This is a genomic window from Novosphingobium sp. TK46, from assembly GCF_055361525.1.
In genome coordinates this window covers 800947-1025541 of sequence record NZ_CM143963.1, presented here as the reverse complement: position 1 = coordinate 1025541, position 224595 = coordinate 800947, and the positions used below count along the sequence as shown (strand labels likewise).

The 224595-nt window shown below is 65.1% G+C and carries 205 protein-coding genes, 3 tRNA genes, 1 pseudogene and 2 riboswitches (2 of these 211 cut by a window edge); of the genes and pseudogenes, 107 read left to right on the top strand and 102 right to left on the bottom strand.

The features are described 5' to 3' along the window. Nucleotides 1–869, bottom strand: partial view of an SPL family radical SAM protein gene (locus tag ACXJ1Z_RS04750; protein WP_463779938.1) — the 5' portion only. 217 nt of this gene lie to the left of the window's left edge; 869 of the gene's 1086 nt are visible here — the first part of the coding sequence; its start codon is at nt 867–869; its stop codon lies beyond the left edge, outside the window. Nucleotides 870–940: 71 nt separating this feature from the next. Continuing rightward, nucleotides 941–1639: a pirin family protein gene (locus ACXJ1Z_RS04745; RefSeq protein WP_463779937.1), complete on the bottom strand. Its 699-nt coding sequence runs from the start codon at nt 1637–1639 to the stop codon at nt 941–943. Between the two features lie 126 nt (nt 1640–1765). Here ACXJ1Z_RS04745 and ACXJ1Z_RS04740 point away from each other — a divergent pair, with 126 nt between their 5' ends. The 3 genes from ACXJ1Z_RS04740 (at nt 1766) to ACXJ1Z_RS04730 (ending at nt 6023) form a co-directional block, all read left to right on the top strand. Then, nucleotides 1766–2695, top strand: a complete 930-nt coding sequence (locus ACXJ1Z_RS04740; protein ID WP_463779936.1) for a LysR family transcriptional regulator — start codon at nt 1766–1768, stop codon at nt 2693–2695. A 54-nt stretch (nt 2696–2749) separates the two neighbouring features. Beyond that, nucleotides 2750–3664, top strand: a complete 915-nt coding sequence (locus tag ACXJ1Z_RS04735; RefSeq protein WP_463779934.1) for an ROK family protein — start codon at nt 2750–2752, stop codon at nt 3662–3664. Nucleotides 3665–3746: 82 nt separating this feature from the next. Further along, complete coding sequence (locus tag ACXJ1Z_RS04730; protein WP_463779933.1) at nt 3747–6023, top strand: FdhF/YdeP family oxidoreductase; 2277 nt, start codon at nt 3747–3749, stop codon at nt 6021–6023. Nucleotides 6024–6117: 94 nt separating this feature from the next. Here ACXJ1Z_RS04730 and ACXJ1Z_RS04725 read toward each other — a convergent pair whose 3' ends face one another. Continuing rightward, the gene (locus ACXJ1Z_RS04725) at nt 6118–7986 is read right to left on the bottom strand and encodes an ABC-F family ATP-binding cassette domain-containing protein (RefSeq protein ID WP_463779931.1); all 1869 of its coding nucleotides are present in this window, start codon (nt 7984–7986) and stop codon (nt 6118–6120) included. A gap of 186 nt (nt 7987–8172) precedes the next feature. Between ACXJ1Z_RS04725 and ACXJ1Z_RS04720 the strand changes: the two genes are divergently transcribed. Together ACXJ1Z_RS04720 and ACXJ1Z_RS04715 are read left to right on the top strand one after the other, a co-directional pair. Continuing rightward, entirely contained in the window at nt 8173–10623 is a 2451-nt protein-coding gene (locus ACXJ1Z_RS04720) for a TonB-dependent receptor (RefSeq protein ID WP_463779930.1), read from the top strand. Beyond that, the gene (locus ACXJ1Z_RS04715; RefSeq protein ID WP_463779929.1) at nt 10623–11738 is read left to right on the top strand and encodes a glycerophosphodiester phosphodiesterase; all 1116 of its coding nucleotides are present in this window, start codon (nt 10623–10625) and stop codon (nt 11736–11738) included. Before ACXJ1Z_RS04720 ends, ACXJ1Z_RS04715 begins: the two co-directional genes overlap by 1 nt. 11 nt (nt 11739–11749) lie before the next feature. Here ACXJ1Z_RS04715 and ACXJ1Z_RS04710 read toward each other — a convergent pair whose 3' ends face one another. Beyond that, the gene (locus tag ACXJ1Z_RS04710) at nt 11750–12976 is read right to left on the bottom strand and encodes an MFS transporter (RefSeq protein ID WP_463779928.1); all 1227 of its coding nucleotides are present in this window, start codon (nt 12974–12976) and stop codon (nt 11750–11752) included. A gap of 176 nt (nt 12977–13152) precedes the next feature. Between ACXJ1Z_RS04710 and egtB the strand changes: the two genes are divergently transcribed. The 3 genes from egtB to ACXJ1Z_RS04695 all read left to right on the top strand — a co-directional run bounded on the left by egtB (nt 13153) and on the right by ACXJ1Z_RS04695 (nt 16188). After that, entirely contained in the window at nt 13153–14388 is a 1236-nt protein-coding gene (egtB, locus tag ACXJ1Z_RS04705; RefSeq protein WP_463779927.1) for an ergothioneine biosynthesis protein EgtB, read from the top strand. A 2-nt stretch (nt 14389–14390) separates the two neighbouring features. Next, nucleotides 14391–15374: an L-histidine N(alpha)-methyltransferase gene (egtD, locus tag ACXJ1Z_RS04700; RefSeq protein WP_463779925.1), complete on the top strand. Its 984-nt coding sequence runs from the start codon at nt 14391–14393 to the stop codon at nt 15372–15374. A gap of 64 nt (nt 15375–15438) precedes the next feature. Then, nucleotides 15439–16188, top strand: coding sequence for an SDR family NAD(P)-dependent oxidoreductase (locus ACXJ1Z_RS04695; protein ID WP_463779924.1), 750 nt, complete (start codon nt 15439–15441; stop codon nt 16186–16188). A 183-nt stretch (nt 16189–16371) separates the two neighbouring features. Here the strand turns inward: ACXJ1Z_RS04695 and ACXJ1Z_RS04690 are convergent, their stop codons facing one another. The 3 genes from ACXJ1Z_RS04690 to ACXJ1Z_RS04680 all read right to left on the bottom strand — a co-directional run bounded on the left by ACXJ1Z_RS04690 (nt 16372) and on the right by ACXJ1Z_RS04680 (nt 19583). Continuing rightward, nucleotides 16372–18006, bottom strand: coding sequence for an alpha-D-glucose phosphate-specific phosphoglucomutase (locus ACXJ1Z_RS04690; protein ID WP_463779922.1), 1635 nt, complete (start codon nt 18004–18006; stop codon nt 16372–16374). 96 nt (nt 18007–18102) lie between these two features. After that, on the bottom strand, nt 18103–18669 hold the full coding sequence (locus ACXJ1Z_RS04685) for a DUF4337 domain-containing protein (RefSeq protein WP_463779921.1): 567 nt from the start codon (nt 18667–18669) through the stop codon (nt 18103–18105). 119 nt (nt 18670–18788) lie between these two features. Next, entirely contained in the window at nt 18789–19583 is a 795-nt protein-coding gene (locus tag ACXJ1Z_RS04680) for an SDR family oxidoreductase (RefSeq protein WP_463779920.1), read from the bottom strand. A 238-nt stretch (nt 19584–19821) separates the two neighbouring features. On the opposite strand from ACXJ1Z_RS04680, the gene ACXJ1Z_RS04675 reads away from it, so the two are divergent. After that, nucleotides 19822–21057 carry an MFS transporter gene (locus ACXJ1Z_RS04675; RefSeq protein ID WP_463779919.1) on the top strand — a complete coding sequence of 412 codons (1236 nt, stop codon included), beginning with the start codon at nt 19822–19824 and terminating at the stop codon, nt 21055–21057. Nucleotides 21058–21193: 136 nt separating this feature from the next. Here the strand turns inward: ACXJ1Z_RS04675 and ACXJ1Z_RS04670 are convergent. Beyond that, nucleotides 21194–21268: transfer RNA gene (locus ACXJ1Z_RS04670), tRNA-Gln, on the bottom strand. Between the two features lie 139 nt (nt 21269–21407). Between ACXJ1Z_RS04670 and ACXJ1Z_RS04665 the strand changes: the two genes are divergently transcribed. Continuing rightward, nucleotides 21408–23894, top strand: a complete 2487-nt coding sequence (locus ACXJ1Z_RS04665) for a TonB-dependent receptor (protein WP_463779917.1) — start codon at nt 21408–21410, stop codon at nt 23892–23894. 117 nt (nt 23895–24011) lie between these two features. On the opposite strand, the gene yghU is transcribed toward ACXJ1Z_RS04665, so the two are convergent. The 3 genes from yghU to ACXJ1Z_RS04650 form a co-directional block, all read right to left on the bottom strand. Then, nucleotides 24012–24851: a glutathione-dependent disulfide-bond oxidoreductase gene (gene yghU, locus ACXJ1Z_RS04660; protein WP_463779916.1), complete on the bottom strand. Its 840-nt coding sequence runs from the start codon at nt 24849–24851 to the stop codon at nt 24012–24014. Nucleotides 24852–24951: 100 nt separating this feature from the next. After that, nucleotides 24952–26055 carry a branched-chain amino acid aminotransferase gene (locus tag ACXJ1Z_RS04655; protein ID WP_463779914.1) on the bottom strand — a complete coding sequence of 368 codons (1104 nt, stop codon included), beginning with the start codon at nt 26053–26055 and terminating at the stop codon, nt 24952–24954. A 552-nt stretch (nt 26056–26607) separates the two neighbouring features. Beyond that, entirely contained in the window at nt 26608–27135 is a 528-nt protein-coding gene (locus ACXJ1Z_RS04650) for a hypothetical protein (protein WP_463779912.1), read from the bottom strand. A 48-nt stretch (nt 27136–27183) separates the two neighbouring features. Here ACXJ1Z_RS04650 and ACXJ1Z_RS04645 point away from each other — a divergent pair, with 48 nt between their 5' ends. The 6 genes from ACXJ1Z_RS04645 (at nt 27184) to ACXJ1Z_RS04620 (ending at nt 31915) form a co-directional block, all read left to right on the top strand. Continuing rightward, nucleotides 27184–27963, top strand: a complete 780-nt coding sequence (locus tag ACXJ1Z_RS04645; RefSeq protein WP_463779910.1) for a TlyA family RNA methyltransferase — start codon at nt 27184–27186, stop codon at nt 27961–27963. An 80-nt stretch (nt 27964–28043) separates the two neighbouring features. Continuing rightward, nucleotides 28044–28598: a TspO/MBR family protein gene (locus ACXJ1Z_RS04640; RefSeq protein WP_463779908.1), complete on the top strand. Its 555-nt coding sequence runs from the start codon at nt 28044–28046 to the stop codon at nt 28596–28598. A 38-nt stretch (nt 28599–28636) separates the two neighbouring features. Next, nucleotides 28637–28894 carry an accessory factor UbiK family protein gene (locus tag ACXJ1Z_RS04635; RefSeq protein WP_463779906.1) on the top strand — a complete coding sequence of 86 codons (258 nt, stop codon included), beginning with the start codon at nt 28637–28639 and terminating at the stop codon, nt 28892–28894. Nucleotides 28895–28962: 68 nt separating this feature from the next. Continuing rightward, entirely contained in the window at nt 28963–29586 is a 624-nt protein-coding gene (recO, locus tag ACXJ1Z_RS04630) for a DNA repair protein RecO (protein ID WP_463779904.1), read from the top strand. A gap of 17 nt (nt 29587–29603) precedes the next feature. Next, nucleotides 29604–30647, top strand: a complete 1044-nt coding sequence (gene leuB, locus ACXJ1Z_RS04625) for a 3-isopropylmalate dehydrogenase (protein ID WP_463779903.1) — start codon at nt 29604–29606, stop codon at nt 30645–30647. A gap of 92 nt (nt 30648–30739) precedes the next feature. Further along, nucleotides 30740–31915, top strand: coding sequence for a glycosyltransferase family 2 protein (locus ACXJ1Z_RS04620; RefSeq protein ID WP_463779901.1), 1176 nt, complete (start codon nt 30740–30742; stop codon nt 31913–31915). Between the two features lie 28 nt (nt 31916–31943). Here ACXJ1Z_RS04620 and ACXJ1Z_RS04615 read toward each other — a convergent pair whose 3' ends face one another. Beyond that, a complete protein-coding gene (locus ACXJ1Z_RS04615; RefSeq protein ID WP_463779900.1) occupies nt 31944–33248 on the bottom strand; it encodes a phospholipid carrier-dependent glycosyltransferase in 1305 nt (434 codons plus the stop codon). A gap of 98 nt (nt 33249–33346) precedes the next feature. Here ACXJ1Z_RS04615 and ACXJ1Z_RS04610 point away from each other — a divergent pair, with 98 nt between their 5' ends. Together ACXJ1Z_RS04610 and apaG are read left to right on the top strand one after the other, a co-directional pair. Further along, nucleotides 33347–34555 (top strand): trans-sulfuration enzyme family protein, encoded by a 1209-nt coding sequence (locus ACXJ1Z_RS04610; RefSeq protein ID WP_463779898.1) that lies wholly within the window; start codon nt 33347–33349, stop codon nt 34553–34555. A gap of 104 nt (nt 34556–34659) precedes the next feature. Continuing rightward, nucleotides 34660–35058, top strand: a complete 399-nt coding sequence (gene apaG / locus ACXJ1Z_RS04605; RefSeq protein ID WP_463779896.1) for a Co2+/Mg2+ efflux facilitator ApaG/CorD — start codon at nt 34660–34662, stop codon at nt 35056–35058. 19 nt (nt 35059–35077) lie between these two features. On the opposite strand, the gene ACXJ1Z_RS04600 is transcribed toward apaG, so the two are convergent. The 7 genes from ACXJ1Z_RS04600 to ACXJ1Z_RS04570 all read right to left on the bottom strand — a co-directional run bounded on the left by ACXJ1Z_RS04600 (nt 35078) and on the right by ACXJ1Z_RS04570 (nt 40647). Further along, nucleotides 35078–35869 carry a hypothetical protein gene (locus tag ACXJ1Z_RS04600; protein ID WP_463779895.1) on the bottom strand — a complete coding sequence of 264 codons (792 nt, stop codon included), beginning with the start codon at nt 35867–35869 and terminating at the stop codon, nt 35078–35080. Nucleotides 35870–35903: 34 nt separating this feature from the next. After that, nucleotides 35904–36215, bottom strand: coding sequence for a hypothetical protein (locus ACXJ1Z_RS04595; RefSeq protein ID WP_463779893.1), 312 nt, complete (start codon nt 36213–36215; stop codon nt 35904–35906). 327 nt (nt 36216–36542) lie between these two features. Further along, on the bottom strand, nt 36543–37136 hold the full coding sequence (rplI, locus tag ACXJ1Z_RS04590) for a 50S ribosomal protein L9 (protein WP_463779892.1): 594 nt from the start codon (nt 37134–37136) through the stop codon (nt 36543–36545). Nucleotides 37137–37151: 15 nt separating this feature from the next. After that, nucleotides 37152–37376 (bottom strand): 30S ribosomal protein S18, encoded by a 225-nt coding sequence (gene rpsR, locus ACXJ1Z_RS04585; RefSeq protein WP_463779890.1) that lies wholly within the window; start codon nt 37374–37376, stop codon nt 37152–37154. Nucleotides 37377–37378: 2 nt separating this feature from the next. After that, nucleotides 37379–37741, bottom strand: coding sequence for a 30S ribosomal protein S6 (gene rpsF, locus ACXJ1Z_RS04580; RefSeq protein WP_463779889.1), 363 nt, complete (start codon nt 37739–37741; stop codon nt 37379–37381). 165 nt (nt 37742–37906) lie between these two features. Next, nucleotides 37907–38557, bottom strand: a complete 651-nt coding sequence (locus ACXJ1Z_RS04575) for a trimeric intracellular cation channel family protein (protein ID WP_463779887.1) — start codon at nt 38555–38557, stop codon at nt 37907–37909. Between the two features lie 68 nt (nt 38558–38625). Then, on the bottom strand, nt 38626–40647 hold the full coding sequence (locus ACXJ1Z_RS04570) for a transglycosylase domain-containing protein (RefSeq protein WP_463779886.1): 2022 nt from the start codon (nt 40645–40647) through the stop codon (nt 38626–38628). A gap of 104 nt (nt 40648–40751) precedes the next feature. On the opposite strand from ACXJ1Z_RS04570, the gene ACXJ1Z_RS04565 reads away from it, so the two are divergent. Further along, nucleotides 40752–41699: a DUF808 domain-containing protein gene (locus ACXJ1Z_RS04565; protein WP_463779885.1), complete on the top strand. Its 948-nt coding sequence runs from the start codon at nt 40752–40754 to the stop codon at nt 41697–41699. An 18-nt stretch (nt 41700–41717) separates the two neighbouring features. Here the strand turns inward: ACXJ1Z_RS04565 and ACXJ1Z_RS04560 are convergent, their stop codons facing one another. Beyond that, the gene (locus ACXJ1Z_RS04560) at nt 41718–43157 is read right to left on the bottom strand and encodes a UDP-N-acetylmuramate--L-alanine ligase (protein ID WP_463779882.1); all 1440 of its coding nucleotides are present in this window, start codon (nt 43155–43157) and stop codon (nt 41718–41720) included. 55 nt (nt 43158–43212) lie between these two features. Here ACXJ1Z_RS04560 and ACXJ1Z_RS04555 point away from each other — a divergent pair, with 55 nt between their 5' ends. From ACXJ1Z_RS04555 to ACXJ1Z_RS04515, 9 genes are all read left to right on the top strand, one after another. Then, nucleotides 43213–44040 carry an LD-carboxypeptidase gene (locus ACXJ1Z_RS04555; RefSeq protein ID WP_463779881.1) on the top strand — a complete coding sequence of 276 codons (828 nt, stop codon included), beginning with the start codon at nt 43213–43215 and terminating at the stop codon, nt 44038–44040. Between the two features lie 95 nt (nt 44041–44135). After that, on the top strand, nt 44136–45071 hold the full coding sequence (gene fabD, locus ACXJ1Z_RS04550; RefSeq protein ID WP_463779879.1) for an ACP S-malonyltransferase: 936 nt from the start codon (nt 44136–44138) through the stop codon (nt 45069–45071). A gap of 106 nt (nt 45072–45177) precedes the next feature. Beyond that, nucleotides 45178–45942 carry a 3-oxoacyl-[acyl-carrier-protein] reductase gene (gene fabG / locus ACXJ1Z_RS04545; RefSeq protein ID WP_463779878.1) on the top strand — a complete coding sequence of 255 codons (765 nt, stop codon included), beginning with the start codon at nt 45178–45180 and terminating at the stop codon, nt 45940–45942. A 152-nt stretch (nt 45943–46094) separates the two neighbouring features. After that, entirely contained in the window at nt 46095–47213 is a 1119-nt protein-coding gene (dnaN, locus tag ACXJ1Z_RS04540) for a DNA polymerase III subunit beta (RefSeq protein ID WP_463779876.1), read from the top strand. A 356-nt stretch (nt 47214–47569) separates the two neighbouring features. Further along, nucleotides 47570–47938, top strand: a complete 369-nt coding sequence (gene rpsM, locus ACXJ1Z_RS04535) for a 30S ribosomal protein S13 (RefSeq protein ID WP_379486905.1) — start codon at nt 47570–47572, stop codon at nt 47936–47938. Between the two features lie 75 nt (nt 47939–48013). Next, nucleotides 48014–48403 (top strand): 30S ribosomal protein S11, encoded by a 390-nt coding sequence (rpsK, locus tag ACXJ1Z_RS04530; protein ID WP_463779874.1) that lies wholly within the window; start codon nt 48014–48016, stop codon nt 48401–48403. 119 nt (nt 48404–48522) lie between these two features. Continuing rightward, the gene (locus ACXJ1Z_RS04525; RefSeq protein WP_463779873.1) at nt 48523–49581 is read left to right on the top strand and encodes a DNA-directed RNA polymerase subunit alpha; all 1059 of its coding nucleotides are present in this window, start codon (nt 48523–48525) and stop codon (nt 49579–49581) included. Between the two features lie 142 nt (nt 49582–49723). Beyond that, nucleotides 49724–50146, top strand: a complete 423-nt coding sequence (rplQ, locus tag ACXJ1Z_RS04520) for a 50S ribosomal protein L17 (protein WP_463779871.1) — start codon at nt 49724–49726, stop codon at nt 50144–50146. Nucleotides 50147–50346: 200 nt separating this feature from the next. Beyond that, nucleotides 50347–52440, top strand: coding sequence for a prolyl oligopeptidase family serine peptidase (locus ACXJ1Z_RS04515; protein WP_463779870.1), 2094 nt, complete (start codon nt 50347–50349; stop codon nt 52438–52440). Between the two features lie 85 nt (nt 52441–52525). Here the strand turns inward: ACXJ1Z_RS04515 and ACXJ1Z_RS04510 are convergent, their stop codons facing one another. Then, nucleotides 52526–54004, bottom strand: coding sequence for a DUF4403 family protein (locus ACXJ1Z_RS04510; protein WP_463779868.1), 1479 nt, complete (start codon nt 54002–54004; stop codon nt 52526–52528). Between the two features lie 162 nt (nt 54005–54166). Here ACXJ1Z_RS04510 and ACXJ1Z_RS04505 point away from each other — a divergent pair, with 162 nt between their 5' ends. From ACXJ1Z_RS04505 to ACXJ1Z_RS04495, 3 genes are all read left to right on the top strand, one after another. Continuing rightward, nucleotides 54167–54325: a GFA family protein gene (locus tag ACXJ1Z_RS04505; protein ID WP_463779866.1), complete on the top strand. Its 159-nt coding sequence runs from the start codon at nt 54167–54169 to the stop codon at nt 54323–54325. 281 nt (nt 54326–54606) lie between these two features. Next, nucleotides 54607–55362 carry an alpha/beta fold hydrolase gene (locus ACXJ1Z_RS04500; protein WP_463779865.1) on the top strand — a complete coding sequence of 252 codons (756 nt, stop codon included), beginning with the start codon at nt 54607–54609 and terminating at the stop codon, nt 55360–55362. 75 nt (nt 55363–55437) lie between these two features. After that, nucleotides 55438–57285 carry a M2 family metallopeptidase gene (locus ACXJ1Z_RS04495; RefSeq protein ID WP_463779864.1) on the top strand — a complete coding sequence of 616 codons (1848 nt, stop codon included), beginning with the start codon at nt 55438–55440 and terminating at the stop codon, nt 57283–57285. 48 nt (nt 57286–57333) lie between these two features. Here the strand turns inward: ACXJ1Z_RS04495 and ACXJ1Z_RS04490 are convergent, their stop codons facing one another. Then, on the bottom strand, nt 57334–57696 hold the full coding sequence (locus tag ACXJ1Z_RS04490; protein WP_463779861.1) for a hypothetical protein: 363 nt from the start codon (nt 57694–57696) through the stop codon (nt 57334–57336). Nucleotides 57697–57916: 220 nt separating this feature from the next. Here ACXJ1Z_RS04490 and ACXJ1Z_RS04485 point away from each other — a divergent pair, with 220 nt between their 5' ends. Next, complete coding sequence (locus ACXJ1Z_RS04485; protein ID WP_463779859.1) at nt 57917–59209, top strand: glycoside hydrolase family 130 protein; 1293 nt, start codon at nt 57917–57919, stop codon at nt 59207–59209. A 66-nt stretch (nt 59210–59275) separates the two neighbouring features. Here the strand turns inward: ACXJ1Z_RS04485 and ACXJ1Z_RS04480 are convergent, their stop codons facing one another. The 5 genes from ACXJ1Z_RS04480 to ACXJ1Z_RS04460 form a co-directional block, all read right to left on the bottom strand. Continuing rightward, entirely contained in the window at nt 59276–60295 is a 1020-nt protein-coding gene (locus ACXJ1Z_RS04480) for an inorganic phosphate transporter (RefSeq protein ID WP_463779858.1), read from the bottom strand. A 13-nt stretch (nt 60296–60308) separates the two neighbouring features. Next, nucleotides 60309–61427: a DUF47 family protein gene (locus ACXJ1Z_RS04475; protein WP_463781167.1), complete on the bottom strand. Its 1119-nt coding sequence runs from the start codon at nt 61425–61427 to the stop codon at nt 60309–60311. Nucleotides 61428–61506: 79 nt separating this feature from the next. Further along, entirely contained in the window at nt 61507–62937 is a 1431-nt protein-coding gene (locus ACXJ1Z_RS04470) for an AMP nucleosidase (RefSeq protein ID WP_463779856.1), read from the bottom strand. Between the two features lie 211 nt (nt 62938–63148). Then, on the bottom strand, nt 63149–63475 hold the full coding sequence (locus ACXJ1Z_RS04465) for a hypothetical protein (protein ID WP_463779855.1): 327 nt from the start codon (nt 63473–63475) through the stop codon (nt 63149–63151). 60 nt (nt 63476–63535) lie between these two features. Beyond that, entirely contained in the window at nt 63536–63898 is a 363-nt protein-coding gene (locus tag ACXJ1Z_RS04460) for a PRC-barrel domain-containing protein (protein WP_463779854.1), read from the bottom strand. A 305-nt stretch (nt 63899–64203) separates the two neighbouring features. Here ACXJ1Z_RS04460 and ACXJ1Z_RS04455 point away from each other — a divergent pair, with 305 nt between their 5' ends. Beyond that, a complete protein-coding gene (locus tag ACXJ1Z_RS04455) occupies nt 64204–64473 on the top strand; it encodes a GlsB/YeaQ/YmgE family stress response membrane protein (protein WP_463779852.1) in 270 nt (89 codons plus the stop codon). A gap of 320 nt (nt 64474–64793) precedes the next feature. Here ACXJ1Z_RS04455 and ACXJ1Z_RS04450 read toward each other — a convergent pair whose 3' ends face one another. The 6 genes from ACXJ1Z_RS04450 to accD all read right to left on the bottom strand — a co-directional run bounded on the left by ACXJ1Z_RS04450 (nt 64794) and on the right by accD (nt 69313). Then, nucleotides 64794–65279: a DUF3429 domain-containing protein gene (locus tag ACXJ1Z_RS04450; protein ID WP_463779851.1), complete on the bottom strand. Its 486-nt coding sequence runs from the start codon at nt 65277–65279 to the stop codon at nt 64794–64796. Continuing rightward, entirely contained in the window at nt 65276–65503 is a 228-nt protein-coding gene (locus tag ACXJ1Z_RS04445) for a hypothetical protein (RefSeq protein ID WP_463779850.1), read from the bottom strand. The genes ACXJ1Z_RS04450 and ACXJ1Z_RS04445 overlap by 4 nt, the downstream gene beginning before the upstream one ends. A gap of 157 nt (nt 65504–65660) precedes the next feature. Beyond that, the gene (locus ACXJ1Z_RS04440) at nt 65661–66623 is read right to left on the bottom strand and encodes an acetyl-CoA carboxylase carboxyltransferase subunit alpha (protein ID WP_463779847.1); all 963 of its coding nucleotides are present in this window, start codon (nt 66621–66623) and stop codon (nt 65661–65663) included. Next, nucleotides 66620–67993, bottom strand: a complete 1374-nt coding sequence (accC, locus tag ACXJ1Z_RS04435; RefSeq protein WP_463779845.1) for an acetyl-CoA carboxylase biotin carboxylase subunit — start codon at nt 67991–67993, stop codon at nt 66620–66622. Before accC ends, ACXJ1Z_RS04440 begins: the two co-directional genes overlap by 4 nt. 19 nt (nt 67994–68012) lie before the next feature. Then, the gene (accB, locus tag ACXJ1Z_RS04430; RefSeq protein WP_463779844.1) at nt 68013–68468 is read right to left on the bottom strand and encodes an acetyl-CoA carboxylase biotin carboxyl carrier protein; all 456 of its coding nucleotides are present in this window, start codon (nt 68466–68468) and stop codon (nt 68013–68015) included. Continuing rightward, nucleotides 68465–69313, bottom strand: a complete 849-nt coding sequence (gene accD, locus ACXJ1Z_RS04425) for an acetyl-CoA carboxylase, carboxyltransferase subunit beta (RefSeq protein WP_463779841.1) — start codon at nt 69311–69313, stop codon at nt 68465–68467. The genes accB and accD overlap by 4 nt, the downstream gene beginning before the upstream one ends. A gap of 218 nt (nt 69314–69531) precedes the next feature. Between accD and ACXJ1Z_RS04420 the strand changes: the two genes are divergently transcribed. Continuing rightward, entirely contained in the window at nt 69532–70146 is a 615-nt protein-coding gene (locus ACXJ1Z_RS04420; protein WP_463779840.1) for a DUF2846 domain-containing protein, read from the top strand. A 24-nt stretch (nt 70147–70170) separates the two neighbouring features. Here the strand turns inward: ACXJ1Z_RS04420 and bluB are convergent, their stop codons facing one another. From bluB to cobW, 4 genes are read right to left on the bottom strand one after another with little or no spacing between them, the layout of a single operon-like run. Beyond that, entirely contained in the window at nt 70171–70809 is a 639-nt protein-coding gene (gene bluB / locus ACXJ1Z_RS04415) for a 5,6-dimethylbenzimidazole synthase (protein WP_463779837.1), read from the bottom strand. A 2-nt stretch (nt 70810–70811) separates the two neighbouring features. After that, nucleotides 70812–71420 carry a cob(I)yrinic acid a,c-diamide adenosyltransferase gene (cobO, locus tag ACXJ1Z_RS04410; protein WP_463779835.1) on the bottom strand — a complete coding sequence of 203 codons (609 nt, stop codon included), beginning with the start codon at nt 71418–71420 and terminating at the stop codon, nt 70812–70814. Next, nucleotides 71413–75168, bottom strand: a complete 3756-nt coding sequence (cobN, locus tag ACXJ1Z_RS04405) for a cobaltochelatase subunit CobN (RefSeq protein WP_463779833.1) — start codon at nt 75166–75168, stop codon at nt 71413–71415. Before cobN ends, cobO begins: the two co-directional genes overlap by 8 nt. Then, nucleotides 75168–76217: a cobalamin biosynthesis protein CobW gene (cobW, locus tag ACXJ1Z_RS04400; protein ID WP_463779832.1), complete on the bottom strand. Its 1050-nt coding sequence runs from the start codon at nt 76215–76217 to the stop codon at nt 75168–75170. The genes cobN and cobW overlap by 1 nt, the downstream gene beginning before the upstream one ends. 205 nt (nt 76218–76422) lie before the next feature. Beyond that, nucleotides 76423–76664: riboswitch (cobalamin riboswitch) on the bottom strand. 135 nt (nt 76665–76799) lie between these two features. Further along, a riboswitch (cobalamin riboswitch) is annotated at nt 76800–77043 on the top strand. A 257-nt stretch (nt 77044–77300) separates the two neighbouring features. On the opposite strand from cobW, the gene ACXJ1Z_RS04395 reads away from it, so the two are divergent. After that, nucleotides 77301–78320, top strand: coding sequence for a HoxN/HupN/NixA family nickel/cobalt transporter (locus ACXJ1Z_RS04395; protein WP_463779830.1), 1020 nt, complete (start codon nt 77301–77303; stop codon nt 78318–78320). A 47-nt stretch (nt 78321–78367) separates the two neighbouring features. On the opposite strand, the gene ACXJ1Z_RS04390 is transcribed toward ACXJ1Z_RS04395, so the two are convergent. Further along, entirely contained in the window at nt 78368–78562 is a 195-nt protein-coding gene (locus ACXJ1Z_RS04390; protein ID WP_463779828.1) for a hypothetical protein, read from the bottom strand. A 291-nt stretch (nt 78563–78853) separates the two neighbouring features. On the opposite strand from ACXJ1Z_RS04390, the gene ACXJ1Z_RS04385 reads away from it, so the two are divergent. The 4 genes from ACXJ1Z_RS04385 to ACXJ1Z_RS04370 all read left to right on the top strand — a co-directional run bounded on the left by ACXJ1Z_RS04385 (nt 78854) and on the right by ACXJ1Z_RS04370 (nt 81885). Beyond that, a complete protein-coding gene (locus ACXJ1Z_RS04385) occupies nt 78854–79885 on the top strand; it encodes an MlaA family lipoprotein (protein WP_463779827.1) in 1032 nt (343 codons plus the stop codon). Nucleotides 79886–80047: 162 nt separating this feature from the next. Next, nucleotides 80048–80554: a Ros/MucR family transcriptional regulator gene (locus ACXJ1Z_RS04380; RefSeq protein WP_463779826.1), complete on the top strand. Its 507-nt coding sequence runs from the start codon at nt 80048–80050 to the stop codon at nt 80552–80554. Between the two features lie 71 nt (nt 80555–80625). After that, entirely contained in the window at nt 80626–81099 is a 474-nt protein-coding gene (locus tag ACXJ1Z_RS04375; RefSeq protein ID WP_463779824.1) for a GreA/GreB family elongation factor, read from the top strand. 78 nt (nt 81100–81177) lie between these two features. Continuing rightward, nucleotides 81178–81885, top strand: a complete 708-nt coding sequence (locus ACXJ1Z_RS04370; protein WP_463779823.1) for an HPP family protein — start codon at nt 81178–81180, stop codon at nt 81883–81885. Here the strand turns inward: ACXJ1Z_RS04370 and ACXJ1Z_RS04365 are convergent. Continuing rightward, nucleotides 81875–82975 carry a calcium:cation antiporter gene (locus ACXJ1Z_RS04365; RefSeq protein ID WP_463779821.1) on the bottom strand — a complete coding sequence of 367 codons (1101 nt, stop codon included), beginning with the start codon at nt 82973–82975 and terminating at the stop codon, nt 81875–81877. The genes ACXJ1Z_RS04370 and ACXJ1Z_RS04365 overlap by 11 nt on opposite strands. A gap of 322 nt (nt 82976–83297) precedes the next feature. Here ACXJ1Z_RS04365 and ACXJ1Z_RS04360 point away from each other — a divergent pair, with 322 nt between their 5' ends. Together ACXJ1Z_RS04360 and ACXJ1Z_RS04355 are read left to right on the top strand one after the other, a co-directional pair. Further along, nucleotides 83298–86147 carry a TonB-dependent receptor gene (locus ACXJ1Z_RS04360; RefSeq protein ID WP_463779819.1) on the top strand — a complete coding sequence of 950 codons (2850 nt, stop codon included), beginning with the start codon at nt 83298–83300 and terminating at the stop codon, nt 86145–86147. Then, nucleotides 86147–87193: a phytase gene (locus ACXJ1Z_RS04355; protein ID WP_463779818.1), complete on the top strand. Its 1047-nt coding sequence runs from the start codon at nt 86147–86149 to the stop codon at nt 87191–87193. The genes ACXJ1Z_RS04360 and ACXJ1Z_RS04355 overlap by 1 nt, the downstream gene beginning before the upstream one ends. A gap of 9 nt (nt 87194–87202) precedes the next feature. Here the strand turns inward: ACXJ1Z_RS04355 and ACXJ1Z_RS04350 are convergent, their stop codons facing one another. From ACXJ1Z_RS04350 to ACXJ1Z_RS04340, 3 genes are all read right to left on the bottom strand, one after another. After that, entirely contained in the window at nt 87203–88735 is a 1533-nt protein-coding gene (locus ACXJ1Z_RS04350; protein WP_463779817.1) for an MFS transporter, read from the bottom strand. Nucleotides 88736–89041: 306 nt separating this feature from the next. After that, a tRNA-Leu gene (locus ACXJ1Z_RS04345) sits at nt 89042–89127 on the bottom strand. A gap of 154 nt (nt 89128–89281) precedes the next feature. Beyond that, nucleotides 89282–90100, bottom strand: coding sequence for an MJ0042-type zinc finger domain-containing protein (locus tag ACXJ1Z_RS04340; RefSeq protein ID WP_463779814.1), 819 nt, complete (start codon nt 90098–90100; stop codon nt 89282–89284). Between the two features lie 175 nt (nt 90101–90275). Here ACXJ1Z_RS04340 and ftsE point away from each other — a divergent pair, with 175 nt between their 5' ends. Genes ftsE through ACXJ1Z_RS04320 form a run of 4 tightly spaced genes read left to right on the top strand, consistent with a single transcriptional unit; the run spans nt 90276 to nt 93173 of the window. Then, nucleotides 90276–90992 (top strand): cell division ATP-binding protein FtsE, encoded by a 717-nt coding sequence (gene ftsE, locus ACXJ1Z_RS04335; protein ID WP_463779812.1) that lies wholly within the window; start codon nt 90276–90278, stop codon nt 90990–90992. Next, the gene (locus tag ACXJ1Z_RS04330) at nt 90989–91933 is read left to right on the top strand and encodes a cell division protein FtsX (protein ID WP_463779810.1); all 945 of its coding nucleotides are present in this window, start codon (nt 90989–90991) and stop codon (nt 91931–91933) included. The genes ftsE and ACXJ1Z_RS04330 overlap by 4 nt, the downstream gene beginning before the upstream one ends. An 8-nt stretch (nt 91934–91941) precedes the next feature. Then, complete coding sequence (locus ACXJ1Z_RS04325; protein ID WP_463779809.1) at nt 91942–92481, top strand: YdcF family protein; 540 nt, start codon at nt 91942–91944, stop codon at nt 92479–92481. Then, nucleotides 92478–93173, top strand: coding sequence for a lysophospholipid acyltransferase family protein (locus ACXJ1Z_RS04320; RefSeq protein WP_463779806.1), 696 nt, complete (start codon nt 92478–92480; stop codon nt 93171–93173). Before ACXJ1Z_RS04325 ends, ACXJ1Z_RS04320 begins: the two co-directional genes overlap by 4 nt. Nucleotides 93174–93186: 13 nt before the next feature. On the opposite strand, the gene ACXJ1Z_RS04315 is transcribed toward ACXJ1Z_RS04320, so the two are convergent. The 3 genes from ACXJ1Z_RS04315 to hisC form a co-directional block, all read right to left on the bottom strand. Beyond that, nucleotides 93187–93963 carry a transglutaminase-like domain-containing protein gene (locus ACXJ1Z_RS04315; RefSeq protein ID WP_463779805.1) on the bottom strand — a complete coding sequence of 259 codons (777 nt, stop codon included), beginning with the start codon at nt 93961–93963 and terminating at the stop codon, nt 93187–93189. Nucleotides 93964–94079: 116 nt separating this feature from the next. Beyond that, complete coding sequence (locus ACXJ1Z_RS04310) at nt 94080–94997, bottom strand: prephenate/arogenate dehydrogenase family protein (protein WP_463781166.1); 918 nt, start codon at nt 94995–94997, stop codon at nt 94080–94082. Continuing rightward, complete coding sequence (gene hisC, locus ACXJ1Z_RS04305; RefSeq protein WP_463779803.1) at nt 94994–96124, bottom strand: histidinol-phosphate transaminase; 1131 nt, start codon at nt 96122–96124, stop codon at nt 94994–94996. The genes ACXJ1Z_RS04310 and hisC overlap by 4 nt, the downstream gene beginning before the upstream one ends. 84 nt (nt 96125–96208) lie before the next feature. Between hisC and metX the strand changes: the two genes are divergently transcribed. The 3 genes from metX to metW are packed head-to-tail and all read left to right on the top strand — an operon-like array spanning nt 96209 to nt 98345. After that, a complete protein-coding gene (gene metX, locus ACXJ1Z_RS04300) occupies nt 96209–97324 on the top strand; it encodes a homoserine O-acetyltransferase MetX (protein WP_463779802.1) in 1116 nt (371 codons plus the stop codon). Continuing rightward, nucleotides 97321–97761, top strand: coding sequence for a GNAT family N-acetyltransferase (locus ACXJ1Z_RS04295; RefSeq protein ID WP_463779800.1), 441 nt, complete (start codon nt 97321–97323; stop codon nt 97759–97761). Before metX ends, ACXJ1Z_RS04295 begins: the two co-directional genes overlap by 4 nt. Then, nucleotides 97758–98345 carry a methionine biosynthesis protein MetW gene (gene metW, locus ACXJ1Z_RS04290; protein WP_463779797.1) on the top strand — a complete coding sequence of 196 codons (588 nt, stop codon included), beginning with the start codon at nt 97758–97760 and terminating at the stop codon, nt 98343–98345. Before ACXJ1Z_RS04295 ends, metW begins: the two co-directional genes overlap by 4 nt. A gap of 8 nt (nt 98346–98353) precedes the next feature. Here metW and fdhD read toward each other — a convergent pair whose 3' ends face one another. Together fdhD and ACXJ1Z_RS04280 are read right to left on the bottom strand one after the other, a co-directional pair. Beyond that, nucleotides 98354–99130: a formate dehydrogenase accessory sulfurtransferase FdhD gene (gene fdhD / locus ACXJ1Z_RS04285; RefSeq protein WP_463779794.1), complete on the bottom strand. Its 777-nt coding sequence runs from the start codon at nt 99128–99130 to the stop codon at nt 98354–98356. Nucleotide 99131: 1 nt separating this feature from the next. Then, on the bottom strand, nt 99132–99518 hold the full coding sequence (locus ACXJ1Z_RS04280) for a VOC family protein (protein ID WP_463779793.1): 387 nt from the start codon (nt 99516–99518) through the stop codon (nt 99132–99134). A gap of 179 nt (nt 99519–99697) precedes the next feature. On the opposite strand from ACXJ1Z_RS04280, the gene ACXJ1Z_RS04275 reads away from it, so the two are divergent. After that, nucleotides 99698–100369: a glutathione S-transferase family protein gene (locus ACXJ1Z_RS04275; RefSeq protein ID WP_463779791.1), complete on the top strand. Its 672-nt coding sequence runs from the start codon at nt 99698–99700 to the stop codon at nt 100367–100369. 55 nt (nt 100370–100424) lie between these two features. Here ACXJ1Z_RS04275 and ACXJ1Z_RS04270 read toward each other — a convergent pair whose 3' ends face one another. Further along, nucleotides 100425–101402 (bottom strand): complex I NDUFA9 subunit family protein, encoded by a 978-nt coding sequence (locus ACXJ1Z_RS04270; protein WP_463779789.1) that lies wholly within the window; start codon nt 101400–101402, stop codon nt 100425–100427. Between the two features lie 242 nt (nt 101403–101644). Between ACXJ1Z_RS04270 and ACXJ1Z_RS04265 the strand changes: the two genes are divergently transcribed. Then, nucleotides 101645–101731 (top strand) — tRNA-Leu (locus ACXJ1Z_RS04265). Nucleotides 101732–102256: 525 nt separating this feature from the next. Here the strand turns inward: ACXJ1Z_RS04265 and ACXJ1Z_RS04260 are convergent. The 4 genes from ACXJ1Z_RS04260 to ACXJ1Z_RS04245 form a co-directional block, all read right to left on the bottom strand. Continuing rightward, nucleotides 102257–102643, bottom strand: a complete 387-nt coding sequence (locus ACXJ1Z_RS04260) for a hypothetical protein (RefSeq protein WP_463779786.1) — start codon at nt 102641–102643, stop codon at nt 102257–102259. A gap of 79 nt (nt 102644–102722) precedes the next feature. Beyond that, complete coding sequence (locus ACXJ1Z_RS04255) at nt 102723–103214, bottom strand: hypothetical protein (protein ID WP_463779785.1); 492 nt, start codon at nt 103212–103214, stop codon at nt 102723–102725. A gap of 211 nt (nt 103215–103425) precedes the next feature. Continuing rightward, nucleotides 103426–103959, bottom strand: a complete 534-nt coding sequence (locus ACXJ1Z_RS04250; protein ID WP_463781165.1) for an Lrp/AsnC family transcriptional regulator — start codon at nt 103957–103959, stop codon at nt 103426–103428. 83 nt (nt 103960–104042) lie between these two features. Further along, nucleotides 104043–106499 (bottom strand): zinc-dependent metalloprotease, encoded by a 2457-nt coding sequence (locus ACXJ1Z_RS04245; RefSeq protein WP_463779782.1) that lies wholly within the window; start codon nt 106497–106499, stop codon nt 104043–104045. Between the two features lie 601 nt (nt 106500–107100). On the opposite strand from ACXJ1Z_RS04245, the gene ACXJ1Z_RS04240 reads away from it, so the two are divergent. The 13 genes from ACXJ1Z_RS04240 to ACXJ1Z_RS04180 all read left to right on the top strand — a co-directional run bounded on the left by ACXJ1Z_RS04240 (nt 107101) and on the right by ACXJ1Z_RS04180 (nt 124680). Beyond that, nucleotides 107101–109995, top strand: coding sequence for a TonB-dependent receptor plug domain-containing protein (locus ACXJ1Z_RS04240; protein WP_463779780.1), 2895 nt, complete (start codon nt 107101–107103; stop codon nt 109993–109995). 23 nt (nt 109996–110018) lie between these two features. After that, nucleotides 110019–111623 carry an amidohydrolase gene (locus ACXJ1Z_RS04235; RefSeq protein ID WP_463779778.1) on the top strand — a complete coding sequence of 535 codons (1605 nt, stop codon included), beginning with the start codon at nt 110019–110021 and terminating at the stop codon, nt 111621–111623. Then, nucleotides 111620–113227 carry an amidohydrolase gene (locus tag ACXJ1Z_RS04230; RefSeq protein ID WP_463779777.1) on the top strand — a complete coding sequence of 536 codons (1608 nt, stop codon included), beginning with the start codon at nt 111620–111622 and terminating at the stop codon, nt 113225–113227. Before ACXJ1Z_RS04235 ends, ACXJ1Z_RS04230 begins: the two co-directional genes overlap by 4 nt. Before the next feature lie 90 nt (nt 113228–113317). After that, complete coding sequence (locus ACXJ1Z_RS04225; protein ID WP_463779774.1) at nt 113318–114559, top strand: D-amino acid dehydrogenase; 1242 nt, start codon at nt 113318–113320, stop codon at nt 114557–114559. 599 nt (nt 114560–115158) lie between these two features. Next, complete coding sequence (gene kdpF, locus ACXJ1Z_RS04220) at nt 115159–115248, top strand: K(+)-transporting ATPase subunit F (protein WP_463779773.1); 90 nt, start codon at nt 115159–115161, stop codon at nt 115246–115248. A gap of 13 nt (nt 115249–115261) precedes the next feature. Next, nucleotides 115262–116965, top strand: coding sequence for a potassium-transporting ATPase subunit KdpA (gene kdpA / locus ACXJ1Z_RS04215; protein WP_463779771.1), 1704 nt, complete (start codon nt 115262–115264; stop codon nt 116963–116965). Nucleotides 116966–116978: 13 nt separating this feature from the next. Further along, nucleotides 116979–119015, top strand: coding sequence for a potassium-transporting ATPase subunit KdpB (gene kdpB, locus ACXJ1Z_RS04210; protein WP_463779770.1), 2037 nt, complete (start codon nt 116979–116981; stop codon nt 119013–119015). An 11-nt stretch (nt 119016–119026) separates the two neighbouring features. Continuing rightward, entirely contained in the window at nt 119027–119599 is a 573-nt protein-coding gene (gene kdpC / locus ACXJ1Z_RS04205; protein WP_463779767.1) for a potassium-transporting ATPase subunit KdpC, read from the top strand. Beyond that, nucleotides 119599–122268, top strand: coding sequence for a DUF4118 domain-containing protein (locus ACXJ1Z_RS04200; RefSeq protein ID WP_463779765.1), 2670 nt, complete (start codon nt 119599–119601; stop codon nt 122266–122268). Before kdpC ends, ACXJ1Z_RS04200 begins: the two co-directional genes overlap by 1 nt. After that, nucleotides 122268–122960, top strand: a complete 693-nt coding sequence (locus ACXJ1Z_RS04195; protein WP_463779764.1) for a response regulator transcription factor — start codon at nt 122268–122270, stop codon at nt 122958–122960. Before ACXJ1Z_RS04200 ends, ACXJ1Z_RS04195 begins: the two co-directional genes overlap by 1 nt. A 417-nt stretch (nt 122961–123377) precedes the next feature. Beyond that, nucleotides 123378–123629, top strand: a complete 252-nt coding sequence (locus ACXJ1Z_RS04190) for a hypothetical protein (RefSeq protein WP_463779763.1) — start codon at nt 123378–123380, stop codon at nt 123627–123629. Nucleotides 123630–123805: 176 nt separating this feature from the next. Beyond that, a complete protein-coding gene (locus ACXJ1Z_RS04185; RefSeq protein WP_463779761.1) occupies nt 123806–124012 on the top strand; it encodes a hypothetical protein in 207 nt (68 codons plus the stop codon). Further along, a complete protein-coding gene (locus tag ACXJ1Z_RS04180) occupies nt 124009–124680 on the top strand; it encodes a hypothetical protein (RefSeq protein WP_463779759.1) in 672 nt (223 codons plus the stop codon). Before ACXJ1Z_RS04185 ends, ACXJ1Z_RS04180 begins: the two co-directional genes overlap by 4 nt. Before the next feature lie 21 nt (nt 124681–124701). Here the strand turns inward: ACXJ1Z_RS04180 and ACXJ1Z_RS04175 are convergent, their stop codons facing one another. Then, a complete protein-coding gene (locus tag ACXJ1Z_RS04175) occupies nt 124702–125445 on the bottom strand; it encodes a hypothetical protein (RefSeq protein WP_463779757.1) in 744 nt (247 codons plus the stop codon). Between the two features lie 87 nt (nt 125446–125532). On the opposite strand from ACXJ1Z_RS04175, the gene ACXJ1Z_RS04170 reads away from it, so the two are divergent. Further along, a complete protein-coding gene (locus tag ACXJ1Z_RS04170; protein WP_463779755.1) occupies nt 125533–126123 on the top strand; it encodes a WG repeat-containing protein in 591 nt (196 codons plus the stop codon). A gap of 19 nt (nt 126124–126142) precedes the next feature. On the opposite strand, the gene ACXJ1Z_RS04165 is transcribed toward ACXJ1Z_RS04170, so the two are convergent. After that, nucleotides 126143–126511, bottom strand: coding sequence for a hypothetical protein (locus ACXJ1Z_RS04165; RefSeq protein WP_463779754.1), 369 nt, complete (start codon nt 126509–126511; stop codon nt 126143–126145). A 112-nt stretch (nt 126512–126623) separates the two neighbouring features. Here ACXJ1Z_RS04165 and ACXJ1Z_RS04160 point away from each other — a divergent pair, with 112 nt between their 5' ends. The 3 genes and pseudogenes from ACXJ1Z_RS04160 to ACXJ1Z_RS04150 all read left to right on the top strand — a co-directional run bounded on the left by ACXJ1Z_RS04160 (nt 126624) and on the right by ACXJ1Z_RS04150 (nt 128121). Further along, nucleotides 126624–127256, top strand: a complete 633-nt coding sequence (locus ACXJ1Z_RS04160) for a hypothetical protein (protein WP_463779752.1) — start codon at nt 126624–126626, stop codon at nt 127254–127256. Nucleotides 127257–127278: 22 nt separating this feature from the next. Further along, nucleotides 127279–127500, top strand: a pseudogene (locus ACXJ1Z_RS04155) (lysozyme inhibitor LprI family protein); the annotation flags it as partial. Nucleotides 127501–127533: 33 nt separating this feature from the next. Continuing rightward, on the top strand, nt 127534–128121 hold the full coding sequence (locus ACXJ1Z_RS04150; protein ID WP_463779751.1) for a hypothetical protein: 588 nt from the start codon (nt 127534–127536) through the stop codon (nt 128119–128121). Between the two features lie 35 nt (nt 128122–128156). Here ACXJ1Z_RS04150 and ACXJ1Z_RS04145 read toward each other — a convergent pair whose 3' ends face one another. Continuing rightward, complete coding sequence (locus tag ACXJ1Z_RS04145) at nt 128157–128825, bottom strand: TetR/AcrR family transcriptional regulator (RefSeq protein ID WP_463779749.1); 669 nt, start codon at nt 128823–128825, stop codon at nt 128157–128159. A 93-nt stretch (nt 128826–128918) separates the two neighbouring features. On the opposite strand from ACXJ1Z_RS04145, the gene ACXJ1Z_RS04140 reads away from it, so the two are divergent. Genes ACXJ1Z_RS04140 through ACXJ1Z_RS04125 form a run of 4 tightly spaced genes read left to right on the top strand, consistent with a single transcriptional unit; the run spans nt 128919 to nt 135043 of the window. Further along, on the top strand, nt 128919–130079 hold the full coding sequence (locus tag ACXJ1Z_RS04140) for an efflux RND transporter periplasmic adaptor subunit (RefSeq protein ID WP_463779748.1): 1161 nt from the start codon (nt 128919–128921) through the stop codon (nt 130077–130079). Between the two features lie 6 nt (nt 130080–130085). Further along, a complete protein-coding gene (locus ACXJ1Z_RS04135) occupies nt 130086–133256 on the top strand; it encodes an efflux RND transporter permease subunit (protein WP_463779747.1) in 3171 nt (1056 codons plus the stop codon). A 2-nt stretch (nt 133257–133258) separates the two neighbouring features. Next, the gene (locus ACXJ1Z_RS04130) at nt 133259–134713 is read left to right on the top strand and encodes an efflux transporter outer membrane subunit (RefSeq protein WP_463779746.1); all 1455 of its coding nucleotides are present in this window, start codon (nt 133259–133261) and stop codon (nt 134711–134713) included. A 54-nt stretch (nt 134714–134767) separates the two neighbouring features. Then, on the top strand, nt 134768–135043 hold the full coding sequence (locus ACXJ1Z_RS04125) for a hypothetical protein (protein ID WP_463779745.1): 276 nt from the start codon (nt 134768–134770) through the stop codon (nt 135041–135043). Nucleotides 135044–135118: 75 nt separating this feature from the next. Here ACXJ1Z_RS04125 and ACXJ1Z_RS04120 read toward each other — a convergent pair whose 3' ends face one another. Both ACXJ1Z_RS04120 and ACXJ1Z_RS04115 read right to left on the bottom strand, forming a co-directional pair. Further along, nucleotides 135119–135949 carry an aldo/keto reductase gene (locus tag ACXJ1Z_RS04120; protein WP_463779743.1) on the bottom strand — a complete coding sequence of 277 codons (831 nt, stop codon included), beginning with the start codon at nt 135947–135949 and terminating at the stop codon, nt 135119–135121. A 28-nt stretch (nt 135950–135977) separates the two neighbouring features. Then, the gene (locus ACXJ1Z_RS04115; protein ID WP_463779741.1) at nt 135978–136781 is read right to left on the bottom strand and encodes a SirB1 family protein; all 804 of its coding nucleotides are present in this window, start codon (nt 136779–136781) and stop codon (nt 135978–135980) included. A 147-nt stretch (nt 136782–136928) separates the two neighbouring features. Here ACXJ1Z_RS04115 and ACXJ1Z_RS04110 point away from each other — a divergent pair, with 147 nt between their 5' ends. The 4 genes from ACXJ1Z_RS04110 (at nt 136929) to ACXJ1Z_RS04095 (ending at nt 140090) form a co-directional block, all read left to right on the top strand. Continuing rightward, a complete protein-coding gene (locus ACXJ1Z_RS04110; protein ID WP_463779740.1) occupies nt 136929–138203 on the top strand; it encodes a sulfotransferase family protein in 1275 nt (424 codons plus the stop codon). Nucleotides 138204–138324: 121 nt separating this feature from the next. Further along, nucleotides 138325–138459 (top strand): hypothetical protein, encoded by a 135-nt coding sequence (locus tag ACXJ1Z_RS04105; protein WP_463779738.1) that lies wholly within the window; start codon nt 138325–138327, stop codon nt 138457–138459. A 22-nt stretch (nt 138460–138481) separates the two neighbouring features. Next, nucleotides 138482–139498, top strand: coding sequence for an SDR family oxidoreductase (locus ACXJ1Z_RS04100; protein WP_463779737.1), 1017 nt, complete (start codon nt 138482–138484; stop codon nt 139496–139498). Nucleotides 139499–139787: 289 nt separating this feature from the next. Next, nucleotides 139788–140090, top strand: coding sequence for a hypothetical protein (locus ACXJ1Z_RS04095; protein WP_463779736.1), 303 nt, complete (start codon nt 139788–139790; stop codon nt 140088–140090). A 302-nt stretch (nt 140091–140392) separates the two neighbouring features. On the opposite strand, the gene recQ is transcribed toward ACXJ1Z_RS04095, so the two are convergent. Beyond that, entirely contained in the window at nt 140393–142264 is a 1872-nt protein-coding gene (gene recQ, locus ACXJ1Z_RS04090; protein ID WP_463779734.1) for a DNA helicase RecQ, read from the bottom strand. Between the two features lie 133 nt (nt 142265–142397). Between recQ and ACXJ1Z_RS04085 the strand changes: the two genes are divergently transcribed. Continuing rightward, the gene (locus ACXJ1Z_RS04085; RefSeq protein ID WP_463779733.1) at nt 142398–143255 is read left to right on the top strand and encodes an SDR family NAD(P)-dependent oxidoreductase; all 858 of its coding nucleotides are present in this window, start codon (nt 142398–142400) and stop codon (nt 143253–143255) included. A 13-nt stretch (nt 143256–143268) separates the two neighbouring features. Here the strand turns inward: ACXJ1Z_RS04085 and ACXJ1Z_RS04080 are convergent, their stop codons facing one another. From ACXJ1Z_RS04080 to ACXJ1Z_RS04055, 6 genes are read right to left on the bottom strand one after another with little or no spacing between them, the layout of a single operon-like run. Further along, nucleotides 143269–143841 (bottom strand): NUDIX hydrolase, encoded by a 573-nt coding sequence (locus ACXJ1Z_RS04080; protein ID WP_463779731.1) that lies wholly within the window; start codon nt 143839–143841, stop codon nt 143269–143271. Further along, nucleotides 143841–146465 carry a methionine synthase gene (gene metH, locus ACXJ1Z_RS04075; protein WP_463779730.1) on the bottom strand — a complete coding sequence of 875 codons (2625 nt, stop codon included), beginning with the start codon at nt 146463–146465 and terminating at the stop codon, nt 143841–143843. The genes ACXJ1Z_RS04080 and metH overlap by 1 nt, the downstream gene beginning before the upstream one ends. Next, complete coding sequence (locus tag ACXJ1Z_RS04070; protein ID WP_463779729.1) at nt 146465–147004, bottom strand: GNAT family N-acetyltransferase; 540 nt, start codon at nt 147002–147004, stop codon at nt 146465–146467. Before ACXJ1Z_RS04070 ends, metH begins: the two co-directional genes overlap by 1 nt. Nucleotide 147005: 1 nt before the next feature. After that, nucleotides 147006–148052, bottom strand: a complete 1047-nt coding sequence (locus ACXJ1Z_RS04065; RefSeq protein WP_463779727.1) for a homocysteine S-methyltransferase family protein — start codon at nt 148050–148052, stop codon at nt 147006–147008. After that, nucleotides 148049–148978: a methylenetetrahydrofolate reductase [NAD(P)H] gene (gene metF / locus ACXJ1Z_RS04060; RefSeq protein WP_463779726.1), complete on the bottom strand. Its 930-nt coding sequence runs from the start codon at nt 148976–148978 to the stop codon at nt 148049–148051. The genes ACXJ1Z_RS04065 and metF overlap by 4 nt, the downstream gene beginning before the upstream one ends. Further along, nucleotides 148975–149988 carry an ArsR/SmtB family transcription factor gene (locus ACXJ1Z_RS04055; RefSeq protein WP_463779725.1) on the bottom strand — a complete coding sequence of 338 codons (1014 nt, stop codon included), beginning with the start codon at nt 149986–149988 and terminating at the stop codon, nt 148975–148977. The genes metF and ACXJ1Z_RS04055 overlap by 4 nt, the downstream gene beginning before the upstream one ends. A 202-nt stretch (nt 149989–150190) precedes the next feature. Here ACXJ1Z_RS04055 and ACXJ1Z_RS04050 point away from each other — a divergent pair, with 202 nt between their 5' ends. The 3 genes from ACXJ1Z_RS04050 to gltX all read left to right on the top strand — a co-directional run bounded on the left by ACXJ1Z_RS04050 (nt 150191) and on the right by gltX (nt 152732). Continuing rightward, entirely contained in the window at nt 150191–150403 is a 213-nt protein-coding gene (locus ACXJ1Z_RS04050) for a hypothetical protein (RefSeq protein WP_463779724.1), read from the top strand. A 378-nt stretch (nt 150404–150781) separates the two neighbouring features. Then, nucleotides 150782–151357 (top strand): peptidase S14, encoded by a 576-nt coding sequence (locus ACXJ1Z_RS04045; RefSeq protein WP_463779722.1) that lies wholly within the window; start codon nt 150782–150784, stop codon nt 151355–151357. A gap of 43 nt (nt 151358–151400) precedes the next feature. After that, nucleotides 151401–152732 carry a glutamate--tRNA ligase gene (gltX, locus tag ACXJ1Z_RS04040; protein WP_463779721.1) on the top strand — a complete coding sequence of 444 codons (1332 nt, stop codon included), beginning with the start codon at nt 151401–151403 and terminating at the stop codon, nt 152730–152732. A 4-nt stretch (nt 152733–152736) separates the two neighbouring features. On the opposite strand, the gene ACXJ1Z_RS04035 is transcribed toward gltX, so the two are convergent. From ACXJ1Z_RS04035 to ACXJ1Z_RS04020, 4 genes are all read right to left on the bottom strand, one after another. Next, the gene (locus ACXJ1Z_RS04035) at nt 152737–153285 is read right to left on the bottom strand and encodes a pseudouridine synthase (RefSeq protein WP_463779719.1); all 549 of its coding nucleotides are present in this window, start codon (nt 153283–153285) and stop codon (nt 152737–152739) included. A 21-nt stretch (nt 153286–153306) separates the two neighbouring features. Further along, nucleotides 153307–154089 (bottom strand): 3-hydroxybutyrate dehydrogenase, encoded by a 783-nt coding sequence (locus ACXJ1Z_RS04030; RefSeq protein ID WP_463779718.1) that lies wholly within the window; start codon nt 154087–154089, stop codon nt 153307–153309. 36 nt (nt 154090–154125) lie between these two features. Next, nucleotides 154126–155292, bottom strand: coding sequence for a patatin-like phospholipase family protein (locus ACXJ1Z_RS04025; RefSeq protein WP_463779715.1), 1167 nt, complete (start codon nt 155290–155292; stop codon nt 154126–154128). A gap of 82 nt (nt 155293–155374) precedes the next feature. Next, on the bottom strand, nt 155375–158125 hold the full coding sequence (locus ACXJ1Z_RS04020) for a [protein-PII] uridylyltransferase (RefSeq protein WP_463779714.1): 2751 nt from the start codon (nt 158123–158125) through the stop codon (nt 155375–155377). 165 nt (nt 158126–158290) lie between these two features. Between ACXJ1Z_RS04020 and lgt the strand changes: the two genes are divergently transcribed. From lgt to ACXJ1Z_RS04005, 3 genes are read left to right on the top strand one after another with little or no spacing between them, the layout of a single operon-like run. After that, nucleotides 158291–159238: a prolipoprotein diacylglyceryl transferase gene (lgt, locus tag ACXJ1Z_RS04015; RefSeq protein WP_463779712.1), complete on the top strand. Its 948-nt coding sequence runs from the start codon at nt 158291–158293 to the stop codon at nt 159236–159238. 10 nt (nt 159239–159248) lie between these two features. After that, a complete protein-coding gene (locus tag ACXJ1Z_RS04010) occupies nt 159249–160322 on the top strand; it encodes a class I SAM-dependent methyltransferase (protein WP_463779711.1) in 1074 nt (357 codons plus the stop codon). Next, nucleotides 160322–160840, top strand: a complete 519-nt coding sequence (locus ACXJ1Z_RS04005; protein WP_463779709.1) for a DUF2306 domain-containing protein — start codon at nt 160322–160324, stop codon at nt 160838–160840. The genes ACXJ1Z_RS04010 and ACXJ1Z_RS04005 overlap by 1 nt, the downstream gene beginning before the upstream one ends. Nucleotides 160841–160846: 6 nt before the next feature. Here the strand turns inward: ACXJ1Z_RS04005 and ACXJ1Z_RS04000 are convergent, their stop codons facing one another. The 3 genes from ACXJ1Z_RS04000 to gyrB all read right to left on the bottom strand — a co-directional run bounded on the left by ACXJ1Z_RS04000 (nt 160847) and on the right by gyrB (nt 165673). Continuing rightward, the gene (locus ACXJ1Z_RS04000) at nt 160847–162613 is read right to left on the bottom strand and encodes a bifunctional metallophosphatase/5'-nucleotidase (protein WP_488199532.1); all 1767 of its coding nucleotides are present in this window, start codon (nt 162611–162613) and stop codon (nt 160847–160849) included. A 56-nt stretch (nt 162614–162669) separates the two neighbouring features. Continuing rightward, complete coding sequence (locus ACXJ1Z_RS03995) at nt 162670–163059, bottom strand: metallopeptidase family protein (RefSeq protein ID WP_463779706.1); 390 nt, start codon at nt 163057–163059, stop codon at nt 162670–162672. Between the two features lie 67 nt (nt 163060–163126). Then, on the bottom strand, nt 163127–165673 hold the full coding sequence (gyrB, locus tag ACXJ1Z_RS03990) for a DNA topoisomerase (ATP-hydrolyzing) subunit B (protein WP_463779704.1): 2547 nt from the start codon (nt 165671–165673) through the stop codon (nt 163127–163129). Nucleotides 165674–165831: 158 nt separating this feature from the next. On the opposite strand from gyrB, the gene ACXJ1Z_RS03985 reads away from it, so the two are divergent. The 3 genes from ACXJ1Z_RS03985 (at nt 165832) to ACXJ1Z_RS03975 (ending at nt 170860) form a co-directional block, all read left to right on the top strand. Next, nucleotides 165832–167253, top strand: coding sequence for a M20/M25/M40 family metallo-hydrolase (locus ACXJ1Z_RS03985; protein WP_463779703.1), 1422 nt, complete (start codon nt 165832–165834; stop codon nt 167251–167253). A gap of 377 nt (nt 167254–167630) precedes the next feature. Beyond that, a complete protein-coding gene (guaA, locus tag ACXJ1Z_RS03980) occupies nt 167631–169190 on the top strand; it encodes a glutamine-hydrolyzing GMP synthase (RefSeq protein ID WP_463779702.1) in 1560 nt (519 codons plus the stop codon). Between the two features lie 278 nt (nt 169191–169468). Then, the gene (locus ACXJ1Z_RS03975; RefSeq protein WP_463779701.1) at nt 169469–170860 is read left to right on the top strand and encodes an IS110 family RNA-guided transposase; all 1392 of its coding nucleotides are present in this window, start codon (nt 169469–169471) and stop codon (nt 170858–170860) included. Here ACXJ1Z_RS03975 and ACXJ1Z_RS03970 read toward each other — a convergent pair whose 3' ends face one another. The 6 genes from ACXJ1Z_RS03970 to ACXJ1Z_RS03945 form a co-directional block, all read right to left on the bottom strand. Continuing rightward, the gene (locus ACXJ1Z_RS03970; RefSeq protein ID WP_463779700.1) at nt 170861–171724 is read right to left on the bottom strand and encodes a nucleotidyl transferase AbiEii/AbiGii toxin family protein; all 864 of its coding nucleotides are present in this window, start codon (nt 171722–171724) and stop codon (nt 170861–170863) included. It lies immediately after the preceding gene. After that, nucleotides 171717–172355 carry a type IV toxin-antitoxin system AbiEi family antitoxin domain-containing protein gene (locus ACXJ1Z_RS03965; RefSeq protein WP_463781164.1) on the bottom strand — a complete coding sequence of 213 codons (639 nt, stop codon included), beginning with the start codon at nt 172353–172355 and terminating at the stop codon, nt 171717–171719. Before ACXJ1Z_RS03965 ends, ACXJ1Z_RS03970 begins: the two co-directional genes overlap by 8 nt. A gap of 280 nt (nt 172356–172635) precedes the next feature. Continuing rightward, nucleotides 172636–173523: a plasmid partitioning protein RepB C-terminal domain-containing protein gene (locus ACXJ1Z_RS03960; RefSeq protein ID WP_463779699.1), complete on the bottom strand. Its 888-nt coding sequence runs from the start codon at nt 173521–173523 to the stop codon at nt 172636–172638. 7 nt (nt 173524–173530) lie between these two features. Next, nucleotides 173531–174409 (bottom strand): plasmid partitioning protein RepB C-terminal domain-containing protein, encoded by an 879-nt coding sequence (locus ACXJ1Z_RS03955; RefSeq protein ID WP_463779698.1) that lies wholly within the window; start codon nt 174407–174409, stop codon nt 173531–173533. Continuing rightward, on the bottom strand, nt 174406–175191 hold the full coding sequence (locus ACXJ1Z_RS03950; protein WP_463779696.1) for a recombinase family protein: 786 nt from the start codon (nt 175189–175191) through the stop codon (nt 174406–174408). The genes ACXJ1Z_RS03955 and ACXJ1Z_RS03950 overlap by 4 nt, the downstream gene beginning before the upstream one ends. Then, complete coding sequence (locus ACXJ1Z_RS03945; RefSeq protein WP_463779695.1) at nt 175185–175892, bottom strand: recombinase family protein; 708 nt, start codon at nt 175890–175892, stop codon at nt 175185–175187. The genes ACXJ1Z_RS03950 and ACXJ1Z_RS03945 overlap by 7 nt, the downstream gene beginning before the upstream one ends. 145 nt (nt 175893–176037) lie before the next feature. Between ACXJ1Z_RS03945 and ACXJ1Z_RS03940 the strand changes: the two genes are divergently transcribed. Continuing rightward, entirely contained in the window at nt 176038–176427 is a 390-nt protein-coding gene (locus ACXJ1Z_RS03940) for a hypothetical protein (protein WP_463779693.1), read from the top strand. A gap of 84 nt (nt 176428–176511) precedes the next feature. On the opposite strand, the gene ACXJ1Z_RS03935 is transcribed toward ACXJ1Z_RS03940, so the two are convergent. The 3 genes from ACXJ1Z_RS03935 to ACXJ1Z_RS03925 form a co-directional block, all read right to left on the bottom strand. Then, the gene (locus tag ACXJ1Z_RS03935) at nt 176512–176874 is read right to left on the bottom strand and encodes a helix-turn-helix transcriptional regulator (protein ID WP_463779692.1); all 363 of its coding nucleotides are present in this window, start codon (nt 176872–176874) and stop codon (nt 176512–176514) included. 361 nt (nt 176875–177235) lie between these two features. Beyond that, entirely contained in the window at nt 177236–178354 is a 1119-nt protein-coding gene (locus ACXJ1Z_RS03930) for an NADH:flavin oxidoreductase (RefSeq protein ID WP_463779691.1), read from the bottom strand. A 93-nt stretch (nt 178355–178447) separates the two neighbouring features. Further along, the gene (locus ACXJ1Z_RS03925) at nt 178448–178981 is read right to left on the bottom strand and encodes a MarR family winged helix-turn-helix transcriptional regulator (protein ID WP_463779689.1); all 534 of its coding nucleotides are present in this window, start codon (nt 178979–178981) and stop codon (nt 178448–178450) included. A 241-nt stretch (nt 178982–179222) separates the two neighbouring features. Between ACXJ1Z_RS03925 and ACXJ1Z_RS03920 the strand changes: the two genes are divergently transcribed. Next, entirely contained in the window at nt 179223–181763 is a 2541-nt protein-coding gene (locus ACXJ1Z_RS03920; protein ID WP_463779688.1) for a TonB-dependent receptor, read from the top strand. A 589-nt stretch (nt 181764–182352) separates the two neighbouring features. Here the strand turns inward: ACXJ1Z_RS03920 and ACXJ1Z_RS03915 are convergent. Next, nucleotides 182353–183048: a fumarylacetoacetate hydrolase family protein gene (locus tag ACXJ1Z_RS03915; protein ID WP_463779687.1), complete on the bottom strand. Its 696-nt coding sequence runs from the start codon at nt 183046–183048 to the stop codon at nt 182353–182355. A gap of 132 nt (nt 183049–183180) precedes the next feature. On the opposite strand from ACXJ1Z_RS03915, the gene ACXJ1Z_RS03910 reads away from it, so the two are divergent. Then, nucleotides 183181–183741: a YqgE/AlgH family protein gene (locus ACXJ1Z_RS03910; RefSeq protein ID WP_463779685.1), complete on the top strand. Its 561-nt coding sequence runs from the start codon at nt 183181–183183 to the stop codon at nt 183739–183741. A gap of 95 nt (nt 183742–183836) precedes the next feature. Here the strand turns inward: ACXJ1Z_RS03910 and ACXJ1Z_RS03905 are convergent, their stop codons facing one another. Next, on the bottom strand, nt 183837–184802 hold the full coding sequence (locus tag ACXJ1Z_RS03905) for a TauD/TfdA dioxygenase family protein (RefSeq protein WP_463779684.1): 966 nt from the start codon (nt 184800–184802) through the stop codon (nt 183837–183839). A 228-nt stretch (nt 184803–185030) separates the two neighbouring features. Here ACXJ1Z_RS03905 and ACXJ1Z_RS03900 point away from each other — a divergent pair, with 228 nt between their 5' ends. Continuing rightward, nucleotides 185031–185759 (top strand): TetR/AcrR family transcriptional regulator, encoded by a 729-nt coding sequence (locus ACXJ1Z_RS03900; protein WP_463779682.1) that lies wholly within the window; start codon nt 185031–185033, stop codon nt 185757–185759. Here ACXJ1Z_RS03900 and ACXJ1Z_RS03895 read toward each other — a convergent pair. From ACXJ1Z_RS03895 to ACXJ1Z_RS03875, 5 genes are all read right to left on the bottom strand, one after another. Then, nucleotides 185756–186325, bottom strand: a complete 570-nt coding sequence (locus ACXJ1Z_RS03895) for a nucleotidyltransferase family protein (RefSeq protein ID WP_463779680.1) — start codon at nt 186323–186325, stop codon at nt 185756–185758. The genes ACXJ1Z_RS03900 and ACXJ1Z_RS03895 overlap by 4 nt on opposite strands. Continuing rightward, nucleotides 186322–187323, bottom strand: coding sequence for an XdhC family protein (locus ACXJ1Z_RS03890; protein WP_463779678.1), 1002 nt, complete (start codon nt 187321–187323; stop codon nt 186322–186324). Before ACXJ1Z_RS03890 ends, ACXJ1Z_RS03895 begins: the two co-directional genes overlap by 4 nt. Nucleotides 187324–187413: 90 nt before the next feature. Beyond that, nucleotides 187414–188010, bottom strand: coding sequence for a TetR/AcrR family transcriptional regulator (locus tag ACXJ1Z_RS03885; RefSeq protein ID WP_463779676.1), 597 nt, complete (start codon nt 188008–188010; stop codon nt 187414–187416). A gap of 96 nt (nt 188011–188106) precedes the next feature. Further along, nucleotides 188107–188778, bottom strand: a complete 672-nt coding sequence (locus ACXJ1Z_RS03880; protein WP_463779675.1) for a murein L,D-transpeptidase catalytic domain-containing protein — start codon at nt 188776–188778, stop codon at nt 188107–188109. A 133-nt stretch (nt 188779–188911) separates the two neighbouring features. Beyond that, nucleotides 188912–190171, bottom strand: a complete 1260-nt coding sequence (locus tag ACXJ1Z_RS03875) for a polyhydroxyalkanoate depolymerase (RefSeq protein WP_463781163.1) — start codon at nt 190169–190171, stop codon at nt 188912–188914. Between the two features lie 195 nt (nt 190172–190366). On the opposite strand from ACXJ1Z_RS03875, the gene ACXJ1Z_RS03870 reads away from it, so the two are divergent. The 10 genes from ACXJ1Z_RS03870 to nadA all read left to right on the top strand — a co-directional run bounded on the left by ACXJ1Z_RS03870 (nt 190367) and on the right by nadA (nt 201248). Then, nucleotides 190367–192211 carry an ABC transporter transmembrane domain-containing protein gene (locus ACXJ1Z_RS03870; protein ID WP_463779674.1) on the top strand — a complete coding sequence of 615 codons (1845 nt, stop codon included), beginning with the start codon at nt 190367–190369 and terminating at the stop codon, nt 192209–192211. Between the two features lie 158 nt (nt 192212–192369). After that, nucleotides 192370–194529: a M13 family metallopeptidase gene (locus ACXJ1Z_RS03865; protein WP_463779672.1), complete on the top strand. Its 2160-nt coding sequence runs from the start codon at nt 192370–192372 to the stop codon at nt 194527–194529. Nucleotides 194530–194656: 127 nt separating this feature from the next. After that, nucleotides 194657–195466: an undecaprenyl-diphosphate phosphatase gene (locus ACXJ1Z_RS03860; RefSeq protein ID WP_463779670.1), complete on the top strand. Its 810-nt coding sequence runs from the start codon at nt 194657–194659 to the stop codon at nt 195464–195466. After that, on the top strand, nt 195463–196251 hold the full coding sequence (gene ppk2, locus ACXJ1Z_RS03855) for a polyphosphate kinase 2 (protein WP_463779669.1): 789 nt from the start codon (nt 195463–195465) through the stop codon (nt 196249–196251). The genes ACXJ1Z_RS03860 and ppk2 overlap by 4 nt, the downstream gene beginning before the upstream one ends. A gap of 161 nt (nt 196252–196412) precedes the next feature. Continuing rightward, nucleotides 196413–196580 (top strand): 50S ribosomal protein L33, encoded by a 168-nt coding sequence (gene rpmG / locus ACXJ1Z_RS03850; protein WP_147089455.1) that lies wholly within the window; start codon nt 196413–196415, stop codon nt 196578–196580. A 55-nt stretch (nt 196581–196635) separates the two neighbouring features. Then, complete coding sequence (locus ACXJ1Z_RS03845) at nt 196636–197271, top strand: LolA family protein (RefSeq protein ID WP_463779667.1); 636 nt, start codon at nt 196636–196638, stop codon at nt 197269–197271. Between the two features lie 324 nt (nt 197272–197595). Beyond that, nucleotides 197596–198387, top strand: coding sequence for an exodeoxyribonuclease III (locus ACXJ1Z_RS03840; RefSeq protein ID WP_463779665.1), 792 nt, complete (start codon nt 197596–197598; stop codon nt 198385–198387). 41 nt (nt 198388–198428) lie between these two features. Next, on the top strand, nt 198429–199463 hold the full coding sequence (gene ribA, locus ACXJ1Z_RS03835; protein ID WP_463779664.1) for a GTP cyclohydrolase II: 1035 nt from the start codon (nt 198429–198431) through the stop codon (nt 199461–199463). A 44-nt stretch (nt 199464–199507) separates the two neighbouring features. Next, nucleotides 199508–200197 (top strand): DUF4230 domain-containing protein, encoded by a 690-nt coding sequence (locus ACXJ1Z_RS03830; protein WP_463779662.1) that lies wholly within the window; start codon nt 199508–199510, stop codon nt 200195–200197. A gap of 64 nt (nt 200198–200261) precedes the next feature. After that, nucleotides 200262–201248 carry a quinolinate synthase NadA gene (gene nadA, locus ACXJ1Z_RS03825; RefSeq protein ID WP_463779661.1) on the top strand — a complete coding sequence of 329 codons (987 nt, stop codon included), beginning with the start codon at nt 200262–200264 and terminating at the stop codon, nt 201246–201248. 11 nt (nt 201249–201259) lie between these two features. Here the strand turns inward: nadA and ACXJ1Z_RS03820 are convergent, their stop codons facing one another. From ACXJ1Z_RS03820 to ACXJ1Z_RS03805, 4 genes are all read right to left on the bottom strand, one after another. Next, nucleotides 201260–202165, bottom strand: coding sequence for a DMT family transporter (locus tag ACXJ1Z_RS03820; protein ID WP_463779660.1), 906 nt, complete (start codon nt 202163–202165; stop codon nt 201260–201262). Between the two features lie 70 nt (nt 202166–202235). Continuing rightward, nucleotides 202236–203219 carry a TerC family protein gene (locus tag ACXJ1Z_RS03815; RefSeq protein ID WP_463779658.1) on the bottom strand — a complete coding sequence of 328 codons (984 nt, stop codon included), beginning with the start codon at nt 203217–203219 and terminating at the stop codon, nt 202236–202238. Between the two features lie 11 nt (nt 203220–203230). Beyond that, nucleotides 203231–203410 (bottom strand): hypothetical protein, encoded by a 180-nt coding sequence (locus ACXJ1Z_RS03810; protein ID WP_463779656.1) that lies wholly within the window; start codon nt 203408–203410, stop codon nt 203231–203233. Nucleotides 203411–203691: 281 nt separating this feature from the next. Further along, nucleotides 203692–204537, bottom strand: coding sequence for an oxygenase MpaB family protein (locus ACXJ1Z_RS03805; RefSeq protein WP_463779654.1), 846 nt, complete (start codon nt 204535–204537; stop codon nt 203692–203694). Between the two features lie 85 nt (nt 204538–204622). Here ACXJ1Z_RS03805 and ACXJ1Z_RS03800 point away from each other — a divergent pair, with 85 nt between their 5' ends. Both ACXJ1Z_RS03800 and ACXJ1Z_RS03795 read left to right on the top strand, forming a co-directional pair. Continuing rightward, a complete protein-coding gene (locus ACXJ1Z_RS03800) occupies nt 204623–204973 on the top strand; it encodes a hypothetical protein (protein WP_463779653.1) in 351 nt (116 codons plus the stop codon). Nucleotides 204974–205037: 64 nt separating this feature from the next. Then, nucleotides 205038–205337: a hypothetical protein gene (locus tag ACXJ1Z_RS03795; RefSeq protein WP_463779651.1), complete on the top strand. Its 300-nt coding sequence runs from the start codon at nt 205038–205040 to the stop codon at nt 205335–205337. Here the strand turns inward: ACXJ1Z_RS03795 and ACXJ1Z_RS03790 are convergent. The 3 genes from ACXJ1Z_RS03790 to ACXJ1Z_RS03780 all read right to left on the bottom strand — a co-directional run bounded on the left by ACXJ1Z_RS03790 (nt 205334) and on the right by ACXJ1Z_RS03780 (nt 207069). Beyond that, on the bottom strand, nt 205334–206206 hold the full coding sequence (locus tag ACXJ1Z_RS03790; protein ID WP_463779649.1) for an MBL fold metallo-hydrolase: 873 nt from the start codon (nt 206204–206206) through the stop codon (nt 205334–205336). The two genes, ACXJ1Z_RS03795 and ACXJ1Z_RS03790, sit on opposite strands and share 4 nt — an antisense overlap. A 41-nt stretch (nt 206207–206247) precedes the next feature. After that, nucleotides 206248–206718 (bottom strand): DUF1465 family protein, encoded by a 471-nt coding sequence (locus ACXJ1Z_RS03785; protein WP_463779647.1) that lies wholly within the window; start codon nt 206716–206718, stop codon nt 206248–206250. Nucleotides 206719–206871: 153 nt separating this feature from the next. Further along, entirely contained in the window at nt 206872–207069 is a 198-nt protein-coding gene (locus ACXJ1Z_RS03780; protein WP_463779645.1) for a YdcH family protein, read from the bottom strand. 191 nt (nt 207070–207260) lie between these two features. On the opposite strand from ACXJ1Z_RS03780, the gene ACXJ1Z_RS03775 reads away from it, so the two are divergent. The 5 genes from ACXJ1Z_RS03775 (at nt 207261) to tilS (ending at nt 213019) form a co-directional block, all read left to right on the top strand. Continuing rightward, nucleotides 207261–207416, top strand: a complete 156-nt coding sequence (locus tag ACXJ1Z_RS03775) for a YdcH family protein (RefSeq protein ID WP_463779643.1) — start codon at nt 207261–207263, stop codon at nt 207414–207416. A gap of 120 nt (nt 207417–207536) precedes the next feature. After that, nucleotides 207537–209813 (top strand): phosphoenolpyruvate--protein phosphotransferase, encoded by a 2277-nt coding sequence (gene ptsP, locus ACXJ1Z_RS03770; RefSeq protein ID WP_463779641.1) that lies wholly within the window; start codon nt 207537–207539, stop codon nt 209811–209813. Nucleotides 209814–210000: 187 nt separating this feature from the next. Next, nucleotides 210001–210876: a helix-turn-helix domain-containing protein gene (locus ACXJ1Z_RS03765; protein ID WP_463779639.1), complete on the top strand. Its 876-nt coding sequence runs from the start codon at nt 210001–210003 to the stop codon at nt 210874–210876. Nucleotides 210877–210999: 123 nt separating this feature from the next. Then, nucleotides 211000–212028, top strand: a complete 1029-nt coding sequence (locus ACXJ1Z_RS03760) for a tetratricopeptide repeat protein (RefSeq protein ID WP_463779638.1) — start codon at nt 211000–211002, stop codon at nt 212026–212028. Continuing rightward, the gene (tilS, locus tag ACXJ1Z_RS03755) at nt 211997–213019 is read left to right on the top strand and encodes a tRNA lysidine(34) synthetase TilS (RefSeq protein WP_463779636.1); all 1023 of its coding nucleotides are present in this window, start codon (nt 211997–211999) and stop codon (nt 213017–213019) included. Before ACXJ1Z_RS03760 ends, tilS begins: the two co-directional genes overlap by 32 nt. A 21-nt stretch (nt 213020–213040) precedes the next feature. Here tilS and ACXJ1Z_RS03750 read toward each other — a convergent pair whose 3' ends face one another. The 8 genes from ACXJ1Z_RS03750 to zwf form a co-directional block, all read right to left on the bottom strand. Further along, nucleotides 213041–213697 (bottom strand): L,D-transpeptidase family protein, encoded by a 657-nt coding sequence (locus ACXJ1Z_RS03750; protein ID WP_463779634.1) that lies wholly within the window; start codon nt 213695–213697, stop codon nt 213041–213043. A gap of 43 nt (nt 213698–213740) precedes the next feature. Then, entirely contained in the window at nt 213741–215171 is a 1431-nt protein-coding gene (locus ACXJ1Z_RS03745; protein ID WP_463779632.1) for a carbohydrate porin, read from the bottom strand. Nucleotides 215172–215381: 210 nt separating this feature from the next. Then, nucleotides 215382–216014 carry a glutathione S-transferase family protein gene (locus ACXJ1Z_RS03740; RefSeq protein WP_463779630.1) on the bottom strand — a complete coding sequence of 211 codons (633 nt, stop codon included), beginning with the start codon at nt 216012–216014 and terminating at the stop codon, nt 215382–215384. Between the two features lie 23 nt (nt 216015–216037). Next, complete coding sequence (locus ACXJ1Z_RS03735; RefSeq protein WP_463779628.1) at nt 216038–218821, bottom strand: phosphoenolpyruvate carboxylase; 2784 nt, start codon at nt 218819–218821, stop codon at nt 216038–216040. Continuing rightward, nucleotides 218818–219447: a bifunctional 4-hydroxy-2-oxoglutarate aldolase/2-dehydro-3-deoxy-phosphogluconate aldolase gene (eda, locus tag ACXJ1Z_RS03730; RefSeq protein ID WP_463779626.1), complete on the bottom strand. Its 630-nt coding sequence runs from the start codon at nt 219445–219447 to the stop codon at nt 218818–218820. Before eda ends, ACXJ1Z_RS03735 begins: the two co-directional genes overlap by 4 nt. Continuing rightward, nucleotides 219444–220415 carry a glucokinase gene (gene glk / locus ACXJ1Z_RS03725; RefSeq protein ID WP_463779624.1) on the bottom strand — a complete coding sequence of 324 codons (972 nt, stop codon included), beginning with the start codon at nt 220413–220415 and terminating at the stop codon, nt 219444–219446. Before glk ends, eda begins: the two co-directional genes overlap by 4 nt. 49 nt (nt 220416–220464) lie before the next feature. Further along, the gene (gene edd / locus ACXJ1Z_RS03720) at nt 220465–222303 is read right to left on the bottom strand and encodes a phosphogluconate dehydratase (RefSeq protein WP_463779623.1); all 1839 of its coding nucleotides are present in this window, start codon (nt 222301–222303) and stop codon (nt 220465–220467) included. A gap of 42 nt (nt 222304–222345) precedes the next feature. After that, nucleotides 222346–223788, bottom strand: coding sequence for a glucose-6-phosphate dehydrogenase (gene zwf / locus ACXJ1Z_RS03715; protein ID WP_463779621.1), 1443 nt, complete (start codon nt 223786–223788; stop codon nt 222346–222348). A gap of 230 nt (nt 223789–224018) precedes the next feature. Between zwf and ACXJ1Z_RS03710 the strand changes: the two genes are divergently transcribed. Further along, a protein-coding gene (locus ACXJ1Z_RS03710; RefSeq protein WP_463779619.1) for a sensor histidine kinase crosses the window boundary here: on the top strand, nt 224019–224595 show its 5' portion. The gene runs 410 nt beyond the window's last position; only the first 577 of its 987 coding nucleotides appear in the window; the start codon lies at nt 224019–224021; the stop codon falls past the right edge of the window.

Here is a 224595-nt window from a genome sequence, read left to right as displayed (position 1 = left end):
ATGAGCTCGACGGTAAGGTCCAGTGTGGCGATGCCGGAAAGCGCCGCGCCGGCATCCGCGATCAGCTCGCCATAAGCCTGCTCCCACCCCGGCGCAGCGATGATCGGCGCGATGGTCAGCCCGACCGGGTAGCCGGCCAGCGCCATGCTTCGCAACGCCGCCAGCCGAGCGGCCACCGCCGCCGTGCCGCCTTCGAAGCGGGCATAGGCACGCGGGTTGATCGAGGCTCGCATCCGGGTGCGACCGCCGTGATCGAGCGCGAGCAACGGCGCGACATCGGCGAACTTGGTGGTGAAGCGCAACTGCACGTCGGCGTCCCACCGTCCGAACCAGGCAATCGCCGCCGAGAGGGAGCCGGTCAGCGGCTCGATCCCCAGCGGGTCGGTATAGCACGATGCCTCGTACGTGGTGCCCTCGTGCGCGCGGGCGCGGCTGCGCGAGGTGACTGAGCCTTGCCCGAGGTACTGCGGTGCGGCGGCTAGGATCTCGTCCAGGTTCGCATACGCGCGGGTGATCGGCGGCCCGGTCAGCGATCCGGCGAGATAGCAGTAGCTGCAATGCGCCGGGCACCCCTCGGCCAGGTCGATCCGCCAGTCGGCGCTGGGGGCGATCGGTTGCAATTTGCGCTTGGATGGCGGCGCGACGACGACCGCCAGAGTCGACTTCGCCTCCGCATAAGCCCGGCGCGGATCGTCCGGCATCGTGAGGGACAGACGATCGCCCGCCAGCTCGACAACCTCGATCCCCAGTGCTGCGGCGCGTTCCAGGATGGCGCGGCCATGCGACCATTCGCGCGCCGAACGAGTCGCGAGAACCCGCTTGGGGCGCCATGCTGCGATACGCGGAAGAAGGGCGGTTTCGGCCTGCACCCAAACGGAACGATCGGCGAGGAGGCTGGTTCAGCCCACCTCGCCGATTGCCCTTTGTACTCGGCCTGCGATCAGGCCGCGTCGACCAGAACGATCTCGCTATCCTCGATCGCGGTAAGGCGGATCACGTCCATGTCGCGGATGGCCGCGCCGTCGCGGGCGTTCACCCGCACGTCGTCGATCTGCAGCGCACCCGTGGCCGGCACGAGATAAGCCTTGCGGTCGCGACCGATCGGGTACTCTGCCGTCTCGCCGGCCTTCAGCGTTGCCGCCACCACGCGGGCATCGGTGCGGATCGGCAGCGCGTCGTCGTCGTTGTCATAGCCCGAAGCGAGCGTGACGAACTGGCCGGCGCGATCACCCTTGGGGAACGGCCGCGCACCCCAGCTGGGCGCTTCGCCTTCGCGCGTGGGCATGATCCAGATCTGGAAGATCCGCGTCTCGACATCCTCCTGATTGTATTCGGAGTGGCGGATGCCGGTGCCGGCGCTCATCACTTGGACGTCACCGGCCTCTGTGCGGCCCTTGTTGCCCAGGCTGTCCTCATGCGTGATCGCGCCTTCACGGACATAGGTGATGATCTCCATGTCGCGATGGGGATGCGGGGGGAAACCGGTCTTGGGCGCGATGATGTCATCGTTCCAGACGCGCAGGTTGCCCCAGTGCGTGCGGGCGGGGTCATGGTACCCGGCAAACGAGAAGTGATGCTTGGCGTTCAGCCAGCCATGGTTCGCGCCGCCAAGGCTATCGAAAGTGCGCAGTTCGATCATGGTTCGTCTCCTGATGCGAGCAGCGTTGGCATTTGGTCGTGCCGCTGCGTTGAACCCCATTTAGCGCTTGCTCGCACCTCTGTTCAGTCGGATAAAATTGCCTGCATCATTCGAGGAATTGGAACAGTGCACAATCCCGGCATGCCGACGTTCGACCAGTTGCGCATCTTCCTGGCTATCGTCGACACTGGCAGTTTCGCCGCCGCCGGGCGCAAGTTGAACCGTGCGGTCTCCGTCGTCAGTTACGGTGTTGCCAATCTGGAGGCGCAGCTGGGCGTGCTGCTGTTCGATCGCGAGGGCACGAGAAAGCCGCAGCTGACGATCGCCGGTCGCGCCCTGCTGGCCGAGGCGCGCGGGATCGCCGCCGGGTTCGATGGACTGCGCGCCAAGGTGAAGGGCCTGCTCGAGGGGCTGGAGGCCGAGGTCGATCTGGCGGTCGACGTGATGCTGCCGTCCGAACGGCTGGGCGCGGTGCTGCGCGGCTTCGCTGCCGAATTTCCGACGGTGCAGTTGCGCCTCCATGTCGAGGCGCTGGGTGCGGTCACGGCCATGGTGCTGGATGGGCAGGCCATGATCGGACTTTCCGGGCCGTTGTCAGCGGGGATCGACGGGATCGATCGCGTGGTCGCTGGCTCCGTACCGATGGTGCCGGTCGCGGCGCCCGATCACCCGCTTGGCCGCATGACGGCGATACCGCCGGGTGCGGGGCGCGAGCATACCCAGCTGGTGCTGACCGATCGTTCGCACTTCACCGATGGTCAGGACTTCGCGGTGGCGAGCCCGAAGACCTGGCGGCTGGCGGACTTGGGTGCCAAGCACGCGCTGCTGCGGGAAGGCATCGGCTGGGGCAACATGCCGCTGCCGATGATCGAGGCGGACTTGGCGGCGGGCACTCTGGTGCGGTTGGCGATGCCCGATCATACCGGCGGCACATATCGCTTTTCAGGCATATGGCGGCGAGATTGTCCGCCTGGCCCGGCATCCCTATGGCTGATCGAACGGTTCGTGGCCTTGAGCAAGGGCGATCTGGAACTGGCGGGGATGGGCGACGTCTAGTGCGGACGGTGCCATTCCGATGCCGCACGCCTCGATGCGAGGAAGCAGGAGCGAATGACGGTGGCAGACGAAGGACACACGGCGCCGTTGATCGGCTGCGTCGAGGGTGGCGGAACCAAATGGAATGTCGCGATTGCCCGCTCGCATCAGACAATGCTGCGATCGGACCGCATCGAAACGACCGATCCGGCGCAGACGATTGGGCGCGCGCTCTCGTTCTTTACCCAGGCGGCGCAGACGTTCGGACCGATCGCGGCCATCGGGATCGGCAGTTTCGGACCGGTGGACGTTCGGCGCGGATCGCGAACCTGGGGTCATATCCTGCCGACCCCCAAGCCGGGTTGGGCGGGGGCCGATGTCGTCACGCCGTTTGCCGAACGCTTCGATTGCCCGGTCGGGCTGGATACCGACGTCAATGCGGCGGTGCTTGCCGAGAGCCTGTGGGGCGCGGCGCAGGGTTGCGATAGCGCGGTGTACGTAACCGTGGGCACCGGCATCGGCGGTGGCGCGCTGGTAGGAGGCGAACTGGTCCATGGTTTCCGGCACCCGGAAATGGGCCACGTCCCGGTCAGGCGGCACCCGGACGATCTGGACTTTGCCGGCGTCTGCCCGTTCCACGGCGATTGCCTGGAAGGGCTGGCGAGCGGTCCGGCGATCCAGGCGCGCTGGGGCCGGTCGTTGTCGGATCTCCCTCGCGACCATCCGGGCGCGGCGATCATCGCTGGCTATTTGGCGCAACTGGCGGTGATGCAACTCGCGCTGTTCTCGTGCGAGCGCATCGTGTTCGGCGGCGGCGTGCTGGCAACGCCGGGACTGCTGCCGCTGGTGCGATCCGAGGCGCGGCGGCTCGCCAACGGCTACTTCGGGCCTTACGATTTCGACGCGCTCATCCGCTTGCCGGGTCTTGGGGATCAGGCCGGGATCATCGGCGCCTTTGCGTTGGGACGGCGGGCGCTTGCCATGGCGTAGGTGGGATCACTGCAGCCCGCAGGGGCAGGCAACGCCGATGCCGCCTCGCGCGTTGCTGGTACAGCAGACAGGATCGAGTGCGATGGCCAAGGACGACGAGACGGTACACTACGGCGGCAGCGAAGGCGGTTGGGGCTCGATGCGCGGGATCGCCGAGATCGCCTGGCGCGAAAAGCCGACGCCGGGGGCGCTCGACACGTTGCGGCGGCAGAACAAGGTCGAGGGCTTCATGTGCGTGTCGTGCGCCTGGGGCAAGCCAGCCAAGCCCCACGCGGCGGAGTTCTGCGAGAACGGTGCCAAGGCCACCTTGTGGGAACTGACCAGCCGGCGAACGACGCCCGAGTTCTTCGCGCAGCACACCGTCAGCGAATTGAAGACGTGGAAAGACTTCGATCTGGAGCATGAGGGGCGTTTGACGCATCCGATGCGGTACGATCACGCGAGCGACAAGTACGTGCCATGCTCCTGGGACGAGGCTTTCACCGCGATCGGCACGGAATTGAAGGCGATCGATCCTGGTTCGGCGATCTTCTATGCCTCGGGCCGCGCAAGTCTGGAAACGAGCTATCTCTATGCGCTGTTCGCCAGGCTCTATGGTCACAACAACCTGCCCGACAGCTCGAACATGTGCCACGAGACGACCTCGGTCGCGCTCAAGAAGGTGATCGGCTCGCCGGTCGGCACTTGCGTGCTCGACGACTTCGAGCACTGTAATTCGATCTTCTTCTTCGGCCAGAACCCGGGCACCAACAGCCCGCGCCTGCTGCATCCATTGCAGGAAGCGGTGAAGCGTGGCTGCAAAATCGTCACCTTCAACCCGGTGCGCGAAAAGGGTCTGGAATCGTTCAAGAACCCGCAGAGCCCTGTGGAGATGCTCACGCCCAAGGCGACGCAGATCTCGACACTGTACCTCCAACTCAAGACCGGCGGCGACATCGCGGCGATCATGGGTATGATCAAGCATGTGCTTGCCGCCGAAGACAAGAAGTGGGCCGAGGAAAAGCAGCACGTCCTCGATGTTGATTTCATCGCCCGGCATACGACCGGGTTCGAAGAGTTCAAGGCCAAGGCGGACGCTACCACCTGGGACGAGATCGAGCACGAAAGCGGGCTGACGCGCGCCGAGATCGAGGAGGCGGCACAGATCTATGTAGAATCGCCCGCATCCATCTGCATGTACGGCATGGGCCTGACCCAACACGTCCACGGTTTCGACAACCTGGCGACCCTGACCAACCTCTGGCTTCTCAAAGGCAACGTCGGCCGCAAGGGGGCGGGCATTTCGCCGGTTCGCGGCCACTCGAATGTGCAGGGGCAGCGCACCGTCGGCATCTCGGAAAAGCCCGAACTGGTGCCGCTCGACAAGCTGGCCGAGCAGTTCGGTTTCGAACCGCCGCGTCATGAAGGCATGAACACGGTCAAGGCTTGCGAAGGGATCATGGCTGGTGACGTGAAGGCCTTCATCAGCCTGGGCGGCAACTTCATCCGCGCGATACCCGAACGTGAGGCGATGGAGGCGGCCTGGACAGGATTACGCCTGACCGTGCAGATCGCCACCAAGCTCAACCGCAGCCACTTGATCAATGGGCAAGTCGCCTATCTCCTGCCGTGCCTGGGCCGTTCGGAAACGGACATGCAGGCGGGCGGCGCGCAGGCGGTGACGATGGAGGACTCGCTGTCCTGCATCCATGGCTCGGTGGGCAAGAACACCCCGGCTTCCAGACATCTCAAGTCCGAAATCGCGATCGTCGCCGGCATTGCCAAGGCGACGCTGCCCGCCAATCCCAAGGTCACCTGGGACGTGTGGACCGGTGACTACGCCAAGGTGCGTGACTGCATCGCTGAGACGTATCCCAATCAGTTCTATGACTTCAATGATCGTGTGTTCACGCCGGGTGGGTTCTATCGCGGGAACTCCGCGCGCGATCGGGTGTGGAAGACCGAAAGCGGCAAGGCGCAGTTCACGGTTGGCGACACGATGCGCTCGATCGGGTTCGAGGATGCGCCGGGACGGTTTCGGTTGATGACGATGCGCTCCAACGACCAGTTCAACACCACCATCTACGGCTACTCGGATCGTCTGCGCGGGATCGAGGGTACGCGCGACGTGGTGCTGATGAACCCTGACGACATTCGCGAGGCGGGCTTAAGCAACGGCCAGGTGGTGAGCCTCGTCACCGACGCGGGTGACGACGTGCATCGCGAGGTGAAGGGACTGACGGTGACGCCCTTCAAACTGCCGCGCGGCTGCATCGGCGCATATTATCCCGAGACGAACCCGCTGGTTCCGGTGTGGTACCATGATGGTGAGTCCAAGACGCCGGCGGCCAAGGGCGTGCCGGTGCGGGTGGTGGCATAGCCAACGTGGCCCCCTAATCCCGTCGGCCCCGCCCCGCGCGGTGATGACGAGTTTAGGAGCGGCCGGTATTAGAGGGTGACGGGCCGGCGCCCTTTTAGGCGTCGAGCTTTTCGCTCAATGCCATCCACTGCGCCTCGGCCTGCTCCAGTTCAGCGATCGCCGCCAGCCTCCGCTTGCCCAATTCGCCATGTGTCAGCCCTGCCAGCGCATGCGGCTTGGCGACCGGGGTCACCAGCGCGCCGTCGATCTCGGCGACCTTGGCTTGCAACTTGGCGACGACCTTCTCGGCCTTGTCCGATGCCTTGCGCATCTCCTGCTGTTCCTTCCAGTTGGCGGCGGCCGCCTTCTGCTCGGCGGGAGAGGGCTTGGCCGCGCCCTTGATCTTGCCGTCCTTGGGCTGGTTGCGGCCGAGCACGAAGTCGATGTAGTCGTCCATGGAGCCGGCATATTCCTCGGCCCTGCCGCCATCGACCAGCACCAACCGGTCGGCAGTCAGCTCGACCATGTGGCGGTCGTGGCTGATGAGGATCACCGCGCCCTCGTAGGCATTGAGCGCCTGCACCAGCGCCTCGCGCGCATCGACGTCCAGGTGGTTGGTCGGCTCGTCGAGGATCAGCAAATGCGGCGCATCGCGCGTCACTAGCGCCAAGGCTAGGCGAGCGCGCTCGCCACCCGACAGCTTGGAAACCGGACTCAGCGCCCGCTCGCCCGAGAAGCCGAAGCGCCCGAGCTGGCCGCGAATGGCGCTGGTCGGCTTGCCGTCCATTGCGCGCGTCATGTGCACCAGCGGGGTATCGCTGCCGGCCAGTTCCTCGACTTGATACTGTGTGAAGTAGCCGATCGACAGCTTGCCCGAGACGTTGATCTCGCCTTCCATCGGCTGCAACTGCAGCGCCAGCAACCGTGCCAGCGTGGTCTTGCCATTGCCGTTGCGGCCGAGCAGCGCGATGCGGTCGTCGGGATCGATCCGCAAGCCCAGGTGGCGCAGGATCGGCTTGTCTTCCGCATAGCCGACCGCGGCCTTGTCCAGCGTGATCAGCGGCGGGCGCAGCTCCTTGGGGCTGGGGAAGTCGAAGGTGAGCGACGGATCTTCCATCATCGCCAGCACCGGCTGCATCCGCGCGAGCATCTTGGCGCGCGACTGCGCCTGCTTGGCGGTAGAGGCACGCGCGCTGTTGCGGTTGACGTAGTCCTGCAGCTTGGCGCGCTGGGCATCCTGCGAGGCCTTGGCGGCGGCAAGCTGCGCCGCACGCTCGGCGCGCTGGCGCTCGAACGCATCGTAGCCACCGGCGTAGAGCGTCACCTTGCCGCCCTGCAGGTGCAGGATGTTGTCGACCACGTTGTTGAGCAGGTCGCGTTCGTGGCTGATGACGATAAGCGTGCCGGGATAGGCGCGTAGGAAGTTCTCCAGCCATAGCGTCGCTTCGAGGTCGAGGTGGTTCGAAGGCTCGTCGAGCAGGAGGATGTCGGGCTGCGAGAACAGCAGGCTGGCGAGCGCGACGCGCATCTTCCACCCGCCCGAAAAGCTGTCCATCGGCTCGGCCTGCATCGCCTCGTCAAAGCCCAGGCCGATGAGTATGCGCGCGGCCCGCGCCGGCGCGCTGTAGGCGTCGATCGCCAGCAGCCGCTCGTGCACGTCACCCAGACGGTCGGGGTCGACGCAAGTCTCGGACTCTTCCAGCAGCGCGGTGCGCTCCTTGTCGGCGGCGAGCACGGTCTCGAACGGGGAGAGGGTGCCGCTGGGCGCTTCCTGCGCGATGTAGCCCAGGCGGGCGCGCTTGGGCATCTCGATCGCGCCGTCGTCGGGGTCGAGCTGGCCGATCATCACCTTCATGAGCGTCGACTTGCCCGCGCCGTTGCGGCCGATCAGCCCCACGCGGGCGCCGTTGGGGATCGAGGCCGTGGCCTGGTCGAGAATAGTGCGCCCGCCGAGGCGAACGGTGATGCCTGAAATCGTCAACATGCGCGCGCCCTTAGCAGCGATGCGCGCGAAACCCAACCGGGCTGCAACGCCCCGCCCGTTACCGTGACGACGCAATCATCCCATTGTCATGCGACTGCCATCCCGGCGCAATGATAGTGCCACGCAACCGTCCTAACCGCCGCTTCGCATTCACCGCAAATGGCGGCTGGCTGGGGGGCTACGAGCGTGAAAATTCAGACGATTAACCGGCGTGCACGTGCAGCATTGCTGTTGGGCACCGTGATCCCGCTGATCCTGGCGGCGCCGGCCAGCGCTGAGGAAGCGGCGGCTCCTGCGGCCGATGCGTCCGAGGCGGATACGGGCGCTGGCGAGATCATCGTTACCGGGGCGACGACCCGCTCGGCCACCGCCATCACTGGTGTCGAGATCCAGAACATCCTGCCCGGTGTCAGCCCCCTGAAGGCGATCCAGACGCTGCCGGGCGTAGCCTACATCACTGCCGATCCGTGGGGCAACAACGAGCAGAACGCCTCGCTGTTCATCCACGGCTTCAGCGCCGGCCAGCTTGGCTACACGCTGGACGACGTGCCGCTGGGTGACCAGAACTATGGCAACTACAATGGCCTCTCGCCCTCGCGCGCGATCATCTCCGAAAACGTCGGCCGTGTCACCGTCAGCACCGGCGCGGGCGAGCTGCGCGTCGCCTCCACCAGTAACCTGGGCGGCGCGATCGAGACCGTATCCAGCGATCCAGCCAACAAGTTCGGCATCCAGGCCAACCAGACGATCGGCAGCTACGACACCTCGCGCAGCTATGTCCGCCTGGACAGCGGCGACATGGGCCACGGCACCAGCTTCTACATCTCGCTGCTGCGCCAGAAGGCGCGGGCCTGGGATTTCAGGGGCAAGCAGGGCGGCTACCAGGGCAACTTCAAGCTGGTGCACGACGACAGCGCCCGCCGTCTGACCGCCTACGTCGCCTATTCCGACAAGACCGAGCCCAACGAGGACTCGACGACGATCTACAAGAACCCGGCCAACGCCGCGCAGGCCTATCAGCCGTATACCCGCCCGTTCACCTACCCGGACTTTGGCGCCGCCATCAATTACCTCAACGCCGCTGGAGCGGTGCCGGCGCTGGAGAACATCAACTATCGCAACTTCTACAGCGCTGCGCAACGTACCGATTGGCTGGTGTACCTGAAGGACGAAGAGCGCCTGAGCGACAAGGCGACGCTTTCGGTCCAAGGCTACTATCACAACAACGACGGCGCCGGCATCGTCGCCGGGCCAATCACCGTCGCATCGCTGCCGACCCTGTTCGCGCTCTACTTCCCGGGTCAGAATCTGAAAGCATCGACCGGCGGCTCGGGCTATGCGCTGCGCACCACCGAGTACCGCATCGACCGCAAGGGCGTACTATCCGAGCTCAAGTTGCAGCTGGGCAACCACGCCATTGCGGGCGGCGTTTGGTACGAGAATAACAGCTCTGCGGCCTATCGCCGCTGGTACCCGGTCAACATCAACACGCCCGAACGCTACAGCCCATACGATCGCCCGGCCGGCGCGCTGTTCACGCAATACGGCAGCGAGATGCGGACCGAGGTGCTGCAGCTGCATTTGCAGGACACCTGGGAGGTGACCCCGCGCTTCACCGTCGAGGCCGGCGTGAAGACAAGCCTGCAGGACGCCAAGGGCACGTTCCCGGTGCAGCCGATCCCCGGCTCGCTGCCCGGTGCCGCCGGTGCACTGCCCGAGGGGCGGATCAAGACCGACAACTGGTTCCTGCCGACCTTGGGCGCGAAGTGGCGCTTCACGGATAGCGAGGAGCTGTATGCGAACGTCCAGAAGAACCTGCGCCAGTACCAGGCCTATGGTGCGGGCGGCAGTGCTGCACCGTGGTCGACCGGCAGCCAGCAGGCGTTCGACTTCATCAAGGAAAACGGCAACCCCGAAACCTCGTGGACCTACGAAGTGGGCCTGCGCAGCCGTCACAGCTTCCCAGGCTCGTTCCTGAGCGGGTTCGAGGCGCAAGTGAACGCCTACCACGTCGACTTCAAGGACCGCCTACTGGCGATCACCGCAGCGGTCGGCGGCATCGCCGGTGGCTCGATCGCGGGCGGCACGCCGTCGCTGTTCAACGTCGGCAACGTCAAGACCAACGGCGTCGACGCGGCGCTGACCTTGCGCTTCGGCGACCACTTCACGCTGTACAATGCGACATCGTACAACAGCTCGAAGTACCAGAGCGACTACAGCACCATCACCGGCGCCGCGACCGGCACCAAGGTCGGGGGCTTCGCGGTCATGGGCGGCGTGGTGCCGACCGGCGGCAAGCAGATCCCGGGCAGCCCGCAGTGGCTGAACAAGACCGTCGCCACGGTCGACGTCGATCCGGTGCAACTGCAGCTGTTCGGCGACTATGTCGGCAAGCGTTACGCGACCTACACCAACGACGCTTCGGTCCCCAGCTTCTTCCTGCTGAGCGGGCGTGCCGCGATCAAGCTACCCGCGTCGATGGTCGGCCTCGCTGATGCGGAGTTGAGCGTGAACGTGACCAACATCACCGACAAGAAGGGCTGGCTGTCGGTCGTGGTCGGATCGGCGACGAACACCTACAACGTCTATCCCATCCCGCCGCGCCAGTGGTTCGGCACGCTAAAGGTCCGCTATTGATGCCTGACTTGAGCCGTCGCGCGATCATGGCAGTCGGAGCGGGCTTCGCGCTCGCTCCGGCGCTACCGGGCTGGGCCGCACCAAAGCGCCCGCGCCCGGCCAAGCCGCTGGTGATGGGGCATCGCGGAGCTTCCGCGCTGCGGCCCGAGCACACGCTGGGCTCCTATGCCAAGGCGATCGCGGACGGCGCCGATTTCGTCGAGCCGGATCTGGTGTCGACCAAGGACGGCGTGCTGGTGATCCGGCACGAGAACGACATTTCGGGCACCACCGATATCGCCGCGCATCCCGAGTTTGCGGGGCGGCGCACGACCAAGACGGTCGACGGCACCGCCATCACCGGCTGGTTCACCGAAGACTTCACCCTGGCCGAACTCAAGACGCTGCGCGCCAAGGAGCGCCTCGGCGCGCTGCGGCCGGAAAGCCAGAGCTATGACGGGGCGTTCCAACTGGTCACGCTGGAGGAGATGGTTGATTTCGTCACCGCCGAGGCTACCGCGCGCGGGCGCACGATCGGGATCATCCCGGAGTTGAAGCACTCCACCTACTTCACCGGGATCGGCCTGCCGCTGGAGCCACGGCTGCTGCAGGCCTTTGCCACCAGCGCCTATCTGCGCCGCGCGCCGGTGATCGTGCAGTCTTTCGAAGTTGGCAATCTGAAGGCGCTGCGTCCGCAACTCGCGCGGTGGCCGAACGTGCAGCTGATGCAACTGACCGAGGACCCGCGCCACTCGGCTTACGACTCCGTCGCGGCCGGACGGCCGCTGACATATGCGCAGATGCTCACACCCTCCGGTCTGTCCGAGATCGCGCGTTATGCGGACTGGATCGCCCCCGCCACACGCACGATCATCCCGCTGGGCGCGGATGGCCGGCTTGCCGCGCCGACCGGCCTGACGGCGGCAGCGCATGCAGCGGGATTGCTGGTGGGCTGCTATACGTTCCGCCCGGAAAACAGTTTTCTCGCCGCCGATTTCCGCGACGGCGCGGGCGAGGGCGCGCGCAACCCCGCCGGCAGCGTGGCGGAAATCCGACGCTACCTGGCCGAAGGGCTCGACGGCTTCTTCACCGACGACCCCGCGCTCGGCCGACAAGCGGTGGACACGCCCGGCTAAGACTTGAAGGCCTAGGCGATCGCGCGACGGTTGCGCAGGTACAGGCCGGACACCACGACAAACAAAGCCGCCGCCGCCAGCGTCAGAGACAGGTGGACGCCGAAGATCGAACCGATCAGCCCCACGGTGATGCCGGCAAAGGCACGACATCCCAGCGATGCCATCGAGAACACCCCCAGCACACGGCCGCGAATGTCGGCAGGCGCTTCAAGCTGAACCACCGTCTGCGCCATGCTGCTGAACGACAGCTCGAAGAACCCGGCGCAGAACAGCAGTCCCAGCGCGAGCGTGTAAGTGGTGGTCAGCGCGAAGGCGCCCAGCGCCAGGCACCAGCCCATCGCCAGCAGCAGCGCCGTGACCGCCGCAGTGCGAAAGCCGCCGAGGGTCTCCAGCAGGAACCCTGCGGTCAGCGCGCCCGCCGCATCCGCCGCGAGCAGCATGCTGTAGGCCGCGCCCGGATTACCGTGGCCCAGGTCGACCGCGAAATTGGGCATCTGCGCCTGGTAGCTGTTGCCGATGAAGCCCGACGCCGCGGCCGCCAGCAGTGTCATCGCGACGATCGCGGGCCGCTTGCCGATCTCGCCCAACGTGCGCGCCACATCAGCCAGTCCGCGTACGGCGCTGTGCCCGGCATTCTCGCGAACATAGTGGACGCGCGCCAGCCACAGGATCACCGGCACGAAGTAGCAGGCGTTCAGGAAGATACCCTTCGTGGGGCCAAGCCACACCAGCATCACGCCACCGACTGCCGGGCCCACCAGCACGCCCAGATAGCGCGCTGTGGCGTTGAGCCGCACGGCGCTCTGCAATTCCGCCGGTTCGACCATGGCGTGCAGCAGCAACTGGCTGGGCATCTGCCAGAACACGCCCGAGCAGCCGTGCAGCACCAGCAGCAACATCGCCTGCCACATCTGCAACGTGTCCGTGGCGAAGAAATAGCCCCACGACAAAGAAACGCAGATGAACCCGGCCATGCCGATCTGGATGAGCCGGCGCGGATCGACACGGTCGGCCAGCCCGCCCATCGGGATCGAGAAGAACAGGTACGGCAACCAGTGCGCCAGCACCGCGAAGCCACCCAGCGCCGGCGAGTGGAATTTCTGGTACATGACCCAGTAGCTGATGACGTGCTCGATATTGTCGGCCATCATCGCCAGGATATAAGTGCCAAAGAACCAGCGGAACTTGACATGGCGCATGGCCGCAAACGCGCGGCGCGGTTCGGTCTGGGTGCTCAAGCGTGTCGTCCTCACGTGACTTCGCGAAAGCGGCCAAGTCATCCCTCGCCCGCTAGCGCAATCCGCCTCCCGCGTCTGCATGTCGCGTGCGCGGGCGACCCGATGGCGCGTGCCCTGTCCCTGCGGGCACACGAACGGTGGGAGCCAAGCCGATCATCATACGTTAGGTTGGCGATATGGCGGCAGCGACAAAACCCGGCACGGCGGTGCTTCGACAATCCCAGGCGGAGCGTCTTCTTGCGACCCGTCGCCTTACAGAGGCGCTGGTGGCGCCTCTCAACGATGCCGATGCCACGGTCCAGTCGATGCCCGACGCTTCGCCGGCGAAGTGGCACCTTGCGCACACCACCTGGTTCCTCGAAACCTTTCTGCTGCGCGATCATCTGGCCGGTTATACGCTGTATGACGAACGCTGGCCGTTCCTCTTCAATTCGTATTACGAGGCCGAAGGCGCGCGCCACGCCCGGGCCGCACGTGGCATGTTGTCTCGCCCGTCGCTGGACGAACTGCTCGCCTGGCGCACGCATGTCGATGCGGCGCTCGCCCCGCTGCTTTCGCGTCCCGAGCTTGCGCCGCTGGTAGAGCTGGGCATCCAACATGAGCAACAGCACCAGGAACTGCTGCTCACCGATATCAAGCACGCGTTCTGGTGCAACCCGCTTGGCCCCGCCTATCTGGACGCGACGCCCGAAGCGGCGGTGCCGGAGGTCGAGATGGGCTGGCATGAGCATCCCGGCGGGATCGCCCGCGTCGGGCATGACGGCTCCATTTTCGCGTTCGACAACGAGGGGCCGGCGCATCGCGTGTTGCTGGAGCCGTTCGCGCTGGCCGATCGGCTTGTCACTAACCGCGAATGGGCTGCGTTCATCGCCGATGGTGGCTATCGCGCCGCTCGGTTGTGGCTGTCGGACGGCTGGTCGTGGGTTCAGCGCGAGAATATCACCGCGCCGTTGTATTGGCGCGAAGGCGCCGAATTTACGCTTTCTGGCTGGCGTCCACGCGATCCCGAAGCGCCGGTCACGCACATCTCGTTTTTCGAGGCGGATGCTTTCGCCGCCTGGGCCGGGCACCGCCTGCCGACGGAATTCGAATGGGAGGCGATCGCCCAAGGCGATGATGCGCAGGCCGGTAACCAGCTCGACCGCGCAACCGCGGCGCATCCCGCGGGCGGTCCCAGCCTGTTCGGTGATTGCTGGCAATGGACCCGCTCGGCCTACCTGCCGTACCCCCGTTACCAGGCGGCTGCAGGCGCGGTGGGCGAATACAACGGCAAATTCATGAGCGGCCAGTCGGTTCTCAAGGGGGCAAGCTGCGCCACCGCGCGAGGGCATTCGCGCACCAGTTACCGCAACTTCTTCTATCCCCATCAGCGTTGGCAGTTCACCGGCCTGCGCCTCGCCAAGGATCTGTGACGATGGCCACCGCAGCCTGCCTGCTCGACGTCGTCGAGGACGATACCCTGCAAACGCAATTTCGCCGTGAGGTGCTGACCGGCCTTTCCCAGCCGCGCAAGGCGATCCCCGCACGCTGGTTCTACGACCATCGCGGCAGCCAGCTGTTCGAGGAAATCACGCAGCTTGACGAGTATTACCCGACGCGCACCGAGATCGGCATCCTGACGGCGCATGGCGACGATATCGCCAGCGCCGTCGGCCCAGGTCGCGTCGTGGTGGAATTTGGAGCGGGCAGCGCGACCAAGACGCCGCTGCTGCTCGATGGCATCGCCCCTGCCGGATACGTGCCGATCGACATTTCGGGCGATTTCCTGCGTGAATCGTGCGCCCCGTTGCAGCGGCGCTATCCCGACCTGCCGATCCACCCGGTCGAGGCCGATTTCGCCAGCCCCGCCACACTGCCGGCGGCGTTGGCGCGAAAGCCGAAGCTGGGGTTCTTTCCCGGTTCGACGATCGGCAACATGGAGCCGCTGGCGGCCACGGATCTGCTGCGCTCGATGGCGCAGACGCTGGGCGGCGGCAGCCTGCTGGTGATCGGCATGGATCGGATCAAGGCGCGGGACATCCTGACCGCCGCCTACGATGACGCCGCAGGCGTGACCGGCGCGTTCAACGTCAATCTCGCGCATCGCATCAATCGCGAGCTCGATGGCACGATTCCCGTCGATGCCTTGCGCCATCGTGCGATCTGGAACGAAGGGCTTGCGCGCATCGAGATGCACCTCGAAGCGCAGCGCGCGATCGACTTCGAAGTGGCCGGCCAGCGCTTCGCCATGGCGGCGGGCGAGACGATCCATACCGAAAACAGTCACAAGTACGACCCGCGCAGCGCCACGATGCTGCTGCTTGCCGGGGGTTGGGAGCCCGTGGAGACATGGATCGATGCCGGCGAGGCATTCATGGTGATCCTGGCTCGCGCATTGACCGGCGCCCAGACCGCCTGAGCCGGCCGGCACCCGCTTGCGGTGATCGCTGCGCCCGTTTAGGCCAGCAGCCGGGAGAGAAGTCATGGCCAATCCTTTTGATCTGACCGGTCGCGTCGCGCTTGTCACCGGCGGTGCCAGCGGCATCGGTGTGGGTATTTGCGAGATGTTGACCGAAGCCGGCGCCATCGTGATCATCGCCGATCGCGACGAAGCGGGCGCGCGGGCCCAAGTCGCGTCAGGCGCGGCGGCGGATGTCGTTGCGCTCGATCTCACCGACGAGGCGTCTATCGTCGCGGCGGTGGCACATGTGGTGTCGAGCCATGGCGCACCCTGGGTGCTCGTCAACAATGCCGGACTGCAGGACCGCGAGCTGCTGCTCGACGCCAGCGCGGCGCACTGGCAGCGTCTCCATGCGGTGAACGGATTGGGCCCGTTCCTGATGATCCGCGAAGTCGCACGCGCGATGGTGGCGAAGGGCGAAGGCGGTCGTATCGTCAATTGTGCATCTTGCGGTCTGGTCGGACAGTTCGTCCAAGGGCTCGCGGCTTACCTCGCCTCGAAGGGCGGCCTTGCCGCACTCACCACCAGCGCCGCATTCGAACTGGCCGAGCATGGCATAACCGTAAACACCGTGCTTCCCGGCGGGGTCGGTACGCCTGGGGCGCTCGGCGCCACGGGACCCGCGCCGATCGGCCCTGGCAACCGCAAGCCGCCGTTGGGCATGTGTACCCCGCGTGACGTCGGCTCGGCGGTGCTCTATTTCGCCACGCCGATGGCGCGATTGGTGACCAACCAGGTGCTGGCCGTCGATGGCGGCTTCACCGTGACCTGAGCGTAGGTCTTACCCAACCAAGGCTGGCAACGCGCAGGCTGTCGGCGATGTCGATCACAACCGCGTTGCCACGAGGATAACCGCAAGCGCAGAAATACCGCCAGTCACATGGCGCTTAGCGCACCTTCACCCGCCGACGGGTCGAGCGTATCGAAGGTGCGCTAAGATCTGGCAGCCTGCATATCAGGTGATGACGTCAGGCGCGCTGCGACCGGTGTGCTTCGCAATGCCAGCGATTTGTTCGGCGGCGGCGATCTGGTGGGCGAGCATCGCGGCGGTTTCGGCGTCAAGATCGCCGGCGGGGGGCACGTAGCTTTCGAGATAGACCCGCAAGGTCGCGCCCTGCGTGCCGGTGCCCGAAAGGCGGAACACCACGCGACTGCCGTCTTCGAACAGCACGCGAATGCCCTGATTGGCGCTGGTCGAGCCATCCACCGGGTCGGTGTACGAGAAGCTGTCCGCCACCGCGACGGTCAGCGGGCCGAAGTTCTGGCCGGCCAGCGTGGGCAGCGCGGCGTTGAGGCCGTCCATCAGCGTGTTGGCGCCGGCGGTCTCGATCCCTTCGTAGTCATGGCGCGCGTAGTAATTGCGTCCGAACTTCGCCCAATGCTCGCGGGCGATGGCGTCGACGCCGATCCCGCGCGCGGCCAGGATGTTGAGCCACAGCAGCACCGCCCACAGCCCGTCCTTTTCGCGCACGTGGTCCGAACCGGTGCCGGCGCTTTCCTCGCCGCAGATGGTGACCTTGCCAGCATCGAGCAGGTTGCCGAAGAATTTCCAGCCGGTCGGTGTCTCGAAGATGGGTACGCCCAACGCCTCAGCTACGCGATCGGCGGCGGCGCTGGTCGGCATCGAGCGGGCGATCCCGGCCAAGCGCCCGCGATAGGCCGGCGCGACCTCGATATTGGCGGCCAGCATCGCCAGCGAGTCCGAAGGCGTGATGAAGCGCCCGCGTCCGATGATGAGGTTGCGATCGCCGTCGCCATCCGACGCAGCGCCAATCTCCGGCGCGTCGGGACCCATCATCAGGTCGTAAAGGTCCTTGGCGTGAATCAGGTTGGGATCGGGGTGATGCCCGCCGAAATCCTCCAGCGGTGTACCGTTGACCACGGTGCCGGGCACGAAGCCGAGACGGTTCTCGAGAATCTCGATGGCGTAGGGACCGGTCACCGCGCTCATCGCGTCGAACCGCATGGTGAGCCCGCCCGCGACCATCGCGCGAATGCCGGCAAAGTCGAACAGGGTTTCCATCAAGTCGGCATAGTCGGCGACGGGGTCGATCACCGACACCGTAGTACCGCCAACCTTAACGTCGCCGATCGCGTCGAGATCGATGTCCGCGGCCTCGATCGTCAGCCAGCGATCGATCGTCTTTGTGCGCGCCAGTACCGCGTCGGTCACGCTTTCGGGCGCGGGGCCGCCGTTGCCGGTGTTGTACTTGATCCCGAAGTCCTCGTCCGGCCCGGCGGGATTGTGGCTGGCGGACAGGATCAAACCGCCGCTGGCGCCGTACTTGCGGATGACGTGGCTCGCCGCCGGGGTGGAGAGGATGCCGCCCTGGCCCACCAGCACCCGGCCATAGCCGTTGGCCGCCGCCATGCGGATCGCCTGCTGAATGACGGTGCGGTTATGAAAACGCCCGTCGCCGCCGATCACCAGCGTTGCGCCGGCCTGCGGCGTCACGACGTCGAATACCGACTGGATGAAGTTCTCGGCATAGTTCGCCTGCTGGAACACGCGCACCTTCTTGCGCAGGCCCGAGGTGCCCGGCGCCTGGCCATCGAAGGGAGTGGTTTCGACCGTGACGATGGAAGGCAAGCGGTGTTCTCCGTGCGGATGACGTTTTCGCCGCCGACCATTTCGTGTCGACCGCGCGATGTCAAACGCTTGGATGGTGCAAAGGAGCCTTGAGGCTCAACCCAGCACGGTGCTGAGCCAATCGGGGTGGAAGGCGAGCCCGGCAAATCCGCAGACCGTCATCACCAGGCCACAAACCGCGAACATCCACGCGCCCGCCAGCACCCAGCCACTTTCGACCAGCGCGGCGACCGCGGCGACCGAGATTGCGGTGGACAGCAGGGCCTCGCTGGCATCGAACTGATCGTCGTGCACGTTCAGCGCGTCGTAGCGATCGGATAGTGCCTCGGCCTTTGTCGCCATCGCCGGAGCCTCGACCGCATAACGCTTCAGATCGGCATCGAGCGAGGCCAGCGCAGGGCGCGCGGTTGCGGCCGCCGGGGCAGACGCGGCGAGCACGGCGATCTCCATGCGTGCCGTGCGCGCGACGTGCGTCTTGGTTTTGATCGCTTGGTACTCGTTCCAGGCGTCGACCGAATCCGCCTTGGCCTGGTCCATGTTCTGGACGATGTTGCCGTCCTTGATGTTGCCCAGGCCCATCACAACCGACAGCGCCACCACGGTGATCGCCACGGCGCGGTTCAAGCGCTTGTCCTTGGCCTCGGCGCTGACTTCGATGTCCATGCCGGCGATGTGGCGAACCTTGGGGCGCCGATCCAGCGCTAAGTTGTCGCGGCCTGTCGCACGTCCGGCGGCTTATCGGGTGGACCGCGCCGGGTGGCACGGCCCATTGAAGCGGACGCTTACTTCGGCGGCATGCGGATCGCGCCATCGAGCCGGAACAGCTGGCCGTTGATGTAGGTGTTGCGGGCCAACTCCAGGACCAGGCTGCCGAATTCATCGGGATTGCCCAGGCGCTTGGGGAAGGGCACCGCTTTGCCCAGTGCTTCGAACACTTCGGGTGCGTGCTCCTTCACCCGCAGCATCGGCGGGGTGGCGAAGGTGCCCGGCAGGATCGCGTTGACGCGGATGCCCAAGTCCATGAGATCGCGCGCCATCGGCAGCACCATCGCATTGACCGCGCCCTTGCCGCCACCATAGGCGACCTGACCCACCTGGCCGTCCTGCGAGGCGGCGGACGAGGTCAGGATGATCGAGCCACGCTCGCCATCGTCGTTGAGCGGCTCGGCGTTGGCCATGCCCAGCGCCGCGATCGAGGCGACGCGATAGCTGGCGACGAAGATGCCCTCGGAAGACTTCGAGATCTGCTCGGTCGCGGTGCGCTTGTAGGCGCCAGTCTTCTTGTCGAAGGAGATCGTCTTGCCGCCCCCGACGACGATCGCGCAGTGCACGACGATCCGCTCCTGCCCGTGCGCGGCGCGCGCCTTGGCAAAGCCGGCTTCGACGCTGTCCTCGTCCATGATGTTGACGTTGCAGAACACGCCGCCGATCTCGGCCGCGAAGGCCTCGCCCGCCTCCTCGCTGATATCGAACACCGCGACCTTCACGCCGGCGTCGGCCAGGGCTTGCGCGCTGGCACGGCCAAGGCCCGAAGCACCGCCGGTGACGATGGCGGCAATGGTGTTGTCGATCTTCATGTCAGGCAGCTCCCGCAGCGATTCATAGCTTGTATGCGTGGCTACCCAAACCGCGACCGCCTGTCGAAATGCAGGACGCTTTCATCCGCAAGTATCGCTCGTGCGGGTTGCCGTCCCAGGCGTATCCACGGGCTTGCGATGCTGGCCGAGGTCATAGCGGCACTCGACAAGGTGGCGTGCATCGGGAAGGAGTGGTGGGGACACGCCGGAACCCGGCGGCGAGATGGGGAGAGCTGTCGTGACGTACTGGGGCGAAATGCGCCGCAATTGGCGGACCTTGCTGGCTGCCAGCCTGGGTTCGGGAACCAGCATCCCGCTGTTCGCCTATACCAACAGCGCCTTCGCGCCGCACCTCATCAAGGAGTTCGGCTGGTCGCGCGCGCAGTTTGCATTGATCGGCTTGGCGACGCTGTCGACGTTGCTGGTGCTGCCGGTGGTGGGGCGAATGACCGATCGGCTGGGGGTGCGCCCGATCGCGCTGCTGGGCACGGTCCTGGTGCCGCTGTGCTTCGTCGCCTATGCCCTGCAGAGCGGTGATTTCCTATGGTATGCGGCGGTCTTCGTGGTGGTGCTGGCGGTGGGCAGCATGACTAGCCCGCTCGTCTACACGCGCCTGATCGCGGAACGGTTCAATCGTGCGACTGGCCTCGCCCTGACGGTCGTCAACTGCTTCCCGGCGGCATTGGCGATGGTGCTGATCCCCTTGCTCAACATCTGGATCGAACAATGGGGTTGGCGCAGCGCCTACCTCGCGCTTGGTGCGCTGACATTCATCTGCGGCCTGGGCGCGGTTGCTTTGATCCCGAACGGCGACGCGCGATCGCGCCCAGCCGAGGCGCCGCCGAGCCTGGAGCCTGTCACGGCCCTGAGCCACGGCGCCCGCCACGACTATCGGCTGATCCTGCGCAGCCCGGTGTTCTGGACGATCTTCGTGGGCATGTTCCTGTGCCTGTTGCAGACCCCGTTGCATTCAAGCCAGATGAACCTGATGCTGGTCGATGTCGGCTTGTCGACGCAGGCGGCCGCCAACATCGTGCCGCTCTATGCGCTGGGCACCATCGTCGGGCGTATCGCCTGCGGTCTGGCCCTCGATCGCTTCGCCACCCCACCTGTCACGACCTTGTCGATGATACTGCCGGCAGTCGGCTTCCTGCTGCTGGCGAACGGATCGGACCACCTGGTCGTGATCGGCGCGGCAATGTTCATGATCGGGCTGTCGATCGGGGCGGAAAGCGACCTGATCTCTTACCTGATCGCCCGCTATTTCAAGCTGCGGATCTATGCGACCACACTGGGTCTGCTGTTCTGCGTGTCGTTCCTGGCTTCTGGTGCAGGTTCGGTCGCGATCAGCCGCACGCTTGCGGCCACGGGCAGCTTCGCGCCATACCTCTACTTCGTCGCCGGATCGGTTTCATTCGGAAGCCTGCTGTTCCTTCTGATGCCCTGGAACAAGCACGGTGAACGTATCGGCTGAACGTTGCGGAGACATCGTCGCAGAAACGACTCGGAAACAATTCGGGGTGGTTGTCCGTGGAAATGCTGACGAGGGGCGGTCGGAGAGCTTCGATCGACCCGCTCGTAACGTGATGACAGCGATATCGCAGGTGCGATGGCTGGGGCGGCAGGATTCGAACCTGCGGATGCCGGTACCAAAAACCGGTGCCTTACCACTTGGCGACGCCCCATCGCATCGTTGGGCGCACTTAGCGGCTCAGCTTGGTTATGAAAAGGCCTCTTGCTGCAGTAATCGCTCTGTGCAAGCGCGCTCCACGAGTGGATCGCATGAGGTTTAGGCGGCCCATTCCATACAAGGGAGAAGACTGCATGAGGCACGCATCAGCGAAGCTGTTCCTGTTGGCGACGACGACGTTTACCGTCGCCGCGCCGGCCATGGCGCAGGACCAGGGCGACATCGTCGTCACCGCACGCCGCACCGAGGAACGTCTGCAGGACGTTCCGATTTCCATCACCGTGTTTAACCAGCAGCAGCTGTCAGAGCGCAACGTCGTCAACGCCGGCGACTTGGCGACCTACACGCCGTCGCTGTCGGCGAACTCGAACTTCGGTACCGAGAACACCACCTTCGCCATCCGCGGTTTCGCGCAGGACATCGGCACGCTGCCGTCGGTCGGCACGTACTTTGCCGAGGTCGTGACCCCGCGCGGCGCATCGAACGGCATCGCCGCGGGCGACGGCGCGTTGCCGGGCTCGTTCTTCGACCTGCAGAACGTCCAGGTTCTCAAGGGTCCGCAGGGCACCCTGTTCGGTCGTAACACCACCGGCGGCGCCGTACTGCTCGTGCCTCAGAAGCCGACCGACAAGCTCGAAGGCTTCGTCGAGGGTACTTACGGCAACTACGACACGAAGCGCGTGCAGGCGGCGATCAACATTCCCCTGGCCGACACCTTCAAGGTTCGCCTGGGTGTCGACCGCATGAAGCGCGACGGCTATCTCAAGAACCAGAGCGGCATCGGTCCCGACGCCTTCAACGACGTCGATTACACCGCCGTTCGCCTGAGCGTGGTGGCCGACCTTACGCCCGATCTGGAGAACTACCTGATCGCGTCATACGTCCACTCGGACACGAACGGCCCGCTGAACAAGCTGGTCGCAGTGAACCCCGCGCAGGGACTGGGTGCCTTTTTCGCCAGCTCGCTGGCACGGCAGGGTACCGGCTTCTACAACGTCATGAATCCGCTTGCGAACCCGTCTTCCAAGATCGATCAGTGGCAGGTCATCAACACCACCACCTGGCGTGCGTCTGACAATATCACCGTCAAGAACATCGCCAGCTACGCCGAATACAAGCAGACCATGAACGCAGGTCAGTTCGGTGTGGTGGGTGATACTGCGCCCCTGACCGGAGGCGCGCTGAACTACCAGTTCCCGTTCACGACGATCACGGCGCCTCCGGGCCTGAATACCGCGAACCAGTACACGTTCACAGACGAGATTCAGCTGCAAGGCAAGAGCTCGGACGGCAAGTTGAACTGGCAGGTTGGCGGCTACGCTGAGATCAGCAACCCGCTCGGCCTGGTCGGCAGTCAGTCGCCGTTCCTCGCCTCATGCACCGACAGCGCGACCTTCCAGTGCAGCGATCCGATTGGTCTGCTGTCCTACGCCGGCGCCCTTCGTGCCGGAGCCAACCCGGCAACCCTGGCGCCGATCCACGTCGGGGCGGTGAACTACACGGTGGGCGAGACCTCCTTCAAGGACTTCGGAACCTACGCGCAGGCGACCTACGCGCTGACCGATCAACTCAAGGTCACCGGTGGTATCCGCTACACCTGGGACAAGCAGCGCAACACCAGCTCGCGACTGACCTACGCGCCGGCTTATCCGCCAGCCTCGGGTCTGTTTCCGAGCCTACCCGGCCAGCCGAACCCGCGCTGCACCGATCCGACCGCAGCCTTGCCGGGCTGCTCGGTCACGCTGCGGCAGGAATCGAACAAGCCGACGTGGCTGATCGACGTGGACTACAACTTCACGCCCGACGTGCTGTTGTATGGCAAGTACGCACGTGGTTATCGCTCGGCGACGATCGCTCCGAACGTCTCGGCACCGCTCAATCTGGTGGCTCCGGAAAAGGTCGATAGCTACGAAGTGGGCTTGAAGACCAGCTTCCGCGGCACCGTGCGCGGTACGTTCAACCTGGCGGCGTTCTACAACGACTTCTCGAACCAGCAGTTGCAGGTCGGCTTCAATGCCGTCACCGGCAGCGGACAGGCATCGACGGCTGCGCCGGTCAACGCCGACAAGTCGAAGATTTACGGTCTGGAAGCGGAAGGCACGCTCAACCCGTTCGAGGGCCTCAACCTCTCCGTCAGCTATACCTACCTGAAGACAGAGATCACCAGGATCCCCGACTTCTCGATCTACAACGATCCCAACTTCACGTTGGCGGCTCCGTTCGAGGAAGGCGATGCCGAGGTTCTCTCGCCCAAGCACAAGGTGACCGTCTCCGGGCGCTACACCCTCCCGCTTGACGAGAGCATCGGCAAGATCTCGTTTGGCGCGAACTACACCTATCGCACCAAGATGCTGGTCAACTACATCGACCGCGAGAACCCGGATCCGGCGATTGCGGCATTCAGCACACTGCCTTCGGTCGGCTTGCTGAACCTCAACGCCGGTTGGGAATCGATCGCCGGTTCGCCGATCGATCTCGCGTTCTTCGCGACCAACGTGACCAAGAAGAAGTACTACAGCTACGCGGCTGGCCTGGGTTCGCCACAGGTCGGTTTCGAGACCGCCAGCGTCGGCGAGCCGCGCATGTACGGCGTTCGCCTGAAGTACAGCTTCGGCCGCTAAGGCCAAGTTACCGCGCCGGTCCCGTCGCTCGACGGACCGGCCGGTACCTTGCCATCAATACCAAAGAGAGCCGGATGCGTCGTGCATCCGGCTCTCGTCTATTCGACGTTGCCCCTACTACATCACCGTGTCGATATCAGCCGCCGCGTGCCGTTCGCGAGCGTAGCCTTCGCCGATGCGGTTGACCCGCCTGCCGCGCTGTACCGGATCGCGTGCGCCGATCTCGGTCGCCCAACGCATGACGTTTTCATAACTGCCGAAATCCAGGAACTGGAACGCGGTGCCATAGGCTTCGCCGCGCGCGATCTGGCCCAGCCAGCCATAAGCGGCGATATCGGCGATCGTATAGCGCTCACCCGCGAGATACGGCGTCTGCGCCAGCCGCTTGTCGGCGACATCGATGATCCGCTTGGTTTCCATGGTGTAGCGGTCGATCGGATACTCGTACTTTTCGGGCGCGTAGGCGTAGAAGTGGCCGAAGCCGCCGCCGATCAGCGGCGCGGTCGACATCTGCCACATCAGCCACGACAGGCACTCGGCACGGCCGGCGGGGTCGGTCGGGATGAAGGCGCCGAACTTCTCCGCCAGATGCAGCAGGATCGCGCCCGATTCGAACACCCGGATCGGCTCCGGGCCGCTCAGGTCGAGCAGGGCGGGGATCTTGGAGTTGGGATTGATCCCTACGAAGCCGCTGCCGAACTGGTCGCCCTTGCCGATCTCGATCAGCCAGGCATCGTATTCCGCCGCGTACCCTGCGGCGAGCAGTTCCTCCAGCATGATCGTGACCTTCTGCCCGTTGGGCGTGCCCATCGAATGCAGCTGGAACGGATGGACGCCGCGCGGCAGCTCGGCCTCATGCGTCGCGCCCGACACCGGGCGGTTGATGTTGGCGAACTGCCCACCGTTCGCCTTGTCCCAAGTCCAGACTTCAGGGGGCGTATATGGGGTCTCGGTCATGCTGCGCGTTTCCTTGCGTCTCGATGGGCCCCTTATCTTGGGGATCGGTGAGGCATCGGCAAGGCGCGGGCGTCGACTTGGGGTGAGAACCCCTCAAACTTCAGCCGACTTGCATGACCCATCCATGCGGGTCCGGCGCCTCGCCGCGCTGGATCGCGACCAGCCGGTTCTTTAGCTTGCCGGTGACCTGGCCTGGACCGCCGCTGCCGATGGTGAATTCGCCCGAGCGAGAAGCGACCCTGCCCACCGGCGTGACCACCGCCGCGGTGCCGCAGGCGAAGCACTCCACCAGCTTGCCCGACTGTGCGTCGGCGCGCCACTGGTCGATGCTGTAGCGCTCCTCGCGCACGGTCAGGCCTTCGTCACGCGCCAGCGTCAGCAGACTGTCGCGCGTGATGCCCGGCAGGATCGTGCCCGAAAGCGGTGGCGTCAGCAGCGTGCCGTCTTCGAAGGCGAAGTACAGGTTCATGCCGCCCAGTTCCTCGACCCACTTGTTCTCGACCGCGTCGAGGAACACGACCTGGTCGTGACCCTTTTCGATCGCCTCGGCCTGCGGAACGAGGCTGGCGGCGTAGTTGCCGCCGCACTTGGCCGCGCCGGTGCCGCCCGGTGCCGCCCGGGTATAGCCCTCGCTCACCCAGATCGACACTGCGGGCGCGCCCGACTTGAAGTAGTTGCCAGCGGGGCTGGCGATCACGACGTACTTGTACTGGCGCGCCGGACGCACGCCCAGGAACACCTCGGACGCGAACATGAAGGGTCGCAAGTACAATGAGCCGCCTTCGACCTCGGGCAGCCAGTCGCGATCGGCTTCGACCAGCCGGCGAACCGATTCGACGAAAACGTCTTCGGGCAGCGCGGGCATCGCCAGCCGCTCGGCCGAGCGATTGAAGCGCGCGGCGTTCTCGTACGGGCGGAACAACGCGATGCTACCATCGGGATGGCGATAGGCCTTGAGTCCCTCGAAGATCTCCTGCGCATAATGCAGCACCGCACAAGCCGGATCGAGCGCGATCGGCTGGCGAGGCCCGATGACGGCATCGTGCCAGCCTTGGCCTTCGGTCCACTCGATCGTCACCATGTGTTCGGAAAACTGCGTGCCAAAGCCGGGGTTCGCCAGGATCGCGCGTCGCTCGTCCACACCGACCGGAAACGTCAGCGCGACGGTGTTGAACGACAAGGCTGGTTCGGCGAGAGACGCCATGGCAATCTAATCCTTCACATTGTGCACGCCACCTCGGCCTTGAACGATAATTACGCATCAGGCAAGCAGGAAGCAACTTTAGTTCTTCTATTTTGGTTTTAGCATGAGGCCGCTAGTGCGCAAATGCCTCATCGGTATCCCAGCTAACCTCAGTGCTGCCTGACCCGGCAATCGCTGTTGGTAGACGTGAGAAGGGCCGCACCGGAAAACCGGCACGGCCCTTCACATGGTCAGCGGCTGGAAGTGCCGCCAGCGAAACCTCTATCGCTTACTGTCGTAGATCAGCGATAATGCTTCGCGACGGAAAATACCGACCTCTGTGCTGAACCATGAGACATCGGATCACCTCCTTTCGCGCTGTTGAGCCATAAGCGCCGCGTTACGCGGCTGGGGCCGAAAAGCGCCAGGTGACAAGACCTTGGCACCGCCCGACCTTGATTGAGATTGTGGTAGATTCCGCAACGCACAACAAGTCTTGTACGAAAATAATTTATCGGCAATTCTCGCCGCTTCGCAGGTTTTCCCCAGGCCGGTTTGCAGGCCTGACGGGCTTTAGCGGCAATCCTCGATCACGCGGCTCACTTCGGTCCAGCTCGGTATGTAGAGCGACGGCATGCCACCGCCCTCCACGGCAAAACGGCCACGGCTGAACGCCATCGCGTCGAGCAGGGGATCGCGTGCGGCGAGAGTGGCAGAGAGTGCGCCGGCTTGCGGCACGGCGCTCAAGGTGCGGGATTGTGTCTGGGTCCGGATGGTCAGCGTGGCGGGTTGCGAGGCTGGTGCGCCAGGTTCGGCTCGCTCGATCCGGATGCTGCGCGCAGAGACGTCGCAGCGCAGGACCAGACGGCCCGCCGCGAAACGCGCGACCGACTGGCCTCCTTCCATGCTCCAGCGCCAGTCCCCCGGTGTCGCCGGCACGTCCGCCCATGCAGTCGAGGGCGCGGGCGCGGACTGGTAGCTGGGGCGAGGGGCGGGGCGGGGCGCGGCCACCGGCTCGGGGATCACGCGCTGTGATGCACACGAACTGAGCGCCAGCGCTCCGGTGACAAGCGCGGCGGCGCCAAGCAGATTTGCCTTCATGCCCCCGGTATGGAATGAGACGGCCCCGACCACAAGCCCGCCCCGAGCATGCCCGACCCATCCGCGCCCCGCCCCGCCGCCCGCAAGGGAGCTGCCAAGCAGCGTATCGATCAGTTGCTGGTCGACCGTGGGCTGGCCGAAAGCCGCACCCGCGCGCAGGCGCTGGTGCTGGCCGGGCTGGTGTTCGCCGGCGAGACCAAGATCGCCAAGGCAGGGCAGACCGTCGCGTCCGATGCGCCGATCGAGGTGCGTGGGCGCGATCACCCCTGGGTTTCGCGCGGTGGGATCAAGCTGGCGCATGCGATCGAACACTTCGGCCTCGATCCTGCCGGCAGCATCGCGATGGATATCGGCAGTTCGACCGGCGGCTTCACCGACGTGCTGCTGACCAAGGGTGCGATGCGGGTGTTCGCGGTCGATTCCGGCACCAACCAGCTCGCCTGGAAGCTGCGCCAGGATCCGCGTGTCACCGTGCTGGAGCAGACCAGCGCCCGCATCCTGACGCCCGAGCAGATCGATGCGCCGTGCGACTGGGTGGTTTGCGATGCCAGCTTCATCGGGCTGGCCAAGGTTCTCGATGTGCCGCTGCGACTGGCGACTCCGCACTGTACGCTGGTGGCGCTGATCAAGCCGCAGTTCGAGGTCGGCCGGGGCGAGGTCGGCAAGGGCGGGGTGGTCCGCGATCCCGCCTTGCACGCGCGGGTTTGCGACGAAGTGCGCGTCTGGCTGGAGGGCGGCGGCTGGCAGGTTGCCGGCATCGTCGTAAGCCCGATCACGGGGCCGGAAGGCAACGTAGAGTTCCTGATCTGCGCAAAGCGGGACATCTGACCCGACGCGCCATTCTTGCGTGTTCGCGTCCAGGCCCTAACAACTGTCGCATTACGGGCGATTCGGGGAATTGCGTACGGATGAACTTTCTGGCCTCCACGGGGCAACTGCGTGCCGGCATCGTGCGGTGGGCACTGGTCTGCGTGCCGGTAGTGCTGCTGCTGGGTATCCTGTCGGGAACGCTGTCGGGCAGCGGCGCCGACGAGGCTTGGTTCGCGGCATTGCGCAAACCCGCCGGCTATCCGCCGCCCGCCACCTTCGGCTTGGTCTGGAGCGTGCTGTACGTCATGATGGGTTTGGCACTCGCCATCGTGCTGGCCGCGGCCGGCGCACGGGGGCGCGGCGCGGCGGCGCTGGTGTTCGCCCTGCAACTGATCGTCAACCTGGCGTGGTCACCGCTGTTCTTCGGGGCACACCAGATCACCTGGGCACTGGTCGACATCCTGGTGCTGGACGTGCTGGTCGTTTTCACCATCGTGCTGTTCGGGCGCATCCGGCCGAGCGCCGCCTGGTTGCTGGCGCCGTATCTCGCCTGGATCCTGTTCGCGACGTACCTCAATTTCGCGTTTCTGCAGAACAACCGCGACCTTGACGGCGTGCGGATTTCTGGCGCGGTAGAACGGATCGAGTTCTGACACTTGCAGCCGCGTCACAACTTGCCCATCTTACGAACATGCAAAGCGAAAACCCCATCATCTCCGATTTCGTCAAGATTCTGAACGGCGCTGCCGGAACGATCGCCGGCATGGGCCGGGAGGCGAGAGACTCCGCGCGTGAGCGGTTCAAGGAAATGATGGGTGAGATGGACTTCGTCAGCCGCGAGGAATTCGACGCGGTGAAGGACATGGCCGCCAAGGCGCGCGAAGAGTCCGAAGCGCTCAAAAAGCGCCTCGAGGATCTTGAGATGCGGCTTACCGCCAAGCACCTCTGAGCGACAGGCGGTCGTTGCGGTCTTGCCCGCACGGGAATGCCCGCCCGCGACTTTCCTGAGCCAAGCTGATGGAGTTTCGTGGCTCGGCCATCGTCTGCGGCAGCCGCGCACACGGTGAGACGGCGGTCATCGCCCGGCTGCTCACGTCCAGCCAAGGTCTGATCGGCGCCTATGTCGCCGGGGGCAGGGGGCGGCACTTGCGGCCGGTCCTCTTGCCCGGAAACCTCGTCGAGGCCGAAGTCCGCTCCCGCTCGGACGCCCAGATGCCGTTTGCCCGGCTTGAGCTGAGTGCCAGTCGCGGGCCGTGGCTTAGTGAACCGCTGCCCGCCGCCGGCATCGCCTGGGTCACCGCGCTTACCGCCGCGACTTTGCCCGAACGCCAGCCTTTTCCCGCCTTGTTCGACGCGCTGAGCGCCTTGCTGACGGCGATCACCGTCGCGCCGTCGGGCCGGGGGTGGGCGGTGCCGCTGCTGTCGTACGAAGTGCTGCTGCTGCGCGATCTGGGCTATGGGGTCACTGCGGCGCGCCCCGAGGAAGGCGACTGGCCGGCGATCTTCACCGCATTCGACCGCATTGGCCGGGACCTTTCTCGCTACCTGCTTGCCGAACGCCGCACAGACGTTATGGCGGCGCGCGCCATGCTGCGGGAGCGGTGGGCGAGGATCGTTGGTGCGGCACAGCCCGGGGAATGATGATGAACGCGAATGCGATGCGGATTGCGGTTTTCGCAGGCGACGGGATCGGGCCTGAGGTCACGGCTGAGGCCGTTCGCGTTCTTCGGGCGCTGGATCTGACAGGCCTCGAACTGATCGAGGGCGACGTCGGCGGTGCCGCCTATCGCAAGCACGGTCATCCCCTGCCGCCCGAAACGCTGGAGATCGCGCGGTCGTGCGGCGCGATCCTGTTCGGCGCGGTGGGCGACTTCTCGCTCGACCATCTGGAACGCAAGCTGCGGCCTGAGCAGGCGGTGCTTGGCCTCCGCAAGGAACTGGGATTGTTCGCGAACCTGCGCCCCGCGACCGTGTTCAAGGGCCTGGAAGATTTGACCACCCTGCGCCCTGAAGTCGCTGCCGCGATCGACCTGCTGATCGTGCGCGAGCTCAACGGCGACGTCTATTTCGGCGAAAAGGGCACGCGCGTGCTGGACGACGGCCGTCGCCAGGGCTGGGACATGATGTCCTATGCCGAGGACGAGGTGCGCCGCATCGCCCACACCGGCTTCACCGCCGCGATGGGGCGCCGCCGGAAGCTGTGCTCGGTCGACAAGGCCAACGTGTTGGAAACCTCGCAATTGTGGCGCGACGTGGTGATCGAGGTCGCTGCCGAGTACCCCGAGGTCGAGCTGAGCCACATGTATGTCGACAACGCGGCGATGCAGCTGGTGAAGAACCCCGGCCAGTTCGACGTGATCGTCACCGGCAACCTGTTCGGCGATATCCTCTCGGACCAGGCCAGCATGTGCGTGGGCTCGATCGGCTTGCTGGCGTCCGCCAGCCTCGCCGAGGGCACGTACGGCCTCTACGAGCCGATCCACGGCTCCGCCCCCGACATCGCCGGCAAGGGCCTCGCCAACCCGATGGCGACGATCCTGTCTGCGGCGATGCTCTTGCGCCACAGCTATGGGCTGGAAGAGCAGGCCGCGCGGATCGAGGCGGCGGTGGCGACCGCGCTGGCGCAGGGCGTGCGAGGCGGCGACCTTGGCGGCACTGCCGGCACCCGCGCCATCGGCGATGCCGTGGTCGCGGCCCTGTGATCGGCAGGAATGCCAGCGCGGTCGCACTTTGACACGATCAAAGTAAATTGCGCTAAAGCTTCTTTCAGGTTTACCATCTAAAGCCCGTGCCCATGAATAAGCCCCGACCCGACCTGGCGCAGGCCGTGCACGCTGCTGCCAAGCCGCTCGAGCTCGCGGTCGTCTTGCCGACCTTCAACGAGCGCGCCAATCTCGAGACGCTGGTCGAGCGGTTGGACGAGGCGTTGCAGGGCATCGCCTGGGAAGCGATCGTGGTCGACGACAACAGCCCCGATGGCACGGCGGAGACGGCGCGGGCTATCAGCCTGCGCGATCCGCGCCTGCGGGTGATCCAGCGCATCGGTCGGCGCGGTCTGTCTTCCGCCGCGATCGAGGGCATGTGCTCCACCGCCGCGCCCGTGGTTGCGGTCATGGACGCCGATCATCAGCACGATCCCAAGTTGCTGCCGGGCATGCTCGCAGCAATCCAGTCAGGCGAATATGATGTGTCCTACGCCTCGCGATTCTGCGAAGGCGCCAGTACCGAGGCGTGGAACCGGCCCGACCGAGTCAAGGCTTCGGGCTTTGCGAACAAGCTGGCACGCAAGGTCACCGGCCTGACACTCAGCGATCCGATGAGCGGCTTTTTCATGCTGCGTTCCGAAGTGCTGCGCGCCGATGCCCACCGGCTTTCGGGCGTCGGCTTCAAGATCCTGCTCGATATTCTGGCTACCGTGGAGACCCCGTTGCGCGTCAAGGAAGTACCGCTGGCGTTTGCCGCCCGCGCCGAGGGTGAGAGCAAATTGGATCGCACCGTAGTGTTCGAATTCCTCGTCGGCCTCTATGACAAGTGGCTGGGCCGCTACATTCCCACCCGCTTTGCGCTGTTCGGCACGATCGGCGCGGTGGGCGTGATCGTGCATATGGCGATCCTCACCGCGTTCCTCGCGATATTCGGTGGTCCCGGCATGAAGGGGCAGCTGGTCGGGGCGTTCGAAGTCGGGCAGACGATCGCCGCGATCTGCGCGATGACGTTCAACTTCTTCCTCAACAACGCGCTGACGTATGCCGACAAGCGCCTGACCGGCTTCGTGCCGCTGATGCGCGGCTGGGCCAAGTTCGCGCTTACTTGCTCGGTCGGCCTGACCGCCAACGTCGGTGTGTCGGCAATCCTGGTGCACTACGGCGTCCATGAATATCCCGCGGCCTTGGTCGGCGTGGTCATGGCCTCGGTGTGGAACTTCGCGCTTTCGTCCAAGTTCGTCTGGGGCAAGTACGGCGCGGCCTGACCGAGCGTTCCTCGTCCGGTATCCGCGCCTAGCGCCAGCTGTCGAGCCACATGAACTGTGCGAAGCTCTTCTTGCCGTGGCTAAGCTGGCCCGCCGAGATGATCGGGTAGAAATACACGAACATTCCCGCCGCCACCGCCAGCGATCCGGGCGCGATCCAGCGCCAGCGGTCGCGGCGATCCCACAGCGTATCCAGCGCGATCGCCAGGCAGGCCATCAGGAACGCCGCCGGCAGCAGGTAGTGGTAATAGAACTGGATCGGCTTGCCGTTCACCACCCACAGCACCAACATCAGCATATATAGCGTCGCGAAGGCCAGCGCGTCCCAACGCTGGCGCCGGATCCCGGCGAACAGGCACCAGGCCAGTGCCGGCAAACCGGCCAGCATCGTAAAAGGATTGCCCAGCAGGATGATGCCGCGCTGGGTGCCGTCGACCAGCTTGTAGAGGAACCAGATCGGCCGCCAATTTACGATCCACTGGTACCAGACGCTGCGATAGGGATGCAGCTTCTTCACGCTGTCCTGCAGCTTGAGCATGTATTCATGCTGCGGCACGAAGCCCAGCGGATCGATCGGGCGCACGGTCCAGAAAAAGCCCGGCATGTAGGTCAGCCAATAGACCGCCAGCGGCAGCAGCCCCAGCCACACCGCCGCCTCGACCAACGAAACGCCCGGTATCGGCCCCCCGCCCTTGTGTCCGATCAGCCGCCAGCCACGTTCGCGCCAGCGCAGCGCCAGGAACAGCGCGCCCGGCACCACGAAGGCGGGCGCGATGCTCCATTTCGCCCCCAGCGACAGCCCCATCGCGATCCCGCACGCGGCGAGGCGCAGGCGCGGGTGACGCTCCGGCTGGCGAAGCACCGCCGCGAATTGCCACAAGGCCACCATGCCGATCCCGGCCGAGATCATGTCCAGCATGGCGATGCGGCTCATCGCGAACCACAGGAAGTCGGTCGCCAGCAGGAACATCGCCATGATCGTTACCCGGCGCCGCAGCGTGACGTACCAGACCAGCCGGCCATAGGCGTGCAGCCCCAGCACACCGCACAGCACCGAAGGAATACGCCAGGCCCAGGGACGATCACCCAGCAGGGTGATCGATGCCGCAATCACTTCCTTGGCGAACATCGGGTGCTCGCGGTTCTTGGGCAGCCCCTCCAGCATCTTGCGGGCGGCGGTGACGTAGTGGATCTCGTCGAAGTAGATCTGGCTCGGGATGCTCAGCCGATGCAGGCACAGCAGCAGGAATGCGACACCGATCGCCATGCACCAGGTCAGCGGATCGCGATCCTGATCGGAGGCAAAGGGGCCGCGAGCTTGGGGGACAACCATCGAGGCGGCGGCATAAGAGCCTGCCCGCCCCGCCGCAAGCCGCTTGCGGGCCGCTTCGCGCTTGTTCTCGCGCCTGCGCGGCTTTACAGCGCGAGGCCATGAAACGGACCACCGGACAAGATCGCTCGAAAACGACCAAATGGCGGCCCGCCACGCGCGCGGTACGCGGCGGCACCTGGCGGTCCGAGATGGGCGAGACCAGCGAGGCGCTGTTCCTTACGTCGGGCTATTCATACGACGATGCCGCGACAGTCGCCGCGCGCTTTGCGGGCGAGGACGCGGGGATGACCTACTCGCGGCTGCAGAACCCGACGGTGCAGATGCTGGAAGAGCGGATCGCGCTGCTCGAAGGGGCGGAGGCCTGCCGCACCCAGGCATCGGGCATGGCGGCGATGACCGCGGCGCTGCTGTGCCAGCTGTCCGCCGGCGATCACATGGTCACTGCGCGCGCCGCGTTCGGCTCGTGCCGCTGGCTGGGCGACCATCTGCTGCCCCGCTTCGGGGTGGACGTGACCGTCATCGACGCGACCGATAACGCCGCATGGGAGGCCGCGATCCGGCCCAACACCAAGGTGTTCTTCTTCGAATCGCCGGCAAACCCGACGATGGATGTGGCCGACATCGAATACATCTGTGGCCTCGCCCGCGCGCATGGGATCACCTCGGTAGTCGACAATGCGTTCTGCAGCCCCGCGCTGCAGCGCCCGCTGGAGTTCGGCGCGGACGTCGTCGCCTATTCCGCCACCAAGCTGATGGACGGCCAGGGTCGCGTGCTTGCCGGCGCGGTGTGCGGATCGAACGCGTTCATCAACGACAAGCTGCTGCCGTTCCAGCGCAACACCGGGCCGAACTTGTCACCGTTCAACGCGTGGGTCGTGTTGAAGGGGCTGGAGACGCTCGACCTGCGCGCCCGTCGGCAAAGCGAGAATTCGCTGAAAGTCGGACGCTTCATCGAATCGCGCGTACCCAGGATCCTGCACCCGTGGCTCGAAAGCCATCCGCAGCATGCGCTGGCGGTCAAGCAGATGGATGATTGCGGTCCGATCTTCAGCTTCGTGCTCGATGGCGGCCGGGTTCAGGCGCATGCGCTGCTGGACGCGCTGGAACTGATCGACATTTCCAACAACATCGGTGATTCGCGGTCGCTGATGTGTCATCCGGCGTCGAGCACCCACCACAACATGGGCGCCGAAGCTCGCGAGGCGATGGGCATCGGCGAGGGTATGCTGCGACTCAATGTCGGCCTGGAAGATCCCGACGATCTTATCGAAGATCTCGATCAGGCACTGGCCAAGGCGGGGCTATAGGCTCCGCCGCAGCCGCGGCATTATCAGCACCCCCGAAAGGGCATGAAAAATCGCGTCGTAACAGTGTTGACGCTCCTGACCGAACCGTTACGCTCAGGGTCGAGATGAAGGAGCTATTTCAACACGCTGCCGTTACCGACGGCATTACCGTCCGCGTGGCGGTGAACTTCCTGCCCGAGCAATCGCGCATCGAGGCGGGGAAGTGGTTTTGGGTGTACCACATCCGTATCGAGAATCAGTCCGCCCAAGCCGTCAGGCTGACCACGCGCCACTGGCGCATCACCGATGGTCATGGCGCCGTGAACCTGGTCGAGGGTGAAGGCGTGGTTGGCGAGCAACCGCTGCTGAAGCCCGGTCAGAGCCACGACTACGTGTCCGGCTGCCCCCTGGCGACTCCGCATGGCAGCATGGAGGGTTACTACACGTTCGTACGTGCCGATGGCCATCAGCTGCGGGCGGCGATCCCGTTCTTCCCTCTTGCGGCACCTGCCACCGCGCGCTGAAGCGTTCGCTTTCGACCGGCTATGGTCTTGCGCTGACGATCTGGAGTAGGGCCGCGCCCGCCGGTGAGAACGCGATCGGACCGATCACCGCCATGCTCAGCAGGATCGCCGTGACGCCCCAGTAGTAGGCGGGATGGACCCGGCGCAGGGTGATGAGATCGGCGACCGGGCCGGTAAAGGCGAACAGTGCGATAACTCCGAACATCACCAGCGGCGCAGCGGGTCCGAACGATCCCATCGGCAGCAGGCGGCCTAGGCCAGGCCCCAGGATTGAGATCGTGGCGCACAGCATCAGCCGCTTGTGCCATTCCGCGCGACGGCGCAGCGCGATGCCCCCGGCTACCAGCCCGCCGAACACCGCGATGCCGATCAGGTTCATCACCAGGAAGATCGGGCGAGGGAAGAAGGGCGGCACGACATCGTAGCGGATCGCGTAGAGTGTCGCGGCGGTGCCCATGATCAACATCGCCGCGGCAAGGACCGCACCGATCCAGCCGATCCGCCGATGCAGTGCGATCGATCCTCGTGCGATGAACGCCGGCTGCGCGACGAACACCAGCACCCACAAGGTGAACACGGCGCCGTGAACATGCAGGAGGATCGGCAGGCCCGGATCGGCGCGGAAATCACCCGGCACCGTGCGCGAGAACCCACCGACGATGACGGCCGCCATGATCAGCGACATGACCAGGTAGAAGGGGCGACCAACATGCGGGTAATGCGATTGAACGATCTGCCGGCTCACCATGACGTCCGTCCCTTGTTGCGGCGGCAGATCGGGCTGTCGCGGCCGCGCCGGTGGGCGGGCCATCGGCGCCAGGTGCCGCGTTCGGTCTTTCCGCTCGTTACTGATGCGTCGGCTCCACGCCCTCGAGTATGCCAAGCGCCTGTCCCGCGAGCGTGAGGATCGCTATCTCGCTCAGCTTGTCGTGCAGCGGCTCCTCGTTGCTGAAACTTGGCTGCGCGCGGATGCCCGACATACCTTTGCCTGCACCGCTCCCGGGCCAGAAGCTGACCTGCAATCTGTCGTTAGTGGGTATGTAGCTGGCCCGCAGCTCGACCGAGGCATGGACGACGTGTGCGGATGGCATGAAGCCGGCCGTCTTGATGTTGCGCCATACGCGCACGGTGACCTGATCGGTAAATTCCAACGCCATGCGTCATCCCCCTCGTTCGCCCGGCCCGCAGCGACGGTGGGTGAGCATGCCAACAGCAATGCGAAATCGGCAGCCCGCTTCTCACGATCGAGTCCGCGCGCTCATGACAATGCTTAAATTGGTTAACCCGCGCAAGGGGCGCGCGCGCGGATAGGGTTGTCGGCTGGCTCCCAGTGGAGGCGGCTCATTGTGCGTGGTGCTGACGCCAGCAAGGCGGGGGTTCCGGTCTGGTTTGCGGCAAGACGTCGAATCAGGGGCGCAAACAAAAGCCCCCGCATCCTTTCGGAGGCGGGGGCTTTGTCTGTGAGCCGATGAAGACGTTAAGCTTTAAGCCTGAGGCTCAGCTTCGTCTTCTTCGTCACGAACGATCTCGCCCGGCTCGAGGCTGGGGTCACGACGCTCGGTGAAGCCGGTGGTGTCGGCTTCGAACATCGCGGCCATCACGTCGACGCCCTGCGTCTGCAGTTCGGCTTCGTCGGCCGAACGTGCGACGTTGACCTTGACGTTCACGGCCACTTCGGGGTGCAGCGAAACGCGCACGTCGAAGATGCCCAGCGTCTTGATCGGGCGCTCCAGCACGATCATGTGCTTGGCGACCTTCGCGCCTTCGGCGTTCAGCGCATCGACGATGTCGCGCACCGAAACCGAACCGTACAGCTGGCCCGAGTTCGACGAAGCGCGGATCAGGATAACCTGCGTACCGTCGACGTCCTGCGCATGCTTTTCAGCTTCGCCACGACGCTCGGCGTTGTCGGCCTCGATCTTCGCACGGTTGGATTCGAAGACCTTCTTGTTGCGCTCGTTGGCGCGAAGGGCCTTCTTGTTGGGGAGCAGGAAGTTGCGCGCGTAACCGTCCTTGACGGTGACGACGTCGCCGATGGCACCGAGCTTTTCGATGCGCTCTAGGAGGATGATGTCCATGGGGTCCGGCCCTCCTTACTTGACGATGAAGGGCAGCAGGCCGATGTGCCGGGCGCGCTTGATCGCCTGGCCCAGCTCACGCTGCTTCTTGGCCGAGACGGCCGTGATACGCGAAGGTACGATCTTGCCACGCTCGGACATGAAGCCCTGCAGCAGACGCACGTCCTTGTAGTCGATGGTCGGCGCGTTCTTACCCGAGAATGGGCACGACTTGCGACGGCGGAAAAAGGCGCGAGCCATGATCAGTTCCCCTCACGTTCGCGGCGACGGGTGCGCTCGCGGTCGGACTTGCGCATCATTACCGATGGGCCTTCTTCGTGCTCGTCAACGCGGATCGTCACCCAACGGATGATGTCCTCGTTGATGCCGGTCTGACGCTCGAGCTCAGCCACGGCGGCGCCGCTGCCCTCGATGTTCAGCATCACGAAGTGCGCCTTGCGGTTGCGCTTGATCTTGTACGCAAGATTCTTGAGGCCCCACGACTCGGTCTTGGTGACCTTGCCCTCGTTGGCTTCGACGATCTCGGTGGCGGTGGTGGCCAGCGCATCGACTTGCGCTTGGCTCAGATCCTGGCGAGCCAGGAACACGTGCTCATAAAGAGCCACGGCAGCTTCCTTCACATCTGTAACCGATCGCTGGCTGATCCGCACCATTGCGGGGCCCCTCCGGCTTTCTTCGTCAACCGTCGGCGCGACATCGCTCCGGCGGAAGCGGGCGCACATATAGCAACGCCGGGCAAAAGCAAGCGCGGCGGTCGTCCGCCGGCAGGCTCAGTTCGCGCCGCGATGCGGGCGCAAGGTGATCTTCCACACGATCGCCGCCGCGCGCGTCGCGAAGCCTGCTGCAAATCCGACAAGCGCGGGCAGGGGCGCGGACAAACCCGAAACGGTCATGGCGACGAACAGCATCGCGGCCACCAGAGCGGCGGTCACATACAGTTCGTGACGCATGAGGATCGAGGGGACGCCTGCGGTGATGTCCCGGATCACACCGCCAAGACACGCGGTGATCACTCCGGCCGCAACTGCCGGAACCGGAGCGATGCCGAACTGCAGCGCCTTGCCCGCGCCATATACGGCATAGGCAGCAAGGCCCGCACCGTCGAACCAGTCCAGCGCCCGCTCGGGCCACCACCGCAAGGGGATGGCCCAGGCCGCGACAGCGACGCCGAGGCACAGCAGGACCGGCGTCGAGGTCTGCATCCAGAACACCGGCGCGCGGATCAGCAGGTCGCGCAAGGTGCCGCCCCCCGTGGCGGTGATGAGCGCGAAGAAACAGGCGCCGACGAAATCGAGCCGCTTGCGCACCGCCACCAGGGCACCTGACGCCGCGAACACCGCCAGCCCGGCAAGATCGAGCCAGGGCAACAGCACCTGCAGGGGCAACGGGTCGAGCGGCAAGGCGGCGAAGGGCGAAGACATCCTGTCCGCTTAAGCCGCAGGAAATGCCGCGTCACCCGCCAATCCCGGCGTTCGGGTGGCCACAGGTGTTATTGCGTATCCTGCGGCGCGTCGATCGGTTGCTCGTCGCCGTCCGCGTCGGGCGGGGGTGGTCCCGCCGCGCCGGGTGGTGCCGCAGCGGGCGGACCGACGCCTTCCGAACCCGGGAGCGAGCCGTCGGGTAGCTGCGAGGGGTCGACCGGCAACTGGATCAGCGGGGCATCGTCTGCCTCGTCGATGGCGTCTTCGGGCGTATCCTCCGCGCCCCAGAGCCGCCGCGTGTGCGAGGCGCGCGAAGGCGAGGGGATCGGAATGGGCTTGAGGCGCAATCCGCTCATGAAGTTGGCCCAGACTTCCGCGGGCAAATGGCCGCCGCTGGCGCCGGGGATCGGCTTGTTGTCATCGCGCCCGATCCAGATCGCGGTGACGAGATCGCCCGAGAAGCCGACGAACAGCGCGTCGCGGCCATCCTGGGTGGTGCCGGTCTTGCCGAACGTCGGCAACCGCAGGTTGGCGGCGCGGCGGCCGGTGCCCTCGTTCGCGGCTTTCCACAGCAAGTCGAGCATGGGTGCCCACTCGCGCCGCTCGTCCAGACGATTGGCGGGCAGCTTGGTCACGCCGGCCTCGCCATGAACGACCACTGGATAGCGGCCGAGCGCAAAGGCGGCATAGGCGCCGGCGAGTTCCTCCAGCGTCAGCGTGGCGGTGCCAAGCGGCAGGCTGGGGGCGCCCTCGGGCAAGGCCGAGGTGACGCCCAGATCGTGCGCCGCCTTCACCACCTCGCGGTAACCGGTGGCCCGCGCGATCCGAAGGGCCGCGGTGTTGCTGCTGATCGCGAACGCTTCACGCAAGGTGAGCGGACCGCGATAGCCGGCATAGGCGTTGGTCGGATGCCAGTCGCCCACCGAGATCGGTCCGTCGAACACCACGTCGTCGGGCCGGGCGCCGGCGCGGAAGGCGGCGAAATAGTCGAACAGCTTGAACGTCGATCCGGGCTGGCGGCGCGCCTGGCTGACGCGGTTGAACGAGCCGGGCTGCCAATCGCTGCCGCCGACCAGCGCGGCGACGCTGCCATCCGGGCGCATCGCGATCAGCGCGATCTCGGCTCCGGCGAGCCGGGCTTGCGCCACGGCACGCTCCGCCCGGCGCTGGATATCTGGTTCCAGCGTGGTGCGGATGCGTCCAGAAGCGTCGTCGGGCAGGCGGGTGTAAAGCCAATCGGCGAACCAGCCGGCGCTCTCTTTGGCCCGGCCGCCCGAGACGACGCGCGGATTGCGTTCTGCCTTGGCGCGGGCCTCGGTGATGAAGCCGGCATCGGCCATCGCCCCCAGCACGACGCGCATCCGTTCGCGCGCGGCGCTGCGATCCACGGTGGGGGCGAGCCGCGATGGCGCCTTGACCAGCCCGGCCAGCATCGCCGCCTGGCCCAGCGTCAGGTCTTCGGGCGCACGATCGAAATAGAAGCGCGACGCGGCCGCCAGCCCGGTCTGCTGCGCGCCGAAATAGGCGTGTTCGAGATACCGCGAGAGGATCTGGTCCTTGCTCATCCAGTTCTCGACCCAGTCGGCGAGGAACAGTTCCTTGAGCTTGCGGGTCCAGGTGCGATCGTGGGTGAGGAATGCGTTCTTGACGTACTGCTGCGTGATCGTGGAGCCGCCTTGCGAAACGCCGCCCGCCCGAAAATTGGTCAGCACCGCGCGGGCGAGTCCGCGATAATCGAGCGCGCCGTGGCTGTAGAACCGCCGATCCTCGATCGCCAGGAATGCCTCGCGCACGGTATCGGGCAGCTTGGCCGCGTCGATCCGTTCGGACGGTCGCGGCCCACGATGGGCGAAGAACTTGCCTTCGGCGTCCAGCATGTCGACCCCGGCGATCGCGGGCGGATCGTTCAGCTTCCATGGCGGCGCGGTCCAGGTCTGCCAGGCGACGATCAGCACCAGCAGCGCCGCAAATGTCAGGAGGAACGGGTGGCCGCGGCTGCGCTCGCGCAGGAACCCGCCGCCGCCCGGCGCTGCCTCGCTCATCGGCAGGCTGCCATCGCCGACATGCGCCAGCAATGTTTGGACATGCATGGTCGTGCAGCCAAACCGGACTGAGTGTGTTTGCGCCTTCGTTCTCGCATTGGCTCATCAGATCGGCCACAGCGGAGCAAGTTGCAACAGGGAGCTTCACCACCATGCCATCCGGTCTCGTCGCTTTGCTCGACGATGTCGCCGTCATCGCTCGCGCCGCCGCCGCTTCGGTGGACGATGTCGCCGCCGGGATCGCCAAGGCCGGGAGCAAGGCGGCCGGCGTGGTCATCGACGATGCGGCGGTGACGCCGTCCTACGTCACCGACTTCACGCCGGACCGCGAACTGCCGGTGATCTGGGCGATCGCCAAGGGTTCGCTGTTCAACAAGCTGGTCATCCTGCTGCCGGTGGCTTTGTTGCTCAGCCAGTTCCTGCCGGTCGCGATCACGCCGCTGCTGATGCTGGGCGGGTTGTACTTGTCGTTCGAAGGCGCCGAGAAGGTGATCGAGAAGCTGGGCGGTGCCAAGCATGGCAAGACGCTGGAGGATCAGCCTACCGACGTCGCCGCATTCGAAAAGGCCAGGATCTCGGGCGCGGTGCGCACCGACCTCATTTTGTCGGCAGAGATCATGGCGATCGCGCTGGCAGAAGTCGCCGACCAGACTTTCATCGGCCGCGCGGTGATCCTGGCGCTGGTCGGCGTCGTGATTACGGTCATGGTCTATGGCGCGGTCGCGCTGATCGTTAAGATGGACGATATCGGCCTGCACCTGACGAAGAAGCCCGGATCGGCGGCGCAGAGCACCGGACGCGGATTGCTCAAGGCGATGCCTGTGCTGCTGCTCTTGCTGTCGACCGTGGGCACCGTCGCGATGCTGTGGGTCGGCGGCGGCATCATCCTGCACGGGCTCGAAGGCCTGGGCTTTGCGCCTCCCGCGCAGCTGGCGCATCATGCCCAGGAAGCCGTAGCCCATGCGACCGGAGCGCTGGGTGGCGTGCTGGGATGGCTGACGTATGCGGTGATCTCCGCGATCGTCGGGCTGGCGCTGGGCGGAGTGATCGCGCTGGTCGTGCATCTGATCAGCGCCGCACGGGGCAAGCCGGCGCACTGATACGCAAGGTTGGAGCGGTTAGCCCAACCGCTCCAGCAACCCAGTGGCGAACGTCGTCAGCGTATCGTCGCGAGCGCCCATCACCACGATGCGATCGCCCGCTCGCGCCATTTCGGCGATCCTGAGCCCGCATTCATCGCGCGTGGCAAAATACTCAGCCTTGCCGCCCGCGGTGCGGATCAGATCGACGATCCTCTCGCTGCCTTGCGAGCGATCGACGGTGCCCCCGAAATAGACCGGATCGCACAGCATCACGGTATCTTCGCCCCCCAGCATCCGCGCAAAGACCGCCGCCAGTTCGGCGCCCATCTGCCGCAAGGGTCCGTAACCATGTGGTTGGAAGAACGCGATCACGCGTCCGGGATGGGCCTTGAGCGTCGCCAGCGTGGCGGCGACCTTTTCAGGATTATGCCCGAAATCGTCGATCACGGTTACGCCCGCGGGGCTGGTGCCGATCACGTCGAACCGCCGCGCCAGGCCCGCGAAGTCGGCAATCGCGGCCACGGCATCGCTCAAGGGCACGCCGAGTGCGACGCAGCCTGCCAGCGCGGCGAGAGCGTTGTAGAGGTTGTGCCGCCCCGGCTGTTGCAACGTCAGCCAGAACGAGGCGTCGTCGCGGCGATCGACGACACGCGCTTCGATCGCATCGGCCCACTGGACGATGCTGCCCGGCTCGATGCCGATCGTCGCGTCTGGACGGTCGATCCCGAAGGTAAGCAGCATCGACGCACGATGAGCCAGCGCCGCGCTCTCCGGATCGTCGAGGTTCACGACGCCGACCCTGGCTACCCCCAGATAATCGCCGAACAGCGAGCGCAGTTCCTCAAGGCTCTTGTGGTCGAGGCTGACATTGCCCAGCACCGCCACTTCGGGGCGGTAGAAAGCGATCGAGCCGTCGCTTTCATCCACTTCGGCGACGAAGACGCCGCCCTGGCCGACGCGGGCGCTGGCGAACGGCGCGTCGGGCGCGCGCAGGTTCTTCATCACCGCGCCGTTCATGATCGTCGGGTCGCGGCTGGTCGCGATCAGGATCCAGCCGATCATGCCGGTCACCGTCGACTTGCCGCTGGTACCGCCGACCGCGATGCTGCGGGGGCTGCCATTGAACAGCGTCGCCAGCAGTTCGGCCCGGCTCATCCGCTCGCACCCCAGCGCGGTGGCCCGCACGACCTCGGGAACGGTATCCTCGACTGCGGCGGAAGCGACCAGTACCTGCTCTGCCGAGGTCACGCCGCTGCCGTCCTGCGGATAAAGATGAAAACCCTCGCGTTCCAGCCAGGCAAACTTCACTTCGCTGCGGCCCTGATCGCGGCTGCGATCCGACCCCGAGACGCTTGCGCCCAGCCCCTTGAGGATCAGCGCCAGCGGCAGCATCCCCGACCCACCGATGCCGCAGAAGAACCAGGGCCCTTGCGTGAGCGCGGCCACCGTGCGGCTGCGAAGTTCGTCTGAAGTCATTGCCGTTCGGTATGCGTGCTTGCGCCTCAAGACAACCGCGATAGGACTGCGCCGCATGACACGCATCGCCGTTTGCGCACCGTCCGCCCCGATCCTGCCCGAGGACGAGGCGCGCGCGCAGACGCTGATCGCGGCGGAGTTTCCCGGCGTCGAATTGGCGGTCCATCCGCAATCCTACCTCACCGACGGTCACTTCGCCGGCAGCGATGCGCAGCGCCTCGAAGCATTGGTGGACTGTGCCAGCGATCCTTCGTTCGACGCCGTCTGGTTCGCGCGTGGCGGGTATGGTGCCTGTCGCATCGCCGAGGATGCGCTGCGCCGATTCGGCCCGGCGGCATCGCAGAAGGTTTGGCTCGGCTATTCGGATGCAGGCTATCTGCTGGGGATGCTCTACCGCGAGCGGATCGGACGCCCGATCCATGCACCGATGCTTGCGTGCGGCAGGCGCGATCATGGCGGGGATGCGCTACGCCGGGTCATGGGCTTCCTCACCGGGAACATGTCGGGCATGGAGCCGTCGCTCGACCGCCGACCCACGGTCGCCTTCAACCTGATGACCCTGACGATGTTGTGCGGCACGCCGCTGATGCCCGATTTGGCGGGCCACGTCGTGATGGTCGAGGAAGTCTCGGAACATCTCTACGCCGTCGACCGCCTGTTTTTCCACCTCACCGCGCATCTTCATGGCATCGCCGGGCTGCGGCTCGGACGGGTCAGCGCGGTGCCCGAAAACGACCGGGCGTTCGGCGCGACGGCGGAGCAGATCGCGCGGCACTGGTGCGACAGACATGCGATCCCGTACCTTGGACGCGCGGACATCGGGCACGATGCTGCCAACACAATCGTCCCATTCGGGCTTGCGGAGCGCGTCCAAGCGCCATAGTCCGCCCCGCCACGTCATCGAATCGTCACAGGGCCTGCCTGGAGAATGGTCGAGACGTCGCCGGCCTTCGCGCCGCATGAAGGGATTGGGTCGCAATGCGTGCTTTCGTTTTTCCCGGCCAGGGGAGTCAGAAGATCGGCATGGGCGCCGACCTCGCCGATGCCAGCGCCGCCGCGCGCGAGGTGTTCGAGGAAGTGGACGACGTGCTCGGCCAGAAGCTTTCGCGCATCATGCGAGAAGGGCCGGACGACCAGCTGACCCTGACCGAGAACGCGCAGCCGGCGATCATGGCCAACGCCATCGCGGCACTACGCGTGCTGGAGCGCGAATTCGGCATCACGACCACCGAGAAGTGCGATTACGTCGCCGGTCACTCGCTGGGCGAATACACCGCGTTGTGCGCTGTCGGCGCGTTCAGCCTGGCCGATACCGCTCGCTTGCTGAAGCTGCGCGGGAAATCGATGCAGGCCGCAGTGCCGGTCGGCCAGGGTGCGATGGCGGTCTTGCTTGGCGCCGATATCGACAAGGCGACCGCTCTGGCCGAGGCCGCATCGCAAGGCGAGATCTGCTCGGTCGCCAACGACAACGATCCCGGCCAGGTCGTGCTTTCCGGGCATACCGCCGCGATCGAGCGGGCGATTGCGATGGTGAAGGAGCATGGGATCAAGCGCGGCATGGCGCTGCCGGTATCGGCTCCGTTTCATTGTGCGCTGATGGCGCCCGCCGCCGATGCCATGGCCGAGGCGCTGGAGGAAACCCCGCCAGCTACCTTGCGTTTGCCGCTGTTCGCCAATGTGACCGCTGCGATGGTGGTCGATCCGCAAGACGTGAAGCGCTTGCTGGTCGAACAGGTTACCGGCCGGGTGCGTTGGCGCGAAAGTGCGGTCGCCATGCAGGCGGCCGGCGTCGCGCATTTCGTCGAGTTCGGCGGCAAGGTCCTGGGTCCGATGATCAAGCGCAGTGCCGGCGACGTCGAAATTACGTCGGTAAGTACGATGGCCGAACTGGAAGCGCTGGCAAAGACGTTTTGACACGTCCGCGGCGGGGCTTGACCCGGGGTGGCGGGGCAACTGACTATGGCTGGCATGGTACCAGCGATCCTGACCCTTCCGGGCAGGATGACGGGAGATTGAGACGATGTTCGACCTTCATGGCATGACCGCCCTCGTCACCGGTGCATCTGGGGGCATCGGCTCGGCAATCGCGCGCGGGCTGGCCGCGCAAGGTGCGCGGCTGGCGATCTCGGGCTCCAATCAGAACAAGCTGCGCGCCTTTCGCGACGAGTTGGACGAGCATCGTCCCCAGCATGTCCAGGAGGTCGATCACGTTGCTATCGCCTGTGACTTGTCCGACGCCGGGCAGGTCGAGAAGCTGGTTCCGGCCGCGCTGGAATCGCTGGGAAAGATCGACATCCTGATCAACAACGCCGGTATCACGCGCGACAATCTGGCGATGCGGATGAAGGACGAGGAATGGGATTCGGTGATCCGCGTCAACCTGGAGTCGGCTTTCAGGCTGATGCGCGCGGCGACCAAGCCGATGATGAAGGCGCGGTTCGGGCGGATCATCACGATCACCTCGATCGTCGGCACCACCGGCAATCCCGGCCAGATGAACTACTGCGCTTCGAAGGGTGGCCTTACCGCGATGTCGAAAAGCCTGGCGCAGGAACTGGCCAGCCGCAACGTCACTGTCAATTGCGTGGCGCCGGGCTTCATCCGTACGGCGATGACCGACGGCTTGCCGGACACGCAGAAGGCATCGCTGAACGCCAAGATCCCGATGGGCCGGATGGGCGAGGGGGCGGATATCGCCGCGGCCTGCGTGTTCCTTGCGAGCAAGGATGCCGGCTACGTGACCGGGCAGACGATCCACGTCAACGGCGGCATGGCGATGATCTGAGCGCCGGCTGGGCGCGCTATCCCGGCCTTATCCCCAGATAGCCGTGGTTGCGCGCCGTTCCCGCTTGCCGCTCACCGACTCCTCGCTAGAGAGGATGGTCCGTATCCAAGGGCATCGAATTCCCGGCCGCACCTGGGGGACATGAGGCGATCATGAAGGCCACAATCGAACGTTCCACGCTGCTGCGCTGCTTGTCCCACGTCCAGTCCGTGGTTGAGCGTCGCAACACGATTCCGATCCTTTCCAACGTTTTGATCGAGGCTGCCGCCGGCGGTGCGCTAAAAATCATGGCCACTGACCTCGACCTGCAGGTGGTGGAATCCGTGGGCGCGGTGACGGTGGAATCGTCGGGTGCGATCACCGTCTCGGCGCACTTGCTGTTCGATATCGCGCGCAAGTTGCCCGAAGGTAGCCAGGTAAGCCTCGATGCAGCCGACAACCGCATGGTCGTCAAGGCGGGTCGCAGCCGCTTCCAGCTGCCGACGCTGCCGCGCGACGATTTCCCGACGATTGCCGAGGGCGAACTGCCCACCAGCTTCGAGATACCCGCCGCGACCCTGGCGCAGATGATCGATCGTACGCGATTTGCCATCTCGACCGAAGAGACGCGGTATTACCTCAACGGTATCTTCCTGCATGTCGCCGAAGAGCAGCTCAAGGCCGCCGCCACCGACGGCCACCGTCTGGCGCGCTTCACCCTGGCCTGCCCCGAGGGTGCGCAGGGCATGCCCGACGTGATCGTCCCGCGCAAATGCGTGGCCGAGCTGCGCAAGCTGCTGGAGGAATCACTGGATAGCAACGTGCTGGTCGAACTGTCCGCCAGCAAGATCCGTTTCACGCTGGGCGGCGAGCACGGCGTCGTGCTGACCAGCAAGCTGATCGATGGCACGTTCCCTGACTACACCCGCGTGATTCCGACCGGAAACGACAAGCTTCTCAAGGTCGATCCCAAAAGCTTCTTCGAAGGCGTGGATCGCGTCGCGACGATCGCGACCGAAAAGACCCGTGCGGTCAAGATGGCGCTCGACCTCGATCGCGTGACCCTGTCGGTCACCTCTCCGGACAATGGTACGGCCGCGGAGGAAGTGCCGGCGCAGTACAATTCCGAGGGGTTCGAGATCGGCTTCAACGCCAATTATCTCAAGGATATCCTTGGCCAGATCGAAGGCGATACGGTCGAGTTGCACTTGGCCGATGCGGGGGCCCCCACGCTGATTCGCCAGGATGAGAAAAGCCCCGCGCTCTACGTGCTCATGCCGATGCGAGTCTAAACCCGTCGAGCCGAGGGGCGTGGCGTGCAGGCCGTTTTGACTGCACCATGTCCCTCAGATATGATCGTCCGTGAGGCAGGGCGGTGAGGCTATCGACGCGTTAAGTGGGCGATAAGCATTCTATGCCACCGCGAACGGCCAAAGCCTTTGCATGTGCGTCTCGTGGCGTTGACAACTTCTGCGAATCGTCTTAAGCGCGCCCCTCGCTCGACAGAAACGGCTGTGTCCGATTGGCGAATGGCGTCAAAGCCTCGCTGCTCGGACCTGTTGCCATTTCGGCCCAGGTACTGTCACAAGAGCGTCAGAGCGATGAGATAGGGGTGGCCGAGGCTCCCCCTGTGGAGCAGGAGAATTAAGTGGCTCGTATTGCCGGGGTAAACCTCCCCACCAACAAGCGCGTGATCATCGCGTTGACCTACATCCATGGTATCGGTCGCACCAAGGCCGTCGAGATCGCCGACAAGCTCGGCATCGACCATGCCCGCCGCGTTCAGGATCTCTCGGACGCCGAAGTGCTGCAGATCCGTGAAACGATCGACGCCGAACACACCGTCGAAGGTGATCTTCGTCGCGAGACCGCGATGAACATCAAGCGCCTGATGGACCTGGCCTGCTATCGCGGCCTGCGTCATCGCAAGGGCTTGCCGGTTCGTGGCCAGCGCACGCATACCAATGCGCGCACCCGCAAGGGCAAGGCTAAGCCAATCGCCGGCAAGAAGAAGTAAGCTCCAACCCGTTCGGGTGGCCGTACCTCGTGCGGCCGGAGTTTTCAGCAGCGACTTTCGACAGGATAAACCGACATGGCACGCGAACCACAGCGCATTAAGCGCCGCGAGCGCAAGAACATCTCCAGCGGCATTGCACACGTCAATGCCAGCTTCAACAACACCATGGTGACCATCACCGACGCCCAGGGCAACGCGATCTCCTGGTCCTCGGCCGGCACCATGGGCTTCAAGGGCAGCCGCAAGTCGACCCCGTACGCCGCCCAGGTGGCAGCGGACGACGCCGGCAAGAAGGCCGCCGAACACGGCGTGCGCACCCTCGAAGTCGAGGTCAAGGGCCCCGGCTCGGGTCGCGAGAGCGCCCTGCGTGCCCTGGCCGCGGTTGGCTTCACTATCACCTCGATCCGCGACGTGACTCCGATCCCGCACAACGGCGTCCGCCCTTCCAAGCGTCGCCGCGTCTGATCGAGTCCGGGCGGGCGACGACCGGTTCTTAAGGCCGGTCACCGTCTGCCACCCATCGGCCGCGGCCCCTCAACGGGCATCGCGGCCGAAGTCGCACTGATACACCCCAGGGGAAATCCATGAGCGTCAACATCAAGAACTGGCAGGAACTCAAGAAGCCCAACAGCCTTGAGGTCAAGCCTGGAGCCGACCCCAAGCTCCGCGCCACTTTCATCGCCGAGCCCCTCGAGCGCGGCTTCGGTCTGACGCTGGGCAACGCCCTGCGCCGCGTGCTGCTCTCCTCGTTGCAGGGCGCCGCGATCACCTCGATCAAGATCGAGAACGTGCTGCACGAATTCAGCTCGCTAGCCGGCGTGCGCGAAGACGTCACCGACATCGTCCTGAACGTCAAGCAGATCGCACTGCGCATGCAGGGTGAAGGCCCCAAGCGCCTGCAGTTGTCCGCGACCGGACCGGCCGAAGTCAAGGCTGGCGATATCGCCGTGACCGGCGATATCGAAGTGTTGAACAAGAACCTCGTGATCTGCCACCTCGACGAGGGCGCGACGCTCAACATGGAGCTGACCGCCGACAGCGGTAAGGGCTATGTGCCCGCCGTCGCCAACCGTCCGGTCGATGCGCCGATCGGCCTGATACCGATCGACTCGCTGTATTCGCCGGTTCGTCAGGTCAGCTACAAGGTCGACAATGCCCGCATCGGGCAGGAACTCGACTACGACAAGCTGAACCTCACCGTCGAGACCGATGGCACCGTGACGCCCGAGGACGCCGTGGCCTACGCCGCGCGGATCCTGCAGGACCAGCTGGCGCTGTTCGTCCACTTCGAGGATGCGGCTCCGACCGGTCAGTCGCCGATGATCGGCATGGCGGCCTCGACCCCGGAAGAGAGCGACACCAACCAGCTCAACCGTTACCTGCTCAAGAAGGTCGACGAGTTGGAGCTGTCTGTGCGTTCGGCCAACTGCCTCAAGAACGACAACATCATCTATATCGGCGATCTGGTCCAGAAGACCGAAGCCGAGATGCTGCGTACCCCGAACTTCGGCCGCAAGTCGCTCAACGAGATCAAGGAAGTACTGTCGTCGATGGGTCTGCGCCTCGGCATGGACATCCCCGGCTGGCCGCCCGAGAACATCGAAGAGATGGCCAAGAAGCTCGAGCAGGAGCTGCTGGGTTAATCCGGCAGGCGTTCGACGATCATCCTGCCCTCGATGGAAATCGACGGCGGGGTGATCATCACTCAGGCGAAATGGTGGCGGCCTGAACAGCCACCGGGACCGGGCTACCTGACACGGGCCCCTTACGAACGGAGTACGGAATATGCGCCATAAACATGGTGGACGGAAGCTTCAGCGCGCCACGGGCCATCGTACCGCGCTGCTGCGCAACATGGCTGCGGCACTGATCAAGCACGAGCAGATCCAGACTACCTTGCCCAAGGCGAAGGAGCTGCGCCCTTACGTCGAAAAGCTGATCACGCTCGCCAAGCGCGGTGGCCTGTCGAACCGTCGCCTGGCGCATGCGCGCCTGCTGGACGAGACGCAGGAAAAGAAGCTTTTCGAGGTCCTGGCCGAGCGTTATGCCGGCCGTGAGGGCGGCTACGTTCGCATCATCAAGTCCGGTTACCGTGGTTCGGACGCGGCGCCGATGGGAATTATCGAGCTGGTCGATCGCGATACCGACGCCAAGGGGCAGGATTCGGGCCCGGTAAACGCCAACGTCGAAGAATACGAAGAGGCCTGAGCCTCGCGCGCCGCCGGATCAGACCCGGCGGCGCGTGGATCTGTAGATTGCCAAGGCGGCTCCGAGCGTTAAAGCTCGGGGCCGCCTTTGTTTTTTGCCGGAGCCACCGCTTGTTCAATCCATTCGGGTCGTCCCGCCGCTATCTCGCCGCCGGTGCCGCGCTGACCGCTTTTGCCACCACATCCATTTGGGCTGAACCCGTGACCTCCATCGCATATCCCGAAACCCGCCGTGGCCCACTGGTCGAAGAGCAGTTTGGCGAGAAGATCGCGGACCCTTATCGCTGGCTTGAAAACGACGTGCGTAGCGACAAGGACGTCGCGAGCTGGGTGGAGCGTGAAAACGCCGTGGCGCGCGGTTACCTCGATACGCTGCCGCAGCGTGCCTGGTTCGCGCAGCGCATCCGTTCGTTGATCGACTACGAGCGTTTTGGTGTGCCGGTGAAGGCGGGCGAGCGCTATTTCTATACGCGCAACTCGGGTTTGCAGAATCAGGCGCAGCTGTTCGTTCGCGATGGCCTGCACGGCACGCCGCGGCTGCTGCTCGATCCCAATGCGTGGGCATCCGACGGCGCTACCGCACTCGATGCCTGGGAGCCTTCGGAGGATGGCAAGCATCTGCTGTTCAGTGTGCAGGATGGCGGTAGCGACTGGCGGGTGGTGCGCGTGCTCGACGTTGGCAGCGCGAAGCGCCTGGACGACGAGGTGAAGTGGGCCAAGTTCACCGGTCTTGCCTGGGTTGGCAGCGAGGGCTTTTTGTACTCGCGTTTCCCGGCACCGGCGGAGGGGACCGCGTTTCAGGGCCGCAACTATGACCACGCCGTCTATTATCATCGCCTCGGCACCGCGCAGGATGCGGACCAGCTGGTGTTTGCGACACCGGCGCAGCGCGAGATGAACCACGTCGCCACCGTGACGCCGGACGGGCGCTACGCCGTCATCACCAGCAGCACCGGCACCGACGCGCGGGTTCAGTTGCGGGTGATCGACCTGTCACGCCGTTCGCAGGATGGCTGGAAGCTGCGTACGCTGGTGCCGGATGCCGTCAACGACTGGAAGCTCGTGGCCAGCATCGGCACGAAGATGTGGTTCGTCACCAACCGTGATGCACCACGCTACAAGCTGGTGATGATCGACCTGGCGGCTGCCGACGCGCAGTTTCAGCAGGTCGTCGCTGAACGCGACGAGTTGCTTGAACGCGCGACGATCGTGGGTCGGCACCTTGTCCTCAACTACCTGAAGGATGCTGCCAGCCATGCCGAGATCATGGCCCTGGACGGCAAGGGCGTGCGTGAACTGGCGCTGGGCGCGCTTGGAACCGCGAGCGGTTTCGACGGCAAACCCGAAGATCCGGAGACGTTCTACAGCTATTCCAGCTTCAACCAGCCTGCTGCCGTCTATCGCCTGGACATCACCACCGGCAAGTCCGAGGTGTTCGCCAAGCCGACGTTGAACTTCGATCCCGACAAGTACTTGATCGAGCAGCGCTTCTATGCGTCGAAGGACGGCACGAAAGTGCCGATGTTCATCGTGCGCAGCAAGGCTGCGTCCACGGCGGGCAAGGCGCTGCCGACGTTGCTGTACGGCTATGGGGGCTTCGACGTGGCCCTGACGCCGGGCTATTCCGCGGTGCGGATGGCGTGGCTGGAAGCGGGCGGGGCGTTTGCCATGGCGAACCTGCGCGGCGGCGGCGAATACGGGAAGGCGTGGCACGATGGCGGGCGGCTTGCGAACAAGCAGAACGTGTTCGACGATTTCATCGCTGCGGGCGAATATCTGATCGCCCAAGGTATCACGCCCAAGGGCGGCCTCGCGATCCAGGGCGGATCGAATGGCGGCTTGCTGGTCGGCGCGGTGGTGAACCAACGTCCAGACCTGTTTGCGGCTGCGAACGCGCAGGTCGGCGTCATGGACATGCTGCGCTTCGATCGCTTCACCGCGGGGCGGTATTGGGTCGACGATTACGGCTATCCCGAGAAGGAGGCCGATTTCCGCGTCCTGCGCAAGTATTCTCCATATCACAACATCCGGACGGGCGTGGACTACCCGGCCGTGTTGGTCACGACGGCGGATACCGACGATCGTGTCGTCCCCGGCCACAGCTTCAAGTACACCGCTGCGCTTCAGCATGCCCAGGTCGGCGCCAAGCCGCACCTCATTCGCATCGAGACGCGGGCCGGTCACGGCTCGGGCAAGCCGACGGACAAGGTCATCGACGAGGGTGCGGATATCCTCGCATTCCTCGCCCGATGGTCCGGCCTGAATGTCGGCGGCAAGGACGCTGGCGGGAAATAGCGGAAGTCATGGATGCCGCTCTTGCAGGGGGGGGGCGTGAAGGCTGGCGGGCGTTGCTGCTTACCCCGCTTCTTCGTGCCGATCACTACCGTCCGGTTGCCGGCGCCAGGGTGATGCTCGCGGTGCCTTGCGCGCGAACCGGCAGGTAGAGGCCGCGCCCCGCAGCCCGCAGTGAACCGGTGCGAACGTCCTCGAGATTGGCGCGGATAAGAAAGTCGCCCTCGCGTTTGCGTTCGATCGCGCGACCGACCTTGCTCATGAGCTTGTCATAGTCCTTCTCGAAGTTCTGGGTCAGCGCCTCCGCGATCGTATCGGCAAGGCCGGGCGCGTTCGCCAGCTTAATGACAAGGTTGCCGCCGGTACGATCCGTACTGCCGGTCACGGCGAACTGTTCGAATGCGACTTTGCGCGAGTTGGGCCGGTTGACCGGCACCGCCGTCATCCATACCGTCGCCCGGGCCTTGCCGATGGTATTCGCGCGGTCGCTGGCGGAGAAGTTCAGCCCGACCGCGATGCGTCCTTGCGTGCTGCCATAGATCGTCGCCTTGTTGAACGTGGCATAGATCGGGCCGACGCCGGGTACCTGGAACGGTCGTGACGAGCGTTTGATCAAGGCGCGCATCAGCACTGGCTCTAGTTGACGGTAATCGGCGACGACCGGGATGAAGAACGACAGCTTGCCCGATGTATCGGCAAGGCGGCGCAGCGGCGGCAAGGGGGTGCGCGGTGGATCAGGCGGGCGATCGCCGACATATGTTTCGGTGATCGCCAGCAGGCCCAGACGCAGGACGATGCGATCATTGGTGATATCGTACCCGCCGTATTGCAGCTCCTTTGGCGAGACCCGCATCCACACCGGGGGATTCGTCCGGTTGAGCTGGAGCGAGGTGAAGCCGGCGTTCCACGCCTCCTGCAGCTTCTGGCGCAACTGCAGTTTGCCAAGCTGTGCGGGCAGGTCGGCTTCGAGATCGGCGATGATGCCCTTGAGTTTGGCGTCCGCCTGCTCGGACAGGTCGATCTTCTGGCCGAGGAAATCGATCGTCGGTGGCGCCGTCCAACGATAGTGCAAGTCGACCGTGCCCCTCGGCGTCCAGTCCGGCGCCATGTCGAGTTGCACGCGGGCCTGGACTGTCGCGTCCGCCGTCGCGGTCTCGCGGCTTAGCACGCCGGCGATGTCGCGCGCTTGCACGACGGCATGGACCGGGATCGATACGAGCACGGTGTGACCCGAACCCGCGATCGCGATGCGGCCGCGCGTGACGCGGCCAACGAGACGGCACTTGATCGTGGGCGTCTTTATTTTGACGAATAGTACCTTTACCGCGTTCGAGGCGATGCAGGTCTGTCCGGGCTTGTCGATCGCCCATAGCTCGCGAGGCACCTCGCGATCGAGCGTGCCCGCCAGATCGGCGAGGCGGGCCGAGATGGGCACCGCGATCGTCGATGCCTTGGGCCGGATCGAGATGGCATCGTTCGCGCGTGGCGGCGCCTCGTTGGGCAGTTGCCTTCCGCAAGATGACAGCAGAAATATCCCGGTACACAGCACGCCCATGGCTAATGCCACCAGCGCCACCGGCCGTGCACGAAAATTAGCCTTTGTTGAGTTGGCGAACATAGCGCGGCACGAAACACGTGGCCCCGCTGTCGTGTTCCCATAGCGGCGCTGGTATCGGCACTGCCCGCGCGCTATCTTTGGATCGACCATTGCGTGAGGGAGCCTTTGGCGATGCAGGAGATGAGCGGCGGCTGCCAATGCGGCAAGGTTCGCTATACGGCGCTGGTCGACCCGACAAAGGCGTATCTGTGCCATTGCAATATGTGCAAGAAAGCGACCGGCGGGGTGTCCATCGCTTTCATCAATCCGCCGAAAAGCGATGTGACATAGCACTCCGAGCCGGACTGGTATCGCTCATCTCCCATCGCGCGGCGTCCGTTCTGTTCGCACTGCGGCACGCCGCTGGGATTCGATTTCATCGATGGTGGCACCAACATCGACCTCACGATCGGCAGCTTCGACGACCCGACGCCGTTCAAGCCCGAACACAACTATGCGGTCGAGAGCATGCTTGGGGCGTGGATCGACGCCAGCCGGTTGCCCGGCCATCGCAGCGCGGAAAACACGAAAGTCGTCGCCATGTGGAAGGCGGCGGGAATGGAGCCACCCGAATGAGCGATGTCAGCACCGAATTTCTTCCGGGTTGGGATGGCGGCAGGCTGGCCGTGCATCGCCTGGGCGCCGGGCGGCCGGTGCTGCTGCTGCACGGCCTGTTCTCCAATGCCTATGTGAACTGGATCAAGTTCGGCCATGCCCGGCAATTGGCAGATGCCGGGTTCGAGGCGATCATGCCGGATCTGCGCGCTCATGGGCAGAGCGATGCGCCGCATGACCCCCAAGCTTATCCTGATGACGTTCTGGTGCGAGATGCGGTCGGTATTGTCGATGCCTTGCAACTTGACGATTTCGATCTCGCCGGTTTCTCGCTCGGATCACGCACGGCGGTGCGCAGCGTGCTGGCCGGACTTGCGCCACGACGGTTGATCCTGGGCGGGATGGGGCTGGAGGGGTTGGCCGGATGGGCACGGCGAAGTGCGTTCTTCATCGACGCGATCGATCGCTATGACGAGATCAAGCACGGCGACCCGGCCTTCGCCGCCCGCTCTTTCATGAAGACCCAGAAGGTGGATCTGGTGGCGAGCCGGCTGTTGCTGCAGTCGGTCGACGATACGCCGCCCGATGCGCTGGCAGGGATAACGATGCCGACGTTGGTTGTGTGCGGTGCCGACGATCGCGACAACGGCTCGGCTCCCGCGCTGGCGCAGGCCTTGCCCGACGCGCGCTATGCCGAAGTACCTGGAACGCACATGTCCTCGGTCACGCAGAAGGAACTTGGCGCCGCGATGGTGGCGTTCCTGTCCGCTTGACCTGACGCGCCCGGCTTGACCGCCGCATGCCATCGGGCCAGCATGGGCCATCTACGATTTGTACGGGGCATATTCATGAAAATACACGCGATTTCGCTTCTGGCCTTGGCCGGGGCGATGGCGGCTGCGTTGCCGGCGCAAGCCCAGCAGGCACGGCAGGATACCACGCCGGGAACGCCAGCGACCGGATCTGCGCAGACTGCGGCGCAGTTCGTCGATCAGGCGGAGGCGGAATACAACCAGAAGACGATCGAGTCCTCGCAAGCCGAATGGGTGTACAACACCTACATCACCGTCGACAGCGAGGCGGTGACGTCCCGCGGGCAGGCGGCGCTCAACAAGCTCAACGTCGCGAATGCGGCGAAGGCGGCGACATATGCCGCACAGCCGGGCCTGACCTACGACGTCAACCGCAAGCTCAATCGCATGCGCACGCTGATCGTGCAGCCGGCACCGAGCCGACCGGGCGCGGCCGAGGAGCTCGCGACGCTTACCGCCAAGCTGCAGGGCATCTACGGCAAGGGCAAGGGCACGTTGAAGGGCCAGCCGATCAACGGCTCCGACATCGAAGCGGCGATGGGCGAGAACCGCAATCCGGCCGAGTTGGCCGAGATGTGGACCAGCTGGCACGACAACGTCGGCAAGCCGATGAAGGCCGACTTCGTCAAGATGGTCGACCTGGAGAACGCCGGCGCCAAGGAGCTCGGCTATGCCGACACGGGCGCGCTGTGGCGCTCGAACTACGACATGACGCCAGAGCAGTTCGCCGCGCTCACCGACAGGCTGTGGGCCGAGGTGAAGCCGCTCTACGACCAGCTCCACTGCTACACCCGGGCCAAGCTCAACGAAAAATACGGCGATGCGGTCCAGAAGACCAGCGGCCCGATCCGCGCCGACCTGCTCGGCAACATGTGGGCGCAGGAATGGGGCAATATCTACGACATCGTCGCGCCTGCAGGGGCCGGTGACGTGGGCTACGATGTCGGCGAGCTGCTCAAGGCCAAGGGCTACGACCCGGTCAAGATGGTCAAGGCGGGTGAGGGGTTCTACACCTCGCTAGGCCTCGCGCCGCTGCCGGGGACCTTCTGGGAGCGCTCCCAGATCACCAAGCCGGCCGATCGCGAAGTGGTGTGCCATGCCTCGGCCTGGGACGTCGACAACAAGGACGACCTGCGCATCAAGATGTGCACCAAGGTGAATGGCGACGACTTCACCACCATCCACCACGAGCTGGGCCACAACTTCTACCAGCGCGCCTACAACCAGCAGCCGGCCTACTACCTCGACGGCGCCAACGACGGCTTCCATGAGGCGATCGGTGACACCATGGCGCTGTCGATCACCCCGCAGTACCTCGTGCAGATCGGCCTGCTCGACAAGGCGAAAGTCCCCAGTGCGGACAAGGACACCGGCCTGCTGCTGCGCCAGGCGATGGACAAGGTCGCGTTCCTGCCCTTCGGCCTGCTGATCGATCGCTATCGTTGGAAGATCTTCGCCGGCGAGATCACGCCCGACCAGTACCAGTCCGGCTGGGACCAGCTGCGACTGCAGTACCAGGGCATCGTTCCGCCAAGCGCGCGGCCGGCCGACGGCTTCGACCCGGGTGCCAAGTATCACGTCCCGGCGGTGGTGCCGTACACCCGCTATTTCCTGGCGCGGCTGCTGCAGTTCCAGTTCTACGAGGCGGCATGCAAGCAGGCGGGCTGGAAGGGCCCGCTCCATCGCTGCAGCTTCTATGGCAACAAGCAGGTTGGCGCGAAGCTGAACGCGATGCTGGCGATGGGCGCGTCCAAGCCCTGGCCCGACGCGCTGCAGGCGTTCACCGGCAGTCGCGAAATGAGCGGCAAGCCGATGCTGCGCTATTTCGCGCCGCTGAGCGCCTGGCTGGAAAAGCAGAACGCCGGCAAGACCTGCGGCTGGTGACGGCACGGCGGCGCGAGAGGATTACTCTCGCGCCACCTGCAAGCGGCATTAGCCGTGCAGTTCGTGCTCCACCTCGTCCAGCGTGCGGTTGTAGCTGGCGCTCTCCGCCGCGCTGAGGAAGCCCTGCTTGCGCGACAGCGTGGCTGAGCCCGTTTTCACCCAGTCGATCCGCTTGCGCAGTTTCGCCGTATCGGCGGCGGAAAGATGGCCCGCCTTGCGCGCGTTCGCCAGCTTCGCTTCGACCGTCCTGATGCGTGCATCCAGCTTGGTTCGAAGACTATCGGGTCTGGCCGTCGTCGGATGCCGGGCCGGCGCGCCATGATGTTCGCCGGGGGCGGCCCATGCCGGCGTGGCGGCCGCCCACAAGGCGGTGGCGGCGATAAGGACGAAGCGTTTTCTGGCGTAAGTCATTAAGTGCTCCCAGGATGCGCGAGCGTAGGCCGGCAAGTGTCCTGGATAGGCCACTGATGCTGAACGGTGACTGATCCGCCTGTGAACGCGTTGTTAGCGCCCCGTCATCTTCGATAAGAGGCTCCGCTGCGCATACCTGTCCTCTCGATCAGTTATTGTTGCAGTGCGGAACATCCGCGCCTGGCAGGCGTCTGGGTCCTGACCTCAAGGATTAACAAGCATGCAACCTGCAGATGTCTTCACCAAACTTGACATCGAACTCCATCCCGATCCGGCGCGAACGGTTATCCGTCCGTTCCGTTTCGAGTATCCGGAGGCATTCGCGGCCGACAGGCCTTCGCGGATGCAGGCGGTTGCGGATCGTGTGCTGGCGCTGGATGAAGCCACGCGCGAGCGCGTCTTCGCCTACATCGCGGGTCCCATGCGTGAACGGCATCGCAATGCCGATACCATGTTCAAGCGGCAGGTTGAAAGTCTGAGCAAGGAGTTGCCCAGCCTCGGCGGTCTGAACGAACGGGACAGCCTGCTGGTGGGTGCCTATTTCAGCCAGGAATACGCCTTCGAGGCGGCGGCGCTGTTCAATCCGAGCATCGTTCGCGTGCCCGGTGAGCAGGGCCTTTGCGACGACGCCCATGTGCGCTTTCTGCTGTCGCTGCGCGGGATCGGCGAGGGGCATATCTCCTCCGTCACCTTCCGCGGTGGCGAGTGGGACGGCGGCACCGGGCTGACCATCGATCCCGCCAGCCCCAACTGCTTCCCGCCGCAGATCGAAAGCGACAACGAAGGCTGGGTGCGTCTGTTGTGCGAGGAAAGCGAGGCGATCTCGGAAACGGTGGTGTTCCCGGTTCTGCCCAGCCAGCGCCAGGGCGTCGAGGATCTGCGCATGGTCGCCTTCAGCGAGGATGACGGCGAGGAGCACATCTTCGGTACTTACACCGCGTTCGACGGCAGCCAGGTGCGCCAGGAACTGCTGCGCGGGATCGACATGCGCACGTTCGAGATGCGCGGACTGACCGGCAAGATGAGCGGCTACAAGGGCATGGCGCTGTTTCCGCGCAAGCTCGACGGCCGGTATGCGATGCTCGGCCGGCAGGACAACGAGAACATCTGGCTGCTCTACTCCGACGATCTCTACACCTGGGAAGAAGGCGAGCCGATCATGGGCCCGCGCTACCCTTGGGAGTTCGTGCAGATGGGCAATTGCGGCTCACCGATCGAAATCGCGGAGGGCTGGCTGGTGTTCACCCATGGCGTCGGCCTGGTGCGTGGTTATGCGATCGGCGCGTGCCTGCTCGACAAACGCGATCCGTCCAAGGTGCTGAAGCGAACCGCGGCTCCGCTGGTATATCCAAGCGCGGAGCATCGCGGCGGTTATGTACCCAACGTGACATACAGCTGTGGTGCGCTGGTCGAGGGCCGCCGCATCCTGCTGCCCTACGCGGTGGGCGACCAGTTCACCGAGTTCGCGACCGGCAGCGTCGATGACCTGCTGAGCGCGATGGTGGATGCCTGAGAGAGGGAATGCTCGCCCGGTTCGTCCGATTTCGGCGCTGACCGGGCAGTCCTTGACCGCATCGCGCTAGCCCCCGAACGGGACCGTGAGCAGGTAGAAGATGGCGCCGACGGCAGCAGAGGCCGGGATGGTGATGAGCCACGCCATCACCACGCTTTGTGCCACGCCCCAGCGGACGGCCGAGGCGCGACGGGAGACGCCGGCGCCGATCACGCAGCCGGTGATCGTGTGGGTGGTCGAAACCGGGATGCCCATCAACGAGGCCGTGAAGACGACGATCGATCCCGACATCGAGGCGCAGAAACCCTGATGCTGGGACAGCTTGGTGATGCGGCTGCCCATCGTCTCGATGATCTTCCATCCGCCGGTCATCGTGCCCATGGCGATCGCGACGTAGCAGCAGATGGCCACCCAGTGCGGAACCTCGAATGCGCCGCTGTAGTACCCGGTCGAATAGAGCAGGACCGTGATGATCCCCATCGTCTTTTGCGCATCGTTGAGCCCGTGGCTGAGCGAATAGGCCGCCGAGGACATCAGGTGCAGCGCGCGAAAGCTCTTGTCGGCGGTGCGGTTGGTCGCGCGGGTGAACAGCCAGCTGGTCAGCAGCATCAGCAGCATCGCGATCCCCATACCGAGCATCGGCGACAGGACGATGGCGATCAGCGTCTTGTTCAGGCCGGACCATTGGACGCCGTGGAGCCCGGCATGCGCGACGCCGGCACCGATCAGTCCGCCCACCAGCGCATGGCTGCTCGATGAAGGAATGCCCTTCAGCCATGTCACCACATTCCAGAACATCGCGCCGATCAAGGCGCCGAAGATGACCGCCGGGGTGATCAGATCCTTTTCGATCAGGCCGCCGCCGATCGTCTCGGCAACCTTGTGCAGGCTGGGAAACGCGAGCGTCAGGAAATATGCGGCGAAGTTGAAGAACGCGGCGAACAGGACCGCGACACCGGGGCTCAGCAGCCGGGTGGCGACGACGGTAGCGATCGAGTTGGCGGCATCGTGAAGGCCGTTCAGATAGTCGAACGCCAGCGCGACAAGGATCAGGCCGACCAACAACGGGAATGCGAGTTCGTGCATGGTGCGGGCTCGCTCAGGCGTGATCGATGACGATGCCGTCGATCTCGTTGGCGACGTCCTCGAGAGCGTCGGTGATCCGTTCCAGGTGGTTGAAGATCTCGCGTCGTACGATGAAGCCCATCGGATCGACCGTTCCGAATGTCTGGAACGCGTGCTTGAGGCCGCTGCGGTGGATCTCGTCGGCATGGCCTTCCATGCGCACGAGCCGTTCGGTCAGTTCGTGAAGACGCTTGCCGTTGTTCGCGACGTCGCGAAGCAGGGGCACGGCTTCGCTCAGCACGCGGCTGCTGTCGACGATCAGGGCAACGATGTCGCGCATCTCCTGATCGAAATCGCTGAAGTCGTAGAGATCGATGGCCGACGCCGCCGACTGCATCAGGTCGATCGAATCGTCCATCGAGCTGACCAGCTTGGTGATCGCACTCCGATCGAACGGCGTCAGGAACGTGCGCCGGACCAGATGCAGAACCTCGCGGATGATATCGTCGGCATCGTGCTCGCGCTCGTTGATCTCGCGGATATGGTCACGCCGGCCCCGGCTTTCGGAGAACAGGCGGGCGAGTGCATCGGCGCCGGCGACAACCGTTGCCACATGCGCCTCGAACAAGTCGAAGAAGTTCGCCTTCTGGGGCAGCAGCTTCTGAAACCAGCCAAACATCGAACTCATCCCTGTTTTCTGGGCCATCGTGCCCAGCATGGTGGTGCGCGCCACAGCGGCGCGAAATTCCGTGGCGGCGAACGAGCGGATAAGATCGCGCAAGTCCGGCTCGTTGACGTTGTCAGCAGCTTCGGACAGGCTGAACCAGCGTCGTTCTCGCTCGGCGCTCTCCTTCCAGCTTGGCAGTTCCTGCTTCACCGCCAGGGGAAAGACCTCGACATCGGCCATCAGCGACGATCCGTTGCTGCGCCGTTTGCGATATCGATAGGAGCCGATCGGCGTGGGACAGACCCAGCCGGTAACGCCAGCTTCTTCCTCCGCTTCGACCGCGGCTGCGGCATAGTCGCTCATACCGGGCATGGCGTTGCCCTTGGGGATTACCCACCGGCGGGTGCCACGCGAGGTGACCAGCAGGACGCGGATCCCCTCGACGGAGTTGTCTGTGCGATAGGGCAGGGCAGCAATCTGGCGAATTCTCTAACACTCCGATGCGCGTTGGCGCAGTCCTGTGACGCAAGTGTGACGATGGTCAAGCCTTGCGGCAGCGTGTGCCTTATCGGAACGGGGGCTCGATGAACGCGCGCAACTTGCGCGAATGAAGGCGGGTGCCTTGCTCGCGCAGCAATTCGCAAGTGCGCACCCCGATCTCCAGATGCGCGCCGATCGCCTCTTCGTAAAAGCGGTTGGCCTGCCCCGGCAGCTTCAGCTCGCCATGCAGCGGCTTGTCCGAGACGCAGAGAAGCGTGCCGTAGGGCACCCGGAAGCGAAAGCCCTGGGCGCTGATCGTGGCGCTTTCCATGTCGATGCCGATGGCCCGGCTCTGGCTGAAGCGGCGGGCGGAATGGGAATAGCGCAGTTCCCAGTTGCGATCATCGGTGGTGACGATGGTGCCGGTGCGCATGCGTTTTTTCAGGTCGGCGCCGCCCGCGCCGCTGACCATCTCGGCCGCCTGGGCGATCGCCTGCTGGACCTCGGCGATGGCCGGTAGCGGGATCTCGGGCGGCAGTACGTGATCCAGCACGTGATCGTCACGCAAGTAGGCATGGGCCAGCACATAGTCACCGATCCGCTGCGATTCTCGCAAGCCTCCGCAGTGGCCGATCATCAGCCATGCTTCGGGGCGCAGCACCGCAAGGTGATCGGTGATGGTCTTGGCGTTGGAGGGCCCGACGCCGATGTTGACCAGCGTGATGCCGGAGCGGTCCTCGCGAATGAGGTGGTAAGCTGGCATCTGGTGGCGTCGCCACGCGGTGTCCGACAGGCGCCCCCGCGCGTTGTCGACCGGCGCGTCGAGATAGAGCCCGCCAGCGCCCGACAGCGCGACATAGCCGTCCTTGCCGATCTGCTGGCCGGCCCAGTCCACGAACTCGTCGACATAGCGATGATAGTTGGTGAACAGGATGTACTGCTGGCAATGCTCCACGCTGGTGCCGGTGTAGTGGGCAAGGCGTGCGAGGCTGAAATCGGTGCGCAAACCGTCGAACAAAGCCAGTGGGAGCGGGTCGCCGGGGGCGTTACGATCGATGGCGTCGGCGATCTCGTCGCCGATCATCGCCAGCTCGGTCGAGGGGAAATGCGCGGCCAGTTCCTGCGGCGTGACGCTGCCGACGGCGACGCCGTCCAGAACGTAGGGGAACGGGATCTCCTGGGCAGAGCGGGTGACGCTGACCTCGATCACGTACTCGCGCTGCAAAAGCGTCAATTGCTCGGTCAGATAGGCTGCGAACAAGTGCGGTCGGGTGACGGTGGTCAGGTATGTACCACGCTCTGGCAGACGCCCGAACGCACGCGACGTGACGTTACCATGATCCTGACCGGCATAGACGATGCGCAGTTCGGGATAGCACCACAGGCGATCGGCGCGGCGCTGTGCAGGCGGCAGAGTGCCGTCCTTGATGAACGCTGCGATGTCGGCTTTCAACGTGGCGACGGCGGTTTCGTAGACGCGGACCAGTTCCGCGACGGTTTCCTGTTCGATTTGCATCGTCAATGCTTACGAAAACCGTGTGGCAAAGCAAGGGCAGTGATCGCCGTGCGTACGCCCTGCGATCACATTCGACAGGCGGCGGTCAGATCAGGCAATCGTGTAGATCAGGCATCAGGCCATACGCCCGCGATGTCCCTCTCTCCCGCTGCCATCGTCTGTTCGACGTGGCTTTGGCTTTGGGGGGCATCGCGAACGCGGGATGGATCGATCAGTCCTTCTTGGCTTCGGTCACGGACTCGTTGTGCGCGTCGGCTTCGATCTTGGCACGCTCGTTCTCAGCTTTGCGACCCAACTCGTCGGTGGAGGCAGCAGCCTTGTCGGCGGCTTTGCCGATCGCCTTCGAAGTGTCCTTTGCAGCGTCGCCGACAGCCTTGGCGCTATCTTCGGCGACATCGTTGGCGACGGCTCCGACGGACTTCACATCGTCGCCGACCGAGTCAGCCGTCTTGGCCGCATTGTCCTGCGTCTTCTCGGAGCAAGCCGACAAGCCGAGCGATGCCGCAATGGTCAGGGCGATGATCGTGGATTTGCGCATACTTCATTCCTCTCGATATGCTCCCGGCGCGATTGGTGCCGGGCAGTATGGTTTCAGGCTTCAGCCAATCTTGGTCGGTTCGGTACCATAATAGCTCGATACGCGATCGGCATAGGCCTGATTGAATTCAGGAGCATTGTTCGCCCAGCTCGGCCCGCCTTCCAACACGCGACGGTCGATCGTCACGACATAGTCGTCGTTACCGCCATCGTAGCCCAATAGCGTGAATGGTACCGGATAGTAGCTCTTGTTCATACCCAGGAAGCCGCCGAGGCTCAGTACCGCATAGGTCGATTGGCCGGTGAGTTTGTCGACCATCAAGGCCTTTATATGCCCCAGGCTATCGCCGTCACGCGTTCTCACCTTCAATCCGGTGGTTTCGGCTTCGGCAAGGGTCGGCGTCGCTTCGGTCGTCTGTGACATGACTTGAATCCTTTATTACTTACGTTCGCTGCGCGGCCCGCGCTAGCTTCTTGCATAGCATAAGTCGGATCGCGCGATCCCGGAGGTGGCCAGCGTGAATTTTCAAGCTCATGAACGCCCTTATCCTCGTGACGTTCCTTGTCGCGCATAGTCGCGCACCGTTGCTCTTAATCAGGCCCGGTATTGTCGTGCAGGCTGGTTTCGATCGCAAGAAGTGCGTGAACAATGCGACAAGATACGGCGATACACGGAACCAAAGGTGAATTGGCGGCTTCTAGGCTCACTGTATCAAAGGGAGCCTTGCCATGACGCTTATTCTCGCAATCGTAGTCGGTGGAATCTTGGGCTGGCTTGCCAGCATCATCATGCGTCGCGACGCTCAGCAGGGCATTTTCCTGAATATCGTCGTGGGCATTGTCGGCGCCGTCCTCGCTGGCTTCCTGTTGAACCCGCTGATCGGTGGCGGCAACATCATGAACGGCGACTTCAGCCTCAGCGCATTGCTGGTTTCGCTGCTCGGCGCCGTGATCCTGCTGGCGATCGTGAACCTCGTGACTCGCAAGTCGGTTCGCTAATCGGCCAGCTTCAAGGGCAGGAGCCTCGGCTCCATCCTTGAAAGCACAAACGAAAGGCGCCTCGCGAAAAGCGGGGCGCCTTTTGTCGTGAAGGTTCAGAGTTCGTCGATCGCAATGTCGGCAACACGACAAGAAGCGGCATTATTGCTGCATGATGAGCCTGTGTTGCTAAAATTCGCACGGTACACCCGCTTTTTCGCGCTTGCCGCATGACAGGTGCGAAAGCATAGGTGCGGGGCCTTTCAGGCATCCTCTCCCAACTTTCATGGGGTCGGCCATCAGGCTGGCCCCTTTTTTCTGCGCGACCGGAGCAGTCAGCGTCAGTGCAGGACGGCGGTGGTTATCGTGAGAATACCCAGGCCGATGGAGAGCGGGACACGCAAACCCATCCACCAGGGCGGCGCAAAGTGGTCGCGCGTCAATTGGCGGTCCACGATAAGGCTCAGGATCAGGCATGCACCCAGTACGATCAGAGAGGGGCCGGGCCACTCGGCTCCGAACGTCCACGGCAGGAATGTAGCAAGCGCGATCAGCGAGGGCGAAATAGCCGCGAGCCATATCCATGCGGGCGCTCGCTGCGCATCGCGTACAGCCAGCCCCCACCACATGCCGCCCAGAAAGCTGAATATCAGCGCCGCATACGCGTAGCCAAGCGCGAGCGCGGCAAAGCGCCAGTATGTCGATCCCGACGCCAGCACGATGACCACGGCCAATTGGGGCAAAAGCCCAAGGTAACCCAGTTTGCCAGGCAGCGAGGGTACCGAGGACGCGGAATCGTGGGATGCGCTGCCGGCCAAGGTCTTCATCCCCGAGGCTCATGGCGAGCGCCGGCCACCATCCGCCGCGCGATGCCGCGCACGGCTTCGTCGTCCTTGGTGTCGTCGTGCGCCGGATCGCCAAGGTGGTCGAGGCTGGCTTCGATGAAGTCCAGCAATCCCGGCTGGCGCTGCTCGACATATTCGATGAGCTTGAACAGCACATGCTCGGCAGCGATCTCGCGCTGGCGGGCCATCACGGCGGTATCGGTCATTGTTCACACCTTCCTCGACACAGAGCCCGACGGCCTGCTTCAAGCAAGGATGGATCGGCAAACCCGCATCGATCGGCAATATGACCCATCGTCCTCCATGCGACCGGGAACCAAACCGGGTCGCATGGAAGGAGGCGGGTAAAAGCACCGCGAGCGGTCAGCCCGCCGCGCGCAGGCCCCGACCGATGGCGAGGAACCGTTCTTCGCGGCGCTGGATCGCGTCTTGGGCCGAAATCTGTCCCAGAGCGTCCAATTGCCGATCGATTTCAGCGCCCAGCGTCGCAGCCATTGCGGTAGGGTCGCGATGCGCACCGCCCAGCGGTTCCGGCACGATCAGGTCGATCACTCCCAGGCCGAGCAGGTCTTGCGCCGTCACTTTCATCGCATCGGCGGCATCCGCGGCCTTGTCGGGCGTGCGCCACAGGATCGACGAGGCGCCTTCGGGAGAGATCACCGAATAGACCGAGTGCTCCAGCATGAGGACGCGTTCGGCGCCGGCGAGCGCAACCGCGCCGCCCGAGCCGCCTTCGCCCACGATCGCGGATACCATCGGCACGCGGAGCGACAGGCACGCTTGCGTCGAGCGCGCGATCGCTTCGGATTGGCCGCGTTCTTCGGCCTCGACACCGGGGAAGGCGCCGGCGGTATCGACCAGCGTCACCACGGGCAGGCCGAACTTTCCGGCCATCTCCATCAGGCGGATCGCCTTGCGGTATCCCTCGGGCTTGCCCATCCCGAAATTGTGCTTCAGCCGCGTCGCCGTATCGTGACCTTTTTCATGGCCGATCAGCATGACCTTGCGCCCGTGCAGTCGCGCCGGACCGCCCAGGATCGCCTGATCCTCACCGAAGCGGCGATCGCCGCCAAGGGGCATGAAGTCGTCGAACATCAGCCGCACATAGTCGAGAAAATGCGGCCGCTGCGGATGACGGGCCACTTGTGTCTTCTGCCACGGCGACAGCTTGGCGTACGTGGTCTTGAGCAAGGCTGCCGCCTTCTTCTCAAGCTTGGCGATTTCTGCCGCCAGATCGATCTGCCCGGCCTGAGCGGTGCTGCGCAGTTCCGCGATGCGCGCTTCGAGTTCGGCGATGGGCTTTTCGAAATCGAGGAAGCCGATCACGCGGCGTCTCCGGCGCGTTCGGCCAGCCATTCCTCAAGCCACTTGATCGTGTAGTCGCCAGTGCGGAAATCGGGCTGATCCATCAACGCCTGATGCAGCGGGATCGACGTCTTGACCCCATCGATCACCATTTCCTCAAGCGCGCGCTTGAGGCGCATGATGCAGCCTTCGCGCGTGCGGCCCGAGACGATCAGCTTGGCGATCATCGAGTCGTAATACGGCGGCACGCGATAGCCGGCGTAGAGGCCAGAATCGACGCGCACGTTCAGGCCCCCGGCTGCGTGATAGTTCGCCACCAGTCCCGGCGAAGGGGCGAACGTCCACGCATCTTCGGCATTGATGCGGCATTCGATGGCATGGCCGCGAAACTGCAGGTCTTCCTGGCGGACCGACAACGGATGGCCTTCCGCCACCCGGATCTGTTCGCGTACGAGATCCAGGCCGGTGATCGCCTCGGTCACCGGATGCTCAACCTGCAGGCGGGTATTCATTTCGATGAAGTAGAACGCGCCGGCTTCCCACAGGAACTCGATCGTGCCGGCGCCGCGATAGGCCATGTCCGCCATGGCCTTGGCGACGATCCCGCCCATGCGCTCACGCTCGGCAGGCGTGATGACGGGGGAGGGCGCCTCCTCCAGCACCTTCTGGTGGCGGCGCTGGAGCGAGCAGTCGCGCTCGCCCAGATGAATCGCCTCACCCTTGCCGTCGCCGAAGATCTGGAACTCGATGTGGCGCGGATTGCCGAGGTACTTTTCCATGTAGACGGTAGCGTCGCCGAACGCGGCTTTCGCCTCGGAGCGGGCCTGGCCCACCTGGCTTTCCAGTTCCTCGGCATGCTGGACCACTTTCATGCCCCGTCCGCCGCCGCCGGATGCTGCCTTGATCAGCACCGGGTAGCCGATCCGATCGGCCAGCGCTTTCGCTTCGGCAACATCCTCGATCGCTCCGTCGGAGCCCGGCACCAGCGGCAGGCCAAGGGCGCCGGCCGTGCGCTTGGCCTCCACCTTGTCGCCCATGGTGCGGATATGCTCGGGCTTGGGGCCCACCCAGATCAGCCCATGCGCCTCGACGATCTCGGCGAACTGGGCGTTTTCCGAGAGGAAGCCGTAGCCCGGATGAATGGCGTCGGCGCGGGTGATCTCGGCCGCGGCGATGATGGCGGCCATGTTGAGATAGCTGTCCTTGGCCGCGGGCGGGCCGATGCACACCGCATGATCGGCCAGACGGACGTGCATGGCATCGGCATCGGCGGTCGAGTGTACCGCGACCGTCTCGATCCCCATCTCGCGCGCGGCGCGATGAACGCGCAGCGCGATCTCGCCCCGGTTGGCGATCAGCAGGCGCCGTATCGGCTTGTCTATCGATGGCATTGCTACAGCTGGCATGGTGTCAGGCGATCACGAGCAGCGGTTGATCGTATTCGACCGGTTGGCCGTTTTGCACCAGGATCGCCTGCACCGTGCCGGACTTGGTGGCGGTGATCTGGTTCATCACCTTCATCGCCTCGATGATCACGAGTACGTCGCCGGCCTTGACGCTCTGGCCGACGCTGACGAAGTCGGCCGCGCCGGGTTCCGACGCGAGATAGACGGTGCCGACCATCGGAGACTTGAGCGCATCCGCCATCGCAGCAGTTTCCACCGCCGGCGGCGTTGCCGATGTCGAAGCTGCGGAAGAGGCGGCACTTGGAGCGGCGGGAGCCTGCATGGGCACGCTCGCGACGACAGGTGCCGGCTGACGGACGACGCGGATCTTGCGTTCGCCATCTTCGACCTCGATCTCGGTCAGGCCGGTAGCAGCCAGCAATTCGGCGAGTTCGCGCACGAGGGCGCTATCGATATTCACGCTACGTCCTTTCGGGTGAGGTAATCAAGCAGCCGCCCCAACGTCGCCTTCAACTCGGGGCGGGGAACGACCTGGTCGACCATGCCGTGATCAAAGAGATATTCGGCGCGCTGGAAACCATCGGGCAGGTTCTCTCGGATGGTGTCGCGGATCACGCGTTGGCCGGCAAAGCCGATGAGCGCGCCCGGCTCGGCAAGGTGCACATCGCCCAGCATGGCATAGCTGGCGGTGACGCCGCCCGTGGTCGGATCTGTCAGGACGACGATGTAAGGAAGGCGCATGCGTGACAATCGGTTGAGCGCAACCGTCGTGCGGGGCATCTGCATCAACGACAGGATGCCCTCCTGCATGCGCGCGCCGCCAGCGGCGGTGCACATCACCAGCGCACAGCGATCCGCGATGGCGCGTTCGGCGGCCCGGACGAAGGCCTCGCCCACCGCCATGCCCATCGATCCGCCCATGAAAGCGAAGTCCTGCACGCCCAGCACGACCGGTTGACCCGCGATCGTGCCGCGAGCGGCGGTCAACGCATCGGGATAAGGGTTAGCGGCCCGCGCGGCCTTGAGGCGATCAACGTACTTCTTGCTGTCGCGGAAGTTCAGTGGGTTTTCCGCGACCGTGACGGCGGGGAGGACCGTGTAGCCCTCATCGAGAAGCTGGGCGAAGCGGTCCGTCGCGCCGATCCGGCCGTGGTGCCCGCAGCTTGGGCAAACCGAGAGGTTCTGCTCCCACGCGGCGGTGAAGACCATGTCGTCACAACCCGGGCATTTGGTCCAGAGATGGTCGGGCGTGTCGCGCTTGCCCAGCGCCGCAAGCGAATTGCGCACCTTGGTGATCCAACTCATTCGTCAGGCGCCAGTCGCATCAAAGTTTCGTCTGCTTGTAGATCCGTCATCGGGAGCGACTTAGCGCATCGCCCCCGCGATGCAAACAATCGGTGGAAATAAGTGCGGGAAAGGCCGTGATGGCAAATCGGCGTTTCGGCAGCGAAACCGGCGCTCGCGAGTTCATGGCTTTTGTTTGCACCTGCAAACGGGTGGCTTGAAACAGGGGGAGCAAGAAAGTGAGACCGGACAATACCAAGTGGATAGTGTTGATCGTCGTCGGCGCGGTGGTCGGGGCGCTGCTGGGACCGATGCTTGGACAATCGCTGTCGGGCGGAGCGGCCTTCCTGATCTTCGGATTGTTCTTCCTCGGGGTCATCGGATTGATCGTCTGGTCGCTTTCCGGAAACAAGGTCGGAAAACCGGCTTCGGCGGCGGCGTTGGCGGATGCGCGAAAGCTCACGGCGACGCCGGGAACCGCCCGGATCTATGTCGTGCGTCGCGGCTTCATGGGCGGGTTGGCCGGCATGAAAGTGATGATCGAGGGCGTGGCCTCCGGCCAGGTGCGCATGAACCAGTTCGTCATGGCAGAGGTGCAGCCCGGCACCTACACGGTCGAAACGGCCATGGCGCGCAACGGTATGAAGCCATCCAATTCGCAGACCACGCTGACAGTGCAAAGCGGCGAAACCGCCGTGATACTTGCCGGGTTGCAGATGGAGGCGATGCACGCGTCCACCACCCAGCAGCGCCTGCTCGGTGCCGAGGCGCAGATGGAAATCGGGCGGTCCAAGATGGTCCAGTGGACCCACGGCTCGGCAGAGGCGCCCTATCGATCGAGCGCCGCTCTCTAGGCAGGGGCTCGCGCACAGACGCGATCAGCGCGAGCAGATGTTGTCGTGCCAGTCGGTGCGATCCTGCCACCCGGCGCGTTCCAGTTCCGGAACGATGTCGGGGGCCAGGGGGTATCCAAGGCAAAGCAGCGCGACGAACCGCCATTCCGGCGGGACGTCGATCATTTGGGTGACCGTCTCGGGATCGGCGATCGAAACCCAGCCGAGCCCCAAACCTTGCGCGCGCGCGGCAAGCCATAACGTGTGGATCGCCAGCACGACCGACCAGATGCGGGTCTGCGGCATCGTCGCTGCGCCAAGACCAAAGCCGACCTGCGTGGCATCGTCGCAGAAGACCGCGATGATCTCGGGCGCATGATCGAGACCGTGCAGTTTCAGCGCCGTGTAAGCGGCGCGGCGGTCGGCATCGGAGAAAGCTTTTCCCGCGCGTGCGCGCTCCGCCTCGACATGGACGCTCAACGCCTCGCGCAGTTCGCTCGAGCGCACGCGAACGAACCGCCATGGCTGCGAATTGCCCACCGATGGTGCGGTCTGCGCTGTCTTCAGCAGGGCGATCACCAGATCCTCGGATACCGGATCGGCACGGAAGTGGCGCACGTCGCGCCGCCACGCCAGCAGCGTGGCGAGGTCATCGCGAAACTCCGGACCGAAATGCGGCGCCATCGTCAGTATTCGACGCCCGCTTGTGCCTTTACGCCCTGCTCGCGGAAGGGGTGCTTGACCATAGTCATCTCGGTGACGAGGTCCGCCATCTCGATCAGGGCTTCGGGCGCGTTGCGGCCGGTGACGACGACGTGCTTCATCTCGTCCTTGGCCTCTAGCACCGCCAGCACTTCGTCCAGCGGCAGGTAGTCGTAGCGCAGGACGATGTTCAGTTCATCGGCCAACACCATGGCATAGGCGGGATCGGCGATCATCCGCTTGACCTCTTCCCAGGCGGCGCGGGCGGTGGCGATGTCGCGGGTGCGATCCTGCGTGTCCCAGGTGAAGCCTTCGCCCATCGGCTTGAACTCGACTTGCTCGGGGAAGGCGTCGAACACGACCTTTTCGCCGGTTTCCCAGGCGCCTTTGACAAACTGCACCACGCCCACCTTCTTGCCGTGGCCGATCGCGCGCAGGACCATGCCGAGCGCGGCGGTGGTCTTGCCCTTGCCCTTGCCGGTGTGGACGATCAGCAGGCCTTTTTCGATCGTCTTGCCGGCCACGATCCGGTCGTGCGCGGCCTGCTTCTTCTTCATCTTTTCGGCGTGGCGTTCGTCGGTACGTTCAACCATGGTCTTGTCCTGCCAATTGCGTTGCTAGGGAGGCGAGCACTACGCCCGCGCTGTTGGATCTGGGGCGCCACAGCCCGCGTTCGAGCGCTTCGGCAAGGCGTGCAGCGGTTTCGCGCAAGGCGGCGGGATTGGCCTCTGCCATGAACGCGCGCACCGCCTCGTCCTCGATGAAGGCGGCGTAGACCATGTCGAAGTGGTGGTCCTTTACCGCGTGGGTGGTGGCAGCGAAGGCGAAGAGATAGTCGACCGATGCGGCGATCTCGAACGCGCCCTTGTAGCCGTGACGCATGACGCCGGCGATCCACTTGGGATTGGTGACACGCGCACGCACGACGCGGCCGATCTCGTCCTCCAGCGTGCGCACGACCGGGCGTTCGGGGCGGCTGTGGTCGTTGTGGTAGGACAGCGGCGCGGCGCCCTTCAGGTGTTCGACCGCTGCGGCGATGCCGCCTTCGAACTGATAGTAGTCGTCGCTGTCGAGCAGGTCGTGCTCGCGGTTGTCCTGATTCTGGACCACGGCGTCCACTTGCGACAGGCGCGCCGCGAACAGGTCACGCTCGGCCTCGCCCTCGACCCCGGCGCCATAGGCGTAGCTGCCCCAGTCGAGATAGATCTGGGCCAGATCGGCGCGTTCGTGCCACAGCTTTTCGTCGATCATCGCCTGCAGGCCGGCGCCGTATGCGCCGGGCTTCGACCCGAACACGCGGTTGCCGGCGCGGCGCGCGGCGGTTTCGGCGCTCTCGCCCCGGTCGAGCAGGTCGGCGGTCTCGGCGCGATGCCGCGCGGCGGCGGGATTGTCCTCGTCGGTTTCCTCCAGCGCCATGATCGTGCGCGCGGCGCTGTCGATCAGGTTCATCTGTTCGGGAAACGCATCGCGAAAGAAGCCCGACACCCGCAAGGTCACGTCCACGCGCGGGCGGCCGAGTTCGGCCAGGGTGATGACCTCGAACCCGGTGACACGCCCCGAGCTCCATTCCCAGCGCGGCCGCACGCCCATCAGCGCGAGAGCCTGCGCGATGTCGTCGCCACCGGTGCGCATGTTGGCGGTGCCCCATGCCGACAGGGCCATCGCCTGCGGATATTCGCCCTCGCGCTGAAGATAGTCGTCGACCAGCAGTTGCGCCGAGCGCGAGCCCAGATCCCAGGCCACGGCGGTCGGGATCGCGCGGGTATCGACGGAGTAGAAGTTGCGTCCCGTCGGCAGCACGTCGGGTCGTCCCCGGGTCGGAGCGCCCGAAGGACCGGGCATGATGAAGCGGCCATCGAGACCGGCGAGCAGCGCGGTACTTTCGGCTTGGCCGCACTGCGCAACGCGGGGCGCAAGATTGGAAGCGATCTCGGCCATGACGGCCGCCGTGCGCTCACCGATGGCGTGGTGCACCGTGCCTTCGACCAAGGCGGCGGCGAGCAGTTCGAGCCGCTCCACCGTGTCGCCCAGGGTACGCCAGGGATCGTCGGACACGGCCTGCAACAGCGCGGGCCGCGCACCGTCGCACGGATCGGCCATCCGGCAGTCCAGCGGGTCGAACCCGAACCCGAGATCCTCCGCCATCGCCCGCAGCAGCGAGGCCTGCCCGGGCCGATCATAGCCGCGCGGGGTCCGGGCGAGGGCGACCAGCAGATCGCGCTCCAGCCGACCGGTGGGCGAGCGGCCGAAGATGTGCAGCCCGTCGCGGATCTGCATCTCCTTCAACTCGCAAAGGTAGTTGTCGATCGCGGACAGCGCATCGTCGCCGTCCCCGCTGGCACCGGCGTCCTTGTCCAGCCCTTGGCTTCGCGCCAGATCGATGATGTCGCGGCGCAGGCGGTCCAAACGGCGCGGATCCATACCGGCGGCGAGGTAGTATTCATCCACCAGCGCTTCGAGCTGCTTGAGCGGTCCGTAGCTTTCCGCGCGGGTAAGCGGCGGGGTCAGGTGGTCGATCACCACGGCGGATATGCGCCGCTTGGCCTGGCTGCCTTCGCCGGGATCGTTGACGATGAAGGGATAAAGCTGGGGCACCGGGCCCGCGCAGATCTCGGGAAAGCATTCGGCGGACAGCGACAGGGCTTTGCCGGGCAGCCATTCGAGATTGCCGTGCTTGCCGACATGCACGACCGCATGCGTGGCGAAGTGCCGGTTCAGCCAGACGTGGAACGCCAGGTAACCGTGCGGTGGCGGCAGCGCGGGGTCATGGTACGTCGCCTTGGGATCGACGTTGTAACCGCGCGCCGGCTGCACCGCGACCACGACGTTGCCGAAGCGGTGTACGGGCAAGCGGAACGTGCCGTCGCGGATGAACGGATCGTCCTGCGGCTCTCCCCAGCGCGCAAGCATGGCATCGCGCGCGGCAAGCGGGATTGCGGCGAAGGCTGCGCGATAGTCCTCCAGCGGCAGCGCGATCTCGCCCGGTCGGTCGCGCGAAGCCGGGGCATTGGTCACCCCACCCGTCATCCGTTGCATGAGCGCGGCGCCGTCCAGCGGGGCATCGCCGACGTCGTAGCCCGCAGCGCGCAGGCTCGCCAGGATCGAGGCAGCGCTGGCCGGGGTATCGAGGCCGACGCCGTTGCCGATGCGGCCATCGCGGTTGGGATAGTTGGCCAGGACCAGCGCCACCCGGCGCGTCGCGGCGGGGGTCCGTCGCAATCGGGCCCACCCGGCGGCGAGATCGGCGACGAAGGCGACGCGATCGGGCGCGACCCGTGGCACGACGATGCCGCACTGCGTCACTTCGTCGAACCGCTGCGCCGCCTTGAATGCGACGGCGCGGGTGAACACGCGACCGTCGATCTCGGGCAGGGCGACGTTCATCGCCAGGTCGCGCGGCCCCAGGCCTCTAGCGGCGGCGCGCCAGTCGGCTTCCTCGACCCCGGCGAACGCCACTTGCAGGATCGGGCAATCGCCGCGTTCGAGCACGCCGGGATTGCGTGGCTCGGATGAGGACGAGGCCGCGAAACTGGTGGCGTTGACGATCACGTCGGGCGCTACTTCGGCGATGAAGCTGCCCAGCCACTCGAGCACGAACGGCTCGCGCAAGGCCCGGACATAGACCGGTGCGACGTTGAAGCCACGTTCCCCCAGCGCTGCGACCATCGCATCGATGGCCTCCAGCGTGGCCGCGATCATCAGCGCGCGGTAGAACACCAGCACGGCGACCGGCGCACCCGGCTTCCAGCGCGCTTTCAGATCGGCAAGGCCGGGGCGGTCGAGCCCGGCGATGTAAAGCCCGGCGTCGGCCACCGGCACCGGATCGTCGGGCGCGCCGCAATCGCGACCGATCGCGCGCGCGGCGGTGCGCAGGAACGCCAGCGCGTTCGCGATACCCCCTTGTCGCATGTATTCGCGCAGGCGGCCCACTACCGGCTCGGGCAGAGTGCCGGCCAGATCGAGCGCCGGGTCGATCTCTCGCCCCTCGGCCAGCGCGGCGAAGGCGATCCCCTTGGTGCGCGCGAGGCCGGCGATCTCGTCGATACCGTAGGGCCAGTAGCTCTTGCCCCCCAGCAGCACGACGCAGACGAACTTTGCGTGCGCGATCACCTTCTCGACGTACAGGTCGACCGAGTAGGGGTGCTTGAGCTGCAGCAGGTTGGCAAGGCGCACGCTCGGCGCGCCCGGCTCGGCTTGGGCGAGCGTGGCCGCAGCCTTGGCGAAGCAGGCCAGCTCGCTGTCCGCGACCGTCAGGATCACGATATCGCCAGGTGACTGGTCGAGATCGATCGCCTCCTCGCCGTTGGAGATCGTGCCGGGGGTGGCGGACAGCAGGTGCATCAGGCGGTGACGGCTCCGAGCAGGCCGGCAAGGCCCGCTTCGATCGCTTCGCGGTCGAGGCCCTTTTGCCCGATCACCACCAGCTGCGTGCGGCGTTGCTCGGCAGGCGCCCAGGCGCGGTCGTAGAAGTGCTGGATGCGCGGGCCGACCGCCTGCACCACCAGGCGGCTCGACTTGCCGGCGACGGCGACCATGCCCTTGATGCGCAGCACGTCGTGCCGCGCGATCAGCGTGCCCATCGTCGCGACCAGCGCGTCGAGGTCCGCCACTTCGGCGCCGGACAGGACGAAGCTGTCGAAGTCGTCGTGATCGTGGTCGTCGTCCAGTCCGTCGATATGCGAGGGACGCGAGTCAAGATCGTCCTCGGCGGCGGCGGTGATGCCCAGCAGGGCGGCGATATCGACGGCGCCGTGATCCGCGCGGACGATCTTGACGCCGGGGCGGATCTCGGCGGCGACTTGCGCTTCCACCCGGGCCAGCGCCGCTGCGTCGACCAGATCGGTCTTGTTGAGCACGACCATGTCGGCGCAGCCCAGCTGCTCTTCGAACAGTTCCTCGAGCGGGCTATCGTGATCGAGGTTTGGATCGGCGGCGCGGGCGGCGGCGAGCGCCACCTCGTCCGTGGCGAAACGACCGGCGGCGACCGCGTCTGCATCGATCAGCGCGATCACGCCGTCGACGGTGGAACGGGTGCGGATGTCCGGCCACTGGAACGCCTTGACCAGCGGCTTGGGCAGGGCGAGGCCCGAGGTCTCGATGATGATGTGCTCGGGCGGATTGGGCCGGTCGAGCAGCTTCATCATCGTCGGCAGGAAATCATCCGCGACGGTGCAGCAGATGCAGCCGTTGGCCAGTTCGACGATGTCGTCCTCGGGACAGGCGTCGTCGTTGCAGCCCCGGACCAGTTCGCCGTCGACGCCGACATCGCCGAATTCGTTGATGATCAGCGCCAGGCGACGGCCGCCCGCATGGGTCAGCAGGTGGCGGATCAGCGTGGTCTTTCCGGCTCCCAGGAAGCCGGTGATGACGGTGGTGGGTACTTTGCTCAAGACGATCATCCTTGCGCGCCGGCGACGTTGCGCGACACGGGGCAGGCCGAGCTTGCGCAGTGGCATGGCTCGACGGGCGGCACGCGCGGGCGGGCAGGCGCGAAAGCACCCGGCGCGACCATGCCGCTGCGGCCCCGGGCCGCGTTGCATGTCGTCGCTCAGACGGAAAGTTCATCCGTGCCTTGGCCAACCCCTGGACCACGGCAAGAGCGACCAGACGCCGGCAGGTCTCCTGGCTTGCGGGTCGTCACACGATGCACGCCTTCCCAGGCCTCGCATGTCGCAGCGTCCGGCCCAGTGGCTGCCTTTCCCGGTCTGGGGAAAGACGATGTGCATCGCGCTCGCCGCTTACAGTTGCAGGGACAGCCACGGAGTTGAGGAGCCCGGCCCCTCTCACCGCATTCCCGTTTAAGCCTCTTGCGAGGCACCGGCGCGATCTACGTCCCCACGATGGCAGGCCACCTTGGGGACAATCGGGCGATACCGGCACCGAGCCGCCGGGGCAAGGCGGGAGTTGCGCGCGTCGTCCCTTGCGCGGTCCCTTGCGCCCGCATAAGGATGAGTGGCCCGGTCGCGAAATCGGCAGGGCAAGATCGCGCCGGTGTCCCGAAAGGGGCTTAATAGGGAATGCGGTGCGGAAGGGTTTTCCTTTCAACTCCGCGGCTGTCCCTGCAACTGTAAGCGGTGAGCGCGATGCATACGCTGGCGGCCAAGACGGCACGCCGGCAGCCACTGGGCCGGACGCTGCGACATGCGAGGCCTGGGAAGGCCATGCATCAAGCCTTGACCCGTGAGCCAGGAGACCTGCCGGCGTCTGGTCGCTCTTGCCGTGGTCCAGGGGTTGGCCAAGGCACGGAAAATGACTCCGTCTGAGCGACGCAACGTGCGGCGGGGGCCGCACCGGCATCGGTGTGCCGGGCGCTGACTGGCGTCCGTTCGGTACGCACGATCCGGCCGTTCGCACGGAGGCCCCTTGCCAGGATCGCTGACGCCGACGGGGTTGGACAGGGATATGCAACAGGCGCAGGTAAGGCCGGTCGCGAGCGATGCGGGCCGGGCAGTCGCTTCGATATGGGCTTGGGCATGACGCCGGCGACCATGACCTTGCGCGGACGCGTCACCGTGCTGTTCGTGCTGCTGGTCGGCGCGAACCTGTTGGCGTGGGGCTGGGCGCTGAGCGCGTTCCACGGCAACACGCTGATGCTGGGCACTGCGCTGCTCGCCTGGAGCCTGGGGCTGCGTCATGCGGTGGACGCCGACCATATCGCCGCTATCGACAACGTCACGCGCAAGCTGATGCAGGATGGCCAGCGACCGATCACGGTGGGGCTGTGGTTCGCCATCGGTCACTCGGCGATCGTCCTGATCGCGGCGACCACCATCGCGCTGGCCGCTACCACCCTGACCGACTTCGAGGCGATCGGTGCGAAAGGGGGCGTGATCGCGACGATCGTGTCGGCGGGCTTCCTGTTCGCCATCGCCATCATGAACCTGGCGATCCTGCGCGGTCTGTGGACGCGTTTCCAGCATGTGCGGAAAGGAGGCTCGCACACGCAAGAGGATCTCGACATGCTGCTGGCGGGCGGCGGGGTGATCGCACGCGTGCTGCGACCGTTGTTCCGGCTGGTCCGTCGCAGCTGGCACATGGCGCCGCTGGGGTTCCTCTTCGGCCTGGGCTTCGACACCGCGACCGAAGTCGCGATTCTGGGTCTGTCCGGCGCGCATGCCGCCGATGGCGTATCATTGGGCACGGTCCTCGTGTTCCCGGCGCTGTTCGCGGTGGGGATGGCGCTGGTCGACACGATGGATGGCGTCATCATGCTGGGCGCGTACGAGTGGGCCTTCGTCAAGCCGATCCGCAAGCTGTACTACAACCTGACCATCACCGCGATTTCGGCGCTGGTGGCATTGGTGATCGGCTCGATCCAGACGGTGGCGTTGCTGGGTGAAAAGCTGGGCCTTACCGGCGGCGTATGGACCCAGGCAGGCGTGTTGTCGGCCCAGTTCAATACGCTGGGTTTCCTGATCATCGGCCTGTTCATCGCCTGCTGGCTGGTCAGCTACGTCGTGTACCGATGGAGCGGGCTGGACGGCGATGCATGACATAGGCCCGCCTTGGGTTTTCCCGCGTTGCAGGCAGGGCTTGCCCCCTATGGTGTCTGCGCATGCTCCAGGCGTGAAGCCGGCACGGTGTTTCGTGCGATCTGTTCGATGAAGTTCGCACGCGCCTCGTAGATCGCGGCAAGTTGCAGCTGGCCGTCGCGATCATGCCCGCTGATCGCCAATGCCGCGTTGGTACGGTGCCGTTCCGCCTGCTCCAGATACTGCTCGGACGATTGCGGCATTGTCTGGATCCCTGGAGCGAACCCGGCTGTGGCTCGACACCCTTTCGTCGGGATCAGGTGCCTTGCCCGCAATGGCACGGTTGAACCATGTCATTGGTATTTTTGCTTGATTGCACACGGGCCGCCGCTCAACGGCGCGGCGCGCAGGGTCGTCATCGCCGCTTGTCGAGAACCTCCATCGCATGGCGTCACCGATCGCGAATCTTCTGTCCTACAAAGTCGTAAACGGGCATGTCGCGATCTGCCGCAATTCGAGGGGAAGAAGCGCGGCCAACAGGATGATGGGCGCTGATGTTGATTTTGACGAGTGCGGTGCTGCTTGCGGTCGGACCGCTGGAGCCGCCGCAGACGACGCACGCTTGGGTCGGCGCCGCGAGCCTTGCATCGTCCGTACCGGCTTCTTCGTCGGAGCCGCTGGCCCAAGATCCGTCGCGCGTTCCCGCGCCACCGCCGACCATCGTGCTCCCGCCGCTGCCGACAGAGCCGAATGCCCCCTCGGTGCCGGTATCGCCGGTAGCGGTGCCGCCGGGCGAGAATACGCGGACAGGCGATATCGTCGTCGCCGGGCGCAAGGACACGCCGGGCGATCCCCTGCGAGCGGTAAACGCCGAAGCGTTCGCGATCACCCAGAAAGTCGACGACGCGGTGATGGGTCCTGCGGCACGGACATACAAGGAAACCGTTCCGCGTGTCGCGCGCAAGGGCATTCACAACTTCCTGTACAATCTTCGCGAGCCGATCGTATTCCTGAACTACATGCTTCAGCTCAAGCCGGGCAAAGCGGTGGAAACGGCGGGGCGTTTCGCGATCAATTCGACCATCGGCGTCGCCGGGTTCGTCGACGTGGCCAAGCGCAAGCCATTTCGTCTGCCCCGACGCTCCAACGGCTTTGCCAATACGCTGGGATACTATGGCGTGCGGAACGGGCCGTTCCTGTTCCTGCCGATCGTCGGTCCGACAACCGTGCGCGATCTGTTCGGCGGTGCGATCGACCGGCTGGTCCTGCCGGTCGGCGTGGGCAGCCCGTTCACCAGCCTGACGTATTCGGTGCCGGCCGGCGTACTCGGCGCGCTCGACCATCGTTCCGAATTCGACAAGACGCTGAAGGATCTGCACGCCAATTCGCCCGATCCATACGCCGCGACCCGCGCGTTCTATCTAAGCCGGCGGCAGGCCGAGATCGATGAGTTGCATGGACGCGGAACCGGTGATCCCGCGGGTATGACGGGGCCGCCGCCAAGCGTTCGACCGTTCGTGCCCGAGGGCCTGGCACCGGAAGTAAAAGACACTTCGCCGTCGGAACCGCCCGCCCAACTCGATTGAACATCGCCGGCGCAATGCAATCTATAATCCGGCCCGATGCGGATTCATTCTACAATGCCGTGCCGGATGTGAACAAAACGGCCCTTGATTGATTGTTAAGCACGCTTGCCGAATGAGATTGCGGCGCTTACGTGGTTTTGCCCTTTGCTGGAGATTGTTGAATTGGCTGATAACGACAACCTGCTCGAGATGACGTCCGATATCGTCACTGCCATGTTGAGCAATAACAGCGTCCCCAGTGACCAACTTCCCTCGCTGATCACGTCGGTGTATTCCGCACTTTCAAGTCTTGGACAGGAAGCGCCCGCTACGGCGGAAGAGGAAAAGCCGACGCCGGCAGTAACCGCGCGCCGCAGCCTGGCTGATCCGAATGTTCTTATCAGCATGATCGATGGCAAGCCGTACAGCAGCCTGAAGCGGCACGTCGCCGGCCACGGCTATACGCCGGAAAGCTATCGCGAAGCGTTCGGGCTCAAGCCGGACTATCCGATGGTCGCGCCAGGTTACAGCGAGCGTCGTCGTGACATCGCCAAGAAGCTTGGCCTTGGTCGCAAGGCTGCCGCAGCGCCCACGCCGGAAGCTGTCGCCGCTCCCGAACCCGCGCCGCAGAAGAAGGCGCGCAAGCCGCGCAAGACCGAGGCCGTTCAAAAGGAACCAGCGGGCGAATAGTCCCGGAAAAAGGCGACATTTCCGGCGGTCGAGACGCCGCCGGTGACGACGCTTGAGGATCCAGTCCAGCCATGAGTGTCGCCTTTCGCCGCGAGGGGGATGATGAGCATCTCGAACCCAAGTTCGAGTTGCCGCTCCCACCGGGCCCCAACATCGTCACCGCCCGCGGGTTGTCGCTGATCGACGCGAAGGTGGCCGAGCTTGAAGCCGCTCTGTCGGCTCTTGCGGACGAGGCCGAGATCAAGGCTGCCAGACGAGAGCTGCGCTATTGGCGCACCCGTCTGGCGACGGCCCGGCTGATGGATCCGCCGGACGGTTCATGCGTCGCGTTCGGCGTGCACGTCACCCTGGCGCTGAACGGCAAACGGCAAAGCTTCACCATCGTCGGTGACGACGAGGCAGCGCCGCAGTCGGGTTTGCTGGCGTATTCCGCTCCGCTTTGCCGGGCGATCATGGACGCGGAAGTCGGTGATCGGGTCGCCTTTGCGAACAAGGCCGATGCGATAGAGATCCTTGCGATCGAGCCGGCCATGGATGGCGGGTGACGCACGATGCCGGGCAGGCATGCCCGCACCGATTCTCGATGGGTAAAGCTTTCGTTGTTGCCGAGTTGACCCTTCCGCATGCGTGATCGTCTGTTCAAGCCCCTCCTTGCCGGCGCCCGCATCGGCGATCGCCTGACAGCTTGCGCGGGGGCTATGGTCTGCATTGCCCTGACGGTGGTGGTTTGCAGCGAGTTGCCGCTCGGCAAGGCGGATCTGCCGGTCATCGTCGCCCCCCTGGGCGCGTCGGCGGTGCTGGTGTTTGCCGTGCCAGCCAGTCCGCTCGCCAGGCCATGGTCGGTGCTGGGTGGGAATGTCTTATCTACCCTGGTGGGCGTCGCTGCGTTCCAGTCGATCCCGAACCTTGCGATCGCCACAGGGGTGGCGGTGGGTGGTGCGATCCTGGTGATGTCGCTGCTACGCTGCCTCCACCCTCCGGGGGGCGCGGCCGCGCTGACCGCCGTGATCGGCAGTCACGACATCCACTCGGCCGGATATCTGTTCGCCTTCGCGCCGGTCGGTCTCAATTCGATCGCGCTGCTTTCGCTGGCTACGTTCTTCCACCGGGCGACGGGCCACTCCTTTCCCCATCGACCGGCGATCGAGGGTGAGCAGGCGATCGCGATGCAGGCGGCAGTGGGCTTGCTGCCGCAGGATCTGGATGCCGCGCTTGCCGACATGCACGAGACGTTCGACATCGGGCGCGAAGATCTGGACGCGTTGCTTGTCGCCGCCGAGTTGCATGCACGGCGCCGCCGACAAGGCGATCAGGCGTCGATCAGGGGCTGAATACCAGGATCAGGAAGACGGCGAACATCGAAAGATGGACCGCGCCCTCCAGCATGGTGGTGCGGCTGCCGGAAAAGGTAATGCCGTTCAGCACCAGCGTAGCCGAGAGCAGGACCATGTTGGCGGACGACAGGCCAAGCACGACCGGCTGACCGGCGATGATCCCGATCAGCAGGACGGCTGGAACGGTCAGTCCAAGCGTGGATGTCGCGGCGCCGAGGCATAGGTTGATGGCGCGGGTGAGCTGATTTGCGGCGACCGCGCGCAAGGCGGAGATGCCTTCCGGCGTGAACACGATCATGGCGATGATGATACCGCTCAGCGCGATCGGAGCGTGCAGCGCTTCGATGCCGGCGTCCAGCAACTTGGCGAGGCTTTTCGACAGGATGACGATCGGCAGGATATTGGCGAGCAGCAGCACGACGTGGCGGATCAGCGTGCCCGATCGTCCCGGGTGCGGCAGGGCGCTGGCATCCTCGACCACCGCGTCAGTTCCCGCGGGCTTGAAGAAACCCTGGTGCCGGCCAGTCTGCAGCCACAGGAACAAGCCATAGAGCGCGATCGTCAGAAGCGAGAAGAGCACCGATTGCGAGGATGAGAGCGTGCCGACGGCGGTGGACGTGGTGAAGTTGGGCAGCACCAGCGCGATCACCGCCAGCGGTATGATCACGGCCAGATAGGCGCTGGCGCCCTGCAGGTTGAAGCTTTGCTGATGATGGCGCAGGCCGCCGACCAGCAGGCCGAGACCGACGACCCCGTTGAGTACGATCATGAGGACCGCGAACATGGTGTCCCGGCCCAGCGTCGGCACGGCTTTGGAACCCAGCATCACCGCGGAGATCAGCGCGACCTCGATGATGACGATCGACAAGGTGAGGATCAGCGTACCGAATGGTTCGCCGGTTATCTCGGCAAGCTCCTCCGCTTCGTGGACGACGCCGAACGCCGCCCAGAAAATGATGGCGAGCAGCCAGGCGAACAGCAGTCCGGCAAGGATCGGAGACATTGCGGCCGGCACGATGGCTGGCGCGATCATCGTCGCGCCGACCGTCAACCAGGCCAGTGGAAGGCGTAGTTTGGAAAAAGGCATCGTGGCAGGTTAGCAGACACGACTTGAGATGTCGCGGATAGCACTACGACAATTCCCGCATCATGCACATACGTGTTGGCGTCAGGCGCCAGTCGATCGACGGTCGGACTGCTGGCGAGACTATCGGACCGGCTGTCTCGATACGGGTGAAGCTGGCCGTTATCCGGCGACACACACTCATTGCTTCACGGCAGCGTGCAACAATTCGAAACATTGTGAGGCAGCTGACACGTCTCGACTGTAACCGTTGTGTCATGCGGCTAAGCTAGCGGCGCCCCACACGCATGAGGGCACGCGCTCTCCTGTTCTGGGGGCAAAATTCATGAGCACTGTTCTTGCGCGGCCGCGTGCCGCGTTCCTGTCGACACGCGCGCTGTTGATCGCGTCGTCCGCATGCACCGTGCTGGGTGCACCGACAGCGTTCGCACAGAACCCGGTGCCCGAGGTGAAGACGCCCAGTGCCGCCGGGAGCGCGGCGACCACCACCATCGATCCTTCGACGCCGACGCCGGACGGCGATATCATCGTCAACGGTTCGCGCCCGATCGCGGAATCGATCGCCTCGGCCCTGCGCATCCAGAAGGAATCGCCCGCGCTCGTCAGCGTGATCGCCGCCGATGCGGTGGGTCGTCTGCCCGATCAGAACGTCGCCCAGGCGGTCAGCCGCTTGCCGGGGGTGGGCGTGCAGCGCGATCAGGGCCAGGCGCGCTACATCAACTTGCGTGGCGGCAAGATCAACTGGACGACCCTGTCGATCGACGGGATCAACATCATCAGCCCCGAAGGGCGTGACGCGCGTTTCGATTCCATCCCGTCCGCCATCGCTTCGCAGATCGTCGTGCGCAAGGCGGTCACCCCCAACATGACGGGTGAGACGATCTCGGGCAACGTCGACGTCATCACCCGATCCGCCTTCGACTATCGCGGCTTCCACATCGCCGGCAAGCTGGGCGGCGGCTATGTCGAGCTTGGCAAGCGGCAGGAATACGAGGGCCAGCTGGTGCTTTCGGATCGCTTCGACACTTCTCTGGGCGAATTCGGCGTGCTGGTTTCGGGCAGCTATTACCAGCGCGACATGGTGACCGACAATGCCGAGACCGACTGGGAGGTCGTGCCCGAGGATCGCCGTCCCGACTTTGCGAACCGTGTATGGGCCCGCGAAACCGAGAACAAGCTCTATCGCCTGACGCGCAAGAACTACTCCGGTTCGGCCAAGCTGGAGTGGAAGCCGAGCCCCGATCACCGCCTGTTCGCCTCGACCGTATACTCCGCGTTCACCGACAACGAACTGCGCAACAACTACATCTTCGACATGGACGACCAGCAGTCGCGCGTGCCGACGAGCACGGCAGCGTGCCCTGCGACGAGCGGGTTGGCCGCCAATACGACAGGGTATGCGGATGTCTGCTCGGGCAATACCCCGTACAAGGGCACGGTCTATGGCATCGATCTCAATTCGAATGTCCTGGTCCGCGAGTACCTGCAGTCGGTGTTCGTCAATACCATCGGCGGCGATCACGACTTCGGTAAGCTGAAGGTGCGCTGGCGGGGGAATTACTCGCGATCCGTGGACGATCGTTCCGCACCCGCACAGCTCAACTACGACAGCTCGGGTTTCGGCAACAACGGCGCGGGCGCGCCCAATCGCCTGACGGTCGCTTACGACCTGACCGACAAACAACATCCGCTGGTCGAACTGTATCGCACACTGCGCAGCCCGACGGGCGTGCTCAGTCGCGGCGCGCGGGTCAATCAGATCGAGGATTTCGGCGCTACCCTGGCCCGGGTGCGCGGCCTCAAGGCCAAGGACATCACCGACGCCTACACCGCCAAGCTCGACTTCAGCTATGATACCGACCTGCTGGGCGACACCAAATTCCTGTTCGGTGCGCAGTACGACAACCGCAAGAAGGAATCGAACGAGCGGTCGCTCGACATCACCGTCAGCGCGACGGCCAATCCCTACAACCTGCCGCTCAACTACTCGGCGGTCGCCCTGGCCAGCAATCCCGCGTTCAAGGGTGAATATCCGCTGGGCTATCAGTTTCAGTATCACGGCAAGGGACAGGCCATCGCCATCGTCGACCAGGCGGCCGCCGCCGGTGCGGTCTATGCGCCGGTGCTGGCGAACTTCTACGATGTGCGTGAAGAAATATGGTCGGGCTATGGCATGTTCGAGACCAAGCAGGACTGGGGCTCGATCGTCGGTGGCGCCAGGGTGGAGCACATCAAGAACAAGAGCACCGCGTTTGCGACCGTGAACGACACATCGAGCCTGCTGACCATCCCGCGCGATCAGACGCTGGTCTATCCCAGCCTCCACTTCAACTGGGATCTCGACCAGACCAAGAAGGTCCGCCTGTCGTTCAACACCGGCGCAGCGCGGCCCGACTACGACGAGCTTCGCCCGAACCTGACGATCAACGATGCCAACCTCACCATCGCCGGCGGTAACCCCGATGCCGATCCGGAAAGGGCGAAGGGCGTCGATCTGTATTTCGAATGGTACATGCAGCCACAAGGCTATTTCTCGATCGGCGCTTTCTACAAGGACGTGAAGGATACGCTGTTCGACACGACGCGACCGTTCGGTTCGGACTCGCTGAATCTCAATGGTGTGGACCGCTCGCAGTACACCTTCACCGGCATCGCCAACGGTGGCGACGGGTATATCTGGGGCTTCGAGGCGGCCCTGCAGCAGCAGCTCGAAGGCTACCAGGCCGACCTCGGCCTGCCGGACTGGATGGGCGGGTTCGGCGTGCTGCTCAACGGGACATACAACAAGAGCCAGGCCGAGACCCCCGATGGGCGCAAGGTCATGTTCCCGGGCACGTCGAAGTGGGTGATGAATGCCAGCCTGTTCTATGAAAAGTATGGCTTCTCGGCGCGCGTTTCCTATCAGAACCGCACCAAGTGGATCGACGCCATCGGTGCCTTCGGTACGGTCAACGGCGTGTTCCAGGGATCGGAAGGCGGCGACTTCTTCTGGGCGCGCGACGATGAACTCGACGCCTCGCTGCGCTATGCGGTCACCGACAACGTCGAGGTCTATGCCGACTTCTCCAACCTGCTGAACGGACCCGGACGCCGCTTCGCCGGCGTAAGTGCCCGCACGGTCGAACGCGAAACCTTCGGGCGGCGCTACACCGGCGGCGTGCGGTTCAACTTCTGATGCGCGCTTTTGCCATAGCCGGGCTGCTGGTGCTCACAGGGTGCGCAGCCGACCCATCGGCATTGCCGACATGGGCCGGGGCGACCGCGTCGGTGGCCGCCAGTGGTGAGACCACGCCGGTCGGGACGACGAACGATGCGGCAGACGATCCCGCCATCTGGCGCAATCCGCGACGGCCTGCCGACAGCCTGATCGTCGCCACCGACAAGCGGGCAGGGTTGCACCTCTACGACCTTGATGGCCGGCACCTGGACTTCACGCCCGCCGCCCGCCTCAACAACGTGGACTTGCGTGACCGGGTCATCATCGCCGGAAAGCCCGGCATTCTGGTGGCCGCAAGCGACCGCGCCGACGAAGCTGCAGCGCACGTCGCCTTGTTCCGGCTCGATCCGGCGACACGCAAGCTGCTGCCGCTGGGCAGCGTGGCGGCCGGCGCGGGAGAGGCCTATGGCTTCTGCCTGTGGCGCCGCGCTGCCGACAAGGCGCTGTTCGCCTTCGTCGTCATGAAGGACGGGCGCATCGACCAGTTTCTGCTTGATGCCGCCGCAACGCCCTCGGCCCGGATGGTGCGGCAGCTCAAGCTGGGCACTCAATCCGAAGGCTGCGTGGCCGACGACCGCACTGGCATGCTTTATGTCGCGGAAGAGGATGTGGGCATCTGGCGCTTTGCCGCCGATCCGGCGGGTGCGACCGATCCGGTTCCCGGCCCGCGTGTCGACGGCCGGTTCCTCGTGGCCGATGCCGAGGGGCTGGCGCTGGCGCCGGAGGGACGCAACGGCGGCTGGCTGATCGGTTCGAGCCAAGGCGACAACGCCTACGCCGTGTGGCGGCTTGCGGACCTTGCGCCCCTCGGCCGGTTCCGGATCGTCGCCGGAGCGGCCGGCGCGACGTCCGAGACGGACGGGATCGAGATCGCGCTCGGTGATTTCGGTCCCGGGTTCCGGCATGGCATCATGGTGGCGCAGGATGGCGACAACGCGCCCGCCACGCAAAACTTCAAGCTCGTCGAGTGGGAGAGAGTCAGGCGCGCAATCACGGGCAAGTGACTGTCACGATCAAGCGTGCCCGCTGATCTCCGCACCCGCTTTCCTGTCGAACCGCGCATTCACGAAGATCGCCATCAACGAGATGAACGTCACCGTCCAGAACGCCGCCGTGAAATCGTCGAACGCCGGCTTTGCATGGCTCTGCAAAGCCATAGAGGCATGAAGCGCGATCGCGGCGGTGCAGATGCCTAAGGACAGCATCAGCTGCTGGAAAGTCGAATAGAAGCTCGTCGCCGCGCTCATCCGTTCCTTGCCGATCTCGTCGTAGGCGATGGTGTTATAGGCGGTGAACTGGAAGGACATCAGGAACCCGGAAGCCAGCATCACCGCGAAGATCGCCGGTAACGGCCACTCGGGGCGAAACAGGCCGCAGGTGGCATAAGCCGCGGTGCCGAGCAGTCCCATCCAGATAAGGCTGGAGCGAAAGCCGAAGCGCCGCAGCAGGCGTGGAGCCAGCCCTTTCATCCCGAATGAGCCCATCGCCGTCGCCAGCGTCATCGCGCCGCTCTGCGCGGCAGAGAGACCGAACGCGAGCTGCATCATCAGCGGCAGCAGGAACGGCTGCGCGCCCTGGGTGATCCGCGTCAGCGAGCCGCCGATGACCGACAGGCGAAATGTCGGCACCGCCATCAGCGATGTGTCGAGGATGGGATGATCCACTCTCCGGGCATGTCGCAGGTACAATCCGCCGGCGACGACGCCGGTGCCCATCAGCGCGACCGCGATCGTTGCGCTGCCCGTCCGGCTCGTCATTTCGAAACCGGCGAGCAGGCATCCCAGCGATATCGCCGCCAGCACGAAGCCGATGCGATCGAAGGGATGGCGCGATGTCTCGCGCACGTCGGCGATGAAGCGGCCGACGAGGGCGAAGCCGACGATGCCGATCGGCAGATTGAGCCAGAATATCCACCGCCAGTCGAGATAGGTGACGATGAAGCCGCCAACCGGCGGTCCGACGATCGGGCCGATCAGTGCCGGCATGATGAGCCAGGACATCGCCGAGACCATGTCCCGCTTGGCGACGGAGCGTAGCAGCACAAGCCGTCCGACCGGCATCATCATCGCGCCGCCGATGCCCTGGACGAAGCGCGCCGCCGTCATGGTTTCGAGGCTGGGCGACAGTCCGCATGCCAGAGAGCCGGCGACGAACAACAGGATCGCGGCCCTGAAGACGTTCTTGGCGCCAAAGCGGTCCGCGGCGGCCCCGGAAGCCGGGATGAACATCGCGAGTGCCAGCAGGTAGGACGTCAGCGCCACGCTCATCTCGGGCGCCCGGACGCCGAAATCGCGCGCCATCGTCGGCAATGCGGTCGTCAGCACCGTCGCGTCGAGGTTCTCCATGAACATGGCGCAGGCGATGATCAGTGCCACCGTGCGATAATTCGATCCGGTGTGTGGACCATCTTCGACTTCGGTGGTCTGGGCAAGGCGGTCGGCCGCCGGAACGATGCCATCCCTGACCTCGCAATTGACCGAAGCAATGCCGCGACGGCGGGGCCGAAGCGGCAGGCGCTGCCTCAAATGAGAGGGGAGAAGGTCCATTCCATGCTCGTTCTAGGCTCGCGCTGCTCAAACGCACCAAGCGGCGGGGGATTCGTCGCGGGCATGGCTTGGTGAAAGACCGGCCCGCGGCAGCAGACTTACAAACGCCTGCTGGTCATTATAGGTCCCTGAACGGGGCTTCGCGCTTGCGAAACAGCGGAACTGCTCGCTATCCGTCGTGCGGAGCCAGACGCGTGAACGGTCAGGCTCTCTGCCGATCGGGACAACCCGGTAACAGGATCGGCGACGGCAATGTGATCGACCGGGAGCCCGAAGGCGAAGACCGGTTCAATCTGCCATTCTGCCTGGTGCGGTCGAGAAGACTCGAACTTCCACGGGCTTTCGCCCACAACGACCTCAACGTTGCGCGTCTACCATTCCGCCACGACCGCTAAATCTTCGGGACGGCGCGTCGCGCTGTCCCTGGCAGGAGCGGGCCATTAGCAAAGGGATGCCGGGGCTGCAAGCGATGATGGCAAATGTTTGTCGAACTATGATCGCGGGGGGTGGTGGTGAACCGCGATCGACCCGTGAAACCGCGATCGTTCAGGACGGCTTCCACCCGATCTCTGCGGATTTGGCGCTCTTGGGAACGTCGGTGACGGCCTCGTTGATGGTGATCGTCTCGCCCGGCGCGAGCTGGCGTTTGGGCGGCACGACTTCCCAGCTGTAAACGATGCGATCGCGCGCATCACGCAGCACGATCAGGATCACGGGCACCGAACGTGTCTCACGCCCGATGTTGCTGACGGTTCCGCTGGCGCCGAAGTATTCGGTACCGTTGGGCAGGGTGCGACGATCCTGTCGCTTGGGCGGGAAGTCCAGCGAAAGGTCCTGCTGCGCCTGCGCGAAAGTCGGCCGTGCCACCGGAACCCAATCGGGCAGTCCGGCCCAGGCCACCGCCGCCGCGAGACCCAGAGTCACCACCGCGAACACGATGGCGAAGATCATCCCGATCCTGGCCCAGTTGCGCCGTGGGCGGAACGGGGGCGCGAAATCGAAGCGCGAAGGGCCCTCGTCCGCGAACTGCGTGCCGCCGGTATCGTCGTAATACGATGGCCTTGCCGGCTCGACCGTCTCGCGAGCGACGGCGGCGCGTTCGGTTTGGGTCCGTCGCGCGACGGGAGGGGGCGAGCTGGCGACCTCCGGCTCTGCCACCGTCGCAGCCACCGCCGGGGTGGGGTCCGGCACCTCGGCGGTCGCGATCTCGGCAGGGCTTGCGATACCATCGGCCATGTCGAGTACCGGTCCATCCTGGAACCAGCTGTGGCGACATTTCGCGCAGCGGACGGTGCGGCCCTCAATGCCGATCGCACTGTCCGGGACCGCATAGCGGGTGGCACAGGCGGGACAGGCTATAATCATGGTGAACGCACTAAGCACGGGAGCCGTGCGTGCGACAAGCCGGAGACGTACCGGTTATCGGTCCGGCAGCGCTTTTTTCCACATTCATTCGTCCCATGGCGCAACTCTTCGGTTCGGCTTGCCTCGACAGCGGTTTCGCGCTTAGCGCGGTCGTCTCTTGAACGATGATGAAGCGATGAGCAGCACCGAAGGCGAAATCATTCATTTCGACAACGTCGGCCTTCGCTACGATCACGATCGCGAGGTGCTGAGCGATCTGTCGTTCACGCTGTATGCCGGCTCGTTCTACTTCCTCACCGGGGCGAGTGGCGCCGGCAAGACCTCGCTGCTGCGGTTGCTGTATCTGGCGCAGCGGCCCTCCCGCGGGGTGATCCGCATGTTCGGCAAGGACGCGATCACCATGCCGCGCAGTGGATTTCCCGAACTTCGGCGGCGGATCGGGGTGGTTTTTCAGGATTTTCGTCTCGTCCCGCACCTCTCGGCCTTCGACAACGTGGCACTGCCGCTGCGCGTGGCCGGCTTCGGCGAACGCGAAATCGCCGGTCCGGTGGGCGACATTCTCGACTGGGTCGGGCTCGCAGATCGTCGTGGCGCGCGTCCCGCCACGCTTTCGGGCGGCGAGCAGCAGCGTATCGCCATCGCCCGGGCCGTCATCGCCCGCCCCGACATGCTGGTGGCGGATGAGCCGACCGGCAACGTCGACCCCGATATGGCGATCAAGCTGCTGCGCCTGTTCGAACTGCTCAACCGCCAGGGCACGACCGTGGTGGTCGCCACCCACGACGCGCACTTGCTGGGCAAAGTCCCCAGTGCGCTGATCATGCGGCTCGATCGCGGACGCTTGTCCGATCCGACCGGAGCGCTGCGCTATCCCCCGCGGCGCCCTGGATGACGGCCTCCTCGACCAGACGTGCACGCCGCCGCAAGGGGCGCGGGCGAAGGCTGTTCGCCGGGAGCCGGGCGGAGTTGATCCCGCAAGGGCGGATGGCGGGCCCGATGCCGTGGGTCATCGCGATCATGGTCGCATTGACCGTCATCGCGCTCGCGACCGGGCTGGCTCTGGGCAACACCGTGACAGCCGCCACCGCCGAGATCGAAGGCGGATTGACCGTGCAGCTGGTAGAGCCGCGCGCTGACATCCGCGAGAGCGAGGCGGCGCGGGCCCTGGATGCGCTCAAATCGGTGCCGGGCGTAGCCAGCATGCGTCTTGTCCCGCAGCAGGAGCTTGATGCTCTCGTCGCGCCCTGGCTCGGCGCCGGAGTCGAGACAGCAACCGGCGCCGGCATTCCCGTCCCGGCGCTGATCGATGTGCGACTGCAGCGTGCCGCTTCGAAAGAGCGGGTCGCGCAGATCCAGCGCGTGTTGCAGCATGTCGCGCCGTCCGCTCGTGTCGATGCGCAAGCCAGCTGGCTAAAGCCGGTGTTCGACGCGATCGTGTCGTTGCAGTGGCTTGCGATCGCCCTGGTGGCACTACTGGCGATGGCACTCGCGGCGGCGGTGCTGCTGGCGGCGCGATCGGCGCTCGGAACCAATCGCGATACCATCGAGATCGTCCACTTGCTGGGCGGAACCGACGGCCAGATCGCCAGGGTGTTCCAAAGGGCGATCGGTCTCGACGCCGCAGTGGGCGGCGCGGTGGGCCTGGTACTGGCGCTGGTCGTCATCCTGGCGCTGGGCCGCCGTTTCGCCGGACTTGGTGCCGGGATGGTGAGCAGCGGCGCTTTGATCTGGAGCGATTGGCTGCTGCTGGCGCTGGTTCCGCTTCTGGCGACGCTCCTGGCGATGATGACAGCCCGGCTGACTGTGATGCATGCCTTGCGCAAGATGCTATAGCGCATTCCATGTTACGCCGTATTGCCGCCTTTGTTCTGCTGATCTGGCTGCTGGGATTCCTGTGGTTCGCGGTGACGCTGCCGCAACCCGCCGGTCGTGACCGCACCGATGCGGTGATCGTCTTGACGGGCGGACCGGGCCGCATACCGCGTGCGCTTACGGTTCTGCGGCACGGATCGGCGCGGCGGCTGCTGGTTTCGGGTGTCGATCCCGAAGTGCTGCCACGCGAGTTCCAGAGCGAATATGACGTGTCGGACAAGCTGATGCGCTGCTGCATCACGCTGGGCTATCGCGCCTACGACACCCGTTCCAACGCGATCGAAGCGGCGACATGGCTACGCACCAACAAGGCGCGCTCGGTCCGTCTCGTCACCATCGACTGGCACATGCGCCGCGCCGCCTTCGAGCTCGGGCGCGAGCTGCCGCCGGGCACCGTCATGCTACGAGACGCCGTACCCAGCCATCCTTCGCTGCAGATCCTGTTCCTGGAGTATCACAAACTGATCGCACGTACCTTGTTCGACGCCTGGCAGAGATTACGCGCATGACCCGCGTCCAAGATGTCGCGCGCAGCCTGTTGTTCTACGCCGTATTCTACACCGGCTCGATCGGTTACGCGGCGATAGGCGCGGCCTTGATGAACATCGAGGCGCACCGGCTGGGCCGCTTCGCCACGAGCTGGGCCCGCTTCCATCGCCGCTGCGCGCGTCATCTTCTGGGCATCAAGGTGGTGGTCGAAGGCACGCTGCCCCACGGCGGCGCATTGATGGCGATGAAACACGAAAGCTTCTTCGAGGCGATCGACGCGCCGTTCCTCGTCCCCTTCGCCGGGGTCGTCGCGAAGGCGGAACTGCTACGTATCCCGCTATGGGGCAAGGCGGCGACGGCCTATGGCCTGATCGGTGTCGAACGCGATCAGGGCGCCAGTGCGTTGCGCGTCATGCTGGTCCAGGCTCGCAAACTGATCGCCAGCGGACGGGTATTGATGATCTTTCCGGAGGGCACCCGCGTGCCGCATGGCCGCCAGGCGCCGCTCGGCGCCGGTTTCGCCGGCCTCTACAAGTTGTTGAAGCTTCCGGTCGTGCCGGTCGCGGTCAACAGTGGGCCGCTGTATCATCGCCGCTGGAAGCGCGCCGGCACGATCACGGTGCGGGTTGGCGAGGCCATTCCTGCCGGGTTGCCGCGCGAAGAACTCGAAGCCCGGGTCTTGGCCGCGATCAACGCCCTGAACGCGGTCTAGCCGTCGAAGCAGGTCAGGCCTCGCTGACGAGGATCTTCTGGCTGTTGATATAGGCCGCGCCATAGCTGGTGAGGAACGACACGTCCGCCGCGTCGCGGCCGACACCGATCTTGGCCATGGCTTCGGCCGTCGACATGCCGGTGGCGTCGACGATGTACCAGGTGTTGTCGAGGAACACCTCGGCCACGGCGTGAAAGTCCTGCGGTTCGACACCCAGGCCATAGACGGCGGCGAAGCGCGCCGGGATCGCGCTGGCTCTGGTCATGCTGACCAGCAGATGCGCGAAATCGCGACAGACGCCGGCGCGGGCGTTGTAGGTGTCCATCGCGTCGGTCGCGGCGTCGGAGATGCCGGACTCGTAGGTCAGGTTTTCCTGGATCCAGTCGCGCATGGCCGCCACGCGGGCGCCGCCGGAAAGGTGGCCGAACTGTTCGCCGACGATCTCCTGGAACGAGTCGGACGGGCAAAAGCGCGATGGCAGCATGTAGTCCACCGTCTCGCCCGGCAGCAGATGCGGCGGCACCGCGTCCAGCTGCGAGATGTCGGCGGTCAGGCGATGCACTTCGACCGTGGCGGTATAGCGCACCTTGAGATGGCCTTGCATCCGCATCCAGATGCGATCGCCGATGCTGTCATGACCCGGAATGCGGGCGAAGTGCTCGGACGGGGGCAGATCGATATGCGCGTCGATCACCGTCTGCTCGGGGATGATCGCCGCCTCGAGCTGCAGCAAGAGATCGCAATTGTCGGGAATGTCGTAATCGAGTTCTGCCGAGATCGAGAGCTTCATGGAACAGCGGCCTTGGTGATGTTTGCGGACGTGGCGCCACAAAGCGTCAGGATCGTCCCGGCTCCCGCCGCTGGCAAGTTTATTGTGCGGTTGCGAAAGGCCACGCGTGCCAGCGGTTATTGCTCCGCGTCGTGATCCGATCGGCCGAAATCGGGGCGCGAGTCATCCTGGCCTTCCTCGATGATCGAGCGACGGGTCGCGCGTGTCCGTGAAAAGTGCTGGAACAGCGCTTCGCCATCGCCGATGCGGATGGCGCGCTGCAATGCGGTAAGATCTTCGGTGAAGCGCTGCAGCATCGTCAGGACGGCTTCCCGATTGGACAGGAACACGTCGCGCCACATCGTCGGATCGGAAGCGGCGATCCGGGTGAAGTCGCGAAAGCCGCCCGCCGAATACTTGATCACCTCGGACTGTGTGACTTCCTCAAGGTCGGAGGCGGTGCCGACGATGGTGTAGGCGATCAGGTGCGGCAAGTGGCTGGTCACGGCCAGGACCAGATCGTGATGGTCGGGATCCATGATCTCGACATTGGCGCCAAGCGCTTCCCAGAACGCTACCAGTTGCGACAGCATGACCAGATTGGTCTGCGCGGGCGGGGTGACGATGCACCAGCGGTTGCGAAACAGCTGTGCGAAGCCGGCATCCGGGCCGGAATTCTCGGTCCCGGCGACGGGATGGGCCGGGATGATGGTGTGAGCGGGCAATGCTTCCTGAAGGGCCTTGGCGACGACCTGCTTGCTCGATCCCACGTCGCTGATGAGCGCATCCGACGCCAATCCGATGCGTGCTTCCTCGGCAGCGGCGCCCATCGCGCCCAGCGGAACGCAGAAGATCACCAGATCGGCGCCGGCGACCGCCTCGGCGCCGGTCTCGTGGACGGCGTGGACCAGCCCGCGTTCCGCCGCGCGTACGCGGGCCATGGGGTCGCTGTCGTAACCGGTGGTGATCGTCTGCGGCAGGTATGCCTGCACGGCGAGGCCGATCGAGCCGCCTTGCAAGCCCAGGCCGATGATCGCGACGTGGGCGAACATCAGCGCGACGCCGGGGCCGATTGCTGCACCATCTCCTGCAGGCCGGCCACGATCGCGTCCATGTCGTGCGCCTCTCCGATGGTGAAACGCAATGCCTGGGGCAGCCCTTGGCCGGGCAGCCAGCGCACGATGTATCCGCGCGATGCCAGTCCTTCGAACGCCGCCTCGGCGCTCAGGGCACCTTCGAACAGCACCAGCACGAAATTGGCTTCGCTGGGCAGCGGGCGCAAACCATGATTGCCCAGCCCCTCGATCGCGGCGACGAAGCGTGTGCGCTCGGCTTGGTTGTGGGTTCGGCTGCGCTCTATGAATGCGGCATCGTCGAGCGCTGCGAGCGCCATCGCCTGTCCGGTGCTGCCGACGTTGAAAGGCCCGCGGATGCGGTTCAGTGTAGCGACGATGTCCGGAGCGCCCGTGGCCCAACCGATCCGTTCGCCGGCGAGACCATACGCCTTCGAAAACGTACGAGTGACGAGGACGTTGTCGTACCGCTCGGCCAGACCCAAAGCGCCGTCGTCATCTTCCCTTGCGACGTATTCGGCATAAGCCTGATCGATCACCAGCAGAACGTCTGCGGGCAGGGCGTTGTGGAGCCGTCTGATCTCGCCGGCCGGGAGATAGGATCCGGTGGGATTGTTGGGATTGGCGACGAAGACCACGCGCGTGTGCTTTGTCACCAGTCGCAACAGCGCATCGACATCGGTGCCGTAGTCGGCGTCAGGCGCTACAACCGGCGTGGCCCCGCAGCGCCGTGCCGCAATGTCGTAAACCGAGAAGCCGTAGCGCACGTAGATCACCTCGTCGCCCGGACCGGCATATCCTTGCGCGGCAAGGTTCAACAATTCGTCTGACCCCGTACCCATGACGATCCGCGCAGGATCGATGCCGTGCGTTTCACCAAGCCGGTTGCGCAACGCCTTGCTGTCGGGATCGGGATAGAGCGACGGTGCAACCGCGCCATCGCGCGCCGCCAGCGCGGCCGGGCTCGTGCCCAGCGGGTTCTCGTTCGCCGAAAGCTTGATCAGCGGACGCCCGTCGGCGCCAGTGGACTTGCCGGGCACATAGGCATGGATCGCCTCGATCCAGGGCTTGGGCTGGGGAACGCGGGCGCGGGTCTGGATTTCGCTCATGACGTGGCGGCTTTAGCGAAGCGGACCGGCGATGGACACCCTATGATTGACACCGCGCAGACCCACGCCCAATTGAACCGGTCCATGGCCACCGCCCCGATCCTTGATGCGAGCCAGGTGCTCACGCTGCCACAACCTCTGGCGCTCGATGGTGGTCAGAGCCTGGACGGCGTGCGCATCGCGTACGAAAGCTACGGTACGCTCAATGCCGCGCGCGACAATGCGATCCTGATCTGCCACGCGCTGACCGGCGACCATCATGTCGCCAGCCCGCATCCCAAGACCGGCAAACCCGGCTGGTGGGTGCGGATGGTCGGCCCCGGCAAGCCGATCGACACCGATCGCTTCTTCGTCGTGTGCGCCAACGTGCTTGGCAGCTGCATGGGCACGACCGGCCCGGCCTCGATCGCCAGCGATGGCAAGCCGTGGGGCATGCGCTTTCCCGTCATCACCATCCGCGACATGGTCAGGGCGCACGTCGCGCTGCTCGATGCCCTGAAGATTGACCAGCTGCATGCCGTGGTCGGAGGCTCGATGGGCGGGATGCAGGCATTGAGCCTCGCGGCCAACTTCGCCGAGCGGGCCAAGGCGGTGCTCGTCATCGCCTCGACCGCGCGCCATTCGGCGCAGAACATCGCCTTCCACGAAGTCGGGCGCCAGGCGATCATGGCCGATCCGGCCTGGCGTGAGGGCGATTACTACTCGTACGGGAAAGGCCCCGAAAAAGGCCTGTCCGTCGCCCGCATGGCGGCGCACATCACCTATCTGTCCGAGGCGGGGCTGACCGACAAGTTCGGTCGCCGTCTGCAGGATCGTGCGGAAAAGACCTTCGGGTTCGATGCCGATTTTCAGGTCGAAAGCTATTTGCGCTATCAGGGGCTGTCGTTCTCCGACCGGTTCGATGCCAACGCCTATCTCTACATAACCCGAGCGATGGATTATTTCGATCTGGCCGAGGAGCACGGCGGCCTGCTCGCCAATGCGTTCGCGGGTAGCAAGGCGCGGTTCTGCCTCGTCAGCTTCGATACCGATTGGCTCTATCCCACCGCCGAGTCGCGCACGGTGGTCCATGCTCTGAACGCTGCGGGCTTGCCGGTCAGCTTCGTGGAACTGTCCGCGGCTTATGGTCACGACTCCTTCCTGCTCGATGTTCCTGCGCTCGACCGGGTGGTCACAGGCTTTTTGAGAGAGCAGCGATGATTACGCTCGATGACGATCCGGCTGCTATCGATATGGACCGGGTGCACGGCTGGCTGACGTCGAGCTACTGGACGCCCGGCATCGTGCGTGACCGCGTCGCCAAACAGAATGCAGGCTCGCACTGTCTGGGCGCCTATCATCCCCAACTTGGCCAGGTGGGCTTCGCACGCACCATTTCCGACAAGGCCAGCTTCGCCTGGATCGCGGACGTATGGGTGGACACCAGTGTGCGCGGGCAGGGTCTGGGACGCAGGCTGGTCAGCTGGTTCCTCGACCATCCGGACTATGCCACGGTGCGGCGTTTCGCGCTGGTGACGGTCGACGCGCATGGCGTGTACGAAGGTATCGGCTTTCACAGCCCGATCCGTCCCGAGCGCTACATGGAGCGGCTTTCGGGCGAGTTCGCCGCGCAGTTGTCCAATCCGGTCGTCTCATGACGCTACGTCCCGATCTTGCGGTCATCGCCCGGAATGTCGTGCGCGGCTCGCGAGTGCTCGATGTCGGTTGTGGCGACGGTGCCTTGTTGGCCGCCTTGCGCGACGGCAGCGATTGCGATGCCCGCGGCATGGAGATCGATGGCGCCAATGTCGCCGAATGCGTCGCGCGCGGGCTATCGGTGATCCAGGGTGACGCGGACAAGGACCTGGCCTTCTATCCCGATGGCTCGGTCGACTATGCGATCCTTAGCCAGACGCTGCAGACCACCATGCGTCCCGACAAGGTGCTGGAAGAACTGCTGCGGATCGGTCGCCGCGCCTTCGTGAGCTTTCCCAACTTCGCGCACTGGAAAGTGCGCACGACCTTGCTGTGGACGGGCAAGATGCCCGTCACCCGGTTGCTGCCGGTCGCCTGGTATGAGACGCCCAACATCCATCACGCCACCGTCAGCGATTTTCGCGATCTGGTGAAGGCGCGCGGCATCAAGGTGGAGCAGGCGTGGTTCCTGCGCGGCGATCGGCGCTGCAGCCCTGCAGCGGCGAGCTTTCGCGCCGAACATGCGGTGTTCCTGCTGTCGCGCTGAGCGCGCGATCAGCGTGAGGCAGGCCCGGTGACCGCAAGCACGCTGTCGTTGCGCGCCAGTGCCCACAGGCTCAGGCCGGCGGCCTCGGCGCGCTCCACCGCCATGCTCGTGGGAAGCGACACCGTGACGAGCGTTGTGGCACCCGCGTGGACCGCTTTTTCGACGATCTCGTAGCTGCAACGCGCCGTCGACAGCACGAAACCGTCGGCAAGCGCCGCGCCGGCGCGGAACCGCGCGCCGACGAGCTTGTCGAGCGCATTGTGCCTGCCGACATCCTCGCGCAGGCTCGCCAGCAGGCCATCGCTCGTCACATGCGCGGCGGCGTGCGCGGCCCCTGTCGCCAGACCCAAGGCCTGGCGTTCTCTCAGCGTACCCAGCGCCTTGAAGATGGCTTCGCTCTCTATCTGATCGTGCGCCGCGACCGGGGGAAGGGGGCGTGCGATCGCTTCCAGGTTCTCGATGCCGCACAGGCCGCAACTCGATTCGGCGACCCGCGTCCGCACCCGCTCGCCCAGTGCCTCGGCGCCAAGCCCCTCGATACCCGTCCGCACGACCCAGCCATTGTCGACCTGGGCCACGGCGACGTCGATCACCCGGGTGGAATTGCCAAGAAGTCCCTCGCCGATCGCGAAGCCCGTCGCAAAATCCTCTAGATCAGCCGGCGTCGCCATCATCACGGCATAGGCCACACCGTTGAACTCCAGCGCGACGGGCACCTCGGGCACCCAGTCGCGCACGATGACGCGGCGGCCGCCGCCGACGCTGACCTCGACCGCGTCAGCCATCTCAGCCCATTGCCAGCCCATGATAGGCCGCGATCTTGTTGCCGTCGGGATCGCGCAAGTACGCGCCGAACGCGCCGCGTGCGCGGGGCTTGGGTTCCGGCTGGCCTTCGTCGGTGCCGCCCTGGGCAAGGCCGGCCGCGTGCCAGGCCGTGACAGCCTCGTCGCTCGCCGCCTCGAAGATCACCGTTCCGCCGTTGGCGGGGGTTGCCGGCTGCCCGTCCCGCGTCGAACCGCAGACGAACGACGTGCCGCCGGGCAGCTTGTAAAGGATCATGGGATATTCCGCCGGCGTGTCGCACGGGCCGACGCCGAGCGCGCCGAAGGTGGCATCGTAGAAGGCGCGGGTCTTGGCCAGATCGTTGCAGCCAAAGCGCAGGCTTTTCAGCATCGTGTTCTCTCCCGGATTGTTGCGCTGGTCTTGTCCGCTTGGTGCGCCACCGTCAATGGACGGTATCTCGCGCCGAGCCGACTGCGGTACCAATCGTCGCGGGGACTTATCCACCAGTCGGGTCGAGCCAGGGTGCCGGCTCGCTGGACGATGCCGGGCCGGTTTGGCATCGGGGTGGGATGTGGCACCTGTATCAATTTCCGCTCTGCCCTTTCAGCCGCAAGGTGAGGCTGCTCATGAGCGAGAAGGGCATCGCCTACGAGCTTCAGAGCGAACGCCCGTGGGAAGGGCGCGATGGCTTCTTCACGATGAATCCGGCCGGACGCGTGCCCGTGCTGCAGGATGACGAACGTGGCATAACGTTGTCCGATAGCCGCGCGATCTGCGAATATCTCGAAGAGACGGTCGAAAACAACCAATTGATCAGCGGCACCGCGCAGCAACGCGCCGAAGTGCGCCGGCTGGTCGCCATGTTCGACGAGAATTTTTTCGGCGACGTGTCGGGGCCATTGCTCCACGAACGCATGAAGAAGCGCCTCTTTCTGCGCCAGTCACCCGATGCCAAGGCGCTGCGTGAAGCCATGAAGCTGTCGCACGACTGGCTGGACTACATCGATTATCTGATCGACAATCGCCCCTGGCTCGCCGGTGCGACGATGACATTGGCCGATCTGGCGGCGGCGGCGCAGATCTCGGTCGCCGATTACCTTGGCGGGATCGACTGGTCGAGCCATGAACCGGCGCGCGGCTGGTATCTTGTCATCAAGAGCCGGCCAAGCTTTCGGCCACTGCTGTCGGAGCGGATGGAAGTGATCCAGCCGCCCGCCCATTATGCGGAAGTCGACAGCTGATCGCTAGGCCCGCCGCCCGCAGTTCGCCCAGGGCGGCGCTCCGCCGATACGTCTTTTAGAACTTGGGGCCCGGCGCCGGCATTGGGCCGCTTGACTCGGTTTCGTTGAAACGCCCGTTCTTGCGGAAGCGGACCATCCAGCGTTCGAGGTATAGCGCGAGAGGTCGTGGTGAGACGCCAAGATCGGCGATGCCGAGCTGACCCGGGTCGGCGACATTGCCGCCCTTCAGCAGCGCCCATTGATCGCGCGAGATCGGCGCCAGCGGCAACGATGCGATCGCGCCGCACACTGCATCGGGCAGTTCGATGAAGGTACGCTTGCGACATTGCGCATCGGCGATGCGACGATTGATGTCGAGCATGGTCAGGATCTCGGGCCCGGCGATCTCGTACGTACGGCCACTTGCGTCGGTCGAGAACAGCGCGTTGGCAACGGCCCCGGCCGCATCGTCGACGTACAGCGGCTGCAATTTCGCCTGGGCACCGAACACGGGAAGTGCCGGGAACTGGCTGATGAGCTTGGCGAACATCATCAGGAAATTGTCGTCATCACCAAACAGGATCGAAGGGCGCACGATCGTCGCCGTTGGAAACGCGGCAAGAACCGCCGCTTCGCCTTCGCCTTTGGTGCGGGCATAGGGCACGTCGGACCCGGCGTCCGCGCCGATGGCGGAGATATGGACGAAGCTCTCGACGCCAACCTCTTTGGCGACAGCGGCGATGCGGCCTGCCCCACGGCCCTGCAGCGCATCGAGGTTGCCGGTGAAGGCGCCGACGAGGTTCACCACCGCGTCCGATCCGGCAAGCGCTGCAGCCAGGGCAGCCGGGCGCGTCACGTCGACGGCGACGAACTGCATCTGCCCCAGATTACCCAAAGGACGCACGCGCCAGGCCTTGCCCGGGGTGCGACTGGCGAGCCGCAGCCGTGCTCCGCGCGAAAGCAGCTCCTGCGCCAGGTGGCGGCCAAAGAAGCCCGTGCCGCCCAGAACCGTGACGACCTTGCCGTTGAGGGAGTCCTTCGCGTTCACGCTCATGCCTGAATAAGTCCTTCTGAAACCGTTTGGTTGCGCCACTTCGTGCGCACTTCGCGGCAGCCCTGGCCCTTGGCACATGCCCGATCCCCGGGCAACCATCCGGCTTACCTTCAACGCTTCGGCAGAGGCAAAACCGCGCAATGTCCAAAGACGCGTCTCGAACTGCCGATCGGCGTTGACAAGCCACCGATCACACCATATTGGCGCCCTCCTACCCGGCAGCGTTCAGGCGTTGCTACCGTGCCCAGATGGCGGAATTGGTAGACGCACCAGCTTCAGGTGCTGGCGCTCGCAAGGGCGTGGAGGTTCGAGTCCTCTTCTGGGCACCATTTACCTGCTCGCAGGTACTCTTGAGCAAAAGGTACTCTTGAGCAAACAAGGAGCCCGGATTTTTCCGGGCTTTTTGCTGTTCGGTGTTCGCGGGTGTTCGCCTTAAAGACCACGGCTGCGATCAATCTGAGGGCCTTTTGGCAGCTTCGAGTTGCGGCCTTGATCAGGGCTTGCGGTCCCTGAGTTCGCGAGGTCCATCGCTTCACTCATCATCTCGCTTCGCTCGTCCCAGTCGGTGCTGCGGTTGCAGATGCACGTGCAGTTTTGCTGGCAGTATCAAGGCATTCTTTGCTCAAGTAGGACCCTTGTCCGATGTCCATAAACGGCGAGAAGGGTCCAGCTTTTATCGAAGAGGACGGTGAATTGGGAAGAGCCCGGGAGCGGGATAGGACGTCGGGACGCGCTACCGTGATGCGCCTCCTGGTAGCTCAAGTGGGGCGCCGGTTATATGGCATCTGCCTTGCCGTCAGGCGCGTAAGCTCGGTGTCGCTGCTTTGCGTCGCCGATCCGCTACACTCGGTCTTTCACCGCCACCATGCCGATCCGCGCGTCACGACTCTGCCCGAGGGGTGCTGCTCGCACGTCGAAGGGATAGGCTGCCCCCGTGTCGAGGCGAGCTTTCTGCCTGGCGTCATCGATCGGATGGTCGCGGTCGACGACGCGGCCAGTATCGGCGCGATGCGAGCATTGTCGGCCAGGTTGGAGCGGGGTGTCGGTGGTTCGACCGGCACAAACTTTTGGGCATGCGCGACGCTGATCCAGGAAATGGCGATCGCCGGAGGGGCAGTCAGCGTCGTGACGCTGCTGCGGCGTGTGCGGTCGACGAAACCCCACAGGCGGCGACAACCAACATCAGTTTGCGCATGAACTTTGCCGTAAGTCGGCCTGCCGGTCGAACCTGGATTGAACATCCATGATCATTGTTTGTTCCACACCGCCGCCGGCAGTCTCGGCTTCGGTGCGCCTGAAGCGAAACCAATTGCCACCCGATCAACGATCGGCATCTACCTGCGGACATTCCGCGTTTCGGGTCGCCCAGGTGACGAACGTCATGCGACGCCCGTGCCTGACCTCGCAACTGCGATAATCGAAGCCATCCATCATGGCGTTTACGATGAGACTGCCGGCAAGACTGAGAACTGCACCAACTAACAGTGACAGGAGGATGGCGACGGCCGCGCGTTCCTGAACGAGGCGAAATCTGGTCGTGGATGCAGCAGGCAGGAGAAAGGACGCACCGATCGCAAAGAGCCCGAACCCCATCAAGGGCAAGCCCGGCATGGCGCTCTGCGTCTCGATAATCGGCGCGCCGCTATACAGGGCATGCACGAAAACGATGATGTCGTGAATCCCCCAGTACGCGCAACCGCCACCGCCAATCCCGAACGCCGCCGCCGCCGCTATTCGCTTCCACGGCGACAGAAGCGGATCGAGAACTGGCGCCGGCTTCGTCGTGAATCGGCGCTGCGTCTTCGGCTTCATCTCAGTCTGACGCCTTGGAGCAGGTAGCCTGCGCTGCCAGCACGTATTCACACAAAGCAAGCAGATGGCAGCGGCTGCGGCGGCTACGAAAGAAGACCGCCGGACATGGATCGTCGCAGTTGGCGAAGCGCCTCCCAGTCATCCGAGTGAACTCGCTCGCCCCGCCCACGTGGCGCGGGCGGCTTGTACGGACCATGGATGTCGTCACCGTTTAGGGTTTTTCCAGTACGACCGGGGCAATATGGCGATTGGCAACTTCGCGTAGAACGAAACTGCTGCGAATTTTTGCGACGTGCGGGAGAACCGACAGTTCTTTACGATAGATAATGTCGTAGTCTTCAAGAGACCTGACGTTGAGGATCATCAGAAAGTCGGTATCCCCACTCACGAAGGCGCAAAAACGCATGGATGGACTTTGCAGAACCGCTCTTTCGAAGTCCTGCAGGACCGCCTCGGCTTGCGACACGAGCTCGATCGAGACGATGACCAGGGTTCCGTATCCCAGCGCGCGCACGTTGAGGTGCGCCGAATACTGGCTGATATAGCCGCTATCCTCCAGGATCTTGCGGCGCCTGGCCACCGCCGTGCTCGACAGATGAACCTTGTCGCCCAGCAAGACGTCCGACGCGCGTCCCTCGCTCACCAAAGCCTGCATCAGCCGCAGGTCAGTATCATCGAGATCATGCTGCGGCGTTCTGTGACGCGCGCTTTCAAGCCAGCCGCTCTTGCCGGACGATTGTTCCATCTTGGCGCTCGCTCCGTTTTTCAATCTTCGATCATTCTGGCCGATTGTTGACGATTTCGAAAGCGGAACGCGCGCGGAGCGCATCAATTCAGCGGCGTGTCGAACCAGCCCGTCTCGCCGCCGATGGGCATGCCCGCCGGGATTTCGGGCTTGGGCCGCCGCTGCTTGTCGATCTCTGCCCCCAGGCGGTCGGGATCAGAGAGCGTCGCGGCGGTGGCGATCTGCCACAAGGCATCTTCGCTGCCGCCCCTGGCCTTGGCAAAGCCGCGCGCGGTTTCCTGCAGATAACCGCCCAGGATCGCCGCGACATCCGCCGGCGTGGTCGGGTCGCGCTGCGCCGAGGCAATGGCAAGCAGCGTGGTTTGCGCGATCCGCCGCCCCACCGCGCCCTGCCTCGCGGCGATTACCGGGCCTAGCCGTTCCAGCAACGTCGTGACGCCGGGTTGGGCGGGATCGTAGGCATGCTGGATCTGCAATCGCGTCAGGCGCGTGGGTGCCAGCAGACTGTTCAGCGTCACTTGCGCCCCGACTTGCGCGGCTACCAGCGGATCGAATACCGCCGCGCCGGCACCGAGCAGAACCTCGGGCTCCGCCTCGGGATCGGTACGCGCGCTGGTGCCGCTCGACAGTATCAGCGTCAGAGTGGCCGGCACGGTCAGCTGCGTTTCGGACAGGGTCGCCACCATCGCATAGAGCGCGGCGGTCTGCTCGGCGGCAGGAACCGGGGACGGCGCCGGGCGACCATCGCCGGCGATTGCGTAGTCATAGCGGACGCCGCCCACCAGCTTGCCGGTCGCGTCCACCGAATAGCGGTGGAACAGCCAGATCGGCACGAACTTGCGCCGCAGGTTCGCCAGCGGCTCGCCCGCCAGCAGAACCTTCGGACCGAACCCATCCAGCGCGATCCGCCGCACTTGCATGGTATGGGCAAGATCCTCGGGCGTGTCCTGCCCTTCGGTCCACATATTGACCCCGGGCACGGCCAGGTCGGCCGCGCGTCCATCGATATCGGTGCCATAGATCAGGCCCGCCTTCTGGACCGCGTCGACCTTGGCGGCGGCCGCGGCATCCGGATCGACGCCCGGCGCGGGCTGGCCATAGAGCCAGTCGACGGTGAACTTGTCCCATTTGCCGATGCCGCCGGCATAGGCGTCACCCAGGTCCAGCCGGCCGTCGACGATCCCGACCTTTGGACCGGGATAGTCCATCACCGATGCGCGATCCTGCAGGCTCGCCTTGAAATTGTGCACGAACCCGATCGCATGGCCGACCTCGTGCGCGCCCAGTTGACTGATGCGGGTGAGCGCGACGCGGACCGGATCGTTCGGACCGCCCGAATTGTTCTGCGCGGTGCCGACCAACCCTTCGAAGATCGTGATGTCCTGCCGCACCCGCAGCGCGCCCAGCACGACGTTGCCCTTGATGATCTCGCCCGTGCGCGGATCGATCACGCCGCCGCCATAGGACCAGCTGCGGTTCTGGCGATCGGTCCAGTTCACCACGTTATAGCGCACGTCCTGCGGATCGACACCGGGCGGCAGGATTTCGGCGCGAAACGCATCGATGAAGCCGGCGGCGTCGAAGGCATCGGCCCACCACTGCACACCTGTGGCCAGCGCGGATCGGATCGGTTCGGGCGCGGCGCTGTCGATGTAGAAGACGATCGGTTTCTTGACCGTCGAACGCGCGGCGCTGGGGTCGGTCTTCTCGAGCCGGAAGTGATTGGCATATTCGACCAGCATCGGCGTGCCGAGCGGGGTGCCGAAATCGTAGGACTGGGTCGCATGGCTGCCCGAACGGATGTCGAACCGGCGCGGCACGAAGCCCGGTTCGGGCAGTGCGACCAACGAGGAGTGGACGGTGAAACTGACGTTGCGCCCTTCCGGTGCGATGATGTCGAGTTCCTTGCCGGCCTTGTTGGCGGTGAAGGTCTGTACCGCCTCCATCTCGACGTTGCGGGGGAACACCTTGACCGAGCCCACATCGACCGCGCTGAGCTTCTCCGCCAGTCTGTAACCCTTGTCCCCTTCTCCGAACGCGGCGCCCAGGTTCATCGCATCGCTCAGCAACAGCGGCGTGAAGTCGACCTTTATCGGCCCGTTCGGCGAAGCCGGACCGACGATGTCGAGCATGGCGACGGTACTGAAGGGAAAGCTTGCCGTCGCCCCCTTGCGCACGCCGGCATCGCCGGTGGCGCGATAGCGCGGGTTCTCGAAGACGGCCGCGACTTTTCCGCCCATCCGGCGGAAAGCCAGCACCTTGGTATCGCCCTGCATGCCGCGATCGATGCGGATGGCGGCAGAGCCGAGCCCCGTCTTCATCGCCTGAGTAAAGAGATAGCGACCTGACACGCCATCTGTGTCGGCGGGCGGCAGGACAAGGAAAACCTTACCTGTGTCCGCATCGGTTTCCGCCGACAGCAACGCACCATCCGCCGATGCTGCCACCCGCGAGGGCGCGGCAGATGCCTGGGAGCCTGAAGCGATCGCATACGCGGATGCGGCGGTAAGCAAGAATCCGATACGACCGAATGGCGACATGATGGATGAACCCCTTTTTGCCCGATGATCGCGATCCGCCGATCGGCTGGTTCGCATTGTCACTAGGGTACAGACAAGTGTCCGCAGCATCCCCTCTCATATCCGAAATAATTGCCACCGCCCTTATGGATTTCAGCACTATCCCGACGCTTTATGTAGATTTCGCGCGCGGGTCTTGGATCAGACCATTGAACGTTCAAGATCCTAAGCCGTCTACTTAGGAGAATGCGAATCACGGTGAGGCCATTTGGACGGATCAAGCCCCGGTAATACTGCGAGATTGAGATTCCTGCGTGTGGCGGATCAACGACAGGATAATGCATCATAGCGAAGGCAATTTAGCGCCATATTACGTGAGATCGCCCAGTCACTTGCGGTTAAGATCGTAAGCGTTCGGTAGCTGCACCGCGGGGCACAATCAGCGGGCTTATCGGACGGGTGGTTCCTTCGCATGTCGCAGGGACAATGGCGGTCAGTTCTCCACTCGATCAACGCGAAGGCCGATAACACGGCCTCCGGCGGCGTGAGCGGCTGACCACTCACCATCCAATCAGGGACAGGACGCCTGCGGCACTGGGGTTCAGCCGGAGGAATTGAAGCGATGCACGACGCCGTTCAAGAAAGTCCCGCCGCGGGTGCCCGCCTTGCAAAGGTGTCTGCCCGTCATCGCCTCATCCTGCTTGCCTCGGCTGCATGCCTGCTCGCCGGCCATTCGGCATTCGCGCAGGACACCGCGGCTCCGGCGAGTGACGACAAGAGCATGGCGGACGAGCCGATGGCTGATCTGGTCGTTACCGGATCGCGCATCGTGCGCGACGGCTACAGCGCCCCCACGCCGGTAGCCGTCCTGGGCGAAGCCGACATCGCCGCACAGGCGCCGGCCAACATCTCGGACTTCGTCAACCAGCTCCCCGCGATCGCCGGCAGCGGGACCTCGGCCTCGAATTCGGGCGGCCTGTCGAACGCAGGTGCGGGCATCAACTCGATCGGCCTGCGTGGACTGGGCGTCGGCCGCACGCTGGTGCTGATCGACGGGCAACGCTCCGTGCCCTCGACCGTTGGCGGCACGGTCGACATCAACACCATCCCGCAGGATCTCGTGAAGCGTGTCGAAGTGGTCACCGGCGGCGCTTCCGCGGCCTACGGCTCGGACGCGGTGGGCGGAGTCGTGAACTTCATCCTCGACACCGGCTACAAGGGCGTGAAGCTTTCGACCGACGCCGGCCTCACCACCTACGGCGACGGCTTCAACTACCGCATCGCCGGCACCGCCGGACTATCGCTGCTGGACGACCGGCTGCACTCGCTCACCAGCGTGTCGTGGTTCCACCAGAACCGCGAGGAAGGCATCGATCGCGACTGGAACGACAGCGGCTATTTCCAGATCAACAACCCGGCCTACAACGGCACCAACGGCGCGCCGCAGCGCCTGGTCGGCAGCGGCATCGGACCCTCGGGCTACACCGCGGGCGGCCTGATCACTGCGGGGCCGTTGCGTGGCACGTACTTCCAGAATGCCGGCCAGACCTCGCAACTGAACTTTGGTACCATCTCCAATCCCTGGATGATCGGCGGCGACTATCAGACTACGCTCGCCGGGCATGTCAGCACCAACACCCTGATCCCGCTGGACGAGCGCTTGAGCATTTTCCAGCGTCTGGGCTTCGACCTGACGCCGGACATCGAGATCTTCGGCCAGTTCTCGTTCAACCGCTCGGAAAGCGCGAGCTCATATCAACAGACGCCTAGCACCGGTGTCGTGATCCGGTCCGATAACGCCTACCTGCAGAGCCAGTATCCGCAGGTCGCCGCGCAGCTCGCGGCGCGCGGGCTGCCTTCGATCACCATCGGAACCTCGAACGCTGGCTTCCCGATCCCGGGCAGCGACATCAAGCGCAAGGTCTATCGCCTGGTCGGTGGCGCCAAGGGCAACCTCAATCTGTTCGACAAGTCGTTCGCCTGGGACGCCTACTACCAGAAGGGCGTGACCAAGGCCCGCGAGGAGCTGACCAACACCTGGAACAACGCGCGCATGGCGCTTGCCCAGGATGCCGTGGCCGGTCCCGGCGGCAGCGTCGTATGCCGCTCGACCCTCACCAGCCCGGGGAACGGTTGCATGCCCATCGACCGTCTGGGTCTGGAGGGCCCGTCGCAGGAGGCACTGAACTACATCTATTACGACGGCTTCCAGCCGTTGCGGCATCAGACCATCAAGCAGGATGTCGCCGCCGCCACGATCTCGGGCAAGGCTTTCGCCCTGCCCGCCGGTGAAGTCGCCTTCGCCACGGGCGTCGAGTGGCGGCGTGAGCAGATCAGCGGCGATGTCGATCCGATCCACAACTCAGGCTGGCTTTACGGCAACTTTCGCGTGAATCAGGGCAAGTACGACGTGTACGAGGGCTTCTTGGAAGTCGACGTGCCGATCATCGACGGCATGAACGTCAACGGCGCGGCGCGCGGCACGCACTATTCAACCTCGGGCTGGGTCGGCACCTGGAAGGTGGGTGCCAGCTGGCAAGTCATCGATGACGTGCGGCTGCGCGGCAACATCAGCCACGACATCCGCGCGCCCAACCTAGAAGAGCTGTTCGCCGCCGGCACCGCGCGCACCAATTCGGTCATCATCCCTACCGGCGCGAATGCGCCGGCTACCGGATCGCTGCAGTTCGTGCAGAACGCGTTCGGCAATCCCGATCTGAAGCCCGAAGCGGCGGACAGCTGGACAGTAGGCGGTGTCGTAACGCCCACCTTCCTGCCCGGCTTCAGCCTCTCGGTCGATTACTACAAGATCCGCATCAAGGACGCGATCGGATCGATAACCGCGCAGCAGACGGTGGACTTGTGCTATGATCAGGGCGTCGCCTCGTATTGCCCCAACATCAAGTTCGTAAGCGGCGCCCTCAGCACCATCGACCTGACGCCGATCAACTTCGCTACGCAGAAAACCAGCGGTATCGATATCGAGGCAAGCTACAGCATGCCTGTGGGTCCGGGTAACCTGCGCCTGCACGGACAAGCGACGCACTACATCAAGAACGTGCTGGACGACGGTATCAGCTTCCCGGTCGATTACGCAGGCGTGCTGACGAACACCACATATGCGTCGCCCGATTGGGTCTATCGCATCAGCGCGTTCTACGAAGTCGATCCGATGACCTTCAACCTGGTCGCCCGTGGCTTCACGGATGGCGTGTATGGCAACGACTGGATCTCGTGCGACGCTAACTGCCCAGCGAGCACGCCGCAATTTCGCACGATCAATGACAACCACATCAACGGTGCGACCTACTTCGACGCATCTGTCGATTTCAAGTTCCCGGCGATGAGCGGAACCGGGCACTTCACCTTCGTCGTCAACAACGTGTTGAACAAGGATCCAGTGCTCGTCGGCAACGGGCCGGATGGCAACAACGTGCCCGCTTATCCGCAGACCAACCGCAGCCGGTACGACGTGCTGGGCCGCTCCTTCCGCGTCGTCGCCAAAGTCGAGTTCTGAAGTTGAGAGGAATTTACAAAGCCATGAGGAAATCCATCCGCACTGCGTTTGCCCTGTCGCTTGCGTCAGCCGCTTCGTTGTCCCCGATTGCCATCGCGCCCGCTCATGCCGAAGCCCCGCAGGCATTCAAGGATGAGGTCGCCAGGGAGGTCGAGAAGCAGCGCAAACAGATCCAGGTCATGGTCGACCAGATCTTCAGCTATGGCGAACCCGGCTTCCAGGAAGTGCGCACGTCCGAGTACCTGCAGGGCATCCTGAAGAAGAACGGCTTCACCGTCGTCAGCGGCGTGGCCGGCATCCCCACCGCGTTCACCGCCACCTGGGGCAAAGGCGGCCCCAAGATCGCGTTGGGCAGCGATATCGACGACGTGCTGGGCGTGTCGCAGATGCCGGGCGTGCCCTACCTCAAGCCGATGGTCGATGGCGCACCGGGGCATGGCGAAGGCCACAACTCGGGCATGCCGCTGATGGTGGCGGCCGCGATCGCGGCCAAGACGGTGATGACCCGCCACGGCATCCAAGGGCAGCTGATGCTGTGGCCGGGCGTGGCCGAGGAACTGCTTGCGACCAAGGCCTATTACGTGCGCGCCGGCCTGTTCAAGGACGTCGACGCCACGATCTTCGCCCACGTCAGTTCGGATTTCACCACCGGCTATGGCGAGATGGGCAACAACGGCATGGTCTCGGTCGAGTACACGTTCAAGGGCAAGACCGCGCACTCGGCCGGCCAGCCCTGGGAAGGCCGCAGCGCGCTCGACGCGGTCGAGATCATGGATGTCGCCTGGAACTTCCGGCGCGAGCACCTGCCCCTCACCCAGCGCTCGCACATGATCATCACCAACGGTGGCGGCCAGCCCAACGTCGTGCCCGACAAGGCGAGCATCTGGTACTACTTCCGCGAGCGCACGTTCGATACGATCCGCTCGCTCTATGCGACCGGCAATGACATCGCCAAGGCCGCAGCGTTGGCGACCGGCACCACCGTCACCCAGAAGACGCTGGGCTATGCCGCGCCCAATTTCGGCAACAAGCCACTGGCCGAAGCTGCTTATGCCAACATCAAGGCCGTTGGCATGCCCGCCTGGAGTGCGGACGACCAGGCTTTCGCCAAAGCCGCGCAAACCTATAACGAACGCAAGATCGAGCCGCTGCGCGACAAGGTGGAGGAGCTTTCCACGCCGGAATCGCGCAAACCGTCGACCGGTGGCGGCTCGGACGACATCGGCGACATCATGTGGGCGGTCCCCACCATCACCGTGCGCTATCCCTCCAACATCCCCAACATGATCGGCCACAACTCCACCTCGGCGATCGCGATGGCGACGCCAATCGCGCACAAGGGGGTGGAAGCGGGCGCCAAGGCAGTGGCGATGACGGTGCTCGACCTCATGACGACGCCGCAGCTTGTCACCGACGCCAAGGCCTACTTCAACGACGTCCAGCTCAAGACCGCCAAGTACGACCCGGTGCTCACGCCCGAGGATCAGCCCGCGATCTGGCTGAACGAGCGCAATATGACCCTCTATCGACCGTTGATGGAGAAGTACTACTACAACCCCGTCAAGTACGGCACATACCTGCAACAGCTGGGCATCAAATATCCGATGCTCGACGGACCGTCCAAGTGAGCGCGACGGTGCGGCTCAGACACGCCCTGCTCGCCGCGCTGGCGGCGGCGCTGACGCCGATCCCCGCCCAGGCCGCAGCCGACCCCGCGCTCAAACAGGAAGCCGCGGCGGCAGTCGAGGCGCAGCGCAAGCAGATCCAGGTCATGATCGACCAGATCTTCAGCTACGCCGAGCCTGGCTTCCAGGAGCAGAAGACCAGCGACTACCTGGTCGGCATCCTCGAGAAGAACGGCTTCACCGTGACGCGAGGAGTCGCCGGCGTCCCCACCGCCTTCACCGCGACCTGGGGCAAGGGCGGTCCCAAGATCGCGCTGGGCAGTGACATCGACGGCTTGCTCGGCGTGTCGCAGACGCCCGGCACACCGCAGCTGAAGCCGCTGACCGAAGGAACGCCCGGGCATGGCGAAGGTCACAATTCCGGCATGCCGCTGATGGTGGCCGCAGCGATCGCGGCCAAGCAAGTGATGCAGCGCCACGGCCTCGAAGGGCGGCTGATGCTGTGGCCAGGTGTCGCCGAGGAGCTGCTGGCGACCAAGGCCTATTACGTGCGCGCCGGCTTGTTCAAGGATGTCGATGCTTCGATCTTCGCGCATGTCGGCACCGGGTTCGGCACTGGCTGGGGCGATCTGGGCCTGAACGGCATGATCTCGGTCGAATACACCTTCAACGGCAAGACCGCGCACTCGGCCGCGATGCCTTGGGAAGGACGCAGCGCGCTCGATGCGGTGGAACTGATGGACGTGATGTGGAACTTCCGGCGCGAGCATCTGCCGCTCAGCCAGCGTTCTCACAACGTCATCACCGATGGTGGCGGTCAGCCCAACGTGGTCCCGGCCAAGGCGACCGATTGGTATTACTTTCGCGACCGCGACTTCAAGTCGCTGCGCAACCTCTACGAAGTCGGCAACCAGATCGCCGATGCCGCCGCGCTCGCCACCGGCACCACCGTCAGCCGCAAGGTGCTAGGCTATGCCGCGCCCAATTATGCCAACAAGCCGCTGGCCGAGGCGCTCTACGCGAACATCGAAGCGGTGGGACCGCCGCAATGGTCCGCCGCAGACCAGGCATTCGCCCATGCGGTGCAGGAGACGAACCACCTCAAGGTAGAGGCACTGCCGGACAAGGTAGCGCCGCTTTCCACGCCGGAATTGCGCGGCTCGGCAGCGTTCGGCGCCTCGGACGACATCGGCGACGTGATGTGGGCGGTTCCCACGGTGACGATCTCCTACCCGTCCAACATCCCCAACGTCATCTTTCACCATGCGACGGCTGCGATGGCGATGGCGACGCCGATCGCGCACAAGGGTGCCACCGTGGGTGCCAAGGCCGTCGCGATGACGATCCTCGACCTCGTCACCACACCCCGGCTGATAAGCGAAGCAAAGGGATGGTTCCGCGACGTTCAGCTGAAGGAACAGGCTTACGATCCACTGATCGCGGCCACCGACATGCCCGCCATCGATCGCGACGCGCGCGCCATGGCGCAACTGCGCCCTGCGATGCAGGCGCAGTATTACGACCCGGACAAGTACGACACATACCTGAAGCAACTCGGGATCGACTACGAGGCTTCGGGTCGCGAAACTTCCGGCGCGGGCCACTAACCCGGTGCCCACCGGCCGGGGCGCGCAGACACCCGAGAACTGCCCCGGCCGGTTTTTGTATTGGCACATTCCCCATGGAGGCAACCAGACATGGCTCGGATCATCATCATCGGTGCCGGCATCACGGGCGTCACCTCGGCCTATGCCCTGCAGCAGCGCGGGCACGAGGTCACCGTGATCGACCGCAACCGCTATGCCGCAATGGAAACGTCCTTCGCCAATGGTGGCCAGCTTTCGGCCAGCAATGCGGAAGTCTGGAATTCGATGGCGACGATCAACAAGGGACTTCGCTGGATCTTTCGCGCCGATGCGCCGCTGCTGTTCAATCCGAAACCCTCCTACCACAAGTATTCGTGGATGGCCGAGTTCATGGGCGCGATCACAGGTCATGCCGTCAACACTGTCGCCACCACCAGGCTCGCCATCGCGGCGCGACGCCATCTGTTCGCAATCGCCAAGCGCGAGGCGATCGATTTCGACCTGTCCCGTTGCGGCATCCTGCACTTCTATCGCCACCCGGCAACCCTGGATCAGGCAAGGCGCGGCAATGCGCTGTTGCGCGAAGGCGGACTGGAGCGTGACGAGGTTTCGCCCGCAGACATCAAACGCATCGAACCGTCGCTGCAGGGTGAATTCTGTGGCGGATTCTTCACGCCATCGGATTCCACCGGCGACATCCACAAGTTCACCAGCGGCCTTGCCGCCGCCTGCGCGCGCGACGGTGCGCGCTTCATGCTGGGCGGAGAGGTATCGCGCATCCAGCTAGGGACCCGCAACGTCTTGGTCGACCTGCGAATGGGCGCATCCGATACGCAAGTCGAAGGCGACGCCGTATTGATCTGTGCCGGTGTCGCAAGCCGCAAGCTGGCGGCGATGCTGGGCGACCGAATCAATATCTATCCGGTCAAGGGGTACTCCATCACCGTCCATCTGAACGACGAACTCAGTCGCACGGCCGCCCCGCAAGTCAGCCTGCTGGACGAGGATGCCAAGATCGTCACCAGCCGACTCGGTGCTGATCGCTTCCGTGTCGCGGGTACCGCGGAGTTCAACGGCTTCAATCGTGACATCCGTGAAGATCGGATCCGTCCGCTGCTTGACTGGAGCAAACAGCATTTCCCCGACATGTGCACGCGTCAAGTCGTCTCGTGGGCTGGCCTGCGTCCCATGACGCCAACCATGATGCCGTTCGTCGGTGCGGGCAGACACCCCCGGGCATTCTATAATACCGGACACGGTCACCTGGGGTGGACGCTTTCGGCGGCGACGGCCGAACTGGTCGGCGATCACATCGACAAAGCCCAGCTTGACGTCGCCAGATCTCCCGCCTGATCGTCCAACCTGATGGCGATATCAGGCGCATCGAACCATTGCCGATCCGTCGATGCTATCCATTCTCGTCTTTGACGTGGGACATCGATCCAATCTGTCCCAGGCATCACCGAGCCGCTATTCAGCTGCTCTCGGCGACGTGGTCATCCGCGTTGAGCGAGGCGCAAAAACATACGCCGCCTATATGCGAAACTTCGTAATCGCTCTCGAATTCACATAGTTTCCCGGCCTACTTGCTGACCCTCGACGACTTCGGACCTTGATCGAAGTCATGCCAGGGAGGCATCGATGCAGCTTTTCCATCCAGCAATCACAGTCACTGTGAACAATTCCTCACCACGACATGGGATTGCACCAGCAAATCCTTATCGTTGTGGACAACAGCAGGCTTATTCTGGGACTGGCACATCTTACCGGTCGCGCAGTCCTGGCGTCGCAAGGATCGGCAGACAGATCGCCGACTGCTGCGGCAGTGATTCGGGCTCTCTTCAGCTGCGGCAAGTCTGATGGAAGACCTGCTGTGGATCCTCGTCACCGTCGGGCTGGTGGCGGCGACGCTCGCCTATGCCCGGCTGTGCGACAACACTTGAGGTGATGGCATGACCCTGGACCTCTGGCTCGCCGCGATCACCGCATTCGGCCTTCTGGCCTACCTCGTGGCGGTGCTCATCCGCCCCGAACGCTTCTGAAGGGAGCGCACCCATGACACTTCAGGGCTGGTTCCTGATCCTTGGCTTCGTGGCCATCCTGCTGGTGCTGACCAAGCCGGTCGGCACTTGGCTTTTCGCGCTCTACGAGGGGCGGCGCACGCCGCTTCATGTCGTACTCGGCCCGGTCGAGCGCGGCTTCTACAAGCTGTCCGGCATCGATCCGGCGCAAGAGCAGGGCTGGCGGCGCTATGCCGTGCACATGCTGCTGTTCAACGCGGGCCTGATGCTGTTCACCTTCGCGGTGCTGCGCCTGCAGGGCGTGCTTCCGGGCAACCCGCAGGGGTTGGCCGGCTTGTCACCGCACTTGGCGTTCAACACCGCCGTCAGCTTCACCACCAACACCAACTGGCAGAGCTATGGCGGGGAATCGACGATGTCGAACCTCAGCCAGATGCTGGGCCTGACCATTCACAACTTCCTGTCGGCCGCGACCGGCATCGCACTCGCCTTCGCGCTGTTCCGTGGTTTTGCGCGGCGTGAGATGAAGACGATCGGCAACTTCTGGGCCGACATGACGCGGGTCACGCTTTACCTGCTGCTGCCGCTCTGCATCGCCTACACCGTGTTCCTGATCGCCTCGGGCGTGCCGCAGACGCTGGCCGGCGTGGTCGATGTCTCGACGCTTGAGGGCGTGAAGCAGTCGATCCTGCTGGGCCCGGTGGCGTCGCAGGAAGCGATCAAGATGCTCGGCACCAACGGGGGCGGCTTCTTCAACGCCAACTCCGCGCATCCTTTCGAGAACCCGACCGCGCTGACCAATCTGGTGCAGATGCTGTCGATCTTCGTGATCGGCTTCGGGCTGACCTGGACGTTCGGCAAGGCGGTGGGCAACACCCGCCAGGGCTGGGCAATTCTGTCGGCCATGCTGGTGCTGTTCCTCGCCGGCGTGACGGTCACGTACTGGCAGGAGGCTGCGGGCAACCCGATCGTCCACCACCTGGGCGTCGCGGGCGGCAACATGGAGGGCAAGGAAGTGCGCTTCGGCATCGCCGCCAGCGCGCTGTTCTCGGTCGTTACCACGGCGGCGTCGTGCGGCGCGGTCAATGCCATGCACGACAGCTTCACCGCGCTCGGCGGCATGATCCCGCTATTCAACATTCAGCTGGGCGAAGTCGTCATCGGCGGCGTCGGTGCAGGCATTTACGGGTTCCTGCTGTTCGCCATCCTCGCCGTGTTCGTCGCCGGGCTGATGGTCGGGCGCACGCCCGAGTACGTCGGCAAGAAGATCGAGAGCCGCGAGGTTAAGCTCGCGGTGCTGGCGATCGCGGTGCTGCCGCTGATGATCCTGGGCCTGACCGCCGTTTCCAGCGTGCTGGAACAGGGCCTGGCCGGACCGCTCAACAAGGGGCCGCATGGCTTCTCGGAGATCCTCTACGCCTTCACCAGCGCTGTGGGGAACAACGGCTCCGCGTTCGCCGGGCTGACCGCCAACACGCCGTACTACAACGGGCTGCTGGGTGTGGCGATGTGGTTCGGACGGTTCTTCATCATCGTGCCGATGCTGGCGATCGCCGGGGGCCTCGCCGCCAAGAAGTACGTGCCCGAGAGTGCCGGTTCCTTCCCCACTACCGGAGCGCTGTGGATCGGGCTGCTCGTGGGCATCGTGCTGATCGTCGGCGGCCTAACTTTCCTGCCAGGCCTCGCGCTTGGTCCTATCGCCGATCATCTCGCGATGATCCGCGGCCAACTGTTCTGACAGGGGCGCCATCATGGCCACCAAGCAAACCAAGAGCCTTTTCACCGCCGACCTCGTCCTGCCGGCGATCAAGGCATCGTTCCTCAAGCTCAATCCCGCCGAACTGATCCGCAATCCGGTCATGTTCGTCACCGGTGTCGTCGCGGCGTTGATGACGGTCCTGCTCGTCATCGGGCATGACGATCTGTCGACCAGCTTCAAGTTGCAGCTGGTGATCTGGCTGTGGCTCACGGTCCTGTTCGGCACCTTTGCCGAAGCGCTCGCCGAGGGCCGTGGCAAGGCCCAGGCGGCCAGCTTGCGCGCCACCAAGGCGGACCTCGTCGCCAAGCGGCTGAAGGGCGAGGGGCGCGAATACGACGACGTTCCCGCCAGCCAGCTCAAGCTGGGGGACGTGGTGCTGGTCGAGACCAACGACCTGATCCCGTCGGACGGCGAAGTGGTCTGGGGCGTCGCCTCGGTCAACGAAGCGGCGATCACCGGCGAGAGCGCGCCGGTGATCCGCGAGGCGGGCGGCGACCGTTCGGCGGTGACGGCGGGCACCCGCGTCATCTCCGACGAAATCCGTGTCAAGGTGACGGCGGAGCCCGGCAAGGGCTTCCTCGACCGCATGATCGCGCTGGTCGAAGGCGCCGAGCGGCAGAAAACCCCCAACGAGGTCGCGCTCACGTTGCTGCTGGTCGGCCTGACGATCATCTTCCTGATCGCGGTCGGCACCATCCCGGGCTTCGCCAGCTATGCCGGCGGTTCGATCCCGGTGGCGATGCTTGCGGCGCTGCTCATCACCCTGATCCCGACCACGATTGCCGCGCTGCTCTCGGCCATCGGCATCGCCGGAATGGATCGGCTGGTGCGCTTCAACGTGCTCGCCAAGTCGGGCCGCGCGGTGGAGGCCGCAGGCGACATCGACGTACTACTGCTCGACAAGACCGGCACCATCACTGTCGGTGATCGTGCCGCCAGCGAGTTCCGCGCGGTAAGCGGCGTCAACATCCAGGAGCTTGCCGAGGCGGCGCTGATCGCAAGCTTGGCGGATGAGACTCCGGAAGGTCGCTCGATCGTCGTTCTGGCCCGCGAGAAGTTCGGGGTGACAACTGCGGAATTGCCTGCGGGTGCCGAGGTCATCCCATTCACCGCGCAGACGCGCATCTCGGGCGTGGATACCGGCGGGCGTTTGATCCAGAAGGGCGCGGTAGACTCGATCCTCAAGGCTAATCCAAGCTTGGGTGAGACGGCCGCTGCGACCGAACTGCGCCGCATCACCGACGAGATTGCCCGCGCTGGCGGTACCCCGCTGGCAGTCGCGCAAGATGGCCGCTTACTGGGTGCGATCTTCCTCAAGGACGTGGTCAAGGCCGGTATCCGCGAGCGCTTCGGCGAACTGCGAGCGATGGGCATCCGCACGGTGATGATCACCGGCGACAACCCGCTCACCGCCGCCGCCATCGCCGCCGAGGCGGGTGTCGACGACTTCCTCGCGCAGGCGACGCCCGAGGACAAGCTGGAGCTGATCCGCAAGGAGCAGACCGGCGGCAGGCTCGTCGCGATGTGCGGCGACGGCACCAACGATGCGCCCGCGCTCGCGCAGGCCGACGTCGGCGTGGCGATGAACACCGGCACGCAGGCCGCGCGCGAGGCCGGCAACATGGTCGACCTCGACAGCGACCCGACCAAGCTGATCGAGATCGTCGGCCTGGGCAAGCAGCTGCTGATGACGCGTGGCGCGCTGACGACCTTCTCGGTCGCCAACGATGTCGCCAAGTACTTCGCGATCATCCCGGCCATGTTCGTGGTGCTCTATCCGGGCTTGGGCGTGCTCAACGTCATGGGACTGAAGTCGCCGGAGACGGCGATCCTGTCGGCGATCATCTTCAACGCGATTATCATCCCGATGCTGGTGCCGCTCGCGCTCAAGGGCGTGGCGTACAAACCGATGGGCGCCGGGCCGCTGCTCGCCCGCAATCTCGCCGTCTATGGCCTTGGCGGCCTCATTGCTCCGTTCGTCGGCATCAAGGTCATCGACCTTCTCGTCGGCGGCCTCGGCCTCGTATAAGGAACCCCACTATGGGCAAGGATTTCACCACTGCGCTGCGTCCCGCCATCGTCATGACGCTACTGTTCGCGCTTTTGCTGGGGCTGGCATACCCGCTGGCGATGACCGGGATCGGGCAGGCGATCTTCCCGGCGCAAGCCAACGGCAGCCTGGTGCGCGATGCCGGGGGCAAGGTGATCGGATCGTCGGTAGTGGGCCAGGCGTTCACGTCCGACCGCTACTTCCAGACGCGCCCTTCCGCCGCCGGCAAGGGCTACGACGGGCTGGCCTCGTCCGGCTCGAACCTCGGCCCCACGTCGCAGGCGCTGGTCGATCGCATCAAGCCGGACATCGCCAAGCGCCGCGCCGAGGGCGTGACGGGTCCGCTCCCCGCCGACTTGGTGACCGCCAGCGGTTCGGGCCTCGACCCCGACCTGTCGCCAGCATCGGCGCTGGCGCAGGTGGCGCGGGTCGCCAAGGTGCGCGGATTGCCTGAAGGCCAGCTGCGCACGCTGGTCGAAACTCACACGGAGGGCTCGACCCTGGGCGAGCCGCACGTCAACGTGCTCGCGCTCAACCGCGCGCTGGACGCCACTGCGCGCTGATGCCCGGTGACGGCCGACCCGACCCCGACGCCCTCCTGCGCCACGCCGCGCAGGAGGGCCGGGGCAAACTCAAGATCTTCCTGGGCGGCGCGCCCGGCGTGGGCAAGACCTACGAGATGCTGTCCGAAGGCATCTCGCACAGGCGCGACGGCGTCGATGTGGTGATCGGCGTCGTCGAAACCCATGGCCGCGCCGAGACCGAGGCCCTGACCCGAGGCCACGAAATCATCCCCCGGCGCGAGGTGGCCTACGAAGGACGCACCCTGAACGAAATGCACATCGACGCCATCCTCGCGCGCCAGCCGCGCCTGGTGCTGGTCGACGAACTCGCCCACACCAACGCGCCAGGCAGTCGTCATCCCAAGCGCTACCAGGATGTCGAGGAACTGCTGGCCGCCGGGATCGACGTCTATTCCACCGTCAACATCCAGCACGTCGAGAGCCTGAACGACGTCGTCGCCAGCTTCACTCGCGTCCGCGTGCGCGAGACGGTTCCCGACCGCATCCTCGAGATGGCCGAGATCGAAGTCGTCGACATCCCGCCCGACGAACTGATCGAGCGACTGAAGGCGGGCAAGGTCTACCTCCCGCACGAAGCGACACGCGCCCTGGGGCACTTCTTCTCCAAGTCCAATCTTTCCGCCTTGCGCGAACTGGCGCTGCGCCGGGCGGCACAATCGGTCGATGCGCAGATGCTGGACCACGTGCGCGGGCTTGGTGTCGGCGGCACCTGGGCGGGCAGCGACCGCATCGTCGTCGCCATCAACGAATTGCCCGGTGCCGACGAACTGGTGCGCGCGGCCAAGCGCGTTGCCGATGGTCTGCACGGCCCATGGACCGCGCTGTTCATCGAAACGCCGCGCACCGCCTACTTCACCGATGCGCAACACGCCCGCGTCGCTGCTACGATGACGCTGGCGACCCAGCTTGGCGCCGCGATCGCCACCGTGCCCGCGCCCGACGTGGTGCAGGGCATTCAGTCGTTCCTGGGCGATGCGCGCGCGACGCAGCTGGTTGTGGGCAAGTCCCGCCGCTCGCGCTGGTTCGAGCTGCGGCATGGCTCGGTCGTCGACCGCCTGGTGCGCCGAACCTCGGGGGTGACGATCCACGTCATCCCTTTGGAGCAATCCCCTGCGCATGACGAGAAGCGCCGTCGGCGTGATGCCACGTGGGGCTCGCCCATCGGGTATGCCCTTGCAACCGGCATGGTGGCCGCGGTTACAGCCGCCGCGACAGCGCTGTTCCACATCCTTGACCTGGGCAATGTCGCGCTGCTCTATCTGCTGCCGGTCATGGCTGCGGCCAGCCTCTACGGCTTGCGCACCGGGCTTTTCGCCGGACTTTTGTCTAGCGTCGCCTACAACTTCTTTTTCCTGCCGCCGACCGGCACCCTGACCATCAACAACCCCGAGAATGTGGTTTCGGTCATCGTGCTGCTGGGCGTCGCCTTCGCGACCAGCCAGCTCACCTCGCGAGTCCGTGCGCAAGCAGACCTGGCATCGGCCAGCGCACGGACCAACGCGACGCTGGCGGGCTTCCTGCGTCAGGTCACCAGCGTCAACGACCCGGCGATTGCCGCGCAGATGATCTGCGACGACGTGAAGCGCCTGTTCGGCGTGCAGGTCGTGCTGCTCGAACGGCTGGTCGGCACGCGGCTGGAAGTCAAGGCCGCCAGCGACCCCAACTATCGCCTCAACGCCATCGACGAGGCCGCCGCCACCTGGACCTTCGATACCGCCACCGCGACCGGGCGGGGATCGGGCACGCTCGCCGCTTCCGACTGGCTGTTCCACCCCTTGCAAGCCGGCGATCATGTCCTTGCCGTGCTTGGCATCGCGCGCGATGCGGGCGGTGACCCGGTGCGGGCGGACCAGCTACCGCTGCTCACCAGTCTGATCGACCAGGCCGCCCTGGTGCTGGAGCGATTGCGGCTGGAGGCCGAGATGCGCGACGTCGATGTCGTGCGAACTCGCGACCGGCTGCGCGCGGCGCTGCTGTCGTCGGTCGGCCACGACTTGCGCACGCCGCTCACCGCCGTGATCGCGGCCGCTGACGAGCTCGACCACGGCACCACGCCCGAGCTGATCGCTACGATCAAGGGCGAAGCGGCGCGGCTCAACCGGTTCGTCGCCAACCTGCTCGACATGGCGCGGGTGGAGGCGGGCGCGCTCAAGCTGAACATCGAGCCCATCGACCTGAGCGATGCCGTGACCAGCGCCGCGCATGATGCCCGGCGCGCGCTGGAGGGCCACGCCGCCCGCCTCGACGTGCCGCCCCGCCTGCCGCTGGTGCTGGCCGACCCGCAACTGCTGCATCATTGCCTGCTCAACCTGCTCGACAACGCCGGGCGCTATGGCGATCCCGGAACCGAGATCGTGATCGAGGGAACGCATCGCTTTGGCGAAGTCCGGCTCTCCGTGCTGGACAATGGGCCGGGCCTGCCGCCGGGGCAGGAGCAACACGTGTTCGAAACCTTCCGTCGCCTCGAAGGGTCGGACCGGGTCGCCGGTGGCACCGGCCTGGGCCTCGCCATCGTCAAGGCGTTCGCCGAAGCCATGGGGCTGGGCATCGAGGCCGGCAACCGCGCCGATGGCACCGGGGCCGCGTTCGCGCTGACGTTCCCCTCCCCCCTGATCGTGCGCGAAGTCGCCTCCGAAAGCGTCACCTGATGGCCGCCAAGATCCTGGTCGTGGACGACGAGCCCGCCATCCGCCGCCTCCTGCGCAACACGCTGGAGCGCGCCGGCTACGAGATCGTCGAGGCGCGCAACGGACACGAGGCGATTGCGCAGGCCGCATCCGAGCACCCTAATGCGATCCTCCTCGACCTCGGCCTGCCCGATCGCGACGGCCTGGGCCTCATCCCACTGCTGCGCCGCGATGGTGAAACGACGGTGCTGGTAGTTTCGGCGCGCGAGGCCACAGACGAAAAGGTGGCGGCACTGGACCTTGGCGCTGACGATTTCGTGACCAAGCCTTTCGATACCGAGGAATTGCTCGCAAGGCTGCGGGTCGCCTTGCGCCACCGCGGACCTTCCAGAGACTCCACCAAGCGCATCCAGCGGGGCGACCTGACTATCGATCTTGATCGGCGCTTGGTGTGTCGCGGAGCAGAAGAACTCCATCTCACCCGCAAGGAGCACGACGTGCTGGCGGTGTTGGCCCGACACATCGGTCGCGTCGTCACCCACGAACGCATCATCGCCGCGGCTTGGAGTGGCGAGGAGGATCCCCGCATCGAGTACCTGCGCATAGTCATCCGCAACTTGCGCCAGAAACTGGAACCACCCGGCTCGGTCGGCAGTGTCATCGCAAACGAGCTTGGGGTTGGCTACCGCCTGCGAGCGGACCAGAACGGATGACGTGCCTACTGCCAACGTCGAGCCTTGCTGGTATTTGCCTAGCTGCTCGTGACGACAGACGTTTGCGGTCGGGAATGGCCGAGATCTTCGGCGGTGGTTTGCCAAGGTAAGCTCGCCGACGCCGCGATCGACGGGCCGCTCTTTCGAAGCCCCCGATCTACGGCGATAGCTTCGACGGGCGTCAGCCGCTCGTTCAGCGCCGTTGCTATCAGCCCAGGAATGCAGTCATTTGGTCGGTGTAAGTGCGCCAGGCGATCTGGCGGACATCGAGCCAGCTATCGTCATAGTATGTAGAGCTATAGCGTTCACCGCTGTCGCACCAATTGCGACCATTTCGACCTGGTTTGTACCGGCCAACTGCAGGTCGCGACCGGCAAGCCCGCGGTTGCGTGGAAAGAGTGGCTGCGCTTCGATCTGGTGGACAAGCGCTGGTGTCCCGGCGTCTGCAAGGTTGCCTGCCGGATCAGCCAGGTCACACCCGACGAGATCTCCATCTACGATAGCCGCGCCACTACCGGTGGCGCGGCTATCGTGCAGCTTACGCTTTCGCGCGCGCAAGGTACGATCCACGAGGCGGTGGCGGCCGGCTGGTCCGGATCGAGCTTCGGCATCGCCGAAGGCAAGTGCGTGCGTGAAAAGTTCAGCGGCTTGCCCGGGCAGAAGTTCTAGCTCCCAGTTTTGCGGCACGCTCTGGGTGCAGGATGCCACCGACAGGTTGCTGGCCGTGCCACCGTCTTCGGTAGCGGACGAGTTCCGCCGCCACCAGGGGACCGAAGCGCCGCACCTATGTCGTTGCGCCGATGATGCGGCGCAATCGCTGAACTGCTCAACAAGCGATGGTGTTCATGGTGACCGACGTGCTGCGCGAAGCCGAGCAGGTGGGTAACATCGAAACCCTGCGGCAGGACGATCCCGCCACCTTTGCCGTGCTGAAGCGGCTTTATCGGCGTATCCTGGACCTTGTGGCCACGCAGCCGGAGCTTGCTGCTTGCGTCAGCGTTCCTGCAGATGGTGAAACGGCGCCGTTCTCCATCACGAGGGATGCACCATGAAGCGCACGCTCATCTTCGTCGCCATCGTCACGCTGGTTTCGGGCCTGACTTCGTTCGTCCTTGCGGCACTGGCGGCCAACTCGCGGCGCCAGCCGTACCGGCGTATCGTTCTTGGCCTTGGCGGCATGCTTGTCTGCGCGGCGCAATCGGCGGCGGCGGAGCCTGCCCGCAGTTATGAATACACGCTCGAATATGCGCTTTCCCCCGCAGACAATCCGCAGGTGCAGCGCCAACAGGAGGCCGTGTGCACGCGGATGGGGCCCTCGCGATGCCGGGTCATGCTGTCGCGTGTGGATGACGGCGGAGGTCAGCGTGGCGCCCTGACCGTGCAGGTCACACGCGCCAAGGCTGCGCAGGTTCTGGAGCGGTTCGCCAGCCTTGTCGACGAAGCCGGCGGCGAGGCGCGTTTGCGCGAACTCAGGGTCACCGAAGGATCACGCGCGCCCCAGGCAGGCGGTGCCGCGTCGATCGCGATCACGTATGTCGGGATACCGGGTTTTGCCGAACAGACCGGCGAGGCTCTGCGTGCGTTCGGACCTGTCGCGCAGGCGGGGTTCATTTCCACGATCTACCTGCTGCCGGCGCTTGCCCCCTGGCTCGCTGTCGCGGCCCTGATCGTCTGGGGCGTACGGGCTGCGTGGCGCAGGCGTCCTCGTTCGCCTGCGTAACCACGACGCTGCCGTAATCGGTTAGACGGGGCCGACGGTGTCCTCCGGCGAACGGCTGGCGGCCGGCATGACGCGATCAGGCTTGGGCCGGCGCGGAATGCGGCGTGAGATGGCGCGCACGATCAGGAATATCGCGCCCAGCACCACGACCCACGGCAAGGCGCCGGCCAGGAAGTAGATCAGCGCCACGACGCTGCTGGTCAGCGTTTCTCCGCCCGAACTCAGTGCTGCGCCGACCTGGCTCCAGAACCCTTCGGTGCCGCTGTAATAGGCCCACACCGTTGAGGTCTCGACCCGCTCGCGCAAGTTGCCGGCGGCGGCGCGGTTGTCGGCGTTGTTCTTCTCGACGACTTTGGCGTTGGCTTCGGCGGTCTGCTTCGTCACGTCTTCGGCTTCGAAGTCGCGCGAGGCCAATTCGCCGCCCAGTGCGGTGACCGGTGTGGTCAGGTCCTGACCGAACTTGCGCGCGTCGCCGGCCAGAACCATGAAGCGCGTCGAGCCGTCGGAGCCGCTCGCGCTGGTGCTGCGGTGCATCTCCAGCATGCGGCATCGGCCCGGACCCATCTGGTCGCACAAGGCCATGTGCTTGTCCTGCGCTTCGTTCACGGCGCCGCCGGGCAGGGTGAAGCGGTAGGTGTAGCCGTATGCGACCAGCGCCTTGGTATCGCCGAGGCTCTCGGCTTGCCCGGCTTGCCCCGCCTGCTCACTCTCGCGGTTGCTGCATGCGGCTAGGGCGGTGCCCATCAACAGGACGGACGCAAGCATTCTCTTCATGGTACGGCAATTCCCCTGTTATCGGTGCAGCATAGCCGCAGCCGCGCGCTGTGCGCATCGTTAAAGTGGAGTGGGCGCGTGGAAAGATGGGTTGCGTCGTGCTTGGCAGGATCGCTGCTCTGGGCACCGCCGTGCTTTGCGCAGGGCTCGCCTTCTGGCCAGTCGGCGTTCCCGCTGGCCTGCACATATGCGAGTACGTCGGGTGAACTCGAAGTCGAGGAGGCCTGCGCTTCGGTCGCCGGGGAAACGCCGTTGCTGGCGCCACGTATCCTTGCCAAGTTGTCCTACACAAAAGGGCTCGCTTACGTCACGGTACGAGGGATGGCATATCACCGCCGCCGCGACGGTACGACAAGGCGGATGTACATCTTCGACAATGGGCCTGACGATTTCGTCGAAGGTCTCGCTCGGGCGATTGTCGGCGGCAAAATCGCCTATGTCGATCGACGCCTGCGTATCCGCATCGCGACGCGCTACGACTGGGGCGATCGCTTCGATCATGGCCGGGCCGATGTCTGTATCGGCTGCCGCTCGGTGCCGGTCGGCGATGTCGAGCACAGCGTGATGGAGGGTGGGCGCTGGGGCGTGATCGACACGTCGGGGCGAGAGGTCGTGCCGGTGACGTTCACCCAGGCCGATTTCGTTGCGCAACGAGACCGGCTGAGGTGAGTGCATCGGCCGCGTTCGGCTATCGGATGGTCAGCATGACCGCTGCGACAAGAACCAGGATCAGAACTGCCGCCGCCCACTGCAGGTAAAGCAGCTTGCGTGGCTTGACGCCGGAACGGGCGAGGCTGACGCCGTGCGCGATGGTAACCGCGCCAAACAGCATGACGGCTGCGAACAGCGCCAGCACCAGTCGCGCCGCAGCTTGCGACGCGTTGAAGCGCGAGCCGTCCGCGATGGCGTCCGGCGCGGCCAGCAGCATTGGCCCCATGCGCACGGTGATCGTTCCGATCAAGCCGATGAGGAACAAGCCGAGCACCACTTGCACGACACCGCGCGCCGTGGCCCCCTTGGCGGGTGCGACGGACTGCGTGTTTCCGGGATCGATCATGCAAATGCCCCTGCGATTGTCTGAAAGAACGGTTTGCTCAACGGTCGGACATCGCAGAAGTTCGCAAGCGGCGCACGGCGAGGGAGCGACAACGGTGATTTTTCTGACTTTGATGGCGGCCGCCGCAGCCGAGCCACCTCGTCGCTGCATGCTCCAGGCCTGGTCGAACGACACCGATCCGGCAGGACTGCGCGTGCATGCCGGTCCTGACCTGGCCTCCCCGGAGATCGGGCGACTGCCCGCGGCCATCGCCGGTGACGACCGCTATGCCCCTAACTTCAACATCGTCGATGTGCGCGACGGCTCGATGAAAATCGCCGATGCCGACGACAATGACAATCCGGGCAAGCCGCGCGCCGTGTTTCGCGGCACGGGCTGGGTGCACGGATCGCGCGTGATCTTCACGGTGCAATCCGAAGTCGGTCGAGCGGCGCCATCTCCGCGCGCCAGGGTCGTGGTCAAGGCGAGCGACTGGCTCGGCGATGCTGGCGAGCGGGTGCAGCCGATCCTGGACTGTTCCGGCGGCCGGCGCGCCTGCGCTACACCATTCCGGCGGAGGCACGCACGCTGGTGGGGTCGCGCTCTGGCGTCGCCTGGTTTGGTGGCATCTGCGGCAACCAGTACACGACGTGTGACAGCATGGACGAAAACAAGAGTCCACCGGGTCGACTCTGATTACCTTGCAACGCGTGCTTACGGACCGACAACTTGCGTGATCGGCGCGTCGCCGCGACGTATATTCTAATCCGCGATCGCAGCGCTCCGATCGCGAGGAGCCGACAACGACGCAATCCGATCCGGGCTTCGCGCCGGCGCTGCTGGCCTCGCAGCGCGCGTGGCTGACGTACCGTGATGCGGAGTGTCAGATCGAAAGCTATGAATGGCGTGGCGGATCGATGCAGCCATTCACCTACAACCAGTGCACGACGGCGCTGACACAGGAGCGGACCCGTCAACTGCGGGCAATCATAACCTGGGACGCGCGTTAGGTGCCGCGACCTTCGCTGGGCGCACGGTTGTCGATGAGATTTTTGCTCCCGCTGGCCGTTGCCTCGATAGGCTGTTGCAGTACCGACGCGATCGCAGCGTCGCAGCCTGAAGCTCACGCGCGCCAGCCGCAGCTTGCTGCCGGCGCCGACGATGCGGCGATCACGGCTGTTCGACACGCCACGCGCGCGATGAATTCGGTGTCGATCGACAGGTCGCAATCCTTTCGGATTGTCGATCAGGGTCGCCATGTCGCCACGCTGGTCGCGGGCCAAGGGCAGGCGTCAGGTGCCGTCTACCCGGGCTGCTTCATGGCGCTGGTGCAGGATGGCACGACGACGGTTGTGCCCACGATCGGTAGCGGCAACTGGGAAGCCGAAACGTGCGGACGTGCCATCGCCACCGGATTGATCGCCACCGGCGGTGCCGCGATCATCGCCATTGTCTACGATGCGGCGTCGCCCAATACGCCGGTACGTGAGCCGGTGGTCCTGCGGTGGCACCGCAAGGACCGTACTCTCGAGGCCGACGAAGCGCTGTCGCAGCAGGCCTCCGAAAGGGGCGCGACCACCATCGAGGCCTTGCGGCGAGTCCTGTCCCAAAGGATGCAGACCCGTCGGTGAGGAGTGCCCCCGGCCGCTGCCTGAGGCGCCACGCTTCAGATCGAGGCCGACGGCAGCAACCGGTTTGTAAGGCTCTGGCCCCCCGCCGTGGATGCCAGGCTGCTGATCTCGGATTCGACCAGCGCAATCATCCGGTTGGTGACCAGATCGCTGGATGGAAATCCGAAGAGCTGCCGGTGCTGGACTGCACCTGCTGCCGACAGCACGATGTCGGCCAAATTTTCGCGCGCCTCCGTGTTTTCGGGGCCGGGCGCCCAGATAGCCACTGCGTCGGCCAGGCGCGAGCGCAGCCGATTGTGCGCGCTGGCGACGATCCCGGCTATGCGCGGGTTGCGGCGCGCTTCGGATATGATGTCGGCCAGCAGGGGGAGCGTTTCGTCGTCGACGCGTCGGCTGACGAACAACTGCAACCAGTTTGTCAGTTCATCCGCATGTCCGGCCTTGAGGGCGTCGGCGATCTGCAGGTCGTCCAGCAAGTCGGTGACATCGCGCTCGACGATGGCGGCGATGACCTCTTCCTTGCTCGCGAAGTCACGATAAATCTGCCCGACCAGCACCTGAGAGACGCGTGCGATCTCGGCCATGCCGGTCGAATGAAAACCATGTTGCGCAAACAAGGTTCGGGCGGCGGCGATGATGCTTTCGCGTCGTGCCTCTGCCGTTCTTCTACCCCCCGTTGGGGCCTTTGCGTCCGGCTCCAGCATTCTTGCCCTCTTGACGCTCCGCCTTGTTCGCAGTAGCAGCATTTTTGTGAACGATCATTCACGCCATGTCAAATAGCGATTACCGGAACATCGATGGCTCCTTTTCAACGCGCCGCCCCTTTTGTGCTGCTCTTGCTTGCGGCATGCGGATCGCGCGAGGAAGCGCCTGCCGCTCCGCCGACGCCCGAAGTCGCGGTGGTGGAGATCAAGCCGCAATCCGCGACCCTGACGACGGTGGTACCCGGACGGACCACGGCGTTCGAGACGTCCGAAGTGCGGCCGCAGGTCAACGGACTGATCGTTGCACGCCTGTTTCAGGAAGGCGAATTCGTTCGCGCCGGCCAGCCTTTGTATCGGATCGACCCACAGCCGTACGTGCAGCAGGTCGCAAACGCGCGTGCAGCGCTGGCCCGCGCACGCGCCTCGATCGCATCGAGTGCTGCATTGCAGCGTCGCTATGGCGAACTTGTGCGGATCAACGCGATCGCCAAACAGGACTACGAAAATGCGATCACCACCGCCCAGCAGGCGCGCGCGGACGTAGCAGCGCAACAGGCCACCTTGCGCGGGGCGGAGATCGACCTTGCTCGCACGACCATCAAGGCGCCGATCTCGGGTCGTATCGGCCGTAGCCTGGTCACGACCGGGGGCCTGGCCACGGCCGGGCAGGCCGATGCGCTCACGACAATTCAGCGGCTCGATCCGATGTATGTCGACGTACCCCAATCCAGTGCGGACCTGCTCAAGCTGCGCCAGCAAGTGCTGGCCGGTTCGCTTGCGCGTGGCGGTGACGCCGCGCGCGTACGGCTGCGTCTGGAAGATGGCTCGCTTTATGCGCAGGAAGGCCGGCTGCAGTTCGCCGATGTGAGCGTCGATCCGGCCACCGGGACGCAGACGATCCGGGCGGTATTCCCCAATCCGCGATCGCTGCTGCTGCCCGGTATGTACGTGCGCGCGGAACTGGTCGAAGGTGTGCAGGGCGATGCCTTGATGGTGCCGCAACGCGCCGTGACCCGCAACGAGCGCGGCGAACCGGTGGCGATGGTCGTCGGGCGTGACAACAAAGCGGCGCAGCGCGTGCTGACCACCGATCGCAGCGTGGGCACCGACTGGCTGGTCACGGCTGGGCTCAAGGCCGGTGATCGGGTGATCATCGAAGGCGGCCAGATGGTGAAGCCCGGAGCCACGGTTCGTGCAGTGCCCTGGCGGCCCGCACCGGCCGGCGCCCAGGCGACCAAAGCCGGAGCGAAGTAAGCCGCGATGGCACGCTATTTTATCGACCGACCCATCTTCGCATGGGTCATCGCCATTCTCCTGATGCTGGCGGGCGTCCTCGCCATCCGCACTTTGCCGGTCGCGCAGTTCCCGGCGATCGCCTCGCCCACGGTGACGATCAACGCGATCTATCCCGGCGCGGACGCGCAGACGCTGGAAAATACCACCACCCAGATCATCGAGCAGCAGCTCAAAGGTATCGACAACTTACGCTATTTCGATTCCAGCTCGTCGTCGGCAGGGCAAGCCACGGTCACTCTGACGTTCGACCAGGGTACGGATCCCGATATCGCGCAAGTGCAGGTGCAGAACAAGCTGCAGGCGGCCACGCCGCTGCTTCCACAGGAGGTGCAGCAGCAGGGCATCCGGGTCGCGAAATCCTCGTCCAGTTTCCTGCTGGTCGTGGGCCTCTATTCCGAAGACGGCAGCCATACCGGCGGCGATCTGGCCGACATGGTGGCATCGCGCGTGCTGGATCCCATCAGCCGCATCACCGGCGTCGGTGAGACGCAGGCGTTCGGTTCGCAATACGCCATGCGGGTCTGGGTCGATCCCACGAAGCTGAACAATTATCAGCTCACGATCGGGGACGTCACCGCGGCGCTGCAACAGCAGAACGCGCAGGTTTCGGCGGGTCAGCTCGGCGCGCAGCCTTCTCCGCGCGAGCAGATGCTGAACGCGACGGTCTCGGTGCAGTCGCGTTTGCAGACTCCCGAGCAGTTCGGTGCCATTCGCCTCAAGAGCACCGCCAATGGCGCGATCGTGCGCTTGTCGGATGTGGCCCGGGTCGAATTGGGCTCGGAAACCTACGGCTTCGATCTGAAATACAACGGCAAGCTCGCCACCGGTTTCGGTATCAACCTTGCCCCTGGCGCCAATGCGCTCGACACCGTCGACGCGGTCAAGGCGCAGGTGAAGGAGCTTTCCAAGTCGTTCCCCCCGGACGTCAAGGTCGTCTATCCTTACGACTCCACGCCGTTTGTCCGGCTCTCGGTCGAGCAGGTGATCCACACCCTCGTCGAGGCCGTGGTGCTCGTGTTCGTCGTGATGTTCGTGTTCCTGCAGAACTGGCGTGCGACGCTGATCCCGACGATCGCGGTTCCGGTCGTGCTGCTGGGTACGTTCGCGGTGATGCAACTGGCCGGTTATTCGATCAACACGTTGACCTTGTTCGGCATGGTTCTGGCGATCGGTCTGCTGGTCGATGACGCGATCGTCGTCGTCGAAAACGTCGAGCGGCTGATCACAACCGAAGGCCTCAGTCCGAGGGACGCCGCCCGCAAATCGATGGACGAAATCAGCGGCGCCTTGATCGGCATCGGCCTGGTGCTGTCGGCGGTGTTCTTGCCGATGGCGTTCTTCGGCGGATCGACCGGTGTGATCTACCGCCAGTTCTCGCTGACGATCGTCGCCGCCATGGTCTTGTCGGTGCTGGTCGCGCTGATCCTCACCCCGGCGCTGTGTGCGACTATCCTCAAGCCGCACGATCCGTCGAAGAGCGAAGGCACGGGCCTGGTCGCGCGCTTCTTCCGCTGGTTCAACGATCGCTTCGATCGCGGGACCGAATCCTACGGGCGGGGCGTCGTACGCGTCGCACGCGGCTGGAAGCGCTCGATGATCATCTATCTCGTCATCGTGGCGGGCATGGCCTTCATGTTCTGGCGATTGCCGACCGGCTTCCTGCCCGACGAGGATCAGGGGTCGCTGTTCGTGGTGGTGCAGGCGCCTTCGGGCGCGACGGCCGCGCGGACCGAACTGGCGCTCGACCGTGTTCGCGAGAAGCTCAGCAAGGATCCGGCGGTCGATTCCGCCTTCACGCTGAACGGCTTCAGTTTTTCGGGGCAAGGCCAGAATGCCGGCATCGCCTTCGTCAAGCTGAAGGACTTCGACAAGCGCGATGGGTCCGAAAACCGGGCGCAGGCCGTGGTCGCGCGCGCGAACAAGTCTCTGCCCGGGTTCAAGGATGCGACGATCTTCGCGCTGATCCCCCCGGCGGTGCAGGAGCTGGGCGATGCCACCGGCTTCGATGCGCAGCTCGTCGATACCAGCGGCATGGGCCACGAGCGCCTGCTCGCCTTGCGCAATCAGATGCTGGGGATGGCGGCGCAGGACAAGCGCCTGGCGCAAGTGCGTCCGCTGAGCCTCGACGATGCCCCGCAGCTCAAGGTCAATATCGACCAGGACAAGGCGCGCACGCTCGGCATCGACCTTGGTGATGCCAGCAGCACCATCGCGACCGCCTGGGGTGGATCCTACGTGAACGATTTCATCGATCGTGGACGCGTCAAGCGCGTGTACGTGCAGGCCGACGCTCCGTTCCGACTGCAGCCCAGCGATCTCGATTCCTATTATGTGCGCGGTCAGCAGGGACAGATGGCGCCTTATGCCGCCTTCTCCGATCTATCGTGGGCACTGGCCCCGCTGCAGCTTACCCGCTTCAATGGCAGCCCATCGATGCAGATCCAGGGCGCTCCGGCGCCGGGTGTAAGCTCGGGCGAGGCGATGAAGGTGATGGAGGAGATCCATTCCAAACTGCCGGCCGGCACCAAGCTGGAATGGGCAGGGCTTTCCTATGAGGAGAACCTCTCGAGCGGGCAGGCACCGATCCTTTACGGTCTGTCGATGTTGATCGTGTTCCTGTGCCTTGCCGCGCTCTATGAAAGCTGGACGGTGCCGATATCGGTAATCCTCGTGGTGCCTCTGGGCGTGTTCGGTGCCTTGGCCGCAGCGGCGCTGACGGGATTGAACAACGATATCTACCTGCAGGTCGGTCTCATCACCACGATCGGCGTCTCGGCCAAGAACGCGATCCTGATCGTCGAATTCGCCGAGGAGCGGGTGCTTGGAGGCATGAAACCGTTCGAGGCCGCGATGGAGGCGGCGCGACTGCGCCTCAGGCCCATCCTGATGACCAGCCTCGCGTTCATTTTCGGCGTCCTGCCGCTGGCGATATCGACCGGCGCCGGCGCTGGCGGCCAGAACGCCATCGGGCGTGCGGTGGTCGGCGGCATGTTCACCGCCACGGTCTTCGCGATCTTCCTGGTGCCGATGTTCTTCGTGGTGGTCCTGCGGCTCTTCGGAAAAGGCAAGGATGACGACCAGCGGCCGGCGGTGCGCGACGAGCCGGAAGGCGAACCCGCTTCGCAAGGGACTTGAGCATGACCAAAACGATCCTGGCCCTGCTGGCGGGGGCATCGCTGCTGGGCGGTTGTAACCTCGCGCCCAAATATATCCGCCCGGTAGGCGCGGCGCCGGAAAGCTTTCCGCAGGGCGGGCCTTATCCGGTCGCGCGGCCAGACGCCCCGGCGGACATCGCGCTGGTGGGCTGGCGTGACTTCTTCACCGACCCTCGCCTGGTCACGGTCATCGAGACGGGCCTTACCAACAACCGTGACTTGCGCATCGCGGCGGCCAACGTGCTGCAGGCCCGTGCGCAGTATCGCGTGCAGCGCGCCGACCAGCTTCCCAGCATTACCGCGAACGGGACGGCCTCGTACACCAACAGTCCGCTGGGTGCAGGCGGCGGCGCCGGTGGAGTGGGCGCTGGCGGCGTGGGCGGGGTCGGCGCCGGTACGGGATCGACAGATATCTCGATCTATCAGGCGACGGTTGGTTTTTCGGCCTTCGAACTCGATCTGTTCGGGCGGTTGCGCAACCTCAGCCGCGCAGCGCAGGAACAGTATTTCGCCAGCGAGGAGGCGGCGAGAACCGCCCGTATCAGCCTGATCGCCGAGATCGGCACCGCCTGGGCGACGATGGCATCGGACCAGGAGCAACTGCGCATCGCGCAGGAAACGCTCAAGACGTTCGAACAGACGCTGAACCTCACGCGTGAGCAGTTCCGCATCGGTGTCGCGTCCGAACTGGAGAGCCGCCAGGCGGAAACCAATTACGAAGGTGCGCGCAATGATGTCGCGACATTCCGCACCCGTATCGCGCAAGATCAGAACGCGCTTAACCTGCTTGTCGGGACCACCGTTCCTGCCGACCAACTGCCGAACCCGCTGGGCAGCGGCAACGTCACCCGTGACGCGCTGCCTTCCGACCTGTCCTCGGCGGTGCTGCTCAAGCGCCCGGACGTGTTGCAGGCCGAACATCAGCTGATGGCGGAAAACGCCAATATCGGTGCGGCGCGCGCGGCGTTCTTTCCGCAGATATCGCTCACTGGCACGATCGGCACGTTGGGCCTGGCACTGGGTGATCTGTTCAAATCGGGGAGCTATACCTACAGCGGCTCTCCCGCGATCGGACTGCCGATATTCGATGCCGGCCGTAATCGCGGCAACCTCGAATATGCCAAGGCATCGCAACAGGTCGCGATCGCGACGTACGAGCGCGCGATCCAGACGGCGTTCCGCGAAGTTTCTGACGCATTGGCGCAACGGGGCACCATCAGCGAACAACTCGACGCACAAACGCGCCGTGCGGAGGCAGCGCAAGTTGCGGCGCGTCTGTCCACGGCTCGCTATCGTGCCGGAGTCGACAGCTTCCTGACATCTCTGGATGCACAGCGATCTGCCTATGCTGCGCAGCAGCAACTCGCCACGACCCGCCTCGCCCGGATCAGCAATCTCGTGGAATTGTATCGCTCGCTTGGGGGTGGGTTGCAGTAAACGCCTTGCAAGGTGCAAAAATAGGCATACACTCGTTAAAAATTGGAGAGTGTCATGCCCAACTATGATGCACTACGTGCCGACGACACCGATAATGGCGATAAGAGCCTGGTGATCCTGCAAACTTTGCTGTGTCTTCTGCGCGAGAAGAACCTGTTGAGTCGGGCCGATATCGAGGATCTGAGCGAACGTGTGAAAGCGCGCGTTCAGGATCCCGAACTCGGCCCATTCCGCTGCGGTACCAGCAGCGCCGTTGCTGCCGCAGCCGAGATGGCGAAGATCGGCGAATTCATTGGCACCCGTTACGGCGGCAAGCACCGCCGCATGTGATCTGTCAAGATTGGTGCCTCGATCGAGGCCTGATCTTTCAAGACGATCGATGCGTCAGGCTACTCGCGACATACGCTAGAGCATGTCCAATGGCACGGCGCAGGGCGGGCGCGGGAAGATTCGCTCCAGTTCAGCGGTATCGTCGGGGCTCAGGGCAAGATCGAGAGACGCATGGTTGTCCCTGACATGCGACGGCGTGCCGGATTTCGGGATGGTGATGATGCCGTTCTGGGCCAGCAGCCACGCGAGCGCCAGTTGCGCCGCGGTCACGCCTTTGTTTCTAGCCAGCTTCTGCAAACCGTCATGCGCTAGCAGCCGGCCCTGTTCGATCGGGCTATAAGCCATCACCGGCATCGAGCGCTTTGCCAGCCAGGGGATGAGATCCAATTCGGGGCCTCGCCGAGTCAGGTTGAACAGAATCTGGTCGGTCGCGCAGGCGTCGCCCCCCGCAGCGATCAGTTCTGCCATGTCGCCGATGTCGAGATTGCTGACACCCCAGCGCACGATCTTGCCCGAGGCGACCAGCCGCTCCATTGCCTCGACCGTCTCGACCAGCGGAATGCCGCCGCGCCAATGCAGCAGATAGAGGTCGATGCGATCGGTGCCCATACGGCGCAGGCTCGCCTCGCACGATTGCGGCAGGCGCCGTGAGGAGGCGTTCTGTGGGTAAGCCTTGCTCACCAGGAACACCTCGTCGCGGCGCCCTGCCATCGCCTCGCCCACGAGGCTCTCGGCCGCGCCTTCGCCATACATTTCCGCCGTGTCGATCAACGTCATGCCAAGGTCGAGCCCCAGTTGCAGAGCGGCGACCTCTTGCGCGCGGACAGTCGGATTTTCGCCCATCATCCAAGTGCCCTGACCCAGCGCGGGAACGGTCGTGCCGTCGGGAAACGAAACCGTCTTCACGCCGCAGGCACCAAGATCGACACTGTGCCTAGCCTCGTGGCAGTGATGTCAGGATCTCGGAAACGCGCGCGCGCAGTTGCGGGTCGCGCGTGATCTCCAGCATCGCCGCCAGGCTGGTGCGAGCCGCGTCATAGTCGCCATCGACCAGTTCGAGCCGGGCGCGCTCCCACCAGGCATGACCGTAGAGCGGTGCCATCACGGTCATCCGCTGGTACAGACTCAGGGCGCGCCGCCCCTTGCCATTGGCCTCCGCCCGCGTCGCCTGGTTCATCAACAGCCGTATCAGTACCGCCCGGTTGGGCATCGCTGCGATATGGCTGACCGCCTCTACCCGTCCCGGTGTCATGGCCTGCAGCAGCGCCGCCAGTTCGGTGCGGCCCACCGCCTGTCCACCGCGGAAAGGGTCGATCATGACAGGATCGGTCTCGGCGCCGACTAGCACGAGCACATGGCCCGGCACGTCGAGCACGTTGGCCTCCCAGCCCATGCGTCTGGCAGCGGCAACGTAGAGGATCGAGAGGCTGACGGGCAGGCCGCGCCGCCGATCGATGACTCGGATCAGGTCGGCGTTGGCGGGATCGTCATAGGTATCGCGATCGCCGCCGAACCCGAAGTCGCCCGCCAGCACGTCGGCGAGCGCCTCGGCCTGCTCGTGCGCGCTTTGCGCATCAGCGCCGGTCGTCTCCAATCGCTCGGCAATCGCTTCGAGCAGGTCGCGATAGGGCGCCTCGTCCGTATCGGGGTGGTCGAGCAGGGCTAGGGTGAGGGCGCCTTCGTCAAGGACGATCTCGTCCTCGTCGATCAGGCCCAGAAAGGTCAGGTCGTCATCCATGAAGGTAAAGATGGGCCTTCGCGCGGCAGGCGCAAGCAACCTTTCTACGGCAGGGCGCCGGCAATCGGCCCGGGATGATTAGCTTGATCGCCCGGCAAATTATCCTGCCGACACGGCACTTTGCTTCGACTCGCGGGTTTGCTTGCCATGGCTACCACGTTTGCGCGCAACGACCCTTATTTGAGCTTGCCTCGCAACAATCCCGGTGATCGCGTGGGCTGGGTCAACAATGCGTTGGAAGACGCGTGGATGCGCGGCTGGTTCGAGCGGCCGCGACTGGAACCCTCCGCTCTGATGGCGGCGGCGCGCGGGGTGACGGGGCTGACCGATTTCGGTGCCGACGATGGCTGGCGCGGACGGCTCGACAGACTGTGTGCCGCCTTGCACGACGAGGCCCGGCTCAATGCCCTGGGTACCACGGTCGCCTACGGGCAACTGGTGGCGGCGTTGTCGGCTCGCCAGCGCGCCCATGCGCTGTGGCGGGACAATCCGGCGATCGATACAGTCAGCATCACCGCGCCGATCATCGTCGTGGGCCAGATGCGCAGCGGCAGCACACGGATGCAGCGCTTGCTGGCATGCGATCGCAATTTCACGTTCACGCGCTTTTTCGAAAGCTGGAACCCGGTGCCGCGCTGGCCGCGCCTGCCCCTGGACGACAGGCGCCTGCGCGGTTGGCTGGCGCTGCGCGTGGCACATGGCCTCAACCCCAAGTTCGGCGTGATCCATCCCGTTCGCTACGATCAGGCGGACGAGGAGATCGGGCTGCACAACATCGCGCTCTATGGGGCCGCGTTCGAAGCCCAGTGGCGCATCCCCAGCTTCGTGCGCCATTGCGAGATGACGGATAGCCGACCTGTCTATGCCGAGTTCAAGCGCCATCTGCAGACCATCCGGTGGCAGCGCAGAGATCGCACGGATAAGCCCTGGATCCTGAAACTGCCGCAGTTTTCCCAGGATCTCGGCGCGGTGCTCGATACGTTTCCCGACGCGCGGCTGGTGGTGCTCGATCGCGATCCGGTTCGTGTCGTCGGGTCTTCGGCTTCGCTGGTGTACAACCAGATGAGCGTTCAATCCGACCGCGTCGATCGCGGCTGGGTCGGGCAGGAGTGGCTGCGCAAGGTCGCCTTGCGTCAGCAACGCGTCGCACAAACCCGCGACAGGTATGACGCGCCGTGCGTCGACGTGGCGTTCGGTAACATGCACGCCGACTGGCGGGCGCAGATGCGCAAGGTTTACACCGTCTTGGGGCACCCGCTGACCGAAGACGCTGAAGGCGCGATGGCGAAGTTCATGCGCAAACGCCGACATCGCAAGCTGCACAACCATCGCTACGATATCGCCGATTACGGGCTGACCGAGGAGCAGATCCATCGTCGTCTTCGTGTCGGAAACGAGCCCGACGTGCTCGCCGCCGCCTGAAGCGCGATCCCCTGCGCCGCATTCGATCCGGTGGCCGGCTCACTTCGTCACGATGGCCCATGAGGGCAGGAACGCCGCTAATCCCACGCTGTTTATTTCGCATAGCAGAAGGATCGAAGTGATGCCCGACACCACCCTCGACAACGAAGATCCCAAAAAGGACACCGGTCCCCAGTCCGATCAGGACGGCAAGGATCTGGAAGAAGCGCAAAAGGAAGCGGCAGAGGAGCGTGAGGAAGAAGGCGGCTATCAATAAGCCATACCGGTCTTCACGCATCATGCGGACAAAACTGAAGCCGCTGGCCGAGCAGGTGGTCGTGATCACCGGCGCATCCAGCGGCAACGGCTTGGCCGCCGCCCGTATGGCAGCGCGACGGGGCGCCGCAGTGGTGCTGGTTGCCCGTAACCACGATGCGCTGCAGGCAATCGCGTGTGACATCGTCTCCCATGGCGGTCGCGCGCTGGCTGTTGAGGCTGATATGGCCTCTCCCGCGGATGTCGAGATGATCGCCGCGCAGGCGCAGCAGGCTTTCGGCGGGTTCGATAGCTGGGTGAACAATGCCGCCGTCGGTATCTATGGCGCCCTGGAAGAGGTTCCGCTTGCCGACCACAGGCGGGTATTCGATGTGAACTACTTCGGCATGCTCCATGGGTCGGTTGTCGCCGCTCGCCATCTGCGAGCGCGGGGCGGCGGTGCGATCGTCAACGTGGGATCGATCCTGGGTGATCGCACGATCGTGGAGCAGGGGCCCTATTCGGCGACCAAGCATGCGGTTCAGGCGTTGACCGATACCCTGCGCATGGAACTGGAACGCGAGGGCGCGGGTATTTCCGTGACGCTGCTGAAGCCCGGCAGCTGCGGCACGCCCTACCCCCAGCATGCGCGCAACTACATGGCCGTGCCTCCGCGCATCCCGCCGCCCCTCTACCATCCGGATGTCGTGGCGGACGCCATCCTGTTCGCCTGCAGCACGCCGCGGCGCACGCTCTATGTCGGCTCCGGCGGGCTTGGCGCATCCCTGATCGGTCGTATGGCGCCTCGCATGACAGATCGCGTCATGAAGGTTGTCGGAAAGCGGATGCAGCAACGGGCGGGGGATTTCGACGACCCTGCCGTTCGCGACAACCTCTACGAGCCGCGCCAGGACGGAGCCGTCTGCACCGACCAGGATCTCGCCATGCGACGAAGCAGCCTGACGGTTCAGGCACAGAAGTTGCCGCTGGGCGCGTGGCTGGCCGTCGCGGGTGTCGGTGCGGCGATAGGGGCGCGGGCGCTTTCGCGCGCACGGTCGTGAGGCGCTGGCACCATCGCCCGCGCGGCTCTCGAGGCGTTTCCAAGCTGCCGTGAGGATCACGTTGCGGATGAACTGGGCTCCAGCGGCGACTCGGCGATCGTGGCCATGCAAACTCCCCGTACAACCGCCGCTAGCAAACCCACGACAATGGCCTACGGTGAATCGCAAACCCGTTCCGTTGTCTGTCACCGCCGATTGCATGCAGCGTCGCGGCGATTGTTTGCCCCGGCAGCTTGCGGTCGGCTGCTGCGTTTCCCAGTTCGGGCAGAAGGCACACGAAGGACCGCAGATGACGAAGCAGACCGATACGTCCGAACCTGGATCCAAGGGGCGCATCGACGAGGCGACCAGCCGTATCCTCGAGCTTGAGGCCGAACTGGAGGCTGCGGGCGATGCGACAACCAACGAGGTCGCTCTGGCAGAGCTCAAGGACCTGCTGCATGGCTGGGTCGATACGGTCACCGCCGTGGTCGCGACGCCGGGCATGGGCCGGGTCGTGCTGATCCATGGCAATGGCCGCGAATCGCGGATCTCCTCTCCGGACTTACCGATGCTGCTGTCCAAGCCGGCCAGATTCCTGACGAAGGAATAGAATCGCCGGCGACCGTGATGGCGGACCGTACGATGGCCTCGCCCGTCGTGCGGGTGCGTGTTCTCATCCGTTCGTCACGATTGAACGCCTGGAGATAAAAGCTTTTGCTCTTTGTCTATGTGCCCTGGGATTGACCGGCGCCACCCTGGTACTTGCCGATGCAATGATGGGGCAGGAGGGACCAAGTTATGTCCCGCTATCTACCACTGGTGCACTACACGGGGATTTACGCACGCCCACGATGTGGCGCCAGATCAGACCCGCACCCGCTCAAGAACCGGCAGGCTGCGGCTCAGGTGGCGTCAGCTCCCACGCAGCGCGGTGAGGAAAGCCTCGCCGTATGCCTCCAGCTTGCGCGCGCCGACGCCGGAAACCTTGCCAAGCTCACTCAACGACGCGGGTCGCGTCGCGGCCATCTCCCGCAGCGTTGCGTCGTGGAAGATGACGTAGGGCGGTACGCCTTGCTGCTTGGCGAGTTCCCGGCGGACATTGCGCAATGCCTCGAACAACGGATCGCCGACGGGATTGGGTTCGGCGCCGTCGCGCTGCTTGCGCCGACGCTCTGGCTTGGGCGGAACGACGATCTCGACGGCCGCTTCACCCTTGAGGATCTCGCGCGCGTTGCCGCCAAGCGCCAGGCCGCCATGTTCGGTCGGCACCAGGCTACCGCGTGCCTGCAGCGCTCGCGCGACCGGTTTCAGCAGCGGTGCCTCGTCGCTATCGACGATCCCGAAAACCGATAGCTGATCGTGCCCCCGCTGCAGCACGCGATCGTCGTTCTGCCCGGTCAGCACTTTCTCGAGATGGCCCAGGCCGAAGCTTTGTCCGGTGCGAAACACTGCCGAGAGCAGCTTGCGCGCCAGCATCGTCAGGTCGGTGATGCCGGCGGGTTCGAGACAATTGTCGCAATTGCCGCACTTCGCGGGTGGATCCTCCCCGAAATGGCGAAGCAGGATCGCGCGGCGACATTGCGCGGTTTCGACCAGCGCAGCCAGCGAGTCGAGCCGCTGGCGCTCCGACGCGCGGCGGTGTTCTTCCACTTCGCCAAGGCGCTGGCGGGCGCGGGCGAAGTCCTCCGCGCCCCATAGCATCACCGCCACCGAGGGGTCGCCGTCGCGCCCGGCGCGGCCGGTCTCCTGGTAGTAGGCTTCGATCGACTTGGGGATACCGGCGTGGGCGACGAAGCGGACGTCGGGCTTGTCGATACCCATTCCGAACGCGACGGTGGCGACCATCACCATGTCTTCGCTGGCGACGAACGCGGCCTGGTTGCGTGCGCGGACCGCGGGATCGAGCCCGGCGTGATACGGCAAGACGCGTCGGCCCCCGGCGCTCAGCTGCTGGGCAAGCTGCTCGACCTTCGCGCGTGTCGGCGCATAGACGATGCCGGGCCCGGCATGCTCGTCCAGCAGCGCCTTGAGTTGACGCTGCAGGTTGTCGCGCGGGCGGATGGCGTAGCGGATGTTGGGCCGGTCGAATCCGGCGACGATCAGGCCGTCCTCCGGAATGCCGAGCTGTGCCAGGATATCGGCGCGGGTGTGCGCGTCGGCGGTCGCGGTCAGCGCGAGGCGCGGCACATTGGGATAGCTGTCGAGCAGCGGGCGCAGCAGGCGGTAATCTGGCCGGAAATCGTGGCCCCACTCCGATACGCAGTGCGCCTCGTCGATAGCGAACAGCGAGACCGGCGCGCGTGACAGCAGTTCGCGAAAATGCGCCTGGCTCGCCCGTTCGGGCGCCACATAAAGCAGGTCGAGATCGCCATTGCGGAAGCGGTTTATGGTGACGTCGCGGTCGGCATCGGCGCTGGTCAGCGTCGCGGCACGGATGCCGTTGGCGGTGGCGCTGCGCAATTGATCGTGCATCAGCGCGATCAGCGGCGAGACCACGACGCAGGTGCCGCGCAGCATCACGGCGGGCAACTGGTAGGTCAGCGACTTGCCCGCGCCCGTCGGCATCACCGCCAGGGTCGATCGGCCATCCAGAACGCGGTCGACGACCTGATCCTGCACGCCGCGAAAACCGGGAAAGCCGAAGGTGTCGTGCAACGCACGCCCGACCTCATCGGCGGTCGGGCGCGGGGCAGGGCTCCAGTCGACCGGGAAATCATGGCTTTCGACCATGTCATCGTCGTCGCCGCGAAACGTCGTTTCGAAAGGCCAGTCGTCTTCATTCACGCTAGCCTTATGGCAGAGCCGAGCCTGCGGTGAAAACCGCCAAACCGATGAATCGCGGGAAAGTGGGGGAGATCCTTGCCTTGTCGCCACAAATTCCAAATGAAACACGCACAACCATTCGGGAGACGAGACAATGGCATCGCACAAACGCGTGGCGGTCGTGACAGGGGCGAGTTCGGGCATCGGCCTGGAGACGGCGCGCGCGCTGGCCGGACAAGGCATGCGCGTGATCGGGGTGGGTCGTGATCCGGAACGCTGCGCCGCCGCCGCCGCCGAGCTTCAGAAGTCGGGCGACGTGGAGATGCTGCGCTGCGACCTGTCGTCGATCGCCGAGGTCGATCGCCTTGCCGACGAGATCGCCGCCAGGGTGGAGCACGTCGACGTGCTGGTGAACAATGCGGGCGGTATGGCGCGCGAGCAGATCATGACGAGCGAAGGCTTTGAAGCCAATTTCGCGGCAAACTTCATCGGACCGTTCGTGCTCACCGCGCGCCTGCTGCCGCTGCTGCGCAAGGCTGCGGCCGACGCGCCGGCCGGTACGGTACGGATCGTCAACACCGCATCCGATGGCAGCGAGATGATTCCCGCGATCGATCTCGACGATCTGCAGAACCTGCGGAACTGGAGCCACGGCGCGGCCTATTGCACGGGCAAGCTGGCGAATGTGCTTCATGCGCGCGCGCTGGCCAGCCGGGTGGGCGATGATGGAATCGTGGCGCATTCGGTGCATCCGGGCACCGTGGGCAGCAACTTCTTCTCGCATACGCCGGACAGCGTGCAGGCGGCGTACGGCGACGCACCGAAGCTGACCAACGCGCAGGGTGCGGACACCGTGGTGTGGCTGGCCAGCGCGGAGGAGCCGGGGCATTCGAGTGGAGGCTACTGGTTCGAGCGTAAGCCGCGTAACCCCAACCCGCTGGTCGATGATCCTGCCTTCGTCGATGCGTTCTGGACTGCTGCCGAAAAGCTGGCGGGACGTCCCGGCGCCTGATCGCTTCTCCGGCCTAGCGCCACAGCTCTGGCCGGCGCAGCAGCAGCGCTTGGGCGAGGATGAGCGTCTTGGCATCGGTCAGCTCGCCCGCCAGCACAAGGTCGCGCAGCGTGTCGAGGCCGATCTCGTGGACGACGATGTTCTCGTGCTCGCTTGCATTGCCGCCACCGCTGCCGATGCGATCGGCAGCGGTGTATTCGGCGAGATAGAGCTGGATGCGCTCGGTCGATACCGCGATCATCGACCATGCGTTCGTCACCGGGATGATTTCACCCAGACGAACGCCGCCTTCCTCCATCGCCTCGGCCACGATGCGGATGGCGGGGGCGGCGCCGTCGAGAGCGCCGGCGATGGCTTCATACGGGCTGGGCAGGCCATGGAACAGCGCGCCGGGTCGCGGCTGGGTGATCAGCATGGCAACGCGCCGCACCGGATCGAAGGGCAATACCGCGCAGGCCGATCCGCGATGCAACAGCTCGCGATCGGTGACGATACCGTCGGGCATTTTCACCATCAGCCGATAGAACGTGTACCAGCCCTGGAACACGACTTCGCGGCTGACGATGGTCGCCTTCGCCTCGTCCATCAGTCGAGGTTCGGGCGCAGCCAGCGCTCGGCCACGGGCAGTTCGACACCACGCCGCTGGGCATAGTCCTCCACCTGATCGCGGCCGACGCGAGCGACGCCGAAGTACTGGCTCTCCGGGTGGGCGAAGTAGAAGCCGGACACCGCCGAGGTCGGCAGCATCGCCTGGCTTTCGGTCAGGATGATGCCGGCATTTTCCTGCGCCTTGAGCAAGTCGAACAGGATCGGCTTGAGCGAGTGGTCCGGGCACGCGGGGTAGCCGGGCGCCGGGCGGATGCCGCGGTATTCCTCGCGAATCAGCGCGTGGTTGGTCAGCTGTTCGCCGGGCGCATAGCCCCAGAGCGTCGTGCGCACATGCTGGTGAAGGCGCTCTGCGAAGGCCTCGGCAAAGCGGTCTGCCAATGCCTTGAGCAGGATGTCGGAATAGTCGTCGTGCACCGCCTGGAAGCCCGCGAGATGCGGCTCGATGCCGTGGATGCCGACGGCGAAACCGCCGAGCCAGTCGCCGGCGGGATCGATGAAGTCGGCCAGGCAGAAGTTGGCCCGTCCGCGCGACTTCTTGAACTGCTGGCGCAGGAAGGGCAGACGGGTGCCGTCTTCCAGAACCACGTCGTCGCCCTGGCGGTGGCAATGCCAGAAGCCGCAGACGCCCTTGGCGGTCAGCCACTTCTCATCGACGATCCTTTTCAGCATCGCCTGGGCATCGGCGAACAGGCCGGTCGCGCTTTCGCCGACGACGTCGTCGGTGAGGATCGCCGGGTAAGTGCCGGCGAGTTCCCAGGCGCGGAAGAACGGCGTCCAGTCGAAGATCTCGACCAGATCGGCCAGATCCCAGTCCTTGAATACGTGCACGCCGGGCTGCGCGGGCGTGGGCGGCTTCATCGCCATGTCGGCGGTGAACGCGTTGGCGCGCGCATCGGCAAGCGAGAGCAGTTCACTCTGGCCCTTGCCCTCACGCGCTTCACGGACGCGGCCATAGTCGATCGCGGTATTCGAGACGAAATCGTCGCGCTGGGTGTCGGACAGCAGTTGGGAGGCGACGCCGACCGCGCGGCTGGCGTCGAGGACGTGGATCACCGGGCCCTTGTAAGCCACGTCTATGCGCAGCGCGGTGTGGACCTTGCTGGTGGTGGCGCCGCCGATCAGCAGCGGGATCGTCATCTCCGAACGCTGCATCTCCTCGGCCACGGTCACCATCTCATCGAGCGAGGGGGTGATCAGGCCGGAGAGGCCGATGATATCGGCGTCGTTTTCGTTGGCGGCTTCCAGTATCTTCGACCACGGTACCATGACGCCGAGGTCGATGACTTCGTAGCCGTTGCACTGCAGGACCACGCCGACGATGTTCTTGCCGATATCGTGGACGTCGCCCTTGACGGTTGCCATGATGATACGGCCCTTGGCCTTGGCGCCGGGCAGCTTCTCCGCCTCGATGAACGGGATCAGGTGGGCGACCGCCTTCTTCATCACGCGCGCGGACTTGACCACTTGCGGCAGGAACATCTTGCCCGATCCGAACAGGTCGCCGACGACGTTCATGCCGTCCATCAGCGGGCCTTCGATGACCTCGATCGGGCGACCGCCGCGCGCGAAAATCGCGGCGCGGGCTTCCTCGGTATCATCGACCACATAGGCGTCGATGCCACGCACCAGCGCATGTTCGATCCGCTTGGTGACTTCCCACCCGCGCCATTCCTCGGCCTGTTTTTCGGCCACCGCGTCGGTGCCGCGAAACTTCTCGGCCAGGGTGACGAGGCGTTCGGTCGGGGTCTCGTTGGGCGAACGCGCCGGACGGTTGAGGATCACGTCCTCGCAAGCCTCGCGCAGTTCAGGGTCGATCTGGTCGTAGACGTCGAGCTGGCCGGCATTGACGATCGCCATATCGAGCCCGGCGGGGATCGCATGGTAGAGGAAGATCGAGTGCATCGCCCGGCGCACCGGTTCGTTGCCGCGGAACGAGAACGACAGGTTCGACAACCCGCCGGAGAAGTGGACATGCGGGCAGCGCTCGCGGATCACCTTGACCGCTTCGATGAAGTCGACGCCGTAGTTGTTGTGCTCCTCGATGCCGGTGGCGACCGCGAAGACGTTGGGGTCGAAGATGATGTCTTCGGGCGGAAAACCGATGCCGGTGAGCAGCTTGTAGGCGCGCTCGCAGATCTCGATCTTGCGCGCCTTGGTGTCGGCCTGGCCGGTTTCGTCGAAAGCCATGACGACTACCGCTGCGCCGTAATCCATGCACTTTCGCGCGGACTCCAGGAACGGCGCTTCGCCTTCCTTCATGCTGATCGAGTTGACGATCGGCTTGCCCGATACGCACTTGAGGCCGGCCTCGATCACCTCCCACTTCGAGCTGTCGACCATCACGGGCACGCGGGCGATGTCGGGCTCGGCGGCGATCAGCTTGAGGTAGGTGGTCATCGCGTGGACGGCGTCGAGCAGGCCCTCGTCCATGTTGACGTCGATCACCTGCGCGCCATTCTCGACCTGGCTGCGCGCGACTTCGACGGCGGCGGGGTAGTCGCCCGCCATGATCAGCTTCTTGAACTTCGCCGAGCCGGTGACGTTGGTGCGCTCGCCGATGTTGACGAAACGGGCGGAAGTGGGCGTGGCAGGCGTGGTCATCAGGTGTCCGATGTTTCGAGGATCAGGGAGCGAGCCAGCACGAAATCGTCGTACCGGTCCGCGCCGACTTGGAAGGTGCGCGTGCCGACTTCGGTGAAGCCATGCTTGCGGTAGAAGCGCAGCGCGCGGGCGTTGTCGTTCTTGACGCCGAGCAGCAGGCGTTCATGGCCGTCAGCAGCGGCGATCACCGTGTCGAGAAGCGCGGCGGAGATGCCGGTGCCGTGGAAGCGCGACAGCACGTAGATGCGCTTGAGCTCCCAGTCCCCGGTGCGCGCCTGTTCCAACTCCGGCGAGCAGGCAAGAGCATAACCGATCGGCGAGCCACCCGGCGCGAGTTCCACCAGCCAGGCTTTCGCGCCGGCTGCGAGTAGGCTGTGGTAGGCCGCGGCACTATGATGCTCCCGGCAATGCGCGATCAGCCCGGCGCCGTCGATCGCCCCGGCATAGGTGTCGAGGAACGTCGCCGCGCCGACCAGCGCGAGCGCGTCGGCATCGCCGGCCGTGGCGGGCCGGATCGTCCATGCGACCGGGGCGTACATCTCAGGCGGCCATGATGAACGGTTCGAGCCCGGCGAGGCGCGTCACTGGCTCCAGCGCCGGCAGCTGGCGCGCGGGCAGGCCGGCAACCGCCTTGGCCATCGCCGCGATGTGCGCCGGGGTCGAGCCGCAGCAGCCGCCCAGCACGTTGACCTGGCCTGCGATCGCCCACTCCGCGACGAAGCCGGCGGTGGTGTCGGGCATCTCGTCGTAGGCGCCCAGTTCGTTGGGCAGGCCGGCGTTGGGGTAGATCATGATCAGCGTGTCCGCAGTCTCAGCCAGCGTCTTGACGTGGGGCCGCAGCTGGGTCGCGCCGAACGAGCAGTTGAGCCCGATCGTCAGCGGCTTGGCATGGCGTACCGCGTGCCAGAACGCTTCGACGGTGTGGCCCGAGAGGTTGCGGCCCGACAGGTCGGTCAGCGTCATCGACAGCATGATCGGCACTTCGCGGCCGAGTTCGGCCTCCAGCTTGCGCACCGACATGATGCCGGCCTTGGCGTTGAGCGTGTCGAACACCGTCTCGATCAGGATGAAGTCGGCGCCGCCTTCGACAAGTGCGCGCGCCTGTTCGAGGTAAACGTCGACCAGTGTGTCCCAGTCGATCTCGCGATAGCCCGGATCGTTGACGTCGGGCGACAGCGACAGCGTCTTGTTGGTCGGCCCGATCGCGCCGGCGACGAAGCGCGGGCGGCCGTCCTTGGCGGCATATTCATCGGCCAACCGTCGGGCGAGCTGCGCCGAGGCGACGTTGATCTCGCGTACGAGATGCTCCGCGCCGTAATCGGCCTGGCTGATGCGGTTGGCGCTGAAGGTGTTGGTCTCGGCAATGTCGGCACCTGCTTCGAAGTAGGTGCGGTGGATCGATTCCGGCACCTCGGGCTTCGTCAGCGCGAGGATGTCGTTGTTGCCCTTCTGGTCGTGCGTCAGGCCTAGGGTGCCGGCGTAGTCTTCCTCCGCCAGCTTCCAGTTCTGGATTTCGGTGCCGAATGCGCCATCGGTGATGAGGATGCGCTTGGCCGCTTCGGTCAGGAAGGTGTCGCGTGCGGTCATCGTAGGGTGTCCTTGGGGCGCAGGCCCAGCAGCTGGCAGATCGCGTAGACCTGCTCGGCGCGGTTCAGCGTATAGAAGTGAAAATCGCGCACGCCGCCTTCGTAGAGCCGGCGGCACAAGTCGGCGGCGGCTACGGCGGCGACCAGCGCGCGCGGGCCGGGGCGATCGTCCAGCCCCTCGAACATCGTTTCGAGCCAGTCCGGAATCTCGGTGTTGCCCGACATGCGGCGGATCGCGGCGAAGTTCGTCACCGGCATGATCCCCGGCAGGATCGGGGCGTCGATACCAGCGGCGAGCGCCTTGTCCAGGAAGCGGAAGTACGCATCGGTCGAGTAGAAGAACTGCGTGATCGCCCGGGTGGCCCCCGCATCCAGCTTGCGCTTGAGATTGTCGAGATCGTGCTGCGCGCTGACGGCTTCGGGGTGGATTTCGGGATAGGCTGCGACCGAAATCTCGAAGTCGCGCTGGGCCTTGAGCCCGGCCACAAGATCGGCGGCGCTGGCATACCCGTCCGCGTGGGGCACAAAGCGCCCGCCATCGGCTGGCGGCGGATCGCCGCGCAGCGCGACGATGTGGCGCACGCCCGCCTGCCAGTACTGGTCGGCGATCTCGGCAATCTCCGCCTTGCTCGCCGCGACACAGGTGAGGTGCGCGGCGGCCGCCATGCCGGTCTCGCGCGCGATCCGCGCCACGGTGGCATGCGTGCGCTCACGCGTGGTGCCGCCCGCGCCGTACGTCACCGAGACGAAGCTGGGGGTGAGCGGCGCCAGATTGTGGATCGCGTCCCACAGCTGCGCTTCCATCTTCTCGGTCTTGGGCGGGAAGAATTCGAACGACACGGCGATGTCGCCGGGCAGTTCGGCGAAGGGCGAGATGCCCGGCGCCGGGCCCGCAGTCACCGGGTCGGCTTCGATAACGCTGGTCATTGTCCTACTTCCCATTCGATCCGCGGTCGCAGCGCCGCAGCCTGTGTTCCGGTCGTCTTTCGCGCGGTCCAGATCTTCACCGTGAGCGGCTGGCCGGGTAGCGCGCGGGATGCCTCGCCGGCGAAACCCGCGTCGGCCAGGAAACCGATCATCTGCTCGTCGGTAAAGCCCAGGCGCGCGTGGGCGTGGCGTTCACGCAGTTCCTCGCGATCGTGCGCGGCAAAATCGACGATGGCGATGCGTCCGCCGTCCCGGGTCACCCGGGCCGCTTCCGCGAGAACCACGGCTGGATCGAGCGCGTAATGCAGCACCTGATGGAACAGCACGGTGTCGAAGCCGTCCTGTGCACCCGCCACCGCGAAGGGCAGGGCGGTGAAGTCACCCTGGATCAGGTCGACCACGCCGGTCGGCAGGTTGTCGAGTCGGGCGCGCGCGACGCGCAACATCTCCGGACTCTTGTCGAGCGCGGTTACCCTGGTCGCTCGCGGTGCGAACAGCTCGGCCATGCGACCGGTCCCGGTGCCGATATCGAGCAGCGCGCCCAGCGGCCCGGTTCCCAGCATCGCCGTCAGCGCTTCCTCGATCGGCAAGTCGGGCGTGTGCAACGATCGCAGGGTATCCCAGTCGTGTGCGTGGCGTTCGAAATACGCTTCGGCACCCGCCTGGCGGGCGGCACGAATGGCGGCAAGATGGCGCCTGTCCTCTGCGCATCGCGAGGCGAAGGTCGCATCGTCGGCTTCCGCGGCGGCCAGCAGGCGCGCGGTCGCGGCGCCCAGCGGCGGCGCGGCGGCTTCGCCGATAGCGGCGCGCAGGAATACCCAGCTGCCTTCCTTGCGCCGCTCCGCCAGATGGGCATCGCAAAGGATACGGACGTGGCGCGACACGCGCGGCTGGCTTTGCCCCAGGACTTGCGCCAGTTCGCCGACAGCCAACTCCATGTGGGCCAGCAAGCGCATGATGCGCAGGCGGGTCGGGTCGGCCAGGGCCTTGAGGAGAGCTTCCAGTCGCATTGCGCCAGCATATAAAGATATCTTTATATGATCGCAAGCCTGCTGCTGCGTAGCAGCGCAATGCCTTCATTCGAGAGGGAAAGTTCAACCTGGCGAGCGGATTATTCCCATTTGCGTTGCACCATGGGTTAAGCTAAAGGATGCGGCTGCAGGCTTGCCTGCAAGCGTTGGCGCCTGCGCCAAACAATGCAAGGGGAATTCCATGAAGAAGATTGCTTACGCCGCTTTCGCGTCGGCCGCCGCCCTGGCTCTCGCCGCTTGCGGTAGCTCGGAAACACCGACTGAACAGACTGCTACCGACAGCGTCGAAACGATGCCGGAAGAGACCATGGCTGCCGATCCGATGGCAACCGACGAGGCGATGACTGCCGAAGACGGCGCTGCAACCAGCGCGGCTTCCGAAGCAGCAATGTAATCCGGCCGGGGGCCGGGCTGCGCGTCATCCGCGCGATCGCCCCCGATCGTATCGCCAGACAAGCTTGTTGGTGGCGGTCTTATACCGCCGCGATCAGGTTTCCTGCGGACGAGAACCCTTCCTTAGCGGGAGGGTTTTTTGTTGTCTGGCGTGTGCGACGAACGTCGCGCCAGTCTATCGGCTTTCGCTTGCGCCGGGCACCCGGCCCCCCATTGCGCCCAAGGCGATCTGGCAGGGCACCGAGGATCGACGTCATGTTCCCAGGTTGTCGATCGCTTGCAGGAACGTCCAGCGTCGTGCTGCATTACTCGTCGAAAGCACCAGCCGCGCGACGTGGGTGGCGCGTATCTGCTTGATCTGGCTCAAGGAACCCATCGCATGACAATGCCGCCAGACCAACTCCAGGCGAACGACTTTCGCGATCCTGCCATTTTGCTGTCCGGCACCGTGGACTACGAGATGTATGCCAGTTTTCGCGACAAGCTGGCCGCTGCGCCCAAGCAAGGCGTGGTGGCGATCGAACTGACGACGCTGGGCGGCGATCCCGAGGTCGCCCGGATCATGGGAGAGGACGTGCGGTTCCGCAGCGATCTCGATCCCGATCGGCGCTTCGTGTTCCTGGGCAAGGCCGCGGTCTATTCGGCGGGAACCACTTTCATGAGCTTCTTCCTGCCTGAGAACCGCTACCTTACGCGCGGTACCCGGCTGATGATCCACGAACGCAAGATGGATAAGCAGATCGATGTCGAGGGGCCGCTGACGACCTGCATCGCCAGCCTCGAGGCGACCCTCAACGAAATCCGGGCGTCGATCGCGATCCAGAACGAAGGTTTCGAGAACCTGGTCCGTGGAACGCAGGTCACGCTGGACGAGGTGCTGCGCCGCGCGCCCTCGAACTGGTACGTCGAGGCGCAGGAAGCGCTGGAACTCGGCCTGATCCGCGGGATCATCTGACGGTCAAATTGACCTGGCGGTTCGCGCCGACTACGCCGCCGCCATGACCGTCGTCACCCGCTTCGCGCCTTCGCCCACCGGCCACCTTCACGTCGGCAACGTCCGCGCCGCGCTGCATAACTGGCTGCTCGCCCGACATCACGGTGGCCGCTTCCTGCTACGCATCGACGACACCGACGCCGAACGCAGCCGCGAGGAGTATGTCGGTACGATCAAGGCCGATCTCGCATGGCTCGGTATCGTCGCCGACGACGAGGCGCGCCAGTCGGAACGGTTCGGGGTCTATGAAGAGGCGTTCGCGCGGCTGGCCGATGCCGGTCGGGTCTATCCCTGCTGGGAGACGCCGCAGGAACTGGAGCTCAAACGCAAGGTACAGATGGGACGTGGCCTGGCGCCCGTCTATGATCGCGCGGCGCTGGAGATCCCCGAGGTGGAGCGGATGCGCCGGATCGCGGCGGGCGAGGCGCCGCACTGGCGCTTCCTGCTCGACCACCAGCGACCGATCGCATGGGACGACGGCATCCGTGGGGCCCAGAAGTTCGATCCCGCGCAGATCTCGGACCCGGTGGTGCGCCGCGCCGATCGCTCGTGGCTGTATATGCTGCCATCGGTCATCGACGATGTCGACATGGGCGTGACGGACGTGCTGCGCGGCGAGGATCACGTCTCCAACACCGCCGCGCAAGTGCAGATGTTCGAAGCCTTGGGGGCTCCACTGCCGCGCTTCGCGCACGAGGCGCTGCTGACCGGTGCTGAAGGCAAGCTGTCGAAGCGGCTGGGGTCGCTGGGCGTGGCGCATTTCCGCGACATCGGGATCGAGCCCGCCGCGCTGGTGGCGTTGCTGGCACGACTTGGGACGAGCGATCCGGTCGATCCCTCGCTCGATGCGGTGGCGCTCGCGGCTGCGTTCGATGTCTCGCATTTCGGCCGCGCGCCGGCGCGCTTCGACGAGGTCGAACTGGAGCGGGTCAATGCTGCGGTGGTGCATGCGCTGGCGTTCGAGGCCGTGGCCGATCGCTTGCCTGCGGGGATGGACGCGGCAGCATGGCAAGCGGTGCGGCCCAACCTGACGCATGTCGCGCAAGCGGCGGACTGGTGGCGCGTGGTGACCGGGCCGGTCGCGGTGCCCGCGATGTCCGACGAGGATCGCGCCTATTTGGCGCAGGCGGCCGATGTGCTTGCGGGGCATTGGGGGGATGATCCCTGGCACGCACTCACCGCCGCCCTGAAGGGTGAGACGGGGCGCAAGGGCAAGGCCTTGTTCCTGCCGCTGCGACAGGCGTTGACCGGGATGGACCATGGCCCCGACATGGCCGCCCTGCTGCCGTTGATCGGGCAGGATCGTGCGGTCGAGCGGCTGCGCGCGGCGGCTTAAAGCCTCACACGTCGATCTCGCGCCACTCGCCGGGCTGCAGCGCATCCAGCGACCAGTCGCCGATGCGCTGGCGGACGAGGCGCAAGGTCGGATGCCCGACGGCAGCGGTCATGCGGCGGACCTGACGGTTGCGCCCTTCGCGGATGGTCAGGCTGATCCAGCAATCCGGCACCGACTTGCGGAACCGCACCGGCGGATCGCGGGGCCATAGCGCCGGGTCGTCGATCCGCAGGGCCTTGGCTGGCAGCGTCGGACCGTCGTTGAGCGTCACCCCACGCGACAGGGCTGCCAGCGCTTCGGCATCCGGCTCACCCTCGACTTGCACCAGATAGGTCTTGGGCGTCTTGAACCGGGGATCGGCGATCCGCGCCTGCAACCGGCCGTCGTCGGTCAGCAGCAGCAGCCCTTCGCTGTCGCGATCCAGCCGTCCCGCCGGATAAACGCCGGGCACGGTGATATGGTCGGACAGCGTGGCGCGCGCGCCATCCGAACCGCGATCGGTAAACTGGCTGAGCACGCCATAGGGTTTGTTGAACAGGATCAGCCGGGACATGGCGGCGTGCCTACCCGGTCGTCACTCCATGAACCAGCCGTGGCTCGCGATCAGCGACTGGCCGTTGAGCGCGTTGGTTTCGAACCCGGCAAAGAACAGCGCGACTTCGGCGATGTCGTCGACGGTGGTGAATTCGCCGTCGACGGTCTGGCCCAGCATGACCTTCTTGACCACCTCGTCCTCCGAGATGCCGAGTTCCTTGGCCTGTTCGGGGATCTGCTTGTCCACCAGCGGCGTGCGCACGAAGCCGGGGCAGATGACGTTGGTGCGAACGGCTTTCTTGCCGCCTTCCTTGGCGATCACGCGCGAAAGGCCGAGCAGGCCGTGCTTCGCCGTCACGTAGGCGCTTTTGAGCGGGCTCGCTTCCTTGGAATGGACCGAGCCCATGAAGATGATCGTGCCCGCGCCTTGCGCATACATATGCGGCAGGCAGGCCTTGGAGGTCAGGAACGCGCCGTCGAGATGGATCGCCAGCATCTTCTTCCAGTCGGAAAATGCGTAGTTCTCCACCGGGTTGACGATCTGGATCCCGGCGTTCGAGACCAGCACATCGACCGTGCCCCAGGCCTGCGCCACCTGCGCGACGCCGGCGTTCACCTGTTCCTCGCTGGTCACGTCCATGGCGATCGCGAGCGCTTCGGTGCCGAACCGGGCCTTGATGTCGTCGGCCGCCTTCTGCGCGGCTTCAAGGTTGAGGTCGGCGATCGCGACTTTGCCGCCTTCGGAGGCGAAGCGGTCGGCGATGGCCTTGCCGATACCGCTGGCCGCGCCGGTGACGATGCAGGCCTTGTCCTTCAGCTTCATGGTCGGGTCTCCTGGATCAAACGAAAGGGTACGCGGTCAGCACGCATCGAGCGCGGCGCCCGACGTCTCGGTCTGGCGCGGGCGGTGGCCGGCGATGTCGAAGGTGGTGATGGTGTCGCCGGTGTGCTTGCGCGCGATCCATTCGGGGTGGGCGAGCGAAAAGGTGGCATCCTCGCGGCCGTCCGCCCAGTGTTCCTCGATCGTCTGGCGCGAGAACTCGTAGTCTTTCGAGTTGCTCTCGTAATGCGTGCAGCGGTTGATTAGGTGCATGATCGCGACCGAACCCTCGGGCTCGTGATCGAGCAGAATGCGCAAGTCGGCATCGTCTCGCAACTCGGGCGGTAATCTGCGCGCCAGCCGCCGGGCGGCGGCGTGAAGCGTCTGCAGCTTCTTGGACTGATCGGTGTTGAGGCGGGTGCGGCTGGAATAGCGGATGTCCTTTTCACGCTGCGCCACGTCCGCCAGCGTGCGCGGCACCGATCCGCGCGAGCTGAACAGGTCGACCTGGAACACGGTCAGGTCGCACAGCGGTCGGCTGTCGAGGACATACTGGAGCGGCGTGTTGGAAACCAGGCCGCCATCCCAATACCATTCGCCCTCGATCTCCACCGGCGCGAAGCCCGGCGGCAGCGCGCCCGATGCCATCACATGCTCCGGCCCGATCGTCTGCTGCCGATTGTCGAAATAGGCGAAGTTTCCGTTCAGCACGTTGACCGCGCCGACACTGAAACGCACCGGACCGTTGTTGAGCAGATCGAAGTCGACGAGCTTCAGCAGGGTCTCGCGCAGCGGGGCGGTGTCGTAGTAGCTGAGCTGACCAAGCTCGGCGGGCCATTCCGGCGCGAGCGGCGGAAACCGGGGGGTGAAGAAGCCGGGGACGCCTACGCCTGCGGCAAACAGCGCCGCCGCCTCATTGAAGGCACGACGGGCGAAACCTTGCGGGCTGTCGAGGCGGAACTGCAGTTCGCTGGATACCAGATGCCAGAACGCGCGCAGCCGCTCGACCCGACGCGCGGGCGGATTGCCGGCGATGATCGCGGCATTGATCGCACCGATCGAGATGCCGGCGATCCAGTCGGGCTGCTGTTCGGTACCGGCCAGCGCCTCGAACACGCCGGCCTGATAGGCGCCCAGCGCCCCGCCGCCTTGGAGGACGAGCGCCGTCTGAGGTGGATGCGGGCCGTTGCTGGTGGCTGAGGACATGGATCCAGACCGTTTGTTGCGATGCCGCATAGATGACAGGGGGCTGCCGTAGTGCAAGCACTACGCAGCGTCGAAAGAAGGTTCAGGCGGCGACCGCGATCCCGGCCGCTTCGCTTGCGGCCTCCAGCATGCGCTTCTCCAGCGTCTTGATGCGGCTCTGCGACTCCAGCTTGTCGCCCAGCAGATCGGTCACGTAGAAGGTATCGACCGCGCGCTCGCCATATGTGGCGACATGGGCGGAGTGGACCATCAGCCGCGCGTCGAACAGCGCATAGGACAAGCGGTTGAGCAAGGCCGGCCGGTCGCGGGCATTGACCTCGACCACGGTGAAGCGGTTCGACGCCTTGTTGTCGACCAGCACGCGTGGGCGCACGTCGAAGGCATCGGCACGTGGGCGGGCATCGGGGCGTGCCTGCAACTGCGGCAGCAGGCGGACGCGATTGGCCAGCGCGCCTTCGATCGAAGTGCGTAGCCGATCGAGCTGCCCCTCTTCGCGGAATGGCCGGCCGATCGGGTCCTGCACCAGGAAGTTGTCGACCGCGCGGCCGGTACGGGTGGTGTGGATGCGCGCGTCGATGATGTTGCCGCCGGCCAGGTGGATGCCGCCGGCGATGCGAAAGAACAGGCCGGGATGGTCGGCGGCGATCACCGTCACCAGCGTGGCGCCGCGCGCGGGGTAGAATTCGCTGTAGATCGCCAGCGGCTCGTTCTTCGAGGCTTCGTACTGCGCCAGGTTCTTGGCGATCACGTCGTCGGCTTCGGCGATCCAGTAGGCATCGGCGAACTGCTTGCCGATCGCCTCGATCAGGGTGCTGTCGGGGCCAAGCCGTGCGGCGACGGCTTCGCGCTTGGCGGCGATGCGTTTCTCGCGGCCGTATTCGGCGTGGCCAAGCCGCAGGCGTTCCTCGGCGGCGCCGTACAAGTCGCCGATCAACTGGCGCTTCCAGCTGTTCCAGGTGCCAGGTCCGACCGCACGGATGTCGACCACCGTCAGCAGGGTCAGCTGGCGCAGGCGGTCGACCGATTGCACGATGCCCACGAAATCGGCGATGGTCTTGCCATCGGACAGGTCGCGCTTGAACGAGGTCGCGCTCATGACCAGGTGCTGGCGGACCAGCCAAGCGACCAGTTCGGTCTCCTCGTCGTCCAGGCCGAGCCGCGGGCACAGCCGGCAGGCGATCTCCGCACCGATCACGGAATGGTCGCCACCGCGGCCCTTGGCGATGTCGTGGAGCAGCACCGCCATGTAGAGTGCCCGGCGCGAGCGGACCTTGCCGATGATCTCGTGGGCGAGGGGATGGTCGTCCTTCAGCTCGCCGCGTTCGATCCGGGCCAGCAGGCCGATGGCGCGAATGGTATGTTCGTCCACCGTGTAATGATGATACATATCGAACTGCATCTGCGCGTTGACGCGGCCGAACTCGGTGACGAAACGGCCGAACACACCGGCCTCGTTGAAGGCGCGCAGGATCTTCTCGGGGTCCTGCCGGCTGGTCAGCAGTTCCATGAACAGCGTGTTGGCGCGCGGATCGTTGCGCACCTCGTCGCGGATCAGCGAAATGTCGTGGCCGATCTGGCGCAGGGTCTCGGGATGGATCTCTAGCCCCTCGCGATCGGCGACGACGAAGATCTCGATCAGGCGAACCGGATCCTCGGTGAACCATGTCTCGCTGGGTGCGCGCACGCGGCCGCCGAACACCTTGTAGCCCTTGACGGTACGGACGCGGGCGCGAAAGTTCGCCAGCAGGCCGCGTGTGGGCCGCTGGGCGAATTGCTCATCCAATTGCGCCAGAAACACGCCGGTCAGGCTGCCGACGATCTTCGCCTGCAGGAAGAAGTACTGCATGAACCGCTCGACCGCGCTTTTGCCGGGGCGATCGGAGTAATTCATGCGCGCCGCCACTTCGCGCTGCAGGTCGAACGTCAGCCGGTCTTCGGCGCGACGGGTGATCGTGTGCAGGTGGCAGCGCACAGCCCAGAAGAAGTTCTCGGCCCGGCGGAACGCGCGATATTCCTTCTGGCTCAGCAGGCCGACCTGCACGAGATCGGCCTGACTGCGCACCTTGTGGATGTACTTGCCGATCCAGAAGAGCGTGTGGAGATCGCGCAAGGAACCCTTGCCTTCCTTCACGTTGGGCTCGACCACATAGCGGGTATCGCCCATCCGCTTGTGCCGCGCCTCGCGCTCGCCCAGCTTCTCGACCACGAACTGGCGTTCGGTGCCCTGCACCACGTCTTTCCAGAACCGCTGGCGGGCTTCCTCGAACAAGTCCTGGTCGCCCCAGACATAGCGGGCTTCGAGCATGGCGGTGCGGATCGTGAGGTCGGACTTGCACATCCGCACCATCTCGTCGATCGAGCGGCTGGACTGGCCGATCTTGAGGCCCAGGTCCCACAGGAAATACAGCATCGCCTCAATCACCTGCTCGCACCAGGCGGTGCAGCGGATGGGGGTCAGGAACGCGATATCGACGTCGGAGTGCGGCGCCATCTCGCCACGCCCGTAACCACCGACCGCCGCGATCGTCAGCCGCTCGCCCTTGGAGCGATTGTTGGGCGGATAGACATCGACGATGACGTGATCGTGGATGATCCGCAGGATCTGGTCGACGAGGAAGGCCTGCGCCTCGGCGATCTCGTAACCGGCGCTGGGTTTTTCGACGAGCCGCCGCGCGATCTCGACGCGTCCCTGCTCAAGCGCATCGCGCAACAGGGCGACGATGTCGAGACGCGCCTTTCGCGTGCCGTGCTCTTCCACCAGCGCGGCGATACGCGTGGTCAGACCGCGACGGTCGATCACGGCGCGCGGCGAAGGGATGCGGATTACGTGCATGTCCAGGCTTATCTAGGGGTTGTGAGCGCCGGTGGGAAGGCGGCTGAGGCACCACGCGCAACATCCTTTTGTCCACACTGCGGCAGGCATCCGTACCGGCCAGCGCGCGTCCTATCCAAAACCCGCCTTTCCTCGGCCATCCGGCTATGCCAGAAGGCCGGCGAAATGGCCGTGCCGCCGCCAGGCCGCATATCCGACACATCATACGAGGTTGCCCGTTTGCTGATCCTGTCCGCCGCCGCCGCCACGGTTTCCGCAGGCCACCAGCCGATCTACTGGGTCGACCTGGGCCTGAAGAACGGCATTCCGATCGGCTCCTTCACGCTGCGGTATTACTCGCTGGCGTACCTGGCCGGCATCGTGCTGGGCTATTGGCACCTCACCCGCATGATCAAGGCGCCCGGCGCGCCGATGGCGCAGCGCCATGCGGACGACCTGTTCTTCTACTGCACGCTCGGCATCATCCTGGGCGGTCGCCTGGGGTATGCGACGTTCTACACCGGCGGCGATACCGGCATCCCCAGCCTCTGGGCGCATCCGACAGAACTGCTGGCGTTGTGGCATGGCGGCATGAGCTTTCACGGCGGGCTGATCGGCGTGGTGCTGGCGATCGCCTGGGTCTCGTGGCGCGGTGGGCTGAACTTCATCCGCGTGGCCGACTATATCGCGGTCTGCGTGCCGTTCGGGATGATGTTCGGGCGCCTGGCGAACTTCGTGAACGGCGAGCTGTGGGGCCGCGTCGCCGGACCCGAGGTGCCGTGGGCGATGGTCTTCCCCGATGGCGGCCCGCTGCCGCGCCATCCCAGCCAGCTGTACGAAGCGACGCTGGAAGGCGCGGTGCTGATCGTCGTCATGCTGCTGCTGTTCTGGAAAAGCCGCGCACGGTACCGGCCCGGCTTGCTGGTCGGCGTATTCGCCACCGGCATCGCCATCGCGCGCTTCTGCGTCGAATTCTTCCGCGAACCCGATGCGCAGCTGCAGGAGTTCACGCTGCGCACCGGTCTTTCGATGGGCCAGTGGCTGACGATCCCGTTGATGCTGCTGGGCCTGGCGATGGTCGCGCGTGCATTGATCAAGCCGCCGCTGGCGACCGGACGGCCGGTGCCGGTCTGACGCTCCGGCCATGACCTTCCCCGGTTCGATGCGCGACGAGGGCACGGATAGCCTCGCCGCCATCCTGCGCCGCCTCATCGCCAATACCGGGCCGATCAGCGTGCAGTACTTCATGGGCGAATCCAACGCCCGCTACTATGCCGCACGCGATCCGCTGGGCGATGCGGGCGACTTCGTCACCGCGCCCGAGATCAGCCAGATGTTCGGCGAAATGGTCGGCCTGTGGCTGGCCGATATGTGGATGCGCGCGGGCACGCCCGAGCCGGTGCACTATGTCGAGCTGGGACCGGGGCGTGGCACCCTGGCACGCGATGTGCTGCGTTCCGCGCGCAAGTTCGGGCTGGCGCCGCGCGTCCATTTCGTGGAGACCTCGCCCGCGCTGAAGGCGCTGCAGCTCGCCGCCGTACCCGACGCTTTCTGGCATGATGACCTCTCGACGGTGCCCACGACGGGGCCGGTGCTGCTCGTCGCCAACGAATTCCTCGACGCCTTGCCGATCCGCCAGCTGGTCAAGACGCAGCACGGCTGGCGCGAGCGGATGGTGGCGGTGCACGAGGATGCGCTGGTCGGCATCGCCGGCGAGCGGCCGATGGACGCCGCCGTACCGCCCGCGTTGCGGGAGGCCGAACCCGGCACGCTGATCGAGACTTGTCCCGGCGCCGCTGCTGTCGTCTACGAGATCGCCGGGCGGCTGGCCGAGCAGGGCGGTGCCGCTCTGTTCATCGATTACGGCCACGATGCCCTGCGCACCGGATCAACGCTGCAGGCGGTACGTGCGCACAAGAAGGTGGACGCCTTCGCGCATCCGGGCGAAGCGGACCTGACCGCGCATGTCGACTTCGCCACGCTGGCCAAGGTCGCCCTGTCGCGCGGATGCCGCTGGCTGGGTACGGCGGGGCAGGGGGACTGGCTGCGCGCCCTGGGCATAGAGGCGCGCGCGCAAAGCTTGGCGCAATTTTCGCCGCAACACGCCGAGGCCATGGCCTCGGCGCTCGAGCGGCTCGTGGGGGACGATCAGATGGGTACGTTATTCAAGGTCATGGGTTTGGCCGCGCCCAACTGGCCCGACGGAGCCGGCTTCTGATGGCGACCATCGCCGACAGGGTGGCACCTGCGAACAGGCCGGTCGGGCTCATGCCCGACCGCACGGAGCGTGTGCTGGGCGTGCTCAGCATCGTGTTGCTGGGGTTCGTCCTCGCCGCTCTCGCACGCGGAGCCGATCATCTGGGGCAACTGCCCTCGACCTTGTGGCTCCATCTGGCGACCATGATGGTGACGCTGGCGTTGACGCCGGCGATCCTGTGGATGCCGCGCGGAAACCGGCTGCATCGCCGGCTCGGCTATGCCTGGGTGGCCGCGCTGGCCGTCACCGCGATCGACAGCTTCGCCATCCGCATGAACAACGAGGGCAAGTTCAGCGCCATCCACATCCTCTCCGTCGTCACGCTGGTCGCTCTGCCGGTGCTGGTCACCAGCGCCCGCCGCCACCAGCATGCGCGCCACCGCCGCACCGTTCGCGGGCTGGTGATCGGGGCGCTGCTGACGGCCGGGTTCTTCACCTTCCCGTTCCACCGCATGCTGGGCAGCTGGCTGTTCGGCTGAGCGCGCTCAGCCGCCGATCTGCGTCACGCGCTTGTCGTTGGGTACCGCGCGCATCGGTACGGCGGTGAGCCATGCTTCCATCGCATCGACGTCGATGCCCGAGCGGACCTTGTCGGTGGCGCGGGTGAACTCGGTGTAGAAGTCGCCGCCTTCCGACAGGAAGCTGTTGGTGGCAACGCGATACGTCCTGGTCGGCACCAGCGGCTTGCCATCCAGCGTGAGGCTGACCACGCGCTTGCCCGCGGGGCGGCGCATGTCGTAGCTGTAACGCAGGTTGGCGGAAGGGGCGAGCACCTGCTGGGTGTACGTGTCGTCCAGCCCTTCCTCGATCACCGCCTTGATCTGCGCGCCGGTCATCGTCTGCACCACCAGGTCGTTGTTGAACGGCTGGACGGCGTAAAGCTGGCCGAACGTCACCGTGCCGTCGCGCGCCGGCACCAGCGAAGTGCGCACGCCGAAGGGGTTGGTGAAGCCCACTTGCGCGCCCAGCCGCCGCGTCGCGCCAAGCTGGCTGTCGGCGATGAGGTAGCCCAAAGGCCCGCCGCGCCAGCTGCCGTCGCCCTCGGTCTTCACCGCGGGGCCTGACAAGTGGCCGGCGGGCCGCGAGGTCTCCTTCGCCACGTCGTCGACGTAGCGCTTCACGTAGGCCGCGACCTCCGGCTTGGGCGCGAACTGGGGCACGCGGGTCGTGTTCGGGATCAGCCCGCGCGAGCCGGTGTAGGGCTCCGACTGCACGATCACGTTGCGCGCCTTTTTGGCGACCAGCGCGTGGGTCTTGGGATCGAAGTCCAAGGTGATGTCGGTGACCAGTTCGCCATAGACGCCCGCGCTGGTCAGCAGGATCGGGTGAGCGGGATCCTTGCCCGCGTGTTCGCAGACGTAATCCCAATGGGTATGGCCGGAAACGACCACATCGACGCCGGGGTTCAGCCGGTCGAGGATCGGGGTGATGTCGCCCGCGAACTTGTCGCAGCCGTTGACGTCGCCGAAGTCGCTGGTCTTGCCGCCCTGGTGGATCAGCACGACGATGGCGTTCGCGCCTTGCGCCTTCAGCCTGGGGATCGCGGCGTTGATGGTGTCGGCCTCGTCCGCGAAGTGCAGGCCCTTTAGCGCATCGGGGGAGACCAGCGCGGGCACCGTCTTGAGCGACAGGCCGATGAAGCCCAGCGTGATCTTGCCGGCGGGGGTGTCGAAAATCTTGAGCCCGGTGGCGGGGAACAGCGTCGATCCATCGTCCCTGATGGTGCTGGCGGACAGGTACTTGTAGGTCGCGCCGGTGAACGGCTCCAGTCGGCACGGCGCGCGGCGGGTGTTCTTGGCGCAACCGCCGTTCTGCAGCCGCAGCAGTTCGTCGGGGCCACGGTCGAACTCGTGGTTGCCCACCGCGTTGAACTCCAGCCCGATGCGGTTCATCACACCCACGGCTGGCTCGTCGAGGTAGAGTGAGGACGCCAGTTGCGAGGCGCTGGTGAGGTCGCCCGCCGCGACCACCACATGGTTGGGATGCTCGGCCTTGATCGAGTCCACCGCCGATGCCAGCCAGGCCGCGCCACCCGCCGGAACGCCGATGAAGCTTCCGTCCGGATTGGGCAGATTGACCGCCTGCTTGGGCGGTTCGAGCGCGCCGTGGAAATCGTTGATCGCGATCACGCCGATCTCGATCGGGGCGTCCGCGCTGGCGGCAAGGGTCTGACGGGGTGTCGGCGTGGTCGCGCATGCGGCGAGCAACGAGGCGAGGAGCAGCGGCAGGCTGCGCTTGATCTGCGGAATCATCATGCCGCCATATCGGACGGTGATGTGACAAGCCAATGGCGTTGTTGGGGTAAGGCCTAAGCCCCGGCTTCGATCGCGTGCATGTCGGCGTCCGACAGGCCGAAGTGATGGCCGACCTCGTGCACCACGACGTGAGTCACCAGGTCTTCCAGCGCCACGCCGGTTTCGCACCATTCGGCCAGCAGCGGCTGGCGAAACAGCTTGATCACCGGCCGCATCTCGCCCGAGTTCCAGATCGAGTCCTTGTCCATCGAGCGACCGTGATAAACGCCGGACAGGTTCCACGCGTCGTCGATCCCGAGCGCGGCCAGCGTCTCGTCGTCGGCGAATTCCTCCACCGCAACGCGGATACCTTCGAGGTGCTGCGCGAACGGCTCGGGGATGCGCGCGAACGCCGCGTGGGCGAGGGCTTCGAAGGCGGCAGGGGAGGGGGCTGGTCCGGTCATTCCGGCGATATCGCTACGCCAGCCCCCGCCGGCAAGATCTTGACAAGCGGGCTCGCAAGCCCGGTCATCAGACGTCGAGGTTGGCCACGTTGAGCGCGTTGTCCTGGATGAATTCGCGGCGCGGTTCGACGATGTCGCCCATCAGGCGGGTGAAGATCTCGTCGGTGATGTCCGCATCGTCGACCTTTACCTGCAGCAGGATGCGATTGTCGGGATCGAGCGTGGTTTCCCACAGCTGCTCGGCGTTCATCTCGCCCAGACCTTTGTAGCGCGAGATCGCCAGGCCCTTGCGCCCGCCGGCCAGCACCGCGTCGAGCAATTGCGTCGGACGCGTAATCACACCGTCGCTGCTGGTCGGGCGCTTCACCGCGGCGCCCTCGACCGCTTCGGCTTCGGTTTCGCCGTCCGTCTCGCCCGCAGGTTCGGGGTCGGCCATTTCGGCAATGGCGGTCGCGCGGGTGAGGCGGGCGGGCATGGCGTAGACCTCGGCCTGCTCGGCGGCGATCTTGGCCAGCTTGCGTGCCTCGGCGCTCGCCAGGAAGCTCGCTTCGATGACGTGGTGGTCGGTGACGCCGCGCCACAGACGACGCACGATGTACGAGCCTTCCTCGCCGCGCTGCGCGGTCCAGCGGCCTTCCGGATCGCCACGCTCCAGCCATTCGCCGGCGGCGGTCAGTGTCGCGACCTTGCTGGCGTCGTTCTGGTCGGGGGCGAGGGCACCAGCCAGCGCCAGCGCCTCGATGATGCCCATGTCGTACTTGCGCGGGACGTAGGCCAACAGGTTGCGCATCGCCATCGCGTGGTTGACCAGTTCGACCAGCTCCGCGCCGCCGCGCGCGCCGCCGGCGGTCTCGAGGATGCGACCTTGCGAGCCGGCGTCGACCAGGTAGCGGTCGAGCTGGCGGTCGTCCTTCAGGTACACTTCCGAGCGGCCCTTGCTGACGCGATAGAGCGGTGGCTGGGCGATGAAGAGGTGCCCGTCGCGGATGATCTCGGGCATCTGGCGGTGGAAGAACGTCAGCAGCAGGGTGCGGATGTGCGCCCCATCGACGTCTGCGTCGGTCATGATGACGATCTTGTGGTAGCGCAGCTTCTTGATGTCGAAGTCGTCGCGGATTCCGGTGCCCATCGCCTGGATCAGCGTGCCGACCTCCTTGGACGAGATGATCCGGTCGAACCGCGCGCGCTCGACATTGAGGATCTTGCCCTTGAGCGGCAGGATCGCCTGGATCTTGCGATCGCGGCCCGATTTTGCCGAACCGCCGGCCGAGTCACCCTCGACGAGGAACAGCTCGCACTTGCTGGGGTCGCGCTCCTGGCAGTCTGCCAGCTTGCCGGGCAGCGAAGCGATATCCATCGCGCCCTTGCGTCGGGTCAGTTCGCGGGCCTTCTTGGCGGCTTCGCGCGCGGCGGCGGCGTCGATGATCTTGTGGATGATGATCTTGGCGGTGGCGGGGTTCTCCTCCAGCCACTGGCTCATCTTGTCACCCATCAGCGCTTCCAAGGGCTGGCGCACTTCGGAGCTGACCAGCTTGTCCTTGGTCTGTGACGAGAACTTGGGGTCGGGCAGCTTGACCGAGACGATCGCGGTCAGGCCCTCGCGCATGTCGTCGCCCGAAAGCTGGACCTTTTCCTTCTTGAGCATGCCCGAACGCTCGGCATAGTTGTTCAGCGTGCGGGTCAGCGCGGCGCGGAAGGCCGCCAGATGCGTGCCGCCATCACGCTGAGGGATATTGTTGGTGAAGCACAGCACGTTCTCGTAATACGAGTCGTTCCACTCCAGCGAGACCTCGATGCCGATGCCGTCCTTGTCCGCCATGATGGCGATCGGCTCGGGCATCAGCGCCTGCTTGTTGCGGTCTAGGTACTTCACGAAAGCCGCGATCCCGCCCTCGTAGTACAGATCGTGCTCCAGCACTTCCTCGTGCCGCTTGTCGCGCAGCAGGATATGGACGCCCGAGTTGAGGAACGCGAGCTCGCGGTAGCGGTGCTCCAGCTTGTCGAAATCGTACTCGGTCACGTTCTTGAACGTGTCGGTCGAGGCCTGGAAGGTGACCTTGGTACCCTTCTGGCCCTCGGCAGCCGTGCCGACCACGCGCAACGGCGCGGCGGTGTCGCCATGCTCGAAGCGCATCCAGTGCTCCTCGCCATCGCGCCAGATGGTGAGTTCCAGCCACTCCGATAGCGCATTCACCACCGAGACGCCGACGCCATGCAGGCCGCCGGATACCTTATAAGCATTGTCATCGCTGGTGTTTTCGAACTTACCGCCGGCGTGCAGCTGGGTCATGATGACCTCGGCCGCCGAAACGCCTTCCTCGGCGTGGATGCCGGTGGGGATGCCACGGCCGTTGTCGGTCACCGAGACCGAGTTGTCGGGGTTCAGCTCGATCGTGACCAGATCGCAGTGCCCGGCCAGCGCCTCGTCGATGGCGTTGTCCGAAACCTCGAATACCATGTGGTGCAGGCCCGAGCCGTCGTCGGTGTCGCCGATGTACATGCCGGGGCGCTTGCGCACGGCGTCGAGGCCCTTGAGGACCTTGATCGAGTCCGCGCCGTACGCGTTGAGGTTTTTGGTGTTGCCGGGAACGGCGTCTTCGGGGGTGCTTGCCATGGCGATTATATAGGGTCGCAAGGGCGGAAACTAAAGCGAAACCGGCTTTCCTATCCACAAGCCCGGCAAGCGCGTGACGAGACCTCTTGCGCTCGGCGCTGACTGCGCCAGTGTGTGCGTATCAGACAGGCATATCAATCATCTGGGGGCACCAGCCGATGAAGACCACGCTTTCCGTTCTCCTCGCATCGGCGCTGGTCGCGCCGTCGCTGGCTTCTGCGCAGACAATGACGCTGCGGCCCGACCAGCAGGAATACTTCGGCCTGTACAAGGAGCTGATCGAGACCAACACGACGCTGAGCCAGGGCAGCTGCACCGAGGCGGCGGCGAAGATGGCGGCGCGGTTGAAGGCGGCGGGCATGAAGGACGACCAGCTGATCCCCTTCTCGACGCCCGAGCATCCCAAGGACGGCGGCCTCGTCGCGATCTATCCCGGCACGACCAAGGCCAAGCCGATGCTGCTGCTGGCACACGTCGACGTGGTCGAGGCCAAGCGGGAGGATTGGGAGCGCGATCCGTTCAAGCTGGTCGAGGAGAACGGCTATTACTATGCCCGCGGTGCTGTGGACGACAAGGCACAGGCCTCGATCTGGGTCGATACGCTCGTCCGTTTCGCCAAGGCCGGGTACAAGCCCAAGCGCACGATCAAGCTGGCACTCACCTGCGGCGAGGAAACCAGCGGCGCGTTCAACGGCGCCGAGTGGCTGTCGAAGAACAAGCGCGACCTGATCGACGCGGCCTTCGCGCTCAATGAAGGCGGCGGCGGGCGCACCGACGGTCAGGGCGTCGCGATGGGCGGCAAGGTGGTCAACCAGACGCTGCAGGTGGGCGAGAAGGCCTATCAGGACTTTACCCTCACCGCGACCAACCCCGGCGGTCACAGCTCGCAGCCGGTGCCCGACAATGCGATCTACGAGTTGTCCGCGGCACTGCTCAAGGTCGGCGGCTACGAGTTCCCATTGCAGTTCAACGAGGTGACCAAGGCCTACTTCACCAAGTCCGGGCAGCAGCGCGGCGGCGAACTGGGCGGTGCGATGCAGGCGCTGGCGAAGAACCCCGAAGACAAGGCGGCGCTCGCGGTGGTCGACAAGGACAAGATGCTGCACTCGATGCTGCGCACGACGTGCGTGGCGACGATGGTGAATGCGGGCCACGCGCAGAACGCCTTGCCGCAGCGCGCGACCGCAAACGTCAATTGCCGCATGTTCCCGGGGCGCACGTCCGACGAGACGCAGGCGGCGCTGGCGCAGGCGATCGGCAACAGCAAGGTGGACATCGTCCAAAAGGTGAAGGGCAAGCCGATCGCCAAGGTGCCGCCGCTCGATCCCGCGCTGGTCAAGCCGATCGACACGCTGGCGGCCAAGTATTTCCCCGGCGTTCCGGTTATCCCGTCGATGTCGACCGGCGCCACCGATGGCGTGTACCTGTCAGCCGTGGGTATCCCCACATACGGGGTGCCCAGCGTGTGGACAGACCCGGACGGCAACGGCACGCACGGCCTCAACGAGCGGGTCGAGGTGAAGGCGCTCTATACCGCGCGCGACTATCTCTACGATCTGGTGAAGACGCTGGCCGGCTGATCCCGACGCGCCGCAGGCGACATGACGTGCGCGGCGCACAAGAAAAAAGGCGGCCCGTTGCGGGGCCGCCTCTTTCGATCTCGCGCGTCTCGATCCTCAGACGAGGGTGAGAGCGAACGCCAGGGCGCTGGCGCCCAGGGCCGCTGCGAGACCGAACGTCCGTTGGACGAGGGTCATAGCACTTTCCTCCTGTTATATTCCCGGATAAATGCGTCTTACCACCCAATCCGTTTACAAATACAAACATAGGAAGGTTAGTAATTATCGCAATGTCAAAAGTAACAATATAACTTGCATCATTTGCAACTGTGATTGCGGCGCCGCGCCTTGACTGTGCCTCTCTGGACACGCCGCGCCGGCCCGACTAACGCCCCACCATGACCATCCAGCCTTCGGAATCCGTCCTGATCGTCGACTACGGCAGCCAGGTGACGCAGCTTATCGCCCGCCGCGTGCGCGAAGCGGGAGTGTATTCCGAGATCGCGCCATTCACCACCGCCGAAGAGGCGTTTGCGCGGCTCGACCCGGTCGGCGTCATCCTCTCCGGTTCGCCGGCTTCGGTGCTGGACGAAGACGGCCCCCGCATCCCCGACGTGATACTCGATAGCGGCCGCCCGTTGCTGGGCATCTGCTATGGACAGCAGGCGTTGATGCATCAGCTTGGCGGTGAGGTCAGCGGTGGCGACGGTGGCGAGTTCGGTCGCGCGTTCATCGACATCGCGGATACGTGCGCGCTGTTCGACGGCCTCTGGCAAGTGGGTGAGCGCCATCAGGTGTGGATGAGCCACGGCGACAAGGTCATCAAACTGGCGCCGGGTTTCCACCCGGTCGCCGCCAGTTCCGGCGCGCCCTATGCCGTCATCGCCAACGAGGACAAGCGCATCTACGCGATGCAGTTCCACCCCGAAGTGGTGCACACGCCCGACGGTGCCAAGCTGCTCAAGAACTTCGTGCGCCACGTCTGCGGCATGGCCGGCGACTGGACCATGGCGGAGTTTCGCAAGACCAAGATCGAGGAGATCCGCGCTACCGTTGGCTCGGCGCGGGTCATCTGCGGCTTGTCGGGCGGCGTCGACAGCGCCGTGGCCGCGCTGCTGATCCACGAGGCGATCGGCGAGCAGCTGACCTGCGTCTTCGTCGACGGTGGCGTGCTGCGCCAAGGCGAGGCCGAGCAGGTCGTCAGCCTGTTCCGCGGCCACTACAATATCCCGCTGGTCCACGTCGACGCCTCGACGCTGTTCCTCAACGGCCTCAAGGGCGTGACCGACCCCGAGCTCAAGCGCAAGTTCATCGGCAAGACCTTCATCGACGTGTTCGAGGATGAGGCCAGGAAGATCGGCGGCGCCGACTTCCTGGCGCAGGGCACGCTCTATCCCGACGTGATCGAATCTGTGTCGTTCACCGGCGGGCCTTCGGTGACGATCAAGAGCCACCACAACGTCGGCGGCCTGCCCGAACGCATGAACATGAAGCTGGTCGAGCCCTTGCGCGAGCTGTTCAAGGATGAAGTGCGCGAACTGGGCCGCGAGCTCGGCCTGCCCGAGATCTTCGTCGGCCGCCATCCGTTCCCCGGTCCGGGCCTTGCGATCCGCATCCCCGGCGAAGTCACGCGCGAGCGCTGCGACATCCTGCGCAAGGCCGACGCGATCTTCCTCGAAGAAATCCGCAGCGCCGGCTTGTACGACGCGATCTGGCAGGCCTTCGCGGTGCTGCTGCCGGTCAAGACCGTGGGCGTGATGGGCGATGGCCGCACCTACGACAACGTCTGCGCGCTGCGCGCCGTCACCTCGACCGACGGCATGACCGCCGACATCTTTCCCTTCGACGCGGCCTTCCTCAGCAGCGTCTCGACCCGCATCATCAACGAGGTCAAGGGCATCAACCGGGTCGTTTACGATTACACCAGCAAGCCGCCCGGCACGATCGAGTGGGAGTGACGGGAGCGTAGTCTGGCGAAGTATGGCGTTGAGATAACAACGATTTTCGCCCTCGATACCGAGACCGGTATATCATCAACGAGCGCTCGTTGTGTAAACCAACACTTTGATTTGTCTGGGATAGATTTCGGCAGATACGGGTAGCCGACCTTAGCGGCGCTCAAACTGTCGGTATTTCTTCTGATCATCAGCTGCAAGTGGGACACCGCGTAATTGATTTAGCCACCCTTGTGCATGGTACGAAGTCGCCTTGGCGCTTCAATGCAGGAGAGTGACCGATGTCGATTTATGCCGGATTGGACGTGAGTGACAAGACGACGCACATTTGCGTGGTCGATGGCCAGGGCAAGGTTTTGCGGCGAGACGTTGTCGCCAGCGATCCCGATGTCCTGGCCAAATGGTTTAACAAACATTGCGCCGATCTGGCGCGCGTGGTGCTGGAGACGGGAACGCTATCGACGTTTCTGTATCATGGGCTGGTCGAGCGCGGCGTTGCGATAGAATGTATTTGCGCGCGGCACGCGAAGGGCGTCCTTTCTGCACGCGTGAACAAGAGCGATGTCCACGACGCGGAAGGGCTTGCCCAACTGGCACGCACCGGCTGGTACAAACGCGTCCACATGAAAGCGTCAGCAACGCACATTGACAGGGCAGCCCTGCGCATTCGGACACAGTTGATCACAGCCCGGACAGCCATGGCTAACCAGCTGCGCGGGCTCCTGAAGCTGTTCGGCCTGCACATGGGTACCGCCAGAACACCGGGCCGGCGTGCCGAACGCCTGACGGCGTTCTACGCTCAGCGCCCGGATTTGAAGGCTCTGTTTGCTCCGCTTATTGCATCCATGGAGGCTATCGAGGAGCAGTTGCGCGCATACAATCGCCTGCTCAATGACCGGGCAAAGGCGGATGAGGTCTGCGCCCGGCTGATGAGCGTCCCTGGGGTAGGACCGATCACCGCGCTCACCTACACCTCGACCATCGAAGATCCGCGTCGTTTTGCCAGAAGCGACGATGTCGGCGCCTATGCGGGGCTCGTGCCACGACGCAGTCAATCGGGAGAACGCGATGTCAGCGGCCACATCTCCAAGGCTGGAGATCCCATGTTGCGCAAGGCGCTTTACGAAGCCGCCAATGTCGCGCTGTCCCAGGTGAAGCGGCCGTTCGCCCTTCAGGCGTGGGGCAGGAAAATGGCCGAAGCCAAGGGCGCAAGGCGTGCCAGAACGGCAGTTGCACGGAAGCTCGCCGCACTACTCCATTCGCTTTGGCTGAACGAGACTGAGTTCCGCTGGGCCTGGACCCACCGCCATCCGCGCTGCCGGTGCGAGCCAGTCCGGATGCCAGTTGAGCCAGCGCACCACCGCATCGACGAGCGAGGCCTGGAAATTGAAGGCCGGCTTGTAACCCGGAAGCCAATCCTCCCCGAGACCCTTGAGCACCGCGCTGATGTTCTGGTGCTTGTATTCGATCGAGCCGCGCGGGCGCCCGATCACGGCCTGAAGGCGGCGGTTATGTTCGGCCTTGCTGTATGTGCGCCCGACAATATCGGCAGCGAGCATCGCAAAATAATCCGCGACGATCGCATCGTTCTGTCCGTCCGTCCAATCACCAGCCATCGGCTTGCCCTCCCAGAGCGCTGGGGCGCGACAGGTTCGAGGCAATCGGCGAATTGATCATAGCGTGCGGGCTGCTTCAGCCCTTGGGCCAAGGAAGGAGGCGAGAGCGGCGCACACATCTGCCAAGCTGCCTGGAGACGCGCCGAGATCGCGCTTGAACGCCTCCCACTGCTGCATCTTCGCGGGATCCTCCCCGAAATCGGATGTGAGAGCGTCCGGAAGCTGAGCTGGAATGGCCGTCTGGCGACGATCGAACGTCGCCTTGATCGCACGAACCAGCCGATCATCTTCAAAGTCAAAGGTCGTCGCCAGCAGCCAGATGTCGTAGAAATCCTTCATGCGCGAGTTCGCGCGGCCGAGCGCGACCATCGCCTGAAACTTCTCGGCGATCACTGTCTCGCGGGCATAGGCGCGCAGCTTCGGTGCAGGCTGATCGAGCAGGGTTGGATATTCGAGCAGTTCGGCGCCGGGTTCCAGTGCGTCGCCGAAGCCGACATCGATCGCAACGGGTACGCGCGCGCCGCCAACATCGGCAACGGCACGCAGGCGAACGCCACCATAGTCGAGCGCTTCGCGAATGCGGTCGACACGTAGGGTGTCCGCATTGAACACGATCCCGTCGTCGACCTCGTTGGAGAGAATATCGCGAAACGTGGCCTGCATCGCGTCAGGGTCGGGATCGCCAAACCCGAGCAGGTCGAGATCCCGCGTTGGTCGGGCAGGGTCGTCGAACCAGGTAGTGAGAAGCATAGCTCCCTTGAGGACGAACCGCTCGGCGTGTCCTGAGATGCTTAGCCGATACAGCAGTCGCTCCAGCGCAAAGCGGACGAGGATGAGATCAAACGGCTGACCTGAGGCGCGAGCCTGGTTGAGCAGCTTTGCGCGAACCGAGGCTCCAAGGTTGGCGCGCTTCTCAGCCATCAAGCGTGAGCGTTTCGAGATAGGGGGCCATTATTGACCATGCGCCTCGTTCACGCGCGCATTCGGCAATGGCCGCAGGCATCGCTTTGCGTTGCCGCAGCGTCTCGCGCAGCGCCTCAATCGCAACATTGAGGCCGACGGACTTCCGATGGCGGAAGCAATCGACGATTGTGCGCGGGATCGTAAACATCCGAACACTGACGTTCTCGATCATATGGGTTTCGATGTCTGATTGTAGCAGCCTGTCCGACATCCGCACGATCCTGAGACGCGGGCCATGCTCGACGGGAGCCCACTCCTTGGCCCCGATCGCCATCCAGACCTTCCGCGGCATCTGATCTGTGAGTTCGTGATAGGCGAGGGCGGAAGTGAGGCAGAGCACACCCTTTGGCACGCGCTTGGCAGCCTCGGCGAGATCGTGGTTGATATCGATCTCTGCATCGGCGAGCTGGTAGATGCCACGAGAGAGGCGGATCACAGCGCCGTCGGCAAGCAGGCGGGACACAGTGGTTGCGGCTACACCTTCAGCGGCAAGCTCGCTGATACGCATCATGCCTCGCCGAGCGAGCAGGCCGCGAGCCCGCTCAGCCTGCGTCTCACTCGTGTTATAGTTCCTCGGAGCCTGATCCATGATTACCGAGGTTTTATAACATTGCTCCTGATCGGGCAAGCGCACGGATTCGAACTCTATCAAATGGAGAAGGTGGAGCGCGCCGACCTGCCGCCTCAGATTGGCGCGCTCCTAACTATCACGCCGCGCTGGCAGCGTGCAGCCAGCCATATGACGGCTGGCCTAGCGGGCTCCATGCGGGTTCGCCGCCATTCCCGCCACCGCCCTTGATCCGCCCGACGCGACGGCTTCTCCGACGGTCCCGGCGCTTATGGGTCCCGGTCCCCAGTCTAGTTTCACCTCAGGCCGACGACTGATCGAGCGACGTCGCCTGCACGATGGAACGAAAATTCTCGAGGAACTCGGGATGGCGGCGTTCCAAAAAGCCTTCGATCTCAGGCTTGGAAAGAAGCCGCTCAAGGAAGCCAGATGCAACGACCAACACCAGCATGTCGTCGCCATAGGATGCCTCGAGTTCCTTATAGTCCTCGCTGACCGAGGCCATCTCGCGTTCAAGCCGGGCCATCTGTTCAGCCGACAGCCCAGTCGCTTTCTTCAGCTCATCGGGCTTGTGCAGCTCTTCCGATTTCGAGGTGGCCAGCAAGGCCTTGGCATAGTTGACTGTGTAATTGTTCGCCGAAACCATCAGTTCAGCCGCTTCCAGCTGACGGATTGGCTTCATCTTGCGCAGCTTCTGAAAGGCATGATGCCCCACCGGCTTGTCCTTGAGGAGTTCGGCAACATCTCCCGTGATCCCAGCCAAGAGATGTCGCCGCTGGCGGATCACCTTCACATCAACGTTAAGCGCGCGCGCCAGCTTCTCCTCGGAGACTCCACGATCGAGGGCGCGCACGATCATGTAGTGCTCTTGGATCGTGGCAAGCCGGTTGACGCGCTTGTTGTAGGTGAAGGACTCATCGTCGTCCGCTACGACACATGCCACTTCGGTTGCCCCCAGGAACCGCAGGGCGTCGAGCCGCATATGCCCATCGAGCAGCAGATAGCTGCCATCCTTTTGCCGCGCGATCGACAGCGGTTCGATCAGTCTAACCTCGGCAACCGATGCCGCGATGCGGCGATATTTGACCGTTTCGCGCACGCCGGCTGGCAGCGCTTTGGTCGGCAATAAGTCAGCGATCGGGAGGCTTAGAACCTTGCGTTCGAACGCGATCTTGACGGGATCAACCATGTGGCACCTACGCCGGCTCAATACGCTCGGCGAGCGCGCGTGGAAGTGTGTTGAGTCCTTCAGCCCGCAGCAGCGTCGAAAAATGTTCGTCCGCCAGTAGACGGCGCAGGGCATTGGCGACGAATAGCAAACGGCTGCGAGCGAGCGAAGCCCGCTTAATGAGAAGCTTCTGCCGCTCGGTCTCGCGCTGATATGCGCGGATCAATCTTTCCGAGGTGACTGGTTTTTGGACGCGTCCGGCCCTCGCGCCCTGCTTATGAAGCTGCTTTCCACTCGTATTGCGCTGATCGATGATCTTGCGGATTGCCAGCACCTGGTTGCCCGGGATCGTTTTTTCCTCATAGGCTTCGGCTAGCGCTCGCTGAACCTCCCCATCCTTAGCGCGGGCGATCTCCATCGCAATCGTGTGCGGGATCACGCCGCGTTCGACAGCAGCAATTAGCTTTTCCTCGCCATTATCGAGCAGCAGACAGATGGCACTGACATATTCGGTCGAGAAGTCGACCTTTGCGGCTATCTCCGCATAGGAATAGCCGCGCGCGTGCAGCGCACCGATGGCATGGACCAGTTCAAGCGCGCTGTGCTGACGCCGCGCCAAATTCTCGACCAGACTCATCACGAAACAGTCTTCTTCGACCGCATCGATCGCGATGGCGGGAATCTCGGTCTGGCCGAGAGCGATGAATGCCTCCAGGCGACCCTGACCACAAACGAGATCGAACCTTGCCTTGCCTGGGCGCTGGCTTACCGTGATCGGCTTCTTCAGGCCAAGATGAGCAATGCTGTTCACCAGTTCCTGGAAAATCCGCTTATTGCGGACCCGCGGATTGAGGACCGTAATCAGGTCGATCTGGACCGATCGGATTTCGGGCGTCGACTCGCTCATGCCGCCACCTTGAGTGGCGAGCGCCGCGAAAGATCGAGCAGGGCGTCCAGCGTATCGAATCGATAGGCGTCCAGGAGAATGCCGTTTTCCGGGGCGAGCCGAAGATTGGACGCGGTGCCGAAATCGAGCCAGGGCAATAGATAGTAATCGCGGATGGCTAGGTTGTCCGGCTCCATACGCGCCACGATCGTGATGCTCGGGCGAAGCCCAATATCGAAGCGCACCTTCCAGCGAAGCGAACCCACCGAGGTCTCGTTGCATCGCGAGATCGCCAGCGAAGCGCTGAACTCCTCGTTGATGCGTAGGAGGTCGGTGATGGGATCGCGGCGAACAGCTCCTCCGGCTTCTGTGATATCTGCCACGACCTGCGCGACGACATCGGGATGCAGTTCCCGGAGCCTGCGATTGGTCTCGATGTACCGGTAGTCCCGCGAAGGTGCGTACCCGACCAGCTTATAGGCCCGAACCAGACTGCCGAAGCGATGCCGGAAGGTGGAGCTGGATGGCATGTCCTCAATCTCGTCGATGACGAGTCCCGAGAGCCACCCCTTGTCCGCGAGCAGCGCCGACAGCCGGCTCAGCAATTCTTCATCCGTGAAGCGCCGACTACGCTCCTGGATAATGCGCTGAGCCGCATCGAAAAAGTCGCGTTCGACAATCGCCTCAAACGCGCCGTCACCGCGCACCCACATATCGGGGGTGTTCACGACCCGCTTCGCCTTCAGCTTGAAGGAGGCCCGGTTATACACGTTGTTGCCAATATACTTCTCATTGGTCAGCACCTGATGGACCGTGCCGCACGGCCAAGATCAGTGAGGGTGCCTTCCTCATTCAGCACGTTGGCGATCTCGGTCTCGGTGCGGCGCTGCACGACAAACATTCGATACAGCCGCCGCACCACCTCGACCTCCTCAGGTGGCCCCGGCTTCAGGATCACTCGATCGGTCCGCAGGCTCTTCTGCTCGCCGTGGTTGAGCACGGCCTTCGGATGGCGATGCTCGTCGACGAGATAACGCCGCAAGCCAAAGCCTGCAGCGCCGCCTTGCCGAAAGCCGAGCCGAATAAGTCGGCATTGCCCGGTGAACACCTTGACCGATAGCTCGCGACTATATTCGCCGGCCATTGCCCGCTTCATGCTCTTGATGATCGTGGCGCTTAGGCTGCCATCATTTTCGAACTGCTCTGCGCAATATTGGACGGCAATCCCCGCCTCGCGACAGATGAACTCATAGTATGCGCTCTCATCTGCATCCTGGAAGCGGCCCCATCGGCTGACATCATAGACGAGGATGGCCTTGAAGTCGGTCTGGCCGCCCCGCACGTCCGCGATCAGTTGCTGAAGTGAAAGGCGCCCATCGAGACGCAGCCCGCTTTTCCCAGAATCTTCGTACGTCTTGACGATCTCGAAGCCGCGGCGGGCTGCATATTGGGCGATGATCTCCGCCTGGTTTTCAGTCGAGTATTTCTGATGCTCGGTCGACATGCGCACGTATTGCGCGGCCCGGACTGGCGCACGCGGCGTGGATCCATCACCAATGGGTTCTTCAGAACTTATCACACCGACTGCTCTCGCTGGCTTCAATCGGACAGGTTCGACCTCCCGCAATCCTAATCGGGAGTCAGTGCGAATGTCGTTCTCCGAAAAAGACCGAAAACTTCAGTCCGAGACTGGAAAAGAGTTTCAGATCCCGGCTGCCACCGAACCGATCGCAAGGGCAATCGCCGCCGCGCTGAAAGCAGAATTTGGCAATACGCCGGCTGCCTTAAAGACGGTTGCCCGAATGACCCGCTCGAACGAGCGGGCGGTGCGTAATTGGTTTGAGGCGAAAAACGCGCCAAGCGCGGAAAACCTCGTCATTCTGATGCGTCACTCCGATCTCATATTGCGGGCCGTCCTCGCTTTGGCCGACCGTCGGGATCTTGTGATGGCAATCGGGTTGGCCGCGCTGCGCCAGCATCTCATGGATACGGTGGCAGCAATCGACGGCCTGCCTCCAGATCTCGCAGATACAAGCTGACACCCCCGCAAGGCATCATCGACGGAAGCGGGAGGCGAGTGGCCCATGCCGCTGAGATTGTTCGGCGGCATGGGCCGAGTCCGATCAGCCTTTGGGTTTCACCGGCCGCCATTTGCGGTGGCGCACGTCGACCGTCGAGGCAATGTCGGCCTCGCCGGCAAAATAGGCAGAGCGGCGCTGTTCAAGCCACGCCTGGACCTCGGCCAGATCCCAGACGACACAGCGCGGCGAAAGATTGAACCTGGGCGGGAACTCGCCACGCTTCTCCATTTCAAAGATCGTGCTGTCGGCCAAGGGCACGATCAGTCGAAGCTCATGCCGCCTGATCATCCGGGGTAAGCCCGTCAGGACGGTGGCCGGGCCGGCATAGGCCTGGGGGCTGTCGTCATCGTCATGCCCACTGCTAGGCACCATGAGAATGCGGACGGGGGTCGGAGTTTTCGTCATGCTTGTTCTCCATCATTGGTGGAGAAGCGGCGAGACCGTGGGTGGCGAGAATCGGCACCGGCAATGCCGCCGATGGACGGTATTTTCGGGGCTGACGCCATTGTCCGCAGCGGTTAGTCTCGGGCTTGATCGGCTGATCAGCGATATCGAATGTCTTCGATAGGTGGTTTGTGAAAAGAGGCCAAAATTCTTGAATATAATCGAAAGTTTGGCTGTTTGACGGCCCTGCTAGCGGCAGATAATCGTCAAAATTATTTTTCGCGTTCTAAATCAGATGGTTATGGCCGTAGTAACAATCGAGTGGGAGTGAGCCCGATCGCCCGGCGCGGCTGAACCGCGCCGGTCGATCGAGGTCTGGCGATCAGTCGAAGCGGGCGAGGGCGGCCGTGTCGAATACTTCCAGTTCGTCCTCCTGTCCCAGGCGCACCTTCCTGGCCCAGGCGGGGTCGGTGATCAGCGCGCGGCCGACCGCGATGAGATCGAATTCGCCGCGCTCCATCCGGCGGATCAGTCCGTCGAGGCTGGTGGGCTGGGCGGATTGCCCGGAGAACACGTTGATGAAGTCGCTCGACAAGCCGACCGAACCGACGCTGATCGTGGCGGCGCCGGTCAGCTTCTTGGCCCAGCCGGCGAAGTTCAGCCCTTCCTCGCCATCGATCTCGGGGAACTCGGGCTCCCAGAACCGCCGCTGCGAGCAATGGAGGATGTCGACGCCCGCCTCCACCAGCGGCATCAGCCAGTCGTGCATCAGGTCGGGCGTCTCGGCCAGCCGCGCGGCGTAGGCCTGCTGCTTCCACTGGCTGACGCGCAGGATGATGGGAAAGTCAGGCCCGGTCGCCGCGCGCATGGCGGTGATTACTTCGGCGGCATAGCGCGCGCGCTCGCGCAGGGTGGCGCCGCCATAGCGATCGGTGCGCTCGTTCGTGCCGGCCCAGAAGAACTGGTCGATCAGGTAGCCGTGTGCGCCGTGCGCCTCGACCGCATCGAAGCCCAGGCGTTTGGCATCGGCGGCGGCGCGCGCCCAGGCGGCGATCGAGTCGGCGATCGCTTCATCGCTCATCGCGACGCCGTGCGGTTCGCCTGGAGCGATCAGTCCCGAGGGGCTTTCGACCGGCGCGTCGGGCTGCCATTTGACCGTCTTGCTGGCGACCGCGCCGGTGTGCCACAGCTGCGGGGCCATCGCGCCACCCTCCTTGTGGACGACGTCGATCACGTTGCGCCAGCCCTCCAGCGCGGAGCCGTGAAAGAACGGGATGCCGGGTTCGTTGCGCGAGGCGGGGCGTTCGATCACCGTTCCTTCGGACAGGATCAGGCCGACTTCACCCTCGGCCCGTTTGCGGTAGTAGCTCTCGTGCGTCGCATCGGGGAGCCCGCCAGTCGCGAAGCCGCGCGTCATGGGCGCCATGACGATACGGTTGCGCAAGGTGAGCGCGCCCAGCTTGAACGGTTCGAACAGGACGGCGGGGTCGGTGGCGGTCATCGGCGGGGCTCCATGGCGATCTGCGCCTTGCATCGCCGCCAGGCGCGGCAACGACAAGCCGCGATTGTTTAGCCCCCGAAGCGTTCTGCAGGCCTAACGCGAGATGGGCGCATGATCACGATGCATCTGCGCATGCAGGTGGCCCATGATGCGGTCGAGCGCGATGCGATCGGGCGCCGGCAGGGCTTGGTAATGGCGCACGAACCGTGCCTGCGCCTCGAGCGCCGCTGCCACCGCCTGCACCTTCGCAGCCCCGGCGGGAGTGATGGTCAGCAAGGTGGTGCGGCGATCGCGCGCAGAAGGCTGGCGCTGCAACAGGGCCATCGCCGCCAGCCGCGTCACGCGCTCCGAGATCACCGCCAACGAAAGGTCGAGCGTCCCGGCAAGGTCGGTGGCGCGCAGCGGGCGCTCGCCATCGATCATCATCGCGCCCAGCAAATGGAAGTCGGCGATGCTGATGCCATGCTGTGCGCTGATCGCGTTGAGATCGTTCGCCAGCAGCCGGCCGACGTTGAAGGTGTGCCACATCGCCGCGAAATGCTCGACCTGCAGGTCGAGCCCGGCGAAGAACGAGCGTCCCGTTTCCACTTGCGCGGCTGGGCTGCGCGGCTTGCCATCGGCGGTCATGCCCCCTCATCGATCAGACGATGCCGGCGCGTCAAGATCATCGGCGGACAGAGGATGCGACCACCACAGCGGTTATGTTGCAAAGGGTCCACCATCACCCTGAAACCATTGCAGTTTGCGTCAAGCCGTGTTGCCATCGAGATAGGGCGCCGATAATATCTGCGGGGTCGATAGGCGAAACGACTGGTCTGCGCTTCGGGTGCGGCGCCGTGTGACGCGATCGGCATAAGGGGCAAGACGCATGAACATTTCAGGCAGGTGGCTGTGTGCCGCTGCTCCGGTCGCGTGGGCGATGTCGTCTCTCGGCATACCCGCGCTGGCGCAGGACGTGGCGGACCCGGCGGACGCGCAGGGACAGGCGGGCATGGCGGTTGCGGCTGCGGGCCGCGTGATCGACGAAGGCGATATCATCGTCACCGCCCGCCGCCGGTCCGAGACCGCACAGGAGGCGCCGGTCGCGATCTCGGTGTTGAGCAGCGCCATGCTCGATCGCTATGCGGTGAAAAGCATCAACAACATCGCCTCGCTCACGCCCGGTCTGATCACCGGCGAATCGTCCGGATCAGTCGGCGGCTCGATCTCGTTGCGCGGCATCGGCTCGGGCGAGAGCCAGCCGTTCATCGACCAGGTCGTCTCGCTCAACGTCGATGGCGTGCAGATCAGCACCGCGCAACTGCTGCGCGCGGCGCAACTCGACCTCAACCAGATCGAGGTTTTGCGCGGACCGCAGGCGCTGTTCTTCGGCAAGAATTCGCCGGGCGGCGTGATCTCGGTCACCTCGGCCGATCCGGGGGACCGGCTGGAAGTGATCGCGCGCGCCGGCTATGAGTTCAAGGCGAACGAGACGTATGGCGAACTGATCGTCTCGACCCCGATCACCGACACGCTGGGCTTGCGTGTCGCCGGGCGCTATTCGGCGATGGACGGCTATGTAAAGATCGCGCAGCTGCCCGCCAGCGCATATCCCGCCGGCATCGATCCCTACGACCTGAAGGCGTTCCCCAGGCAGAAGGAGACGTTTCTGCGCGGGACGCTGGCCTTCGATCCATCGGACAGGTTCTCGTTCAAGGTCAAGGGCACCTACACCCGCACCGCGATCGTCGGCAGCGCTTCGTACTTCAGCGACGTGACGCATTGCCCGTATGGCGTGCCGCAGGAGGCGTTTCAGATCCCGGACAACTGCAGCAACGACGGCACCATCGTCACCTCGCTGCTGCCCGCCGCCTATCCCGGCATCAACCGCTTCAATCTCGACGACCGCCATGGCGAGCGCACCAATAAGCAGGCGCTGATCGCGGCGACCGGCGAATACAAGTTGAGCGATACCCTCGCGCTGACGTCGGTCACCGGCTATTACTGGATCCGCGAAAGCCAGATGTCGAACGGCTCGTACCAGGTCACGCCCAACTATGCCTTCGCGATCCGGTTCAACTCGAAGCAGTTCACGCAGGAATTGCGGCTGGCGTCGAGCTTCGATGGCCCGATCAACTTCCTGGCCGGTGGGTTCTACGAGAACCGCAGGATGTTCACCGGCACCCAGCTTGGCGTGCCGAACCTGCTGCTGAACCTCTACGATGTCGAAACCACGCGCCAGAAGCAGATCAGCTATTCGGGATTCGGTCAGGTACTGGTCGATGTGACGCCGAAGCTGCAGGTAACGGCGGGCGGACGCTATACGCATGAAATCAAGAAGCTGCTGGACTATCTGGTCTACAATCCGGCGGCGACGTATCCGGACGGCCCGGTCGACGTCACGCAACTGCCGAGCTATCCCGGCAATCCGAACCCGAAGCTGACGTTCGACAATTTCTCGCCCGAGGTAACCGTCAAGTACAAGGCCACGCCGGATCTGATGGTGTTCGCCTCCTTCAAGAAGGGCTTCAAGTCCGGCGGCTTCGATGCCGGCTATACCGCAGGTGCGATCGTCAGCCCGGTGCGGCAGGCGCAAGGGCAGACCTTCCAGCCCGAAAAGGTGCAGGGGTTCGAGGCAGGCGTGAAATCCCAGTTGCTGGACCGTCAGCTGATCGTGAACCTGACCGGATACTGGTACGATTACGACGACCTTCAGGTTTCGGTGTTCGATACCCAGATCCACGCCTTCAAGACGCAGAACGCCGCCAAGGCGCGGGTCAAGGGTCTGGAATTGCAGACCTCGTTCAATCCGCGCGCCTTGCCGGGGGTCAACCTGCACGCATCGGCGGCGCTCAACGATGCCCGATTCCGGGACTATATCGGCGATTGCTATGCCGGGCAGACTCGCGCGCTGGGCTGCAATCTCGTTCCGAACGATGCCGGCAATGCCGCCTCGCTTGCGATCAATCCGGCGACGGGGCGGCCGGAGCCGCGCTTCACCTCGCAGGATCTGTCGGGCGTACGGCTGCGCAAGGCTCCCAAGTGGACGCTCAATGCCGGGGGTTATTACGAGCTCGATTTTTCCCGGGCGCTGATGTTCAGTCTGTCTGCCGACGTTTCCTATTCCGATGGCTACATGGCCAGTGCGAACTACAATCCCGACACGTACCAGCCGGCCTTCGCCAAGCTGGACGCCACGGCGCGGATCTTCACCTCCGACCGCCGCTGGGAACTGGCGCTGATCGGCCGCAACCTGACCGACAAGCGCAACCTGATCAACGCCAACGACCGGACCGGCACCGGCGGCGGCAAGGGGGGCTTCGCGTCGTGCACCACCCTGTCGCAGGTCGGCTGCGACCGCTTGCCCGATATCACCGGCACACCCACGCAGCCGCGCACGGTCACGCTGCAGGCGACCTTGCATTATTGACGCGAAGGTTGACATAGCGAACCGTATCGGTTATATGCTGCAGCACCGGAGCAAGCTTTGGCTTGGTTCCGGTAAACGGCGGGTGCGGGCGGACAGGGCCTTGTTCGACACCAACCCGCACCGTGCGGCCGGCGCTTCACAGACGGGCGCCTGCACCCGATGCGATTGCTGACGATCGGCATCCGGCGGTACGTCCGCAGGCTCTCCCGATCGTTCAAACCGGCGGCGTTTTTGCGAACCTTTCGCCGCCGGAGCTTCGCATGAAAAAGAAGGTCGAGCTGGCGGTCCGCTTACGCGCTTCCCCCGTCGGCCGGTCGCGAGATGGAACGTGAGCCAAGCCTGTCGCGCCAGGCACCCGCGCCGGCCGCAACGTCCGCCGTGTGTCTTTCCTGGCGTAACCCCGCGCTCGCCGGCGGGCGTACCCGCTTGCGCGGTTACCAGTCGATTTTTTAACACCCACCGGGTCATTTCCACTTAGGCGGGATTCCATCTCGAACGTCGAAAAACACCATCAACGCTCGCGTGGCTCTGCAGGCCGCATGAATGGGTATCCGTCCGGGCCCGGCTTACGCGCGCAAGGACCGGCGTCTCACTCCGGCTCACCGATCGTCAGTCGGATCGGCGTCAACCCCGTGATCGTACCATCCAGTACGTCGCCCGGTTCGATCGGGCCGACCCCGGCCGGGGTGCCGGTGTAAATCAGGTCACCGGGAACCAGATGGTACAGGCGCGATAAGTCCGCGATCAGTTCGGCCACGCTCCAGCTCATGTCCGCAAGCTCGGCGTCCTGCTTGATCACGCCGTTCTGGTGGAGCGAAATACGCTGCCCGCCCGGCTGGCCGAAGCGCGCCGCGCGGGTGAGCGGGCCGATGACCGCCGCGTTCTCGAAGTCCTTGCCGGTGTCCCAGGGATAACCCTTGTCCTTGGCGGCATTCTGCAAATCGCGACGGGTGAGGTCGAAACCGCAGGCATAGCCCAGCACCAGCGCCATCGCCTGTTCGACGGGAACGCGAAAACCGGACGTGCCGATCGCGACCACCAGCTCCATCTCGTAGTGGCAGTTGGCTGTGCCGGGCGGATAAGGGATCGTGTCGCCCGCCAGATGGATCGCCGCGGCGGCCTTGGTAAACCAGATCGGCGCGTCGCGTTGCGCCACGTCGCCCATTTCGCGTGCATGCGCGGCATAGTTGCGCCCCACGCAGAACACCCGCGAAACTGGGAAGAGCGCGGTCTCATCCGCCAGCGGCACGGCGGAGATCGGCGGTGGGTCGAACAGCATGGTCATGATCGGCAGGCTCCGGGACGGGTCGCCCGACTCTAGGCGCCGCCAGCCGCGCTCGCAAACCCGGACAATGCCGATCGCGGAAACGCGATCACGCCGCCTTGCCGCCGACGGGGAAGACGGTACACTTGGGCCGTGACCACCGAACAATACCTTTCGGGCCGAATCCTGCTGGCGATGCCCGGCATGTTCGACCCCCGCTTCGAACGCTCCGTCAACGTCATGTGCGTGCACGATGAGCACGGCGCGCTGGGCATCGGCATCGGCCATATCCGCGAAGGCGTGCGCTTTCGCGAACTGCTGGAAGAAGTCGGCATCGATCCCGGCGATGCGCCCGATCGCGAAGTGCATCATGGCGGTCCGGTCGAGCCTGGACGTGGCTTCGTGCTGCATTCGACCGACTGGGGCGGGCAGGACACCATCGCGGTCGAGCCGCTATGCGCGCTGTCGGCCTCGCTCGACGTGCTGCGCGCCATTGCCGAAGGGCGTGGTCCCAGGGACTGGCTGATCGCGTTGGGCTACGCCGGATGGGGCGGCGGGCAGCTCGAAGGCGAGATGCGCCATCATGGCTGGTACGCCGCCGGCGGGCACAGATCGGTCCTGTTCGAAACACCGGCCGACGGCCGCTGGGCCGGCACCTGGCGCGCGGAAGGTATCGACCCTTCGTTCCTGGCCAATACCACCGGCCGCGCCTGACTGGAAAGGGGGCGGCACGGCGCGGGCGTGATCCTTGCATCGCCGGCGACCGTCCCGATCAGGCCAGCCTGCTCACATCGCGACGCCGCGCTTCGTCAGTACGTCCGCTCGAGAATCTTGTTGTCGGTGGTGGCGCCGTTCTCGAAATAACCAAGGCCGTAGTCGCCCTTGATCGTCGTGCGCTGCATCCGCCGGCCATACTTCGGGGAATGTCCGCTGACCGCGTGCAGCACGCGCCAGTTATCCCAGATCAGCATGTCGTCGGGCTTCCACGAATGCCAGTAAGCCAGATCCCCCGCGAGCGCGAAGATCTGCGCGCTGACGTCCTGCAGCAGGGCGTGACCCTCGGCGGTCTCGTGGCCCTCGATTCCCTCGGCCATCCAAGGCGAGACGTGCAGCACCTTTTCGCCGGAGGCGCGGGTCCATACGGCGGGATGGACGGCGCGGGGAACGCCCTCGGCCGCGGTCATCACAGCCGCTGCATGGGGGTTCTCTTCGAGGCAGCGATAGCTATCGGGTGCGCCGAAGTGAAAGTCCTTCATCACCACGTTCATGCGATAGAGCACGTTGTGGCGCTCTATCCGGTCGCGCAAGTCGGGCGATAGCGCCTGATACAGGTCGATGCCGTCGACGAAGCCGGTCAGCCCGCCTTCGGGCGGAATGTCAAGCGGGCGCAGCACGCCGGCGCGGTTCAGTTCGTTGTTGTAGGCATGGTCGAAATGCCAGGGCAGCCAGCTCACCAGTTCGCGGCCATCGACCTCGATGCGGCCTTCGGGTTCGGGCTTGGCGGTCATGTCGATCACGCCGGGCATGGTGTCCTGATCGACGCGGGGCACCGCCTTGCTGGGGTGGTCCTTCATCGGGCCGAAGATGTCGGACAGGGCGACATGCATGCGGCCGCTGGGCTCCACCTGCTCGAACACGATCATGCCGTGGCGCTCGAACAGGGCGTTGACCTCGTCACGCACCACCACATCCTTGGTCTGGTCGAAGGTGATGCCGCGTACCCGCACACCGAAATCACGGCCATCGATGGCCGGGCGAATATCCAGGTTGCTCATCACGCTATCCTCGTTTGTCGCTCTCGCGGTAGCCTCGCGCATCTTTTTCGAGTGCGTCGCGAATACCCTGGCTTGCGTCGATTTGTAAGCCATAGCACGCTCTTACGAGACCGGCAAAGATGCCTGGCATCACGCGCTTTCGATTTCGCACCTGCAGCGTTTCAAACGTGCGTTGCCCCCTAGCGCAAGTCGCGATAGGACCGTGGGCGCAAGATGGCGGCGGCAGCGATGACGATCAGCGACGACGGTAGCGGAAGCGACATTCACGACAGCGCGCGACGACGCCCGGGCCGGCCCTCGCTCAGCAACGAGGCCTTGCTGGACAAGGCGGTCGAACTGTTCTTCGCCAACGGCTTCGCCGGCACCAGCATCGATGCCATCACAGCCGCCGCCGGCATGGCGAAGCGCACGGTCTATGCACGCTACGGCGACAAGACGCGGCTGTTCAAGGCGGCTCTGGAGCGTGCGATAAGCCAGTGGATCCTGCCGACAGAGCAACTGCGCGCGCTCGAGGAGGCGGACTTCGAACGGACGCTGGTGGCGATCGGCGACCTGCTGGTGGCCAACGTGCTCAGCCCGGGCGGGCTGCGGCTGATGCGCCTGACCAACGCCGAATCGATGTGGATGCCCGAGATCAGCAGCGAGAACGTGCGCCTCGGCACCGAGCCGACGCTGCTTTATCTGTTCGACCTGTTCGAACGGCGTGCACGTCTTTCTCGCGAAGATGCGCAGGAAGCCGGACAGGCCTACCTCAACCTGATCGTCGGCGGGCCTGCCAACAGCGCCGCCTGGGGTGTCGAAATCGACATGGCGGTCGTCAGGCGGCAGACCCGTTTCGGCGTGTCCCTGATCCTGCATGGGCTGCCGATCGCGGAAAGGCACGGCGATCGCGGCGTCGCCTCGCTGATCGCGCAGGCATGCGCTTGCCTGAACGAAGCGCAGCAGCAGCTGGGTTAGCGCGGCGAACGGTTCGCGCCACCAAGCGCGACGAGATCTTCGGGCCGATCGACATCCGCGTGGATCAGCGGATCGGCGCAGTCGACCAACACCACGTCTTCGCGCGACCGAAGCAGCTTGCCGAGCCCGGCGTCGCCCTGCAGCGCCGCGATATCTTCAAAGGCCTGTGCCGATAGCAGCACCGGATGGCCCGGCTTGCCGGCGTGGAGCGGCATTGCGGCATAAGCGCCGCCGATGCGCCCGGCCAGAAGCGAGGCCACGTCGTGCGGCACCAGCGGCATGTCGCCCAGGAACACGAACAGGCCGTCCACATCCCTCGCTGCCGTGAGACCGGCGCGCAGGGTTTGGGACAAGGCGGTGCTGGCGATCCGCACCACCTCGATCCCGGCATGTGCTGGCAATTCCAGCGCGGGATGCGCGACCACGATCACCCGCGTCACCGGTGCTGCCAGCGCGGCCCGGATCGCATGGGACACCAGCGGCACGCCCGTGAAATCGGCCGAGAGCTTGTCGCTGCCGAACCGCCGCGCCGATCCGGCGGCCAGCACCAGCGCGATCCGTTTCACGCCCGTTCGCGCGCCGGATTGAGCGCCTGCATCACTTGCGCAAGGATGCCGGTCGCGACTTCCCAGGGCGCCTTGCCAAGACCCGGCACACCCGGTGACAGCTGCAGGTGCGCCAGTTCTTCCGCGCTCGCGCCGGCGGCTTGCAAGGCCGCCATTCGCGCCGGCGCGCGCGATCGCGCGCCGATCATCGCGACATAGCCGGCCCCGGCACGCAACGCCGCAAGGCATCCACCAAGGTCGTGCTCGTCCTCATGCGTGGCGCCGACGTAGGCTGTCCAGCGATCGGGGCCGAGCCGCGCCAATGCGTCGGCCACCGGCTCGCGCAGGTATTGTGATACCGGAAAGGGCGGGGGTGTCTCAGGTCCGTAAGGGCGCACCAGGATCGTCTCGAAGCGGGCGTCGGTGGCGAGCCGCGCGAGCGCCAGTGCGCCCGGATCGCCGCCGGTCACGATCAGCCGGCGTGGAGGATCGTAACGGCGTGCCAGCGTGAAAGGCGCCTCTTCCAGTGTCAGCAGCGGTGCCTCGCCAAGCGTCACGTCCTGGCGCACGCCATCGCTGCGCCACACGCAGATCTGCCGCGCGCGTGCCGCCGCCAGCAGCGCCTGTGCCGCGGCACTGTCAGGCTCTATCCGCTCGACCAGGACGTGCAGGGCACCGCCGCAGCGCAGGCGGATGTCGATCCACGGACTGCCCATGCCATAGTGCAGCCGCTGCGGCTTGCCATCCGCCAGAACGTCGCGCGCGTGCCCGGCGACATCGCCTTCGATGCAGTCGCCCGAAAAATACCCGGTGGCAGCGTTGCCCACGAACAGCATCTGCGCGCCCGGACCGCGTGGCGCGCTGCCTTCGACCTTGTATAGCGTCGCAAGGGCGACCCGCTGACCTTGAGCTATCGCCTGAGCCAGCGCGGGGCGCACATCGTCGCTCCAGCCGAAGGTAGGCCAGTCTGCGCCGGCCAGCAGCGCGTCTTCGTCGGTCAGGACGTGTTCGGATAGCATGGCGGGCATATGGGGGGCGCGCGGTGTGCTTGCCACGCTGTCGCTCGATTTCTTCGCAGCCGCAGTCGCTTGACCACGCGGGCGGCCGATTTACGCGTTCGTGACGCCGAGAGTTGGCACGTCGCCCATTAGCGGCGCGATGACCAGCCGGTGCAGGATGGCGGCGATGGCGTCCGCCGAAAGATCGGTGCCGACCGTCAGCCACCAGGCCAGGCCGTCGATCATCGCCCCGGTTCCGTGCACCACGCCAAGATCGGATGGCAGCCAGTCGAGTTGCGAAGATCCCGCTGGCAGCAGGCGCGCCTGGCGGATGAACTCGTCGCGCACGATCCCCGCCGCGCCGCCGGCCAGCAGCGCCTGCCACAGCTTGCGATGTTCGCCCACATGGCCGCACAGCACGCGGGTGGATTCAAGGCTTTTCGCCTCTGCCAGGATCGGCAGGCTCAACGCCAGCAGGCCTGAGATCTCCTCGGACGCGACATCGCCCAGCAGCGCTTCCTTGGTCGGGTAGTGGCGGAAGAACGTGGCATAGCCGGTGCCGGCGCGGGCGCTGATCTCGCGGATGGTGATCTGGTCGAAGGGCTTTTCTTCCAACAGCGCCAGCAGCGCGTCGTTCAGGGCCTTTTGCGATCGCACTTGCCGCGCGTCGGTGGGCTCTGCCCGTCGTGTTCCGGTTAGGATAGCCATCGTGCCGCGCCGGTAACATTTCGACATGCTCGTGTCGATGCTTGCGAGAACGCAGGTCTCGCAAGCCGACCTCGACCAGTCACGCGCTTTAGCTGCTCAGACGATCCGGTCGGCGAACAGCAGGCGTCCGCCTGACAAGTGCCACAGCGCCTGGTTGAAGTCGGTCGGGCTCATCGCGAAGCACCCGTCGCTGCGACCCAGCTTTCCCCATTTCTCGATCATCCCGGCATCGACGTACCAGGCCGAATGCATCACGATCATGCGCTGGAGCGCGGTCGAATTATCAGGATCGAGACCGAGGAGGCGGATCGAGGTGCCGTACTTGCCGGTGTACCATTCGCAGGTAAGATAAGCACCGCGCGATGTCGCCAGCGAGCCGTACTGGCTCGAGAATGTCTGCAGCCAACCGGTATGGTCGAGATCGGAACCCTTGCCGTGCGCCAGCAGGAACGAACGGACCGTACCCGCCTCGAGATTGGCGAAATGCAGGCGCGGCTCCCACGAAGGCCGCGAAAAGTCCGCGATGCCGACGATGTCGGTACGCCACAGCTTGCTGCCCATGCGCTCGACCTGGCGCTTGGCGGAAGCGAGAATCTTGTGCGTGTATTCCGGCGTGCCGACGGGGGAGGGCGGCCGTACCGGCAGCACCACGGCTGGCGGCGGCGCAAAGGGATCGCCCACCAGCGGCACCGATCCCGGAGCGGGCAAAGGCTCGGCCAGGCTCTGGAAACCTTGCGCCAGTGCGGGCACCGCAAGGCCGGTCGCCATCAGCCCGGCACCTGCGGAAAGCCCGCTTCTTAGAACATCCCGCCTGCCCAACACACGATTCATGCCGTGCATCTAGCGGATGTTGCCCGATCTCGCCAGCCCGCCGCCAGGGGCAGGACGTCCCGGTCGTCGTTCAGGCGTCGTCTTCCTGCGCGATCGGGGGCGAGGGGACATAGGCGTGCTGGGCGATCCACTGCTCCACCACCGGCGCGATGCGGTTTCGCCACTTGCTGCCGTTGAAGATGCCATAGTGACCGACATCCGTGGCCAGGTAGTACTTCTTGTGGCTGTCGGGCAGGTCGCTTGCGAGATCGAGCGCGGCGCGCGTCTGGCCAAGACCCGAAATGTCGTCCTTCTCGCCCTCGATGGCGAGGATCGCGGTATCGCGGATCGCGGCAAGGTCGATGCGCTGGCCGCGATGGACGAACTCGCCCTTCGGCAAGGAGTGGCGCTGGAAGACGTGATCGATCGTCTGCAGATAAAAGTCGGCGGTCATGTCGCAGACCGAGCGATACTCGTCGTAGAACGCCTTGGTCGCATCGGCGCTGTCCTCGTCGCCGCGCAGCAGGTGGTTGAACATCGCCCAGTGGCTTTTCATGTGCGACTGGAAGTTCATCGACATGAATCCGGCAAGCTGCAGGAACCCGGGATAGACCCGGCGCCCCGCACCCGGATAGGTCAGCGGCACGGTGGCGATGACGTTGTTCTCGAACCACGACAGCGGCTTTTGCATCGCCAGATCGTTGACGCTGGTCGGCGCCCGCCGGGTGTCGACCGGGCCGCCCATCATGGTCAGCGTCGCCGGGCGGCAGGGATTGCCGACGGCCGACATCACCGCCGTCGCCGCCACGGCCGGGACCGAAGGCTGGCAAACCGCCAGGACATGGGTGCCGGGGCCGATGCTTTCCAGAAAGCCGATCACATAGTCGATGTAGCTGTCGAGGTCGAACACGCCGGCATCGAGCGGGACCATCTTCGCGTCGGCCCAGTCGGTGATGAAGACGCGGGATGTCCGGAGCATCCGCTCGACCGTGCCGCGCAGCAGCGTGGCGTAGTGCCCGCTCATCGGGGCCACGATCAGCAGGTTCTGCGCGTCGGCCGGCAGGCCGTCACGTTCAAACCGTAACAGGTTGCCGAACGGCCGTTCAAGCACGACCGATTCGGTAACCGGATAGCGTTTTCCGTCCACGCTGACCTCGGTGATGCCGAACGCCGGCTTGCCGCGCGGCGTCGCTGCATGTGCGAAGACTTCGAGCGCGGAGGCTGCCACCGGGCCGAACCCGAAATAGCCCATCGGCAGCGAGGGATTCGAAAGAACCTCCGCTCCGATCGAAGCCCATGCGGCCGCACCGGTCAGCATGGTGCGTTGAAGTTCATAGGCATTGTACAGCACGAACGGTTCTCCAAGGCGACACGAGGCACCTCGACGGTGATACGCGCTATTTGGTGTAGAAGACGTTTTTGTGCAATGCGGCATTTGGGTCGCCGGTTGCACCCGTTTGGCGGTGATGCCCTTTTTACACCTTGGCAGAAGGGCTCCCACGCGTGACCCTTTCCCTCTACGAGGCTAGGATGTAAGGGCCGCGCCATGGAAGCAGCAGCAGCCGGCACGAACGCGTCGACCCCGTCTGCGGGGCAAGATCCAACCACCGAGGCACCGGAGCCGCGCCGCCGCAGCCTTTCGCCTCTGCTGATGATCTGGCGCCAGCTGCTGGCCTATCCGGGACGGCTCGTTACCGCCGGCATCGCCCTGATCGTCACCGCCAGCGCCACCCTGGCGATCCCGGCGGGTTTCCGCCTGGTGATCGACCGGGGCTTTGCCAACGGCGGCAATCCGGCCGACATCGCGCGCTGGTTCGAATACCTGTTGCTGATCGTGACCGTGCTAGCGATCGGCACCGCCGTGCGCTTCTACAGCGTATCGTGGCTGGGCGAGCGGGTCGTGGCCGATGTGCGGCTGGCGGTGCAGGGGAACCTGCTGCGGCTGTCGCCCAGCTTCTTCGAGGAAAACAGCCCCAAGGAGATCGCCTCGCGCTTGACGGCGGACACGTCGATCATCGAGCAGGTGGTCGGCTCGACGGTCTCGGTGGCGCTCCGCAACCTCATCATGGCGGTGGGAGGCGTGGCCTATCTGTTGGCGCTGGCCCCGCAATTGACGTTGGGCCTGGTGCTGGCGATCCCGGTGGTGATCCTGCCGATCGCCTTCTTCGGCCGCAAACTGCGTGTCGTCTCGCGCACCAGCCAGGATCGCGTGGCCGACATCGGCGCGATGGTTTCCGAAGTGCTCGGCGCGTTGCGGGTGGTGCAGGCGTTCAACCAGGAAAAGCGCGAAGGCGACCGCTTCGGCGCGGCGGTGGAGCGCACGTTCGATACCGCCAAACGCCGCATCATGATCCGCGCGATCATGACCGCGGTCATCATGTTCCTGATCTTCGGGTCGATCACCTTGCTGATGTGGCGCGGCGCGATCGATGTTGCCAACGGGGTGATCTCGGGCGGCACCATCGCCGCCTTCGTGGTGACCGGCGGTATCGTCGCGGGTGCGTTCGGATCGCTGACCGAAGTCTACGGCGACCTCGTGCGCGGTGCCGGCGCGGCCAGCCGGCTTGCCGAACTGCTGGGCGAACGGCCGGTGATCGCCGCGCCCGCAAGGCCGCAAGCCTTGCCCGAGCCGCCGCGCGGACAGCTGTCGTTCGATCGGGTGACCTTCCGCTATCCCTCGAGACCGCAACAGGCGTCCGTGCGCGAATTTTCGCTGACGGTCGAACCGGGCGAGACGGTCGCCATCGTCGGACCTTCGGGCGCGGGCAAGTCGACGCTGTTCCTGCTGGCCGAGCGGTTCTACGATCCGCAGACCGGCACCATCAAGATCGACGGCGTGCCGCTGACCTCGGCCGATCCGGGCGAAGTGCGTGCACGGATGGCGCTGGTGCCGCAAGAGGGCGTGCTGTTCGCCGCCGATGCGCGGGACAACCTGCGCTATGGTCGCTGGGACGCGAGCGACGATCAGATCTGGGACGCGGCGCGCGCCGCCAACGCCGAGGCGTTCCTGCGCGACCTGCCGCAAGGGCTCGACACGTTCCTGGGCGAGGGCGGCGCGCGCCTGTCCGGCGGGCAGCGCCAGCGGCTGGCGATCGCCCGTGCCATCCTGCGCGACGCCCCGATCCTGCTGCTCGACGAAGCCACCAGCGCGCTCGATGCCGAAAGCGAGCGGCTGGTGCAGGATGCGCTCGATCGCCTGATGGAGGACCGCACCACGCTGGTGATCGCCCATCGGCTCGCCACCGTGCGCAAGGCCGACCGGATCATCGTGATGGAGGATGGCCGCATCGTCGAGGAGGGCACGCACGAACGCCTCAGCGCTTCCGGAGGGCTCTATGCGCGGCTGGCGGCGCTGCAGTTCGATGCGCCCCGCGTGACCCCGCTGGGCTGACGGCACGCAAGCCTCTCCACCTTCGTGAAAGATTAAGCGGACCAACCGGCGTCGCGGCATTGGATTGTCGCGAAGGTGCAACTATGTCGCGAAACATCGCGCGGCGGTTCTGCCGCTGCTCTGCCACGTCATGTCGCAGCACTCGATCGCAAAGGACATTGCCCTTGCCTCTTCGCTTAACGTCTCTTCTGGCCGCCGCTTCGCTTTCGGCGCTGGCTCTTTCGGCCCCGGCGCTCGCCAGGGATGCCGCCGCCCCCGCGCGTCCGGCTACCGCGTCGCCCACCACCGCTGCCGCCGATAAAACGTGGGGCAGCTTCGGCGTCCAGACCCAATACATGAACCGCAACGCCAAGCCGGGCGACGACTTCAACCAGTACGTCAACGGGCAGTGGCTGGCGACGACCGAGATCCCGGCCGACAAGACCAGCGTCGGCTCGTTCGTGATCCTGCAGGACCTGTCGCAGGAGCGGATCCGCGGCATCCTCGATGGTCTTGCCGCCACCAAGCCGGCTGCCGGCAGCGACGAAGCGCGCATCGCCGCGTCCTATACCGCCTTTACCAATGTCGACGCGATCAACGCCAAGGGCATGGCCCCGCTGGCGCCCTATCTCGCCAGCATCAAGGCCGCCAACACGCCGCTCAAGCTGATGACGCTGTTCGGCAAACCCGGTTATGCGTCACCGGTCAGCGCCAGCGTCGATCCCGATCTGAAGAAGAGCGACATCAACGCGTTCTATCTCGGCCAGGGCAGCCTCGGCCTGCCGGATCGCGACTATTACCTCAAGCAAGATGCCAAGTCGCAGGAGATCCGCGCCAAGTATCTGGATTACCTGACGTTCGTGCAGGGCAAGCTCGGTAATCCCGATCCTGCCGGAACCGCCAAGGCGGTGCTCGCGCTCGAGACGCGCATGGCGCAGGAGCAGTGGGACCGCGTGATCGAGCGCAACACTGATCTCACATATAACCGGTTGACGCTGGAGCAGGCGAAGGCACTCGGCAAGCCGGGTGAGATCGATGCGTTCCTGGGGTCGCTTGGGGTGACGCCGTCGTATGTCATCGCCGACCAGATTCCGCCTACGCCAGAAGAACTCAAGGCGGCCGGGATCGATGCGGCCAAAGCCAAGCAGATGATCGGCGGCGGCTTGCCCGCGACGATGAAGCTGCTTCACGACGTGCCGGTCGCGACATGGCAGGCCTGGCTTTCCACCCAGTTCGTCATCAATCACGCCTCGGTGCTGCCGACCGAAATCGACAAGGCCAACTTCGATTTCTACGGCAAGGTGTTGAGCGGCCAGCCCGAGCAGCGCCCCCGCTGGAAGCGCGGCATCGCCACCGTCGAGGGTCAGGTCGGCGAATTGCTCGGCAAGATCTACGCCGCGAAGTATTACCCTCCGGCCGAAAAGGCGGCGATGGAGAGCCTCGTCGCCAACTTGCGCAAGGCGATGGCGGCCAACCTGCAGACGCTGGCCTGGATGGGGCCGCAGACCCGCCAGGAAGCGGAAGCCAAGCTTGATGCATTCGCTACCAAGATCGGCGCGCCCGAGACGTTCAAGACCTATCCGGGGCTTAAAGTGTCGCCCGACGACGCGCTGGGCAACGCGATGGCCGCCGCGACCTGGGAGCAGCAGGACAAGCTGGGCCGACTGGGCAAGCCGGTCGATCGCACCGAATGGTTCATGCTGCCCGAGACGATCAATGCCTACTACAACCCGCCATTCAACGAGATCGTGTTCCCGGCCGGGATCCTGCAACCGCCGTTCTTCAACGTCTCGGCCGATCCGGCGGTGAACTATGGCGCGATCGGGGCCGTGATCGGCCACGAGATGGGTCACGGCTTCGACGATCAGGGCGCCAAGTACGACGGCACCGGCAATCTGCGCGACTGGTGGACGGCGCAGGACAAGGCCAACTTCGAAAAGCTGCAGGATAAGCTGGCCGCGCAATACAGCGCCTTTTGCCCCTATGACGATGGCAAGACCTGCGTGAACGGCCGCCTGACGATGGGCGAGAACATCGGCGATCTGGGTGGTCTCAGCCTCGCCTATCGTGCCTACAAGCTGTCGCTGAACGGCAAGCCCGCACCGGTGATCGACGGCGTGACCGGCGACCAGCGCTTCTTCATGGCCTGGGCGCAGGTCTGGCGGCAGAAGATCCGCGACGAGCAGGCGCGTCAGTACCTGATCGTCGATCCCCACGCCCCCAGCGACGTGCGGATCAACGGTATCGTGCGCAACTTCGACGAGTGGTACAAGGCGTTCGACGTCAAGCCGGGCGACAAGCTGTACCTGGCGCCGCAGGATCGCGTGCGCATCTGGTGATGATCTAGGCAGATCGCCCTTCCCGGCTTGTCGACGGGCCGGGAAGGGCGGCTTCCAACCGAAATTTTGCGCCACATGACGCTGGCGAGATTGACTTGGCCGCTGCCCGCGTCATGTCTCTGCGCCGATGACACTAACTATCACCGCCATCCTCCTCGGCATCGTCGAAGGTCTCACCGAATTTCTGCCGGTCTCGTCGACCGGGCACCTCATCCTGGCATCCGAGATATTCGGTTACGATGCGCAGACCTGGAAGGTGTTCAACATCGTCATCCAGCTGGGCGCGATCCTGGCGGTGGTGGTGCAGTTCTGGCGCACGTTCTGGGCCGTGGGCGCCGGGCTGCTGAAGTTGCAGCCGGGCAGCATCCGCTTCGTGCGCAACATATTGGTCGCGTTCCTGCCGTCGGCAGTCCTGGGCCTGCTGCTCAAGCATCAGATCGATGCGATGCTGGGGGCGCCGATCATCGTCGGCTGGGCCTTGATCGCCGGCGGCATCGCGATCCTGCTGGTCGAGAAGATCGCCAAGCCCGGACCGCTGACCGGTGTGGCGCAGTTGCCCGTGATGCAGTGTCTGGGTGTCGGCATGGCGCAGTGCCTGGCGATGGTTCCGGGCGTCAGCCGTTCGGGCGCGACGATCATGGGCGCGCTCGCCATGGGCATCGAACGGCGCACCGCCGCCGAGTTCAGCTTTTTCCTGGCCATCCCGACGATGATCGGCGCGACCACGCTGGAGCTGTTCAGTTCGCGTCATGAACTCGCCGCCGGCATGGGGCCGGTTGGCTGGAGCGAGATCGCGATCGGCTTCGTCGTCTCCTTCCTCGTTGCGCTGGTCGTGATCAAGGGCTTCGTCGCCTTCGTCAGCAAGTCCGGGTTCGGTCCGTTCGCCTGGTACCGCATCGTCGCCGGCGCGGTAGCGGTGTACCTGCTCAGCCGATGAAGGATCGCAAACACCTCAAGCGCAAGGCTTACGACGGGGCGCTTGCGGCGATGGAGCTGGAGCTGGTCGGCATGGCGCGCTGGGCCGCCGCGACCGGTGCGCGCATCGTCGTCCTGTTCGAGGGTCGCGACACGGCGGGCAAGGGCGGGGCGATCGGCGCGATCCGACATGTGCTCAATCCGCGCCAGTGCCGCGTCGTCGCCCTGTCCAGCCCGAGCGAGCGCGAGCAGGGTCAGTGGTATTTCCAACGCTATGTCGAGCATCTGCCGACCAGGGGCGAGATCGTGCTGTTCGATCGCAGCTGGTACAATCGCGCCGGGGTGGAGCAGGTGATGGGCTATGCCGAGCCCGAGCAGGTCGAGGCGTTCCTGCGACAGGCTCCGGATTTCGAGAAGCTGCTGGTCGACGACGGCGTCCTGCTGTTCAAATACTGGCTCGCCTGCGATCAGGACAAGCAGGAGGAGCGCCTGGCCGAACGGCTGGACGATCCGCTCAAGCGCTGGAAACTGTCCCCTGTCGATCTCGCCGCGCGGGGCAAATACACCGCCTATACCAAGGCGCGCGAGGCGATGCTGGCAGCCACGCACACGCCGCATGCGCCTTGGACGCTGGTCGATTTCAACGACCAGCGCCGTGGCCGGCTGACCTTGATCCGCGACTTGCTCGACCGCATGCCCGATACCGATGTTGAGCCCGCGCCGCTCGATTTCCCACCATTGGCGGGCAAGCCCGGACACGAGCATTTCGAGGTTCTTGAACCGATCGCGTCCTTCAGGACCGACTAGCATCGGGCGGTCGATCCCACCGCCCACGCTTGACTCGCGCCGATGCATACGCCATGGGCCGCAACCTTGCAGGGCGGCGGGTTTTTGCCGCCCTCATTCGTTTGCAAACAGCATTTCAGCGGCCGCCACGGCGCGGCTCTTAGAGGAACAGGACAAGCGCCATGGCGAAGCCCGCAACCGTAAAGATCCGGCTGGTCTCCACCGCCGATACCGGCTTCTTCTACGTGACGAAGAAGAACCCGCGCAACACCACCGAGAAGATGGTGTTCAAGAAGTACGATCCCGTCGTGCGCAAGCACGTCGAGTTCAAGGAAGCCAAGATCAAGTAAGGGTTCATTGACGGTTCAACGCCGCGACTGCAAAGGCAGGCGCATGAACCGATCGATGAAGACTTTTCGTGTTATCGCGGGCGCGGCCGTTTCGGCCGCGCTTTGCGTTCCTGCGCTCACCGTGTCCGCGCCCGTCGCCGCGCAGGCTCCCGCTCCGCTGGCGCAAGTGGTGGAATCGCTGCGGGCGATCACCACGCTCAAGGCGAACTTCACCCAGACAGACCGCTCCGGTCAGACGCTCAGCGGTGTCCTCACGCTCAAGCGTCCCGGCCGCATCCGCTTTCAGTATCAGAAAGGCGTCCCGCTGCTGATCGTCGGCGATGGCAAGGCGCTGACCCTGATCGACTACGAGGTCAAGCAGGTGCAGCGCTGGCCGATCGGCAACAGCCCGCTTGGCGCCATTCTCGATCCCAAGCGTGACGTCGCCAGTTTCGGCACGCTCAAGCCCACGGGCAACCCGAACGTCATCAGCGTCGAGGTGCGCGACCGCAAGCATCCCGAGTATGGCGTCATCACCCTGATCTTTACCCGCAAGGCCTCCGCACCCGGTGGGCTGGAACTGACCACATGGGTTTCGCTGGATTCGCAGAACACGCGAACGACCGTCCGGCTCAGCAACCAGCGCTATGGCGTGCCGGTGAGCGATGCGGATTTCCGCTGGAACGACCCGCGGCCACGCACTCGTCGATGACAGCGCTCGCTTGGTCCTGATACCGCCGATGATGCGACATTTTAAGACACTTATGGCGGCTTCGTTCACTTGGCAGCAAGGCTCGAAGCCCTACATAGGCGTTGTCAGCAAGGCTTGAGGCAGGTTTCCCCCCTGTTGCCGTGCCTCACTAAAGCCGGCTGGCAAAGCGTGACGAACGCTCAGTGGAACCCTCGAGCCTCTGCCCCCGGCTCGAGGGTTTTCATTTGTCCGCGCCGGTTGCGTCCGCTCTCGATGGACCCTGCGCGGCGGTTTCGCAGCAGCCCCACTCTGGCATTTCGCGCTGCCAAACCCTAAAGGCTCCGCATGGTCAGCATCGCCACTTGGAATATCAACTCGGTCCGCTTGCGCATGGGCCAGGTGGAGCGCTTCCTGATCGAGCAGGCACCCGATGTGTTGTGCCTGCAAGAGATCAAGGTGGCCGAACATCTGTTCCCGCACGAACCGCTCGAGCGGTTGGGCTATACCCACCGCGCGGTCCACGGGCAGAAGGGCTACCACGGCGTCGCCACGATCAGCCGCATTCCTTTTCGCGTCTTCAGCAGGCATGACTGGCAGGATAACGGCGAGGCGCGTCACATCGGCGTCGAACTGCTCGGGGCAGGGCAGGGGCTGATCGTCGAGAACGTCTATATCCCGGCGGGCGGCGACGTGCCCGATCGCGCGGTCAACGCCAAGTTCGGCCAGAAGCTCGACTTTCTGGAGCGTATGACGCGCTGGGCCGAGGCGATCGAGCGTCCCTCGTTGATCGTCGGCGACTTCAATGTCGCGCCGCTCGAAAGCGATGTCTATGATCACAAGGCCTTGTTGAAGGTCGTCAGCCACACGCCGATCGAGGTCGCGACGCTGGGCACCTTCCGCGATGCGCATGGCTGGGTCGATCTGGGTCGACAGTTCATCCCGGCGCCCGAGCGTAACTATTCCTGGTGGTCCTATCGCAGCTATTGGCGGCAAAAGGACCAGGGTCGGCGGCTCGACCATATGTGGGCCTCGCCCCAACTGGCCCCGCAGGCCCGCAGCCATCGCTTCGTCGAGGAAACGCGGCGTTGGGAGCAGCCCAGCGACCATGTTCCGCTGATCACCGAGTTCGATCTCTGAGCGAAATCGCGCCCGGCTCGCAGCCATCGCCTTCGCGCCGGGTGGCGCTGGCGATCGATGCGTTGCGCCACGGCTGGCCGATCCGCCTGGGCGAGACGTTCGCGCTGCTACCGGCAGAGACCGGTTTCGCCCCGCAGGCCACTGCGTCGCGCATGCTGATATCGGCAGCGCGCGCGGTGACGCTGAAGCTCGCCAACCAGCGCGAAGCCGCGATCCCCGAGGCCCCGGTGCTGATCCGCGCGGCGGAACCGTTCGACCTGGAAGCAGCGCGCGCCATCGCCGATCCCGCGCTCGACCTGGTATATCCGATGAAGGGCCCGTTCGCCGCCGAGCATATTCCGGATATGGACGCGGCGCGCGCGGCGATGGAACTGGCGCGGCTCGCGGGTATTCTGCCGGCGTTCCTCGTCGATCCCTCGCCTGCCGCCGAGACCCAGGCTGTCGAGGCTGCCGATCTCGCCAGCTGGAAGGATACCGCCCGCCTCGCCATCGCCTCGCGTGCGCACTTGCCGATCGAGGCTACCCCGGACGCCGAGATCGTCGCCTTCCGGTCCCGCGACGACATGCGCGAGCATGTGGCGCTGGTGATCGGCACGCAGGATGGGGACCGTGCGCCGCTGGTGCGATTGCACTCGGAATGCCTGACCGGCGATATCCTCGGTTCGCTCAAATGCGATTGCGGTCCGCAGCTGCAGGCCGCCTTGAAGGCGATGGCCGATGAGGCGCAGCGTGGCGGCTGGGGCGTGCTGCTGTACATGCGGCAGGAGGGACGCGGCATCGGGCTGGTAAACAAGCTGCGGGCCTATCGCCTGCAGGATCAGGGCTTCGACACCGTCGATGCGAACAACCGCCTGGGCTTGCCGACCGAGGCGCGCGACTTTCCGGTGGCGGCGCGGATGCTGGAACTGCTGGGCGTCCATGCCATCCGCCTGATGACCAACAACCCGGCCAAGGTCGAGGCGCTGGAGCAAGTCGGCGTCACCGTGGCGCAGCGGGTGCCACACCGCCTGCCGCCAAACCCGCACAACGCGCGCTACCTCGATACCAAGCGCGATCGCACCGGCCATCTGCTCTAGCTTTCGTCAGGAACAGCAACCGCCTGCAAGGCGTTGCGCAAGCCATGACGACCATCGATCCCGATCGCACCACCACCGCGCCTCACGCCCCGGCCACCGAGCGGCGCCGCGCGCTTGCCCGCGTGCAGGGTCTGCCCTGGTTGCTGTTCATCATCATGCTTGCAGTGGCGGCATGGCTGGCTTTCCGCGCGTTCGCCCCAAGGCCCGCGGGGGACGCGATCGGCACGACGATCGTCGCGTTCGAAAAGCAGAACCGCCTGACCGTGTTCAGCGCGCAACTCGCTCCGGTCGTTTCGGCCGAAGACAGCCGACTGCTTGGCCTCGTGAAATCGCGGCAGGTGGCGGTGATCCCGGCGCGCGTCGACTATGCGCTCGATCTGTCGAAGATGGATCGCAATCGCCTTGCATGGAACGAGGGCACGCGCACGCTCGATGTGTTGCTGCCCCCGCTCAGCGTCGGTACGCCCAACCTCGACGAAGGCCGCGCGCAGTATTTGCGCGAAGGCGTCTGGATAACGCGCGATGCGCAGGATTCGCTCAGTCGCCAGAACACGCAGCTGGCGGAACAGCAGGCGCGGCAGCAGGCGGGCAATCCGGTGCTGATGAACCTGGCCCGATCGGCCGCCAAGGATGCGATCCGCCAGAACCTGGCCATCCCGCTGGAGATCGCGGGCTTTGGCAACGTGACGGTCAACGCCCGCTTCGATGGTGAGCCCGTGGCAGCCGCCAAGTAACGAAACCGCTTGGGTTGAGGGTGCCGCAGCCCTACATGCGCGACCAAAGATCCACGAGGATACCATGACCGCACAAAGCCTCAACCTGTCCGGACTAGACCTGCGCGCCGAGATCGAGCGGCTGCGCAAGGACCGCAATGCCGTGATCCTGGCGCATTACTATCAAAAGCCAGAGTTGCAGGATCTGGCGGACTTCGTCGGTGACTCGCTGGAATTGAGCCGCAAGGCGGCCGAGACCGACGCCGATGTGATCGCGTTCTGCGGCGTGAAATTCATGGCCGATACCGCCAAGATCCTCAGCCCGAACAAGATCGTTGTCCTGCCCGACATGGACGCGGGGTGCAGCCTCGAGGATTCGTGTCCGCCAGAGAAGTTCAAGGCCTTCCGCGAGGCGCATCCCGATCACATCGCGCTGACCTACATCAACTGCTCGACCGAGGTGAAGGCGCTCTCGGACGTCATCGTTACCAGCTCCAGCGCCGAGACGATCCTGCAGCAGATCCCGCGCGATCAGCCGATCATCTTCGGGCCCGACCGGCACCTTGGCGGTTATCTCAACCGCAAGTTCGATCGCGAGATGCTGCTATGGCCGGGCGTGTGCATCGTCCACGAGGCGTTCAGCGAGACCGAGTTGCTCAAGCTCAAGGCGCAGCACCCCGGCGCGCCGATCGCGGCGCATCCCGAGTGCCCGCCGCATATCGTCGATCACGCGGACTATGTCGGTTCGACCAGCGGCATCCTGCAATATGCCAAGACGATGCCGGTCGACACCCTGATCGTCGCGACCGAGCCGCACATCATCCACCAGATGCAGCTGGCCCTGCCGGAGAAGACCTTCATCGGCGCGCCCGGTGCGGACGGCAACTGCAACTGCAACATCTGCCCCTACATGGCGCTCAACACCATGGAGAAGCTGTACCTGTCGCTGCTCAACCTCGAACCGCGGATCGAGATCGACGAACCGCTGCGGCTCGCAGCCAAGAAAAGCCTCGACCGCATGCTCGAGATGGCCAGCGGCACGATCGGGCAGGGCGATCTCGGCAAGCGCTGACGGATCAGGCGTCAGGCGGGCTTGTCGCCCGCCTTCGCCATCGCAAGGGCACCCGCAAGCAGGACCATGCCCGCGATGTCGCCCAGGCTCAGCACTTCACCGAATGCCAGCCATCCGGTGAGGGCCGAGACGGCGGGCTGGGTCAGCAGAGCCAGCCCGATGACCAGCGGCGTGAAGTTCTTCAGCGAGTAGATCAGCAGACCCTGCCCGACGACCTGGCTGCTCATCGCCAGCACCAGCAGCGGTGTCCAGTCATGCGGCAGGACCGGCTCGTTCAGCAGCAGCGAGACGACCAGCAGGATCGGCGCGCCGGTCAGCGTGGACCAGAACAACACCGAGAACTGCCCCAGCCGCGCGCGCGCCGGTGCCAGCATCAGGATGTAGAAGGCGTAGAAGAAGCCGGCGAGCAGGCAGAACAGATCGCCCACGAAGCTGGCATGGCTGATCTCCAGCGAGCCGCCCATCAACAATGCCGCGCCCGTGAGTGCCGCGACGATCGCGCCAAGTTCCAGCGCGCGTGGGGCGCGGCGGGCGGCGATGAGCCCCCAGGCCATCAGGATCACGCTGCCCGCGTTGCCGAACAGCGAGGCATTGCCGAGCTTGGTCGTGGCGATGCCGACGTGCCAGCTGGCAAGATCGAGCGCGAAGAATGCGCCTGCGCCCGCCACGAGTGCCAGCGTCCCCCCGGCGACGCGGCGGCGCTCCGGCGGATCGCGACGCGACAGGACGAATATGACCGGCAGGGCGAGCGTAAGCCGCCAGAACCCAGCCGCGACCGGTCCGGTATCGGCCAGCCGCACCAGCAACGGTCCCAGCGCGAGCGCGAGATTGGCGCCGAGCAGAGCTGCAAGATGGCCCGCGTTCCAGCGCCGCGGTGTTGGCGGGCTGGTCTCGGGTGATGGAACACTGGCTTGCATCGCGGCGCCTTAGCCCTGCCGCTGGCGCCATGCAAAGCGGCAGCGGAAGGAGGGGCCGACCCGCGCGATGTCAGCCGGGGGTGGGCGCGTCCTGCCCACGAGTCTTCCACAAGGACCAGCCGACGCCGCCCGCGATCAGGGCGAGTGTCACGCCGAGGCTCAGCAGCGGCGGGAACTTGGCGCCACCCAGCACGAAGTCCGCCACAAGGATCTTCGCGCCGATGAACACCAGCACCAAAGCGAGCGCATACTTGAGGTAGTGGAAGCGGTGCACCATCGCGGCCAGCGCGAAGTACAACGCACGCAGGCCCAGGATCGCCATGATGTTCGAGGTATAGACGATGAAGGTGTCGGTCGTGATCGAGAAGATCGCCGGCACCGAATCCGCCGCGAACACCAGGTCGGCCAGGTTGATCACCACCAGCGCCAGGAACAGCGGCGTGGCGGCCCAGGCGATCTTGCCGGCGGCATTCGGCGCCTTGACGAAGAAGTGGTGGCCGTGATGCTCCTTGGTGACGTTGAGGTGCCTGGAAATCCAGCGCACAGCGGGGTTCTTGCCGATGTCTGGATCGGAGTTGCCGGCGAACAGCATTTTCAGGCCGGTAAAGACCAGGAACGCGGCGAAGATCCACATCACCCAGTGCGCGCTGGCCACCAACGCGGCGCCGCCCGCGATCATCGCGCCGCGCAGCACGATCACCGCCAGGATACCCCACAGCAGCGCGCGATACTGATACTTCGCTTCGATCGCGAAGAAGCCGAAGATCATCGAAATGACGAAGACATTGTCGATCGAGAGCGCCTTCTCGATGAAGTAGCCGGTGTAGTACTCGACGCCCGAGGTGGCGCCCTTGGCGAACCACACCCAGCCGCCGAAGGCCATCGCGATCGCGATGTAGAAGATCGACAGCTTGAGCGATTCCGCGATGCCCATCTCCTTGTCATCCTTGTGCAGGACGCCAAGGTCGAACGCGGTGAGGATCAGGACGATCGCCGCGAAGGCGAGCCAGAACCAGGCGGGAGTACCCAGCCAGTCGGCGGTCAGCAGTTCCATCGCATCACTCCTCAGATGGGCTGCATGCTGGAGCGCCGCGCGAGGCGCGACAAGCGATTACGCACGGTCAGCTTGCGCGTCTGAAGACGGGCGATCTCCTTCCGATTGGCGAAGGCCAATGTCTGTTCGAGCCGTAGCTTGGCGTCGAGAGCCTGCAAATGTTCCAGCAAAAGGTAAAATCGGGAGTTCATGGGCCATATCCTCATCGAACGATGTTGGTTCGATCGGTGAGCCGACGCTGCTTCCGTTACCAGGGAGCTGAGGGAAGGGGGTCCCGGACGCGGCATCGGCATCACCGATGCGGTCCGACATCACGATGCGCCCGCAAGCGTTCACATCGTCAGAGGGGCCCGGCCCGCAGGATCTAGATGGGGTTACCGTGGACCAGTGGCAAGCGAACCTGCCGCCAAGACATCATTTGTCATGTTGGTGCCACGCTTCGAGATATGGCCATGGGTCGTCGCAATCCGGTTCAGCGAAAAGCCCAGCGCAATGTCTGCGCAACGCCATAAGTGCCGGCGCGAACCAGCGGGCGCTCCATCGGGGAGATGGCAAACCCGTGCATCGTACGCGCCCAGCCCGGCAACAGGTCGATGGCGGCCTGCATCGCCAGCTTGCGTGGCGCCTCGCCGAGCGGTGGGCCGCCGTTGCCCGCCAGGATCAGCCTGGCGACCTCGCGCGTGCGTTCGTCGACTTTTAGCTGCGGCCGCATCGTCGCGATGATCTCGCGGGCCTGCGCGCGCGAGCGGGGCAGGGGGGCGGCGCCCAGCGCTTCGCCGATCTGCGCCATCTGAGCGAAATACGCATCCTGTTCGGCAAGCGACATCATCGGCTCGCCATAGCGGACCCAGGCATCAAGGAAGCTGCTGGTCTCCGTTACGTGCACCCAGGCCAGCAACGCCGGATCGTTCGCGCGGTATGGCGTGCCATCAGGCAGGGTGCCATCCACGCGATCATGGACTCGCCGGACGGTGGCGATCGCCGCTTGCGCCGCCTGTCGCTCGCCATAGGTCGTTCGGGCGATGAAGCGGGCGGTGCGGCGCAGACGACCGTGCATGTCGGCACGGAAGTTCGAATGGTCCCACACGCCCGCCAGCACGGCCGGGTGGAGCATCTGCAGCAGCAGGCTGGTGACCCCGCCCACCATCATCGAACCGACATCGCCGTGAACCCGCCACACCACCGAATCGGGAGCGAACAGCGCATCCTGGCTTCGTGGCACCGGCGCCTCGCCGCGCGACGTATCGTTGAACAGCGCGATCACCCGGTTGCGGATGGATGCCTTGACGCGGCGCGAGATCGGATCGGCGAGGGACATGACGAAGCAACGTGCGTCATGCGCTTTGGATGCGATAGCAAGCCGTCGGCTTGCCCGATCGGGCAACGGATCCTAAATTGCGCGGATGCCGGCACATCGCGCTCTTTTGGTCTTTCGCCTGTGGGCAGCGGTGATCCTGGCCGTCATCGGCATCCAGGCGCTGGCGCCGGTGCCTTCACCCCTGCAGCGCGGATCAGGCTCCGCGTTCAGTGCGGCCACGGCGGACGTGGCGCTGGCTTCGGTGCGCCGTGGTGACAGTGCGAAGGTGCAGGCGATACCCACGCCGACGCTGCCGGAACCGCTACAGCAATTGCACGTCGTGCCTGCCGCTTTCGTTTTCGCGGCGGCCGACTACCTGCGTCCGCGCGTTCGCGGCCCCCCACCACGCGATCGCGCCGAGCGCCTGCCCGATCTGCGCGGGCCACCGCTCGCCTGAAGTTGCCATCGCCGGCGCCTGCCAAGGGTGCCGCACGACAGACAATCTTTCAGGATCAACGACCATGACGACAATCGAAGCCGGCGCGTCGAGCGCCGACGAACGCGTGCGTATCGCCGCGTTGCTTGCCCGCTATCCCGATCTTCCCGCCAAGGATCTGGACCGCATCCATCATTGGTTTCGCAAAGATGCGACGGCACTGGATCTGGGATTGCTGGCCAGCGACCCGAGCGTGCATGAAAGCTATCGGGCCTATCGTGCCGACCACTACGATCGCATCAAGCCGGCCGATCTGGCGCGGGCGGCGATCTTCATCGCCGGTTTCGCGCTGCTCATCCTCATCGTCGCCTGGATTATTCCCTAGCTGCCAAGCGACCAGCCCTCGCCCGCTTCGGCAACCAGGCCGCGACGGGCGAGGTCGATCAGATGCGCGTGGACCGAGCGTCCGGCGGCCGGCCACAGCCGTTCGTCCAAGCCCTTGTACATGCGTGAGACCATCTCGCCGATTTGCGTGTGGCCTTCCTCGATCTGCCGCAGGATCTGTTTTTCCCGGCTGCGCCGATGCCCCATCGTCACGCGCACCAGCTGATGCGGGTTGTCGATCGCGGGGCCATGCGCGGGGAAGTAGATCCGGTCGCGGCGATCCTGCAGCTTTTGCAGGCTTCGCATGTAGTCGGTCATGTCGCCATCGGGCGGCGAGATCACCGTGGTCGACCAGCCCATCACATGATCCCCGGTGAACAGCGCCCCGCTTTCGGGCAGGGCGAAGCATAGGTGGTTCGAGGTATGCCCCGGCGTCTCGACGGCGATCAGCGTCCAGCCATCACCAGAGATGCTCTCGCCATCGGCCAGCACCCGATCGGGCCGGTAGGACGGATCGAAGGCCGCATCGGAGCGCGGGCCTTCGTCATTCAGCGTCAGCGGCGCGCAACCGACGATCGGGGCGCCGGTCAGCGCGGCGAGCGGGGCGGCCGCCGGGGAATGATCGCGATGGGTATGGGTGCAGCAGATCGCGACCACCCGGGCATCGCCGATCGCCGCGATCAGCGCCTCGAGATGTTCGGCCTCGTCCGGCCCGGGATCGATCACCGCGACGTGTGAGCCGGCGCCGACGATGTAGCTCTGCGTGCCGGTAAAGGTGAATGGCGAGGGATTGCGCGCCAGTACCCGCCGCACCAGCGGATCGACCGCTTCGGCAAAGGCATAGGGGCAATCCTGGGTCACGGCTTCCATGCAGGCGATATGGGCATCGCCTGCCGCGCTGTCGAGGCGGCCTATCCGGCGAGCCGAGCGCCGAGGCGATCGCGCAAGCGCTCCAGCGCACCGGCGGAGTCTTCACCGACTTGCCGCCAAGTGCGATCGAGCCGCAACAATCGATCGTAGAAGCGCAGCGTCGCGCCAACCAAGGTCTGCACTTCGGGCATCAGCAGCCGGAAATGATCGGGGTCGGACCTGCGCATCTCGGGCGAGAGGCGACCTTGGCGGCGTAGCTGGAATTCCGAAAGTTCACCCATGAAGTAGGCGCGGTGGTTCAGCAGCCATGCCACCGCATGCATCATCCGGGTGGTGGTGCGCAGGCCCTCGCTCGACATCGCGATGCGGGTGCAGCCGTCATCTGCGCTATCGCCGGCTTCCTCGATCCGGCCGGACAGGGTGAAGGCGTGTCGTACCTCGTCCGACAGCACCAGCGCCTCGCAGTACAGCCCTTCGATGATCCTGGAATTGATTGTAAACGCTTGCCCCATGCACGGCCTGATATGGCCGAACCGCATGTTCGGGCAACCGGCTTGCGCGCCTCTTTCGGTTCGGGATTGTCCGAAAAGGGTACGCGCCGCGCCTGTCCACATAATTCGCGACTCTGGCGGCCGCGTCGCGGCTTGACGAGGGCGCCGGCGCGATCAGGCGAGGATGTCGGGGATCAGATAGTCGTGGATGATGGCGATCTGGTCCTTCAGCCGCAGCTTGCGCTTTTTCAGCCGCGCGATCTGCAACTGGTCGGTCGAGCCGGCGGCATTGAGCGCGTCGATCGCCGCATCGAGATCCCGATGCTCGATCCGCAGTATTTCCAGACGCTTGCGCATTTCCTCTTCGGTCACGCGGCAATCCTTAACGTCGTTTCACCAGAATCGGCCGGATCCGGCTCGACGCTTCCGGATGGCGGCTCACCGATATGGGCCATCAGGGCCCTTCGCAAGCCCGCCCTATTATGGTTCCATGACAATTGTGCCGCATACGCATGATGCCGAGTCGGCAGACACGGTGTGGCCCCTTGGAAGGAGGACCATTCATGGAAACTTCGCACGTCAGCGCCTTGCAACAAAAGCATGCGGGTATTGAACAGCAGATCCACGAAGAACTGACGCGCCCGATGCCGGACGTCGTCGCCATCCAGGCGCTGAAGAAGCGCAAGCTCAAGATCAAGGAAGAAATTTCGCGCCACTGACGGCGCGGACGCGACCTTCGCCGGCGGCGCGGTCACGGGATCGCGCGCGCCGGCGATGACCGGGTATTTCGGCGGCGCCTGCGTTTGCATGGCCCTCACTTTACGCTATCCGTGAGGACCATGAGCATCGGAGCCGTCGAAGCCGCCAGGACCATCCTCACCCGCCTGCACGAGGTCATGGCATCGAAAAGCCATGCGCAGGCCAAGCTGAACCTCGTCGTCGAGGTGATCGGCGAATGCCTCGATAGCGAGGTCTGTTCGATCTACCTCCTGCGCGAGGGCATGCTCGAACTTTTCGCCACGCGCGGGCTGGCGCAGGAAGCCGTCCACGTTACCCGCATGGCGGTGGGCGAGGGGCTTGTCGGCACCATCGCCGAGGATACCGAGACGCTCAACCTCGCCGAGGCCACGGCGCACCCCGACTTCATGTACCGCCCCGAAACGGGCGAGGACAAGTTCCACTCCTTCGCCGGCGTGCCGATCGTCCGGCGCGAACGCTCGGTCGGTGTGCTGTGCGTCCAGCATGTCGAGCCGCGCCGCTACGAAGAGATCGAGATCGAGGCGCTGCAGACCGTCGCGATGGTGCTGGCCGAACTCATCAACAATGCCGACCTGATCGACGAGGTCGATGTCGGCGCGCACGGGTCGGGCCAGACCGGCACCGAGCAGCTGCGCGGGCTCACGCTCGTCAAGGGCCTGGCCAGCGGCGTCGCCGTCTATCATCAGCCGCGCATCACCATCGAGCATGTCGTCGCCGAAGATACCGAAGCCGAACGCCAGCGCGTCATCATGGCGTTCGACAAGATGCGCGAACAGATCGACCGCATGGCCAATCAGGCCGAATTCGGCGTCGGCGGCGAACATGAGGAGGTCCTGGCGACCTACAAGATGTTCGCCTACGACGAGGGCTGGACCCGTCGGATCAACGAAGCGATCGACAGCGGCCTCACCGCCGAAGCCGCGATCGAGCGGGTGCAGCAGCGCACTCGCATGCGGATGCGGCAGATTGACGATCCGCTGCTGGCGGATCGCATGCACGACCTGGAGGATCTGGCCAACCGGCTGCTGCGGATGGTTTCCGGCCAGCTCGGCACCGCGGCGAAGCTCGGCCTGCGCAACGATGCGATCCTGATCGCGCGCAATCTCGGACCCGCCGAACTGCTGGAGTACGACAAGCGGCGGCTGAAGGGCGTGATCCTGGAAGAGGGATCGCTGACCAGCCATGTCGTGATCGTCGCGCGGGCGATGGGCATTCCGGTACTCGGTCGTGTCCGGGGGCTGCGCGGCAAGGTGCGCGATGGCGACCCGATCCTGCTCGACAGCGATCAGGCGACGGTGATCGTGCGCGCTTCGCAAGGCATGATCGAGGCGTTCGAAGGCCGTTTCGCCAAGAGCAAGCTGCGCCAGGCTGCCTATGCCGCGCTGCGCGATGTCGTGCCGATCAGCGCCGACGGCAAGCGCATCACGGTGATGATCAACGCCGGCCTGCGTGACGATGTATCGAACCTCTCGCTTACCGGTGCCGATGGCGTTGGCCTGTTCCGCACCGAGTTCCAGTTCCTCGTCTCGGCCACGTTGCCCGCGCGCGAGCGGCAGACGCGGCTCTATCGCGACGTGCTGGAAGCGGCGGGGAGCAAGCCGGTGATGTTCCGCACCGTCGACATCGGCGGCGACAAGACGCTGCCCTACCTGCGCCACGACGATGGCGACGGAGAGGAGAACCCGGCGATGGGCTGGCGTGCCTTGCGCGTCGCGCTCGAGCGCGATGGCTTGCTCAAGGTGCAGGCCCGCGCCCTGTTGGAGGCGGCGGCGGGACGCACGCTCAACGTCATGTTCCCGATGGTCAGCGAGCCATGGGAATTCGATGCCGCCAAGGCCGTTTTCGACACTCAGCTCGAATTCCTGCGCAGCCGCAGGAAGCGCGTGCCCGAAGCCATCCGCTATGGCGTGATGCTGGAAGTGCCGGCGCTGGCCGAACAGCTCGATCTGCTGGCGCCCAAGATCCAGTTCGTCTCGATCGGCACCAACGATCTGACGCAGTTCCTGTTCGCCGCCGATCGCTCCAATCCCAAGCTGGCGGAGCGCTACGACTGGCTCAGCCCGGCAATCCTGCGTTTTCTGCGCAGGATCGTGCGGACCCTCGATGGCCACGCGGTCGATATCACCGTGTGCGGGGAGATGGGGGGGCGGCAGCTGGAAGCGCTGGCGCTGATCGGGCTGGGGATCGAACGGCTGTCGATCACGCCCGCAGCGGTCGGCCCGTTGAAGGCGATGATCGCCAAGTGCGATGTCTCTGCCATCCGTGCCGCCATGGAAGGTTGGCTCGATGCGCCGCCCCCCAACTTGCGCGAGGTCCTGACCGATTGGGCGGTCGAGCGCGGCATCGTTTTGGATTGAGCGAGCATCCGCATCACCGTACGACCAGCTTACGCATAAACGCGCATGCGGCCATGCCGGCCTGTTGCGGGTTCATCGTTACCCGCCGAAAAAGCTTCCGATAGCGCAAGCGACCCGGTTGACTTCATCGGCAGGACCGCGTTCTTTCCCGGGACGTACTTTATCAACCCTCCCGGTCCGGAGTGGAATGGAAAACCAAGACAATCCGCCGCACGCGCCGACCTCGCCCCAGGGCGTTGGCGACCAGTTGCGCGCCGCGCGCGAAGCGCAGGGCCTTAGCCTTGCCGATATCTCGGCGCAGACCCGAGTGGCCGAGCGCCATCTGATCACCATTGAGGACGGGCGGTTCGCGGATCTCGCCGCGCCAACTTACGCTGTCGGCTTTTCGCGCGCCTATGCCCGCGCGGTCGGCCTGAACGAAGCCGACATCGCCGCGCGCGTGCGCCGCATCATCGATGCCCAGCCGCAGGTGCGCCCGGCGCCGCTGCCCAGTTTCGAGCCCGGCGATCCGGCCCGCGTGCCGCCATCGCGCATCGCCTGGCTGGCGGCGCTGGCGGCGGTGGTCGTGGTCGCGCTGCTGGTGATCTACTGGAGCAACTTCCTGTCGCCCGAAGGTGATCTGCCCGATCTGCTGGCAAGCGGAACGCCGACCGAGGCGGCTCCAACCCGCCCGGTCCAACCTTCGGCTGGGCCGGCGGTGGCGGCTGCGAGCGGTCCGGTGGTCCTGACCGCGGGCGCGCCCCGCGTATGGGTAAAAGTGACCGATGCCAGCGGCAAGCAGCTGTTTCAAAAGGAACTTGCGCAAAGCGAAAGCTGGACGGTACCCGCCGATGCGCAAGGTCCGCAACTGCGGACGGCGCGTCCCGACCGTTTGCAGATCACCGTCGCCGGGCGCGCGATCCCGCCACTAGGCGACAAGCCCGAAGTGATCAGTGGGGTGGTGCTGACGCCCGCCGCGTTGCTCGCCCGCGGCACCGCATCGCCGTCTCAGGCCCCAGCCTCGGCCCCGGCATCGCCCGCAAGCACATCGGCCGCCCAGCCGCTATCCACGACCGGGCAATAGCCCTCGCTCGACAGCCGCGACGGCTTGGGGCACATCGACGATGCGGTGGATCGCTTTCGGATCGATCCACCGGCGGCGGCGTCTCCGACCGGGGACGCGCGCGCAAAAGGAGATAGTCACGCAATGCTACGTTCGCCTTCGCGGCTGGTCATGCTGCATCATGTCGCAGGGCCGGCGCTCGCTGTCGCCTTGCTCGCGGGCGCCACGCCCCTTCTGGCGCAGAGCGCCAACACCGACTTGCGCCTCAACAAGGTCGAGAGCGAAGTGCGCGCGTTGCAGCGCAAGGTCTTCCCCGGCAGCGGCGACAAGTATTTCACGCCCGAGATCGCGACGCCCGCACCCACGCCTGCGGCCGGTCCACCGCCATCGACCAGCGCCTTGTCCGATGTGCTGACGCGCATGGATGCGCTCGAAGCGCAGGTTTCGCGCCTGACCGGCCAGGTGGAGCAGAACACCAATCGCATCACCCAGCTCGAAGCCAGGCTTGGCTCCGCGCAGCCTGGCGCCGCTGCTCCGGCAACGAGCGCAGCTGGCATCGCCGCGCCCGGCCCGGCCGCGACGGGAACGCCGACAGCACAGCCGCTGGCCACCAACGATGCCGGTGTCCCCATTCCGGCCCCGCAGACGAACTTGGGCGCGATAACCGGTGGTGCCTCGAACCCGCGCCCGGCGACGCTGCCGCCGGCTTCGACCAAGCCTGCCGAGCCGCCATCGTCCGATCGTGTCCGGGCGGTCAGCGCGATTGCCAAGCCGAGCACCGGCGATGCGGTGGAGGACGAGTACAGCTATGGCTTCCGGCTGTGGGAGGCGAAGTTTTATCCCGAGGCGCAACAGCAGCTTAAGCTGTTCCTCGAGAAATACCCCAACAGCCCACGCAGCAGCTGGAGCCGGAACCTGCTGGGCCGCGCCTACCTCGATGACGGCAGCGCGCTGGAGGCCGCCAAGTGGTTCGTGCAGAACTATCAGGCCGACAAGCGCGGCGAGCGCGCGCCTGACAGCCTGCTTTACCTCGCGGTGTCGATGAAGCAGTTGAAGGACACCAAGCGCGCCTGCATCGCTTTGTCGGAATTCGGCACCACCTATGCGGCGGAAGCTGCCGGGCGCCTAAAGAGCACCTACGATGCGACCCGCAAGGGGCTTACATGCAGCTAGGGCGCTGACTATCGATCCGACGCAGGCCCGCTTCGGCGAAGCGCTGAGGGCCGTATGGCCTGAGGTCGATGCCGACTTCGCCCCGAAGCTGGGTGTTGCCGTTTCCGGCGGACCTGACAGCATCGCGCTGCTGCTGCTTGCGGCGGAAGCGCTGCCCGGGCGGATCGAGGCGGCCACGATCGATCATGGGCTGAGACCCGAGAATGCGCGGGAGGCGCGGGACGTCGCGGATCTATGCGCGCGGCTGGATATCCCACATGCGACGCTGCCGGTAACGCTCGACCCCGGCAACGTGCAGGGCGCGGCCCGGCGCGCGCGCTATGTGGCGTTGGGAACCTGGGCGCAGGAGCGCAAGCTGGGCGCGGTGGCGACCGCGCACCATGCCGACGATCAGGCTGAAACGCTGGTGATGCGGCTCAATCGGGCGAGCGGCGTCGGTGGCTTGGCCGGCGTCAGGGCACGTGGCCGGATGCCCGATGCGCCGGTGCTGCTCGTCCGGCCGCTGCTTGCCTGGCGCCGGGCCGCGCTGATGCGGATCGTCGCCGAAGCTGGCGTCGCCGCCGTCGAGGATCCCAGCAACGCGGACGATCGCTTTGATCGCGCACGTCTTCGCAAGGTTCTGGCGCAGGCCGACTGGCTCGACATCGGCGCCGTCGCCCAGTGCGCCGCGCATTTGGCGGATGCGGACGCCGCCTTGAACTGGTCGGCGGATCTCGAATACGGTGCGCGGGTAAAGCGCGATCCGTTCGGTCTGACCTATCGCCCCATGGCGCCGCGCGCGATCGCCCTGCGGGTCATGGCACGCATCATTCGCGAACTGGACGAAGAGGCGCGCGGTGGCGCCGTCGCTCGCTTGTTCGACGCGCTGGTCGATGGTCATCCGGGATCGATCGGGAACCTGGTGGTCAGGCCGAACGCCGGGGGGTGGAGCTTCGCGAAAGCCCCCGCGCGAAGGGCAGCACCAAAACGCTCGGCATCGCAAGAGACCTGACGCGCGATCCGCGTCGCCAGCTCAGGAAGCGACCAGCGCGTCCCCGATGCCCACCGTCTTGCCACGGGTGATAAACACGCGATCGCCCAGCTTGGCGACGCCGAAGACCTTGCCGGCGAACGGTTCGGGCATGCCGACGCAGCCGTGGCTGGCGTATCCCCATTCGACTTTCGAACCGTGCAGTGTGATGCCGTCGTCAGTAAGCCGCATCATGTATGGCATCGGCGCATCGTATAGGTTCGATACGTGGTTGCGATCTTTCTGCGTGATCGGGAATACGCCCAGCGGTGTCGGCTTGTCCTCGGTTCCGAGCAGTACCGCCGCCGTGCCGATCTCATAACCACCGCGAAAGACCGAGATGACCCGCGCCGCCAGATCGACGGTGATCACGATCGGTCCCGCCGGCACCCTGGCCTCGTCCCAATGCCACTCGCCGTATTTGATCGCGCCCTTGATCGGCAGGATACGCTTGATGACGAATGCCTGATCGACATTCGCCGTCGGCTTTTGGGGCGTCGTCGCCACGGGCGCGGCGATCGTCCGTGGCGGTGCGTTGGCAGTTGCAGCCGCCGGTTCGGGCGCCTCTGAGCTGCGCATTCCGCTGCTTGCGATCCAAAGCACGCTGCCGATCGCGAGCAGGCCAGCCAGTCCGGCACCATAGAGAATGCGGTCGTTCACTCGGCTTTTATGCCGCCCACGTGTGAAGAAGTGCTGAAAGCGGTCAGAACAGCACCGTCACCGATGCCGCCAGATTGATCGCCGGCTTGAAATCGCCCACGAAACTGGGGTTGCGGATGTAGTTGATCGATGGCGATATAAACAGGCCGTCCAACGCGTGGAAGGCATAGAGCCCGCCGATCGAGAACTGGCTGCGGTGGGCTACCAGACCGGCGGCCTTGAAGGCCCGGCCGCCCGTTTCGCTGAAGCTGTTGAGGCCGACTGTCACCGTGACCTGATCGGCGGGACGGCCCGGTATCAGACCAAGCGCATAGATCCGGCCTTCGAGGCTGCGCTTGTAGACGTTGACGGAGTCCTTGGCGAACAGCGCCGAGGCGCCCGCGTAGATGCCTTTGTAGGCTGCCGACTTGTCCGGCTGGTAGACTTGATAATCAGCCAGCACGTAGGCTGACCAGTTGCGTTCCTGCCCAGCGCGATCAAGGCGATTATAGAGCGAGGTGTTGTAGCTGCCGCCGCCGCGTATCCATAGCTGGCGGCCGCCTTCCGAGCTTGCGCGGCGGATGCCGAACTCCTGGATGAACAGGGGTTTGGCGCCGTCGCGGGTCAGCTTGAGGCCAGCCCCGGCGGCATCGGCGTCGGCCGACATACCCGCAGGCAGGATGCTGCGCTGGATCGCTGACTTCGAATAGAAACCGTTCTTGCCGTTGATCTGCACGTTGAACGACGGCGCCAATGCGGTGCCGCCGCTCATGCCGGTGGAAAGCGGGATCGAGCCGGCGACGCCGCTGGCGAGGATTGGATTGCCACCGGCGAAGATGCCGACGAAGTCGCTCAGATTCTGGTTGTACCCCGCCTTCACCTCGATCGTCCGGTCCAGGAAGCTGGTGAACAACGTCAGGTTCGAAAAGCGTGCACCCGATGGGCCCAGCTGCCGCCAGTTGACCACGCTGAACAGCCCACCGACGTTGATCTGGGTGATGTCTTTACCGGAGCCACCGATCTTCCAGCTCAAGCGCAGCTCGTTGTTCTGCGAGAACGTCAACTTCTGGCCGGTGTAGGTCTGCTGGCCACCGCTTGGGATGCCGTCGCCCGATACATCCTTGGTCAGGTTGTTCGAACTGACGCCCCTGAAGTACAGATCGTGATCGTAGAGCCAGCTGCGAACCCCGCCTACGTCCTTGGTGAGTGTCTGTCCGATCCCGGGAAAATCGGTCGTCTGCCCTTGCGTCTTCAGCGCGTCGAACTGCGCAAAGCGCATCGCCTGCTGCTTTGCCAGCGCCTGCGCGTCGGTGGGAGCCGGTAGTGTCTCCGAGGTGGTATCCGCCGAAGGTGCCTTGACTGTCGGCGGCGTAGCTTCGGCCGGAACGGCCTCACCCACATCGCGCTGCTGCGTAGTTTGAGCCGAAACGGAGGCGGGCATAATCACCGCGGCGCAGGAAAGAGAAACGAGTACGTACGATTTCGCGGCATTCATGGCCCGGAACAGCTCCTACAAAGACCCAGTTGCAAGTACCGCTAGCTGGTTGCAGTTCCTAAGTAAGCGATGAACCGTCAACGCCCGGGCGATATGCGAATTTATGAGCCATGATGGACCGTTCTTCGGGAACTCTATTGTGACATCATGTTGCTGTATGCTTCAATGTTCAAATCAGATGCGTGTTGGATCCGAAGTCGTCGCGATTATTCAAGATAGCGCAGGCGTCGTGCCAGGCTCTGCCTTGGCCATAGCGCGCTGATACGCTGGACGCTCGCCGATACGCGCGAGGTAGCCGCGCAAGTTGGGCAAGCCGTCGATCGCCTTCTGGCGAAAACCGCGCCCGGTGGTCAGCGCATAGCCCATCATGATGTCGGCGGTGGTCAGGTTCTCGCCGCCGAAGAACGGTGTTTCGCCCAGCCGCGCTTCCACCATCTGCCAGCCACGCGCGTCGCGATCTTCGACGAAGGGAACCTGGCCGGTGCCGCCGCTGATCATCAGCACCAGCTGCATCATGCCGGTGGCCATGAAGGTGCCGTTGGCCCAGTGGAACCAGAACAGGTGATCGGCATAATCCGGATGATCAGGTGCCGGCGCCAGGCGTCCGTTGCCGTAGCAGGTGTTCACGTAGTCGCAGATCGCGCCGCTCTCGCCCAGCACCAGGTCGCCGTCGGTGATGACCGGGGCGATGCCCATCGGCGACAGCGCCTTGTAGTCGTCGGGTGCCAACCGGGTGTCGCTGCGCCGCTCGTAGCGCTTGAGCGTATAGTCGAGCTCCAGCTCCTCGCAGAGCCAGACGATGCGTTCGGACTGCGACTGGCCGAGGTGATGGACGGTGAGCATGGGGATCTCCTGGGTGTGCCGGCTCAGCCGTGCGCGCCGAATTCGTCGGCAATGGCGGTACCGATCCGCAGCGACAGCGCGTAGCTGCGCTCGATCGGGTCGATGTAGTCGCGGTGGATCGCGGCGTAGCCGGTGGCGCTGGAGTCCGGGTACTGGCTTGGCGCGTCCACCTTGAAGTCGTCGATCGAGGGGAAGTGCACCGGGAACGCGCGGCGCAACTGGGCCAGGCCATCCTCGACGCGCAAGGTGAAGAACATCTCCAGCACGTCCTCATGGCTGATGTCGTTGGCGCGGCTGAACTGCGGCACCATCACCGAGCGCAGGAACATGTGCTGGAACAGCGCCAGACGCAGCGCCTGCAGCGCGCCGATGTTGCGGCGGGTGGTCTCGCGCTCGGATGATGGCGCTTCGTCGGGGATCAGCGCCAGCAACCGATGCAGCTTGAGCGCGTCGACGCGGAGACGAGAGCCCAGGCGGCGGAACACGCCGTTGCGATCGTCTGAGGTCAGGTACTCGGCGATGCGCAGACACCCGTCGGAGATCTGCTGTTCGTCACCGCGATAAGGGCGGCTGGCCCAGTAGGCGGAGTTGAACAGCTCCCCGAATGCCGCGACCGTCTTGATCGAGGCCAGCGCGTTGGCGGCGCGCACCAGCCGCACCAACGCCCGCCCACGCTCGGAGTCGCGCAGCATCGTGGCGATCTCCTCCTGGTTGCCCGACGCTGCGGTGCCAAGCCCGGCGATCACGTTCACCGGATAGCCCAACTGCTGCAGGATCGCGTTGTGCGGGATCGCGCGGATCTGGCGCAGGCTCATGGCGCGGTCGCTGGCGAGGTCGGACTGACGCCGCGCCTTGCGGCTGCCGGTGTCGTTGAGCAATCCCAAGCCAAAGGCGGTGATCGCGCGGCTGTAGGTCCGACTTTCCAGATGCATGTGCTGCACGTCGCGGATTGACCGATAGAAATCGAGGCTGAGGTCGGTGCGGCGATAGAACGGGTCGGCGGGTGCGGTGACGTCGGCATCCCACAGCGGCATCTCGGTCAGGCGGGTGAGCGTGGCCAGCGCCAATTCGTCCGAGCCGAACCACAGATATCCGTCGCCGCCCTGGAAGCTGACTTCGGGTTCCAGCCGCAGGTTCGCGCGCAGGAAGCGCTTACGCGCCCAAGGCGACATCTGCCACTGCAGGCGATCGGCCATGCTGGAGGGGTGGCAGCCGCGACCCATCGATTCCCCACCGGTGTTGAACACCAGCGCGGACACATCGGTCAGGCCGTTTTCGACCATGCCGTCGGCGAGGCGGCCCTGCAGCCGCTCGATCGCCAGTGATGCGGGGATCTGGCCGACGAAGCGCCCGGCGTCGGAGAACCCGGTCTGGATAGCGATCCGTCCTCGGCGCCGCGCGTAGGCGCGGTAGGCCGGCTCGGCGAGCACCGCGTCGATGAAGCGGCCGCCATGTTCCAGCGCCGTCTCGGTCTCGAATAAGGGCGAGACGTCGACCCTGTCGGCCACGCCGAACATCTCGGCAAAGTAGAGCGCCGCCAGCACGGTGGTCGGCTGCTCGCATTCGGCCACCAGCATGCGGATCGGTGCGTCGGCATCGATGTGCGTCAGGATCTGCGCCATGGCGAGGAACTGGCGTACGGCGGTGCTGTTCTCGATCGCCAGCGCGGCGAAGTTGGTGGCGAGCGGCTTCACCTCGGCCAGCAACTCGCGCATCCGCACCAAGGCGGCCTGGCTCGCCAGATCGAGCGTGCCCTCCGGATCGATGCGGCGACGGATGGCGTTCTGCAGTTGCGAGCTGTTCACCCGGAAGTGGATGCCGCCCATGCCCAGGCCATCGGCGCGCATCGCGGCGGCGGCGACCAGCAACGTGCGCGCTACCTCGGTTTCGGCATGGCGCGCCTCGTCCTCGATCTGGGCGATGATCGGCGCGAGCGAGATCAGCTTGTCGGCGTGATCGGCGCTGAGCGCGTTCGCGGCTTCGGACAGCGCCTCGGGTTCGGACAAGTCGGCGGCGAAGCGGCGCGCCATGTCGCTGGTGTGCGCGCTTGCGCGCTCCAGCTGTTGGGCGACGGCGGGCAGTGCGTTCGTGAGAGACGCGGTATAGCTCGCCAGCCGCTGCGCTTTTTCCTCCAGGCGATAGCGGATCGAGGTGGACCACGAGATGTCGGTGCGCCCGTCCATGTCGTAACCGACCCAGTGGGCGAAGCGGAACGGCAGCGGTTGGAGGCTTTTCCACTTCTTGGGGAAGCGCGCGGCGGCGATGTCGAACAGGCGGGCGTTGATGCGGTCGCGGGCGATCTGCCCGCGTGCCATCGCCGCCATCGCTTCGGCATGCTCGTAGTCGAGGGTGATGGTATCGCGGTCGGGCGCGGCGACGCAGACGGTGGCCTGGCTGAAGTCGCCGGTGGAAGCCGAGCCGGTGATCGCGGCGGCCTGGTCGCGGCTGTGCAGGAAGGTCGGATGGGCGGTGAACACGACATGCGCGGCGGGGCGCTGCCAGCGTACGGCGAAGGCGGTGAAATCGTCCTGATCCGCCAGCGTGTCGAGGCGTTCGTCGTTCACGTCGGGCGCGATCGGGCCGGCAATCCGGTCGAGCCGGGCGGCGCGAACGCGCAGGCCCTCGCACTCCATCTCGGCCACTAGCGCTTCGATCTGGTCGAGGCCGAGGGCGCCGCTTTCCAGCTGACGCGAAAGTTCTAGCGCGAGCTGGAACACTGGGTTGAACATCGGCGTCTCGGCGGTGCGCTGGTGCAGCTGCGCCAGCCGCGCGTCGAGGTCGGCGATACGAGGGTTGCTGGCGCTCATCGGGCGAGGCCGGCGGCGGCACGCGCGAGTTGCTCGATCACGGCCGGATCCGGCTTGCCCTTCGGCACCATCCAGCTGCCGCCAACGCAGAGCACCGCGTCGAGCGCGAGCCACTCGGGCGCGGTTTCCAGCGTGATGCCGCCGGTGGGGCAGAACTTCACCTGACCGAAGGGACCGGTGATCGCCTTCAACGCAGGCACGCCGCCCGAGGCGACGGCGGGGAAGAACTTGAGCCGCGAAAACCCGAGATCGAGCGCCAGCATGATGTCGCTGGCGTTGGCGGTGCCGGGAAGGAATGGGATGCCGCTCCTCGCGGCGGCCTCGCCCAGTTTAGGCGTGATTCCGGGGGAGACGATGAATTCGGCGCCGGCATCCAGCGCGCGCTCCAAGTCGTCGGGGTTCAGCACGGTGCCCGCGCCGACCACCGCGCCGGGCACCTGCTTCATCACCCGGATCGCCTCAATCGCGCAGGACGTGCGCAGCGTGACTTCAAGGGCGGGAAGGCCGCCCGCAACCAATGCCTCGGCTATCGGCAAGGCGTGGTCGATGTCGTCGATCACCAGCACCGGGATGACAGGCGCCAGGGTCATCACCCGCTCGACGGCGGAAACGGAGGTCGAGGTCAAGAAAGATGCTCCCGGGCAAAGGCGGCGGCCGCGCCGAACAGGCCCGGTTGCGGATGAGTGATGAGCTTGACCGGCAGCGCCGCCATCATGCTGGCGAAGCGCCCCTTGGCGCGGAAGCGCTCGGCAAAGGCAGACTTCATCAGCTGGTCGCGCAGGCGGTAGCCCAGACCCCCGGCGACCACGACACCCACCGCACCGTGCGCCAGCGCGAGGTCGCCGGCGGCGCTGCCCAGCGCCATGCAGAACCGGTCGAGCGCGGCGGCGGCCAGGCTGTCGCTGCCGTCCATCGCGGCGGTCCAGATTTCCACATCGCCAAGTTCGGCGACCGAGCGCTTCTCGAGCGCGGCAAGCGCGGCGTAGATGTCGACGATCGCCGGCCCGGACACCACCCGCTCCACCGACACGCGGGTGTGCCGCCGGCGGAGGCGCGCGAGGATCGTGTCCTCGATGCTGTCGTGCGGGGCGAAGTCGATGTGGCCGCCTTCGGTTGCCTGGACGTGATAGGTTCCGCCATGGCGCAGCAGGATCGCCACCCCCAGTCCCGTCCCGGGGCCGATCACGGTGATCGCGCCGGTATCGGGTAATTGTTCGTTCGGCCCGGCAAGGTGGAGCAGGTGGTCGGCGTCGGCAGCAGCGACTGCATGGCCGACCGCCGCGAAGTCGTTGACCACGGTATAGCGATCGACGCCCATCTTTTCCGGTATCAGCGCCGGGCGGATGATCCACGGATTATTGGTGAAGCGGATCACGTCACCGCCAACCGGCCCCGCGATCGACATGGCGATCGCCTTGGGCAAGGTGCCGCCCTGATGCGCCCGAAACGCCTGCCAGGCAGTCTGGAAGCTGGCGTAGTCCTTGGTGTGCAGCGTCTCGGGCTCACCCAGGGTGATGGCGCCGTTCTCGGCGATCGTGGCGATGGCGAAGCGGGCGTGGGTGCCGCCCAGGTCGACGGCAACGAGGTCGGTCATGGGCGCTTTCCGATGGGCACGTTCATCTCCGGGGCAAATGCGGGGTCGATCACAGGCCGGCCATCGCCAGCATGGCGGAGGCACCTTGCTCCGCGCCGCTGGCGCCATAGCGGAACATCGCAAACAGCTCGCGGCCCATGCCAGGATCGGCAGGGGGCGGCGGGGCAGGCTCGCGGCCGGACAGATCGGCGGTGGTCGACAGGGTGCCGTCGTCGGCGGACAGGCGCACCACGTCGCCATCGCGCAAGTAGGCCAGCGCGCCCCACTCGCCGTTCTTCGCCAGCGCTTCGGGGGTGACGTGAATCGCGGCGGGCACCTTGCCGCTGGCGCCCGACATGCGGCCATCGGTGACCAGCGCGACCTTGTAGCCACGGTCCTGCAACACGCCGAGCGGCGGGGTGAGCTTGTGCAGTTCAGGCATGCCATTCGCGCGCGGGCCCTGATAGCGGACCACCACCACGACATCGCGGTCGAACTCGTTGTCGACGAAGGCCTGCAGCACCGCTTCCTGACAGTCGAACACGCGGCACGGCGCCTCGATGGTCCAGCGAGTGGCATCCACCGCGCTGGTCTTGAAGGTGGCGCGGCCGAGATTGCCCTGAACCAGCCGCATGCCGCCATCGGGCTGGAACGGCGTGGCGACGGGGCGCAGCATGGTCTCGTCACGGCTTTGCGCCGGCACGTCGCGCCACACCAGCGCATCGTCTTCTAGCTGCGGTTCGCGGGCGTACTCGCCCATGCCGCCCGCCGCGATCGTCAGGACATCGGCATGAGCGAGCCCCGCACCGAGCAATTCGCGGATGACATAGGCCATGCCGCCTGCCGCCTGGAAGTGGTTCACATCGCCCGGACCGTTGGGATAGACCCGCGCGATCAACGGCACGGCGGCGGACAGTTCGTCCAGATCTTCCCAGTCGAGCAGGATACCGGCGGCGCGCGCCATCGCCGGCAAGTGGATCGCGTGGTTGGTCGAGCCGCCGGTCGCGAGCAGGCCGACACAGGCGTTGACGATCGCCTTTTCGTCCACCACCCGCGCCATCGGCCTGAAGTCATCGGACTTGCGCCCGATCTGCGCCAGCCGATGCACCGCCGAGCGTGTCAGCGCCTGCCGCAAGGGCGTGCCGGGATTGACGAAGGCGGCGCCTGGCACGTGCAGGCCCATCATCTCCATCATCATCTGGTTGGAGTTGGCGGTGCCGAAGAACGTGCAGGTGCCCGGCGAGTGATAGCTGCCGCTTTCGCTTTCGAGCAGTTCAGCGCGGCCGACCTTGCCCTCGGCATAGAGCTGGCGGGTGGCCTGCTTTTCCTTGTTGCTGATCCCGCTCGGCATCGGACCTGCCGGCACGAACACGGCGGGCAGGTGACCGAAGCGCAGCGCGCCGATGACCAGGCCGGGCACGATCTTGTCGCAGATTCCCAGCAGCGCCATGCCGTCGAACATGGCGTGGCTCATCGCCACGGCGGTCGACAGCGCGATGTTGTCGCGGCTGAACAGCGACAGTTCCATGCCGGGGAACCCCTGCGTCACCCCGTCGCACATCGCTGGAACGCCGCCGGCGACTTGCGCGGTGGCGCCAACCTCGCGCGCGAACAGCTTCATCTGCTCGGGGTAGCGTCCATAGGGCTGATGTGCGGACAGCATGTCGTTGTAGGCGGTGATGATCGCCAGGTTCGGGCCGCGATGGGTGGCGATGCTGGCCTTGTCTTCGCCCGCAGCGGCGAACCCATGCGCGAGGTTCGAGCACGACAGGAACCCGCGATCGGCAAAGTTCTCGCCCTCACGCTCGATCAGATCGAGGTACCGCGCGCGGCTTTCACGTGACCGGGCGATGATACGTTCGGTCACGCGGGCGACAGCGGACGATACGGGTGGGAAGGCTTCGCTCATGTTCGATCTCGCAGAATTCGCGTCCTCGTCATGGGTGGCAGGTCATTCGTGCCAGGTTGCGCCGTCGCGCTCGGCCAGCGCGATGGCGGCGGAAGGCCCCCAGCTTCCAGAGGTATAAGTCCTGGGCTCCAGCCCATGTTCCAGCCAGCTTGCACGGATCGCGTCGATCCACTGCCATTGCGCCTCGACCTCGTCGCGGCGGACGAACAGCGTCTGGTCGCCTTCGACCAGATCGAGCAGCAGCCGTTCGTAGGCGATCCGGCGCTGCGGGCCCGAGAACGCTTCGGGCATCGCGATGTCCAGAGGCACCGGGCGCAATCGCAAGCCGTCGCGATCGAGGCCGGGCACTTTGGCCATCAAGGTCAGCTGGATGTTCTCGCTCGGCTGGATGCCGATGACGAGGCGGTTGGGCACCGTGCGCGCACCGCGGCCCGAGAAGATCGAGTGCGGCACCGGCTTGAACTGGACGACGATCTCGGTCGTGCGCCGCGCCATCCGCTTGCCGGTGCGAAGATAGAAGGGCACGCCCTTCCACCGCCAGTTGTCGATATGCGCCTTGATCGCGACGAAGGTTTCGGTCTGCGAGTCCTTGCCTAGCTCCTCGTCGTAGCCGGGTACGCCGGCGTTCGCGATGGTGCCGGCGCGGTACTGGCCGGTGACCGATTCTTCCGGGCCGACGCCGCGCAAAGACCGCAGCACCTTGACCTTCTCGTCGCGCACGGCGGTGGCTTCGTAGCGGGTGGGCGGCTCCATCGCCACCAGCGCCAGCAGCTGCAGAATGTGGTTCTGCACCATGTCGCGCATCGCGCCGGAATCGTCGTAGTAGGCGACACGCGATTCCAGCCCGACCGTCTCGGCGACGGTGATCTGCACATGCTCGATGTGGGTGGCGTTCCACAGCGGCTCGAACAGCGCATTGGCGAAGCGCAGCGCCAGCAGGTTCTGCACCGTCTCCTTGCCGAGGTAGTGATCGATGCGGAAGATGCGGTCTTCGGGAAAGGCGGTGGCGACCGCGTCGTTGATGATCTTGCTCGACGCCAGATCGGTACCTAGCGGTTTTTCCAGGCCGATCCGCGTCTTCTCACCGGCGAGACCGCTGGAAACCAGCCCGCGAATGGTCGGCTCGAACAGGCTGGGCGCAGTCGACAGGAAGATCGCCAGCCCCTCCTTTGGAGTGCCGACCTTGGCGGCCAGCGCGTCGAAGCCCTCTGTCTGAGAGGCATCCAGCGCCTGGTACGACAGGCGGTTGAGGAACGTCGCCATCCCGCCACGACGGTCCGCCGGCATGAACTGCTCCAGCGCCTCGCGCGCGAAGTTGCGAAAGCCCTGGTCGTCGAGGTCGGAACGCGCGGTGCCGACGATCTGGATGCGCGGGTCGAGCAAGCCCTCGGCATCCAGCGCGCAGAGCGACGGCAGCAGCATGCGCTTGGCCAGATCGCCGGTCGCGCCGAAGATCAGGAGACGGTCGGCGATGAAGCGGGTCATCCGATGCAAAGCTCCATGGTGATGATCTTTCCTGGAACGCGCCTGGCGTGAACGCCGCGCCGGGGACGTACTCGCGAGTGCAGCATAAACCGGGTGGAAGGCAAGCGCCACCTCATCGGCCAAGGCGATCCTCGGCTGTGGCGCCGGCGAGATCTGCCATCGATTCGTCATAATTCGTCGTGCGTCTGGAACGGCTTGCGGAAGCGGCGCGCTGGCGTAAGAGCAAGCGCATGGCAGTCGAAGGCGTACACCTTCTCGAACATATCCAGACCCCGGCGATCGTCGTATCGCGGGGCCAGGTCAGTTTTGCCAATCCCGCCGCGAAAGCGCTGCTGGGCTCGCACATCATGAGCCAGGACGTGCGCATCGCCATCCGCGATCCGCTCGCCGTCGCGGTGATCCTGGGCGATGGCGGCGGCAACGCCAAGGTCGCTGGCCTGTCGGTCGGCGGCAGCGTGTGGGAGATCGACTGCAAGGTGATCGGCCCCAGCGAGCGATTGGTGACGCTCTACGACCTGTCGGTGCAGGTCAGCGTCGCGCGCGCGCATGCCGACTTCGTCGCCAATGCCAGCCACGAACTGCGCACGCCGCTGTCGACGGTGCTGGGCTATGTCGAGACGCTGACCAACCCCAAGGCCGGCGGCGACGAGACGACGCGCGAGCGGTTCCTCAACACCATCCGCCACGAAGCGCTGCGGATGCAGGCGCTGGTGTCGGACCTCATGTCGCTGTCGCGGATCGAGGCGGTGAAGCACGAGGTTCCGTCCGAGCGGATCGAGATGGTCGCGCTCGCCCGCGAAGTCGCCG

What these genes read in the sequence shown, in the direction of transcription:
- ACXJ1Z_RS04745 (WP_463779937.1), bottom strand. Translation starts at nt 1,639, where the DNA reads ATGATCGAACTGCGCACTTTCGATAGCCTTGGCGGCGCGAACCATGGC.
- ACXJ1Z_RS04735 (WP_463779934.1), top strand. Translation starts at nt 2,750, where the DNA reads ATGACGGTGGCAGACGAAGGACACACGGCGCCGTTGATCGGCTGCGTC.
- ACXJ1Z_RS04730 (WP_463779933.1), top strand. Translation starts at nt 3,747, where the DNA reads ATGGCCAAGGACGACGAGACGGTACACTACGGCGGCAGCGAAGGCGGT.
- ACXJ1Z_RS04725 (WP_463779931.1), bottom strand. Translation starts at nt 7,986, where the DNA reads ATGTTGACGATTTCAGGCATCACCGTTCGCCTCGGCGGGCGCACTATT.
- ACXJ1Z_RS04715 (WP_463779929.1), top strand. Translation starts at nt 10,623, where the DNA reads ATGCCTGACTTGAGCCGTCGCGCGATCATGGCAGTCGGAGCGGGCTTC.
- egtB (WP_463779927.1), top strand. Translation starts at nt 13,153, where the DNA reads ATGGCGGCAGCGACAAAACCCGGCACGGCGGTGCTTCGACAATCCCAG.
- egtD (WP_463779925.1), top strand. Translation starts at nt 14,391, where the DNA reads ATGGCCACCGCAGCCTGCCTGCTCGACGTCGTCGAGGACGATACCCTG.
- ACXJ1Z_RS04695 (WP_463779924.1), top strand. Translation starts at nt 15,439, where the DNA reads ATGGCCAATCCTTTTGATCTGACCGGTCGCGTCGCGCTTGTCACCGGC.
- ACXJ1Z_RS04685 (WP_463779921.1), bottom strand. Translation starts at nt 18,669, where the DNA reads ATGGACATCGAAGTCAGCGCCGAGGCCAAGGACAAGCGCTTGAACCGC.
- ACXJ1Z_RS04680 (WP_463779920.1), bottom strand. Translation starts at nt 19,583, where the DNA reads ATGAAGATCGACAACACCATTGCCGCCATCGTCACCGGCGGTGCTTCG.
- ACXJ1Z_RS04665 (WP_463779917.1), top strand. Translation starts at nt 21,408, where the DNA reads ATGAGGCACGCATCAGCGAAGCTGTTCCTGTTGGCGACGACGACGTTT.
- yghU (WP_463779916.1), bottom strand. Translation starts at nt 24,851, where the DNA reads ATGACCGAGACCCCATATACGCCCCCTGAAGTCTGGACTTGGGACAAG.
- ACXJ1Z_RS04655 (WP_463779914.1), bottom strand. Translation starts at nt 26,055, where the DNA reads ATGGCGTCTCTCGCCGAACCAGCCTTGTCGTTCAACACCGTCGCGCTG.
- ACXJ1Z_RS04650 (WP_463779912.1), bottom strand. Translation starts at nt 27,135, where the DNA reads ATGAAGGCAAATCTGCTTGGCGCCGCCGCGCTTGTCACCGGAGCGCTG.
- ACXJ1Z_RS04645 (WP_463779910.1), top strand. Translation starts at nt 27,184, where the DNA reads ATGCCCGACCCATCCGCGCCCCGCCCCGCCGCCCGCAAGGGAGCTGCC.
- ACXJ1Z_RS04640 (WP_463779908.1), top strand. Translation starts at nt 28,044, where the DNA reads ATGAACTTTCTGGCCTCCACGGGGCAACTGCGTGCCGGCATCGTGCGG.
- ACXJ1Z_RS04635 (WP_463779906.1), top strand. Translation starts at nt 28,637, where the DNA reads ATGCAAAGCGAAAACCCCATCATCTCCGATTTCGTCAAGATTCTGAAC.
- recO (WP_463779904.1), top strand. Translation starts at nt 28,963, where the DNA reads ATGGAGTTTCGTGGCTCGGCCATCGTCTGCGGCAGCCGCGCACACGGT.
- leuB (WP_463779903.1), top strand. Translation starts at nt 29,604, where the DNA reads ATGCGGATTGCGGTTTTCGCAGGCGACGGGATCGGGCCTGAGGTCACG.
- ACXJ1Z_RS04620 (WP_463779901.1), top strand. Translation starts at nt 30,740, where the DNA reads ATGAATAAGCCCCGACCCGACCTGGCGCAGGCCGTGCACGCTGCTGCC.
- ACXJ1Z_RS04615 (WP_463779900.1), bottom strand. Translation starts at nt 33,248, where the DNA reads ATGGTTGTCCCCCAAGCTCGCGGCCCCTTTGCCTCCGATCAGGATCGC.
- ACXJ1Z_RS04610 (WP_463779898.1), top strand. Translation starts at nt 33,347, where the DNA reads ATGAAACGGACCACCGGACAAGATCGCTCGAAAACGACCAAATGGCGG.
- apaG (WP_463779896.1), top strand. Translation starts at nt 34,660, where the DNA reads ATGAAGGAGCTATTTCAACACGCTGCCGTTACCGACGGCATTACCGTC.
- ACXJ1Z_RS04600 (WP_463779895.1), bottom strand. Translation starts at nt 35,869, where the DNA reads ATGGCCCGCCCACCGGCGCGGCCGCGACAGCCCGATCTGCCGCCGCAA.
- ACXJ1Z_RS04595 (WP_463779893.1), bottom strand. Translation starts at nt 36,215, where the DNA reads ATGGCGTTGGAATTTACCGATCAGGTCACCGTGCGCGTATGGCGCAAC.
- rplI (WP_463779892.1), bottom strand. Translation starts at nt 37,136, where the DNA reads ATGGACATCATCCTCCTAGAGCGCATCGAAAAGCTCGGTGCCATCGGC.
- rpsR (WP_463779890.1), bottom strand. Translation starts at nt 37,376, where the DNA reads ATGGCTCGCGCCTTTTTCCGCCGTCGCAAGTCGTGCCCATTCTCGGGT.
- ACXJ1Z_RS04575 (WP_463779887.1), bottom strand. Translation starts at nt 38,557, where the DNA reads ATGTCTTCGCCCTTCGCCGCCTTGCCGCTCGACCCGTTGCCCCTGCAG.
- ACXJ1Z_RS04570 (WP_463779886.1), bottom strand. Translation starts at nt 40,647, where the DNA reads ATGCATGTCCAAACATTGCTGGCGCATGTCGGCGATGGCAGCCTGCCG.
- ACXJ1Z_RS04565 (WP_463779885.1), top strand. Translation starts at nt 40,752, where the DNA reads ATGCCATCCGGTCTCGTCGCTTTGCTCGACGATGTCGCCGTCATCGCT.
- ACXJ1Z_RS04560 (WP_463779882.1), bottom strand. Translation starts at nt 43,157, where the DNA reads ATGACTTCAGACGAACTTCGCAGCCGCACGGTGGCCGCGCTCACGCAA.
- ACXJ1Z_RS04555 (WP_463779881.1), top strand. Translation starts at nt 43,213, where the DNA reads ATGACACGCATCGCCGTTTGCGCACCGTCCGCCCCGATCCTGCCCGAG.
- fabD (WP_463779879.1), top strand. Translation starts at nt 44,136, where the DNA reads ATGCGTGCTTTCGTTTTTCCCGGCCAGGGGAGTCAGAAGATCGGCATG.
- fabG (WP_463779878.1), top strand. Translation starts at nt 45,178, where the DNA reads ATGTTCGACCTTCATGGCATGACCGCCCTCGTCACCGGTGCATCTGGG.
- dnaN (WP_463779876.1), top strand. Translation starts at nt 46,095, where the DNA reads ATGAAGGCCACAATCGAACGTTCCACGCTGCTGCGCTGCTTGTCCCAC.
- rpsK (WP_463779874.1), top strand. Translation starts at nt 48,014, where the DNA reads ATGGCACGCGAACCACAGCGCATTAAGCGCCGCGAGCGCAAGAACATC.
- ACXJ1Z_RS04525 (WP_463779873.1), top strand. Translation starts at nt 48,523, where the DNA reads ATGAGCGTCAACATCAAGAACTGGCAGGAACTCAAGAAGCCCAACAGC.
- rplQ (WP_463779871.1), top strand. Translation starts at nt 49,724, where the DNA reads ATGCGCCATAAACATGGTGGACGGAAGCTTCAGCGCGCCACGGGCCAT.
- ACXJ1Z_RS04505 (WP_463779866.1), top strand. Translation starts at nt 54,167, where the DNA reads ATGCAGGAGATGAGCGGCGGCTGCCAATGCGGCAAGGTTCGCTATACG.
- ACXJ1Z_RS04500 (WP_463779865.1), top strand. Translation starts at nt 54,607, where the DNA reads ATGAGCGATGTCAGCACCGAATTTCTTCCGGGTTGGGATGGCGGCAGG.
- ACXJ1Z_RS04495 (WP_463779864.1), top strand. Translation starts at nt 55,438, where the DNA reads ATGAAAATACACGCGATTTCGCTTCTGGCCTTGGCCGGGGCGATGGCG.
- ACXJ1Z_RS04490 (WP_463779861.1), bottom strand. Translation starts at nt 57,696, where the DNA reads ATGACTTACGCCAGAAAACGCTTCGTCCTTATCGCCGCCACCGCCTTG.
- ACXJ1Z_RS04485 (WP_463779859.1), top strand. Translation starts at nt 57,917, where the DNA reads ATGCAACCTGCAGATGTCTTCACCAAACTTGACATCGAACTCCATCCC.
- ACXJ1Z_RS04480 (WP_463779858.1), bottom strand. Translation starts at nt 60,295, where the DNA reads ATGCACGAACTCGCATTCCCGTTGTTGGTCGGCCTGATCCTTGTCGCG.
- ACXJ1Z_RS04470 (WP_463779856.1), bottom strand. Translation starts at nt 62,937, where the DNA reads ATGCAAATCGAACAGGAAACCGTCGCGGAACTGGTCCGCGTCTACGAA.
- ACXJ1Z_RS04465 (WP_463779855.1), bottom strand. Translation starts at nt 63,475, where the DNA reads ATGCGCAAATCCACGATCATCGCCCTGACCATTGCGGCATCGCTCGGC.
- ACXJ1Z_RS04460 (WP_463779854.1), bottom strand. Translation starts at nt 63,898, where the DNA reads ATGTCACAGACGACCGAAGCGACGCCGACCCTTGCCGAAGCCGAAACC.
- ACXJ1Z_RS04455 (WP_463779852.1), top strand. Translation starts at nt 64,204, where the DNA reads ATGACGCTTATTCTCGCAATCGTAGTCGGTGGAATCTTGGGCTGGCTT.
- ACXJ1Z_RS04450 (WP_463779851.1), bottom strand. Translation starts at nt 65,279, where the DNA reads ATGAAGACCTTGGCCGGCAGCGCATCCCACGATTCCGCGTCCTCGGTA.
- ACXJ1Z_RS04445 (WP_463779850.1), bottom strand. Translation starts at nt 65,503, where the DNA reads ATGACCGATACCGCCGTGATGGCCCGCCAGCGCGAGATCGCTGCCGAG.
- accC (WP_463779845.1), bottom strand. Translation starts at nt 67,993, where the DNA reads ATGCCATCGATAGACAAGCCGATACGGCGCCTGCTGATCGCCAACCGG.
- accD (WP_463779841.1), bottom strand. Translation starts at nt 69,313, where the DNA reads ATGAGTTGGATCACCAAGGTGCGCAATTCGCTTGCGGCGCTGGGCAAG.
- bluB (WP_463779837.1), bottom strand. Translation starts at nt 70,809, where the DNA reads ATGGCGCCGCATTTCGGTCCGGAGTTTCGCGATGACCTCGCCACGCTG.
- cobO (WP_463779835.1), bottom strand. Translation starts at nt 71,420, where the DNA reads ATGGTTGAACGTACCGACGAACGCCACGCCGAAAAGATGAAGAAGAAG.
- cobN (WP_463779833.1), bottom strand. Translation starts at nt 75,168, where the DNA reads ATGCACCTGCTGTCCGCCACCCCCGGCACGATCTCCAACGGCGAGGAG.
- ACXJ1Z_RS04395 (WP_463779830.1), top strand. Translation starts at nt 77,301, where the DNA reads ATGACGCCGGCGACCATGACCTTGCGCGGACGCGTCACCGTGCTGTTC.
- ACXJ1Z_RS04390 (WP_463779828.1), bottom strand. Translation starts at nt 78,562, where the DNA reads ATGCCGCAATCGTCCGAGCAGTATCTGGAGCAGGCGGAACGGCACCGT.
- ACXJ1Z_RS04385 (WP_463779827.1), top strand. Translation starts at nt 78,854, where the DNA reads ATGTTGATTTTGACGAGTGCGGTGCTGCTTGCGGTCGGACCGCTGGAG.
- ACXJ1Z_RS04375 (WP_463779824.1), top strand. Translation starts at nt 80,626, where the DNA reads ATGAGTGTCGCCTTTCGCCGCGAGGGGGATGATGAGCATCTCGAACCC.
- ACXJ1Z_RS04370 (WP_463779823.1), top strand. Translation starts at nt 81,178, where the DNA reads ATGCGTGATCGTCTGTTCAAGCCCCTCCTTGCCGGCGCCCGCATCGGC.
- ACXJ1Z_RS04365 (WP_463779821.1), bottom strand. Translation starts at nt 82,975, where the DNA reads ATGCCTTTTTCCAAACTACGCCTTCCACTGGCCTGGTTGACGGTCGGC.
- ACXJ1Z_RS04360 (WP_463779819.1), top strand. Translation starts at nt 83,298, where the DNA reads ATGAGCACTGTTCTTGCGCGGCCGCGTGCCGCGTTCCTGTCGACACGC.
- ACXJ1Z_RS04355 (WP_463779818.1), top strand. Translation starts at nt 86,147, where the DNA reads ATGCGCGCTTTTGCCATAGCCGGGCTGCTGGTGCTCACAGGGTGCGCA.
- ACXJ1Z_RS04350 (WP_463779817.1), bottom strand. Translation starts at nt 88,735, where the DNA reads ATGGACCTTCTCCCCTCTCATTTGAGGCAGCGCCTGCCGCTTCGGCCC.
- ACXJ1Z_RS04340 (WP_463779814.1), bottom strand. Translation starts at nt 90,100, where the DNA reads ATGATTATAGCCTGTCCCGCCTGTGCCACCCGCTATGCGGTCCCGGAC.
- ftsE (WP_463779812.1), top strand. Translation starts at nt 90,276, where the DNA reads ATGAGCAGCACCGAAGGCGAAATCATTCATTTCGACAACGTCGGCCTT.
- ACXJ1Z_RS04330 (WP_463779810.1), top strand. Translation starts at nt 90,989, where the DNA reads ATGACGGCCTCCTCGACCAGACGTGCACGCCGCCGCAAGGGGCGCGGG.
- ACXJ1Z_RS04325 (WP_463779809.1), top strand. Translation starts at nt 91,942, where the DNA reads ATGTTACGCCGTATTGCCGCCTTTGTTCTGCTGATCTGGCTGCTGGGA.
- ACXJ1Z_RS04320 (WP_463779806.1), top strand. Translation starts at nt 92,478, where the DNA reads ATGACCCGCGTCCAAGATGTCGCGCGCAGCCTGTTGTTCTACGCCGTA.
- ACXJ1Z_RS04315 (WP_463779805.1), bottom strand. Translation starts at nt 93,963, where the DNA reads ATGAAGCTCTCGATCTCGGCAGAACTCGATTACGACATTCCCGACAAT.
- hisC (WP_463779803.1), bottom strand. Translation starts at nt 96,124, where the DNA reads ATGAGCGAAATCCAGACCCGCGCCCGCGTTCCCCAGCCCAAGCCCTGG.
- metX (WP_463779802.1), top strand. Translation starts at nt 96,209, where the DNA reads ATGGCCACCGCCCCGATCCTTGATGCGAGCCAGGTGCTCACGCTGCCA.
- ACXJ1Z_RS04295 (WP_463779800.1), top strand. Translation starts at nt 97,321, where the DNA reads ATGATTACGCTCGATGACGATCCGGCTGCTATCGATATGGACCGGGTG.
- metW (WP_463779797.1), top strand. Translation starts at nt 97,758, where the DNA reads ATGACGCTACGTCCCGATCTTGCGGTCATCGCCCGGAATGTCGTGCGC.
- fdhD (WP_463779794.1), bottom strand. Translation starts at nt 99,130, where the DNA reads ATGGCTGACGCGGTCGAGGTCAGCGTCGGCGGCGGCCGCCGCGTCATC.
- ACXJ1Z_RS04280 (WP_463779793.1), bottom strand. Translation starts at nt 99,518, where the DNA reads ATGCTGAAAAGCCTGCGCTTTGGCTGCAACGATCTGGCCAAGACCCGC.
- ACXJ1Z_RS04275 (WP_463779791.1), top strand. Translation starts at nt 99,698, where the DNA reads ATGTGGCACCTGTATCAATTTCCGCTCTGCCCTTTCAGCCGCAAGGTG.
- ACXJ1Z_RS04270 (WP_463779789.1), bottom strand. Translation starts at nt 101,402, where the DNA reads ATGAGCGTGAACGCGAAGGACTCCCTCAACGGCAAGGTCGTCACGGTT.
- ACXJ1Z_RS04260 (WP_463779786.1), bottom strand. Translation starts at nt 102,643, where the DNA reads ATGTTCAATCCAGGTTCGACCGGCAGGCCGACTTACGGCAAAGTTCAT.
- ACXJ1Z_RS04255 (WP_463779785.1), bottom strand. Translation starts at nt 103,214, where the DNA reads ATGAAGCCGAAGACGCAGCGCCGATTCACGACGAAGCCGGCGCCAGTT.
- ACXJ1Z_RS04250 (WP_463781165.1), bottom strand. Translation starts at nt 103,959, where the DNA reads ATGGAACAATCGTCCGGCAAGAGCGGCTGGCTTGAAAGCGCGCGTCAC.
- ACXJ1Z_RS04245 (WP_463779782.1), bottom strand. Translation starts at nt 106,499, where the DNA reads ATGTCGCCATTCGGTCGTATCGGATTCTTGCTTACCGCCGCATCCGCG.
- ACXJ1Z_RS04240 (WP_463779780.1), top strand. Translation starts at nt 107,101, where the DNA reads ATGCACGACGCCGTTCAAGAAAGTCCCGCCGCGGGTGCCCGCCTTGCA.
- ACXJ1Z_RS04235 (WP_463779778.1), top strand. Translation starts at nt 110,019, where the DNA reads ATGAGGAAATCCATCCGCACTGCGTTTGCCCTGTCGCTTGCGTCAGCC.
- ACXJ1Z_RS04225 (WP_463779774.1), top strand. Translation starts at nt 113,318, where the DNA reads ATGGCTCGGATCATCATCATCGGTGCCGGCATCACGGGCGTCACCTCG.
- kdpF (WP_463779773.1), top strand. Translation starts at nt 115,159, where the DNA reads ATGACCCTGGACCTCTGGCTCGCCGCGATCACCGCATTCGGCCTTCTG.
- kdpA (WP_463779771.1), top strand. Translation starts at nt 115,262, where the DNA reads ATGACACTTCAGGGCTGGTTCCTGATCCTTGGCTTCGTGGCCATCCTG.
- kdpB (WP_463779770.1), top strand. Translation starts at nt 116,979, where the DNA reads ATGGCCACCAAGCAAACCAAGAGCCTTTTCACCGCCGACCTCGTCCTG.
- kdpC (WP_463779767.1), top strand. Translation starts at nt 119,027, where the DNA reads ATGGGCAAGGATTTCACCACTGCGCTGCGTCCCGCCATCGTCATGACG.
- ACXJ1Z_RS04200 (WP_463779765.1), top strand. Translation starts at nt 119,599, where the DNA reads ATGCCCGGTGACGGCCGACCCGACCCCGACGCCCTCCTGCGCCACGCC.
- ACXJ1Z_RS04195 (WP_463779764.1), top strand. Translation starts at nt 122,268, where the DNA reads ATGGCCGCCAAGATCCTGGTCGTGGACGACGAGCCCGCCATCCGCCGC.
- ACXJ1Z_RS04185 (WP_463779761.1), top strand. Translation starts at nt 123,806, where the DNA reads ATGGTGACCGACGTGCTGCGCGAAGCCGAGCAGGTGGGTAACATCGAA.
- ACXJ1Z_RS04180 (WP_463779759.1), top strand. Translation starts at nt 124,009, where the DNA reads ATGAAGCGCACGCTCATCTTCGTCGCCATCGTCACGCTGGTTTCGGGC.
- ACXJ1Z_RS04175 (WP_463779757.1), bottom strand. Translation starts at nt 125,445, where the DNA reads ATGCTTGCGTCCGTCCTGTTGATGGGCACCGCCCTAGCCGCATGCAGC.
- ACXJ1Z_RS04165 (WP_463779754.1), bottom strand. Translation starts at nt 126,511, where the DNA reads ATGATCGATCCCGGAAACACGCAGTCCGTCGCACCCGCCAAGGGGGCC.
- ACXJ1Z_RS04160 (WP_463779752.1), top strand. Translation starts at nt 126,624, where the DNA reads ATGGCGGCCGCCGCAGCCGAGCCACCTCGTCGCTGCATGCTCCAGGCC.
- ACXJ1Z_RS04150 (WP_463779751.1), top strand. Translation starts at nt 127,534, where the DNA reads ATGAGATTTTTGCTCCCGCTGGCCGTTGCCTCGATAGGCTGTTGCAGT.
- ACXJ1Z_RS04145 (WP_463779749.1), bottom strand. Translation starts at nt 128,825, where the DNA reads ATGCTGGAGCCGGACGCAAAGGCCCCAACGGGGGGTAGAAGAACGGCA.
- ACXJ1Z_RS04140 (WP_463779748.1), top strand. Translation starts at nt 128,919, where the DNA reads ATGGCTCCTTTTCAACGCGCCGCCCCTTTTGTGCTGCTCTTGCTTGCG.
- ACXJ1Z_RS04135 (WP_463779747.1), top strand. Translation starts at nt 130,086, where the DNA reads ATGGCACGCTATTTTATCGACCGACCCATCTTCGCATGGGTCATCGCC.
- ACXJ1Z_RS04130 (WP_463779746.1), top strand. Translation starts at nt 133,259, where the DNA reads ATGACCAAAACGATCCTGGCCCTGCTGGCGGGGGCATCGCTGCTGGGC.
- ACXJ1Z_RS04125 (WP_463779745.1), top strand. Translation starts at nt 134,768, where the DNA reads ATGCCCAACTATGATGCACTACGTGCCGACGACACCGATAATGGCGAT.
- ACXJ1Z_RS04115 (WP_463779741.1), bottom strand. Translation starts at nt 136,781, where the DNA reads ATGGATGACGACCTGACCTTTCTGGGCCTGATCGACGAGGACGAGATC.
- ACXJ1Z_RS04110 (WP_463779740.1), top strand. Translation starts at nt 136,929, where the DNA reads ATGGCTACCACGTTTGCGCGCAACGACCCTTATTTGAGCTTGCCTCGC.
- ACXJ1Z_RS04105 (WP_463779738.1), top strand. Translation starts at nt 138,325, where the DNA reads ATGCCCGACACCACCCTCGACAACGAAGATCCCAAAAAGGACACCGGT.
- ACXJ1Z_RS04100 (WP_463779737.1), top strand. Translation starts at nt 138,482, where the DNA reads ATGCGGACAAAACTGAAGCCGCTGGCCGAGCAGGTGGTCGTGATCACC.
- ACXJ1Z_RS04095 (WP_463779736.1), top strand. Translation starts at nt 139,788, where the DNA reads ATGACGAAGCAGACCGATACGTCCGAACCTGGATCCAAGGGGCGCATC.
- ACXJ1Z_RS04085 (WP_463779733.1), top strand. Translation starts at nt 142,398, where the DNA reads ATGGCATCGCACAAACGCGTGGCGGTCGTGACAGGGGCGAGTTCGGGC.
- ACXJ1Z_RS04080 (WP_463779731.1), bottom strand. Translation starts at nt 143,841, where the DNA reads ATGGACGAGGCGAAGGCGACCATCGTCAGCCGCGAAGTCGTGTTCCAG.
- metH (WP_463779730.1), bottom strand. Translation starts at nt 146,465, where the DNA reads ATGACCACGCCTGCCACGCCCACTTCCGCCCGTTTCGTCAACATCGGC.
- ACXJ1Z_RS04070 (WP_463779729.1), bottom strand. Translation starts at nt 147,004, where the DNA reads ATGTACGCCCCGGTCGCATGGACGATCCGGCCCGCCACGGCCGGCGAT.
- ACXJ1Z_RS04065 (WP_463779727.1), bottom strand. Translation starts at nt 148,052, where the DNA reads ATGACCGCACGCGACACCTTCCTGACCGAAGCGGCCAAGCGCATCCTC.
- metF (WP_463779726.1), bottom strand. Translation starts at nt 148,978, where the DNA reads ATGACCAGCGTTATCGAAGCCGACCCGGTGACTGCGGGCCCGGCGCCG.
- ACXJ1Z_RS04055 (WP_463779725.1), bottom strand. Translation starts at nt 149,988, where the DNA reads ATGCGACTGGAAGCTCTCCTCAAGGCCCTGGCCGACCCGACCCGCCTG.
- ACXJ1Z_RS04050 (WP_463779724.1), top strand. Translation starts at nt 150,191, where the DNA reads ATGAAGAAGATTGCTTACGCCGCTTTCGCGTCGGCCGCCGCCCTGGCT.
- ACXJ1Z_RS04045 (WP_463779722.1), top strand. Translation starts at nt 150,782, where the DNA reads ATGACAATGCCGCCAGACCAACTCCAGGCGAACGACTTTCGCGATCCT.
- gltX (WP_463779721.1), top strand. Translation starts at nt 151,401, where the DNA reads ATGACCGTCGTCACCCGCTTCGCGCCTTCGCCCACCGGCCACCTTCAC.
- ACXJ1Z_RS04035 (WP_463779719.1), bottom strand. Translation starts at nt 153,285, where the DNA reads ATGTCCCGGCTGATCCTGTTCAACAAACCCTATGGCGTGCTCAGCCAG.
- ACXJ1Z_RS04030 (WP_463779718.1), bottom strand. Translation starts at nt 154,089, where the DNA reads ATGAAGCTGAAGGACAAGGCCTGCATCGTCACCGGCGCGGCCAGCGGT.
- ACXJ1Z_RS04025 (WP_463779715.1), bottom strand. Translation starts at nt 155,292, where the DNA reads ATGTCCTCAGCCACCAGCAACGGCCCGCATCCACCTCAGACGGCGCTC.
- ACXJ1Z_RS04020 (WP_463779714.1), bottom strand. Translation starts at nt 158,125, where the DNA reads ATGCACGTAATCCGCATCCCTTCGCCGCGCGCCGTGATCGACCGTCGC.
- lgt (WP_463779712.1), top strand. Translation starts at nt 158,291, where the DNA reads ATGGCCGTGCCGCCGCCAGGCCGCATATCCGACACATCATACGAGGTT.
- ACXJ1Z_RS04010 (WP_463779711.1), top strand. Translation starts at nt 159,249, where the DNA reads ATGACCTTCCCCGGTTCGATGCGCGACGAGGGCACGGATAGCCTCGCC.
- ACXJ1Z_RS04005 (WP_463779709.1), top strand. Translation starts at nt 160,322, where the DNA reads ATGGCGACCATCGCCGACAGGGTGGCACCTGCGAACAGGCCGGTCGGG.
- ACXJ1Z_RS04000 (WP_488199532.1), bottom strand. Translation starts at nt 162,613, where the DNA reads ATGATTCCGCAGATCAAGCGCAGCCTGCCGCTGCTCCTCGCCTCGTTG.
- ACXJ1Z_RS03995 (WP_463779706.1), bottom strand. Translation starts at nt 163,059, where the DNA reads ATGACCGGACCAGCCCCCTCCCCTGCCGCCTTCGAAGCCCTCGCCCAC.
- gyrB (WP_463779704.1), bottom strand. Translation starts at nt 165,673, where the DNA reads ATGGCAAGCACCCCCGAAGACGCCGTTCCCGGCAACACCAAAAACCTC.
- ACXJ1Z_RS03985 (WP_463779703.1), top strand. Translation starts at nt 165,832, where the DNA reads ATGAAGACCACGCTTTCCGTTCTCCTCGCATCGGCGCTGGTCGCGCCG.
- guaA (WP_463779702.1), top strand. Translation starts at nt 167,631, where the DNA reads ATGACCATCCAGCCTTCGGAATCCGTCCTGATCGTCGACTACGGCAGC.
- ACXJ1Z_RS03975 (WP_463779701.1), top strand. Translation starts at nt 169,469, where the DNA reads ATGTCGATTTATGCCGGATTGGACGTGAGTGACAAGACGACGCACATT.
- ACXJ1Z_RS03970 (WP_463779700.1), bottom strand. Translation starts at nt 171,724, where the DNA reads ATGGCTGAGAAGCGCGCCAACCTTGGAGCCTCGGTTCGCGCAAAGCTG.
- ACXJ1Z_RS03965 (WP_463781164.1), bottom strand. Translation starts at nt 172,355, where the DNA reads ATGGATCAGGCTCCGAGGAACTATAACACGAGTGAGACGCAGGCTGAG.
- ACXJ1Z_RS03960 (WP_463779699.1), bottom strand. Translation starts at nt 173,523, where the DNA reads ATGGTTGATCCCGTCAAGATCGCGTTCGAACGCAAGGTTCTAAGCCTC.
- ACXJ1Z_RS03955 (WP_463779698.1), bottom strand. Translation starts at nt 174,409, where the DNA reads ATGAGCGAGTCGACGCCCGAAATCCGATCGGTCCAGATCGACCTGATT.
- ACXJ1Z_RS03945 (WP_463779695.1), bottom strand. Translation starts at nt 175,892, where the DNA reads ATGTCGACCGAGCATCAGAAATACTCGACTGAAAACCAGGCGGAGATC.
- ACXJ1Z_RS03940 (WP_463779693.1), top strand. Translation starts at nt 176,038, where the DNA reads ATGTCGTTCTCCGAAAAAGACCGAAAACTTCAGTCCGAGACTGGAAAA.
- ACXJ1Z_RS03935 (WP_463779692.1), bottom strand. Translation starts at nt 176,874, where the DNA reads ATGACGAAAACTCCGACCCCCGTCCGCATTCTCATGGTGCCTAGCAGT.
- ACXJ1Z_RS03930 (WP_463779691.1), bottom strand. Translation starts at nt 178,354, where the DNA reads ATGACCGCCACCGACCCCGCCGTCCTGTTCGAACCGTTCAAGCTGGGC.
- ACXJ1Z_RS03925 (WP_463779689.1), bottom strand. Translation starts at nt 178,981, where the DNA reads ATGACCGCCGATGGCAAGCCGCGCAGCCCAGCCGCGCAAGTGGAAACG.
- ACXJ1Z_RS03920 (WP_463779688.1), top strand. Translation starts at nt 179,223, where the DNA reads ATGAACATTTCAGGCAGGTGGCTGTGTGCCGCTGCTCCGGTCGCGTGG.
- ACXJ1Z_RS03915 (WP_463779687.1), bottom strand. Translation starts at nt 183,048, where the DNA reads ATGACCATGCTGTTCGACCCACCGCCGATCTCCGCCGTGCCGCTGGCG.
- ACXJ1Z_RS03905 (WP_463779684.1), bottom strand. Translation starts at nt 184,802, where the DNA reads ATGAGCAACCTGGATATTCGCCCGGCCATCGATGGCCGTGATTTCGGT.
- ACXJ1Z_RS03900 (WP_463779682.1), top strand. Translation starts at nt 185,031, where the DNA reads ATGACGATCAGCGACGACGGTAGCGGAAGCGACATTCACGACAGCGCG.
- ACXJ1Z_RS03890 (WP_463779678.1), bottom strand. Translation starts at nt 187,323, where the DNA reads ATGCTATCCGAACACGTCCTGACCGACGAAGACGCGCTGCTGGCCGGC.
- ACXJ1Z_RS03885 (WP_463779676.1), bottom strand. Translation starts at nt 188,010, where the DNA reads ATGGCTATCCTAACCGGAACACGACGGGCAGAGCCCACCGACGCGCGG.
- ACXJ1Z_RS03880 (WP_463779675.1), bottom strand. Translation starts at nt 188,778, where the DNA reads ATGGCGACCGGCCTTGCGGTGCCCGCACTGGCGCAAGGTTTCCAGAGC.
- ACXJ1Z_RS03870 (WP_463779674.1), top strand. Translation starts at nt 190,367, where the DNA reads ATGGAAGCAGCAGCAGCCGGCACGAACGCGTCGACCCCGTCTGCGGGG.
- ACXJ1Z_RS03860 (WP_463779670.1), top strand. Translation starts at nt 194,657, where the DNA reads ATGACACTAACTATCACCGCCATCCTCCTCGGCATCGTCGAAGGTCTC.
- ppk2 (WP_463779669.1), top strand. Translation starts at nt 195,463, where the DNA reads ATGAAGGATCGCAAACACCTCAAGCGCAAGGCTTACGACGGGGCGCTT.
- rpmG (WP_147089455.1), top strand. Translation starts at nt 196,413, where the DNA reads ATGGCGAAGCCCGCAACCGTAAAGATCCGGCTGGTCTCCACCGCCGAT.
- ACXJ1Z_RS03845 (WP_463779667.1), top strand. Translation starts at nt 196,636, where the DNA reads ATGAAGACTTTTCGTGTTATCGCGGGCGCGGCCGTTTCGGCCGCGCTT.
- ACXJ1Z_RS03840 (WP_463779665.1), top strand. Translation starts at nt 197,596, where the DNA reads ATGGTCAGCATCGCCACTTGGAATATCAACTCGGTCCGCTTGCGCATG.
- ACXJ1Z_RS03830 (WP_463779662.1), top strand. Translation starts at nt 199,508, where the DNA reads ATGACGACCATCGATCCCGATCGCACCACCACCGCGCCTCACGCCCCG.
- nadA (WP_463779661.1), top strand. Translation starts at nt 200,262, where the DNA reads ATGACCGCACAAAGCCTCAACCTGTCCGGACTAGACCTGCGCGCCGAG.
- ACXJ1Z_RS03820 (WP_463779660.1), bottom strand. Translation starts at nt 202,165, where the DNA reads ATGCAAGCCAGTGTTCCATCACCCGAGACCAGCCCGCCAACACCGCGG.
- ACXJ1Z_RS03815 (WP_463779658.1), bottom strand. Translation starts at nt 203,219, where the DNA reads ATGGAACTGCTGACCGCCGACTGGCTGGGTACTCCCGCCTGGTTCTGG.
- ACXJ1Z_RS03810 (WP_463779656.1), bottom strand. Translation starts at nt 203,410, where the DNA reads ATGAACTCCCGATTTTACCTTTTGCTGGAACATTTGCAGGCTCTCGAC.
- ACXJ1Z_RS03805 (WP_463779654.1), bottom strand. Translation starts at nt 204,537, where the DNA reads ATGTCCCTCGCCGATCCGATCTCGCGCCGCGTCAAGGCATCCATCCGC.
- ACXJ1Z_RS03800 (WP_463779653.1), top strand. Translation starts at nt 204,623, where the DNA reads ATGCCGGCACATCGCGCTCTTTTGGTCTTTCGCCTGTGGGCAGCGGTG.
- ACXJ1Z_RS03795 (WP_463779651.1), top strand. Translation starts at nt 205,038, where the DNA reads ATGACGACAATCGAAGCCGGCGCGTCGAGCGCCGACGAACGCGTGCGT.
- ACXJ1Z_RS03790 (WP_463779649.1), bottom strand. Translation starts at nt 206,206, where the DNA reads ATGGAAGCCGTGACCCAGGATTGCCCCTATGCCTTTGCCGAAGCGGTC.
- ACXJ1Z_RS03785 (WP_463779647.1), bottom strand. Translation starts at nt 206,718, where the DNA reads ATGGGGCAAGCGTTTACAATCAATTCCAGGATCATCGAAGGGCTGTAC.
- ACXJ1Z_RS03775 (WP_463779643.1), top strand. Translation starts at nt 207,261, where the DNA reads ATGGAAACTTCGCACGTCAGCGCCTTGCAACAAAAGCATGCGGGTATT.
- ptsP (WP_463779641.1), top strand. Translation starts at nt 207,537, where the DNA reads ATGAGCATCGGAGCCGTCGAAGCCGCCAGGACCATCCTCACCCGCCTG.
- ACXJ1Z_RS03765 (WP_463779639.1), top strand. Translation starts at nt 210,001, where the DNA reads ATGGAAAACCAAGACAATCCGCCGCACGCGCCGACCTCGCCCCAGGGC.
- ACXJ1Z_RS03760 (WP_463779638.1), top strand. Translation starts at nt 211,000, where the DNA reads ATGCTACGTTCGCCTTCGCGGCTGGTCATGCTGCATCATGTCGCAGGG.
- tilS (WP_463779636.1), top strand. Translation starts at nt 211,997, where the DNA reads ATGCGACCCGCAAGGGGCTTACATGCAGCTAGGGCGCTGACTATCGAT.
- ACXJ1Z_RS03745 (WP_463779632.1), bottom strand. Translation starts at nt 215,171, where the DNA reads ATGAATGCCGCGAAATCGTACGTACTCGTTTCTCTTTCCTGCGCCGCG.
- ACXJ1Z_RS03740 (WP_463779630.1), bottom strand. Translation starts at nt 216,014, where the DNA reads ATGCTCACCGTCCATCACCTCGGCCAGTCGCAGTCCGAACGCATCGTC.
- ACXJ1Z_RS03735 (WP_463779628.1), bottom strand. Translation starts at nt 218,821, where the DNA reads ATGAGCGCCAGCAACCCTCGTATCGCCGACCTCGACGCGCGGCTGGCG.
- glk (WP_463779624.1), bottom strand. Translation starts at nt 220,415, where the DNA reads ATGACCGACCTCGTTGCCGTCGACCTGGGCGGCACCCACGCCCGCTTC.
- edd (WP_463779623.1), bottom strand. Translation starts at nt 222,303, where the DNA reads ATGAGCGAAGCCTTCCCACCCGTATCGTCCGCTGTCGCCCGCGTGACC.
- zwf (WP_463779621.1), bottom strand. Translation starts at nt 223,788, where the DNA reads ATGACCCGCTTCATCGCCGACCGTCTCCTGATCTTCGGCGCGACCGGC.